Consider the following 230,686-nt stretch of genomic DNA (forward strand, 5'->3'; position numbering starts at 1 on the left):
TCTAAACACTCAACCTATAACGTCGCTTTTGCACCAGTTCAAGTGGTGCGAGTGAAAGATTCAGCAGATCCAGAACGTCCGGATGGACTTGGTTCTGTACGTCGTATGGGTTTTGGTCCAATTAAACCGTTGCAAGAGCAAATTACATTAATGAATGTGAATGAACGTATTGAATACAAGATTATTAAAAATCCACTCATCAAACATCATTTGGGTATTATTGAGTTTGAGCCGATTGACTCGAATAAAACTTTAGTGACCTATACGATTGAATTACAGGCGCGGGCACCTTTTGTAAGTAAATTAATCCTTGCACAGCTTAAATCTGCGATTAAACTAGGTTTTTCGAAACTCGCTAAATCTGTATAACAAACTTTGGGTAAGTAATGACAGTTCAAATAATCACAATTGATGGTCCAAGTGGTTCGGGTAAGGGCACACTGGCTGCAAAAATAGCAGCTCATTATCAATTTCATTTACTTGATTCGGGAGCGTTATATCGCTTGTTGGGCCTGTCATTGCATCAACAGGATTTGTTGGATGCTTTGTCAAGCGAACTGAGTCAGTGTGTCGAAATTGCTAAACATTTAGACATACAATTTTTAAGTTCTGCACAAGACACACAAGTCTTGCTCAATGGTGAGGATGTTAGTCAAACCATTCGAACTGAGCGAGTTGGTGAGTTTGCATCAAAAGTTGCAACAATTCCTGAGCTTAGAGCTGCGCTGGTCGATCGCCAGCATGCTTTTGCACAAGCACCAGGCTTGGTTGCAGATGGCCGAGACATGGCCACATCCATCTTTCCAGAGGCTCAAGCCAAGATTTATTTAACCGCTTCAGCCCAATCTCGTGCTGAACGCAGAGTAAAGCAGTTGCAGGGTATGGGGCTGGATGCTAAAATAAACGATATTTTAGCTAATATTGAGGCGCGTGATAAACGTGACATGGAGCGCGAAGTTGCTCCACTCAGACCAGCAGCTGATGCCTACATTATTGATAGTTCTGAATTGAACATTGATGAGGTATTTCAGCTTATGACGGCTTATATCGATAAGCAATTAGCAAACTAACGAATTTTTATATTCAGCAGAAGCATAGCTTGATCAGTTCAAAATGGACTATGTAGACGCTTAACTAAACCGGCCTTGTCTGATCCAAGACCGCTGACTTTATCAGGTATATCATGACCGAATCTTTTGCAGCCCTCTTTGAAGAAAGCGAATTAAACCTCAACGTTGAAAAGGGTGCTGTCATCCAAGGCGTTGTAGTAAACATCGATTCTGATTGGGTAACAGTTGACACTGGCCTTAAATCAGAAGGTATTGTTGACCGCGCTGAATTCTTAAATGAACAACGCGAACTTGAAGTTCAAGTTGGAGACACTGTTGATGTTGTTGTTGAAGCGCTTGACAACGGCATGGGTCAAACAGTTTTATCACGTGAAAAAGCGAAACGTGCTGAAACTTGGACTAAACTTGAAAAAATCTTTGAAGACGGCGAAATCGTTACTGGTGTTATCTCTGGTAAAGTTAAAGGCGGTTTCACTGTTGACATCGGTCCAGTTCGTGCGTTCCTTCCAGGTTCTTTAGTTGATACTCGTCCTATTCGTGATACTACTCACTTAGAAGGTAAAGAGTTAGAATTTAAAGTAATCAAACTTGATGCTAAACGTAACAACGTTGTTGTATCTCGTCGTGCTGTTATGGAAGCTGAATCTTCAGCTGACCGTGAAGCTCTTCTTGCTCAGCTTGAAGAAGGTCAAACAGTTACTGGTACTATCAAAAATCTTACTGACTACGGCGCATTCGTTGACCTTGGCGGTATTGATGGTCTTCTTCACATCACTGACATGGCTTGGAAGCGTATCAAGCACCCATCAGAAGTTGTTGAAGTTGGTCAAGAAGTTACTGTTAAAGTACTTAAGTTTGACAAAGAACGTAACCGCGTATCTTTAGGTCTTAAGCAATTAGGCGAAGATCCATGGTTAGCGATCATGAACCGTTACCCTAAAGGTTCAATCGTTAAAGCTCGCGTAACTAACTTAACTGACTACGGCTGTTTCGCAGAAATCGCTGAAGGCGTTGAAGGTTTAGTACACGTTTCTGAAATGGATCACACTAACAAAAACATCCACCCATCTAAAGTTGTTCAGATTGGTGATGAAGTTGATGTTATGGTTCTTGAAGTTGACGAAGAGCGTCGTCGTATTTCTCTTGGTATCAAACAAACTCGTGCTAACCCATGGGAAGAGTTTGCTAAGAACCACGACAAAGGTGAAAAAGTTTCTGGTACTATCAAGTCAATCACTGACTTCGGTATCTTCATCGGTTTACCAGGCGGTATCGATGGTCTAGTTCACTTGTCTGATATTTCTTGGAACGAACAAGGCGAAGAAGCTATCCGTCGTTACAAGAAAGGCGACACAGTTGAAGCGGTTATCTTGTCTGTAGACGCTGAAGGCAACCGTATCAGCCTTGGCATCAAGCAAATGAACAGCGATCCGTTCAACGATTTCTTAGCTGCTAACGAACGCGGTGCACTTGTAAAAGGTACTGTAACTGCTGTTGACGCTCGTGGCGCAACACTTAAGTTAGCTGACGAAGTTGAAGCGACTCTTAAAGCATCTGAAATCAACCGCGACCGCGTTGAAGATGCAACTAAGTTCCTTGAAGTTGGTCAAGAAGTTGAAGCGAAAATCATCAACGTAGATCGTAAATCTCGCTCTATCAACTTGTCTATCAAAGCGAAAGACGAAGCTGAAGAGAAAGAAGCAGTTGCTAACTTGAAGACAGCAACTACTGGTCAAGACAATGGTCCTAAGACTATTGGTGATTTGATCAAAGCTCAAATGGGCAACTAAGTAGATGTTTGAATTGTATTGTTAATGTAAGTTAACTAATACTTTTTACACAAATACAATAAACGGTAGCGTAGTATTCACTTATTACGCTACCGTTTTGTATTTAAACAGGTTATTATCAATCTATCTACAAGGTAGCTTGATAATTAAAGAGGTCGCAGATGACTACTGAAGCACTTAATAAGTCTGACTTAATAGAGCGTATTTCTCTTAAAAACCCGCACTTAGCAGAGCCATTAGTGGAAGAAGCTGTTAAGATTATGATTGATCAAATGATTGCATCTTTGTCTTCTGATAATCGTATTGAAATTCGTGGTTTTGGTAGTTTTGCACTCCATCACCGTGAGCCTCGTGTTGGGCGTAATCCTAAAACGGGTAAGTCGGTAGAAGTGGCTGCTAAAGCTGTTCCACATTTCAAACCAGGTAAAGCATTACGTGATGCAGTAAACGAGACTGCAGGCGAATAAAATTTATTGGGGTGCTTATGCGTTACGTATTATTCGCATTATTAATTGTACTGTTTGGCTACTGCCTAGCTTTGGTACTACAAAACGGAACTGAGCTAACCGTTGATCTGTTGTTTATACAGGTTCCAGCAATGCGTTTAGGTCTATTGTTATTATTAACAATGGCTTTAGGGATTGTGTTGGGTTTGTTAATTGGTGTTCAGGTATTTCGTGTATTCCAGAAAGGTTGGGAAATTAAGCGACTACGTAAAGACATTGATCACCTTCGTAAAGAGCAGATTCAATCCGCTCAGCTGGCTGCTGCAGAAGCAGCAGCACATACAAGACATGAGAAAACGGTGTTAGACATCAATCCTAATGATCGTCCATCTACACCGCTTTAAGCCACAATATCAAGTAAGATTTCTATCTTAGAAGTATTGAAGCAAGTTTGATTTAAACGCCTTTGGATATATAGCTAAAGGCGTTTTTTATAGTGATTTAAAATATTGATAACTATATAAAAAGTATATGAATAAAGAACTTAGTTTGAATTTTAAATGGTTTTTAGAAAAATAGTCTTGGTCGTTTTAGGCTTAATCCGTATAATGCCATAATTTTGTGAGTTTGAAGGGTCTCCCCATGAGTATTATTGTTGCCTTAGATGCAAAAAGTCATTATGACGCAATGACGATTGCTGGGCAATTAGACCCTCAATTATGCCGTGTAAAAGTCGGTAAAGAATTATTTACCCATGAAGGCTCATCTATTGTTAAAGCTTTACATGGTGAAGGATTTGAAGTCTTTCTAGATCTAAAATTTCACGATATTCCAAATACGACTGCGCAAGCGGTATGTGCTGCTGCAGATATGGGTGTTTGGATGGTAAACGTCCATGCTTCAGGTGGCCGTAAAATGATGGAAACCTGCGTTGAGCGCTTAAAGGCTGGGAACTATAACACTCAACTGATTGCAGTAACGGTGTTAACTTCAATGGGCCGTGAAGATTTAGCCGATATTGGTCTGGATATTGAACCATTTGAACAAGTCAAACGTTTAGCGAAATTGACTAAAGATAGTGGTTTAGATGGTGTGGTATGTTCAGCCCAAGAAGCAAAAATGCTGCGTGAGACTTTGGGTTCAGAGTTTGCATTGGTGACACCAGGCATCCGCCCTGAGGGTTCAAGTGCGGATGACCAAAAGCGTATCGTAACGCCAAAACAAGCAATGTTAGACGGTGCAACACATCTAGTGATTGGTCGACCAATTACGCAGTCTGCAAACCCGTGTCAGATGCTCAAAGATATTTTAGCGACGCTTTAAGCGACTAGAAATTTAAAAAAGCCTTTCATTTGAAAGGCTTTTTTATGGATTAAATTTTAAAAAGAATTGTTGGTGAGCGAAGTGGCAATAGCAAAATAAAAAGACAGAATTGAATAGAGCACCATGCTTTACAGAGCCGCCAATACACTGACAACAATCGGTGCCAAAACTGACAGGATGAAGCCGCTCACCATGGCATGTGGAATAAAGTCATTCCCACAGGCTTGTTTGACCATCGGTAGTGTAACATCCATTGCTGTAGCTCCTGCGGATGAAATCGCAGAGCGGGGGTAACGCCAGCCAATGATATACATAAATACAATCGCAAAGATTTCTCTGAACAAATCATTCATCAGTGCAATACTGCCTAAATGTGCATTCTTTAACTCCGTGACCACAATGCCAGTCATAGAGTAGAAACCATAACCTTGAGACAACATAATCAGGTCTTTTAGTTGAATGCTCGGCACAAAATAGGCCGTTACAAACGCCCCGATAATTGAACCCAGAATACAACCAAGTGGTACGAGCAGTATTTGCCAGTTCAACCATGAGCGATCTAGTGGGGAATAGGCTAAATCAAGCCCGATCAGGAACATAAAAACCAGTAACAAGTTCCATGTGCTGATATGAAGGGTATAGCCGAAACTTGAAGATAGCTCTGCAAAGCCATAACCCAAGGCCAGTGCGATAAATGCATAACTGATATTGATTAATGATTTGCTCACAAGGCTCATGGACACTTTGCCATGACTCGGTTGGTAGCCCAAAAGTTTAAATAATATGTAACAACAGACAAAAGCACCGATACTGGTCATAACTGCTAAAAGCGCTGCATGATTGAGTATTTGCCAAGGCTGGGCAATGCTATGCAAAGTCGTTGAAAACTCAATCGCAATTGCAATTAAGAGAATATAAGTAAAATAGGGCAGGATTTGAAAGGCAAGTCGCTCAAGCCATTTGGGTAAACGACGCGCCAAAACAAATCCAAGTGCTAAACAAATAAGAAGCTGAAAAATCAACCAAAACGATTGCATGTCAAATAAAGTGTGAAAAAATACTAACTTATTATGACCGCGATCTTAATTTATTGCTTGACTATCTTGCTTAGAATTTAAAAAACGATAGTCTGCTGGATTGGCTTTTCGTGTTTTTAGCCAATACTTCCATGTATAGCTGGGCCATAAAGAGAAATTTTTCCCGTCCGCTTGTTGATACCAACTGACGCAGCCAGATTGCCAAATGGTATCTGTAAATTGACTTTGTAAATGCTGATTAAATTGGTCTTGAATATCTGCTTTCACAACGATCGCTTGAGATAGAGTTTTTTCTGCCATCTCGATGAGCTGTAGAATGTAATTTACTTGTGACTCAATCATAAAAATAACTGAGTTATGACCTAAGACTGTATTGGGCCCTAAAAGCTGAAATAAGTTTGGGAATCCTTTGGTGCTAATTCCATAGTAACTTTCGGCCCCATCTTGCCATGCGTTTGTAAGCTCAACATGATTCAGCCCTGTACAGCTAAAGGATTTAAGATAAATACGTGGGTCCGTCACAAAACCTGTGCCATAAATGAGGCAGTCAATTGCACGTTTTTTTCCATCTTGGGTGATGATACTGTCTTCTGTCAGTTCCAAAATGTTTTCACTCACCAACTCCACATTTTTACGGTTAAAGCTTGGATAATATTTGTTGGAGACCAGGATGCGTTTACAACCCATAATATAGTTGGGAATCAGCTTATCTGCGGTTACAGGGTCTTTGACTTGATGGCGAATATAGGCTTCTGCTAGTTTTTGTGCATATTTCATGACCTGTGGTTTCATAATAGGAACTACACGAGATTCATTTGTCCAATACAGACGAGCTCGATGAAGTTTTCGAAACCAATCAAATCGATTAAACAGTGCTTTTTCAATGGGTAAATAACGACGTTCATCCCGAGGAATAACCCATGCAGCTGTCCTTTGTAGTACGTAGAGTTGCTTCACTTTTTCTGCAATTTCAGGAATATATTGAATCGCGCTACCCCCAGTGCCAAGAGAGGCAACATTTTTATTGCTGAGGTCATAGTTATGATCCCACTGTGATGAATGGAAAACTTTGCCTTTAAACTTCTCGATACCCGCAATATGCGGAATTTGCGGTACATGCAACGGACCAGATGCGAAAATGACAAATTGAGCGGTCAGAGTTTCATTTTGATCAAGGGTGAGTTGCCATAAACACTGATTGTCTAAGTAATGTGCAGCACTGACTTCGGTGTGAAAGCGGATATAAGGCTGCAATTGATTTTCAGTGGTAAGTGTTTGCATGTATTGATAAATTTCAGGTGCTTCAGCATAACGTTTAGACCAGTCGGTCTTGGGTGAAAAAGACAAGGAGTAGAGATGTGACTGTACATCACAAGCAGCGCCCGGATATTGGTTTTCACGCCATGTGCCACCTATTTCACTGGCTTTTTCCAAAATTACAAAATCACGAATATTGTTTTGTAAAAGGCGAATAGCCATAGCTAAACCGCCAAAGCCTGCACCAATAATGGCGATTTTTACCTGAGGGGTTGTTGAATTTGCTGCCTGCATTTGTTTTTCCTTTTTGTTTTACTTTATTGTAGAGCAACTATCCAGAAGGTCTATGATAGCCCTGACAAGAAAATTGATAGATTCGGCAATTGTTGTACGCTAGGTGGCTGTAGTAAAACATAGGCCAATATTTTGCTTTTAATTGATTATGAAACGTTCTGTACTTGGCTTGATGTATTTGATTCAAGGAATGCGTAAAGCAGGAGTCGCAGTCGATCAAAAGTTACAAAGCATTGGCTTACGTGTGGAGTCGCTTGATCCGAATGCGATCATCCATCCTGCTCTAGAGTGGGATATTTTGAAAATTATTGCAGAGGATATTGAGCCTGAGCAAGGCTTGTTCATTGGTCAGCATTATGTCTTGGCGGGATATGGCCCTTTACTGATGTTATTGATGACCAGTCCAACGACACATACCGCGTTAGAACAGGGTATTCGCTATCAAAGTTTGACGCATTTGAGTGGCTTATTGGGTTTGAAAAAACAAAATGATCAAGTCGCACTATGTTATCTACCGCGAGACCTACAAACGTCTGTGGGACAGTTGCGTGCACATTCTGAGATAGCGGGAACCTATAAGTTTTTACAAGATATTTATAAGATGATTGGGCTGGAAATGCCTGAGATTCGAATTACTTTACCTGTTGCACGACCTGAAGATGCGAAAAAACTGGCGCTCTATCAGCAGGTTTATGGCCAGCAAGTCAGTTTTGGTACGCAGCAAGCTGAATTTTGGTTTGATGAGTGGGTTTTAAATGTGCCGATTCCTTCAGCAGATTTGATGACATTTAACGTTTATGCAGGCAAATGTCAGGCGGAATTGCAGCGTTTGGAAGAAACGGCAGAACAGCCGAGTCTGATTCAGCGGGTGCAGGATTATTTGGAGTTGCAACGAGGTTTACTGCCGACCATGGCTGAAACCGCGCAAGCTTTGAATTTGCCAGAGCGAACCTTAAGACACCAGTTGCAACAGTTAAATAGCAGTTATAAACAAATTCGTGAGCAATTAATGAAAGACCGTGCCCTTCATTTGATGGAATATCAGGAATATTCCATTGAAATGATTGGAGAGTTATTGGGTTACTCGGAGCCTGCAGCCTTTAATCATGCATTTAAACGGTGGTTTGGTTACAGTCCACGACAATATGGGAAATAGCCTAAGCATAATTATGCCAAAGTGTTATATATTAACTTTTCCACTCCGCTATAATTGATATAGCCTAAAAACAGTATTAAATGATATGTCAGATTTTAATTCACCTACCGCATTCAGTCCCTTATCTCCTGCAGAGCGTTATGCTCAAGCCTTAGCATCCGGGCAGTTCATGTCTGATGAGGCACAAGCTCAGGCCGTTCATGAGTTGGATCGCGTTTGGCATGAATTAATTCAACGTTTTAAGGCATCTAAAAAAGCATTCCGTCGTTTCCGCCGTCAAACTTCTCCACGTGGTGTGTATATGTGGGGTGGTGTAGGCCGTGGTAAAACATGGTTGATGGATCAGTTTTATGACTCAATTCCATTTCGTCGTAAAACACGGATGCACTTTCACCATTTTATGCAACATGTACATCGTGAGCTCAACAAGCTTTCAGGTCAGCGTAACCCTTTAGATGCGGTTGCGGATCAAATTTATAAAGAAGCGGTGGTCATTTGTTTTGATGAGTTTTTTGTCTCAAACGTCACAGATGCTATGATTCTCAGTGATTTGTTCCAAAAGCTTTTTGCACGTGGCATTACCTTGGTGGCAACCTCAAACATTGCGCCAGATGATTTATATAAAAACGGCATTCACCGCGATCGTTTCATTCCAACCATTGAAATGGTGAAACAGCAGTGTGTGATTTTAAATGTAGATGCAGGCGTGGACTATCGTTTGCGTGTTTTAAAGCAAGCGCAACTCTTTAAATCTCCTTTAACACATGAGCACCAACGTTGGATTGCACAGCGTTTTAGCGCATTGACCCAAACCCAAACTATTTCAGATGAGCCGATTATTATTAATAATCGGATTGTAGAAACAGTAGGTCATACTGAAGATGTTTTATGGTGTGAGTATTCAGAGCTGTGTTTAAAACCACGTAGTCCTGCTGACTTTATCGAAATTGCAAATATTTATAATACGGTGTTGGTGAGTAATGTTCCGCATTTGACCGATTATCTTTCTGAAGGGACGCGTCGTTTTATTTATCTGGTCGATGAGTTTTATGACCGTGGGGTAAAACTGATTTTAACCTCAGAAGATACAATTATCGATTTGTACTCTGGTGATAAATTAGCCTTTGAAATTGAACGCACGCGTTCACGTTTATTGGAAATGCAATCAGATGATTACTTGAATGAAGCGCATCGACAAATACAAGCTGAAGCAAGTAAACAACAAGAAGAAATTTAAAAATATAAGCACCCAAAAGGGTGCTTTTTTATGTGCATTTTCATCGATTAATTTATCGACTTTTTTGAATAATCATGGCTTAATCAGGATTGAAAATAGGGAGAATATTGGTTTTAAGTGTAATAAACATACAAAACTGCACTTAAGTCTAATTTCGGCATTTCAAAAACTTAATAAACTACTAAAGAGCATTTTGTAAATTGATAATGCCTGGGCCTTGAGCAGTATTTTATTTGGTAGTTTGTATACTTTATTAAATAAAAAATGATCACTATTTCGCACGGTGATATTACTATTCAGCCAAGTTTAAATCGGTATACTAGAATCTCTTGTATAAAAAGTAGCAATATCAGGAAAGACAATGACTGCACGTATTCAAAAAGGCAAGTTAGCGATTGCTAAAGAACTTTACGATTTCATCGAAAATGAAGCACTTCCAGGTTCAGGTTTGGACAGTGAAACTTACTGGAAAAACTTTGAACAAGTCGTTGTCGATCTTAGCCCAAAGAACAAAGCACTATTGGCTAAGCGTGACGACATTCAAGCGAAGATCGATGAATGGCACCGCAACAACAAATTTGAACTTGGAGCTTACAAAGCTTTCCTTACTGAAATTGGCTACTTAGTACCAGAAGTAGAAGATTTCCAAATCAGCACAGAAAATGTAGATGAAGAAATCGCATTATTGGCTGGTGCGCAATTGGTAGTGCCTGTGCGTAATGCACGTTACTGCTTAAATGCTGCAAACGCACGTTGGGGCTCTTTATACGACGCACTTTACGGTTTTGACGTGATACCTGAAGACGGTGGCGCGGAAAAAGGTAAAGGCTATAACCCTGTGCGTGGCGACAAAGTTATTGCATTTGCTAAAAACTTCTTAAATGAAACCTTCCCATTAGCGAATGGTTCGCATGCTGATGCGACAAAATATGTAGTTGAAGGCAAAAAGCTAGTTGTGACGTTAAAAGACGGTTCGACATCGACTTTGGCTAAAGAAGCACAATTTGTTGGTTTTAATGGCGAAGAATCTGCTCCAACAGAAATCGTACTTTTGAACAACGGCCTACACGTTGTAATTGAAATTGATGCGAACAGCCCAATTGGTAAAACAGATGCCGCTGGTGTAAAAGATTTAGTTCTTGAAGCTGCTGTAACGACTATTCAAGACTTAGAAGATTCGATCGCTGCTGTAGATGCAGAAGAGAAAGTTGAAGGCTACCGTAACTGGTTAGGTTTGATGAAAGGTACACTTTCAGAGTCTATCGAGAAAAATGGTAAAACTGTTACGCGTACTTTGAATAAAGACCGTACACACAAAAACTTGATCGGTGGTGAAACGAAACTTCATGGTCGTTCATTGATGCTTCTTCGTAACGTGGGTCATCTCATGACCAACCCTGCGATCTTGGTAGATGGTGCTGAAATTTACGAAGGTATCATGGATGCATTAATTACTCCGCTATTGTCTTTTGCAGACATTAAAGGTGAAAACGAAAACAAGAACTCTCGTAAAGGTTCAATGTACATCGTAAAACCTAAAATGCATGGTCCTGAAGAAGTTGCTTTTGCTGTTGAGTTGTTTGAGCGTTCAGAACAAGCGCTTGGCTTGCCTGCAAAAACGTTAAAAATCGGTATCATGGATGAAGAACGTCGTACTTCTGTAAACTTGAAAAACTGTATTGCTCAAGCGAAAGACCGTACGATCTTCATTAACACGGGTTTCATGGACCGTACTGGAGATGAAATCCATACCTTTATGGAAGCAGGTCCATTCGTTCGTAAGGGCGAAGTGAAATCACAAATTTGGTTCCCAGCATATGAAAACCGTAACGTGATGATCGGTCTTCAAGCGGGCTTACGTGGTAAAGCACAAATTGGTAAAGGCATGTGGCCAAAACCAGATATGCTTTTAGACATGTACAAAACCAAGATTGAACATCCAGAAGCGGGCGCAAGCTGTGCATGGGTTCCTTCTCCATCTGGTGCTGTCATTCATGCGATTCACTATCACCAATGCAACGTGTCTGAGCGTCAAAAAGAATTATTGAATACAGAGCCTTTATCATTAGATGATTTGTTAACACCACCTTTAGCGACAGATACCAACTGGACTGAAGAAGAGAAAACCAAAGAGCTTGAAAATAACCTTCAAGGGATCTTGGGTTATGTTGTGCGTTGGGTTGACTTGGGTGTAGGTTGTTCGAAAGTTCCAGACATCAATAACGTGGGTTTAATGGAAGACCGTGCAACTTTACGTATTTCATCTCAACACGTTGCAAACTGGTTACGTCATGGCATCGTATCTGCGGCGCAAGTTGAAGAAGTGATGCAGCGTATGGCGAAAATCGTTGATGAACAAAACGCAAACGATCCGCTTTACACGCCTATGGCACCAAGCTTCGATGGTTATGCATATAAAGCAGCGTATGACTTAGTGTTTAAAGGTGGTGAGCAGCCATCAGGTTATACAGAGCCACTTCTGCATGCTGCACGCTTGAAGTTAAAAGGTTATACAGGTGACTAATCTGTAAATCTAAAAAAGCCTCTTCGGAGGCTTTTTTATTGGACGAAATAAGTCGTACTCTATCCTTAGAGGAAAACAATAAGACTGATTTAATTTTGGGTAATAGTGATCTATAGATTGGCGCTTGCTTAGAGCTATGAATGGGTTTAAGCATAGGGCTAAACAAGTATTTCAGCTAGACGCTGCGGATAAAAGCCTTATACAATTCATTATATAAAGCTCGTCATACTATTGTTAACCATCAAGTTGGATGAAAATCCATGTGCGCTAATTTTAAACCTCTAACCCTTGCTCAAGTACAACAGTTTGGTCTACCTGAAATTCCGTTTGATTATGTCGAAGAAGTCTATCCTGGTTATGAGCTGCCTTTATTGTTCAAATCAAATATAGGTTTTGAGTGGCGTAAGGTACATTTTGGTTTAATACCGAAATGGGCCGAAGATAAGAGTATTGCAACGAAAACCTATAATGCTCGAAGTGAGACACTCTTGCAAAAGGCTAGTTTTATTGAGGCCACTTCCAAATATCAGTTTGGGGTGATTCCCGTTTTTGAATTTTATGAGTCCAAATATATAGAACAAAAGCCGCAGAGATGGGGTGTTAGACGACAGGATGGTCAGGTGATATTTGTTGCTGCACTTTATGAAATCTGTCGTATAGCAGGCGAGGTAGTGCGTTCAGCAACCATGCTTACAATGGATGCTATAGACCACCCAATGATGCGGGAGTTTCATGAGCCGGGTGATGTGAAGCGTTCAGTAATCGTGATTCCACATGAACGCTTAGAGGAGTGGCTCAGCTGGAAATCACCGAATATTCAATCCTTTGTACAAGGCTTTCCTATTGAAGAGTTTGAATGTTCACATGTGCCGAAAATAAAAGTCGAAAAAGAGAGTCCCCAACTCAACTTTTTCGACTTTTAAATGGTTTAGCGAGCTAAATTTTTAAACACGTGTTTTAAGCTTTCCATCATTTTTTCAATTTGCAAAGGTGTTAAGCCTTCAAATGATTGCTCAAGCACAACACTGGTGAGATCATTAATCTTATTGGTCATTTCAACACCTTTTTCGGTGAGAAGGACACGGGTAATACGGGCATCGTCTTCACAAGAATAAGTTTCAACCAATCCTTCATCCTTTAACCGATAGACAATTTTGGTGGTTGTCGACATTTTAGAGACCACCATGTCAGATAAATCAGAAACACTGGCATGTGGCTTTGAATCTAGAGCCAGTAAAATACGACGACGTGAGTTATCTAAACCATACTTTTTTAAAGCGTGATCGACATTGAGTACATACTGTGCATGTACTTGCGTTACCCAGTAAAATGGAAAACTTTCTAAAGAAAAATCTTCAGAACCTGGTAGGAACTTACTGTACTTTTTGGTCATGTGACGGATTCCCCGTGAATCGTATTTTTATTTTATAGATCATTTGAACACATTTTATGTGAACACTCATACACTTATCAATACAAAATTACTGGATTTATCATCATAAAGGAAATCTGTTAAAGGATAGCCTTTGTCAGTAATCAAGAAAAGTTAAGCGTGGCTGTTTAGAAGAGACAGGGTATAGCCGTCTTTATCTTGATGGAAGCTCACAATACTTTGTGCAAACTGTACAACTTCATCTTCGACTTCAGCATTCTGGTGAGAATCCAAAGAAAGTTTAGCCATGGGAACACCGTCCTGTAGAACGATAGGCAAGTGCATTTCAAACTTTTGGTTATTATGCGAAACCACAACTTTAACTTGATGCTGATCAAATGAGGAGTCTAAATGCAGATATGCGCCTTCATAGCTAGTATTGGCAAGCATTTTTGACGTCTTATTGAAGGTCAATGCTTTTTCATTGTTCATAGCGATGAATCCTGTCTTCGATTACTTTGATCGGATTGTCAATCCGCGCATCCTTGGTTTGGGTAATTGACCACTTTTACAACAATGCTGGTCGTGTTTCATTTTAGTGAAAAAAATGGATTTGTGAACTAGTGTTTTTAACAAAAAGTGTCATTTATTAAAATCATAATTGTAGTGAATTGATATTTTTTAACTATTATTAAAATAAATAATTAAATAAAAACAATAATTTGGTTTTTATTTTAAGATGTGTTTTATTAGAAAAACTAAAAAATGACCGCCGCGTCTAATCTTTAGAGAATGCGACAATTGGCATTAAGTGACAAAATTTCGAACAGAGATTTCGATATTTTTATGTATTTTTTGCATAATAAGTGGTCGAATATTAAAATTTTGTTAAAAACCATAAAAAAATTATTACAAGCCAAACATCTCAGGCATAATTATTTCATCTTTAGTTGAACAGGTCACAAATATGGATCCGTCGCCGTGCAGGTCTATGCTTTTAAAACAGAAACATAATTCTGGGGTAATAAAATAATGGAATTTTTATTAGATCCGGGAATATGGGTAAGTTTACTTACGCTTATTATATTAGAAATTGTTTTAGGTATTGATAACCTAGTCTTTATTGCCATTTTGGCTGAAAAACTTCCCCCTGAGCAACGCGATAAAGCGCGTGTCATTGGTCTGTCGCTTGCACTTTTAATGCGTCTGGGCTTGCTGTTTATCATCACTTGGTTAGTTACATTGACTCGACCGCTGATTACTGTATTGGATTGGACATTCTCTGGGCGAGATTTGATTCTTTTATTTGGTGGCTTATTCCTAGTGTATAAAGCCGTTACCGAATTGCATGAAAAAATTGAAGGTAAGCCAGAAGTTAAGCTGACCACCAATGTGGTCTACGCAGGTTTCACCGCAGTTGTGGCACAGATTGTGATCCTTGATGCGGTGTTCTCACTAGATTCGGTGATTACCGCGATTGGTATGGTCGACAACATTAATGTGATGATGGTGGCTATGGTCGTTGCAATGGTGGTCATGCTGTTGGCGTCGAAACCATTAATGACTTTTGTAAACCGTCATCCGACTGTGGTCATCTTGTGTTTAAGCTTCTTACTGTTGATTGGTATCAGCCTGATTGCGGAAGGTTTTGGCTTCCACATTCCTAAAGGTTATATCTATTCGGGTATTGGTGTTGCCATTGCAATTGAAGCCTTTAACCAATTTGGTGAGCGCAATGCGGCAAAACATGAAGCGAAAATTCCTCTGCGTCATCGTACTGCGGATTCTATTTTAAAACTCATGGGTGGCAAGCTCCAAGCTGAAGACCCTGATCAGCTTCAAGCGCAAGAAACTTTTGCGGATGAAGAACGTTATATGATTGGCGGTGTATTGACGTTGGCTGAACGTTCAGTCGCGTCGATCATGACACCGCGTAGTCAAATTTCGTGGGTCAATCTTGATGATTCACCTGAGAAAATTCGTGAACAGGTATTGTCTGTACCGCACAGTTTATTTCCAGTGTGCCGCGGTAGTTTGGATAAAGTGATCAGTATTGCGCGCGCCAAAGAATTGCTTGATGTCTTAGATGATGAAGAGCAATTGAAAGACCTGATCAAACGTCATCGTCCAATTTACATTTTTGAAAAAATGAAAGTCATTGATGCGATTAATACGCTAAGAACGTCTAAAGGTTCACTGGTTTTGGTGAGTGATGAGTTTGGTAATGTGCAGGGCCTTGTTTCACCGCTTGACGTATTTGAAGCGATTGCTGGAGAATTTCCCGATGCCGATGAGCAACTTGATTTGGTGAAGATTGATGATCAGACGTGGAAGGCGACAGGCATGCTGGATTTATATCAGCTTGAACTGGAACTTGGGATGATCGATTTGGTTGAAGAAGATGCGGGCTATATTAGTGTTGCTGGTTTAATCTTAGATAAAACCCACGGTGATGTACACATTGGAACTCAACTGGACTACCGTGGTGTTCACTTTGAAGTGCTTGAGTTGGATTCAAATCGAATTAAGACAGTAAATATTACTTATCGTACTGCTTAATCATTGCAATAATAGATTGTGAGAAAAATGTCAGCTTCGTGCTGGCATTTTTCTGCTTATAAAACAAGCGCTATGCACTTAAATAAAAAGTAGTTATTGTATGCCTGCAATTGGGCTGTCGTATTTCGTACTTGACGTTATCGGTTTGGTGAAGACAGCTTGTTTCTATCCCTATGGTTATCAAAGCATTGCATTTAGACTATAGCAGTAAAACAAGTGATCAAAATAAGAACGGAAATACTTCATGCAACTTATGGAAAAGGTCGTTGATTTTAAAAAGCTTTCAGTAGAGAAAAAACAAGTTCTATTTGAAGAGCTTGAAACTTTTGATCGACAAATTTTCCCAAATGCAATCCAAGAAGAACTACATCAATTAGTATATAACCCTGATGTAGTGGCATTACCAATTATTCGTTTTTATCATCGCGGAAAAATAGTTGGGCAAAATATTATTGCTATATTGAAGCTTAAGACAGCGCATCAACCTTTATATATTCTTAGCTCGCGTGCAGCTTTTTTACCTGATTACCGAAATCAAAACAGAACACTTTTATCCGCAATTCGAGTGACCTTGGGTTATCGTTTAAAATATCCCACGCGTCAGTTATGGTTTGTTTCGAGTTTGATGCAGCCAAAAGTATATCGGCTGTTTGCTTCACGTTCAAAACGCTTTTATCCGCGTGCAGAAGTGCCAATGCCTAAGGATTACTTACAGGTTCTTGATCTAATGCAAAACCGTCATGTGAATGTGCAACAGCGCAGTGAGGATGTGTTTGTGCATCCTTGTGTACTGCCGCAGACCACGCCTGAACAATTGATTCGGCTTCGAAATCGAGCCAGTCGTCATATCAACTTTTATATGCAACATACGCCTGATTATTTTATTGGTATGGGTTTAATGTGTATCTGTAAATTAGATGTGCTGACTCTGCTAGAAGCGGCGATGAACGTGCTTTTAGGGCGAGAAGTTACCTAAGCAGAAACTCTCGCCATACTTTATTTAGGCTGAAGTACGGATAAGCTGTATATCTGCATATTCATAAATGGTTTCAGCTTTCATTTGATGAATGTGATCCATAAACGCTACATTAAAACTTCCTGTGCTTTGGCTTTGGGTATAAGCAAGTTGCCCCGCAATGGCAAAGTGGACATGGGCAGACAGTGCAGCAATGACAGGATTGGTGACTGCGCTATAGGCTGCGATCAAGGCACCAAGGGCACAACCGGTAGCTGTAACTTTGGGTTGTAAATGTGAACCACCATTGACTTGGATTACAGCATCAAGTTGTTTTGAGAGAATATAGTCAGACTCACCAGAAATGGCAATGACTTCAGCCTGCGCTAAAAGTGTTTTTGCTTGATGGTAGACATCGGCACTGCTTGCTGTACTGTCAACGCCTTTGGTTTCGATCTGGTTCCCTGCAAGTGTGCTGATTTCCGATGCATTGCCACGAATAACGGTGGGTTGAAAAGCTAAAAGCTGATCTACCATTTCAGAGCGCCATTTTAAAAATGGCCCATATCCTACAGGGTCTAATACCCAAGGTATGTTTTGCTGCTGTGCGGTTTGTGCCGAGATTTGCATGGCTTGCATTTGTTCAGAGGTTGGTGTACCTAGGTTAATACTGAGCGCTGCACTAATACTGGTGAAACTTTCCGCCTCAAAGGGATTATCAATCATGGCAGGTGAGGCGCCCGCAGCCAATAAAACGTTGGCTGCATAGTTAGCAGCCACACTGTTGGTGATACATTGCACCAAAGGTTGTTGCGTTTGCAGCGCAGTCCAAGCTTCAACAACATATGCTACCAAGACATCGGTTTGGTCTTGAATCGATTGTTTTGTGTTAAGCAAGGACAAGTCTAAAAGCTGGGTCATAGTGGGTGCCCTTATTTGGTGAAATAGTGGTCTTGATGCTTACATTTGCGACAAAATAAAGTCACATATTGGTCAGCATCATAATCTACGGTAAGCTCATTTGAACCGCAGTACATACAGCGTTTTTGTGAGTAGAAGCTTAAACGCGGCTCAATTTTTTGCCATGAACGAGAGACAGGCTGGAAGAAAATAGCTTCGTCATAGCCTAAAAAGCGGAAAAATAAGACTTCGCTCATTTTGCTGAATGGTAGGTTATGCGGTCGAGGCAGCGTTGAAGTTTCCCATTTTTCAGCCACACTGCGTTCACGGTATTGTTGTAAAGTTTTTTTCAACAAATTGGTGTTGATGAAGTTTTCATTTCTGGGTTGTAAGGCTTTACGTTCATATAAATACTCCAATGCAGTTTGGATTAAATAATAAATTTGTCCGACCGCGAGTACATCGAGTAAACGATAACAAAACACTTGGAAGCTGTTATTTCCTGCAATTTGAATGCCCCAAGTACGACAGTAAAACTGCATAAATTGGATAATTTCCTGATAGAGCAATTGGTACAAGGCATTTTTGACTTCATCCGCAGTCTTAAAAGGCACACCAAGGCTAAGATTTTCATAAAACCAATAGCGTAACTGCTGCGTAACACTAAATAGGCTGGGTTCAGAATAGCCGTCCAAACGCACATTAATATAATACTGGTGGGCTTCACTGGCAAAATCTTTGGCAACGAGGATCTGTTCTTTTACCAGTTGTTTGACGAGGCTATTTTGAAAGAGATAATTGGGAGTGATGCTAAAATATTTGATCTGTTCCCAATCAATAAACTCTTGATGCTGTGTATGTTCTTGTGCGTAGTCATCTAACAGGGCCAATAAAAATAATTTATGCATAAAACTGAGTTGACCCAGTTCAAACTCATAAATGTCCTTGGTTTTGGTTTTACGTTGTTCTTGCTGACGAGTTTCTTTCAATATTTTTTTGCGCTGCGCTAAGCAACTGTCGCAGTGGCAATTTAGATTTGAATTGCTAAAAACACGATGTTGGCAGTGGCTACATTCATGAAAGTTAATTTCTTTGTCGTATTGTTCAGCATCCACCCAAAACATGGCCGCCTGACAAAGTGGACAAGGCGTGCTTTCATCAAGTTGTTTGTGCAAAATTTGAAGCGACATAAGATGAATTTGAAACTCAGGATTTTCTCAAATTATACACGCTAAAATTTCAGAAAGGCGTTGTAAATTGCAGTGTAATTGAACAAGCAGAGGTGCTTTGTAAACGCTAGATGGGTGAAGCAACGCAGTGGCGAATATAGGGCAAAAAAAATACGGCATGCACCGTATTTTTTGGACTAGTAGAATTTAAACGGGGCAAGGTAGAGAGTCATCTTCCATACCTAGTTTTTTAGCTTCAATCATGGCTTGAACTTTTTTGCTCGGCAACTTTTTAGTCCCTAGTGTGTCGTAGTGATTTAGAATGCTGCTGACATCATGTGCTTGTAAAGGCATTCCTTCACAGCTCATGAACAGGGCAATGACTTTATGATCAATTTTTGCAGCATGCATTGCTTGCAGCATTTTTATATTTTCGACGCGGACGATATGGTCTTTTAAGTACATCTCACACCTCTATTTGTTTTGCTTAAGTTTTATCATGCGCTATGCATATCTAGATACAAGCAAAAACTGTGCACAAAATGTAGCCGATTTGAAAATTAAGTTGGATATTTGAAAAGAGCTGGCTTTATATCTTATCGATGTCTTTAAGTTTCTCAGCGTTTGAATGGCGGAGAGCTAATGGCACTGTGCAAGTCTAAAGGCTGGTGCAAATATTGCTAGACAAGCACAGCACGATGAGAGGAGTTGCCTGTTTCTTATTCAATTGGTACAGCCATATGCGCGGGATACGAACAATAGAATTGAAAAGCTTGTTCAACGTGCCCATATAAATATCATTCAACATACACAGACAGCATGGCAAACTTGTCGTATGATCAAAACATACACAATATAAAGCTGTAGACCAATAGCATTAGGACATGACATGAATATTGCGGCAAATCCAATTATTGAAGCAGATCAAACCGTCTATTTAAAAGACTATCAAAAACCATCTTTTTTAGTAGACAGCATTCACCTCGATATTCAGGTCTATGATGAGCATAGCAAAGTTGATGCTGTACTGGAGCTGACGCGCCAAACTGAGGGTGATTTGGTTTTACTTGGGCGTGATTTAGAGCTGAAAAGTTTGGTGCTGAATGGTCAGCAACTCAGCCAAGAGCAATATGTGCTTGATACTGAGCAGTTGGTGATTCGTAATGCACCAAATCAGATCAAGCTTGAGACATCGGTGATCATTCATCCTGAGTCAAATACACAACTTGAAGGTTTATACCAAGCCGCATCAGATTTGTTTGTTACCCAAAATGAGCCTGAAGGATTCCGTAAAATTACCTTTTACCCAGACCGCCCTGATGTCCTTTCAGTTTTCACCACACGTGTAGAAGCCGATAAAAAATATCCAGTGCTCCTTGCTAATGGTAACTTGATTGAAGCGGGCGAGGCAGGCGAAGGTCGTCACTATACCATTTGGCAAGATCCAACCAAAAAACCAGCGTATTTGTTTGCTTGTGTGATTGGTGATTTGGCTGTTTTAAAAGACCGTTATGTGACCTCTGAAGGCCGTGATGTGGCTTTGGAAATTTATGCTGAAGAAAAAGATATTCCGAAATGTCATATTGCAATGGAAGCCTTAAAGCATTCAATGCGTTGGGATGAAGAACACTATGGTCGTCCTTATGATTTAGACAACTATATGATTGTGGCTACCAGTGCTTTCAACATGGGTGCGATGGAAAATAAAGGTCTCAACATTTTTAATACGTCATGTGTTTTGGCGGATGAAGAATATACGACAGATGCTGCGATTATGCGTGTGCAGTCGGTCATTGCCCATGAATACTTCCATAATTGGACAGGTAACCGCATTACTTGCCGTGATTGGTTCCAATTGTGTTTAAAAGAAGGCTTAACAGTTTTCCGTGATCAATCTTTCTCAGAAGATTTGCAGTCGGCTGCGGTTCAACGTATTGACGACGTTGCGGTACTCAAAGCGCATCAGTTCCCAGAAGATTCAGGCCCATTGTCTCATCCACCGCGTCCAGACCATTTTGTGGAAATCAATAACTTTTATACTGCAACGGTCTACGAAAAAGGTGCTGAAATTAACCGCATGATGGCAACCTTATTAGGTAAAGAAAAATTCCGTAAAGGAACTGATGAATACTTTGAACGCCATGATGGTCAAGCTGTGACAGTTGAAGACTGGGTAGCCGCTTTAACCGCAGGTTCAGGCGTAGATTTATCCAATTTCTTAACATGGTATAACCAATCAGGTACACCAAAGTTAGAAGCTGAAGGCCATTATGATGCTGCTGCACAAACCTATACTTTAAACTTTAAGCAAAGTTTAAAAGCACATCCTAAGTATCCGAATCTAAAAGCTGTTCCAATCCCTGTCGCTTTAGCGCTGTTCGATGCTGCAACAGGTGAGCAATTGGTTTTAAACTCAGACAGTTTATTTGAAAATGCTGTCAAAGACGGTGTGTATCTTTTCGATCAAGACCAAGCCAGCATTGTGTTTAACGGTTTAAGCATGAAACCTGTCGTGTCATTACTGCGTAATTTTTCTGCGCCCGTCAACTTAGAATTTAACTATACCGATGAAGAGTTGGCGTTCCTGATTCAATACGAAACCAATGGTTTTAACCAATGGCAAGCAACGCAAACACTGCTTGAGCGTATTTTACTCAATGGTCATGATGCGCATATTTATATTCAAGCCATTAAAAACACGCTGCCAGATCTTGTTGAACAAGATCCACTCTTGGCATCACGTTTATTTGATGTGCCAAGTGAAGGTTATTTAGGTAGTCGTATTGACACTGACTACGAACCTGCGAAGATCCAAGAACAGCGTAATGCTTTAATTGAAAAACTGGCACGTGAGTTAGGTGAGTTCTGTAAAGACACGTATTTGGCTTTAGACCCAGATTTGCAAAAAGAGTTCTCACAAGCCATGGGAGTCCGTGCGCTGAAAAACATCATGCTCAGTATGATGGCACGCCAAGGTGATGAAACCGCTTTTGAGCTGGCATATCAGCAATATGAAGCTACAGGCAATATGTCTGAGCGTTTAGGTGCATTACGTGTTTTAGTGTGGAATGATGCACCGCAAGCAGAAGCGGCTTTACGTGATTTTTATCTACGTTTTAAAGATGAGGCTTTGTCACTAGATCAGTGGTTCACACTTCAAGCGGCACATCCTTGTGCTACTACGGAAACCATTCAATACCTCACTTCTCATGTCGATTATGATTTGGGCGTACCGAACCGCATTCGTTCAGTGAGTGGTGGCTTAAATGCAAACCCAGTGAACACATGGAGTTTTGGTGTGGATCATTTCATTGGACTGGCAAAATATTTAGATGAGAAAAACCCAATAGTTGGTTCTCGTTTACTTCAAGTTTTGTCACGTTGGTACACATTGGCAGAGCCACAGCGTAGCGAAGTGAAAGCAAAGCTTGAGGCTTTAAAACCACAAGTGAAATCTAAAAATGTCAGTGAAACTTTAAGCAGTATGTTAAGTATTTAACTGATCTACGCATAAAAAACGCCAGTCAGTAGACTGGCTTTTTTTATGCGAACTGAAGAATGACAGCATGAAGAGCTCACATTGGTATTTTTATAAATAATGAACATTCATGTGAATAGTGTGAAATGAATCGCATTTTATGGGTATAATGTTATGGCATAACAGATGATTAGCTCAATATTCTGTATTTTTTTCGGCTTATGTATACAGGCTATTGGGCAGATAAACATGTAGAGTGTAAATAGATATGTTAGTTAAAATTGAAGATGGCTTTTATTTAAATACCGTTCATATTATTGCTATTCGTATTGCGAAAAGTGCTGAACTGGGAACATTTCAAGTCAATGTTGAGTATAGCCCGCATAACCATCAGGCTTCGGGTTTATTTCAAAAAACCTTTATGCAACAGTCGGCAGCAGAGCATTATTTGCAAAATTTGCATCAGCAGATTAGTAAAAGCTAATGACGTGAACGAGTTCTGCCAAACAAAAAAGACTGCTTCGGCAGTCTTTTTTGTTTAAAATAATACTTAAACTTTTACGATCAGCACAGGTATCGGAGACTGTGTGAGAACATTTTGCGCCACACTACCTAGCATCATCTTTTTAAAACCTGTTCGGCCATGTGAGCCCATCAAAATTAGGTCTGCACCGACTTCATCGGCCACATGAATAATACCTTCAGAAGGAGAGATGCCGCGAATCACTTTGGTATCCACCTCAATTTCATCGCGGTCAAATGAGAGCTTTACTTCGGCTAAACGGTCTTGAGCGACTTTTTCAGCATGTAGGAAATAGTCGGTGATGGCTGGTGCAACTTTATAGAAGTCGACACCGACAAATGGATCGACCGCAATCACACTCATGAGCGTTACACGACTATTTAAATCCTTGGCCAACTCAAGTGCTTGTTCAACAGCAGCATAAGACATCGGGGATTCATCGACGGCAACCAAAATGTGTTTGTAGCTCATTATTTTCTCCTTAAGGGTACGTCTTTTTGCGGATCATTTTGCAGTACATGCGAAATCGATTCATATAAAGACGCGTTATAGTTGATTAAGCTTTAACAATGAGAACTGGGAGCTCAGTAGACTTGAGAACATCTTGAGCAAAGCTGCCTAATAGGAATTTTTGAAAGCCTTTACGGCCATGTGAACCCATCACAATTAGGTCGTTTTTTAGTGAAGCGGCCGCTTCGACCACAGCATCTTCAGAGACTTCACCTTTGATGATTTTAGACTGTGCTGTTATACCTTGTTCTTGTGCAATTTGAACTGCATCCTGAAGGGCTTTCTCAGCATTGTTGTAGGCTTGTATGAAATAGTCTTTCATGATTGGAGAAGTATAGTAAAAATCAGCATCTTTGAGAGGGTCTTCAGCAACTAAGCTAATCAATGTGAGTTGACTGCCAAAAACTTTGGCAATTTCAGCCGCTTGCTTAACCGCAGAAAAAGAAATTTGTGAACCGTCAACAGGGACTAAAATATGTTGGTAAGCCATCAGAGGGACTCCTTTTTGTATAAGATTTAGTTCTTAATTTATTGATAACACACTGCCATTAAATGTTCAATTTTGATCGGGCTAAAAATTGAAAATTCATGAAATTTAAAGAAAATAATTCAAAAAAAAGCCGATTTACGTGTCCAAAATCTTGAGTGAAAAACTCAAGTTTCAGATTTAAAGCAATATTCTTTAAAAGATGCTTCTAGTGTTTAAATGAGGCTGAAATGAGACCTGTTTAATTATGCGATGTGATAGAGATTGTATTAGAATCATTTGAAAAAAAGGTGGGGCCGAACAGTATGATTTTTCAATCAATAATAAAAGTGCTTAGTACTGTTTTCATAATTGTGCTATTGAGCGCGTGTCAAAGTGTAGAAAAGAACACCAAACTGATTGCGGGTACATTTAACACCGCAACCAATATTCAAATGAAAATGCTAGATCGCTTTGCGCCTCCCGATGTCATCGTACACAATAATATTCCATATCAAGTTAGCCCTGAGCTGAATGTTGATATCTATCAACCCAAAAGTATTGAACAATTAAACACAGTGCCTACAGTGGTTTGGGTTCATGGCGGCGGATGGGTTTCGGGGTCAAAAGAGCATGCGCGAGGTTATTTTAAGCTTTTAGCTAATCAAGGCTTTAACGTGGTCTCGGTAGAGTATCAGTTTGCACCTGAGGCTATTTATCCCACTCAGTTACATCAAGTCGATCATGCACTGAATTTCTTACAATTGAATGCTGCTCAGTATCATATTAACCCGAACCAACTGTATTTAGCAGGAGACTCTGCTGGAGCCAATATTGCCAGTCATTATGCTGCACTTTTGACGAATCCCGCATTTGCTCAAGCATCCAATTTTAAGCCGAGCATTCAGCCGAAACAGCTTAAAGGGCTAATTTTGCATTGTGGTATTTATGACTTATATCGCTTTGTAAACACGGCTCCTGAGGAACTCAGGCTTATTGAATGGGGCGTTTATAACTTGGTACAAGCTTATACAGGGGAGCGTAAAGAGGATGCAGAGTTTTTAAAGTCAATTTCAACCAGTGAACATATTACGCCACAGTATCCACCTGTCTTTATCAGTGGAGGAAATAAAGACTTTTTAACCAAGAGCCAGTCTTTACCTTTCGTCGAGGTGTTGAAGCAGCATCAGATTGCAGTCACAGAGGCTTTCTACCCAGACTCTAAGGAGTTTTTGGTGCATGAATATCAGTTCATGATGAGCAAACAAGCCAGCCAGATCACCTTTGATCGAACCATTGATTTTATAAAACAGACCTCAATACCGACTGAAACAAAATAAAAAAGTATGCAGAAAGCCTTGTTTAGTTTTTGCTATTTTAATAACATACCGACCGATTGGTATGTTTATTGTTGAGTTTCTGATGAATCCTATATTAATGGCTTATGCTTTGCTGGCGATGGCAATTATTTCTGAAGTGATTGGTTCAACTTTTTTGGTAAAGTCGGAAGGTTTTACCAAGCTATTGCCTTCACTGGCGGTGGTAGTTTTATTTTCGTTGGCATTTTATTTATTGTCTCAAGTGATTAAAGTGATTCCATTGGGTATTGCTTATGCGATTTGGGCGGGTGTTGGTATTGTTTTAACCGCTCTGATTGGTTACTTTGTTTTCCGACAAAGTCTAGATTTTGCAGCAATGATCGGTATTGCACTGATTGTTTCTGGTGTGGTCGTAATTAACTTATTTTCAAACTCAACAGGGCATTAAGTTCGATGCAACAAGCAAGTCCACGTAAAAAGGCACCGGAACAGGTTCGCCAAAGTATTCTACAACATGCGATCTGTTTAGCTGCTGAAAAAGGCGTGACTGGGGTCTCCATACAAGCAGTGGCTGATTTGGTTGGCGTGAGTAAGGGTGGCGTTTTTCATCATTTTCCAAACAAACAAAAGCTACTAGAAGCGATGGTTGTGGAACAGCTTGAACAATTAGATCCTGTAGTCGATGAGTTGATTAGTCAAGACCGTGATCGTTATGGTTGCTTTACCCGAGCCTATATCGAGATTACTTTGGAAAAGCAGGTGCTAGGCTTGGAGCATTCTTGGTCAGCTATTTCGATGATTATGCTGACGGATCGTACCTTTAATGAGTATTGGATTGAGTGGCTAGAAAAACGTTTAGCGCGACATCAGGATACAGACAATGACTTGGAACTTAAAATTTTGCGCTATGCTGCAGATGGCATTTGGCTCACAGCATTTACTGAGGTGGAAAATCTGTCTGAGACGATGCAACTTAAGCAAGAATTGATTCAACGAAGTTATCAGCATTAATTTTTCAAGTTAGCAATATTTAACAATAAAAAAAGCACCCATCGAGGGTGCTTTTTGTATGAGGGCTTAAACTTTTTTGGCTTTAAATTTAAATATAAGCATAACTGCAAAACCAAAGAGTAGTCCCCAAAAGGCAGAGCCAATACCAAAGAACTGTACCCCAGATGCGCTGAATAAGAACGTCATGAGCGCAGCTTCACGGTCTGATACCGCTTCAAATGCAATCGCGATGTTATGACTAATCGTGCCAAACAAAGCAATACCAGCCAAGGCTGTAATAAAAATCGCAGGGAAAGACAGCAAAAGACTGGTCAGGGTGGCTGCGAATAGTCCCATTAAGATGTAGAAGAAACCGCAGCTCATGCCCGCAATATAACGTTTCGATGGATCAGGGTGAACTTGTTCATCTAAACTGACGGCAGCACTAATTGCTGCGGTATTGACACTATAACAGCCAAAGGGTGCGAGTAAGGCTTGAGCGGTACCCGTCCAACCAATCAGTTGATTGACGTGGGGGTTATAGCCATAGCTTTTAATCATGGCAATACCCGGTAAGTATTGCGATGCCATATTGATCACAAATAAAGGCAGCGCTAAACCTAAAATAGCAGACATACTAAATTCAGGCGTCATCCAAACAGGTTGCGCTAGGCTCCATGTGATTTGAGGCGTATGGAAGTCTAAGAATAAAGGGCAGAGTAACAAGCCTGCAATCACTGTAATGACAATGCAATAACGTGGAGTAAGTCGCTTAGAAACAATATAGGCCGCTAGCATGGATAAAATAAAACCCCAATGATCTTGCATACTGGCGAACAATGAAATACCAAACTTCAATAACACACCTGCCAGCATGGCACTGGTTAGGCTTTGAGGGATATACGTCAGTACTTTTTCAAAGATACCGAAAAAGCCCAAAATGGCAGTAACCAAACCACAGACCAAAAATGCGCCAATCGCTTCATGCAAACTATAACCACTGCCTGTCGCAATAATTAAGGCCAGTGCTGCCGTAGACCATGAGGTCGATACAGGATATTTAAGTTTCCAAGATAAAAGCAGGCCACTCAAACCAATACCTAGACCTAAAGCCCAGAACCATGAGTTGATTTGCGCGGTATTTGCACCTAAGACTTGGGCGGATTGAATGACCAAGACTGAAGACACACTAATGCCAATGAGGAAGGTAATAAAACCTGCGAATACAGCTGGAACTGAGAAATCTTGAAATAATTTTTGCATGAAGATCAAAACATAATTTGAATGAGTGAAAATTACTATTGTTCGAGGATCATACGCTGGTTCTTGAAAAATAAAACAGCACACTATGGATTTTTTATCGAAAATAATGAGATTATTCACGAAAATTACAGTGTAGAAAGTGCCAGTTTTAAGCCGAAGCCACAAAACAGCAGACCGACGGTCGCCACCGCAACGGCTGCAACTTTAAACTGACGATTGAAATAGCTCGCCAGCTTAATACCTGAAAAAATCAGGATACTAAGATAGGCCATACTGATGATTTGTAGAATAATGGAAAGTAAGGCAAAGCTCAGTGCTGGGTAAGCATAATTTGGGTCGACAAACTGAACAAAAAAAGACAGATAAAACAAAATAGCTTTTGGGTTTAAAAGGCTAATGGTCAGCGCTGAGCGAAAAGGATACAAGGTTTGTAAAGTGCTCTGATCTGTACTTGCTGCAAGCTGTTGTGGGCTAGAGCTCCAGGTTTTGACTCCTGCAATCAAGAGTTTTATACCTAAATATGACAGATAGAGTGCACCTACAATTTTTAATAAAATAAACAGCCAAGGAAAAGCATGTAAAAGAGATGCTGCACCCAGCACGGTACATAGAATGAGGATCAAATCGCCTGTGAAAACACCTAGTGCACCCCAGTACCCCGTCTTAATACCAAATCGTGAGGCGATAGACATCACATAAAGAGAATTTGGGCCTGGCAAAATCACAATTAGAATTGTACCGATGATATAAGTACCGATGTCGATAATACCAAACACAACGTATTCTCAATAAAAAAGCCGATGTTGCATGATAACAAAATCGGCTTTTAAAAGAAGAAAAATCAAGTTAAGCCGAAATTTCTTCATCTAAACCAAAAGACTGACGTAACAGTGTGTTCAGTTGTTGACGAGCTTTAATAAATCCATCAATCCCCCCTTGTAGCAGTTGCGTTGCCATGAGGTCATGTTCAATTTGATCTCTAAACTCAGTTTCACCGAGTGCGTTAAGTGCAGTTGTCGCTGGTGCAATATCACTTGCTGACAGTTGTGCTTTGACTTCACGCGTGTCTTGTTCAAGTGCAGCCAATAAATTAGGTGCAACAGTCAGCAGGTCACAGCCAGCTAGTCCCAACACTTGGTCAATGCTCCGGAAGCTTGCGCCCATAATTTCTGTTTTAACCCCATGTGCTTTATAGAACTGGTAAATTTGCTTCACAGAAAGTACGCCAGGGTCTTTTTCAACGGGATAGCTGTCCACGCCTTCGGCCTTTTTGTACCAATCTAAAATACGTCCAACAAAAGGTGAGATTAAAGTGACATTCGCTTCCGCACAAGCATGTGCTTGATGCACACCAAACAAAAGCGTTAAGTTGGTATGGATGCCTTCAGCTTCCAGCACTTTCGCTGCTTGAATGCCTGCCCATGTCGAAGCAATTTTAATTAAAATACGATCCTGATCTACGCCGTAGTTTTTATATAGCGCCAGCAGCTCTTTGGCTTTTTCAATGGTGGCATTGGTATCATAAGACAACGCTGCATCCACTTCTGTGGAAACACGACCTTCAATCAACTTGAGAATTTGAACACCAAATTTGACGGTAAGAATGTCGATTGTGCGTTCAATAAGTAAGTCATCTTCTAAGCCTTCAGCTTTGGCTTGAGCGAAAGCATCTTCAATTAATTCCTTATTTTCAGGTTGACTTGCAGCGGCTGTAATTAGAGATGGATTGGTGGTTGCATCGAGCGGACGAAATTGGTTAATCGCCGCTAAATCGCTACTGTCGGCAACAATGGTGGTTAAGCTTTTTAATTGGTTTAATGCGGTTTGTGTCATTGATCGTTCGTTCTTAAAGTTATTACCCGTAAATTATTTATAACACAAACTGCTTTTAACCCAAGTGGATTCGGACGTTTTAACAGCAGTTATTATACTTTTTTACGTTGATTTCGGATGTATTGGATTAAAAAACGTGCAGCTGCGCCCAATTCACTTTCACGACTCCAGACCAAGTCTACAAAATATTCAAACTTGGGGGTGAAATCCAGCAGATCTAATATTTTCAGCTGCTTTTTGAGCTGAGGGTTTTCATTTAACATTTCTAAGGGCAAAACACCCCAACCAAAGTTTTGCATGATTAAGGTGCAAGCCGAGTGATGGTTGTCTGTCCGCCAATACTGTTTGGAATAGAGCAATTCTGGCTTAATGCTTTTATCGCGACTGGCAACCACGATTTGACGACTGTGTTGGATTTGTTCAAAGCTGACTTGTGGAAATTGCGCCAGAATAAAATCTTTATTGGCGACGGGAACTAAAGTTTCAAGTTTTAATTCTACAAACTGTTCGCTGCTTTCCAGTTGCTCACGTTCAAACATCAGCGCCAGTTGTGCTGTGCCGTTGAGTAACATTTTCTGTGCATCTTCTTGAGGTGCAGAAAAAATATTAATTTGTAGGCTGGGAAATTCGGCTTCTAATATCGCGATGTAGTCGATCCATTGCATATGCAGCAATTCAGATACCACTACGATGTTGAGCGAGGACTCCAAACCGTGGCTTAGGGCATAGGCATGCTGTTTCCATTGATTCATTTCGGTCAGCAGTTGCTCGGTCTTTTCGTACAAAGTCATGGCTTGTGCTGTTGCTATGGGCTCACGTCCTTCACGTAAAAAGAGTTGTAAATTTAAGTCTATTTCCAAGTTAGCAATTGACATACTCACGGCCGATGGTACTTTACTCAACTTGCGTGCAGCAGCTGAAAATGAGCCTGACTCAATGACGGTTTTAAAAATAATCAGTTGCTCTTGATTGATATTCATAATTTTCTATCTTTCAATTTTATTGAAAGAACCTAACTCGATTAATCAATATTATAAAAATAAACTAGCCAACATCCAATCATGAAAGAGTAATTAAAAATGTTGATTTCCAAAAGAAGGATTATTCATGCGCTCAGCTATGAAATCATCCTATTGGTGATCATTGCTGTTGCCTTAAGTTTCATATTCCATATGCCTTTAGAAGTCACCGGTGTACTCGGTATTGCCATGGCTGTCACTTCGGTCATATGGAATATGGTGTTTAACCATTTTTTTGAAAAGTTTGAAGCGAAAAGAAAGCTAAAAAGAACCATCGGCGTACGTGTTCTTCACGCGATTGGTTTTGAAGGTGGTTTGATGCTTGCAACCATCCCAATGGTCGCATATGCAATGCAAATGAGTATTTGGCAAGCTATCGTACTCGACTTTAGCTTAACCATGTGTATTTTGGTTTATACCTTTATCTTCCAGTGGTGTTATGACTGCCTAGAAGAACAGTTAGGTTACAAACCAAAATATCATTAATAATTAATTAAAAAATCCATTAATTAGTCATAAAGGCCTTATCTGATAAAGTAAGGCCTTTATTGATATCAAATACTTTATATTTTAACAAAAGATAAAAATTGATCACAATTTGATCATATAAGTAACTCTATTTATTACATAACTTCTAAATATAAAAACAAAGAAGTGTTTTTATAAAACTAAATAAAAAATATATCGTACAAGGAGTTAGACGATGAAAATAGGCGCTTTAGTTGTATCTATAGCTTTACTGAGTGTTACACAGTCAGGCTTTTCAGCTACAGGTGGAAGTTCTAAACGGTTTTCTGTTTCTGCGGGATGGTTACATGCTATGCCTCAAGGAAAGGCCAATCCATTTAATATTTCGACTCCAATTGCAAATGGTAAGAATGCAAATATTGGATCGGTCTCATTAAATGCTGTTGTTAATTCAATTGATCCTTCGGATGTAAATGCAGATACCATGAAAAGTATTCTTAATATGCTTGGAGATATGTATAAAGAAAATCCGAACGAACCTGAATTGAGCCAGTTGTTTGAGTTAAAAAATGTGAATGTCACAGATGAGGTCTATTTAAAAGATGCTTTGTCAGGTAGTGCAGACTTATACGGTTTAGAATAATGGACAGCAGGGGGAGTGGCCTTGAAGTTCAAGATGCAGATACGCTCGGTTTAATGATGAATTATTATGTAAATGATAATGTTTCATTACAGCTGATTGGAGGAATACCGCCAAAAGTCGATATTAAAGGAAAAGGAGAAATATTAGCGCCTATGTCAGGTATAGGTCATACAGGTATAGGTCTTGATTTGCCTTTAGCACAAGATATTCCAATTACAAATTTAGGAAGTAAGTCTAAAGTTGCGACAGTCCGTGCTTGGACTCCTGCATTTGAAGCACAATATCAGTTTGGTCAGTCTGGGATAAATAAATTCCGCCCATATGTTGGCTTAGGCATCATGTATGCACATTTTGGTAGCATTATGTAAAAGTAAAATCTGAAGATGCCTTTGCTCCAATCGTAAGTCTTGGCGCAACATATGACATAACTTCTAATTGGTACGGCGTGGCGTCTGTTTCATATTCAAAATTAAATAATAAAACGACGATTGATGTTATAGATAGAAATACAGGAAATCGTTTAATTCATTCTTCTACTAAAATCGATATCGATCCTTTAATTACTTACCTTGGTGTAGGTTATCGTTTTTAATCTAATCAGCGAAGAAGCATTTAGGAATGCTTTTTCTAACCATAATGTTTCATTTCAGCTATAAAAAATAAAAAGACCCTTGGAAGTACAATTTCCAAGGGTCTTTTTTTCAAAAGTGAAAACAGTTAATTATTTTTCAATAATTGCCGTTACACCTTGGCCACCAGCAGCACAAATTGAAACCAGTACGCGCCCCGAACCTTTTTGGTTGATCAGCTTCGCAGCAGTGGCAATGATACGGCCACCCGTTGCAGCAAATGGGTGACCTGCTGCAAGTGAAGAACCTTTTACGTTGAGTTTAGTGCGGTCAATTGAACCGAGTGGAGCATCTAAACCTAAACGGTCTTTACAGAATTTTGGATCTTCCCATGCTTTCAACGTTGAAAGAACTTGCGATGCAAATGCTTCATGAATTTCGTAGTAGTCGAAGTCTTGAAGTTTAATGCCAGCGCGCTCAAGCATACGTGGAACTGCATAAGCAGGTGCCATCAATAGGCCTTCTTTTTTCTCAACGAAATCAACAGCAGCCGTTTCTTGGAAGGTTAAGTAAGCAAGTACTGCGTGACCGTTTGCTTTTGCCCATTCTTCGGACGCTAAAAGCACACAAGACGCACCATCCGTAAGTGGTGTCGAGTTACCTGCGGTCATGGTACGCGCATCACCTTTACCAAAAGCTGGTTTGAGCTTAGCAAGTTTTTCAACAGTAGAGTCAGCACGTAAGTTGTTGTCACGCTCTAAACCTAAGAATGGTGTGATTAGGTCATCGAAGAAACCTTCTTCGTAAGCCGCAGCCATTTTTTGGTGTGAAGATGCAGCAAGTTCGTCTTGTGCTTCACGTGCAATACCCCATTCAAGCGCAGTAATCGCTTGGTGATCACCCATAGAAAGACCTGTGCGTGGCTCACCATTTTTTGGCGCATCCATCAAGTCTTTTAGGTTGATTTTAGTTAAAGCTTTTAAACGGTCTTTACCCGTTTTTGCAATGTTGAGTTCAAGCAATGCTTTACGTAAACCATCACCAAACGCAATTGGTGCATCAGAAGTCGTATCTACACCACCAGCCACACCCACTTCAATTTGGCCCAGTGCGATTTTGTTGGCAACTAAGAAAGCTGCTTGTAAGCCAGTACCACATGCTTGTTGAATATCGTAAGCAGGTGTTTCTGGTGCAAGTGCAGTGTTTAGTACACATTCACGGGTCATGTTAAAGTCACGGCTGTGCTTAAGAACAGCACCAGCAACCACCTCACCAAGGCGTTGACCTTGAAGGTTAAAACGTTCAACAAGACCGTTTAGCGCTGCTGTGAACATATCTGTATTCGAAGCGGTGAAATATGCGCCATTTGAGCGAGCGAAAGGAATACGGTTACCACCGATAATAGCCACGCGGCGAACAGTGTTTTGACTCATGGTTTGATCCTGTTGAACAGCAGTTTGAGTTTTTGGTTTTGAAGCATTTGTAGAAGAAGCGGGGCTTTTACTACGAGTTGACGTAGCACGAGTGCGAGTCGGCTTAGTCGTGTTATTTACTGATTGGGTTGTTGTGCCAGTACTTTTAGTTCTACGCGGTGTACTTTTTGATGTATTTGACACAGTTTCTGTAGCAGACTTTTCCACTGCTGGATTTTCTTGAGTTGTTTTGCTCATAAGGCTTTTCCAAGCATGTTAATCTATTCTTAGGGTGTACATTAGCATATTATAAAAAGGGCTGAATTGACTAGAATGACATTGCAACAGGCTTTCAGGTCAAGACATATCATCTATAACTCAAGTATGATTCTAAAGAAACCGATGGAACTATTGAAATATAAGACTCTAGACATCACTTTGAAGTTAAAAGGATATCTTTGAATCCATCAACAATTAATTTGTATGAGAGATAAGAACATGACTGATCAATACCAAACTTTTGCAAAATCTCCGATTGGTAAATTTGTCATTAAAAATTTGGGTTTACCTGCACCAACTTTTTTAGACCGTTTTGAGTCAGCAACGCCTGTGATTAAAGGTGCTGTTTTACTGGGTGCAGCAACAAACAGTTCATTGTCTAGTGCAATTGCGCAAGTGTTGGCAAACGTTCACGCCAATAGCTATGCAGGTAACAATGCACAGTTACAGCAAGCTGCTGCTCAAGTGGGCTTAAACTTAAGCGCATTTAATGCAGGCGACAAAGAGTCTAAATTCAAAGTTGTTATTTTTGATGCATCTGGCATTGAGTCATCAGAGCAACTCAATGAGTTATATAACTTCTTTAACCCTATTGCACGTCAAGTGGCTGCTTCTGGTCGTGTGATTGTGGTAGGTACGACACCTGAAACTGCGGGTAGCGTGAAAAAAGCGATTGCACAACGCGCGCTTGAAGGCTTCGTGAAGTCAGTCGGTAAAGAATTTAAAAAGGGGATTGCAGCACATTTGATTTATGTGAATGCAGGTGCAGAAGCAAATCTTGAGTCCACTTTACGTTTTGCAGCATCTCCACGTTCTGCTTATGTCTCTGGTCAAGTGATTCGCGTATCTAAAGCTGATGTTGTAGATGTGGACTGGGCGAAACCACTGGCAGGAAAAACGGCTGTAGTAACAGGTGCGAGCCGTGGTATTGGTGAAGCGATTGCACATGTCTTGGCACGTGATGGCGCGCATGTGATTTGTTTAGACGTACCACAGCAACAAGCAGATCTTGACCGTGTTGCAGGTGAGATCGGTGGTTCAACACTAGCAATTGATATCACAGCAAACGATGCTGGTGAGAAAATCAAAGCTGCGGCAGCTGCTCAAGGTGGTTTAGACATCATCGTGCATAACGCAGGTATTACTCGTGACAAAACTTTGGCAAATATGAAGCCTGAACTTTGGGATTTGGTGATTAACATTAACTTGTCTGCGATTGAACGTGTAAATGATTATTTACTTACGAATGACGGTTTAAATGCCAATGGTCGTATTGTATGTGTATCATCAATTTCAGGTATTGCAGGTAACTTAGGTCAAACCAACTATGCTGTGTCGAAAGCAGGTGTCATTGGTGTGGTTAAATTTACTGCTCCAACGTTGACGAATGGCATTACCATCAATGCGGTTGCGCCAGGTTTTATTGAAACCCAAATGACTGCTGCGATTCCATTTGCAATCCGCGAAGCGGGTCGCCGTATGAACTCGATGAGCCAAGGTGGTTTACCTGTAGATGTTGCTGAAACCATTGCTTTATTTGCAGCGACAGCATCGACTGGTTTAAACGGTAATGTGGTACGCGTTTGTGGTCAAAGCTTATTGGGTGCTTAATTTAAAAGCTTGAATTTATCTCTCCTTTAGAGGGGGAGATAAATTCTTTATATTATAAATGGGATGGCATTTTCCCTCATCCCAACCTTCTCCCTGAGGGAGAAGGCGCTTTCAAAAATATTGAAATAAAAACTTCTCAAAGGTTCAGTATGAAGACTCGCCATTTTAGTCAACTTCCAAAACCATATATGGCTTATCCGAAAGTCATTCAAGGTTTGATCTTTAAAAAACCTAAAGGTGAAAAAGTCTTACCGCAGGTTGAGTATGTGGTGGATTCTTTTAACGTCGATCAAAAGCATTTGAAAGCCTATAACGAAGTATGTGGCTTTAAAAATAATGGTTATATTCCTGCGATTTATTTGGCCGTATTATCGCAAAGCCTACAAATGCACATGATGGGGCAAGAGCCGTTTCCATTTCCTGTGCTAGGTTTGGTACATATTCGCAATCAAGTCAAACAAATGCGTAAAGTTGGTGTCAATGAAACCCTCACTTTATCATGTAAATATGGCGCGCTTGAGCCACATGATAAAGGTGTTCAGTTCGATTTTATTACCACGGTGAAAGTTGGCAATGAAGTGGTGGTTGAAGCATTGACCACGTATTTAGCACGTCAAAAGACTGATGGTAAAACAGCACCAAAATTAGTTGAAGCAACGACTCCAGATTATCAGCCGAATGCAGTCTGGGAAGTCTCTGAAAACACAGGTCGTCGTTATGCAATGACCTCGGGCGACTTCAACCTCATCCACATTCATGCGGTGACAGCAAAAGCTTTTGGTTTCAAACAGGCCATTGCGCACGGCATGTGGAGTAAAGCGCGAGCATTGGCTTCGATCACATTGCCTGATGCTTATGAAGCGGATGTTTGGTTTAAACTGCCGATGTATTTGCCGTCAACAGTCGATTTTATGACCGCGACAGAAGGTATAAATACCGCTTTCTTAATTCGAAATAGTAAGAATCAAAAACCGCATGTGACGGGACAGGTGAAAGCACTATAATTTTAAAAAGCCCAGTTTAGATTACACTGGGCTTTTTTATGTCCGCTTAAAAATACAAGGATGTGTAAATGAAAATTTTAAAACAATATTTACAAGCGAATCCGAACCATTACCAAGGCTATGTTGACCCACGTTTTCAAAGTGTTGCCCATCTGTTTAGCCGTTTACAGGATGCTCGTTCAGCATATGGCGGTGCAGCCTGTGTTTTATATTTTCAGGGTGAAAAAGTTGTCGATATCTATACGGGTTTGGCAGCGGTAGATTCTCCTTGGCAGGCCAATACTATGTCGGTGTGTTATTCGACGGGCAAAGGCGTGCTCGCAACCTTGGCACATATTTTAGTCAGTCAGGGTGTACTGAGCTACGACCAACCGATTGCGGATTATTGGCCTGAATTTGCCCAAAATGGCAAAGGGAAGATGACGCTAAGACACGTGCTGAGTCATCAAAGTGGATTATTTGATATTCGTAATAACATCGCCGATGCGACAGAAATGTTGGACTGGACGCATATGTTAGACGTATTTGAAAGGGCGCAACCACGCTTTGCAATTGGTGAAGATGCTGCCTATCAACCTTTGTCATTTGGTTGGCTGGTCGGTGGTGCTTTAGAAAAAGCAACGGGGAAACCTTTAACTAAACTCTTCCAAACCTATTTAGTTGAGCCACTTGAGCTAGATGGGGCTTACTTTGGTGCACCCAGTGCTGAATTAAAACGTATCGCACGACCCATTGTCCGTCCTGTATCTATCCAACTAAATCAAAAAAGTCCAACGAAAGTGCGTAAAGTTTCATTGCTTGATAAAGCGATGCAGTGGTCAGGGCAAGATCCACAAGACTTTCAAGATGGCATGATTCCCAAAGGTATGAAAAAGGTCAGCTTTTATCAGGATGATGCGATTCAGGCGATCATTCCCGCAGCAAATGGTGTATTTACAGCCAATAGTTTAGCCAAAGTGTATGCGATGCTATCTCAAAAAGGAATTTGGAAAGGTCAGCAGTTGATTCGTCCTGATGTGTTTTCTGAGTTGAGTCGAGTGCAATATACCGATCGAGATCGGGTGATGCCGATACCTATGCATTGGCGCTTGGGTTATCACCGTATATTAACCTTAGGAAAAACTGCAGAGCAGGGTTTTGGTCATATGGGCTTTAATGGTTCAGGGGCTTGGGGCGATGGTGAGCGAGGCTTGAGTTTTGCTTATACACATAACTTTGCTACAGGTTCTTTGACTGGGGATTATCGACTTTGGGCTTTGAGCCAAGAAAGTTTACGCTGCGCAGATGCGGTTTTAAAAGGCAAAAAAGGCTGGTTTTGACGGGGCTGAGATTTAGTCATCGTCTAAAATATGTTATGTTCGTCGCGGTTTAGGTTTTGAATATTTGTGACATGAAGGCTCCCATTCTTATCCCGCTGGTTGCTACAGGATTACTCTTAGGTTGTTCCGAGGCGAATCAAACGCAACATGATCAGTCTAAACTCCAAGTGGCAGAACAAAAGCAGATTATTCCTGCGTGGGTTGGGAGTTATCAGGGGACAACGCCGTGTATGGGGTGTTTGTCCCGTTGTGAAGACTGTCCGGGTATGGCAGTTGCACTTGAGCTGCATGAAAACATGACCTACACCCTAAAACGAGAAAGTTTGAGTGGCCATAATGAAATCGAAACTTTGACTGGACCACTTCGTTTTAATGCTCAAGATCAGCAAAAGGTAGAGTTGGTGAATGTGACAACGCGAAACTTACTTTATGTCGATTTAGAAGATCGTGTTCTAGAAATACGTGAAGATGTGACTGGAAAAAAATACCAAATGCAGAGTGATTTTGTTTTGGTGAAACCAGCTTAATTTTCTAAATATCTGTATTTTAGAAATTCATTTTAATATTTACATCTTTTTGCTTTTCCAAAGCTCTCACTTTATTTCAAATCCATAATCTAAATACATAAATAGCTTGAGATAGGGAGTGGGATAAAAATGGAGCTAATGGTTTTTGAATTATTGATCTAAATCAGCTTTATAGCTTAGAAATGCGAGAAGGGGGTGAAGTAATTCATTCACTCTTTGACAAAAAAACAGTATGCTTAGGCCTATAAAAAGGAGCATACATGTATCAAGTACTTGCACGGAAATATCGTCCTCGTAATTTTAATGAGCTAGTGGGTCAAAACCACGTCTCTCGAGCGCTAACCAGTGCTTTGGAGCGCGGACGTTTGCACCATGCTTATTTATTTACAGGAACGCGTGGGGTCGGAAAAACCACCATTGCCCGTATTTTGGCGAAGTGCTTGAACTGTGAAACAGGTGTGACTTCGACGCCGTGCGAAGTTTGCCCAACCTGTACCGCCGTGAATGAAGGTCGTTTTATTGACTTGATTGAAATCGATGCGGCATCACGGACTAAAGTTGAAGATACGCGAGAACTTTTAGACAATGTTCCTTATGCGCCGACACAAGGTCGTTTTAAGGTCTATTTAATCGATGAAGTACATATGCTGTCTACGCATTCTTTTAATGCTTTACTCAAAACATTGGAAGAACCACCTGAACATGTGAAATTCCTTTTTGCAACGACAGATCCGCAAAAGCTCCCAATTACTGTGATTTCGCGTTGTTTGCAATTTACACTACGCCCGTTGGCTGTAGATGAAATTACCGAGCATCTGGGGAATATTTTAAATAAAGAAAGCATCCAAGCCGAACAAGATGCAATTTGGCAAATTGCAGAGTCTGCCCAAGGCTCATTACGTGATGCGCTTTCTTTGACAGATCAGGCAATTGCTTACGGTCAGGGCGCTATCCAGCACCAAGATGTCAAAGAAATGTTGGGTTTAATCGACCGTACTATTATTTATGATCTGATCCTTGCGATACATCAAAACCAAAAACAACGGGTGAGTGAGTTGCTGATGCAATTCCGTCAGCAAGCACTGGATGTATCTTTAGTTTTGGATCAGTTGATTTCGACTTTACATGAATTGGCATTACTACAATATTTGCCAGAACTTAGCCTCAAATATAGTGCTGAAATTAATAAAAAAATCATGCAATTGTCTCAGCAAATTGCTGCGCAAGACTTGCAACTTTATTACCAAATTGCATGTAAAGGGCGTGCTGAATTACAGCTAGCAGTCACCCAAGAGCAAGGCTTTGAAATGTCAGTGCTGCGCATGTTGGCGTTCCGTCCATTACAACCAAATGAAGTGTTGGTGGCTCATGCCAATAGTGCTGTAGTTGAATCTGTACAACAAACGGCAATACCGAGTACTGCTCCAGAAACGGCTTTGCAGCAAGATGCTCAAACTGTAGATGTTGAAGTAGAATTTGAAGATGCTACGATAAATCAGGACGTAGAGCCTGAGTTTAAGCCTGGACTTGATGATGTCGATGTTTCAGAAAGCGCCGAAGATAATAAACCACCAGTGGACTCATCTCAGCAATCTGATCAAATCGTTTTTGATCCTTCAAGCGATGAAGTGTTGTTCGATTTGGATGAAGCAGACGAATTTAATGCGCAAACTCATGACGATGAGCCAAATAGTGATGATTTCTTATTTGATGAAATTGTACCGTTAGACATAGAAACTCAAAATGACGCATCCGTTGAACCTGCCGCAGTAATAGCTGAACCTGCTGTGCAAACGGAGTCGTTTGATTTAGCAAGTGGAGTGCTTTCTGCTGATAGCGTACAGAACACCCAAGTTGTAGAAAATGAAAGCCTACAAACTGTTGCTGCTATTGTAGAGCCTGTTCAATCTGAACCGGTTTCATCTGCACCAACCGATTTAATGCCGAAAGATATTTTGCAACTACAACCGCAGCAGTTAGTCGGTGAGTGGACTGTGGAGAAGTGGGAATATTGGTTCAGAAGTAGTGGCTTATCGCCTGCGGTACAAGAGTTGGCTCAACAAGGTTTAATGGCTGGGCAAATTAATGCCGAGTCTGTGTTTATGATTCCACAGCGTTATGAGCAACTCCTCACCCAATTACGTCATATTTTAGAAGATGCACTCAAGGCTGAATGGCCGCAGACGCGTTTTGATGTGAAATATGCAGAAGTTGAAACGATTACGCCGTACACCATGCAGGCACAGCGCAAGCAAAAAGCATTTCAACGTGCGCATGAATTACTACAAAATGAAGACACGGTCAAAGGTCTTGTACAAACTTTTGATGGTGAATTGCAGAATATCCAACTTAAGTAATGCCATGGCTTAAGTAGTGGCGCAAAGCACTCCGCATTTCAGATGGAATCGGGGTGCTTTTGCGTGTTTCACGGTCTACAAAGACATGAACAAAATGTCCTTGAGCTGAAGCAGTTTCTTGACCAAATTTGAAAATGGCAAGTTCGTAAGTGAGTGAAGAGTTTCCTATTCTAGAAATAGTCACACCAATATCAATAATCTCAGGATAAGACAACTCATGTAAGAAACTGCATGCTGAGTCGACCACTAAACCAATAATAGGGGATTGGTGAATATCAAAATTTGCTTTTTCAATCAGTAAGGCATTTGCGGCAGTATCAAAATAACTATAGTAGGTGACGTTGTTGACATGGCCATAGAGGTCATTGTCTGACCAACGTGTTTGAATCGGTAGAAAATAATGAAATTGGTCACGTGTCTTTGCAGCTTGTCTCATCGATATCATCCTTAAAATCGTCTTATAAATAGCCTAAGCTAATTATATGGCTTAGCTGTAAATGGCTTGATAAATTTCCCGTGCCTGTTGCCACTCTAGTTCTCTTGGGTTGTTTTGTAGTAGGCGTGTTTGTAACATGGCATCGGTTGCAAGCTGATCTAGACTGTGTTCAGAAACATTCAATGCCTTGAGTTTTAAGGTTAAACCACTGCGGTCTAAATGGTTTTGCATATGATCGACGAAAAGATCAGAAAGACCATCGGTACAGCCTGTACTTTTTGGATCGAGCCAGCAGATCAGTTCTGCATAATGTTGCTTAGCTAGCGGCAGATTAAACTTTAAAACCTCTGTCAGCACCAAGGCATTACTGTGTCCATGAGAAATGTGAAAATGCCCACCTAATGGATAAGCAAGCGCATGAACAGCACCTACAGGGGCATTGGCAAAGGCTTGTCCTGCCAACATCGAACCAACCAACATATTTTGTCGAGCTTCTAAATTTCGACCATCTTCTAGCACCAAACTGAGGTTTTGATTCAGCAGTTTTAAAGCCTGTTTCGCCAACATGTCGGCATAGGGGTTTTTCTTGATTTTAGAGGTATAGGCTTCAATCGCATGTACCATCGCATCAATGCCTGTAGCAGCACTAATATGACGCGGCAGATTTTCAGTAAATGTCGCATCTAAAATCGCCACATCGGCAAAAAGAACGGGTGCTACGATTCCAGTCTTTGTCGTTTCACCTGTGGTGACGATCGAAATTGGTGTGACCTCAGAGCCTGTCCCTGCAGTGGTAGGGACTAAAATTAAGGGTAGACGAGGTGCTTGGGCATTATTTACCCCATAAAGATCGGCTAACTGTTGCTGCTGTGCAGGATGGCTGAGGATGGCAATAATTTTTGCAACATCCATAGAGCTGCCACCACCAAAGCCTAAAACGATATCTACTTTTTGCTGTTTGGCATAATCAACCGCATTTAAAACAATTTGCTCACTCGGATCTGCTTCAACCTCACTGTAAATACTATAAGTGAGCGAGATATCTTCTAAAATTTCTAAGATGGGAAGGTGAAGCTGATGCTTTAACATGCCTGCATCTGTAACCAATAACAGATGCTGATAAGGACGTGCTGTTAAAATGTCTCTGAGTTGCTGAATGCTGCCTAAGCCAGAAATAATATTCGGCACAGTTTGAAATTGAAATTGGTTCATAACAGCATCCTTTTTTATATCTTATCCAACAATATTGTTTTGTACTTCTATAGGATTCATCCTCTAAATAACTTAACATAAGACACTTGAAAATAAAGCTGTTTCGAGGTGGTTATGTCATTCACAGCGCCCTATAAGGTGTTATGTGTCTGTTTAGGAAATATTTGTCGTTCTCCCACGGCAGAAGTGGTTCTCAGACATTTTTGTGATGCACATCAGCTCAATATCGAAATCGATTCGGCGGGAACCAGTAATTACCATCCCAACAAAGCACCTGACTTGCGTAGTCAAGAACATGCTTTAAAACGGGGCTATGATTTATCCAGCTTACGTGCACGACAGTTACAGACCCGTGACTTTGTCCATTTCGATTTAATTTTGGCGATGGATCATCGTAATTTTGATGATATTCAAGCGTTGTATCAAACTGCGCAAACTGAATTTGGTGCTCAATCTCTCCGCGCTAAAGTTGCACTCATGTCTGAGCATGACGCACAGTATCCGCAGCAAGCATTACCTGATCCTTACTATGGTGACTTTGATGGTTTTGAACGTGTTCTTGACCAATGTGAGTCGAGCAGCCAAGCGTGGGTCAGTATTTTTAAACAACAATTTGAACAGTAATTAAGGTTCGTGCATGCAAATCGAAACACAAAAACAGCTTAAACCTTTTAATACGTTAAGCTTAAATGCGATAGCCTCTCATTATGTTCAAATTCACAGTCCAGATGAGCTTGTAGACGCATTGGATTATGCACAGCAACACGCTTTGAATGTCATGATTCTATCTGGTGGAAGTAATATGCTGCTTCCCGCACAAATTAATGCTTTGGTTGTGCATATGAACATTCTAGGCGTAGAAAACCTGTCTGAAGATGAAACTACCACAACTATACGGGTTGGTGCGGGTCAAGTTTGGCATGACTTTGTGCTTTGGACGACAGAACACCATCTATTTGGCTTACAAAATTTGGCATTGATTCCAGGCCTCGTGGGTGCATCTCCTGTACAAAATATTGGGGCTTATGGTGTAGAGGTCGGTGAGTTCATCGAAAGCGTGCAAGTCTATGACCGACAGTTGAAAACATTTAGCGATATTCAAGCTAAAGACTGTGCATTTAGTTATCGTCATAGTATTTTTAAAGATGATCCAAATCGCTATGTGATTACGCATGTGACCTTCAAGTTGTTGAAAAAAGAAGATTTGAAAATTAGCTATGGTGACTTAAAACAAGCCGTAGGTGATGAGCTAACAGCTTTTAATTTACAACAACAAGTGATTCAGATTCGTCAAAGTAAACTGCCTGATCCGAAAGAATTTCCAAATGTAGGTAGTTTTTTTAAAAATCCAATTATTAGTCAGCAAACTTATGACCTTTTAGCCGAACAATTTGAAAAATTGCCACATTATCCGCAGCCGAATGGTGATGTTAAAATTGCAGCAGGTTGGTTGATTGATCAATCAGGCTGGAAAGGTAAGCAGCTTGGTGTGGTCGGGATGTTTGCCAAACAAGCCTTGGTTTTAGTGAATTATGCCAATGCAGATTTGAACGATGTACAGAGCACATATCGTGCAGTACAGCAGGATGTGTATAATAAATTTAAAGTTCTGTTGGAACCTGAGCCTGTGCTATTTAATTCAGCGGGTCTCATCCAATCTCATCAGGATCGTTAAAAGTATGAGTAAAACCCATAAAATGGTACGTTTAATGCAAATCACTTCGGTGCTGTTTGCATTTTTCGGCTGTTTAATGATTTTTATTTATACGCCTTTTTATTCTAAGCTGATTGTGGCGACATTGAATGCCTTTGTTCCTGTAGACGTCAATGAAGTCGCAGCACAAAGTCAAAAAATGGCAGCACTCAGTGAGCAAGAAAGCTTAGAACCGGGTTCTGATTTGTGGATTGCCCGTCAAGCGTACTTACAGTTGATGGAAGAGCAAATCAAAGAACATAATTCGCAAAACCTAACCACGATTCAGGCACGTTATAAAGCACTACAACAGTTAATTATTTCTGAACAGCGTGAAGAGCAAGAAAAAGAGCAAAAGCCTCAAATTCCTTTGGTGATTGAGACAGCAAGTTCTGAGGTTGACCCGACTGAAAATGTCAAAGAACTGCTAGAGCTGAATAGCAAAGAAAATAAAGCCTTGATGGAAAATTATCTCGACTTTTTAAAAACGCATAAAGTAGAGACTGTAGAGGAAGAGCCGATAGATGAACAAATCTATCAGGACATCGCACAAATACATGCACAAAATGAAGAGAGAAAAGCGGCATTAAACATGCCGAATGCCATAGTCGTTTTGGGTGGTGGATTAACTTTAGATAAAAACCGTAAAGATATTGTGGTGAATGAATATACGCGACTACGTCTTGAAACCACATTGCAGGTCGAAAAACAGTTCAAGCTGCCCATTGTGCTTAGCGGTGTCGAAGCCCCGTATATGCAAAAATGGTTAAAGGCACGTGGAGTCGATGCGAAACTATTGGAAGATCGTAGTATGAATACCTGCGAAAACTCGCGCTTTAGCTCTTTGCTGTTGCAGAAAAAAGGTGGTGCGCCTAGAGTGATTTTAATTACGGATCAATATCATATGCCACGTACACGCCGTTTATTTGCTTTAAATGGTATCGAAACACAGCCGATTGAGGCGCCTATGCCGACTCAATTAACCCAATGGCGTCCAAGTGAACAAAATTATGATCATAGTCGCCGTGCCAATTATGAAATGCTCGCAACGATACGCGATGTACTGTTGGGTTCGAGTGACTGTCGGGAGATTCCATAATGCCTGAACTTCCTTTTTTAAATCCGTCGGTACTCACACAGCTTGAACTTCCTGTCCCTAGCCGTGAGACAACACCACAGCTTTTAATGCCTTTGAATCTAAACCAGCCGTATGAAGCATCGGTGGAGATGGTGTCTTATCGTCGTTTATATGGTTTAGATGCGTTGGACTGTGATCACTGGCAAGGTTATGTTCAAATGTCATTATTTAAGTTGCATGTCCAAGTTTTTGCACCAAAAATTGAAAAAATCAAAGGTTCAGTCTGTCTGTTGCATGGTTATTTAGAGCATAGCGGAATTTATCAACCCATTATTAAAGAGTTGCTTGAACAAGGCTTTAGTGTACTGACCTATGATCTTCCGGGGCATGGACTCAGTGATGGATCACCTGCGAATATCCAAAATTTTGATCATTATCAAGATGTGTTACATGCTGTGGTGCGCTATGTCAAACATGCTGAGCAGTTGCCACAACCATGGCTAGGCATAGGGCAGAGCACGGGTGGTGCAATTTTGATGCATCATTTGCTTGAGTTTGCCGAACGCCGTGAAAACCCTTATGTACAACGTGTCTTGTTGTTGTCGCCACTTATTCGACCTGCTAAATCCGCTTGGTGGCATAACTCGGTTGGATTAGGCATTATTCGTCGAATTAAACGTCAAGTGCCGCGTCATTTTAGGCGGAATAACCATAACCCTGAGTTCTTACGTTTTGTCCGTTTAAAAGATCCGCTACAACCTCGTATGATGGGTATGGATTGGATTTTGGCTATGTCCAAATGGATGTTGGAAATGGAGCAGCGCCCAGCCTGTCGCATTCCAGTTTGGTTAGCTCAAGGTGCACTGGATCAGACGGTAGACTGGCGTTATAACATTGAGTTTATTCGTGAAAAGTTCCGCTTACAAACTTTATTGATGTTGGAAGAGGGTTCGCATCAATTGATCAATGAGCGTTCGGATATTCGTGCGGCATTAACAGGTCTAATTCCAGCCTTTTTACATGCGCAAGGTTCATCGAGTGGATATTACTAACATTCTGTGAGTCTCTTATCGAAAATAAAAAGGAGGCTGATACAACCTCCTTTTTATTTAGAAATGTTCTAATTTGGACATATTCCACATACGGAAATAGAAGTTCTCTTCATCTTTATTTTCACAAGACAGCAGCTCACCATCTTTTAACCAAAAATGTAGCTGCGCATAGTTTCGAATTTCTCGGTCATTAATACGCTGCGCTAAATGGCGTGCTTTAATTTCTGAAGGATGTTTTAAGCCTGCTGAAGCAATCATTTCCGAAAGTGCTTTTAATGTGTTGTCATGAAAATGCAACACGCGTTCGGCTTTGGTGGGCACATGTATTGCTTTTTGACGCTCTTTGTCTTGTGTCGCAACACCGACAGGGCACTGGTTGGTATGACAACTTTGCGCTTGAATGCAGCCCACCGCGAACATAAACCCTCGTGCAGAATTGACCCAATCTGCCCCAATTGCCATGGTACTGGCAATATCAAAGGCACTGACCAATTTACCACTGGCACCAATTTTGATCTGATCACGTAAACCTGCACCGACCAGTGTATTGTGTACAAAAAGTAAGCCTTCACGTAGTGGTACGCCCATATTGTCTATCAGCTCGATAGGCGCTGCACCAGTCCCGCCTTCGGAGCCATCTACCACAATAAAATCAGGAATAATTTGGGTATGTAGCATGGCTTTGACAATGCTCATAAACTGCCAAGGCTGGCCAATACACAGCTTGAAACCAACAGGTTTGCCTTCAGATAACTCACGCAGTTTTTGAATAAAATGCATCATCTGAATTGGCGTTTTGAAGGCAGAGTGACTTGAGGGGGAAACACAGTCATGATCACGACTGACACCTCGTATTTCGGCAATCTCTTCAGAAATTTTATCTTTCGGTAGGATCCCGCCATGACCGGGTTTTGCTCCCTGCGAGAGCTTGATTTCGATCATTTTGACTTGAGGTCGTTTGGCTTGAACGGCAAATTTTTCAGGGTCAAATTGACCATCGAGGGTACGGCAGCCAAAGTAGCCACTGCCTAACTCCCAAACAATATCGCCTCCATACTCAAGATGGTACGGACTTAAACTACCTTCGCCAGTATCATGGTAAAAACCACCCATTTGGGCTCCTTTGTTTAAAGCGCGAATGGCATTGGCACTCAGACTACCAAAACTCATGGCTGAAATATTGAAAATAGAAGCACTATACGGTTGTGAACATTGCGAACTGCCCACCAAAATACGGAAGGTTTTAGGGTCAGCAGGTGTGCATGGGCTGAGTGAATGAGTCATGAAGCGGTAGTTGTCTGCATAGACATCGATAATGGAGCCAAAGGGTTTATCTGCATTTTGGTTTTTTGCACGTTGATAGACCAAACTACGTTGCATACGTGAAAAAGGCAGTGCGTCTTGATCGGCCTCAATAAAATACTGGCGAATTTCAGGGCGGAAATCTTCAAAAATAAAACGAAAATGCCCCATGATCGGGTAGTTCTTTAAGATCGAATGTTTATTTTGTAAAATATCATGCAAGCCAACAAGACTCAGTAAACCTGTGATCAGCCAAATACTGTTCAGTAAAGTGTCTGAAATAAAATAATTAATATAGATAGGGGTGCGGCTATAATGAAAAAAAGAAATGCTCAAAAAAATAAAAATACACAGTAGCCAAATGGAGTGCCGTGAAAAAAAAGTATTGAGTAATTTATGACGTATGGATTGAGCAGGGCTAGACATATGGCTGGGCATCCTTCCAGATTGTTTAGACCTAATGTGCCAAGTCTCTGTTTCATCTACAAGTAATAAATTGTTGTTACGCCCGTTATTATTTGCTGTGGGAATTCAATATTAAAATTATGGATAAATTTCATACAGATTGATATCTTTCAGAATTTAAAGTATATAAAATGAATATGAATAAGCGCTTATTGTTCAAAAGAAAAAATTATAAATTACTTACTTCTAGGGATAGGTTAGGCCAAGCTTGCATCGGTATAGTGTGGTTGAAGAATGATAAGAAAAAGGGGAAGCTTCAGTGAAAAATAAGGAAACTGTTTTGCCTGCACCTGTTTTAATCGTGGAAGATGAAGCCATGATTCGCTCGCGCCTAGATCTGATCCTGTCGGAGCTGGGCTATAGTCAAGATATGCTGATTTTTGCTAAAAATTTAGCTGAAGCCATGCAAATCATTGCATCACAACCGATTTCTTTAGCCTTAGTTGATTTAGGTTTGCCCGATGGGAATGGTATTACCTTAATTGAAAAACTTAGAGAGATAGACGAAAGCGCCTTAATTCTGGTGATTTCGGCATGGAGTACACAGCAAAGTTTATTTGCCTCGATTAAGGCAGGAGCGAATGGCTATGTACTGAAAGAACGTGATGATGCTGAAGTGCTAATGTCGATACGGAGTATTTTGCGCGGCGGAGCGCCGATTGATCCCTTTATTGCTCGCGAAATTTTAAATCAAATCTCAACCTCAAATACCCCCCAAACTGAGCGTGTAGAGCAGTTGGATGGTCAGGACTATGATCAACTGACCAATCGAGAAACTGAAATTCTAAACTTGGTGGCACAAGGCCTGAGTAACCGCGAAATTGCTGAGCAATTATTTGTTTCGCGCTATACCGTTGAAAGCCATATTAAGCATATTTACCGCAAGCTTTCTGTTTCAAAAAGAACCAAAGCAGTCAGTACTGCGCGTTCTTTAGGTATTTTATGAGAAATGGCTGGCTGAGCATTTTTGTCACACTGTGTTTGTGTGTGCTTAGTTTTGCCAGTTCCGCACAAACGAACTTTGCTGTTAGTCCAACCTGTAAAGTGAATGTCGATAAAATTTCTGCGGTGAAAACAAGTTCTATCGATGTTGTTCCGAAGACGGGATGGGTAGAGGTTAAAAACCCTGACGTGTGGACAGAACGCTGGCCACATTACGATGGCGGCGTTTGGTACCATTTTAATTGGCATTGGAGTTGTAACGACAGTAATGAACTGAAGCAGCCTTTAGCATTTTCTGTGGAAGGCATGAGTAGCGCAGGCGCTGTTTTTTTTAATCGAAACCTGCTTTGGAAAGATAAGCATTTAGTTGAACCCCTATCAAAAAGTTGGAATACTCCGCGTTTTTGGATCCTTCCTGTCGAAAGCTTAAAACAAAAAAACAATGACATTTGGGTCTATGTGGTTGGTAATAGTTATGAAAGTCCGGGTTTAGGCAAACTAGAATTTTCTGATATCACAACAGCATATGATAAACAACAAAAACGAATTTGGAATAAAAGGGCGCTGTTTCAAGTCAATTTAGTCATTTCCACCACCTTAGGTTTGGTGTGCTTTGTCATTTGGTTTTTTAGACGCAATGAAACGACATTTCTGTGGTTTTCTGTTAGCTGTTTGTTTTGGGTCTTGTTTATTTGGAATGTCATCAACCGAGAAGTGTTTCCATATCCAAACTCCTTGTGGGTCATGAAAACTAACCTGACTTTTTTTGTTTTATACAATGTTTGCTTTTGCATTTACTTGCTGCGTTTTGTGAAGACAAAGTTTGCTGAGTCAGAGAAAACCTTATTTTTAGTTGCTGCAGTGTGTATTGTCACCATCTTGTTTATCCCGAGCTTGATGGTCAATATCGTATTTGCTGTGATTTTCCTGTTGTGTATTGCTTTATTTATCGCATCGTTTTGCTTTGTGATTTATCGCGCCCATAAAACCAAGCGCCGTGATTATATTTTGTTGGCCGTTTGCTTAAGTGTGATTCTTATCGTCATGCTTTACGATATTTCACTACTTTTTGATGGGCATATTAATGACCATCAGCCTTTGTCGCCGTATACCTCACCGGTGATCACTTTTTTTATTGTGATTATTCTTGCAACACGATTAGATAAAAATATTAAAAAGATACAAAGATTTAATACTGAGCTTGAGCAGCGGGTAAGCTTTGTGACCAGTAATCTGTCCTCTAGTTTATATGCTCGACATCAATTAGAGCTTGAAAATGTCCGTCTACAAGAGCGTATTCATTTAGCGCATGATTTGCACGATGGCTTAGGTGCATCCTTGGTTCGCTCCATGATTTTGGTGGATCAGAGCTCCAGCACCATGTCGAATCAACAATTTTTATCCATCCTCAAATTGCTTCGAGATGACTTAAGACAAATTATTGACAGCGGTTCCTTGACCAATAACAAAACGCCAGATAATCCAGTGTTATGGATTGCTCCTGTTCGGCATCGGTTTAGCCAGATCATGGATGAGTTGGACATTGAGGCGACTTGGAGCATTCCAGAGGCATGGGAAATACAACCGACAGCACTACAATGTTTGACTTTAATTCGTGTGCTTGAAGAAAGTTTGACCAATATTATGAAGCACAGCCAAGCACGGCATATTGATGTAAAAATGTATTATCCAAGTACAACTCACCTAGTCATGATTATTCAGGATGATGGCGTAGGTTTTAATGTGGAGTGTGTGCTTAACCACGGGATGGGCATTGGTATGCGCAGTATGAAAATGCGTTTAGAAAAAATTGGTGCTGAGCTTAATATCGAATCTGAAAAAGGCTGTACTAAAATTATTGCCAGTTTAAGGTTTGGTGAGGGAGAAAGTGCTGAGTAGATGAGATTCCTCAGCACTTGGTTTGCTTAAGCTTCGTCAGGTGGGAGTAGCATTAAGACGGATTCGTTCATCAGTATTACAATGTCTTCTAGAATATCGGCATCATATAAGCTTTCATCAAGTAACAGTGCTTCACCATCTGCTAAGTTCTTAAGTAATGGTGCAAATTGCTCTGAAATGCATAGCTCTTCACCATTGGCCCAAAATAAGAATTCATCTTCATCGTGGGTATAAAGTAGGCGAGAAGCAGGTTCTAAGATCAGCTGATAGCCTTGGTCTAAAATACCTTCTAGATCTCCTGTGCCAATTTCTTCAGCTTCAGGAATATTTTCAGGGTATTTCGGCTCTGACATCAAGGTCATAATGGCATCTTCAAGCAAAGTTGAATTCTGTAGCTGCGCCAAAATTTCTGCTTTTAAATAATCCAATTCGTTTTGTGTTAATTGACCGATCGGACTTTGTTGGTCACGGACAATATCGAGCAAAGGATTACGCAGTAGCGCGTTATCAGACAGTTTGTCGCCTACACGGTCTACCATGTCGGTGACGTTTGGCATACGGAAGCCAAAAGAGAAGGTCAGACAGTCATCTTCGGCTACACCATAATGTGATAAACCCGGTGGTACATAAAGTAGATCACCTGGTGCTAATACTTCGTCAAAATGTACGTCAATTTCAGGCAGTAATTTTAAAGGTTGACCTGCAACAATCTCAGATTCAGCATCGCACATTTGACCCAACTGCCAACGACGATGACCATAACCTTGAACTAAAAAGACATCGTAAAAGTCAAAATGCTTTCCGACAGAGCCACCCTTAGGCGCATAAGACACCATGATGTCATCACGGCGCCACTGTGGAATAAAAGGAAATTTTTTCCACAGTGCTGCTAAGTCAAAAGAGTAGTGATCTACGGCTTGAACCAATAAAGTCCAGAGTTTTGGCATCTTTTGGAAATCAGCTTTTAACAGCGGTGAAGACTTTACCGACCACTGATTTGGGTCACGGTCTTTTTGTTTGATGAGACGAGCTGTGACATTTTCATCTAAAGCCAGTTCCATAATATCGCTAGGTTCTAAAATATTGATAATTTCAGGCAACGCGTTGCGGACCAATAATGGCTTTTTTTGCCAATATTCGGCAAGGAATTGTTCAGCTGTAATACCGCCAAGAACATCAAGAGATTGGGACATGAAAATAGCCTAAGCAAATTTAAAACAATATTGTGACTATTGTCTTATGATCGAAGGCCTATGCGCAAGTATCGTTAGATTTATTTAAATGCGCTTGGTTGATTTAAATAAATTAAGTTTGTCTCAGTCGTTATGATTGCAGGCATCAAAATTTTTACAGCATAATAGGTCTAAAATATAGTGAAGAAAAATAATGTTAAGTAAAGAAGATGCCGAGAAAATGGCGAATGAGATATTGCAAAAAGAAAGAGAGAAAAGTCAGTCCAAATTAGCGAAAAAATCATCCTCAATCGATAGGATATATAAAACAAAAAATTTGGCTAAGGTGCCGCAATATCAGCATATCTTACTTTTTAGACAAGCCGAAAGTCTCGCTGAAGATCATCCACTATATAATAAAATGTGGTATGGCTATTTGGTATTGGCGTTGTTATTTGTCAAATATCTCTTTAGACAGAGGGAAAGTGTGAGTAGCTTTGCTCCTAATAATATTGGTCTATTTTCATTTCTTATTCTTTTTATGCTGATTACGCTATACCGTAGTTTATTAATTAGAATGTACTTTAAACGACTCATTCAAGCTTATCTCTCAGCAAGTTCGTCTAAAAAGCTTTGAGCGATTGGTCATAATTATATTCATGCTGTTGTTACATTTAATGCTCAAAATTGAACGGCAACATCTGCTGCTGTTCAATTTATTGAGGAGCCAACTAAAAATACTGCTACAGAATTAAGGCACAAGCACTTTTAATTCACGCAGAATATGACACAACTGAATCATAGGCATACCCATCAATGTAGTTTGATCTTGTCCTATCATTTGTTCAAATAAGCTGATACCAAGGCTTTCACACTTGAAGCTTCCAGCACACATCAGTGGTTGTTCAACTTCAACATAACGCTGAATTTCAGGCAGTCCCAGTTTACGGAACTTAACTTTATAGTGCTCAACCAGACTACGTTCAAAACCTGTTGAATGTTGCTGCACGCTGAGTGCGGTACTGAAGTAGACAATCTTGTCCGAATTGGCCTGTAGCTGTTTAATGGCTTTTTCAGTACTCAATGGCTTCCCAATAAAAATATCGGGTGCACCTTCACGCCATGCCACTTGATCTGAACCAATCACGATTGCTTCAGGATTTTGTGACGCAATGACATGCGCTTTTTCAAAAGCCAGTCGCTTGGCTAAATCATCGGCGTGGCTTTCACCACGAGGCGATTCGTCTATATCAGGGACAACGCAGCGGTAGTCTAGACGTAAACGGTTCATGAGGTCTTTACGAGTTTGACTGCTTGATGCCAAGATAATTTCTGAAGTATTCATTCGACTGCATATTCCATAAGCACATTCAGCGGGACATAGGACAGTACAGCTTGATGGCAAGCTTGAACTTTAACAGGAGGCGCAAAACCGGCCTGATATGCTTCTACCCAACGGGTCACACAAATACACCAAAAATCGCCAGGTTGTAGACCTGGAAAGTCAACTTCAGGTACGGGGGTAATGAGATCATTACCCACTCGCTGAGAAAAATTTAAAAACTCAGAGGTCATTTCGACACAGATCGTGTGTTGTCCCAAATCGGAAGGTGCTGTATGACAAAAACCATTACGGAAATAACCCGTGATCGGGGAATAACAACAGCTGGATAAAGGTTCACCCAAAACGTTTAAACGGTTTAGATTTGGATCAGGATGAATAGACATAAGTGCTAAATCTAGTGAGACTTTTCACTATGATAGCAAAACTTTGCCTTTCGTTTGCTTTTCTGCAAAAGAAGCTAACCTTTTTCTGCATAATCATTTAAAATCGACGCGATTTTTATATATAGAAAGAGAGCTCTACATGAATTTTCAGCGTATGACTGACCTCGATTTAACGGGTAAACGTGTTCTTATTCGTGAAGATTTAAACGTTCCTGTTAAAAATGGTGTGATTACAAGTGATGCACGTTTACGTGCCGCTTTACCAACAATTAAAGCAGCGTTAGCACAAGGCGCAGCCCTAATGGTTTATTCTCACCTTGGTCGTCCAGTTGAAGGTGAGCCAAAACCAGAACAATCATTAGCACCTGTTGCTGCGTATTTGACTGAAGCATTGGGTCAAGACGTTCAATTAGTGACGGACTATCTCGATGGCGTTGACGTTACAGCAGGTCAAGTGGTACTCCTTGAAAACTGCCGTTTTAACGCAGGTGAAAAGAAAAACAACCCAGAACTTGCGGCAAAATATGCAGCACTTTGCGATGTATTTGTGATGGATGCATTCGGTACAGCGCACCGTGCAGAAGCATCAACTGAAGGCGTGGCACGTTTAGCGAAAGTTGCGGCGGCTGGTCCTTTATTGGCAGCTGAGTTAGACGCACTTGGCCGTGCATTACAAACACCTGAAAAACCAATGGTTGCTATTGTTGCAGGTTCTAAAGTATCGACTAAGTTAGATGTGTTGACATCACTTTCTGATATTTGTGATCAATTGATTGTGGGTGGTGGTATTGCCAATACGTTCTTGGCAGCAGCAGGCTTCAATGTCGGTAAATCATTGTGTGAAAATGATTTGATCGATACAGCAAAAGCAATTGCGGCAAAAGTTTCTGTACCGCTTCCAACGGATGTTGTCGTGGCAGATGCTTCTGAAATCGATTTTGCAGACTTCTTAGGTTCATTGGCAGCAGCAAAAGCTGTCGTGAAAAAAGTTGAAGATGTGACTGACAATGACATGATTTTGGATGTAGGTCCAGAAACAGCAAAAGCATTTGCAGACATTCTAAAAACGTCAAAAACGATTCTTTGGAATGGCCCAGTGGGCGTATTTGAAGTTGATCAATTCGGCGAAGGCACAAAAACTTTATCTTTAGCAATTGCTGAATCTGCTGGCTTCTCTATTGCAGGTGGTGGTGACACTTTAGCTGCTATTGATAAATACGAAGTTGCAGACAAAATTGGTTATATCTCAACCGGTGGTGGAGCTTTCCTTGAGTTTGTCGAAGGCAAAACACTTCCCGCAGTTGCAGCGCTAATAGAGCGTGCACAATAATTATTGTGTGCTCATGCTGTTGTAAAAAGGTTGACTTCGGTCAACCTTTTTTTATGAGCTTAACAAATCTATTCATCATTCAGTCATGAAAATGAAATAATGCTGAAATAAACTACAGGGCATTAAATCATCTGTTCTAGGAAAACATTATGAATTTAAAAATGACCCTTGCTGCACTTTTGTTAGCACCATTGGCACTGACTGCTTGTAAGAAAAATGAAGCACCAGAGCAAACCGCTGCGGCATCTGAAACAGCAGCAGTTGAAGAAGCTGTAACTGCTGAACAACAAGCGGCAATTGATGCGATTGATCAGCCAGAGTTGGATGAAAAGAACAAAGACATTCCTGCTGAAGTTGCAAATGCACCAGCAGATGCTGCAACAGCAGATCCTGCGGTAGAGGCTTCGGCAGCTACAGCACACTAAATACACGCGAATTTCGTAAAAAGTCCCTGCAATTGCGGGGATTTTTTTTAAATAGTGTTATTTGTTGCTGAATTGAAACCTTTGAGCATGTAGAATATGTCGCATCAACTGGGAGGACATTATGGCTCTTATTTCATTGCGCCAGCTCTTGGATCACGCCGGCGAACATGCTTACGGCGTACCAGCATTCAACGTAAACAACTTAGAACAAATGCGCGCAATCATGCTTGCAGCAGATGCGACAAATTCACCTGTTATCGTACAAGCATCAGCGGGTGCGCGTAAATATGCAGGTGCTCCATTCTTACGTCATCTTATTTTGGCTGCAATTGAAGAATGGCCACATATTCCAGTGGTAATGCATCAAGACCATGGTACAGATCCAGACGTTTGCCAGCGTTCAATTCAATTGGGCTTCTCATCTGTGATGATGGATGGTTCATTGGGTGCAGACGGTAAAACACCAACAACGTATGAATACAACGTTGATGTAACACGTCGTACAGTACAAATGGCGCATGCATGCGGTGTTTCAGTTGAAGGTGAAATCGGTTGTTTAGGTAGCCTTGAAACGGGTATGGCAGGTGAAGAAGATGGTGTAGGCGCTGAAGGTGTTCTTGATCATTCTCAACTTTTAACTTCAGTTGAAGAAGCACGTCAGTTTGTTGCAGATACCAATGTAGATGCACTTGCAATTGCGGTGGGTACTTCACACGGTGCGTACAAATTTACGCGTCCACCTACAGGCGATATTTTGGCAATTGACCGCATTAAAGAAATTCATGCGGCGCTTCCAAATACCCACCTTGTCATGCACGGTTCAAGCTCTGTACCACAAGAATGGTTAGCGATCATTAACCAGTACGGCGGCGACATCAAAGAAACTTATGGTGTTCCTGTTGAGCAATTGGTTGAAGCAATCAAGCACGGTGTTCGTAAAATTAACATCGATACAGACTTGCGTTTAGCATCGACTGGTGCAATGCGTCGTATGATGGCTGAACAACCAAGTGAATTTGACCCTCGTAAATTCTTCGCGAAAACTGTAGATGCAATGAAACAAATTTGTGTTGACCGTTATGAAGCATTTGGTACTGCGGGTAATGCCGATAAGATTCGTCCAATTTCTTTAGAGAAAATGGTTGATCGTTATAAATAATTCTTTTTGAATCATTTATATTGGAAAAGCCCACCCTGATGTGGGCTTTTCTATGTGTGTTTATATTCGAAGCGACAATAATAAGAGTGTGCTATGGAACTGATATTTGCTGCGGCCTGTTGTAGTGTGGTGGTCTCCATTCTTTTAAAATGGGGCAAAAACAAAGGATTTGATCCGATCCAGATGATTAGCTGGAACTATGCTTCAGCCAGTTTGCTGTGTTACTTCTGGTTTAAACCTGATCTAAGCCACGTTTCTATTTCAAATACTCCGTGGTGGCTGATTATAGCGCTTGGTGTCTTGTTGCCGAGTGTATTTTTATTTTTAGCTAAATCTTTACAATATGCAGGCATTGTCAAAACAGAAATCGCACAGCGTTTGTCGGTGATTTTATCTTTATTGGCGGCTTATTTTATTTTTCAAGAACAGTTTAGTCAGCTCAAAATTGTCGGGGTAGTCTTGGGGCTTGCCGCCGTGATGTGCATTTTATTTACCAATGCCTCTGGTGGTGGAGAAGGTCAAAAACAGGCTGTGTGGTATTTAGCACTAGTCTGGTTTGGTTATGCGCTGATTGATGTCTTGCTTAAATATACAACAGGGTTGGGTGTGCAGTTTTCCGTTGCGTTAAACCTGATGTTTATTTGTGCATTTTTGCTGTCAGTCAGTTATGTTGCCGTGACTACGAAAAATATCGGCTTAACCAAGAACGTCATGGCAGGTTTATGTCTTGGCGTGTTGAACTTTGCCAATATCGCACTGTATGTCAAAGCTCATCTGCTACTCAAGGATAGCCCAGCGGTGGTTTTTGCGGGCATGAATATTATGGTGGTGCTGTTAGGCGTATTCAGCGGACTACTTTTCTTTAAAGAGAAGCTCAAACTCGCAACAGCAATCGGATTGGTGTTGGGTATCACAAGCGTGGCTTGTTTAGCTTACGCAATGTCTGTTTAAAATAGTTCTGCACAAAGGAAAAAGGGTGTTTGAGCAGATCTTCAATTACTGCAATTCCTAATAACAGCCCTGGTTGCTCACAACTGGGGCAATCGGGATAGTGAGGGCGCATGATATGTTGATACTGACCTAAATAGATTTTATTACAGTGTCCACATTCAAATTCCATCGGCATATTGGGCTTAACAGACATCAGCAACCTCACTATTTTTGTTTTGACATTAAACATGATAATGCAATTTTCAGGCCCAAAATATAAAAGGGACTAAAGTCCCTTTTATATACAAATAGCATTACAGCTGCGTGAAAATATCTTCTTTGCTTAAACGAGACTTTGGCAATTTTGCATTAAAGTCGGCATCACTACGATAGCCTAGTGTAAGCAATACAGAAGGGATTAGACCTTGTTCGGCTAAACCTAGCTCTTCACTAATAATGGATTCATCAAAACCACCAATCGGTGTAGCATCAATTTTTTCAATACCTGCAGCCAATAGAATTTGACCTAAAGCAATAAAGGTTTGGTTCTCCGCCCAACGCTGCACATCACCTTTTTCATTGCGGTAATAGTTGACATAACCTAAGCGACTGTCTTTTTGGCCTTGCTTAGCGGCATCATCTTTAAAACGACCATGTAGGTCATCTTGATGCAATAAATTTTCCAAATGTTGCTCAGAAATATCGGCTTTGGTGCAAAATAAAATTGTATGTGATGAATCTAGCACTTTGGGGGCATTGTATGCGTATTTTCCTACCAGCGCTTTTGCAATTCGCTCTTTGGCGTTTGTGTTTTCTGCAATGAAGAAGTGCCAAGGCTGGATGTTAATAGACGATGGTGTTAAGCGAAGAATTTCTAATAATCGAGTAAACTGTTCATGAGGGATCTTTCTATTTGGGTCATAAGCTTTGGTGGTATAACGGCTTTTTGAAATATTTAGCAGATCCATAATCGCACTCGATTTATTGTTGATGTCTCATTCTAACCGATGAAAGGAGACTTGTGATCAAGCTACAATCCGAACAGACTTAGATTTTAGTTGAATATGTGTACCAGCGGAATACGCATTTAAGCGCCTGTGATGATAGCTATAAATAGATCTAGCCCTAAGTAATAGGATGACATGACATGGTTTTGGCACTTTTGTGAGGATGTATTTAATTAGTATATAGGTCAGGATGTCTATGCATGCTTTCAAAGTGCGGATAGCTCAACACAAAATAGAAGAACAAGTCCTAGTATTTGGTGGTGGTGAATAAAGTATTTACATGAAAAGTTTTTTATTTCAAACAGATAAAATAATAAAAAAGTCATACTATTAAAAAATGGGCTACTTTTGCTTAAATCTTGACAACCTAGTATAATGCAGACTACGAGTAGGTATTGTTCCTGCTTTTCTATGATATAGCTGATTGTGATCTATCTGAGTTCAAGCATATGACTTGAATATCATCATTGTAACTACAGAATTATTATTCAAAACCCGTTTTATTAATCTCTTTGTTCCATCACAAAAAGCTCACTTAGTGAGTTAAAATTTTGACAACTTTAAATACATGGCGTGTTGCTACAGCCGTAAATGGTAGTGAAATCAATGTAAAATTGGTGCCACTTAAACGTCAACAGAATACAAATCAGGGTTTAATCTGGGTTGAAGTGGGGCATATGATTCAACTTGAATCTGGCGAAACTCTTCCAATGAACTTAGATGGTTTGAGCTTTTATACCGGTGTTAATCAATTGTATCGTCTAAATGAGTTGAACTAAGGCGATAAGTACTTGAGTTAAGCATTATGTGTAATATTGATTGGTATAGTCAAAAAATGGCATTAATACTGCCATTTTTTTAATACCAAATTTTGTAGATGATCATTCGCATTAATTTCTAAAATCTGAGCGGAATCTTCTTTCCAGTCACCAAGTACAATTCTCTTTTTCCCATCGACATCATGAATATTTGCGCGGTGGGTATGTCCGTGAACTAGTAAATCAACATTGCTTAATGCAGATTGAACTGCGCTTGGGTTAACATCCATGACTTCATAAGTTTTAAACTGTTGTGCTTGACGACTTTTTTTACGGAAGCCATTGGCCAGTTTTTGTCTAAAGCCAAGCGGTGTACTTTTTAAAAATTTTAGCAGAAGTGGATTACGGATAATTTTACGAAAGCGCTGATAGGATACGTCGTCCGTGCAAAGTAGATCACCGTGTTCAATACGAATGGTGTAATCTGAAAGTTTGAGTGTACAAACTTCAGCTAATAGTTGGCCATTAAATTGGTCGAGGAACTGTTGTCCTAGGGCAAAATCACGGTTACCTGTTAAGAAATAGATGTGATTGCCTGCATTTGAAAATTGTTTTAAGGCGCGAATGATTTCATCTAGCCAAGGGGCTGTGTAGTCGTCGCCAATCCATGCATTGAACCAGTCGCCTAAAATATACAGCTGAGTATTCTTGTTTTTATAAGTATCTAATAAATCTAAAAACCCCCGAACGAGTCGAGGGTGATCGGGTGACAAGTGTAAATCAGCGATAAACAAATAGGTCACGGAAGTTTCCTTTTAAAAATCCCTCCCGACCTCCCTTTAAAAAGGGAGGGTAACCTCATATTCGAATGAGAGTCTAGCTCCCTCCTTTATCAAAGGAGGGCTGGGGAGGATTTAAAAATTACTCAGAAATGATCTTAGCAGATTCAATCACAACGTTTTCTAGTGGAACATCAGCGTGGTAGCCACGGTTGCCAGTACGAACGCCTTTAATTTCGTTTACTACGTCTAGACCTTCAGTTACTTTACCGAAAACTGCATAACCCCAACCTTGTGCATTTTTGCCAGAGTGGTTAAGGAACGAGTTGTTACCCACGTTAATAAAGAACTGAGCAGATGCAGAGTGAGGTGCTTGTGTACGTGCCATTGCAATTGTACCAAGGTCATTGGTTAAGCCGTTATCAGCTTCGTTTTCAATTGCATCACGTGTTGCTTTTTCTTTGAAGTTTTCATCCATACCACCACCTTGGATCATGAAGCCATCGATCACGCGGTGGAAAATTACGCCGTCATAGAAACCGTCACGTACGTATTCTAAGAAGTTAGCAACAGTAATTGGTGCTTTTTCGTTGTTAAGTTCAAGAACAATACGACCTTTATTGGTGTTTAATTCGACTTGAGGAAAACTCATTGTGTAATCTCCTAATCATGGACATCAAAGCCATGGGTTTTTTGGTTGTGAGAAGCATAAGCAAACTGTAAACTACAAGGCAAGTAAAAACGTTATTTTCTTTGTAAAATAGATCAAATATCGTTTAAGGGGCTGTAAAATATTCATAAATCGACTGATAGATCAGTTAGAATTATGCTCGTATAGCAGGACCCTATTTTTCCTTAATTTTTTTCATCAAAGTGATTTTTAAACTATGAAGCCGAATGATGTTGTTTCAACACTGCCAAATAACCCGACACCAAGTAACAATGCCTCTGTCGCAGCGCAGCAAGAACAACAGCCAGGCTTAGATTTTGTTCGCCAAGTGATTACCGAAGATTTGGCTGAAGGTCGTACGCAAAAAGTAGTCACGCGTTTCCCGCCAGAGCCGAATGGTTATTTACATATTGGCCACGTGAAAGCGATTTGCTTAAACTTTGGTATTGCCAATGAGTTTGATGGTTTTTGCAACCTACGTTTTGATGACACTAACCCAGATGCAGAAGAACAAGAATATGTAGATGGGATCGCCAACGACGTTAAATGGTTGGGTTTTGAGTGGAATGGCGAACCACGCTATGCGTCAAGCTATTTCGATCAACTCCATGCATGGGCGATTCAACTGATTAAACAGGGTGATGCTTATGTGGATTTGCAGTCACCTGAAGAAATTCGTTTGAACCGCGGTAACTTTATTGAGCCGGGTAAAAACTCGCCTTACCGCGATACTTCAGTTGAAGAAAACCTTGCACGTTTTGAAAAAATGAACAATGGCGAGTTTGCGGAAGGTGAAGCTGTTCTGCGTGCCAAAATTGATATGGCATCTCCAAATGTGCATATGCGTGACCCAATTTTGTACCGTGTACTCCATTCAGAGCATCACCAAACAGGTGATAAATGGAAAATGTACCCAATGTACGACTATGCGCATCCACTATCCGATGCAATTGAGGGTATTACTCACTCATTATGTACTTTGGAATTCCAAGACCACCGTCCGTTTTATGACTGGGTGATTGAGAAAGTTCACTCGGAAGCAGTACCACGTCAGTATGAGTCTAGCCGTTTAAATATTGACTACACCATTACCTCTAAGCGTAAATTGCGTAAATTGGTTGAAGGTGGTTATGTCAATGGATGGGATGACCCACGTATGCCAACCGTTGTGGGTATGCGTCGTCGTGGTTTTACCCCAGAAGGCCTACGTGACTTCTGTAAGCGTGTTGGTGTATCGAAGTCAGATGGTATTGTTGATGTTGCAATGCTTGAATACTGCATCCGTCAGTCTTTGGAAAATACAGCTGCTCGTGGTATGGCAGTATTGAATCCACTCAAAGTCACACTCACAAATTTGCCTAACGATATGGATTTAACCCATTCACGTCATCCAAATGTAGACATGGGTGAGCGTGTGATTCCGTTAACCTCTGAAATTTACATTGACCGTAAAGACTTTGAAGAAGAACCACCAAAAGGCTTCAAGCGTTTAATTCCGGGTGGTGAAGTTCGTTTGCGCCATGCTTATGTCATTAAGTGTGATGAAGTAATTAAAGATGAAAACGGTGAAGTGGTTGAGTTGAAATGTTCAATCGACCCTGAAACTTTGGGCAAAAATCCAGAAGGTCGTAAAGTTAAAGGGGTGATTCACTGGGTATCTGCGACCAAAGGCGTTCCTGCTGAAGTGCGTATTTATGATCGCCTGTTTACAGAGTCGGACCCTGAAGTGGGAGATGATTTCTTAGCGAACTTAAACCCTGATTCGTTGAAAATTGTACAAGCGGTGATTGAGCCTGCATTGGCGCAAGCACAGCCTGAAGACCGTTTCCAATTTGAACGTGAAGGTTATTTTGTTGCAGATCAATACGACCATACAGCAGAAAAACCTGTGTTTAACCGTATTTTAGATTTAAAAGACAGCTTTAAGCCTAAATAAGCGCTGTTTGCTTGATGTGGATAGATATAAGGCTCAACTTCGGTTGAGCCTTTTCGTAGCGAAACCAATAGGAAAACACTGTGATCGTTCGAGATAAAACCAATAGCTTTGCGTTACTCTTTGCTTGGCGTGGCACCATTTTACCGAAAGTGTTTCCTGCACTGATGGTCGGTGTTTTAATTTCAACACTGTTGGTTTATCTAGCGACTCAACATTACGTGACAGCTCCTGCAGTGCCTGTCATTGGTTTTACTGTATTTGGTGTGATTCTTTCGATTTTCTTAAGCTTTCGAAATACAGCGTGTTATGACCGCTGGTGGGAAGGGCGTAAGCTATGGGGAGCAATGATTGCCAACGCACGGCATATAATCCGTGATAGTTATGTCTTAAATGATACAGACCGTACAGTTTTGATGTATCGCGTCATGTTATTTAGCCACTTGCTTCGAGATCGTTTACGGCAGCAAAGTCATATCTATGCTCACTATCAAGCCAAAGTTCAACTGACAGCAGAGCAGTGGCAGGTATTGGCTACGCATATTAATCCACCGCAATATCTATTAGAACTTACGCAGAAAGATCTGGCGGTGTTGTATAAGCGTGGTGAGATTAGCGATATTATTTACAGTATGCTGACTAAGCATACGGTGGCAATGGGAGATATTCACGCTGGTTGTGACCGTATTTCATCTACACCTCTGCCATTTTCTTATTCGGTTTTGTTACACCGTGCTGTGTACTCTTTCTGTCTCATTTTACCTTTTAGTTTAAGTTCCAGTCTCGGTTTTTGGTCACCGGTGATCGTGGCCTTAATTGCCTATCTCTTATTGGGTTTAGATGCGCTAAGTGCAGAGTTAGAAGAACCCTTCGGACTTCAAGAAAACGACTTGCCTTTAGATGCTATTGTGCGGGGCATAGAGCGCGAAATGCTCAGTTCTTTAAATGAATCTTTGCCAGAACCAGTGAGCGCACATAGAGCCAATTTAAGTTAAAGCAGTGAACAAATCCATAACAGAAAATGAGCGGATTGCCTGAGCCATAACAAATTTTCGATATGATTGGTTTATTGAGATGTGCTATCACTAAGTTTAAAAGTGATAGGGATATAACAATGACTACCGTGATCGAAACTCAGATGTTGATTCGGCGTTCTGTCAATATTGTGTTTAACGCTTTTGTTGATCCACTCATAACCACCAAGTTTTGGTTTAGTCAGTCTTCGGGCTATTTAGAAAAAGGCGCAATGGTCGATTGGACATGGGATAAATACCAAATTACGCACTCGACTCATGTCCTACAAGTCGTTGAAAATGAGCTGATCTGCATCGAATGGGGCACGCCTAAAACTAAAGTAGATTTTGTATTTGAAAAAATCGACAGCATGAATACCTATGTGATCATTCGAAACTATGATATTGAGTTACAGGGTAATGAGCTGATTCATTATGTGATGGATGCAACAGGTGGCTTTACTACAGTGCTAGATGGTGCCAAGGCATGGCTTGAATACGATATCCAGCTCAACTTGGTTGAAGATAAATTTCCACCTTTTGAACTGCGTTCACATCAGTGATCTTTTTTAGAGCGCTCTTCTTTAAACTCAAAATAGTTCCCAAGCTGCTGTTTGGCCTTATCACGTAATTTCTTTTTGATATACAGCACCAAGGCAAAACAGGTGGTGGTCAGCGTTAACATTAGGCTGTTCATGAAACTCATCATAGAGCTAACATAGCCAATAGTAGTAAGTCGGTGCATCATCTTGATGACTTGTGGGCTACTTTCAACGCCTGTAATGGCCCACGTGCACAAGTGTTCACAGTTATTGATAATAAGATGGTAGTTGTTTTCATGCATGCGTGAGCGCATACGGCGAACCACTTTACGGCCTTTATATTTGGGGTCTTGGTACTGATTGACTGTAATTTTACGTCCGTGGCTAAAGTTCTCGATGGAAGTGATTTCAATCGGATGCTTTTTAAAAAGATGTGCAAAACCTGAATAATGGATCACACGTCCACGCCCCGCATATATGCCGTGATGCGTATAGCCAAAATGTTTGACTATAAGATGAGCCCCCAAGGGGTAGTGGACTTTTTGTTGTTGCATGCCTAATACGTGCTAATTCATTACAGTTGTCTTTTATCTGTATTTTAAAGCTTCTGCTGGGAATTAGCGACTGTTTAGTGGGTTTTCAGTTATTTGAGTTTACGATGATAGAAATAAAAGAGACCGATTGGAAAGGAGCATCTAGCTTTTCTGATTACATTAAAAAAGGATGCAAGCATCCTCTTTTAAGATGAAGTAGTGTTTATTGATCCACTAGACCTAAAAGTGAGTTTTGGGTACTGCACATGCGTGTTGCTTCTTCAGTGTTCATCGCTTTCACGTCTTCTTCAAATTTCTTTTTTTGTTCTTTGAGTTGTTCTTCAGGTAAACCCATTTGCTCGGCAAGTTTTTCCATTTTTTCCCAAGACTCAACACAAGCTTTCGGCATCTTGCTACATGCTGTTAAAGATAAAAGGGTAATACATGTGCTGATTATGAGTAGTTTTTTCATTACTTAACCTTTTAATTTCAAAAATTATTGATTTTTATATTGAGCCTGTAAGGTAACAAAAAATTCAGGCTTTGTATAATATTTAAACGTGCAAAGTGTGCTGTGCTTCATATATCTTGGTTTTTTATAAGGCGAATGATTTACAGACATTAAAAAAGGCACTTAGATCAATCTAAATGCCTTTTTGATGAATATTCAGTGACTCTACTACTGTAGAGGTCGATGCTGAAGTTCATTTAACTCCTTACGGCCATAGCCACGAGAAGCTAATACTTTTTTAATCCCAACAATCACGTCTTCATCGGTCGTTGTTTTAAGCTTTTCGATCAGCTGTTCATTGGTTTTACAAGAGCAGTCATTTTCAACACAAGCAATTTGATTTTTATGCTCGTTTTGCTGTTCATTCGAAAACAGCTTTTGCCAAAAACTCATATAGACTTCATTTACAACCTAACATAGGGTGAAATATAGCCAATCTGTAAAATAATGCAAGTCAGCGTGAGAGATAAAAGCAGCGATCGATGTCGAAAAATTCCGATTATAGAGCCAGGTATTAACGTTATTATGACAGTTGAAATACTTGCATTTTATATAAGCTTATCTTTTTTCATGAAAATTAAAAAAGAAGCTCATTCGAGCTTCTTTTTTATACGGTTTAAGTTGCAACAAATTGTTTAAATTTTTTCCAGCAAAACCCCAGATTCGACATGGTGGGTATAGGGGAATTGATCAAACAATGCAAACTGTGAAATTTTATGGGTTTGGCTGAGTGTTTTTAAGTTGTCATGCAAGGTGTCAGGATTACACGAAATATAGATGATCCGTTCAAAACGCTGAATCAATTTTAAGGTTTCATCATCAATACCCGCACGCGGTGGGTCAACAAATACGGTATCGAACTCATAGCTGCTCATATCGATATTTGCTTCTTGTAAGCGACGGAATTCGCGCTCGCCGTTATAGGCTTGTGTGAAGTCTTCTGCCGATAAACGCGCGACTTGAATATTATCGATGTGGTTTTGTTCGATGTTCCACTGTGCTGCATACACTGAGGACTTAGCCAGCTCAGTGGCTAAAACACGGTTGAAACGGGTGGAAAGCGGTAGGGTAAAGTTACCATTGCCACAGTAAAGTTCTAACAAATCTTTATTTGATTGCTGTGCAGCATTGCAGGCCCATTCGAGCATTTTTTGGCAGACTTGCGCATTGGGCTGCGTAAAGCTACTTTCAATTTGTTTGTACTGATATTTACGCTCAAAAACTTGTAGTTCTTCCACCACAAATTCATCAGTGAGTACCACTTTTTGACCACGGCTACGGCCAATCAACTTAATATTTAATTTTTCTGAAAGTTGTTTGGCTAAAACCTGCCATTGTTCATCGAGTGGGCAGCGATAAATCAGTGAAACCAGCATTTCACCCTTTAAGGTTGCTAAGAAATGCACTTCAAATAGGCGTTTTGAGAGGAGATCATTGCTTTTCAATTCTGCCAATAAAACAGGCATGAGCTGATTAATACTGGCATCAGCGATTGGGAAGTCATCAATACGAATGACTTTTTTCTGATTGTCTTCATCGCGTTCAAACATGGCATAAAACATATCATCTTCGGTATGCCAAATACGGAATTCTACACGCATGCGAAAGTGTTTTTCAGGAGATTGAAAAACTTCAAGCGAAGGTGGAGTGAATTCAGCAAATTGAGCTGTAATTCGTTCAATTTTGGCGTCAAGTTGTTGTTGATAAGAAGAAGTCATATGCAGTAAAAATCGCAAACATATAGAAAAAAGAGATGGTAACAAAGTTTGCCGAATTAGCCTAAAGATATTCAGCAAAAGCGTGGGGTTTATTCATGTTAAAGATGGTTTGATACTTTGCTATATCGGAAATTATCGAGCAGATTAAGCCAAACCGAGTCGCATAAAAAATGCCAAGTAAACAGACCAGGAGATGTTGACTTGGCAATAGAGGAAACACAGTAATAAACCTGTAGTCCCGATAAGAGCTACAGGTTTAAATTCGGCTTAGTTCAAAGTCATGAGACTTGCATTACCACCAGCAGCTGCAGTGTTAACACTAATAGCGCGCTCAATCACAAAGCGTTCTAAAGGAATGGCAGTTTGTGATGGGCTAAGATGAGTAATACCCACAATCGCACCTTGACGCTCAGCAATCTGCTGTTGCAACGCTAAAAGCTGCGCCGTTGTACCATGGTGCAATACCGCATCAAAAGCATCAGTTTTGATGTCTTTGATGACATGGAACGCTTGAGCCAATGCTTTAGGCATGCTTGGTATGTGTTTTAACACAAAGCTGTTATCTGCAAGCACTGCTGGACGGCTACCAACTGCAAAAATCGCATTCAACTGTTGTAACTGATCCGCTTCTTGTTCAGCTAATGACAACACTGCATGACGTGGAATCACCATGTATTGGTTGCTTTCACCTGTTGGACCTTGCAGCTCGTAATGATGACCTGAACAGAAGTTCTCAATTTTTGCCAATTTCACTGCTGGGAAGGTTTTAGCTGCCCACTCAAGGAACAATGCAGAGTTGCTGAACTCGACCTGAGGGTTCAAATCAGCACCTGTTGCAAAAGGTTTGTTTAACTTTTTCGCAGAGCAGTTTTGCATTAGGCGATATAGATAAATTGGACCACCTGCTTTAGGGCCTGTACCTGATAAACCTTCGCCACCAAAAGGTTGTACACCGACAACTGCACCCACGATGTTACGGTTGATGTAGAGGTTACCTACTTCAGCATGGGTCATTACAGTTTGAATGGTCTCATCAATACGGGTATGTAGACCCATTGTCAGGCCATAGCCTTTGCTGTTGATGTGCTCAAGTAACTGTTTGAGTGAACCTTGGTTAAAGCGAATCACGTGCAGCACAGGACCAAACACTTCGCGTTCTAAATCATTGAGATTTGGCAGTTCAATTAATGTTGGTGTAATGAACGTGCCTGCATCTAGTTCAGAGTCTTGAGCATCATTACGCATCAACTGGTGTACGCGATGACCTTTTTGGCGCATTTTGTCGATGTGCTTTTGAATGTTTTCTTGCGCTTCAGCATCAATCACAGGGCCAATATCTGTTTTAAGTAGATATGGGTTGCCCACTTGGAGTTGCTGCATTGCGCCTTTAAGCATTTGAATCACAGCATCAGCATTGTCTTCTTGTACACACAGTACGCGAAGAGCAGAACAACGTTGACCTGCACTGTCATAAGCTGAGCTGACGACGTCAAGTACAACTTGTTCAGTCAGTGCTGATGAGTCAACGATCATGGCATTTTGACCGCCTGTTTCGGCAATCAGAGGAATGCTTTCACCAGTTTTGCTCAAACGTTTCGCCACAGTTTTTTGCAAAATTTTGGCAACTTCAGTAGAACCTGTGAACATGATGCCTTGAACTTGCTCGGCTGCACTGAGTTGTGCACCCACAGTTTCACCGCGACCTGGCATCAGCTGTACAGCAGCTTGAGGCACACCCGCTTGCCATAAGATTTGAATTGCTTGAGCTGCGATCAATGGCGTTTGTTCAGCTGGTTTAGCAATCACGGTATTACCCGCAACCAATGCAGCAGCGACTTGACCTGTGAAGATGGCCAATGGGAAGTTCCATGGGCTAATGCATAGCATCGTGCCTAAAGGCTCAACTTCTGCATTCGCATCTAGATCAATCATTTGCGTTGCGTAGTAACGTAAGAAATCTACAGCTTCACGAACTTCTGCAATAGCATTGGCATACGTTTTACCACTTTCACGGCAAAGTAAAACCATGAGTTCTTCTAAGCGAGCTTCCATTAAGTCAGCAGCGCGAAGTAGGTAACTCGCACGGGTGTCTTTAGCCGTACGTGCCCAAATGTCTTGAACAGCCTGGGCATTGTTTAATGCTTGCTCAACTTGTTCAGTTGTTGCTTCTTGTACATAACCCACAACATCTGAGTGACGTGCTGGGTTGATAATGCTTTGCGGAGCAACGGCGTCATTGGTCTGAATGTGCTCACCCATTGGTGCAGCAGACCATTGGTGCTTAGCAAACTGTTGAGCTGTTTGGTTCAGTTGAGCTAATGCAGAGTCATTTGCAAGGTCTAAACCTTTAGAGTTTGCACGCAGCTGCCCATAAAGCTCAGCAGGAAGTGGAATCGAAAGGTGCTTTTGACCCACGATATTTTCACGTTTTGCACTGCTTAAAATGGTTTGAGTTGGGTTTTCAATCAAATCATCAATTGCGAGTGACTTGTCTGCAATACGGTTTACAAAAGAGGTGTTTGCACCATTTTCAAGTAAACGACGTACAAGATAAGCCAATAGTGTTTCATGGTTGCCCACAGGTGCATAAATACGGCAAGGTACACCTAGTTTTTTATCTAGTTTTTCGCCGACCACTTGTTCATACAGTGGCTCGCCCATGCCGTGTAAGCATTGGAACTCATACTGACCCACGTAGTATTTCTCTGGGTTAGCCATTTCATAAATAGTCGCCAAGGTTTGCGCATTGTGTGTTGCAAACTGTGGGTAGATTTGTTCTGGTGCAGCTAATAATTTCTTCGCACAAGAGATATACGACAAGTCTGTATGTACTTTACGGGTAAATACAGGATAGTCAGTCATCCCTTCAATTTGCGCTTTCTTGATTTCGCTGTCCCAGTACGCGCCTTTCACTAAGCGGATCATTAAGCGTTTTTCGCTACGTTTAGCCAAGTCTACGATGTAGTCAACCACGTAGAAACAACGTTTTTGATACGCTTGGATAACGAAACCAATGCCTTTCCAGTCTTTGAGTTCTGGTTCAAAGCATAGGCGTTCGAGCATTTCTAAAGAAATTTCTAAACGCTCAGATTCTTCTGCATCGATATTTAAACCGATGTTATAGCCGCGTGCTAATTTAGCAAGGGTAAAGACTTTGCCGTACAACTCTTCATGCATACGTGCAACTTGTGCGCGTTGGTAGCGAGGGTGTAGAGCAGATAATTTAATTGAAATACCCGGGCCGTCATAAACATCTTTGTCTTTTGACGCTTGACCAATGGCATGAATGGCATCGGTATAGTCTTTCATATAACGATCAGCATCATGATCGGTCAGTGCCGCTTCACCCAACATGTCGTATGAATAACGGAAGCCTTTTTCTTCAAGACGTTCAGCGTGTTGTAATGCTTCACCAATGGTTTCGCCAGTCACAAACTGTTCGCCCATCATACGCATAGCCACATCAACTGCTTTACGGATGATGCCACGACCACTACGTGCCAATAAGCCTGTTAAAGTGCCTGATAAGCTATTTTGCTTTGGTGTTTCCATGAGCTTGCCAGTCAGCATGAGACCCCATGCTGCCGCATTGACAAACATCAAGTTACTTTGACCAACGTGCTCTTTCCAGTTGCCTTGGTTGATTTTGTCTTTAATCAATAGGTCACGTGTCGCCATGTCTGGAATACGAAGTAATGCTTCAGCTAAACACATCAGCGCGATGCCTTCTTGAGAAGACAGTGCAAATTCTTGTAAGAGACCCTGTACAATACCTGCTTTACCGCTGCCGCTTTTACGTTCACGTAAAGTATGAGCCAAATCAAACGCAAGTTCATGAATGCGTTGATTCATCTCGTCAGAGATTTTGCTGTGGTCTAATAAGTTTTGAACACAGTCAGTTTCGGCACGTCGCCAAGCGGTATTGATTTCAACTTCAAGCTCACTTTTTTCTTTGAATTCGGTAATATATTCAAATTGAGTTTGAGCGTCGTTGAAATGCGTATTGCTTTCCATCATATTCATGCCTACATCCTGTGCATACAATAATGTGTTGAGAGATCTATAGTAATTAATTTATGATTACAGAAAGAATGCCGAATAACTCACTATAATTTGTATGCTATTTAGAGATTAATTCAGATGACGAGCCCAATTTTTAGCTTGGACCGAACAGATATCAAAATATTAGATATTCTTCAAAGAGATGGAAAAATATCGAATATTAAACTTGCCGAAGAAGTGAACTTATCAGCGACGGCTGCTTTGGCTCGGGTGCAAAAATTAACCAAGGAAGGCTTTATTCTGAGTTATGAAGCACGCTTAAATCCAAACATGCTGAATTCCAGTTTTGTGGTTTTTGTTGAGATACTTTTGGATAAAACCACGCCACATGTCTTGGATGACTTTCGCCATGCTGTACTACAGCATGATGAAATTGTGGAATGTCATATGACCAGTGGGGGCTTTGATTTTGTGGTGAAGATTCGTTGTGCCAGTATGGATGAGTTCCGAAAAATCTCAGGCCAAGTCTTGTGGCAACTGCCGGGCGTTAAAGAAACGCGCAGTTATCCTGTGATGGAAGTCATCAAAGAAAGCTCACGTATTCAACTTAAGTACAAACCTTTGTCGAAATAATTGAGTGCATGAGATGCAAAAAAAAGGGGCTTAAAAGCCCCTTTTTTTGTTGGTCTACACGTTCAATTAACGTTGTGTAGATTCTTCTTTCATTTCAGCCATGGCTTGTTTGTACATGCTATCTGCTTGTTCAAAGCGTTGTACTACTTCAGCTTCAGGGGCTTTACCCATTAAGCTTACAACTACAATGCTGATCCAAGAGAAGATGAAGCCTGGAATAATTTCATATAGACCTAAGTGTCCTAATGAATTTTTCCATACAATCACAGTTACCGCACCAACAATAATACCTGCAATAGCACCATTCAAAGTCATGCGTTTCCAGAACAAAGACAAGATAATCAGTGGACCAAATGCCGCACCAAAACCTGCCCATGCATAAGCTACAAGGCCTAGAACTTTACTGTCAGGGTTGCTTGCTAAGCAAATTGCAAGAACAGCAACTGCAAGAACCATGAAACGACCCACCCAGACCAATTCTTTTTGAGAAGCGGTTTTACGGATGAAGGCTTTGTACATGTCTTCTGTCAATGTTGTAGAGCAAACCAGTAACTGACAGCTTAATGTACTCATCACCGCAGCTAAAATTGCAGCCAAAATGATACCCGCAATCCAAGGGTTGAATAAGAGTTTAGTCAGTTCCATGAACACAGTTTCAGGGTTTTGAGAAACCACAGCCGCCAGTTCAGGGTGTTGTTGGAAGTACGCGATGGCAATAAAACCAGCACCTACCGCACCACCTAGACATAAAATCATCCATGTCATACCAATGCGACGCGCAGCAGGAATCGTTTTTACAGAATCTGCAGCCATGAAGCGCACTAAAATGTGTGGCTGACCAAAATAGCCTAAGCCCCATGCCAATGATGACAGGATGGCAACAGTACTGAGTTCAGAGACAATATGCATCGCTTGTGGGCGAGCCGTTTCAAGTAAGACTGTGAACTGTGCAGCATTACCATCAATCGCAAGGTAAGTCATGATTGGGGTAAGTAGCAGAGCAAAAATCATTAGGCCTGCTTGGAAGGTATCTGTCCAGCTAATTGCAAGGAAGCCGCCGATACACACATAACTGATGGTTGCAATTGCACTAATCCAAAGTGCAGTGGTGTAGTTCCAACCAAAGATACTTTCAAATAGACGTGCGCCTGCGACCATGCCTGAAGCACAGTAAATCGCAAAGAATACTAAAATAACGATCGCTGAGATCATCCGCAAGATACGTTTGCGATCTGCGAAACGACCTGTGAAATAATCGGGCAGGGTGAGGGCATTGTTTTGGACTTCAGTATGAACACGTAAACGTCCTGCAACCAATAACCAGTTGAGCCATGCACCAATGATCAGGCCTACAGCAATCCACGCTTCAGACAAACCAGACAAATAAATTGCGCCCGGTAAGCCCATCAGTAACCAGCCACTCATGTCTGATGCACCTGCAGAAAGCGCAGTAACCACACTTCCTAAACTACGACCACCTAAGATGTAATCATCAAAGTTGTTTGTAGACTTGTATGCATACAAACCGATGCCAACCATGGCAATGATATAAACTAAAAATGTGACGAGGGTGGGGTTAATTTGACTCATAGGCATTCCTTGGCAAAATCCGACTTGGGAGATTTTTTAATCGCTTTGTTTGAGACGGCGATTCAAGCATAAAAATAAAATTACACTCTGTAACAGTTGTGAGGTGTTTTTGTATATTTTGTGTAATTATTAATTGTTTTTTAAAATTAAACAATAAGTTGTTGAAAATATGTTGTTTATTGGTCAATTATTATTCTTTTTTATAGGGTGAATGAAATTATAAGCATTTATTTCGGAAAATCAGCAGGCTAGTTATAATTTTTGATTTTTTATTGCTTACGCAAAATTACATTGCCTGCAGAATAGGCACATTTCCATATAAAATGTTTCATTTATGAAATGTATTTACAGCAATAAAATAGGTGGAAAAGACGAATATTTCACCATTAACCTAATTCTGTTAGGGCATTCATACTTTGAGTGCATTGGAAAACTTTCAAATTTCTAATTGGAAAATAGGAATTCAATGGCATTTTCTGCTTGCATTGGCACAAGTGAAAATAGAGTTGGTATAAATTACCTGCAAATTTGACAAAATTTCTCCTGAAATTGTGCAGGCCATTGCGGGGGCATGTGAGCAATTGAGCCAACCATCTGAAAGTTGGTTACACGCTTTTCCCTTGCATCTAACCATAGATGCCTATAAAGGTGGAGTGGGCACTTCAATTAAATGAATAGCAACGAAGTGCTGGCCAATCTTGCATTAAAGCATCTATTCCATTCTTAAGGTAAATACGAGGTTATTCATCCAAATGACCTTGTTAATAAATCTCAATCGACCAATGATGTTTATCCAACGCCGCTGCGTTTAGCAATTTATTAATGGTATTGCAGCCTTAAATACCAAATATATTCAAGCCAATGAACAAGTATGCTTGGATGTAGTCATGGCTAGTATTAGTATTGTGACCTTGTTTGATCGAATTTTAGGTCGCGAAATGTGATGAACTGGGTAAACAGTGTATTGCGGAAAATAAAAAAATCAGTAAGCGGTATTGGGGCAAGGGTTACTTACTCGGGAACCGTTAGGTCACATTTTTTTTTATTTGAAAATTTGGTTACTGAGGTGACGCCGACGGTTGTACCTTTAGCCTAAGAGCTAAGACATTTATAACTATATATAGGTATAAAAGTAGTCAATGCGCTGCTTTTATACTTTTAAGCCAATCCGTACTAACAAAAGGTAGCAGTTAGAACTACAATAAGCTTGAGTGAAGAACCATGATTAGATGTCTATGCTGAGTAAATTAAGCCAATTATTTAAATTAAAGAAAGATGCGCCAGAACAACTTTTTTTGCAGCAGCATCAGATTGAATATGATGATGAAAAAGGCTTTATCATTGAAGGTATTGTGCTAAATGCCATACATGCTGAACGTTTGGTCTATTTTTCAAATCGTAGAATTAGTCAGTTTGATGACCTTAATGCACTTTTTTATAGTGCTATGTTAATCAATGAAAAGATCGACTTGGAAATTGCCAATGAGCGATTTGTTGTACGTTTAGGCAATAATCTAGAAAACTTAACTGAGTTAAAGCGAATGATTAAGCTACTCAATGACTATTATTACCAGTTTATACGTGACAAAAAATAAGTCTTTTAAAAGCCATAAATTTGAGTTGTAAAAAGGACTTAGCGCTAGATTGATGTTGTTGTTGTCGTGAAAAATAACATGCAGCGAGAGGACATCATGCTAGTATATGACGCATGTTTTTAAACGCTAAAGCCATGTCCATGTTCCAAGAAGAAATCTCCCAACTGAATGTGCAACAACTAAAAGCAGGCGAAAAACGTTGGCTGGGAAATTTGCTCGGCTCTTCAGCTGCATTATTCATTCATACGTTAAGTTCACAAAATAAAAAGCTCTTTGTGGTTGTGGCAAAAAATAATCAACACTTAGCACAACTCGAAAGTGAATTTGAATTTTACGGTATTCGACCGACCATTTTCCCAGACTGGGAAATTCTGCCTTATGACCGTTTATCTCCTCATCAAGATATTGTATCTGAGCGTCTCGCAATTTTATCCAATATGCCGCAAACAGGCGTCTTACTGATTTCGGCTTCGACCTTGGCGCAGCGTGTAGCGCCGACGTCGTGGGTGTTGGGAGAACACTTTGATATTCACGTTGGTCAAAAGTTTGAATTGGAACAGCAAAAGAAGCGTTTGATTCAAGCAGGTTATCATTTGGTCGACACAGTATATGACCATGGTGAATTTGCGGTTCGGGGTAGCATTATGGACATCTATGCCTCAGGTCAAGCCGCACCAATTCGCATAGATTTGTTTGATGATGAAATTGAAACCCTCAAATTTTTTGATCCCGAAACACAGCGCACTACGCAAAACTTAAAACAATTTTCCGTATTACCGGCTAAAGAGTTTCCGTTGAAAGAGGCGCGCAGCATATTTCGTGATCGCTATGCAGAAATGTTTCCGACGGCAAATCCAAAGAAAAATCCAATTTATCAGGATGTGTTAGAAGGGATTGCATCACCAGGGATTGAGTTCTATTTCCCGCTATTTTTCAGTGCAGCGCAGATGGAAGCTCAAAGTACACTGCTTTCGTATTTACCAAGCCATTCCATTGTCATTACAGACAAGCAAGTTGATGATGGTTTGGATAATTTTTGGAAAGAAATCGATCGACGTTATGAAGACCGTCGTCATAATGTTGACCAGCCAATTTTAGCCCCTAACCAGCTTTTTATTTCGACCAATCAAGTTTTAGAACAGCTCAATACCTTTCCCCGTATTATTGCTTCAGTCGAGGCTTTTGATCTAAAAGCAGGTGTGATCAATTTAAACACCGTGCTCCCACCACGTTTAGCGGTCGATCCTAAGCATCAAAAGCCCTTTCATGCGGTTAAACAGTATATTGATGCTGCTAATCATCCAGTATTACTGGTTGCTGAAAGCGCTGGGCGTCGTGAAACTTTAAAAGATGCCTTGCGCGCCACATTGGGAGAGATTCCTAATGTTGAGAATTTTGCAGAATTTCAAAAATCTTTACATGCCATTGCAATTACCAGTGCGCCATTAGAGCGTGGTTTGGTATTAAAAGACAGCATTAGCATCATTTCTGAAAATCAGTTGTATGAGCATCGCGTTGTACAGCGCCGTCGTAAACGCCAGCAAGAGGTTTCGGAAGAGTTTCTCATCCGCAGTTTGACTGAACTGAGTATGGGAGCGCCGGTGGTGCACATCGACTATGGTGTGGGGCGTTATGCGGGCTTAGTCACTTTAAGCATTGATGAGCAAGACTATGAGTTCTTGCAGCTCGATTATGCCGATGCTGCCAAAGTCTATGTTCCTGTCACCAATTTACATTTGATCAGTCGTTATAGTGGTGGTGACCCAGACTTGGCACCCTTGCATAAGTTGGGTACTGATGCTTGGAGTAAAGCAAAACGTAAAGCATTAGAGCAAATCCATGATGTAGCAGCGGAGTTATTGCATATCCAAGCCCGTCGTCAAGCCAAACCAGGTTTTGGTTTTGAGTTAGATCAAGGTCAATATATGCAGTTTACTAGTGGCTTTGCCTATGAAGAAACACTCGATCAAGCCAATGCGATTGAGGCAACTTTGTATGATATGCAATTGGCTAAACCGATGGATCGCTTGGTCTGTGGCGATGTGGGCTTTGGTAAAACCGAAGTTGCGATGCGCGCAGCATTTTTAGCGGTACAGAACAACAAACAAGTGGCTGTTTTGGTGCCGACGACGTTGCTGGCTCAACAGCATTATGAGTCTTTTAAAGACCGTTTTGCAGACTGGCCTATTCGTATCGAAGTTTTATCACGTTTTGGCAGCAGTAAATCACATACCAAAACGATTGAAGACTTAGCTGATGGCAAAGTCGACATCGTGATTGGTACGCATAAAATTCTACAAGAAAGTGTCCAGTTCAAAGACTTGGGCTTGATGATAGTGGACGAGGAACATCGCTTCGGTGTACGTGATAAAGAGCGAATTAAAGCCATGCGTGCAGATGTGGACATGTTGACTCTGACTGCAACTCCAATTCCACGGACTTTAAATATGGCCTTTAGTGGCATGCGTGATCTATCCATTATTGCTACACCACCTGCACGACGTTTAGCGGTAAAAACGTTTGTGCAAGAACATACGGGTGATTCAGTTAAAGAAGCCATCTTGCGTGAGTTACTGCGTGGTGGCCAAGTTTATTTCTTGCATAATGAGGTCGAAACCATTGAGCGTGCAGCGGAGAGTCTTCGAGAGTTGGTCCCTGAGGCACGTGTGGCTGTTGCACATGGTCAAATGCGTGAACGCGAGTTAGAACAAGTCATGCAGCAGTTCTACCATAAAGAATATAACGTGCTGGTCTGCTCAACCATTATTGAAACAGGGATTGATGTTCCGAATGCCAATACCATTTTAATTGAGCGGGCAGATAAGCTGGGTTTAGCGCAGTTGCATCAACTACGTGGGCGTGTAGGGCGCTCGCATCACCAAGCTTATGCCTATCTGTTGGTGCCATCCATCAAAGGATTAAAAGGTGATGCTGAAAAACGTCTGGATGCGATTCAGCGGGCATCGACATTAGGTGCGGGCTTTATGTTAGCGACGGAAGACTTAGAAATTCGCGGAGCGGGTGAGCTACTTGGCGAGCAACAAAGTGGTTCAATGCAAGCCATTGGCTATAGCTTATATATGGAGATGCTCGAAAAGGCGACCAAAGCCATTCAAAAGGGCAAAACCCCAAATTTCGATGCGCCACTCTCACTGACCGCAGAAATCAATTTACATATGCCGGCCTTGATTCCAGATGAATATCTGGGAGATGTCCATCAGCGTTTATTGTTCTATAAGCGTATTAGTAATACGGACAGTCAGGAAAAACTCGATAACATTCGTATGGAGTTGATTGACCGTTTTGGGATACCACCACAACCTGTAAAGCAGCTTTTTGCTGTACATCAGATGCGTTTGAAAGCAGAAACACTGGGCATTACCAAAGTGGATATTTCTGCCAATGGTGGTACGATTGAATTTTCACCAGATACTCCTGTTCAGGCAATTAGTATTATTCAGATGATGCAAAAACACCCGACCTTTTTTAGGATGGAAGGTGGTCAGCGCTTAAAGGTCATGGTCATACTAGAGGAATATGAAAAACGGATTCAATTTATCAATGACTTATTGGAAAGTTTGTTGAAAGAGTTGCATTAAAATTTAGTTTTAATTTGCTGTGATTTCATACAGATATCTGGTCTTTCTTGCGCACTTGCGCTATAAAAAGAAAGACTTGATTTTTTGATGAAATTTATTAAAGTAATAAATGTGATGTGGTTCAAAGTAAAACGTAGTTTATTTGTGTTGAAACACATTGCTTACAATATTCACCTCTGATTGGATGTGATAGTATTAGCCATTATTTTAATTTGCATCATTTATAAAGATATGTTTAGTTTGCATCCACAACTTGCTCAAGATACGTTTTTTGTAGGCGACTTTCCACTTTCAACATGTCGCTTAATGAATGATATGCAATTTCCGTGGTTAATTTTAATTCCACGCGTGCCAGGCATCACTGAGTTATATGAACTCAGTCAAGCCGACCAAGAACAGTTTTTACGTGAGTCAAGCTGGTTATCAAGCCAATTGGCTCGTGTATTCCGTGCTGACAAAATGAATGTTGCTGCTTTAGGTAATATGGTTCCGCAGCTCCATTTTCACCATGTTGTACGTTATCAAAACGACGTCGCATGGCCAAAACCAGTTTGGGGTACTCCCGCTGTTCCTTATAGCAATGAAGTGCTTGCGCATATGCGTCAAACTTTAATGCTTGCACTACGTGGCCAAGGTGATATGCCATTCGATTGGCGTATGGACTAATACACGTGAGAAATCAAATCAGGGATGATTTGATCGTGCGGATAATGGGGAACGAGCAGTGCCATTAGATCATTGGTTATCTAAAGAGCCCAAACAATTTGTGTATTTCCATCGTGCGATGGGATATGGCATGCTGTCTTTAATAACCATCGTCTATCATTATACGATGGCAGATACTCAATATCAGATTTACGTGCCGCTGCTGTTGCTCATTGTATTATTGATCACCCCCCCATTTTCAAGGTGGTTAGGTTATCGCTTCAATAATAAGATGCGACGCGGTGTAATGTTTGTTATTGATATTGTCATTACAGCGATCATTTTAGCCGCTGTACATCTCAGTATCGTACTCACATTTTTAACCATTTTTGCTATGCTTTACACGGCTATTAGCAATAAAATTTCTTTTTTGATGGTGTCTTTGGCCAGCCTGATTGGGGTGGTTGTCTTTTATATTTCGATTATCTTTGTTTTTGGTTTTGGTGAGTATTTCGAGGCTACCAGTACCGAACTGATCGTATTGGGCTTTTTGTGCCTCACCACTTATTTTGGCGTAGGTAGTTATTATCAGCGCAACCAAATGCAAGACATTTACCGCCGCAAAAATCACTATTTTGATCAAATGAACCGTTACATGGAATTTGCCAATCAACTGAGTCGCTATGCACCTGTTCAGTTGTGGCAATCGATTATGAAAGGTGAGTCTGAGGCGAAAATTGAATACAAACGTAAAAAACTGACAGTTTTCTTTTCAGATATTCAGGGTTTTACAGAGCTTTCTGAAAGCTTAATTCCAGATGATTTAGCATTCCTACTCAATGATTATTTAAAACACATGACCGAGATTGCGAAGCAATATGAAGGTACTGTGGATAAATTCATGGGGGATGCAATTTTAGTGTTTTTTGGTGACCCAAATTCCGAGGGTGTAGAGCGTGATGCTCAAAACTGTTTGGAAATGGCCATGGCGATGCGTCAGCAAATGAAAATTCTGCGCGAGCGTTGGGTGAAAATGGGGTATCCGCCATTGCATATTCGTATGGGGATTTCTACAGGGTATTGCCACGTAGGGAACTATGGTGCATCGCACCGTATGGCTTATACCATTGTTGGTCGTGATGCAAACCTTGCGGCACGTTTACAAAGTGCAGCACAAGTGGATGAAATTTTAATTTCGGACGATACGCATAATTTAGTAAAAAATGATTATCTTTGTGCGCCGAAAGCGCCAATTTTCCTTAAGGGGATTAAAGGTGCTGTGAAGACGTGGCAAGTTGTTGAGAAATATACCTCGCAAAAATCAGATTATCAACGCTGGTTTGATTATGAATATAAAGGGTTTCATTTACTGCTAAACTTAGATGAAGTGCAGAATTTTGAATATCCGCAGTTGATTCAAGTCTTGGAGAAAATGATTCAACGTATTCAAACCCAGCAGAAGATGACTAATTCGCAAGGTATCGTCAAACTCAATCTTGAAGATGAAGTAATAGAGCCTGTTCAGAAAAATGAATATCATTAACTTGATGGTGTGAGAGGCTTTGTTGCACAAAGATTTCATAACTATATGATTTTAAAAGTTTTGATTATTTTTTGATCCAAAATTAAATCTATTTAAATCAGATGCTTACATATTTATGCAACAAAGCCATGGGTCATTAAAGCCGAACCAAATGCTAAAAAAGCCGATGGTACGACTTATAGCGCGATGGACTTACGGGAGATCCAAGATTGGATCGTTCGTCCGCAACTGCAACGTGTTACGGGGGTTGCCGAGGTCAACAGTATTGGCGGGTTCAATAAAACCTATGTGGTTGCTCCCGACTTAAACCGTATGCAGCAGTTAAATATTTCATTGAGCCAGCTACAAACCGCTTTACAGGAAAATAATGAAAACCGTGGTGCTGGTTATATTGAGGAAAATGGTCAGCAACTCACAGTTCGTGTGCCTGGCACACTCAATAGTCTCGTAGACATTGAAAATACAACGGTTTCCAGCCCAAATGGGAACCCCATTCGTGTCGCGGATATTGCGCAGGTTTCAATTGATCATGACCTCCGAACAGGAGGCGCAACCTATAACGGCGAAGAAACTGTACTCGGCATCGCTATGATGATGATGGGTGAAAACAGCCGAACGGTGTCTAAAGCTGTAGATGCCAAAATTCAAGAGGTGCAAAGTAGTTTACCGCAAGGTGTCACAATAGAAACGGTTTATGACCGCACGACCTTGGTGGAAAAAGCCATTAAAACGGTGCAAAAGAACTTGGTTGAAGGCGCAATCTTGGTGATTGTGATCCTCTTTTTATTCTTAGGTAATATTCGTGCTGCGTTAATTACAGCCTGTGTGATTCCACTGTCTATGCTGTTTACTTTAACGGGTATGGCACAGCAGAACATCAGTGCTAACCTGATGAGTTTAGGGGCATTGGATTTCGGGATTATTGTCGACGGTGCAGTGGTAATTGTTGAAAACTGTATTCGCCGTTTAGCCCATGCACAGCAGTCACTCAAACGTCCGTTAACTCAGTCGGAACGTTTTAAAGAAGTGTTTTTGGCAGCGCGTCAAGCCCGCCGTCCACTCATTTTTGGTCAGCTGATTATTTTAGTGGTGTACTTACCGATTTTTGCACTGACTGGTGTAGAAGCAAAAATGTTCCACCCAATGGCTTTGACTGTTGTACTTGCGCTCGTTGCAGCCATTATTTTGTCGATCAGCTTTGTACCTGCGGCTGTCGCACTTTTTGTTAAAGGTGACATCAAAGAAACTGAAAGCCGTTGGATGCTGTGGTTAAAAGAGCGATATCAGCGGGTATTGGACTGTGCCTATCAGTATAAAGCGGTAGTTTTGACCTTTGCACTGTGCTTGTTGATGTTGACAGGATTACTTGCAACGCGTATCGGCAGTGAGTTTGCACCGCAACTGAGTGAAGGTGACTTTGCTGTACAGCAACTGCGTTCCCCAAACACTGGCTTGGAAGAATCACTCCGTATTCAGGAAAATACGGAAAAGCTATTTCTGAAAAAATTCCCTGAAATACACGCTATTTTTGCGCGAACAGGCACGGCTGAAGTAGCGACCGATGTAATGCCTCCAAATATTTCAGATGGTTATGTCATGTTAAAACCCCGTGATGCATGGCCAAATCCAAAAGAAACATTGGATGAGCTTCGTAGCCGTATGCAGGCGTATTTAGCGACATTGCCCGGGAACAACAGTGAGTTTTCTCAGCCAATTGAACTGCGTTTCAATGAGTTAATATCGGGTGTACGTAGTGATGTCGGTGTCAAAATCTTTGGCGATGACATGCAAGTATTAAATGCGGAAGCTGAAAAAATCAGTAAATTGATTCAGCAAGTTTCAGGCAGTACCGCCGTTAAAGTTGAACAAACGTCGGGTTTACCTTTGCTTAATGTGGAAATTGATAAAAGCTTGGCAGCGCAATATGGCCTAAGTGTCAAAACCGTACAAGACCATGTGTCAGCAAGCATTGGCGGACAAAATGTTGGTGAAATTTTACAGGGCGACCGCCGTTTTGACTTTGTCATTCGGCTCAGTGAGCAAGATCGTAGTGTCAATGGGATTGCGCAACTGCCAATACAGCTTCCAAATGGTGGCAGTATTTTACTCACCGATATTGCCACTGTAAAAATGATGGATGGCATTAACCAAGTCAGCCGCGAAAATGGCAAACGTCGTGTGATTGTCACGGCGAATGTGGAAGGGCGTGATTTGGGCTCTTTTGTCACAGAAGTACAAAGTCAGCTTAAGCAATATCCGTTACCAAGTGGCTACTGGATTGAGTATGGTGGTCAATTTGAAAACTTGGCTTCGGCACAGGCTCGAATGCAGATTGTGATTCCACTGGCGTTACTGACGATCTTTATTTTGTTGATGGCCGTTTTCCATAACATCAAAGAAAGCTTGCTTGTGTTCACTGGCGTTCCATTTGCCCTAACTGGTGGTGTGCTTTTCTTGTGGTTAAGAGACATTCCTTTGTCAATGTCGGCGGGCATTGGTTTCATTGCCTTGTCTGGGGTTGCCGTCTTAAATGGTTTGGTCATGCTGACCTTCATTAAAGAGCTAAGAGAGCAATACCGTTTACATGAAGCCGTTTGGCAGGGAGCGATTTTGCGATTAAGGCCTGTTTTAATGACCGCTTGTGTAGCGTCTTTAGGTTTTGTCCCCATGGCGCTTGCTACGGGCACAGGGGCAGAGGTCCAACGTCCACTGGCGACCGTGGTGATTGGTGGAATTATCTCTTCGACGTTATTGACCTTGGTGCTATTACCAGTGTTGTATCGTTGGATGAATGCAAAAAAAGAAACGGAAGTTTAATCCTTTAATCTACTGAAGCATGGGGAGGCAAAATAGCCTCCTTATGCTTTTATATGGTACTTGATATCAGTATGATCGGTTTTGGAAGTTAAAAATGGCAAATCTGTTATAGTCTGTTATATTTTTTTCACAAAGAACTGTATCTGTCCTTTGGTATAGAAAACCTTAGAATAATGAATATAGATAGAGCGTTGAGGTATTGGAAATGAACTTTTTACTGAAGAAAAATAGAGCTTGGTTTGTATTCTTTATCATTACTTTATATTCGTTTCTTGGATTTTTTCTTGGATTTATCATTTGGGAATACTTTTTGAAGTAAGTACATAGTAACGCTAAAGAAAACTATAGCAGCTAGCTAATACTTCAGAAACTAATCAGAATCTTATTTTTCTAACACCAGACTCGACTCATAACGAGACAAGTCTGGTTTTTAAACTTTAAAACTTCCATTGCACCGAGACAGATGCATTTAAAGGGTCGCCTGGTTGAATCCACATATCGCTATAGCTTGCAACATAGTACGTTTCATCTAAGAGGTTGTGCACATTGAACTGATAACGTAGCTGATCTGTTGGCGCATAATAAGCATTTAGATTTAACAACGTGTACTCAGGTAAGTTGAATCCGTTATCTGTACTGTGTCCACTACGTTTTCCCACATAGATTGCCGTTGCACCGAGTCCAACTTTGTCCGCATTGGCAAAGGTCCATTCATAGTTGCTGCTGATAGAGCCGCTGTGCTTCGGCACATTGCTGAGTCGTGAACCTTTAGCAAGAGTTTGGTCTTTTTCAATTTGGGCGTCTGTGTAGCTATAATTGGCACGTATAGAGAATTGATCATTGAGTTGTGTCTCTAGATCCAACTCTAGCCCCTTACTTGAGACTTCTCCAGCGGTGATTTGATAGTTACTATCTGCTGGATCTGTGGTTAAGACATTCTCTTTATCCATTTTAAAGAGGGCTAAACTCAGCAAACTCTGTGGGGTAATCTGATATTTCCCACCAATCTCATAGCTTTTGCCTTTTTCAGGGTTAAACACATCGCCGTTTCGGTCCATGCCACTGTTGAGTGCAAAGGATTCTCCATAGTTTGCATACCATGACCAACGATCATTCAGTCGATAGTTTAAACCCAAGCGTGGACTGGTTTGTTGTAAATCCTTTTTATTGGATGTATCTGTAAGTTTATTTTGAAAGTCTTGAGTGATGCGATCAAAGCGCGCACCAAACAACACACTCCATTGATCATTGAGGAAAATTTGATCTTGTAGATTCAGTGCAAAATAGCGTTGCTGTTCTTCGGTGTTAATGAAAAGTGGAAGCTCGGGTAAGTATTGTCCATAAATAGGAGTATAGATATCAATACTATTTGGCACGCTACTGCTGTGGTTTCGACGCAGTTGTAATTGACGATACTTCATTTGCCCAAGTTCAGTGCTCAAAAGTACTTCATGACGGGCCCAGTCTTGTTGGATCGTCCCAAGAACTTCAGTTTGAAAGAGAATGTCATCACTTTTATTGTCACGGTAGCGACGCTGGCGCTCTAATGTCCGTCCATCACTTTGAATACGACGAGGTTCACTGGAAAAGCCTTTGAGTTGTGTATCTTTAACACTGAAAGCATTATTCATTTTCCAGTCATCATTAAACAGATGTGCAAGTCGAAGCTGATAGAAATGATCTTTTTGAATATGATCACCATCATCAGGTTCGCCTGTAAATGTTTTAGGGTCCATCACAAATTGTTTTTGATAACTACTTACACCACGGTCGAAGGTTCCATCTTGTCGGGTAAATTCACTGTCAAAATCTAATTGAGTTGAATCTGAAATTTTCCATGTGAGTTGGGGGGAGAAAAACCAACGCTCACTCTGCACATGATCACGAAAACTTTGGTTATCTTCATGTGCGACCGCAATACGATAAGCCACAGCATCACTGATTGGGGCAGTATGTTCAAAACTAGCACGGTATTTTTCTAAACTATTGGCACGTAAATTCACTTCTGAAGAACGTTCCCATTCAGGCTTTTTAGTGTTGATATTCAGTAGACCGCCAGCTTCCCCACGGCCATAGAGCGCAGCCATTGGGCCTTTTAAAAAGTCGAGAGATTCAATATTCACCATGTCTCGGGGAGCGCTGAGTCCACGGTTGACACTCAGACCATTTCTGATGATTTGTGCCCCAATATTGGGGTCTGTACTAAAACCTCTAAATGAAAAGTTATCCCAAAAGCCGCCACCATAATTGCTTTGACTATAGACCCCGCTCACTTGCGTGAGTGCATCGTCAATACGTTGCACATCTTGTTGTTGAATTAACGCTTTGGATAACACACTTCGACTAAAGGGCACGTCTAAAATGTCATGTGAAAACTTAGTCATTGCAGTACTTTGTTGAAGGTTTTCACCCTCAGTTTCGGCTTGTAATTGGATGGTCTGGAGTACTTCCGTTGAAGTTTCTGCCCAAGTGAAAGAACTCAGCAGACTTAAATATATGCTTGAGGAAAAAAGAGAGAATTTATTCATCATGAAGGAGAGTAGTTTAGATTTTGTATTGTTATGTTATAACATTTTAATGGTTTTGTAGTTAAAAAATCACTCTAAATTCAAAAAAAGGTTTAAAACATTTAAATAAATCAACCTAAACTTTTAGGTTCCAATCCACAATACACTGTTTCAAGTCAGCTAAAGTCCCAATACCATATGCTGTATCAAATACGACTGAAGATATGGAACGCAGATCTAAGTTATAATTTAAAAGTAGGTGGTTAAACTATAAACTTAACTTCTAAATCTTCACACTTAAAGCTATCGCCAGATAATTTAAAAAAAGCTGAGATATGTTGAATAATGTGCTTGTTCATTCTACAAAAATTGTGAATACTCATGCCGCAAAATTCAGGCTGTAAATTTATCTTTTGGGGTTAGCAACGACAGTGAAAACGTATCCATTTTCTCGTTTACAAAAAGCATTATTGGCGGTTGGTTCATTTTCATGTCTAGGGCTGAACTCGGTATGGGTACATGCGGCAGAAGAGAGTGATGTGGAACAACTCGCAACCATTACAACCACTGCTCAGACTGAGGAATTGGCTTATTATCAACCCAAAGTTAATTTGTCTGGGTTTGGCCAGCAAAACCTTGCAGCCATTCCTGCATCTATTCACACTGTTACTGCTGAACTGATCGCAGATCAACATGCGAAAACACTGGGCGATGTGGTAAAGAACGATGCGTCCGTTGGGGATGGCTATGCACCCATTGGTTACTATGCCAACTTTGTGATGCGTGGATTTAGCTTAAATGCGGGATCAAGTTATTTACTGAACGGTAATTTGCTACGCGGTGAGCAAAATGTAGCGCTTGAAAATAAAGAGCAAGTTGAAATCCTAAAAGGCATGAGTGCGATTCAAAGTGGGATGTCAACGCCGGGCGGTGTGGTGAACTATGTGAGCAAACGCCCCCAAGATGTCCAATCTTTAACCCTTGAAGCAGACAGTCATGGCGGTAGTCGTGTGGCGACTGACCTTGGTGGATGGTTTGGAGACAATCAACAATTTGGTTATCGCGTGAATGCAGCTTATGAAGACATTCACCCCTATGTTGAACATGCCGATGGAAAACGTTTGTTTGGTTCCTTGGCTTTAGACTGGAAAATTTCAGATCGTTCAAAACTTGAATTTGATACTGAATCACAGCATCAAAAACAGCGCTCGGTACCAGGTTATCAGCTACTTGATGGTAAAACTGTACCGACAGGAGTGAAATGGGATCGTTTACTGGGCTATCAAAGCTGGAGCAAACCTGTCACAAATGAAAGTCTAAATACGAGGCTGAAATACAGCTATCAAATCAATGATAACTGGAGCGGCAATCTGTCTGCTTCACAAAGTCGTGTAGTTGTAGATGATTACTCAGCCTTTGCTTGGGGGTGTTACAGCAGTGTGTGTCAAACTTCTGGTCTAGGTAATAGTTTTGACCAAAATGGGAACTATGACATTTATGACTTCCGCAGCCCAGATGATAGCTATTTAACCAATCAATTTAAAACAGGCTTAAACGGAAAGTTTAACACTGGAGCATGGCAACATAACCTGAGTTTAGAGCTATCCCATGCTTATAAACGCCATACTCAATATGATGCTATATACTTACCAGTAGTTAAGGACTCTGAATCTACAGGAAATATTTATGATGATCCTATTAGCTATACGCCTACGAATAAAGCCTTAGGTAATCATTACAAATCTTTGGATAGTCAACAAACGGCTCTCAATGTGTTGGATCAAATCGAATTTAATGATGCTTGGTCAGTTTTGTTGGGCGGTAAGATTTTAAATTTAAATGAAAGTGCCTATGCTGCGGATGGCAATAGTATCCGTGACACCGACTTTAATCGCTTCTTGCCACAACTTGCGTTAATGTATCAGCCTTGGCAGAACACTCATCTGTATGCTTCTTATACCAAAGGAATCAGCGACGGCAGTCAAGCGCCTGCATATACAGATAACGCTTATGTTACCTTAGCACCAAGACGCTCAACTCAATATGAGTTAGGTCTTAAACAACAATGGCAAGAGCTACTGTTTACTGCCGCATTGTTTGACTTAACACAAGACCATCAATATACCAACTTAGATAATTACTATGTCACCGATGGTGAACAGCATAATCTAGGTTTAGAATTGGGCTTGCAAGGTCGCGTTGCTGAAAATCTGGATATTACATCAAGTTTGGCAATGACCCGTTCACGTTTGGAAGATATACAGGTAGATGCTTATAAAGGGCATCAAACTCAAAACGTACCGACGGTTCGTTTTGCTAGTCATGTGTCTTATCAAATGCCTCAAGTAGAAGGTTTACGTCTACTCGCAGGTATGCAATACAGTAGTAGTAAATATGCTAACAAAACGGGTACGGTTAAAGTTTCAGGCTATACCGTATTCGATTCGGGTGCAGCCTATAACTTCCGTGCTTATGGTTATGACAATATGCTTCGTCTTAATGTTGATAATTTGTTCAATAAAAAATATTGGCGAGATGCAGGAAGCTTCTTCGGGGATGACTATTTATTTCTGGGCACACCACGTACAGCACAATTTTCATGGACTGTGAACTTCTAATAAATAGTTTTAAATAAAGGCATACAGGCAAACTTTAACTGTGTTGAGTGTGGCTTTAGCGAGAATGCGGATATAAACGCTTCTCGCAACATTTTAGCGGTAGGATGTACCGTTTTGTCTGTGGAAAGAAGATACATTAAAGGTCGACCTATGAAGTAGAAAGCAAGCGAAATCCGTGAGGAAGTCACCTAAGAGCCTTTGCTTTTAGAATACCCCCACTTGAGCTAGTCGAAAGTGGGCGGAAATATCACCCATTCATAGTGATTGGATGATTGCATAGGTCAGATCATTCATGTTGTAGCTGCTTATTTGTATTTAAGATAAGAAATGTGATGGCCCAAAAATACAATTTCTACATCTATACAATCCTATCTTTTTCCAGTAATTTTACTATGGTATGAAAAATGCTAAGAATAAAATGACTCAAAAAGGATGACCTATGAAAAAAACGATTTCAGCTTTAACACTCAGTTTAAGCCTATTACTCCCATGTGCAGCATTTGCCAAAAATAATGTCGTTGTTGTCGCTACTGGTGGAACGATTGCAGGTGCTGGAGCAAGCTCTACCAACAGTGCAACCTATACTGCGGCAAAAGTCCCTGTGGATGCATTATTAAATGCGGTTCCCCAGATTCAAAACCTTGCCAATGTGACTGGTGTGCAGGCAATGCAAGTTGCATCAGAAAGCATTACGGATAAAGAATTATTATCCCTTGCACGTCAAATCAATGACTTACTTAAAAAGCCTGATGTGAATGGTGTCGTGATTACCCATGGAACAGACACACTAGAAGAAACAGCTTTCTTTTTAAATTTAGTGATTCATTCAGATAAGCCGATTGTATTGGTCGGGTCAATGCGTCCAAGTACTGCACTTTCTGCTGATGGCCCGTTGAACCTTTATAGCGCGGTTGCACTTGCGGCCGACGATAGTGCAAAAGGTAAAGGAACTTTTGTACTCATGAATGACGACATTTTTGCAGCACGAGATGTTTCAAAAACAATTAATATCCATACCAATGCATTTATGAGCCAATGGGGTGCGCTTGGAACCTTAGTTGAAGGAAAACCATATTGGTTCAGAAACACGGCGAAACGTTATAATAAGAGCTCCGAATTTAATATTGAAAATATTAAAGGTGATAGTTTACCGCTGGTACAAATTGTTTATGGTTCAGGCAATATGTTGCCAGATGCATACACGGCTTATGCTAAAGCAGGGGCAAAGGCTATTATTCATGCAGGTACAGGGAATGGCTCGGTAGCCAATTATATTGTCCCAACTTTAACTGACTTACAAAAACAAGGTGTGCAAATTATTCGTTCATCTCGCGTACCTCAAGGTTTTGTTCTTAGAAATGCAGAACAACCAGATGACAAATATGGTTGGGTCGTCGCACATGATCTTAACCCGCAAAAAGCTAAATTACTGGCTGCACTTGCTTTAACAAAAACAAAAGATGCCAAGGAAATCCAACGCATTTTTTGGGATTACTAAACCCAATAACGGTGAAATCGCATAGTAACGCTTTTCAGCTAAGCACCTTAAAATTTAAGGTGCTTTTTTAGCGTCTATAAATAGATTAAATTCATCGACTCTGTATCGAATAAATGTTTAACAAATCAACAGTAATCTATATTCGCCATCCTTTTCAACGGGTGCTCTATGTACACAAGGCAAGACTTTTTGCATAGGATGATCTACCGCCAAACGACAAAGATGGCCTAAGCCTAAATTCACAGGTTTTGCATTCAGTTTAGGCTGATAATGCAGATCAAAAAAATATTCTTCTAGAAAGGTTTCAAATTCAGCTTCAGGGCCATCATGTAATTTTTTAAGTTTTTCTCTGATCTCGGGAATTAGAATCTTTTGCTCCACCTGATCATTGGGTACGATATCACTTGCAGCGCCGTGATAAGTGCAGAGGAAAGTATCTGTTTCAATCGGTGAGCGATCAACATGAAACGAATATACATCTGTGGAAATAAAGTCTAGCTCGTCATCTCGCTCATAACATTTTAGTAAATTAAGAGCAGGAGATGCACCGAAATCAGTTAAGAGCTGTATATCTTTTAAAATGATTTCCCTTGCTAAATTTCCTTTTTCTGAAAGTTGTAATGCTAAAAGATCTTCAATCGAAACTTCTGTAATCTTTTCTTTTAATTCAAGTTTAACTACAATTTCTTTAAAATCCCCAACCAAATTTCTATGCCAGCAAAGTGCATTCATTTCTCCTTGAAATTTGGAATTTACAAGTTCAGAAAAAGAAGAAACTACTTCAATTTGATTGTTGTCAGAAAATGTATTCGTCATGAGAAAATTAGATAATAAACAGTGCTTAATCATAACATCTAGCTTTAGGTGTATTGCATTTAAAAGTAGCTCGGTAATTGCTTACAGATATGGAGGAGCTCTATATTTGTAGTATGGAAAGAAGTTTTAGCTATTGATTGAGCAAATATTTGCGCATTTAATTTAAATTATTATGTGAATGCGCAAATATATTCTCATTTTTTTAGTTTTATGGTATTTTTGAGAAAATATTTGTTCATTAATATTTATGGAAAAATTAACGATTCAAGCTCTTCTCGATACAGAATGGCTAGATATAGCAGAACTTAAAATATTAGAACCACATAAAGGTTCTGCAAGTGCGTGTGAGTTAGCCTACGAATTAGAATATGCCATTTCTTATCTAGATAAGAGAGATGAACATGCATGTAGCTTAGCACTTCCTATTCAAATTCTTATTCAACATGAATCGAAAGTCTGGTTTAGTTTTTTAGATGATATTGTTCCATCTGGTGCTGCTCGACGTTATTTGGTTCAATATCTAGGTTTGCAAAAACTCTCATCAGCAGAACAAGATTTTACTTTATTGGCAAAAGGTACAATTGCTCCTGTAGGGAATCTAAGAGTTAAGGAATCAGTTCCACCAATCAATTCAGAATCAACATTGCACTTACGCAAGTTCACTACTGGTGATGTTACAGAACGAAATGTTGATTTTCTCGAATACGCACAACAAATGGGTGCAATTAGTGGTGGTGCAACTGGAGCAGGAGGTGAGGCTCCAAAACTACTGATTCGCGTCTCAAAGGATCAGCAAGTTTGGATTGATACCTATCAAAATTCTTTTGATGAACCGGATCAGCACTATCTAGTTAAATTCCCTCGAAATAAGCGTAGTGCAATAGATTGCGACATATTGAGAGCAGAATATCATTTTTATCATGTCCTGAATGAACTTGGATTTACAACAATTGAAACTTCTCAGATGAAACTGATTGAAGGTCAGAAATACCCTTCGTTATGGTTGCCGAGATTTGACACAGAGTGGGGTAATCAACAATGGCATCGACTTGGGCTTGAGTCAGTTTATTCCATATTGAATAAAACATCAGGGAGCCATTTGAATCATTTTAAAGTCATAGACGCGCTTTGTTCCTTATTAAAATCAGTGGACAAAAACTTTGATTCTTCGCAGTTCGTTTGTGAGTGGTTACAAAGGGATCTACTGAATATCATTTTTGGTAACTCAGATAATCATGGTCGTAATACGTCATTCCTAAAAAAATCAGGACGAATATTTCTTGCTCCAATTTATGATTTTGCCCCGATGAAAGCCGATCCAGAAGTTGTGACAAGATCAACAACATGGGGAAGCCCGTATGAAGAAGGAGGGGAATACCGCTGGGAAGGTATTACACAAAATCTTGCACACTGGTGTGAACCACATATCTCTTTAAATACATTGAAAACATTGGCGAGCAAACTTATTGGTCTCAAGCAGCAATTAATCAATAAAGGTGTTCCCCAAACAATTATAGATATGCCAGGTCTAGGATATGACTTCATTGAAGCCAAATTGAGTCGATGGGAGCTATTATGAAAAAGGAAAATCAGCCACTTGACCGTCAACAATTGCTTATTGGTTTATATACCCAATATTTATTCGGTAAAATTACCTTGGGGCAACTTCTGAGCCACTTGCGCAAAAATGTATTGGGGCTATCTCAAGAAAAATATGCAGCAATGGTTGGAATCAGTCGGCGTACTTTAACCGACATTGAACAGGATAAAGGTCAACTGACTCAGGTCGTATTAGATAAGGTGTTTAAACCACTTGGCTTAAAAGCCGGCCTCGTACCGACACATGAACATATCGTTCACAAGGTTATTCAGCCATCTAGTGATTAAAAACTTAATATTGAAGCTATTTTGACCATTTAGGCAGGACACTATGAAAAAAATGGTCAGGCTATAGGCTTTGTTGCATAAATATTTTGCAAGATACTGATTTTTAATGGGTTTACCAAATTTTAATAAAAAATAAATATAATAAAATCATATTTTTAACTATTTATGCAACAAGGCAGAATTGAAGCAACAGATCAAATCTAAATCAGATTTGAAAAATAATTACGGTGGATACTGTCCTGTGGTAATAACTCTAATAAACGCTGTACCGCATCAATTCGGTCATGTGTTTGCCCAATAATTCTTAATAACTGATCGATATCCTTTATTTGATAGATCAACTGGCTTAAACGGGCATCAAAACAATGTCTCCAAGTGCTGAGTAAAGGGCTTTCTGATTTAGAGAGAAAGCTACCTTTATATAGCGAGAATGTACTGGAAATAAGATTTGCATTTAATGATTGTTCAGCACTTAAAAAATCACATTGGACTTCACAGCTAAGCCTATAAATCCGAGGCTCAATTGAATGAGGTAATAGGCTACGAAGTTGTGAAAGCTCAGCCTTTAGGGTTTTTAAGCTGACACTACGCTCACCATAAAGGGCATAGTGTAACTCTTCTAAACCAATGCCATGGGGGTGCAAAGCTAAAATGCAAAGTATTTCAATTTGACGGTGACTCAAGTTCAAGGTATGCCCATTAAATTGAACCCAAGGCGAGCCTAGCGCCTTAATGTATAAAAAATTCTGCTGTTCAAACTTTATGGCTCGTTGTATTAAATCCGCACAGCGTTCAACTGCAAGCAGCCCCAAAGGAGTATGTTTTTTATATTTTGTGGAAAGGTTAATAATGCCATGAAATTGCCCTGATGTCGGATCCCAGATCGGCGCGGCATAACAAACCCAATCTCGAACACTGTCCATTTGGTTTTCATGAGAATAGACACAACTTGATATTTGGCTGTTCAACGTCATACCTATCGCATTGGTCCCAACAGCCTGTGTAGACCAATGCCCACCCTCAATAAAATGAACCTGTTCGGCAGAAGAAAGCATTACAGAACTACTCCATGTCCATAAGAGAGTACCTTGATGATCTGTGAGACCAATCGCCATATCTGAATCATCCGCTATTTTGAGTAAATCTGCATAATTATGTTGAATAGAGCGGCGGAATAAAGACGTTTGATCCTCTTGAGGCAATGCTAAAACAGGAGCAGCATGCACAGTAGTTTGATTAATTAAATGGGTTGTTTGCAGCTTTTTTGCAGGTGGTGTATTGAACAGGTTCATATCATATTCCTTTATGATGAGACTGTAATATTTTTAAACGTTATAAATCAGTTTTCAGATGATAGTCATTCATGCGATTTTCTTGCTCAGGCTTAAAATTGTTTTTCTTTGGTTTATTAAACCATATCAATTTAGCTTTCTGTACCTTTAGAATACTTTAAAAGTGTTCTTATAGGCTGAAAATGACTATTTCCATCTGAAATGTTAATAAACGTAACTGTCATATTTATCAATGAAGCATGTAAATAATGAAAAGTCATTCACGTATATATGGGGCAGGTACAGACTCGCCATAATACTGACGGTCAGCAAAATAACTTGATCTCACTAATGGCGCACTCCAAATGTTTTTAAACGCCAAGCACTCTCCATGAGTTTGATAATGCTTAAACTCTTGCAACGTAACAAAACGATGAATTGGCGCATGTGATTTGGATGGCTGTAGGTATTGGCCGATTGTGACATAATCAATTTGATAATCTTTCAAATCATTTAATAATGCAATAACCTCAGCTTCAATCTCTCCTAAACCCACCATCAAACCACATTTGGTTGAGATATCTGGACAGTAGTGTTTAAATTTCTTAAGTAAATTCAATGAATGCTGATAGTCAGCGCCTGGTCGCATGGCTTTATACAGGCGTGGCACGGTTTCAATATTGTGATTAAAGACATCAGGTGGATTTTTGCTCAGAATTTTAAGTGCAATATCTGCGCGACCACGAAAATCAGGAACCAAAATTTCTATCAGAGTTTCTGGACTGGTTTGACGAATTTCTCGAATGCAATCTGCAAAATGCTGTGCGCCACCATCTTTTAAGTCGTCTCGATCAACAGAAGTAATCACGACATACTTTAAGTTTAGATTCTTGACTGTTTCAGCCAGATGCTTTGGCTCATTAGGATCTAGGATATTAGGACGACCATGTGCGACATCACAGAATGGACAGCGGCGAGTACAAATATCTCCCATGATCATAAACGTTGCAGTTCCACCGCTAAAGCATTGAGGCAAATTAGGGCAGGCCGCTTCTTCACAAACCGTATATAGTTTTTGTTGCCTTAATAAATCCTTAATGATTTGGACTTCCTCGGGTTGACTAATTTTAGTCCGAATCCATTCTGGCTTTTTCGGTGTCGTTTCCGTTGGAACAACTTTAATTGGAATACGCGCCATTTTTTCAGCGCCACGTAACTTCTTTCCTGTTAATACTGTGTTATTTAAATCCATTTCAAACACTCCGTCGTTTAAAATAATTAATATAGACCCTGATATTAAATAAGCTGCTTTAACTGCATTAATAATATTAAAACAGGGCAAAAAACTTATCATATAAAACAAAGGTTGGTTAAAGGTTTGTTTTTATATGTGATTGAACTATTTTAAAATTTTACAAAAATTTTTAATTTCATAACCTTCTGTTTTTAATATTTATCTCATCTTTTCATGCATTATATTTTTTTAGTCTAATATGAAATTAAGTAAAAATATTCTTATATAAATATACGATTTAAAAATCCAATTATTCAATTTTGGATTTTCTTTTAAGCGTAGTGAATAAGGAACAAAGATATGCAATTAACGGAAGAGCAATTGCTAGCAGCATACAAAAGAATGCGCGACATTCGTGAATTTGAGGATCGACTTCACGATGAAAACAATACAGGTGATATTCCTGGTTTCATCCATCTCTATAGCGGTGAGGAAGCTGTTGCAGTAGGGATTTGTGAAAATTTAACAGATAAGGACTTCATTACATCAACACACCGTGGGCATGGACATTGTATTGCTAAGGGCTGTGACATTCACGCCATGATGCTAGAAATTTTTGGCAAAGATGATGGTTTGTGTCGTGGTAAGGGCGGCTCAATGCACATTGCGGACTTAGATAAAGGCATGCTCGGTGCAAACGGTATTGTGGGTGGTGGTCCACCTTTGGCTATTGGGGCAGCTTTAAGTGCTAAAACACTCAAAAATGGTGGGATTGGTCTATCTTTTACCGGTGATGGCGGTTCAAATCAGGGCTTAACTTTTGAAGCCATTAATATGGCTGTTGTGTTAAAGCTTCCTGTCATTTTTGTTTTTGAAAATAACGGTTTTGGTGAAGGTACTGCACATGATTATGCCGTAGGCAGTAAAGATATTGCAGGCCGAGCAGCAGGTTTTGGCTTACCCGCTGAAAAAGTAGATGGAACAGACTTTTTTGCTGTGTATGAAGTTGCACAAAAAGCCATTGAACGTGCCCGCCGTGGTGAAGGTCCGAGTGTGATTGAAACGGTAACCAACCGATTTTATGGACATTTTGAAGGTGATCCAGGGCTTATCCGTTCTAAAGAAGAACTGGATTATGTCAAAGAACATAAAGATCCATTGAAAATATTCTGCGAAAAAGTCAAAGATAAAATTGACGAAGCCAAGCTCGATGCGATTGACGCTCAGTCTAAAGCCAATGTAGACGATGCCGTTGCAAAAGCACGCGCAGCTAAGTACCCAGAAGCCTCTCAGTTACTTACTGATGTTTACGTCTCTTACTAAAGGAATAGTAGAACAATGCCAAATAAAAGTTATCGAAACGCAATTAAAGAAGCAATTGAATTAGAAATGCACCGAGACCCAAGTGTCATTGTGGTCGGTGAAGATGTTCGTGGTGGGCATGGTGGCAAAAATACCGATGACAATAAACTGGAAGGTTTTGGCGGTGTACTTGGTGTAACCAAAGGTTTATGGACTGAATTTGGTTCTGAACGAGTCATTGATACTCCAATTACAGAATCAGCGATTATTGGTATGGCGGCAGGTGCTGCTGCAACGGGTTTAAGACCTGTGGCAGATTTAATGTTTATGGATTTTTACGGCGTGTGTTATGACATGCTGTATAACCAAGCAGCTAAATTTCGCTACATGTTTGGCGGCAAAGCCAAAGCGCCACTCGTTGTACGAGGCATGATCGGTGCAGGTTTTTCTGCCGCGGCACAGCATTCTCAGTCGCCATATAACGTGTTTGCCTCAGTACCTGGCTTAAAAGTGGTGGTGCCTTCGAGCGCCTATGATGTGAAAGGGTTATTGATTCAAGCCATTCGAGATGATGACCCAGTAGTCTTTTGTGAACACAAGTTATTGTACGACATTAAGGGCGAAGTACCAGATGAGGCCTACACTATTCCTTTTGGTGTCGCAAATTACACACGTGAAGGTACTGATATCACCATTATTGCCTTAAGCCTGATGGTGCATCGTGCCAATGAAGTTGCTGACAAGCTCGCAAAAGAAGGCATTTCGGTTGAAGTGGTTGACCCTCGAACCATTTCTCCATTAGACGAAGATGGCATTTTAGAGTCAGTGGCTTCAACAGGTCGCGTAGTTATTGTGGATGAATCAGCAGCGCGTTGTGGTTTCGGACATGATGTGGCTGCCCTCATTGCACAGAAGGGCTTTCATTATCTTAAAGCACCAATCGAGTTAGTCACTCCACCACACTCACCCGTACCATTTTCACCAGTATTAGAAAAAGAATGGCTACCAAGTGTAGAACGCATCGAACAGGCTGTACGCAAGACGTTGGAGGCTTAGGATGAGCGAAATTAAAACTTTAGAAATCCCAAAATGGGGTTTGTCCATGGAAGAGGGCACGATTGCCCAATGGCTGATTCAGGAAGGTACCCAATTTAGTAAAGGACAGGAAATTTGTGAAATTGAAACCACAAAAATCGTCAATGTTCTAGAAGCGCCTTTCGATGGCTTGCTACGAAAAATTATTGCTAAAGATGGTGATACCCTTGTCGTAGGAGGAGTCATTGCAATTTGTGCAGACGCTCAAGTTTCCGATGCAGAAGTTGAAGCATTTGCACAGTCTTTAGGTGGAACACCTGCTGTAACTGAAAATAAAGCGGTAGCAGCGGTTCCTGAAAAAGTCGATGTGGCTCAAGTTGAAACCAAAGTACAAGCTGCTCCTAAACAGAACAGTGTTGGTAATGGATCAAAAGCGGTGACTCAGGGCGGATATTCTATTCCTGATGAGTTACAAGACTACCAACAAAGCGATGATATTTTTGCAACGCCACATGCCTTGAAATTGGCTGAAAAGCATAATGTAAACTTGGCTCAGATTACGGGTTCTGGACGTGAAGGCCGTATCAGTGTTCAAGATATTCAGGCCGCAGTTCAAGCTGCTGGTGGTTCTTGGCCAGATGTACGTCATCAAGCCAGCACGAAAGCCGCGAAATCTAAAGCAGATGACAGTTATGTTCTAGCGACACCTGTTGCCCGCCGTTTGGCAAAACAATGGGGCATTAATTTGCATGATTGTCGTGCATCAGGTTCACGTGGACGAGTCTGTAAGGAAGATGTTGAAGCTGTATATCAACGGGAAAATCCTGTACAAGCTCAACATACTGAGTATGCGCATCCAACAGAGTCAGTAAAATTCACTACTGTGGCTATGAATGGTATGCGTAAAGCAATCGCTTCACGGCTACAAGCAGCAAAACGTAATGCACCACATTTTCGCTTAACGATAGACTTAAATGTTGAGTCGGTTCAGGCTTTGCGTCAGCAAATTAACAGTACCGTACCGCAAGTAAAGCTGTCCATTAACGATATGCTGATTAAAGCTGCTGCTGCCGCACTGATCAAAGTTCCACAGGTCAATGTTCAGTTTGATGAAGAAAATCAGCAGATTTTACAGTTTGAACAGGCTGATATTTCGGTTGCTGTGGCCATCGAAAATGGACTGATCACGCCAATTATTAAAGCCGCGAACCGTAAATCTTTGGCGCAAATTTCCAATGATATGCGTGATATGGCGACACGTGCCAAAACTGGAAAATTAGCACCTGATGAGTTTCAAGGCGGTAGTTTCAGTATTTCCAATTTGGGAATGCTTGCTATTCAACAGTTTGATGCCATTATTAACCCGCCTCAAGGTGCAATTCTAGCCTTAGGTGCAGCAGAGAAACGTGCTGTCGTTGAAAATGATGAGATTGTTGTTCGTGAAATGGTGACCGCAACATTGTCTTGTGATCATCGTGTCATTGATGGTGCGTTGGGTGCTCAATTCTTATCGGCATTTAAGCAGTTTGTCGAAAATCCTGCATTAATTTTGGTGTAGGAGGAATAGTCATGTCAGATACACAATTTGGTCTTGTGGTTATTGGTGCTGGTCCTGGAGGATATGTCGCTGCGATTCGCGCAGCGCAACTGGGATTAAAAACTGCAATCGTTGAAAAACAACACTTAGGCGGAGTGTGTCTTAATTGGGGATGCATTCCAACCAAGGCATTATTGAGCGGGGCTGCGCTTGCACAGCAGTTCAAACATGCAGGGCAGTTTGGCTTTACTCTTAACGCGATTGATTTTGACATTCAAAAACTGGTCCATCATAGCAGACAGGTTTCTGAGCAACTCGTGCAAGGTATCGGTCAATTATTGAAAAAAAATCAAATCACTGTTTTTAACGCGGCAGCCCAGTTTATTGCCAAAGAGCAATTAGAGCTTACAGATGCGAATGGTCAAAAACAGCAGATTTCTGCACCGCATATTATTGTCGCAACAGGTGCACGTGCGGCCAATTTGCCTCATATTCCTGTAGATGGCCATCAGGTCTGGAGTTATAAAGAGGCTTTAGTTCCGGAACAATTACCAAAATCTTTACTGGTCATTGGTTCGGGGGCTATAGGCAGTGAGTTTGCAAGCCTATACCAAGACTTAGGCTGCCAAGTTACCTTGGTTGATATTGCAAAGCAGATTCTCCCTAGCGAAGACATTGAAGTTGCGAAGTATGTACAAAAGCAATTTGAACAGCAGGGTATGCAGGTTTTAACCGAAGCGACTGTAAAAAAAATAGAAACTGATCAGGCTCAAGTACATTGTCATATTGAAACTGCCACAGGTGTGCAAATCATTACTGTTGAAAAGGTGCTTTCAGCTATTGGCGTGAAACCGAATGCTGAAAATCTTGGCCTAGAAGCTTTGGGAGTTGAATTTGAGAATGGTTTTATTAAAGTCGACTCATGGTGCAAAACTAATATTGTGGGCGTATATGCAATTGGCGATGTTGCAGGCGCACCGTGTTTGGCACACAAGGCCAGTCACGAGGCTATTCTTTGTGTGGAGAAAATTGCAGGTTTAGATCATGTACATGCTTTAGATCGTACACAAATTCCGGGCTGTATTTTTACCCATCCGCAAGTGGCCAGTATTGGTTTGACAGAACAGAAAGCGAAAGCTGCGGGCTTGAATATCAATGTGGGTAAGTTTCCTTTGCAAGCCAATGGTAAGGCATTGGCTTTGGGTGATAGCGCAGGATTCATTAAAACTATTTTTAGTCAGGAAACGGGTGAATTGTTAGGTGCTCACATGGTTGGACATGAAGTTACCGAACATATTCAGGGTTTTGCCATCGCAAAATACCTAGAAGCGACGGATGAAAGCTTAGCGCAGGTCATTTTCCCTCATCCTACTTTGTCTGAAGCGATGCATGAGTCAGTTTTATCTGCAATGCAACGTGCCATTCATATTTAAGGAGTCCGCAATGTGCCTAGAGTTTTAAACAATAAAGTTGCATTAATTACGGGTGCGGCACAAGGTATTGGACGCGGTATTGCCTTACGTTTAGCACAAGAAGGTGTTCATATTGCCTTGGTCGATCTTCACCAAGAAAAGTTAAATACTGTTCAACAAGAGGTTGAAGCCTTTGGCGTAAAAGCCACCACATTTATTGCGGATATTTCAGATCCAATACAAATCAGTGACGCTATTAATCATGCAGAATCGACACTTAATGGTTTTGATATCATGATTAATAATGCAGGTATTGCACAAGTCAAAGCTTTGGCAGAAGTAACGCCGAGTGAATTTAACCAAATTATGAACATCAATGTCGGTGGTGTACTTTGGGGGATTCAAGCCGCAGCAAATAAATTTAAACAACGCCAACAGGCTGGAAAAATTATTAATGCATGCTCAATAGCAGGTCATGAAGGCTTTGCTTTACTCGGTGTTTATTCGGCAACTAAATTTGCAGTTCGTGCATTGACGCAAGCTGCGGCTAAAGAATATGCCAGTGTTGAAATTACTGTAAATAGTTATTGTCCGGGTGTTGTTGGTACAGACATGTGGGTCGAAATAGATCAGCGGTTCTCTGAAATTACAGGTGCACCAATTGGTCAAACGTATAAAAAATATGTAGATGGTATTGCTTTAGGACGTGCTGAAACACCAGATGACGTGGCTGCATTAGTTGCATTTTTAGCAAGCGAGGATGCAAACTATATTACAGGTCAGTCTATTTTGACAGATGGTGGAATGGTTTACCGTTAATATCAAGATAAGGAATACACAATGAAAGCAGCTCGTTTTTATGATCGAGGGGATATTCGAATTGAAGATATCCCTGAACCGAAAGTACTTCCAGGCACAGTTGGAATTCAAGTTGCATGGTGCGGTATTTGCGGTACAGATTTACATGAATTCATGGAAGGCCCTATTTTTATTCCACCTTGTGGTCATCCACATCCAATTTCGAGAGAATCTGCACCTGTAACAATGGGACATGAATTTTCAGGCGTAGTTTATGCAGTTGATGAGGGTGTAGACGATATCCAAATTGGACAACATGTCGTAGTTGAACCCTATATTATTGCGGATGATGTCCCGACTGGCCCTAATGATAAGTATCATTTATCAAAAAATATGAACTTTATTGGTTTAGGCGGACGCGGTGGTGGTCTTTCTGAAAAAATTGCAGTTCAGCGGCGTTGGGTACATCCTATTTCAAATGATATTCCTTTAGACCAAGCAGCATTGATAGAACCTTTATCTGTCGGTCATCATGCCTATGTCAGAAGTGGCGCAAAAGCTGGCGATATCGCACTGGTTGGTGGAGCAGGCCCAATAGGCTTACTTTTATCTGCTATTTTAAAGGCTAAAGGTCTCACGGTCATCATTACTGAACTGAGTGCAAAACGTAAAGAAAAAGCGATAGAAGCGGGTGTTGCCGATTATGTACTAGACCCATCTAAGGTTGATGTAGTTGCTGAGGTAATGAAAATTACAGAAGACCGCGGTGTAGATGTCGCTTTTGAATGTAGTAGTGTCAATAAAGTCATGGATACACTCGTTGCAGCAATGAAACCAACTGGTGTAGTCGTTATCGTTTCTATTTGGAGCCATCCTGCCACAATTAATGTGCATAGTGTGGTTATGAAAGAGCTAGATATTCGTGGCACGATTGCTTATGTAAATGACCATCAGGAAACCATCCGCTTAGTCGAGCAAGATAAGATTAATCTAGAACCTTTTATTACCCAACGTATTGCATTAGATGATCTTGTTTCTAAAGGCTTTGAAACACTGATTCATAATAATGAGTCTGCAGTCAAAATTATTGTTCATCCGTAGTAAAGCCTAATTTTAACGACAAATTTGAATAAGCTAGAAATAAGCTCTATGTAGCTATTCCTAATATCTTTAGCGATAGGGAATGAGCCTGTACGTACAGATTCATTCTCAAATTTACAGTGTAGAGTGCCTTTATGATTTTGATCATACAGCCTAGTAAAGATAGAAAATAAGTTTTTAAATAAACCATAGCGGTATAGACTAGATTTTTCTAGGAGAGTCTTGGTAGTCCACCACTAATTAAAAGATGTCTACAAAATCAGTGTCTATTCAATAATTTTAGTTTACTATTTGGTATAAAATATAGGCTGAGGTTGGGGTTTTGAAAGCTACGATTTCTGTTTGGCTTTTTGGCGTAAGACATACAAATATAAGCTTTCTACTTTTTCACGTGCCCATGGTGTGGTACGTAAAAACCGTAATGATGACTTAACACTTGGATCTATACAAAAACATCTAATTTCAATTTTACGACTTAAGCCTTCAAAGCCACCATAGTAATCCAATAACTCATCCAAAATGTCAGCAAGTTTTTTGCCGTGTAGAGGGTCATTGGAGGCATTCATAATAAATAAACCATATTTTTGGAGGACATTATTATAACCTGAGCTAGTTGAAAAATGGGAGGGTTGAAATTTAAACATAATTAACATTGATGTGTGCTGAAATAGCAGGAGACATTCATAAAAGTGCATTTCTACGCTTCGTTTGCTGAGACTTTAGAAACATTAGCTATTGAAAATCCAAAGGTTTATTTTAGTTTTAAATCACCTGAACAACTTATTTCTTCTTAGATAAGTACCGAAGTTGGTATTCTAAAGATCAGGCATAAATAAGATGCTAGTAAAGATTTATGCGTGTAAACCAACATTTGTACAAAACAGTCAACTATGACAGAAACAAGGGCACACTCACCAGAGCCGACTATGAGTACATGCGCGATCTACTGGAGACGGTGCTAGAACAACTGCAAAATTCAGAATTAGACAATGACAAAGAAATAGATCAGCTCAAACAGTTTTTTATCAAGTTAGATCATCACATAGATAGGTTACGTGCTTAAAGCCAATGGTGGCTCAATTCTAACTTTTAGAAATCCTATCCGGTGATTTGAAAATTACGCGCGTAGATTTCGGCATAACGTATATTATGTTCATTAGCTTACTCGGCATTGTGAATATAATTTTACTGAGATTCACAATGTCGAGCTGTAGCACCAACTGAGGTTGCGTAGGCTACAGTCTTGGATATGCTACTGCATTTATGTTTACCTAAAGTCTAGTTCATAAATAATTTTTCAGTTTAATTTATACTTTACAATATCTTATAAAGATATATTGATTTAATTAAACAATCATAGTTCATGAACCTAAAATATTTAATAGTTCATTCGACCGAATCTCTAAACTTTCTTTATGGAGCCGTGATAGCTCAATAGATAGGGCTGCATTTCTAGAATCCTGGTAGATTTTTAATTTCATTAAATCTTAAATAAATACAAAAATTTATCGAACTATGTAGGTACAAAATTCACATTCATAGTTAAAAATTATGCGTCCACCATATCGTAATAGCCATCATGGCAAAATTTTTTGATGGGATACACCGCCTAAGGGCGGTCATACTAGAAAAATATTCAATATAAATTTACAGCTCTGCCAAACTATGTGAATATTTTAATGTATTAGAAAGTTGAAATACCTGCTCCTATAAATCAAAATATCTTTTTAATTCAAAAGTATTTGGTATGACATTACCTTCAATAAAAGAAGTTGGAAAATATTATCCTTGGTCAAAACATAAAATTAATACTAAAACTTTGGAGCTACGTCCTTTTGAAAAAAGTGATATGTCTCCTTTTTTAGTACATATGACAACTGAGAATGCCATTAAAAGCATTCTTGAAAGTAGTACTAAAGAATTTCATGGAAAAATTGATGCTTCAAAACCTACTCAAAGTCAATCTAACTGGTATGGCCATAAAATTGTGTGTTTCACAGAGACACCTATTTTCTCTATCGATTTTTTTAGGCATAAGAGTCATGACAGATGGTTAAAAGATCTAAGATATGGTATCGGTTTCTCAAAAAAATCTTTAGCGGATTGTGGTGTACGTCCTGCTCTATATATAGATAAAAAATTACTAAGGATGATTGCATCTTTACGAAGCTTCTCTATGACTTCGGAAGACTTGGCATTGTATAACTCTATTGCTCCTCTTATGACACCTCTTGATCACGATGCAGATAACCAAGGATTTATGTGGGAAAGAGAATGGAGATATCCGAATGAGGAAGGATTTGAATTTCACTATAAAGACATCGAGATTATTTGTTGTCCATTTGATGAAGTAGATCATATTTCAGAAAGGTTAGGTGAATATTCTAATAATGTTACATTTGTGGAAACATGGGGTGAATATGAAGAGGTGTCAAAATATTTAGAGTCGAGACTTACTTCGAATGAGATGAAATTAGTGGTTAATAGCACTGGAATTGACGAACTAGAAACTGCTCGAACCAAGCTCTCAAGTGAACTGTTTAAACTAGAAGCTTATGAAGCCCAATTGAAAAGATTTGCAGATGAATTAGAAGCAATTAGAAGTTCCATACCAACGTTTAAAAATAAAATCTCACATATTGAATCCGAGATTGAAGATCGAAAAAAATGGTATGAAACTCATTGTTGCGCATGTTCAAATTCATTTGAAGAATATTCTTTAACCCTTCATGAATGGGAAAAAGACGGATGATCCTAGACAAAATAATGGACAGCACGTCCCTCTAAAGATAACGTAACTTTAATCTTTGGAGATTCAAGAAATGGCTAAACGTTTTAGTCCCGAATTTAAACAGCAAGCGATTGATTATGCACTTTCAAACTCACACGAGTCTGTAGCTGCAATCGCCCAGAAATTAGGTGTGGGTTATTCAACATTAGATAAATGGATTCGTGAAACCAATCCGGCAGGTTCAAGCAAACGTCAACTTTCACCAGAACAACAGCGGATCGTGGAATTAGAGAAAGAAGTCAAACAGCTCAAGGAAGCCAATGACATCTTAAAAAAAGCGCATGTGTACTTTCTAACAGATCATGCCAAGAAAAGTACACGGTAATTCAAGATCTAGATATGAATGAAGTCACCGTATCTTCTGCCTGTAAATACCTAGGTGTCAGCACTTCAGGCTATTATGCCTGGCGAAAACGTCAAGCCAATACGGCACAGAAATATAATGACTTAAAAGCCGTATATTGGCAGCATCATGCACGATTGGGTGCACCTTCATTAGTACATGACATGCATGATTTAGGTTACAACATGAGCGAACGTACTATTGGAAGGATGCTAAAAAAGCTTGGTTTACGTAGCAGGATTGCACGTAAATACAAGCATACGACTGATTCAACCCATCGTTTGCCTACAGCACCCAACTTGTTGGATCGCCAATTTACAGTTACTCAGCCTAATAAAGTCTGGACAACAGACATTACCTATATCCGCACTAAAGAAGGTTGGTTGTATTTATGTGTGATGCTAGATTTATTTAGCCGTCGTATCGTGGGGTGGCAAACCAGCCATCGAATAGACCGCCAGTTGGTGTGTGATACGTTTAACTATGCAATGGCTCGTCAGGGTTATCCAACTGGTGTTATGGTTCATTCGGACCAAGGCTCACAGTACTGTAGTCGTGATTTTAGAGCGCTGTTACTGAAAAATGATTGTACTCAGAGTATGTCTAGACGTGGAAACTGTTGGGATAATGCAGTGACTGAAAGCTTCTTTCATACATTAAAAGGTCATGTGGTACATGGCAGTGTGTTTTCGACTCGAAAAGAAGCGAATGCTGTCTTGTTTGACTATATTGAAATTTATTACAATCGAGTCAGAAGACATTCTGCAAACGGCTGGTTAAGTCCAGAAGCCTTTGAACAGAAATATATTAAAAGTTTAGAGGGGCTGGTTGTCCACGATACTGTCTAGGATCATAACTCATGATGGTTTAAATGGAGATGAAAAATTATCTGAGTCTTTCAAAAAACTTTTACTATTTATTAGATTGGCTGTCATGATAGCGAAGTGTGACAGTACTTTTCATGAAAAAGAGAAAGTTCTAATCAATAAAACTATTGATGAAGACTCTTCAATTTCATTAAGTGAAAGATCGTCACTAAACGCATATTTCATCTGGAGTATGAATTCTTCAGTGAATACCGCAGGCTTAAAGCAACAAATAGAATCTATGGATGAAACAAACAAAATTTCATTTAGAAAGATACTTGTTCAAATAGCTTTAGCAGATGGGAAAATTGAAGCGACAGAGATTAAACAGCTTGAGAAGTTATATACGATGTTGGGTATTGATAAGAGCTTAATTCCTTCCGACTTACATCAATATACAACTCAAAAGATAATTTCCACTCAAAAACAGCCAACTGGAGGCAATATCACATCGTTTATTTTAGATGATTCAATTCTTGCTCAGCATGAAGCTGAAACTAAAGAAGTACATACGCTTTTAGGATCAATTTTTGTGGAAGAAAATATACCTGAAGAAAAAATTGAACCTGTGACATTAGGTTCTAGCTTAACTATAGGTTTGGATAAACAGCATAGAGTACTATTTGAAACTTTGATTGATAAAGAGAAATGGTTACGTGAAGACATCGAGACCATTTGCCAAAAGCTTAACTTGATGATTGATGGTGCTCTTGAGACTATCAATGATTGGGCGTATGAAATAGCGGATGCTCCTGTACTTGAAGATGATGGTGACATTTATGTCGATAAAGAAATCGTTGCAGAATTAAGAGAGGAATAACATGTCAATAAAACCTATAAGATTAAAAGAGAAAGAAGCAATTATACAATCGCTCAAGTCAGGGGTTACGCCTAAAATCGGACTGCAACATATCCAAGTAGGACGTTCTAAAGAGATCTCAGCATTAAACAAAGATATTGATCGGGTCATCGAAGGTGGATCAACATTTAGATTAATTATTGGGGAATACGGATCAGGGAAAACATTTTTTCTAAGTGTGGTCCGCTCAATTGCCCTAGAGAAAAAATTGGTCACTGTACATGCTGATCTTTCACCAGATCGACGAATTCATGCTTCAGGAGGGCAAGCTCGTAATTTATATTCTGAATTAATTCGTAATATGGCTACACGTAATAAACCAGATGGAAATGCACTTACGAGTGTAGTTGAACGCTTTATTACTGAAGCAATTAAAGAAGCAGATAACACAAATATAGCTGTATCGACTGTTATTCAGAATAAGTTGTCTTCATTAGCTGACTTAGTTGGAGGCTATGACTTTGCTAAAGTTATTGAAGCTTATTGGATAGCACATGAGCAAGACAATGAATTATTAAAATCCAATGTTCTAAGATGGTTGAGAGCTGAATATACAACTAAAACTGAAGCGAAGAAAGACTTAGGCGTAAGCACTATTATTTCAGACAGTTCATTCTATGATTCTTTAAAACTACTGAGTCTCTTTGTACGTCAAGCCGGTTATGCAGGTTTACTTGTAAATTTAGATGAGATGGTCAACCTGTATAAATTACACAGTACACAAGCACGTATGTCCAACTATGAGCAGATTTTAAGAATATTAAACGACTGCCTACAAGGTACTGCCGAATACTTAGGTTTCTTATTGGGGGGTACGCCAGAGTTTCTATTAGATCCACGTAAAGGGTTGTATAGTTATGAGGCATTGCAATCACGATTAGCAGAAAATAGTTTTGCCCAAAGAGCAGGAGTAGTGGATTATTCTTCTACAGCTTTACATCTAGCTAACTTAACCCCTGAAGAGTTTTTTATTTTACTTAAGAATTTGAGAAATGTTGTTGCATGTGGCGATCCTGATAAATATTTAGTTCCAGATGAGGGGCTTTATGCATTTCTGAAGCACTGTAATGAAACTATAGGAGATGCTTATTTTAGGACCCCTAGAAATACAATTAAAGCATTCCTCGATCTATTAGCTGTGATTGAACAGAATTCAGGGATTAAATGGAATGATTTCATCAATGAATTGTCCATTGAAGAAGAACGTATAACAGATATGGATGAAATTTATGAGGATGAACCTTCAGAAACCCAAGAATTAGCTGAATTTAGAATATGAAAGATGAATTTCAAAAACTACATCCTTCTGTACAAAAGTGGGTTTATAAACAAGGATGGCCAGATTTAAGAGAAATTCAGAAAAAAGCTCTTGATCCTATTTTATCTGGTGATCGGGATGTTTTAATCAGTGCATCAACAGCAGCAGGTAAAACCGAGGCGTTCTTTTTACCTGCTTGCAGTAAAATAGCAGATATTCAAAATGGCTTTGGTATCCTTTACATTAGTCCGTTGAAAGCTTTAATTAATGATCAATTTCGACGATTGGAAAGCTTAGGAGAAGAACTTAAGTTATCTATTACACCTTGGCATGGTGACAGTTCACAAGGTAGAAAAAACAGCGTAAAAAAAAATCCTTCAGGTATCTTACTAATAACACCAGAATCACTAGAGTCTTTGCTTATCAGAGAGGCTGGTTGGCTTAAAAGTGCGTTCATCAATATTAAATATATTGCTATCGATGAATTTCATGCATTTATTGGCACGGAGCGTGGTCTGCACCTTTTGTCTTTACTGAATCGGATCGATCATCTATTGGGAAAATATGAGTCACCAATTCCTCGAGTGGCATTAAGTGCTACGCTAGGTGAATTGGAGACAGTACCTTTAGCATTACGAGCTAATCAAAAATTACACTGTGAAATAATTACAATAACGAAAAGCTCTGCAACTATGCAAGTACAGGTAAAAGGCTATATTAATCCTTCTCAGAATAATTCAGAGAACTTAAAAAATGCAGGAACTCAGATCTGTCAGGATATTTATAAATTTTGTCGTGGCGGATCACATTTAGTCTTCGCAAATAGTCGCCAAAGAACTGAAAGTATAGCGGCTTCGTTAAGTGAATTATGTCGCCAAAATAGGGTTCCAAATGAATTTTTCCCCCATCATGGTTCTTTAGCTAAGGAGTTGCGTGAAGACTTAGAGCACAGATTACAGAAGGAAAGTCTACCTACAACAGCAGTCTGTACTATGACTCTAGAATTGGGAATTGATATAGGTAAAGTAAATTCTGTAATTCAAGTAACTTCTCCACATTCTGTAGCAAGTCTCCGGCAACGGATGGGGCGGTCAGGACGTAGAAATGAACCGGCTGTCCTCAGAATGCTTATTGAGGAAGAAGAACTTACTAAAGATAGCCACATTGTTGATATGTTACGTTTAGAACTGATTCAGTCTTTGGCTATGATAAGACTATTAATTAGTAGTAAATGGTTTGAACCAGCAGACACTTCTCAATTCCACTTTTCAACATTACTGCATCAAATACTCGCGCTGATAGCCCAATGGGGCGGGGTCAGGGCTGATCAGATATATACGTTACTATGTAAATCAGGCCCATTTCATAAAGTATCAATTGACCAATTCAAATTATTACTAACATCAATGGGAAAAAATGAGCTTATTACACAGCTACGAAGCGGTGAACTTACATTAGGAATACGTGGTGAGCAAATTGTTAATCATTATAGTTTTTACGCTGTTTTCAAAACCCCAGAAGAATACAGGATCATTTCAGGCCTAAAAACATTAGGTACATTGCCTGTCACAACAGTTATCTTAAAGGATCAATATATCATATTTGCAGGTAAAAGATGGAAAGTGCTAGACGTTGAGCCTGAAAAAAAAGTAATTCGTGTAATAGCAGCTAAAGGTGGGCGTCCTCCATCCTTTGGTGGGGACGGGTTAGCTGTTCATGATATCGTTAGAAAGGAAATGTTTGATATTTTAAAAGGAAATGATTACAGAATTACAGTTGGAGAGCATAAAGTTGACTTTATAGATCGAACAGCAAAGCTTTTATTCGATGAAAGTATATCTGTATTCAATGACGTTAATTTAGCGAATCAGTCTATTATTGAGATAGGTAATAAAGTCTACATCTTTACCTGGTTAGGAGACAAAATTACAGATACGTTAAAAGTCATATTTATAATGAACAATTTTTCAGTTACCTCTTTATATGGGATCATTGAAATAGAACAAATAGATAAAGCATCGGTGGTTTCATATCTTAGATCTTTACTTGTATATGGAATTCCAAAAGAAGAAGAGCTTGCTACTTATATACAAGATAAAGAGATAGAAAAATTTGATGAATACTTAGGTGAGGATTTGCTTAACCAAGGCTATGGAAGAAGAAGTTTTGATTCAGAAAATACCTTTTCTTTTATAAATAATCTATTGAACTTACAAAATGAACTGCCGCCACTCTCCTAGACAAATTTCGTCTATTCTTTTTGCATAGGAGAGAACATTATGGGAGGATTACCCTGACTGTAAAATGAAGACTTTACAAGGGGTTATCATTGGTAAAGTTTCACTTGAGAGTGTGATTTATAGTGATGGATGGCGTGGCTATAATGGTCTTGTTGATGTGGGTTATTCAAAGCATTTTAGGGTAAATCAGGGAGCAAATGAGTTTGCTAGAGGACAATGCCATATAAATGGAATAGAATCATTTTGGAGCTTTTGTAAACGAAGGCTAGCAAAGTTTAACTGCATATCAAAAGAGTACTTTAATTATCATCTTAAAGAAACTGAATGGCGTTGGATGAGGGAACCTAATGAGTTAGCAACTGAGCTGTGGAACCTCATTAGGTAAAATTAAGTGTAAATCTGCTAGTCTAGAGCCTATTTTAATTATATATGTTTTATTGACCCAATATTTCATCCATTAATCTAATGTTTGAATTAATGTTTTTAATCTCATTTTTTAATTTTTCTTTATGGTTAATAAAATATTTCTCTAAAGTTTTATCATCTGATAATAAAGATTCTAAAAACTCAATATTATTTTCTTTATCTTTAATCTGATTAAAAAATTCTGTTTTTTTCTTAGAAAAAGTTTCTTCTAGTCTTTGCTTTTTTGTTCGACTCCTGAGCTCATTCATACGGGGTGTTTCTGTATAGGAAAAAACTTTTTCTTTTGATGTTTCTGTGACTGACCATTAAAGTCTCAAAAATGACATTAATGTTCTAAACTTTAACAATATAGTTGTAAACTCAAAGAGGAAGTTTGAATGAATATTACGAAAAAATCAGATTCAATACTTGTGGTATTTTTTAAGTTGTTTCTTTGTAGCAGTGCATTTGTTGCATGTATTTTATTTGGATTTTGGTTGAGTCCAATGCAAGTACCATCCCCAATAGTCATTTTTATATCACTTGCAATCACCGTTTTATTTACTTATTGGATATTTGGAATAGGTAAACTCAAACATAAGTAAATTTACAACTATTATGTCATAAATGGATTGGTTATCTAAACTCAAAGTTCATTGAGTTTAGAACTATAATGTAAATTTACTGAATCATACCTAATGTAAGTTATTGATTTTATGATTCATCAGTTTAAGTCTTTAATGTGCAAAGACATCAGGCAACGACGGGCTGCTGCCGGCCATCAGCGGACGCAGGGAGGACTTTCCGCAACCGGCCGTTCGATGCGGCACCGATGGCCTTCGCGCAGGGGTAGTGAATCCGCCAGGATTGACTTGCGCTGCCCTACCTCTCACTAGTGAGGGGCGGCAGCGCATCAAGCGGTGAGCGCACTCCGGCACCGCCAACTTTCAGCACATGCGTGTAAATCATCGTCGTAGAGACGTCGGAATGGCCGAGCAGATCCTGCACGGTTCGAATGTCGTAACCGCTGCGGAGCAAGGCCGTCGCGAACGAGTGGCGGAGGGTGTGCGGTGTGGCGGGCTTCGTGATGCCTGCTTGTTCTACGGCACGTTTGAAGGCGCGCTGAAAGGTCTGGTCATACATGTGATGGCGACGCACGACACCGCTCCGTGGATCGGTCGAATGCGTGTGCTGCGCAAAAACCCAGAACCACGGCCAGGAATGCCCGGCGCGCGGATACTTCCGCTCAAGGGCGTCGGGAAGCGCAACGCCGCTGCGGCCCTCGGCCTGGTCCTTCAGCCACCATGCCCGTGCACGCGACAGCTGCTCGCGCAGGCTGGGTGCCAAGCTCTCGGGTAACATCAAGGCCCGATCCTTGGAGCCCTTGCCCTCCCGCACGATGATCGTGCCGTGATCGAAATCCAGATCCTTGACCCGCAGTTGCAAACCCTCACTGATCCGCATGCCCGTTCCATACAGAAGCTGGGCGAACAAACGATGCTCGCCTTCCAGAAAACCGAGGATGCGAACCACTTCATCCGGGGTCAGCACCACCGGCAAGCGCCGCGACGGCCGAGGTCTTCCGATCTCCTGAAGCCAGGGCAGATCCGTGCACAGCACCTTGCCGTAGAAGAACAGCAAGGCCGCCAATGCCTGACGATGCGTGGAGACCGAAACCTTGCGCTCGTTCGCCAGCCAGGACAGAAATGCCTCGACTTCGCTGCTGCCCAAGGTTGCCGGGTGACGCACACCGTGGAAACGGATGAAGGCACGAACCCAGTTGACATAAGCCTGTTCGGTTCGTAAACTGTAATGCAAGTAGCGTATGCGCTCACGCAACTGGTCCAGAACCTTGACCGAACGCAGCGGTGGTAACGGCGCAGTGGCGGTTTTCATGGCTTGTTATGACTGTTTTTTTGTACAGTCTATGCCTCGGGCATCCAAGCAGCAAGCGCGTTACGCCGTGGGTCGATGTTTGATGTTATGGAGCAGCAACGATGTTACGCAGCAGGGCAGTCGCCCTAAAACAATTCAATCAAGCCGATGCCGCTTCGCGGCACGGCTTATTTCAGGCGTTAGACGGCAAAGTCACAGACCGCGGGATCTCTTATGACCAACTACTTTGATAGCCCCTTCAAAGGCAAGCTGCTTTCTGAGCAAGTGAAGAACCCCAATATCAAAGTTGGGCGGTACAGCTATTACTCTGGCTACTATCATGGGCACTCATTCGATGACTGCGCACGGTATCTGTTTCCGGACCGTGATGACGTTGATAAGTTGATCATCGGTAGTTTCTGCTCTATCGGGAGTGGGGCTTCCTTTATCATGGCTGGCAATCAGGGGCATCGGTACGACTGGGCATCATCTTTCCCGTTCTTTTATATGCAGGAAGAACCTGCATTCTCAAGCGCACTCGATGCCTTCCAAAAAGCAGGTAATACTGTCATTGGCAATGACGTTTGGATCGGCTCTGAGGCAATGGTCATGCCCGGAATCAAGATCGGGCACGGTGCGGTGATAGGCAGCCGCTCGTTGGTGACAAAAGATGTGGAGCCTTACGCTATCGTTGGCGGCAATCCCGCTAAGAAGATTAAGAAACGCTTCACCGATGAGGAAATTTCATTGCTTCTGGAGATGGAGTGGTGGAATTGGTCACTGGAGAAGATCAAAGCGGCAATGCCCATGCTGTGCTCGTCTAATATTGTTGGCCTGCACAAGTATTGGCTCGAGTTTGCCGTCTAACAATTCAATCAAGCCGATGCCGCTTCGCGGCACGGCTTATTTCAGGAGTTAGGCCGCATGGACACAACGCAGGTCACATTGATACACCAAATTCTAGCTGCGGCAGATGAGCGAAATCTGCCGCTCTGGATCGGTGGGGGCTGGGCGATCGATGCACGGCTAGGGCGTGTAACACGCAAGCACGATGATATTGATCTGACGTTTCCCGGCGAGAGGCGCGGCGAGCTCGAGGCAATGGTTGAAATGCTCGGCGGGCGCGTCACGGAGGAGTTGGACTATGGATTCTTAGCGGAGATCGGGGATGAGTTACTTGACTGCGAACCTGCTTGGTGGGCAGACGAAGCGTATGAAATCGCGGAGGCTCCGCAGGGCTCGTGCCCAGAGGCGGCTGAGGGCGTCATCGCCGGGCGGCCAGTCCGTTGTAACAGCTGGGAGGCGATCATCTGGGATTACTTTTACTATGCCGATGAAGTACCACCAGTGGACTGGCCTACAAAGCACATAGAGTCCTACAGGCTCGCATGCACCTCACTCGGGGCGGAAAAGGTTGAGGTCTTGCGTGCCGCTTTCAGGTCGCGATATGCGGCCTAACAATTCGTCCAAGCCGACGCCGCTTCGCGGCGTGGCTTAACTCAGGTGTTAGACATCATGAGGGACGCAGTGATCGCCGAAATTTCGACACAACTGTTAGAGGTGCTTAGTGTCATTGAGCGCCATCTGGAGCCGACGTTGCTGGCCGTGCATTTGTACGGCTCCGCAGTGAATGGCGGCCTGAAGCCATACAGCGATATTGATTTGCTGGTTACTGTGACTGTAAGGCTTAATGAAACAACGCGGCGAGCTTTGCTCAACGACCTTCTGGAGGTTTCGACTTTCCCCGGCGAGAGTGAGGCTCTCCGCGCTATAGAAGTCACCATTGTTGTGCACGACGACATCATTCCGTGGCGTTATCCAGCTAAGCGCGAACTGCAATTTGGAGAATGGCAGCGCAATGACATTCTTGCGGGTATCTTCGAGCCAGCCACGATCGACATTGATCTGGCTATCTTGCTGACAAAAGCAAGAGAACATAGCGTTGCCTTGGTAGGTCCAGCGGCGGAGGAACTCTTTGATCCGGTCCCTGAACAGGATCTATTCGAGGCACTAAATGAAACCTTGAAGCTATGGAACTCGCAGCCCGACTGGGCTGGCGATGAGCGAAATGTAGTGCTTACGTTGTCTCGTATTTGGTACAGCGCAGTAACCGGCAAAATCGCGCCGAAGGATGTCGCTGCCGACTGGGCAATGGAGCGCCTACCGGCCCAGTATCAGCCCGTCTTGCTTGAAGCTAGACAGGCTTATCTTGGACAAGAAGAAGATCGCTTGGCCTTGCACGCAGATCAGTTGGAAGAATTTGTTCACTACGTGAAAGGCGAGATCACCAAGGTAGTCGGCAAATAATGTCTAACAATTCGTTCAAGCCGACGCCGCTTCGCGGCGCGGCTTAACTCAAGCGTTAGATGCACTAAGCACATAATTGCTCACAGCCAAACTATCAGGTCAAGTCTGCTTTTATTATTTTTAAGCGTGCATAATAAGCCCTACACAAATTGGGAGATATATCATGAAAGGCTGGCTTTTTCTTGTTATCGCAATAGTTGGCGAAGTAATCGCAACATCCGCATTAAAATCTAGCGAGGGCTTTACTAAGCTTGCCCCTTCCGCCGTTGTCATAATCGGTTATGGCATCGCATTTTATTTTCTTTCTCTGGTTCTGAAATCCATCCCTGTCGGTGTTGCTTATGCAGTCTGGTCGGGACTCGGCGTCGTCATAATTACAGCCATTGCCTGGTTGCTTCATGGGCAAAAGCTTGATGCGTGGGGCTTTGTAGGTATGGGGCTCATAATTGCTGCCTTTTTGCTCGCCCGATCCCCATCGTGGAAGTCGCTGCGGAGGCCGACGCCATGGTGACGGTGTTCGGCATTCTGAATCTCACCGAGGACTCCTTCTTCGATGAGAGCCGGCGGCTAGACCCCGCCGGCGCTGTCACCGCGGCGATCGAAATGCTGCGAGTCGGATCAGACGTCGTGGATGTCGGACCGGCCGCCAGCCATCCGGACGCGAGGCCTGTATCGCCGGCCGATGAGATCAGACGTATTGCGCCGCTCTTAGACGCCCTGTCCGATCAGATGCACCGTGTTTCAATCGACAGCTTCCAACCGGAAACCCAGCGCTATGCGCTCAAGCGCGGCGTGGGCTACCTGAACGATATCCAAGGATTTCCTGACCCTGCGCTCTATCCCGATATTGCTGAGGCGGACTGCAGGCTGGTGGTTATGCACTCAGCGCAGCGGGATGGCATCGCCACCCGCACCGGTCACCTTCGACCCGAAGACGCGCTCGACGAGATTGTGCGGTTCTTCGAGGCGCGGGTTTCCGCCTTGCGACGGAGCGGGGTCGCTGCCGACCGGCTCATCCTCGATCCGGGGATGGGATTTTTCTTGAGCCCCGCACCGGAAACATCGCTGCACGTGCTGTCGAACCTTCAAAAGCTGAAGTCGGCGTTGGGGCTTCCGCTATTGGTCTCGGTGTCGCGGAAATCCTTCTTGGGCGCCACCGTTGGCCTTCCTGTAAAGGATCTGGGTCCAGCGAGCCTTGCGGCGGAACTTCACGCGATCGGCAATGGCGCTGACTACGTCCGCACCCACGCGCCTGGAGATCTGCGAAGCGCAATCACCTTCTCGGAAACCCTCGCGAAATTTCGCAGTCGCGACGCCAGAGACCGAGGGTTAGATCATGCCTAGCATTCACCTTCCGGCCGCCCGCTAGCGGACCCTGGTCAGGTTCCGCGAAGGTGGGCGCAGACATGCTGGGCTCGTCAGGATCAAACTGCACTATGAGGCGGCGGTTCATACCGCGCCAGGGGAGCGAATGGACAGCGAGGAGCCTCCGAACGTTCGGGTCGCCTGCTCGGGTGATATCGACGAGGTTGTGCGGCTGATGCACGACGCTGCGGCGTGGATGTCCGCCAAGGGAACGCCCGCCTGGGACGTCGCGCGGATCGACCGGACATTCGCGGAGACCTTCGTCCTGAGATCCGAGCTCCTAGTCGCGAGTTGCAGCGACGGCATCGTCGGCTGTTGCACCTTGTCGGCCGAGGATCCCGAGTTCTGGCCCGACGCCCTCAAGGGGGAGGCCGCATATCTGCACAAGCTCGCGGTGCGACGGACACATGCGGGCCGGGGTGTCAGCTCCGCGCTGATCGAGGCTTGCCGCCATGCCGCGCGAACGCAGGGGTGCGCCAAGCTGCGGCTCGACTGCCACCCGAACCTGCGTGGCCTATACGAGCGGCTCGGATTCACCCACGTCGACACTTTCAATCCCGGCTGGGATCCAACCTTCATCGCAGAACGCCTAGAACTCGAAATCTAACGTCCGTTCGGGCATCGAGGTCCATGTCGGGGTGGGACGGGCCCGTGGCTTCAAGATCACTTGCAGTCCGACCGCGATGTCTTGGTTGCGCGAGAGGTTGTCGACAGGCCATGCTGAGTGTGCGATGGTTGATCGCTTCCTCGCCGCTCTCCACGGCGACGATGGCCGCCGCCATCAGCAAGTGCGCCAGTTCCCCTATGGTGCCCTCGCTGCGTGTGAGCAGGTAGCGAGCCATGTCCAGCGTGGCAATTGGGGAAGGCCGGCGCAGCGGGAGCGAAGCGGCGAAGCTGGCCAGCAGTGAGCAGCAATCGTCGTTGGCCTCCCATACCGGCAGCATCATCGGCTCGAAGCGATTTTCCAACTGGTAATCGGAGCGGATGGCTAGGTAGGCGTCGCGCGTGCCTACCCCAACCAACGGGATGCGCAGTTCGTTGCCGAGGAAGCGCAGCAGGTTGAGGAATTCCCGGCGGTTGACGCTGTTGCCGGCCAGCACGTTGTGCAGCTCGTCGATCACCAGCATGCGCACGCCGACCTTGCGCAGCAGTGCCAGAGCCAGTTGCTCCATTTCCGGCAACCGTGGGCGTGGGCGCAGCGGCGCGCCCATCGCGGCGAGCAGCGCGACGTAGAAGCGGATCACGGACGGCTCGGACGGCATCTGCACGACCAACACCGGGATGTGCTCCTGGTCGGCGTCGGAGCTGGCCGGGTGGGTGCGGCGGAACTTCTCGACGATCATCGACTTGCCATTGTTGGTCGGGCCAACCAGCAGCAGGTTGGGCATGCGTTGCTTGTTTGGCCACGCATAAAGGGCTTCCAGCCGGTTCAGCGCCTCGACTGCGCGCGGATAGCCGATCCAGCGGTCGGCGCGAAGGCGCTGGATGCGCTCGTCCGCCGGAAGACGGGCCAAGCCCTGGGCCGCCGGCAGCAGGTGGGACAGGTCGATGATGGGATATTCGTCCACGGCTACCACTCCTCAATCTGGTCGAACGGTTTGGCGGGTGGCAAGTTGTCTGCCTGCGGGTCGGCAATATCCGTATCCGGCGGAACGGGCTTGTCCGGCCGAGCTGATGTCTTGAGGTGCTGGCGGCGATCCGCGTCACGCCGCGCCTTGCGTGTGGCCTTCTGCGCGCTGGTCACAATCTCACGCATCTGGCCGATCATGCGGAACAGCGCCGACTCATCCACCTGTTCGCGCCCTTGCTGCCGCAGTTTCGCCAGCGCCTGCCGTTGTTCCCAGAGGGTGACAGCCGGATGCGACAAGGTACGGTAGGGAATTTCCAGGTAATGCTGTCCCTCCGGTTCCAGGACCCAGATACGGCTGATGTCGCGCGGATCGCGCCGGATCAGAAAGGACGGCCAGCGTTCACGCCGCTGTGACTGACCATTAAAGTCTCAAAAATGACATTAATGTTCTAAACTTTAACAATATAGTTGTAAACTCAAAGAGGAAGTTTGAATGAATATTACGAAAAAATCAGATTCAATACTTGTGGTATTTTTTAAGTTGTTTCTTTGTAGCAGTGCATTTGTTGCATGTATTTTATTTGGATTTTGGTTGAGTCCAATGCAAGTACCATCCCCAATAGTCATTTTTATATCACTTGCAATCACCGTTTTATTTACTTATTGGATATTTGGAATAGGTAAACTCAAACATAAGTAAATTTACAACTATTATGTCATAAATGGATTGGTTATCTAAACTCAAAGTTCATTGAGTTTAGAACTATAATGTAAATTTACTGAATCATACCTAATGTAAGTTATTGATTTTATGATTCATCAGTTTAAGTCTTTAATGTGCAAAGACAGTTTCATGATCAACTTCTAAATATTGAAATTGCATCAAAACTTTTAAACCAGAATACATAAGTCGCTTGGTTTTTTGATTTCTGTAGTTGTGATCAATTTTAAGCTTTTCCCAAAATTGTTTTGCTTGCCAATTTTGAATTTTGTAGTTATCAAAAAGTTCTAAGAATTCGTTATACAACGGCAAGTGCACAGGTCTTTTCATGTTCAGTCGTTTATTAAATAAATGAGGATTATAGTCCGTGGATGTATAGTCCTCAATTAGAGATATTTCTATTTTTTGAACAGTTAGTTTCAAATGACAGAATTATCTATCGCGATTGGCCATTTAATTCGCAATAAAAGAACAGAACTTAAAATCACTCAAGAGGCTCTTGCTCTTCAATGTGGTATTGATCGTAGTTATCTTGGACGTATTGAACGTGGAGAAGTGAATATTACAGTTTTAAAGCTTTATGAAATCGCACATATTCTTAAAATTGAACCTTATCACTTGCTACCTAAACATTAAGCAGACAAGATCACTGTTTGCTCAAACGCTAAAGTTATAAATTGTGGTATAAGTCTTTACGGTAAAGATTTATAGATGCTGCTGAGTATGAACTACTTTTTAGTAGTGCCAATATTTCGTTTTTTAATTTTATAAGTTTCTCCACTAGCAAATTTTTTGGCGAGATCAGGGTTACGTCCAGACAATTGTTTAATTAAGATAGGATCGCCATTTGGACTCTTGCTCCATAAAGCATCATTTATTACATAAAGTACTGTTTCGGTGCGTGCAGCCTTAATAAAGCTTTCACGAAGTACCCTAGCTGCTTTAGCAGCTATATCACTTTCATCCTCTAGGCTTTTAATTTTCATATCTAAAACCTTATGTTAATTAAATTTGGTTAGGCTATAGATTAGCAGAATAGATAGGTTAGTCTAGGAGAGTGGTGGCAGTCCAGATAGGGCAAAGAACGAAATTATAGTTCTGATCATCTATAATAACTTACCAAGTAGCTGATCAGGTACTCAATAGGTAATTGAGTGTAAAATGTTCTAGCTAATTTGATGATAAATATTTCTTCAAAAGATGAGAGGCTAACAAATGGTCCACTTTTAAATTAGTCTTAAGTTTCACCTCTTCGATAATATTTATAAGGCTCTCAGTATTTTGAGCTAGCTGAGACTCTAACTCTTCAATTTGTGTACGTAAATTTTTATTAGTATTTGTTAGCGCTAGTCTAGTTTTTTTGTTAACAAAAAGTTGCTTTTCTTTTATTTTTAAATTCAAGGGAGATATTTGTTCTGATAGATAAAGACTAATCAGTTTTTTTCGATCACTTGAACTTAATGTACTTAATCCACCAGATATGTAACCTTTAGCCGTTAGACGTTTGTGTAATAATTTATGCGAGATAGGTGATTTTTCAAAACCTTCTATCAACATCATTTGCAATTCTTGTTCAATTACTTCATCCAATTGCTTACCACGTAACATACTACGTCTCCTTTTCTTCAATTTTCTGCTGCTCAATAGCAAATAATTCACTTAAAGTAATTGGAAGTTTACTATTTTGATTACTATAAGGAAAAATTGGTATAGGTGTTAAATTATTCTGTCTCTTCAGTGCTTTTTCTTTTAAGCCATTTAAGAAAACAATTTTTTGATTTAACAACTCAAGCATTTCGATATATGAATCATCATTAGTAATGAGCGACTCTATATTTTTAAACTCGGTTAATAACATATTACGACTTTGCTCTAATGCATCAAGCTCACCCTTACGACCAGTTAAAGCAAAGTTTCCGCATTGCTCTCCAGATTGGCAGGCTAAACGTTTAGGACAATCATGGACTGCTATTTCCCTCATACAGCTACCAAAAGGCAGAGGATGTAAATAAGCATGACGATGAACTAGTAATTCAGCTTGAGAAGTATTTTGCTTAATGAGTTCATTAAATGATTCGGCCAGATCTTCAAAATATTCGTCAAAGAAAGAGTTCTTTATAAATTCAGAAATTTCATTCTTAGAGTCAAAAGACTGTAAATTCATCTTTAAATTATTTTCAAGATCAAGTTTTTCAGAAAAAAACATTAAACCATCATATTTGATTGCTTCTATGGGGGATACAGGCTTCAGCTCATTTTTTTCTTGACAACTTGTTAAATCATATTTCTTTAATATCTCTGCTGCGACTCTACGATGTTTAATAGCTAAATGTTGATAGTATTGGTTCTGTTGAATATCAATACGCCCCATAAGCATTGCCTGTAGATGATCTGCTAATCCACTGAGTGCTAAAAAAGTATTTATATTGTGACGAGGGATATGTGTGGTTAACTTGGAGTATTGTTTATCATCTTCTAATAAATTATATTTTTTAAATACAGATATATTCGCCCCATTCCCTAGAAAACCGTTTATAGTTATTGCGTTAAATGGAATGATATTAGTTTTATTTATAAACTGTCTTTGAAGATTTGTGGATCTATACTCATGTATAAATAACAAATCTTCAAAAGCAATTTTTTCTTTTTTCCCCTCATAATTAAAAACCTGATGAAATGAAAGTTTTGAATCATAATTCGTTAAAGATTTAATAAAAAAATTAATATCACTCTTTAAATAATATCTTTTTAACCCTTTACCATCTTTATACTCCTTGTATACAGGAATACCTTTAAGCGTTTTTACAATAACATCACGCTGACCAGAACGTCCTCTAGTTTTATCTCTTACACCAAAAACAGAACCAATTAGATCATCTACTTCAACATAATCTGTAGAAATATCATCTAATGATTTCGGTAAAAAATTAGAAAAATCTTTAGATCTAATATAAGCTAAATGCTCTCTATACTCCTTGGTAAGTTCAAATACTGAATTAAATATTGTTTCTACCAAACGAGCTGATAAAGGGTCTAGCCAATGAATCCTTAAGCCTGCTCCTTTGGCTCCATAGTACTGAATTCCCAAGGTAAATTGTTTTATTCCATCTAAAGTTAAGTGCTTTTTAGAAACAGTATCGAGAATTGGACGCTTGATCAACGCATCTGTTTTTAAAAGAAAAACTTCCGTTGAACGCAAACCAGTTACGATTAAAAGTAATAATAAATTAAGAGCAATCTTTTCTCCATTTGTTTGACATAAACTTATTAAAGAAACAATATTTATGAAAGTTCGAATAGAAATCAACTTACTATTGTCAAGTTCATCTTCATCAATTTCCAACTGTTCAAGTAAGCTTTTTGTTCTTAAAGCATGAGGAGTTCTACTGTAGCGATTGATATTTAAATACTTCTGAGAAAAATCTAAAGGTTTTTTTGTAAAACCATAGTGATTTATCATCTCCTGTAATCTAAGGAAGGTTAAAGCATAAGAGGAAAGACCTTTTTTATCAGTATTTTTAGCTAAAATTTCAAAAGATATATTTAAAGTTAAAGTAGACAAGTAGTAGGGATGTGTTTTTTGAGGATTTTCAGCATATAAGGCACTATACCAACGCTTTAGTATTAAAAATTCAGCATACAGTTTTTGCGGAGAAACGTTAGCATTTGCTTTTCTATAACTTAGTATAAGCACTGATTTCATAAAAATTTGAAATTTATTATCAATAGTATTGTGCTCTAAACCTTTTATTTTATTAATCATTCCGAAATTAAAATGTGTTTTCCCACTTCTGGATAAAAGCCATCCAGATCCACTTGTACCTCCGTACCAAACAGAATCTTCCCAATATCCTTTAAAACTAGGTTGTATATACTGATCAAAATATTCTTTTTGTTCATTTATGAAGTAATCATATTGTTCACGTTTCATGAAATTTAATCCTCATAAATTTTACAACGAGCAATTACAGACTCAATTTCAAATTTTGTAGATTCATGAATCCTAATTAGAGGATTTCTAGAAATACCGATATTATCAGACAACCTTATTAAATCATCGATTTCATTCTGAATACTCTGTAGTACAGCTGTATGATTTGCATCAATAAAAGGATGAAAATACATGCAACCATAACAATTGCGTACTGGCTGAAAAAGACATTTTTCTTGATATGCACATCCGCCAATATCATAATGAATTTTACTTCCAATATTTCCTAAAACTTTCTTTTGCTTCCATTCATTTTTATAAGTTAAACGCCCTGAAAGTAACATAGCAATCATATGTTTATACAAAAAGTTACGACCAAGAGCATTAGCTCTAATCTGTGCTAGTTCTGGGGTAGAAAATATATAATGTCTAGCAGTAACCAATACAGAATGCCCAAGAATATAGGATATTTCTTCAGCAGATGCTCCAGCCATTGCTAAACTATATCCAACATGATGTCTAAAATCAGAGAAAGAATATTTTTGCTGTATAATTTCTCCAGAAAGAACAGCATCTTGATATAATTTAGGAGAAAAATCTAATAACTGAGTATTAATAGCAATTGAACAAAAGCGTGAGGAATTTTCTCCCATATCAAATAATTTATCATCAGAATGCAAATTAAATCTTTTGATATAGGCAATGATAATTTCCGCAATTTCTTCTGGTAATTTCACTGCTATCTTTTCATACACGTAACGTATTTGTTTCGCATATGGGATTAAAATACTATACCGATGAAAGTGATCTATGCTACGAGTAGAATCTAATTTGATATCATTTACAGATAACTTTGCTAATTGTACTGGTCTAAGTCCTGTTGTATAAATTAATCCTAAGATTGAAGTATAAAGAAGTGTTTGATCATCTATAGTATTTTCAGAAACGCTTATATCCTTGTTTATTTTAATAAATCCTTTTTGAATTATAGAAATAAGAGGATAATCAATAGGATCTTCATATTGTTGGTAGAATAATTTTGAATTAAATGATTTAGGTCGTGGAATGAATTCTAAGTCATAATCATTACTTATATCAAACTCTGGAAAATCCTCAACGATTAACAAACGAAGTAAAAACTTTATATGTGAATAAACCCCTGATTTTTCTTCAATGGGGGCAATATCAATCAAAAAACATTTCAGATTTTCGTAACTAAAATTTAGGTTATTTTTTTTCAGGTAATTTAATAAAATTGTAAATGAATATGACTTTTGACTTAATGAAGAGGGAGTATTCCTTTGGCTAAAAACAATAAGAAAAAATTTCAATAAAATAGTTTCATTTTGAGAAAATTTTGAAAAATTTATTTTTTCTCTATTACCGGAATAAAAAAAATTCCATATATTACTTGTTGATACTAAAAATTTATCATCAAATTTTTCAGCAATTAAAAACTTAACAATTTTTGGAAGTTTTTCGTTAATATTTTGAAGTGCAGTTATTTGTTGGGAATTAAAAATCGATCCCAAATCTGCTCTATTTCCTGAAAACTGATCAAGTTTAGACATGTTAGATCACCCATTTTTCATCTGATATACGTTGTAAATTCAATAAATTAGCTCTATTTACAATAAAACGTTTTGCATAGTAGCTAGGCATTTTACTATTAGGGCTCCAACCACCTAAAACACGTAAATCCTCTTGTGCTTTTTGCATAATTTCATCATTACTGATGGATTGTTGGTAAGGATTTTCGTTCTTATATTTTTTTATAGCAAATGCTAATGTGATATATGCCCATGTGTGTCGACACACATGAGGTGTTATTTTATGAATTGAGTCAATATTTGTATCATCAAAATATATAGGATAGAGACCTCTAAATTTTATATCTATTTTGTTAAAAATTGCATTTATAGATGAATAACTTAGTGCAGAGTAGGGGGAGGTTAAAGAAGTAAACAATATGTCTGATTGGGTTGTATTTCTTATTTTTTCCATATATACATTAATAGCTTCGTAGTCGAAATTACTTAATTTGATTACCCTATAAGAGAATTCATTCTTTATACTTGGTTTTCTACTCCTAATATCATATTCATCTTCAGTATTTGTAATTATAAGATTATAAGTATTAGAATTAATTGATTTTTTTATTGATTTAGTTGTTAAAAGCATCAATTCGCCAACTCTTAAACCATAGTTTATCATTAGGTGTACGATCAAGAAATTACGAAGTTGATGTTGTTTTGTGATGAAAGGATTGTTTACATTAATATTAGCTTTCTTGCTGGGACGAATAATTTCATAAAGTCTACAAACCATTTCATTGTCTAAGCTTTTAAAATGATAATTAATTCCACTTTTAACTGTAAAGCTACGTTTAGAAAATTTATTAAAAATCTTTTTTTTATTCATTAAGAAAATATCAATTTTTTTTCTACGATTTGTTATTTCTTTTAGCGTAAGGTCTTGATTCCAAACATTCCAATATTCATCCAATAAGTAAATAAAGTATTTAAACAATGATCGTATACGTTGCGTAATAGTCATATAATTAATGTCAGGATTTACTCTAATACGAATTAAATTATTCTCAAATTTTTTATTATTTTCTAGAAAAACAATAAAGTTATCAATTTCACTTAAATAGATTTCTGGATCATATCCTGATGAGATAAAGGATTCACAGAAAATTGTTTTATATTTTTTAAACCAAAACTCATACCAAAATTTAATTGCGAGTAAATCTGATTGTTGAGTAGCTATACTTTGAAATCGAAGACTTCCCATACAATACAGTAAAGGATAAAGGCAAGGTGCTGATATTGTTGCATCAAATAATAAAATGATTTTATTTTCATTTGAATATTTTTTTGAAAGTCGAATTGTTTTTATAAAGAACATAAATTTTCCGAGAACTTTATGAATTATTTAAAATATAAACATAAGTCATTTTAGTCTAGTTGAAAATAGTAACTAAGTAATTGTTTTGTAGTTTAGTGAGAGGGTTTATGAACTTAAAGTATCATGTACTCAATTTAACATAATATACATTATACGCAATCTAAGTTATTTATAAAAAGCCACACTTGATTATGTAGCTTTTTATAAATAACTTAGATCACATCAAATTCAATTCGACGGTTTTTCTTACGGCCATCTGCAGTTGCATTATCAGCAACGGGTTTGTTCGAGCCCAATCCTTCAACACTTAAACGTTCTGCAGAAATACTTTTATTGATCAAGTAGTTTTTAACAGCTACAGCACGCTCTTTACTTAAAGCAAGATTTTTTGCAGCGTCACCTGAGCTGTCTGTGTGTCCAATAATTTTAACCTTTTTTCCACCAACCTTATTCAGAGCCACCGCCATTTCATCTAAGATTTGAGTTCCACTCATAGCCAAAACTGCACTGCCAGATTCAAATTCTATAATTCTGTTTTTAAGTGCTTCATCTACAATTTGCTGTTCAGCCTGATTGACAGAAAGCTGCGCATTCAAGCGATATGGTGGCGTTACTAAACTTTGGAATAAGCTTGTTGTAGGCTGAACTTCATTTGAACGCGATATTTTTCCATTAAGTTCCATTTGCGTACCACGTACAGAAAGTTTACCTTGGTGAACTTTTTTTAACTCTGGAACCACCATATTCGCAACAGATTCACTCCAACCATTTGGAGCATTAACCGCTTTAACCTTTATTTTATCAATCACTTGGTCAGCGCCATAAACACTATACATCTTATTTAAAATGATTTGCTTACTGGCATCATTTGGAACAACACCCTCAACAATAATCGGTTCAGCCCAGACATTCACGCTCAAAACCAACGTTAAAGTCAGCAGCCATTTATTCGACTTAAATCTATGATTTATTTTCATATTTTACTAATCTATAAAAGTTTTTTTAAAAAGTTTCACAGCTTGTATTAAGCTCAATTGCCGCTCACACAAAGCTTGCTCCAGCGTTGCCAAACCGGCATTTTGCTCTAAATATGCATCAATCCAATTGGCTTGAACCAATGAAACCCAGTGATCTGAATCTAACTTTTGCGTGAAAATTTCACTTAAGGTCATAATATCTGCCCCTTGAAAGCCAAAAAGAAGTACTGGTTTTTCGCTATGTAAAATCCCTATCAGAAGCTCAGCATTTTGATTTTGAATAAAAAAACTGATTAGATTGACCCAAAAAGCTGCAATTTCATAGCAGTAGCTAGAGTTATTAATAGGTAAAATCAACACTTTAGTTAAGCGACTAGTACCATGTTGAATGACGGGCTGTAACAATAATCCGAGTCCAATCATGCTTTGTGCAAGCTCGTAACTGCTCATTCTTAGTAATTGAGAAAATGAATGTATCGTATGGTGTTCATAAAATGCCGAAACTTCGCTGTGATTAAAAACTTGTATCTCATTATTTAATTTAGATAATTTATCAAGCACGATATTGGGGTCACGTATCGAACGTACCACACGATTCTTTTGAAATAAGTCGATTAAAGTTTGCTTATAGCGATATGGCGCATAAATAATATTATCAAAACTATTTTCAACTTCTAATAAATGACTCAATACCATTGGAAATTGACGGCCAGAACTATCGTGACTGGCAATCAAATTTGCCACAAGAAAATTATTTTCTTGTGGATTGGCAATAAAAAAGTCTAATGAAGGTAGCTTTTCATACGCTTGACTAAATCCCTCTGATTGCATGGCATGTTCTAATGCTTCAGTAATCCACTGATCAATCAGTTGAATTAAGGCATACTGACCGCGTGTTTTTAAGAAATCACCACGTGCAGGACATTTTCCGTAATATAAAGCTAAAGTCCGCAGTTCATCCATCACAATACTCCTTACAACCTAGCCACTTTCGAGAAATCATAAACGAGACTCCTGTATCCCCGATGTTGGAGCTTTAGGACTTGCAACAGTTGCTGAAGGTGTGGTTTGCGCTGCCACCACACGTACGGATTTATTGGTGACAATTTGATCGACCAGTTGCATGCCATTGTAACTGCGCTGCCCGCCTACTCCACCATTTGCGTCTCCGCTGATTAAACGGAAATTGACTTTTACTGCAAGCTCTGGATTTTGCTGATTTCTCCAAATCATTTCATAGCTTCCGCCACGTTGCGTTCGCTCAGCACCGTCAATTAAACGATTAATGCCATATTCACCAGGCGCCTCAAAAATCGTATGCGTTTTCCCATCTAAATCAATGGCTGTAATACGCGCGCCTGGAATTGCTCCAGCATTGGGCCATACAAAATTCACCCATTGTTGAATGCCGTTTTCATAAAGCATTCTTTGTCCATCAATATCAATGGTATAGGATAAAAACTTAGGATTTTCAATTGGGTAAAATTGAAAATTGGATTGTGCCGTAGCTGCAGGTGCAGATGAGGCTTGATTTAATGTTCCAGTTGCCATGCCATTACTTGGCGCAACATAGCTTTGGAAATTCATTACAAATTGTGGATTTAAACTAATCCCTAAATCTTTCCATGTCTTAGAAGTCAAGGTATAACCACGACGAATAACCAGTGGATCAAGATACTCTTTGACATAACGCGCAATACTGCCATTTTCGCCAAGAATTTGGCTAATTTCATTGCTGGTTGCTTGCAGTGTCGCTGAAGAGTTAAAAGGATATTTTTTACTCAGGTTCGTGTTGAAAGGTTGGTAGACTTGCATAACCCATAGCTTATTCATCTCATCTTGTGCGGGGAGAATTAAACTTTCAAATGATTGTGTCAGTGGCGACATCAACAGCTTTTGGAGCAGTTTCTGATCAACCTCAGACAAGCCCACAGACATTTTTTCATCGACCAGCTTCTGCGTTGTATTAAAAACAGAGTTTTGCTCATTAATGGTCGACTTAACTAAACTCATCGCAGATGGTCCAATATCCCCTGAGCTTTTCAAGTCATTGAATTTACTTCGAACTTGCGCTAAAGATTGCATGTATTCATCAAGCAAAGACTTATTTTGTTGATCATCACGCTTACGCACCAGCTGATAAAACATCTGGAATTCTTTAGAAATCGGGCCTTGCGCTTGATTCATGACTTTGGCATCAAGCTGAGTTTCATCTCGTCTTAATACTTTGCGTTTAAACCAAGCCACAAAACCTGTTTGTGGCGCTGCCAGCTCCGCCATTACGACTGGATTGTCCCAACTGGTTTCTTTGGCAACGCGATCAAAAACACTACGAATGGGTGAGTTTTCAGGCTCGCCTAAAACTTGGACAAAGCTCGCCTGTTGTCCGTAATCCTTAGCTTTGGCATAATGTATCGCACCTAAAAATTTTCGCCACTCTGCAATATATTCTTTTTTATAGAGTTCTGTGAGTTGTTTACGGATTTGATCGGGACTACCACTAAATGATAAGTCATCCGACTGTGTGCTGTTGAGTACCCAGTCTTTGGTATCCGTAGGACGTTTTGCAACTTCATCGATGGCTTGTTCAACATATTCTGACCATGCAGCATGTGTAAACATACCCGGTAAGGCATAACTGCCTAAGATTGCATTTTGATTGGCATCACCAAGCATTTGTTTTATGGTTAATGCTGGATAACGAACAGCCGCGCGCATTTTTAATTCATTATAAACACGGTCTCGTGCAGGCATCCCACGAACAACAGACAGAAGAACTTGACGCGTTTGATCCACCACTAAGCTGTCTGAGCTGAGTACAGGAAATTTAGGATCGCTAGCTAAAGTCATGCTATACGACAAAATTTGCTCTGCCTTCTGGATCATTTCTCCGCGAGGCATTTGACCACGATTATTATCCAACCATGAACGCCAGAAACGTGTGACTTGATCACTTAAATGACTTGCATCCATATATTGAGTATTGCCCATCATTAAATAGGCTTTTAAAGCATTGTATGCATCTTGTGGATTTGCATCATTAGGCTCTAAATATTGCTGTGTTTTTGCAACAGGTGTCAGCTCTACATTTGCGTGGTTTGTACGCAATTTTTCTTCATTGCTTTTCACCCGCTGTAGATATTGGGCAATATTTTGTTGTGTTGGAATCAAGACGATTTGCTCAACACCTTTTAAATATTCTGTTTTTAACTTCTCCCGCAGCTCATCTCCCTGATACAAACCAAAACCCAGCTTTAAAGGACGATCTTCTTCAAATTGGTCCAACTGCTGCATACGCTCCTGTAAAATCAAGAGTGCACTCAGTTGTGTAGACAACTCTTGGCCCGATTGCTTTTCAAGTAAAACAACTTTGTCTAAATCGGCTTGTACGTCTGCAATCAATTGCTGATTATTCCGATAAGACCACACCCATAGACTTAGAATAATAGCCACACCAAATAAAGCGGCAACAAAGGCAATATAACGCTGACGCTTTCGGCTAGGGTTAATATGTTGTTTAACGAGGTTCTTGTCTTTCAGAATAATGTCAGAAAATAAACCTTTTAAAAAATAGCCATGGTTTTGCGAAACTGAGCGCGTTGGAATGCCATTTTCATTGTCTAAACCTTTTTGCAATAAAAAGTCTTGAGCAATTTGCTCGGTCATTGGACTTTCAATAATGCCTTCTTGCAGTGCACTGGTGAAATAAAAGCCACGGAAAACAGGTTTAAATTGATAAGGGTTATCTTCAAACAGCGTGCCGATAAATGTCTTTAACGCAGGCTTTAAGCTCTTAAACTCTAAAGGAAATGTCATGACACTTGGAGAAATATTCTGCGAGTGTCGACGGCTGAGATGTGTCGTACTGACGCCTTTTAAACCGTCATATAAGATGGAATAATGTTTTTCAAACAATTCAACAGCATTATTAGCCCCATCGGTTGTATAAGGCAGTGTCGCCCCCCAAACCTGATCAAACTCACCGACTTCATAGCATTCAAAAAACTCAGTAAAGCCTGCTATCAGATCCATTTTAGAGAAGACCAAATAAACAGGTGAAAAAACCTCTAAGCGCTCAGTAAGATCTTGAATTCGTGCACGTAAATTCTTTGCCAGTTTGATCGACTTTTCTGGACTGTTACTCACTAACTCAGCAATACTGACAATCACGATCAAGCCATTGATTGGTGCTTTTGAGCGGTTTTTTTTCAAGATATTTAAAAAACCTAACCATTCAAAATGATCTTCCGCATAAACGGAATAACGACCCGCAGTATCTAATAACACGCCTTCTGTTGAAAAAAACCAGTCGCAATGACGCGTTCCACTTAATCCAGCAGAAACTGATTTTTGATGAGTTTCTTCAAAAGGAAACTTTAAACCCGAATTATAAATGGCCGAACTTTTACCTGCAGCAGGATTACCAATTACCATATACCATGGCAACTCGTAGAGTGCAGCATTGCCCTTTTTATCCCCCAGTTTTGATTTTCGAATCAACTGAATAGATTCTTTCATTTGTTGCTGAATCAAATGAAGTTCATCTTTGTTTTTTTGTTTGCCATATTCTGCATTGGTGTCATGTGCAATGGCATCGGCAAGAGCTTCACCTTGTGCAGCATGTCGACGACGTACAATGAGTAAATAAATCCCCCACAGCATCAACCCGAATACATAACAAATCATTAAAGGCCAAAAGATTTTGGCTGGAATGACGTTATACATGGCCATTAGTGCGACAAAACCCGATATAGCCATAATAGCTTTAGGGTTGCTCACATACTGCCAAACATAACCTAAGACGTTATAAAATAAAGAATTCACAATACTCTCTTATTCTTTTTTAATTTAAATGGTTGGTTCTACAGGGATATTACTGTCTTCACACGCATGTAGAAAACAATGTGTAGACATTTGATCAATGCTATAAATCATTGCCATCAACTCATCAGGCAAATGCATACTTAACATAAATCCAAATACTTTGGCCAAATGCTGCGTATGTCCAAAGCTTTGTTTGGTATGAATGAAGTGATGTGATTCAATCCCACTTCGATCAAAAATTTGGTTAAGTTTTTTCATGGTTTGAATGTCTGTAATATCATCGAGCATCAGCACAAAAGGCTGAATATCTTTAAATTGTTCTAATGGCTTCATCGGTGGGGATGCAAAATGATTGGCAAGATTGGCCTCGTTTAGTGCAATCTTGAGTTGTTTTAAGGGTTTGATATCAAATAATGGTAAAGAAGATGATGCTAAGCACCAACTAGAGGCATATTCAGCAGGCAAGTAATGGTCGGTTAACCATGTTTTTTCATCGAGCAGTTCTTGGTCAATTTCAGAATCTACATTCAGGATGAACGTGATTTCCTCTGACTGCTGAGAAATTTGCTCCAATAACAGTATCCAATCTTTATAAGCTGTTTCTTGACTGAAATAATGGTGCTCAAGATGAATTTGCTGCGTAATCACGCCCAGTGAACTTAAATAATCCTGTACGACACCACTGCTTTGTTCTTCATTCCAAACATGTAACATTGATTCAGGCAGCAGCATATGTATATTGATACGGTTTAATTTAGCAACCTGCTGCACATCAGGTTGTTCCTCTGGTTCATTGCTATCATATTCACTCGTAGGATCAATCCATGCCGGATGCATACGATACTCATAGGCCAATTCACTGTCATAAAATAAGGCCGATTGCTTTAAATGCTGCGAGATTTGCCACAATGTTTCTGCATGTTGCTCTAGTTGATGCTCGATCAGGGCTTGAATTCGCAGATGGCGCGGATGATCAACGACTTCATCATCGTCCTGATTTGTAATGACATGATCTAGTGCATGTATGCGATAAGACAGCATCGGTAAGCCATAGGCATTTTGTAATTGCGTATCGAGCTCTGGGCTTTTAAATTTTTTAATCTCGTCAAGAATCTCGTCATTTTCCCCAAAGGCACTATATGCAGACGAGGAATAAATATTCAGGTTTAACCACTGAACTTCAACAGCTTCAGCCTGTTGTTTCTCATCTTGGTTCTCATCATCCTGATGCTGCTCTACTTGCGCTTGTTTTTGTTGCTCTTTGCGCTTTTGGTGAGCTTTAATACCATGATAAATAAATACTGGAGACCATAAAATTACGCACAGAATCAGTGGAAATAGAAGTAAATAATTAAGCAGGTCTGCCCCAGTTGGGTCATACTGAATGTCACGCCAGTAAAAAATGACGATTCCTGCGACAAGCAACAATAAGCTGCTCAAAGTACCAATAAAGAGCTTAAGCATGCCCCATCCCCATCAATGTATAACAGGTTTCGTGATTGTGTTCGGTCGGCATCGGCATTAAAAAAACGCCTTGTGATAAACCAATGGTCATCGTTGAACTCAGCTGAATCGGTTGAATATCCTCTTTCCTCAGGATGATTCTTAAATCCACCCCAAGCGTTGGACTGAGCCAGCTTGCAAGTAATCGTTTAAGTTTTATACTCTCAGCTTGATCGGGTAAAAATTTTAAATACTCGGTGTATGAGACGGGGCCAACTTCTATTTCAATTTTTCCATCTATTTGACGGATATTTTCTCCACAAAAGGTATTAATACCCAATTGATTATTGCCCCCAAGTGTGCTTCTTTGTTCAGGGGACAAGTGAAAAATCTCTTCAACAAATTCTTTAATCTTAAAGGGTTGCTTAAACACACAACTCAGCATGGTTTTTAGCGCATGTGATGTATTATTTTGCCCCTGCATTAATCCAGCGAATTCAGCAAAATAATCATCTAAATCCTGCTGCTCATGCTGCGCACTCACATAGCCATTTAGTGCATGCAAAATATCGAGGTAATGGTTTTCTTGCTCAATCTCATAGCGAATCGGTAAATGGTAAGCTAAAGATGCATCCACATATTGCGCCGTGAGCTTGTGATTAAATAAACCTAAAAAATGAAGTGTTTCATTCCGTTGTATACGCGCACTTTGTTTAATTTTATTGGTATAGCTATACGGTAAGGTGCCCTGAATCCCAGTTAAACCAATCATTAAGTTGGTTAAGTAAATTTTTTCTTCGTCAAGGGTCAAACTCTCAATTTCGGCATTCGGGAAATTGAGATTCAGTGAACTATGAAACTTAAACTGCTTTGCCCAATCCCCTTCTTTTTGGGCATGGGGAGCTTCCGCATGACGTAATAATCGCGTGGCCTGAATAAATTCAAAAGCGTTCGGTTGTTCAATCAGTACATCAACTATAGAAGTGTCTTGCCACCAACGTTCTGCACGCATTGGTATAACTCCTGTTGAGATTGAGCATCTGAAATAACAACATCGACAAAACTGTTCATCTGGACTTTTAGATTAAAGACATGCGACAACAACTGGCTAAAAATATATAAGCTATGTCCTCGAAACACTTTCGAATCTATCCCTAGATTTACTTTCAACCCTCGTATAAACAGTGGGAATGGTTTTGCATCTACCATCTTTTGCTTTAATTCAAAATTAACCGACTGAATCGCATTAATAATAAGGTGGTTTTCTTTAAGCTGAGGCAAATTGTAGAGTTCAAGTAGTTCTTGAATATGGCTTAGAGCATCGCCCTTAGTGAGAGATAAAGTATTTAATGATAAATGCGAAATGATCCGCCATTGCTCTTTTTTATTTTGTTCAAAGTAATAGGGTTTATTCGGTCTTTTTAAAACCACAGCTCGCCGTGCCAGACTACTGTCATTCAGATTTAATATATTGTTGGCTTGGCTCAATGCCTCATGGGGTAAATCACGATTGGAGCATAATAATTGCGTACTGATAAAATCAGATTTGGTTGTTTCAGGTGATAAATGTTTTGAAATAATACTATAACCTGTTTCAACATATTTATTTTGTAGCTGTGCCGAATTCAAACTATAAAAAAACTGAGTCTCATCCTTTTGATAATGACTCATCGCAAAGAATGGATAAATTTCAAAGGTAGTCTGATCTTTATTCGATTTTTCACGAATCATTTGCATTTTGGTAATCGAATAAGTTTGATAAAACTCAGGATGATGAGCATCGGTAATTAAAGGATACTCGAGTTGTTGATGATTAATTTTTTGAGGTTCAGCCTGTTTTTTAAATAAATTGATAACTGGTACTGCATATAATTTAAAGTTTGCGATATTAAACTCAGAATAATTTCGAATATTGACCTGATCATTTAAATTCAGTTTAAGATGAATCAAAATTTCAAACTGATTTTGTTCTTTTTCTAAATATTTTAAAAAACCTAAGTTCATATTGAGGAAGTTAAATTTTTCAGAAAAACAGAAATATTCCATCAACAACCGATATGCATGATGTGTATGTTGATCCAAGGGCAACAGACTTTCCGTTTCAGCAAAACCCATGATACTAAACGGATTTGGGATGTCGATGACGCGATGACCAACCTTTAATGAAAATCCTGTACTCGACTGGAACACAGCATCCAAAACTTGTAGTGGAAAATTGGATATCGCATCCAAATAAATAGGCAAATTTTCTTTTTCTAAAATTCGATGTGCCTGATTAAAAATATTAAATCCTAAGCTAAGCGTTGCATTTTGATTTAAATGCATATGCGCACTAGAATTGGTTTTAAAATTAAGGTGACTAAGTTCAATGGGTAATAACTTTAGTTCTTGTGTAGTGCTAAATTCACACTGTACACCTTTAAAACTCCTTGATTTTATTGCAGTATTTTTAGGAATGAGATGAGCGTCAGTTAATTGTTTACATTTATTTAAGTCTTCAAAACTGACCACAGTACATGCAGGAAATGGTTTGAGGTATTGAGGGAACATCACCTCAAATAAAGACCGGGTAAAGATGTCGTAACTGTCCGCCAGTTTCTTATCAATTCTTGCTGCAATTAAAGAAAAGGACTGAATTAAGCGTTCAATATGCGGATCATCTACTTGCTCTTGGTTTAAGGATAAACGCTGAGCGATTTTTGGGTATTTTTGCGAAAACTCACGGGACTGCTGCCCAAATTCTTGTAATTGTTTTTCGTAGTACGGTAATAATTCTTCAATCACAAATCAGCCCCATTAAGCTCTTGCAGAAATAACATATTGTTGTGTTGTCGGTTTGAGCAAAGCATCAAAAATGACGGGTTCATATAAAGGATGAATATTTAAATAGGCTTGAATACTCAAACACAAAGCCCCCATATTCTGCCCATCGAGCAACATTTCGACTTTGATTTGTTTTAGTCTCGGCTCATGCGCTGTAATAGACGCTGCAATCGACTGGCAAATTTTATCGCGATCGGTCGGATTCGCAGTCGATAATCCAACAAAATCAATGATTCCAAATTGAACAATGGACTTTTTTACCAACGGAAAAGCATCAATTGAATCATTAAAATTCGCCATACGACTGTTCAACAAATCTTCTAAGTCGGTCGCGACGGATTCACGTAGCTCCTGAAGAGACATCCCCAATCGGTCCTGTTCAGTGGTCGGTAGTAATCGGTCAAATAGCGTTTTTCTAAACCCATAGGGATAAAGCTGATCTAGATTCATGTTGATTAAAATCATCTCGCATAAATAAAGGCCAACGTTGGTTAGCCTTTATTTTTTCAGTTATTTTTATGCAGCGTATGATGCAGTATTGTTTGATAGAGACCATTTCTTGGTCACAGCACCTTTTTGTGTGCCATTAATATCTTGCTGGTTATACGTCCATTCCACAGCAGCATATTTCAAACCAAATCCTTCAAGCGGAACACCTTCTTCACTTACTGTTGGTGTAACACTTGAAACCAAAACATGCTTCAATTTAATTTGTAGATACTTGATGCGCTTATCGCCATTTGCGCGATAAAAATCAATTTGTACTTCATCAAAGGTATAACCCGCTGAACATGCTTCCCAAAGTTTTGGACTGGTTGCATCCAAATCTTTAACAAAAAGCATGTCTGAGTGTTCAACACGTTCTGCCGTATGACCACCAACACTTGATGATGTTGCAGACTTTGGCTGACGAATATTGTGCGACCAAGAGTTCACCTCTAACCAGCCTTGGTGCTCTGTATCACGCGACTCGCCATCGACCTTATATTTACCTCTGAACTGTACGTATATGTCTTTCATTTGTAATCTTTTCCTATTCTAAAGTTATTATGTGTTGGCACTCAAATTAGTTTGAGGACTGAGGTAACTCAGTAACAAGTCGCAGTGATACTGACAACTCATCCAACTGGAAATGTGGTCTTAAGAAAACCACAGATTTGTAGTGCCCCGGTTGTGCTGGGTTCTCTACAACTTTGACAGATGCTTCACGCAGCGGATATTGCGCTTTCGCCTCTTGTGAAGCCCCGTCATCAAGCAAAATATATTGAGCCAACCACTCATTTAAAAATGTTTCAATGTTTCCAGCCGAAGCAAAGCTTCCAACTTTGTCTCGCATCATGGCTTTTAAATAATGTGCAATACGTGAAACGGCCATAATGTACTGAATTTGGCTAGATAAAGCAGAGTTTGCATTGGCAGAATCGCTATTATACTTTTTAGGTTTCTGCGTCGATTGCGCACCAAAAAATGCAGCATAATCCGTGTTTTTACAATGCACTAAAGGAATAAAGCCAAGATCACTGAGCTCTTTTTCACGACGATCAGTGATGGCAATTTCAGTTGGACATTTAAAGACAACTTCACCATCACTGGTTTTAAAGGTATGAACAGGCAACCCTTCAACCAAGCCACCACCTTCAACCCCACGAATGGCAGCACACCAACCATGCATATCAAAAGCATTGGTCAAACGCGTGCCAAAAGCGTAGGCTGCGTTCATCCATAAATATTCATCGTGATTTTGCCCAGAGACTTCTTCAACAAAATTAAAGCCTTCAGTCGCTGTACCTTCCTTAGGGTGATAAGGCAAACGACCCAATACACGTGGCATTGTTAATGCAACATAGCGTGCATCATCACTTTCTCGGAAAGAACGCCACTGGACATATTCAGCGGTTTCAAAAATTTTGGATACTTCACGCGGACGGTCAATATCCGTAAAGGATTCTAATCCAAGGATGTTGGCATCTGCTGCAGAAATAAAGGGTGCATGCGCAGCTGCAGCAACATGTGAAATTTGTTCCAGCAAATACATGTCTGAAGGTGTACGATCAAACTCGAAATCGCCAATTAATGTGGCATATGGCGCACCACCAAATGACCCATATTCTTCTTCATAGATCTTTTTAAACAATGTACTTTGATCAAAGTCCGTTGCGCCTTGAAAATCCTTGATTAATTCTTTCTTCGTTGTATTCAACATACGAATCTTAATCAATGGATTAGATGGCGTTTCTTGGCAAAAGTAATATAAACCGCGCCATGTCGATTCAATTTTTTGAAATTGTTCGTCATGGATAATTTTACTGAGCTGCGTTGAAATGAGTGCATCAATTTCAGCAATACGCTTATCAATCGATAATGTCATATTTTCTGAAACAGTAATCGTCCCCGCCATCACTTCTTTAGCAAGTTCGCCAATTAAACTTTTCGCTCGATCATGCTCTTCTTCATTTCGAGCAATTCGACTACGTTCAACGATTGAATCTAAAAGCGTAAATTCTTCTGTAGTATCTTGAGCAACTGCAGCGGATTGGGCATTATTCATTTTCAGCCTCCACACTCATTTTGCGTACTTGATCTGTATTTTGCAGAACTTGATCAAGTAGATCTTCTAAGCGCTCATTATTCGAAATTTTGTTACGCAAATCAGTTAAACGTTCACGAGCTTCCACTAATTTTCTCAATGGATCCACTTGCTGAACCACATTTTCTGGACGAAAATCTTCCATCGACTTAAAGGTCAAATCAACAGACATACGTCCACCATCTTCAGTCAATGTATTTTCAACTTGATAGGCAGCACGCGGTGCTAAGGACTCCATGACTTCATCAATGTTTTCTAAATCAACATTAATAAATTTTTTGTCTTTGAGCTTGTTTTTTTCTATTTCAGATGCCGCGGAAAAATCACCTAAGACACCAACAACAAAAGGTAACTCTTTGATTTCTTTAGCATCACCAACTTCAACATCATAAGTCAGTTGCACCCGAGGTGGTCGAATACGCTGTAACTTTTTTTGGACGCTTTCACGTTTAGCCATATGAAAATCCTGTTTTTTATTATTTCAAAAATGAAAGTTTTTAAAGTGAATTGAAGGGATTTGTATTCGGTTTGCTCGCCACTTCTGTTGATTGTACTTTCTCAACTTTTTTGGGTTTTGCCACCTGAGCCGTTGTTTTCTTTGTGGTTTGTTTGGTTGAATTCGCAGTCTTACGTGTGGTTTTCTTTGGTGCTTTGATCACCACAGCCTTTGCATCACTCGTATCTGGCGCTGGCAAAGAATTACGAACAAGATTAGACAGCTCTTTAGCAGGTGGATAAGTTAAATCTGCAGATAAATAGCGCATTTCTTCTTGACGCATATGATTTAACGCCGTATTTGCAATCGAAACGCCAGCTAAAAACCGAGTATCTGTTAATGATGTATGATTAATATTTCGCGCATTTAACTCTTCAACCAGTTGAAGTGCTTTATAACTTTTCCCGAGTTCTTGATAACGGCTTGCAGCTTGAACCAATAATTTATTTTTTAGCTCATCATTTTTTTTATTTTTACTATCGCAAATCTGTGCATATAAACTTAGTAAATCGTGATCAGTTTCACCATTTACCAATGGGTAATCTTTAATACACTTATTTTTTAAACTAATACCCTCTTCTGCCGCTGCAAAAGCAAATGGTGTCACCGTTAATAAAACGAATGTAGGTAAAATTAAATAATATTTTTTCAAAACTTGCCTCAAACCTTTATGAATAAAAAATTAAAATTATTATCAGTAATTTCGATTTAAAATATACACACCCTAGGTAAATACTTTCTGCTTATATAATGCGCTTGGATTTAACAAAAATATGGCACCTAAAGTCAAGGGAAGAAATGTTACTCAAAAGTAACTGTGTTTGCTTTTTGTAATATATCTTCTTTTTTATCTAAATTTCATTTGTGTATTATGATGGCATATATATAAAATACCCGCCAAATAGCATTTATAATGGCTTGTAAAATGCTAATTTATAAATAATTTTATATTTACACTAAAAACACAGATAGCCATTGGCATATTTGTCTTGTAAAAACTTTGCTATAAAGCATGACTGAGTTACATATGAATAACCTTAAAATATTAATTAAGAAGCTATCTAATCATGCGCGTGTTGCTCTAGAGAAGTCTGCAAATAGTTGTATTAATCAACAAAATTATGAAATCGAAATTGAGCATTTTTTTCTTGAATTATTAGAACAACAAGAGCCAAATGATCTCCACTTATTGGTTGAAAAATATAAAATTTCCCATGATTTTTTAGTTAAGGATTTACAACTCAGTCTTTCCCAGTTGCCTAAAGGAAATACTCGCACCCCGATATTTGCTCAATCCATAATTCGTTTATTGGAGCAAGCGTGGTTACTTGCTTCAGCCGAACAAAATCCTGTCATTCGAACAGGTCATATTTTGGTAGCACTTTTAACAGCACCAGATTTGCATCAAATGGCATTGCGCGCTTCAAGCCAGTTTGAACTGTTCCCGATCGATACAATGAAACATAAATTTTTAGACCTATGCTCAAACAGTATCGAACAAGACGTTTTACAGAAACCAGCGCCAAGCGAAAGCACTGAACCAGCACAACATCTGGCTAAAAACAAAACGCCAGCACTTGATCAATATACGATTAACCTGACCCAAAAGGCACAAAGTGGCCTTATCGACCCTGTTATCGGTCGTGAGTTTGAAATACGTTTAATGCTCGATATCCTAATGCGTCGACGCCAAAATAACCCCATTTTAACTGGTGAACCGGGTGTAGGAAAAACGGCTGTCGTTGAAGGTTTGGCACTAAAAATCGTGAACAACCAAGTGCCTGATGCTTTAAAAAATGTTCAGCTGCATACGCTTGATATGGGACTATTACAAGCAGGTGCCAGCGTAAAAGGTGAATTTGAAAATCGCTTGAAACAAGTGATTCAAGAGGTTCAGTCTGCCACGCATCCTATAATTTTATTTATCGATGAAGCTCACACTTTGATTGGTGCAGGAGGTCAAGCAGGCCAAAATGATGCTGCCAATCTATTAAAACCCGCACTGGCTCGTGGTGAGTTACGTACCATTGCAGCAACCACATGGGCTGAATATAAACAATATTTTGAAAAAGATGCAGCGCTCAGTCGACGCTTTCAAGTCGTTAAAGTTGAAGAACCAACCGAAGATGTCGCCATCGATATGTTACGTGCCATGCTACCAGTCATGGCCAATCATTTTAATTTAAATATTGATGATGAAGCTATCATCACAGCCGTACACTCTTCACATCGTTATATTAGTGGTCGTCAACTCCCAGACAAAGCAATTAGTGTACTGGATACAGCCGCAGCGCGTGTAGCACTCACTCAGAATGCACAACCTGTAAAGTTAGATCAGATACTTGCTCAACAACATAATCTCAAACTTGAATATGAGATTTTAGAAAATGAACATAAAAATTTACCGATTCATCATGAGCGCTTGCACGATTTGAAGCAAAAACTAGCGCAGCTTGAGCGCGAAATTGAATACACTCAAACGCAGTGGCAAAAAGAAAGAGCGCTTGTTGAACAGATAAAACAACGCCAACAAGATATAACTGCTAACAACACTCAAGAAGAGATTACTGCGCTTCGTGAAGAATTAAGCAATGTACAAGGCCAGAATCCCTTAGTGTTTGAGCGCGTTAATGCACAAATCATTAATGAAATTATTTCAGACTGGACCGGTATTCCTGTGGGCAATATGGTGAACGATGAAATAAAACAGATTCTCAGCCTAGAAAGCAAACTGGCTGAGCGTGTTATGGGACAAGACTCTGCCCTACATCAACTGGTTCAGGGGATTAAAACATCTAAAGCAAAATTGGATGATCCTAATAAACCGCAAGGCGTGTTCATGTTGGTGGGGCCAAGTGGTGTCGGTAAAACCGAAACCGCACTTGCGCTGGCGAGTGAGCTTTATGGTGGAGAATCCCACCTAATCACTATTAATATGTCTGAATATCAAGAAGCACATACCGTTTCTTCTTTAAAAGGTGCTCCACCTGGATATGTGGGATATGGTCAAGGTGGTGTGCTGACTGAAGCCGTTCGCCGCAATCCTTATAGTGTGGTTTTATTGGATGAAATTGAAAAAGCACACAACGATGTTCAAGAACTCTTTTATCAAGTTTTCGACAAAGGTACGCTTGAGGATGGTGAAGGCCGAATCATCGACTTTAAGAATACCACCATTATTTTGACCTCGAATGTAGGTTCGAATGCCATTATGCAGGCGTGTTTGAATCAACCGATTGAGGAGTGGCCAACAGCAGAAAGCCTAGCTGAGCAGTTAAAACCAAGTTTATATAAACAATTTAAACCTGCTTTTTTAGGGCGCATGCGTATCGTTCCCTATTTCCCACTGCATGATGATTTACTGGTTCAAATTATCCATCATAAAATCAAGAAAATAACCGCTCGCCTTGAGAAGCAGTACCAAAGCAAAGTTCAATATTCAGAGGAACTGGTAGAATTGTTATTAAGTCGCTGCACGGAAGTCGATAGCGGCGCACGGAATGTTGATCACATTTTGAATGCCAGTATATTGCCTGCTTTAGCCACAGAAATATTGATGGCTTTGGCAGCAGATCATTTGCCTAGAGTCATTCAGATCGATGTCAAAGATGATGAAATTACTTATGTTTTAGACCCTGTCGAAAAGACCACGGCTAAAAAGAAACGACATCCTGCTAAAAATAAAGCGAATCAAGTTTAATAGAATATAGAGTGTAAAATTATGAGCTTAGAAATCGAGCCTTTATTGTCTCCTATCTCAAGCGATCAACCATGTGGACAAGACTTGTCTTTTTCCAATGAATTCCACGCTATCAAAATCGCAAAAACTCAGGATGATCCATTACTTGATCAAGGCGACTGGGTCGCTGAACCCAAGCAAGCAGACTGGCATTTCGTTGAACAAAAATCTATCGAGCTTCTCACGGGAAAATCAAAAGATTTACGCTTATTGGGCTGGTTACTTGAAGCGTGGTCAAATTTATACGGATTCGAAGGCACCGCAAAAGCCCTAGAGCTTATGCACCGGACGTTAAATGAGTATTGGACACAACTTCATCCTGAAATTGAAGAAGAAGATTTAGATCAACGTCTAGGTTTATTGCAAGGCTCAATTAATCATTTGATTCCACTGCTTAAACAAGTCGCTATCGTGAATGTTCCTGCATTTTCACTCAGTGATTATGAAGCCTTACTGAGACAAAAAAACCATTTGTTGAAACAAGTCGAAAGTTATACAGATGATACCAATAGCTCTCAGATTTTAGAACAATTTGAGCAGAGCTTGTTCAATACATCAAAATCATTTCAATATCAGAACTATCAACATTTTTCGGCGATTCTGGCTGAATGGTCAATTTTGAAAAGTGTATTAGATACCTTAATGGGCTTAGATGCACCAAGCTTTGCTGCTATTGATACTCAGCTTGAAGACATCCACACCAGTTTAAAAAAGCTCTATAAAACCGATGTTTTTACCCAACCTGTAATGGCGACACAAACGTCTGAGTCTTCTGCTGCCGCAACGATAACAACACAGGCACTTTCATTTACTCAGCACAAAGAACAAGAGATTGACATGAACACCGTCCATCCATCCAAAGGCTTTCAGGTTCAACCGCAAAATCACTTGGCAAACCGTGAACAAGCCATGCGGGTATTACAAGAAATTTCTGACTATTTCCAAGCCAATGAACCGCATAGTCCCGTAAGCTATATGTTACAGAAAACCATCAAGTGGAGTCAGATGCCACTACATGAATGGTTAAATCAAGTCATTAAAAACGAAAATCCACTGCATAACGTCCAAGAACTACTGGGCGTGCAACAAGCAAATGAATCAAGCGACTGGTAATCTAAATGTTTAAAGCAGAAAAAATACTTTGGGGTGAAGGTCTATTTTTACGTCCTCAACATTTTCAATTACAAGATGCGTATCATGAACAACGTCTGAATCATACCATTCGTTCCACGATTCCATTTGCCTATGGCATTCAAAATATTCAATTTGATGAAGCCCAGTTACACACACATATCTTGGCACTCGAAAGTATTAGTATGATTTGGCAAGATGGCGAAATTTATCAGGCGCCAACACGTGATTTGCTGCCAGAGCCAGTGTTATTAGATGAACTGAATTTACGTGGCGAAATCCTGGTTTATTTAGCCTTGCCGATTGTACAAGCCAATAAGAAAAATGTGAGCGCTGAAAATAGTGCACAGTTTGGTCGCTACCACTCTTATCTGACCTCAACCCACGATTTATTTACAGATGCAACTGCAGCAGATATCACCTTATTGCGCCGCCGTGCAGAGTTTCGCTTGTTAGAGGCGAACGTAGAACCGAATCAAGAACTGGATGGTTTTTTGTATTTAGCTTTAGCAAAAATTAAACGTCAAAGCTCAGGTCAATTTGAATTTGATCGTCATTTTATTCCGCCTATCTTGCATATTGAATCTTCTGAAAATCTTATCTCGAGTTTGAAACGCAGTTTAAATGTCATCAAAGCGAAAATTAAGACCATTCAAAGTAATAATCGAGAAAATGAGCAAAAACTGATTGAGTTTCGCTCTGGCGACATTGTGTCATTTTGGTTGGTCAATGCACTCAACACAGCACACGCGACGTTGAATCATTTATTGCAATATCCGCATATCCATCCAGAGCGACTGTTTTTTGAATTATTACGTTTAATAGGCTCATTACTGACCTTTTCAACGGCTCATGAGGTTGATCATTTACCTCGCTATCAACACCATAATTTACAAGAAAGTTTTAGTCAGCTCGATGTCATTCTACGTGAGTTATTAGATACGATTATTTCAAACCGCTACATCAGTATCCAATTGAAAGAAACACGACCATCTTATTGGTTAGGCAGTTTAGAGTCAGACAAAATTACTCGAGATTCAAGACTTTACTTGGCTGTTTCTAGCAGCATGATGCAAAGTCACGAACTAATTCAATTGGTTCCGTTACGATTTAAAGTGGGCAATACCGTAGATGTTGAACAACGCGTCATCGCCGCACTACCTGCAGTTCCTTTGCATCATTTAATGCAGGTTCCAACCGCTATTCCAGTGCGATCTGGTGTGAGTTACTTTGAAATTGAACCAAATAATGACTTATACCAACGCATGTTGGATGCCGAGTCGATTTGTATTTATATTCCGGCAGGTTTCCAAGATATTGCTGTTGAATTGATTGCTGTGATGAATGGCTAAGGAAATGAATCATGAATAATGCCCCTTCACTTTTTGATGATGGACAAATTGGAACTGGTTCAATTTCTCAGCCCATGACCGCCAAAGCCACCAGCACAACCAACTTGGTCGACTTACTCCATGATGGTTTTTATATTGTATTTTTATTGAAAAACAAATATATACCGAGTAGTGCAACGGAATTCCGCGAAAAAATTATTGCTCTACTCAATCGCTTTGAAAACCAAGCCCGAAAATTACAATTTTCATCAGATGATATTCAAGATGCTAAATATGCTTACTGTGCATTATTAGATGAAACCATTGTGACTCAGCAAGATGCACAATTTTTCGAGCTACAAAATAGTTGGTTAATCAGTCCCTTACAGCTTAGTTTATTTGGCTCGCAACTTGCGGGTTATCGTTTTTTCGAAATTTTAGAAGAGTTACGCCGTAAAGGTAATAGTCGATTAGCCGCACTTGAAGTTTATCATTACTGCATGCTTCTGGGTTTTCATGGTAGATATCGCATTGAATCTATAGAAAATTTAAACCATTTGGTGGCACGTGTAGGCGATGAAATCGACTACTTAAAAGGAAAAAAGGCGGCCTTTTCTCCTTTTGCATCGCTCCCCGATCAAATTAAACACATGATTCACCGTGAGCTTCCTTTTTACTGGATTTTACTTTTTCTAATCGTATTCGCACTCTTATCCTTTGCGGGCTTGCGCTATATGTTATCAAAGCAAAGTACGAATTCTTTAGCCACATATGAAAATGTCATTTCTACGCCAACAGAACAGGCACATATTACTATTCATTTACCCTAAGAACTAACTCCATGGCTCATGAAAAACGGACTTCAGTCAAAATTTTGACGTCTACAAAAAAGAAAAATATTTCACCTATGCTCTATGCGTTTGGTGGTTTTTTGGGTGGTGTCGTATTGATGGCCACTCTTGGTTTTACTTATTTTTTTGCACAACAAAAAAATGATTCAAGACAGGTTAATCAAAGTTCTAGCGTGGATGTCACTGAACCCTCAGTCGATAATGAAGCCCCGACGCGGGAACCCGAAGCTATTTTTGAAGCGACTAAAGCCATCCCTTCTAAAAGTGTTCAACCTTCAAATGTAACTGAGCCGCCTGCTGATTTTCCTCAACCCAAAGAAGATGAATTAAGCAAAGCTTTTCTTCGTCCAACCGAAACAGTTGCTGCACCATCGATGAAGAGTGCTAGTCCGCAGCCCTTACCAAAAGAAAATAAGAAACAAAACTCGTCAACGCAAAGTTCGGCCGCACCGAAAGATAAAAATCACGACAAAGTAACCAAAGCAGAACAGGCTGTGGAAAAATCCGAAGAATCTCCCACAGGTAGTGTACAAACCAAAATTACAACTCGTACCGTCGAAGCCCCAATGCCAGCTACTATCAGACTATGATTTATGCTCTTTTTTCGCTTTTTCTAATCCTGGCACTAGGACTAGGTTTGGCACTATCCTACGAACTCAGAGCAAAATTTGCTGGCTTTTTTGTCGGGTTAATTCCTCAAGGAAAAAAAAGATTTCAATCCGCTCGTCATTTTGCACAGCATATAAATCATGCTGCTGCGCCCGAGCAATTGCAATCGCATTGGCATATTCAACAGTGGTGGATATTGGTTGCGGGTCTATTCTTATTTGCTAGCATCTTAATGTTTGCTTTTACCAGTCCAGTCACACCCACTAAAATCGAAGCGGATTATTTAAGACAATCGGATCCACAAATTTATGCCCTACTTGATGGACAAATTTTGTCTCCGCCACCTGAAATCGAAGAATCCTTAGTTGCTGCGGCCATAGTTGAAGCAAGTATGCTTGAGCAAGCGGATCTTAATAATAATTCTATTCAAGCCAGTGCTTTGAATTACGATCCAAGTATTCAGGATGTTCATTCAACTACTCATTCACATGACAATTTAGCAACGGCTGACCGTAAGTGGCACAAAATGAACCCACGCTATAAACAACGTCTACTGATGGTATTTAAAATAATGCGTGAGCAGCATGGATATGAACTCGTTTTACTGGAAGGCTATCGTAGCCCGCAGCGTCAGAATTCTTTAGCCAGCAATAAAAATACGACTTTGGCTCGTGGTTATCAGAGCTATCACCAATTTGGCTTGGCGGCGGATGTCGCATTTAAGCGGGATGGAAAAGTCGTTATTTCTGAACGAGATCCATGGGCGATGCGTGGCTATCAGCTCTATGGTGAAGTTGCAGAATCTGTAGGTTTAACTTGGGGCGGGCGTTGGAAGTCGATCCAAGACTATGGCCATACTGAATATCGAATGCCGAATTTAAAGAAAACTGCGGAAATGGCTGAAAAGCTGACCTCTGAAGGACAACTTTCAGCTGCGAATTTGAGTTAATCAGGTTGAAGGCTGACTCAAATATTGAGTGATGATTTGCAGAACTTGCGCAGTTTTCTCTGCATGTAACCAGTGTCCAGCATCTGCAACCGTCTGAATCTGGGCTTGAGAAAACTGCGATTGGATAGCTTCTATATATTCTGGCTTTTTTACATAAGGTGAGTTTCCACCACGTATAAATAATGCAGGCTTATGCCATGTTTCTATATTTTCCCATGACAGAATTTGGGCATAGTTCTGATACAGTGCATCTACATTAAACAACCACTTCCCTTTGCTAAAAGATTTCAAGAGAAACTGAATAACCATTTCTTCTTTGAGATATTCACGTATGATTTCTATAGCTTGCTGACGTGTTTCAATATCTGCTTTTTGTACTGCAAAGAGCGCTTTAAAAATTTGCTCATGATGATTTTCTTTATAAGCAATAGGCGTAATATCCAATACCACCAGTTGATCTAGTCGATCTCCTGCGAGTTCGGTCACTTTCATCACCAGTTTTCCACCCATCGAATGCCCGACCAAAGAAAAGTGCTCGATATTGAGTTCATTTAAAGTTTCAATTAGATCGGCTGCCATGACTTCATAAGTCATAACATTGGAATGTGACGATAACCCATGATTACGTACATCTACCTGTAATACATGGTGGCTTGAATAAAACTCTCGTGCCAACATCCCTAAATTGCTTAAACTGCCAAATAAACCGTGAACAAAGACCAGTGTTTTTGCCGCTGGCTGCTCATTTTGATGAAATTGATGATTTAAGATCATATGAAACTTACTTTATTTGCTTGCTATAGATATTGAATTTTTAATGGAAATAAATCAAATGACTTTTTATATTCAGCTCAATTTTGCTTAGGCTATTTTGAGTGAAATACTTACTTAGGCTAAATTTAAAGGCATGATGTACATGTCTGTTTAATATCAGATCAGATTTTAAGCAAGTGAAAAAATGCTTAAGACCTTAAGTCTTGCTACCTTTCTATTTTAAAAATAATTCAGCGGAATTTTTAAGTAAGAAATACCATTGTCTTCTGGTTGAGGGAACTTGCCTGCAAACATATTGATTTGAATTGCTGGTAATATCAATTTTGGCATGCTTAACGTTGCATCACGGCGATTTCGCATCTCGACAAAATCGACCCTTTCCGTTGTAATATTGATATGAATGTTTTCATGCTTTTGCGAATAAACCGATGTCTCATATTGGTATTGATCACGACTTTCGGGTAAGTAGTCATGACATAAGAACATCCGCGTTTGATCTGGCAATGTGTACAAAGTCTTCACCGAGTCAAATAAAGTCGCCGCACTCCCCTTTGGGAAATCACAACGTGCCGTTCCATAGTCAGGCATAAACAAAGTGTCCCCCACAAAAACAGCATCACCAATGACATAACTGAGACACGCAGGTGTATGCCCTGGTGTCGGAATATTATATGCTTTTATGTTGCCTATTAAAAATGTCTCGTGATCTGCAAAAAGATAATCAAAGGACTGCGTAGCGTTTAAACTTTTAATATCTAAGTGATAAATCTCACCAAAAGTTTGTTGTACGATCTCAATCTTATGACTAATCGCAATTTTTCCACCTAGTTTTTGCTTTAAATACTGTGCAGCACTTAGATGATCTGCATGAACATGTGTTTCTAAAATCCAGTCTACGCTTAGGCTATTTTCTTGAATATAAGTAATGATTAAATCGGCCTGCTCTGTTTTGGTCGTTGCCGATGCTGCATCATAGTCCAACACACTATCAATCACGGCGCAGCGCTGAGTGTCTGGATCGCTCACTACATAACTAAACGTATTGGTCACTGAATCAAAGAATGCTTTTACTTGCGCGGTTTGCTTCATGGCATTTTCTCCATCACTTTACGATGTAGCAGCACACCGACAGACATCGCAATTATAAAATAGATCGCTTGATAATAACCAAGTCCAATCAAAGTAAAACTCGGCGCAGGACAAATTCCCGCAATTCCCCAGCCTATACCAAATAGCAAACTTCCCAAGATCAGTTTTCTGTCGATTTTCGTATTTTTAGGAAGTTGTATGGCTTCACCATAAAAGGTTTGTGGATGTGGCTGACGTACAGCTTTTTGAAAAGGAATAAATGCAATCGCAATTGCACCCATCATCACAAAAGCTAAACTGGCATCCCACTGCCCGAGAATATCTAAAAAGCCAATCACTTTCGCAGGATTCGACATTCCTGAAAGCATGAGACCAATTGAAAATAATCCACCCCAAATGAATGCCCAAACATTTTTCATTTTAGATTGCTCCAAGCATATGACGGACGACATACACAGTGATAAAGCCTGTGAACATAAAACTCATCGTAGCGATGATTGAACGTTTGGATAAGCGACTGATACCACAAATACCATGCCCACTGGTACAACCAGATCCTAAGCGAGTTCCAAAGCCGACCAATACGCCCGCAATAATTAACATGAAAGGTGTAGCTTCAATATAGATCTCTGGCTGAACAAAAGCGGCATATATAAACGGAACAATGAACAGGCCCAATAAAAACCACAGTGCAGGCGTATTTATAATCCCTTTTAAGTTTAAAACTTGTGAGACCAGACCACTAATTCCCGCAATCCGCCCATTGGTATATAAATATCCAACGACGGAGATGCCGAGTAATATTCCACCTATAAAAGACCACGCAAAATCATGCATTGGTAAGCACCTTAATATAATATATATTTTTATAATATATTTAATTAAAAAATAATCAAGCCCCCTTTGTATCTATCGATGCTATGCACGTCTATGACCACTGTCTACGGGGTCTTTCATCTAGCTTTAGATATTTGAATGGCACTACCCGTCCGTTCTCGAAGCTTTTAGTCTTTTAGATAACACCTTAAAGCATTTCTTTTACATAGTTATTCTTCACAATAACGTAAAAAGCTTGAATATATCCCCGAGAGATTTTGTATTCAGCTCTTTTTTAGATTAGAAATACTTAACTTATCTCGTTTTATTTCATAATAGTTTTCATTTAAAGAAACTGAATAGAGTTAGAGGAACATCTCTACATCATGATCATTATTCTCAGTTTATGAAACACATTTACGACTTTTGAATATTTTTTTATGCGGGCAGACACATGAAAAAGGATAAAATAATCTGCTCTTTTTCTGAGCAGTTTATTGGAATTCTGATAATACGCGCTCTGCAAACCATATTGGGAGCTTAGACACAGCGGCATTCATTTTTAAGGTTTCAGCTGCTTCTATTTCTGCAAGAAAAGACGCCTGTATACCGTCAGAAGAGTTATCAAACAAGTAGGTTCGATCACAGCAATCTATGGCTTGCATGAGCAGATCCATACTACGATAATAACGTTCAATAATTTTCTGCTCAGGAACAGGATGGCCGCCCACACTGACACGATACTTGACTCGGGCAATATTGATTTGTGGGTCTACTGTTGAGACATAATATAGATAGGTTTTATAACCCTGACGTTTCGCTTCTCGGAGAAACTCAACTTTAGAGATATGTGACATGACCGTCTCAAAAGTAAAACTGACTTTTAAGCGCAGAAACTCAAGCCGGATATAGTCAATAATGCGTGCACAGAGATAAGAATCAATTTCTTCGGTTTTAAACTCGATCTTCCATTCATCTAGCACAATTGGCTCATGTGCAAGTAAGGCCACAAACTGTCCCGCTTGAGGACGCTTCTTACTTTTTAGAAAAGTGACCAACTCTGAAGCTTTTAAGGAAGGATGATAATGCAATAAATCAATGCGTTGACTCTGTCTTAAGTTTTGTTCCAGTTCATCTGCATTTAAATATGCCCCAATATGTTGGGGCAAGAGGTAATCTTTAACAGTGCTTTTACCAGAACCATTCGGCCCTGCAAACATTCTTATTCTAGGTTGTCGAGGTGGCATATCAATCTATACGGTCGCGTGTTTCTTTTTACGTGTCAGTGTCGGTAAAACGCCTACATCGACATAAGCATGACTTAAGTCTTGTAAAACAGTTTCATTGCCATGAATATCGCGTTCAACCAACTGTTCAGCTTTTGCATAAACTACAGACGAACGAGTGGTTGCTTTTTGAAAAGCATCATGAAAAGCATGAATGGCAAGTTTAGGAATCATATCATCCTCATATTTGCCTACTTTAATGTCGGTATAAGCTGCCATACACCAACTCCTACTCAAACGATGGTTGATTTTTATTTATCTTAACACAATCGAGGACATTGTCTATTTATACAGCACACTGAAACAAAAAATTAGGTTTTAATATCTACGCTAATTCCGTGTTGTCTTATTGAGTTACTTTACTTTTGACTCGTTTCGTATCTTCAAGTTTTAAAGCTTTAGCCGTTGGGCAAAAAGCACTTTCATTCATTCCGCTATCAGTTAAGCTTTTCTCTTGCTGTTCAAGATAACGGTTGGCCACCATCAACATTACAGGTGCTGTACTTAACTCAATATTGGCCTTGGACAGCGCAGCAATTTGATGATAAGCATCCATACGCTGACAAAATGCAGTTTTCATCTCTGTTGCAGTTGCTTGGTTATCTTTTGCATCTAAAACGGTTTTAGTCGAATTCACCGTTGCGGTATATTCAGCCATTTTCTGATCATACTGCGCCTGAGTTAGCTTCGTTGTTTCTGCATAACTCAGGGCTGATAGAAACGATGATAAAAATAACGAAAGACTAAGCAACGTCCATGTCTGTTTTTTCATGTATTAAGACTCATCGCCTTCTTTCCAAACGTCTTCATAGTCATCGCCATCAATCATAAAACGATAACCTTCACTTAAAGCCAAGTATGGAAGTACATCAGGCAAGATATCTTGTAACTCACGTACAGTCATGGTTGTAAAAAAGTCTTGGCCTTCACCCAATTCACCACCATAGATAAACCAAGCGACATTCTCTTCAGTTTCTGGTTTTTTACGTAAACCAACAATGGGTTCTTGATTCAAAGTATGCACAGCAACAGCAACGACATCATCACCTTTTACTTCAACATAAGCCGAGTCAAATTCTTCACAAAGTAGTTTTTGTTCTGCAATCAATTCATTCAATGCAGATTGTTGTGACTTTTGTGCCATGCGATGCAGCCCCTTTTGAGCGTCAATCTATCGATAGCGCATTTTAAAACATATTTAGGTCAAAGGCTGTTTTTATTTAAACAATTAGTACACAGGTGAACACTCAATATCCCTACAAATGTGGCATTCATTTTGCTTGACAGTATTACGTTTTATAAAAAAAGTAATATCGGGGCTAAGCAACTATGGGTTATGTCGCACGAGAACTCAGTCCTCAAAGCAAAATATTGCTGGGCTTTGGATCATTTTTAATACCAATCCTCATTTGGTGTGCTGTAAGTTATTTACCCTTTATTTGGCATCCTCAGGTACAAATCACCAACTCTGGCAGTGTCTCTTTTTTACAAGTCGGTAGCCGTGTAGACAAAAGTGTGTTCTATGTAGAAGCGCAAAATGCCGTCAATACAGGCACTGAACCGCCACAAGGTAATTTGGTCAATCCCATTTATTTACCAGCACCTCATCAAGTTGCGACAGCCTTAGTGACGGCATTTACGACACCACCAGCTCAAGCCGATGCACCATGGTTTCATCAAAGTCTTTGGCACAGTATCAAGATTGTATTTAGTGCTTTCTTTATTGCATCACTCGTTGGTATTCCATTGGGGATTTTATGTGGTTTTTCCAACAAAATTTCCCAGCTCACTGAACCCTTTGTTGAATTTTTTCGCTACCTACCTGCGCCTGCCTTTGGTGCATTGGCTGTTGCCATATTAGGCATTAATGATGCACCAAAGATTGCCATCATCGTGATTGGAACGCTGTTTCAGCAAATTCTGATTATTGCCAATACTACGCGTATGGTGGACCGCGGGCTGATTGAAGCGGGTTATACCCTAGGGACGAATAAAGCAAAAAGTCTGTTTCACGTGGTCATTCCAGCGGCCTTACCCGATATCTACCGTGATTTACGTGTTTTGCTGGGTTGGGCTTGGACCTACTTGATTGTCTCTGAGTTGATTGGCACCACCACAGGGATCACTTGGTTTATTACCCAGCAAGCACGCTACCAGAACTTTGACAATGTCTATGCTGCGATTTTGATTATTGGCGTGATTGGCTTGGTCTGTGATGTGATTTTAATGAAGCTCGGACAACATCTGTTTAAATGGAAAGCGGGAGCAAAATAATGAAAACCATAGATATAAGAACGCCGGAATTCAATGCTCGTAAGTATTTTGATCACATTTATCAACGTCCTGTCATTTTAGAGGCCAAACAACTTAGTCAAGTTTTTCAGCATGGTAAAAACTCACGCACGATTTTAAATCAGCTCAATTTGAAAATTCATAAGCGAGAGTTTATTTGTGTGATTGGCCCGTCTGGTTGTGGAAAATCGACCTTTAGTCGTGTTGTTGCGGGTCTAGACCCTTATAGCAGTGGTGAGTTGCTAGTAGATGGACAGCCCATTTCAGGCCCTAGTCCAGAGCGAGGCATGGTATTTCAAGGCTATACCTTATTTCCTTGGAAATCGGTTAAAGAAAATGTGATGTTTGGTCCACTGATGAAAGGTGCAAGTCATGCCTCAGCTGAAGCGGCTGCACGAGAATGGATCAATATTATTGGCTTAGAGAAGTATGAAAACCAATATCCGCATCAACTGTCTGGCGGGATGAAGCAACGTGTTGCGATTGCCCGTGCTTTAGTCAATGAACCGAAAATTTTACTGATGGATGAACCTTTCGGTGCGCTTGACCCGCATACCCGTCAAAAAATGCAAAAACACCTGATGGACCTATGGCAAAACATTGATATCACCATCATCTTTGTAACCCATGATATGGATGAGGCTATTTTACTGGCTGATCGTATCGTAGCGCTTAAAGCCAATCCTGGGGAAATTAAAGAAATTATTGAAGTAGATTTACCCCGTCCACGAAACACTGAACTGATGTCCAGCCCTGCCTTTAAGCAACTTCGAGAGCGAGTCGATTTCTTAGTACATACACAAGAAGAAGAACTTGATCCAGCACTGGAAGATTTACCCAAAATTCCACGTATGACCCAAGTTAGTACGCACAAGTAACTCATTGATCTAGCCTGAGGGACGACCCTTAGGTTTTATGCACTGTTGGACGGCCAACGCGAGGATTTTACCATGCAAGATAAATATGTCCTTCCACTGGTGGATATCAGCCTTTTAAATAGCACAAATCTAGATGACCGTATGCAAGTTGCTCAAGCGCTTGATCAGGCTTGTAAAGAAGTTGGTTTTCTCTACCTCAGAGGTGATCAATTTCAACCTGCATTATTTGCACAGTTATGTGACATTGCGAAGCACTATTTTGCCCAAGATGAAGCATTAAAAATGCAAAATTATATTGGAAAATCGGTGAATCATAGTGGCTATGTACCGATAGGTGAGGAACAGTTTTCGAGTAACAGCTACGATTTAAAAGAATCTTATGATGTGAATTATGACTATCAAGGGTCTGCATTAAATTATCCCTTACTTGGCCCAACGCAATGGCCAGATGATCCCGCATTTAAACGCCATGTCTCACAGTACTATCAGCACTTAAAAGCGATTGGTCATCAACTATTTCGCTGTTTTGCGCTGGCTTTAGAGCAAAAAGAAGACTTTTTTGATGTGCATATTCAACATGCACCCAGCCAGTTACGCCTCATTCACTATCCATATAACCCTCAAGCGACAGATGCAGAAGGCATCGGGGCACATACCGACTATGAGTGCTTTACTTTATTACTACCCACAGCGCCCGGTTTACAAGTCCTCACTAAACAAGGCGAATGGATTGATATTCCTCTACTTGAAAATACTTTGGTGATGAACATTGGTGACATGATGGAAATATTGTCCAATGGCAAATATTTAGCCACCAAGCATCGGGTCAAAAAAGTCCAACAAGAACGCTACTCCTTTCCTTTATTTTTTTCTTGTGACTATGACTATGTCATCCAACCGATTAATACAAATGAGCCACCTAAATATGCGCCACTGGCAGGTGGAGAACATTTGTTTAATCAAACGGCTCAAACCTTTCATTATTTAAAACAACGTGTAGCCAGTGGTGAGTTGGTCTTAAAGAACGCCGTTCCGCTTTACTCTTTTGGTCTGACTGAGTCAAACATGGAGTACACCCCATGAATTTATTTGAAACTTTAAGTCAACTAAAACCCATCACAGCCGCTTCAGGCAGTGTACCAACCTATTTAATGGGCGCATTTCGACGTAAAAGTATTAGCTTTTACAATGGTTTGACTGATGAAAATACGATTGTCTATTGGTTTCAGTCCAAGAGCTTCACCATTGACCTACGTCTCAAATCAGCAGCAGCCACACCTATCGTAGAGCGTCAAGCATGGGTCGGTTATACGCATTGGGATGCACAAACTGCATCACTGTCATGGGAGCTAAGTAGTAGTTATCAGAACCATACCCAGTGGCCTGAGCCTGCAACCTTACATCCTATTGGCAATTGTATTTTGGAGTTTTCACCCAGTAATGCCTATGTTGAAGACTGGCGTCAACAAGCCAGTACGGGTTTATTTCTAGGACTACGCTTAGTCAAAGCCGTACATGTGTCCGCGCAGCAAGAAATTTTGCTCGATGGCGGTCTCATCATCTGCGGTGAGCATATGGCATATGCACAGTCACGTTTACCCCATATTCAACAGAATGTAGATGCATTAGGGGTTCTTTCTTATGTGGAACAAAGTCCTTCTGACTTAAATCAAATTGAAAGCTATGAAGTATCAGTTTCAACTCAGGATCAACTCATTCAATATTCAAGCTACACCCAAATGACTCAACAGCAACTCATCCTAGATGGTTTTGAAGTCGTTGATGCTGAAACCCTCATACAGCGTAAATTGATCGGTGGCGAAGCATATCAGCTGGTGTTCGTCGTGGATGTGTATGAACCTGAATACACTTTTCAAAATATAACATCGACCACGGCGGACAGTCAGCATTGGCTGAAACAAGAACAACATCACCTCATGCATCATGCAACTGTGGTTGCGTAAGGGAGCTTTAATAAGCTATGGCTTTTCTCTATTTATTGATTGCCGTGATTGCAGAAGTCCTCGCGACTTCTGCATTAAAAGCGACCAATGGTTTCACTGCACCTTTAATATAAAAGCTTATTTTCAATAAAAAACACATCATAATACCCCCTTGCCTTTTAACCACAAAAATATTGAAGTTATTATTTAGAAGCAATTAATAGAAAAATAAACAAATCTTTTTTAAACAAGCTACTAATAAAAATATCTCCATCGAAAATAAAGTATAAAAATTCAAAAACCATTTAATAAAGTATCAATAGAGTTAAAATACATATAGCTTACTTTTAATTTTAAAGAGGAATACAAGAAATAATTTCTTGTATTCCTGTTATAAGATTGGGAGAACCAAGTTGATAATTTCACCCATTTCTTTGGATCTATTAATTTAAGTTTCGACTTTACTTATTTGAGCTTAGCCATTTGGTCGAGTCACAATCGGGAAAATTGAATCTGGACGTTTAAACATTGCAAAGAATTTTCCAATTTTCAGTGGATTACCTTTGACTTTACTGTCTTTAGAAAGCAGGACTTTTACCCCTTCTATTTGACCTGTAATCATTTTTAGATATAAGGGCTTGGTTAAGGTTAATGTAGGGCAATCCAATGCCAAATCTTTACTTTCATCATAACGCTTAAACTGCATGACTGAGTTTTCAACCCATAATGAAAAATGCTCTTTGGTATCCGACAAAACCAGATTGATACACTGGTTTTCATTTTTTAAATTTTCCACATCTAAATTTGTCGCCATAGCTTCAAGAAATCTTTCAGTTGGTGTATGAATCAATAAATCACTCGGATCAGAAGTATTTTGTAGGGGTACATTATTTTGTAGCTCTTGAGCGCCCACCAAAAAGAAATTACGCCAAGTTGAAGCCTCAGCAGCATAGCCCAATTGACGATAAGTATTCGCCAATAAGTCTTTTGCTTGTTGGTTTTGAGGGTTATTCAACACAATATGTTTTAAAATCTCGGCAGCCCATCTATAGTCAGCTTGAGCGTAGGCATCCCGCGCATTTTTCAATGCATTGTTCTCCCCACCTGCTAACTCAATATATTTTTTTGCAACAGCTTTAGGGGGTAATGGATCTAAATTGGAAGGATGGGCATCGAACCATCCCATATAATATTGGTATACTGCTTTTACATTATGTTTTAGGGTTCCATAATAGCCATGAGCATATAGTTTTTGATCAAGTGCCGCTGGAAGCTTAATTTTTTCGGCAATTTCAGCGCCATTAAAACCAGAGTTCATATATCTCACCGTCTGATCATGCGTGAACTTATAAACATCTCGCTGGGTTTTAATAAAATCTTGAATATTGTCATTGCCCCAGACAGGCCAATGATGCTGTGCAATCAATACATCGGATGCTTTGGCATGCTGCATTGCTTGGTCTAGATAGCCCACCCATTTTAAGGCATCACGGACTTTAGCACCCCGAAGGGTATAAAGATTATGCATGGTATGAGATAGAATTTCTGCGCCGTTATAAAGTTTCAATGATGGGATAGAGAACGTTAATTCTGCTGGTGCTTCTGAACCCGGCACGTTATAAAACACAAAATCCAAGCCATCAACCGTCATTTTCTGTTCTGGTTGAGTGATCAGTTGTGTAGGCTCAAGGATGCCCATTTTTCCCACAGCAACAGCCTTACCTAAACCTGTATCCACCAATCCTTCCGCATTTTTAGGTAGAAAAGTTCCATACATATAAGTCGCACGACGTATCATGGCTGAACCTGCCATCACATTTTCACTGGTCGCTTCTTCCATAAAGCCTTTTGGCGCAATAATTGGAGTTTTTCTAGCGTTAATTTCTTCGCTAGAAAGAACGCCTAATGCACCACCAAAATGATCGATATGGCTATGGGTAAAGATAATGGCTGAAATTTTTTGCTCACCTAAATGCTGTCTAGCAAATTTAAGTGCTGCTTCAGCCGTTTCTTTAGAGGTTAATGTATCCACAATAATCCAGCCAGTATCACCCTGAATGATGGTCATATTTGCCAAATCAAAACCACGAATTTGCCAAACTCGATCTGTTACTTTAAATAGCCCAACATTGTTGTTTAATTTTGCTTGTCGCCATAGAGTGGGATTAACGGTATTTGGTGCTTGATCTTGTAAAAAACTAAATGCATCAAAATCCCAGATAACATTGCCTTTCTCACTTTTAATTTGACCTGTTGGCTTGGCAATAAAGCCCTTTTGAGCCTGATTAAACTCAGTCATATCCTCTAAGTTATACTTCGCCTTATATGTATTATTTGATTCAATGACCGCTTTTTCTACTACAGTATTTGCTGCAAAAACAGAAAATGGCAGAATAAGCATCAATGAAACTGTTAAAAACTTAATTTTCATCTTCTTTCCTTTTTTTAAATAGAGGTGGTCCCACATGTTTGAACAACTAAAAGCTTATTTATAAGTGATACTCTGCTCTAGTTAAGCTACCTTATTTTGTTGTGGTAGCTGGTCATAGTAAAACTCATCTGGAGTCATTTTGTCCAGACTCGAATGAGGTCGTTTCAAATTATAAAATTCAAAATATGCGTTTAATTGCTTCTTCGCATCCAAAACATTGCTGTAGGCTTTGAGATACACCTCTTCATATTTAACGCTCCGCCATAATCGTTCAACCATCACATTATCAACCCATCGACCTTTACCATCCATGCTGATTTGGATGTCATTTGATTTCAATACATCGTTTTAACCATTATCGGTTATGCAATTGCACTCTTTTTCTTAGGTCTAACGTTTAAATCCATCCCTATGGGGCTAGCTTACGCACTGTGGTCAGGTGCTGGCATTATTCTTATTTCTACAGTCGGTTGGATTTACTTTAAGCAGCAGCTCGACTTTGCGGCGGTTGTTGGTTTAAGTTTTATGATTATCGGCATCGTGATTATTCATGTGTTTTCTAAAAGTACGCATTTATAAATACATGCCTTAAAATCTACTCTTTATTTAACATTAGATCTTTCTTTGCTTTTTAAACACACTCATACAAAAAAAGCCCAAGTTAACTTGGGCTTTTAGTTTCTACGAAGTCTTACTTTAACTCTTCAACTAAAGCTGGATAAATTGCACCATCAACATCCATTTCTGTTTTATAAATGCCATTTTCAACGTTGAATTTGTTTACGTGGTAGCTTGAGCCATAAATCGAGTCAAAACCTGAACCTTTCTTAAAGACGGTTTTATTGGCTGCCAAATCGAGTAAATGCGTCCCGCCAATAAATTGTTCATATTGTTTCGGATCAACGCTAACACGGTTAGACATAATTTTCACGGCGTCGTCATGTGTTGCAGGGTCATTAATATATTTGACTGTTTTATCCCACACTTGGATCATCTTTTTCCAATCTTCTTTATTGGCAGAAAGATGGCTCATATTTACAGTCAGCGTGTCATAAATTAAACCTGGCTTATCTTTAGAACTATAAATAATTTTAGACCCTGCAACAGACTTCAAAGCTTGATTGGCTACAGGTTGCCAGACCGCAATTGCAGCAATATCTGGACTGGCAAAAACTTGTGGAAGCTCATTGGTCATAGAATTGACCAATTTAATGTCACTGGTCTTAATTTTTGCATCTGTCAGTGCGGTACTTAGCAAAAGATGGTCAACCAAGCCCTTTTCAGTAGCAATACTTTTGCCTTTTAAATCGGCAATGCTGTTAATTCCATCTTTTGCGATAATCACGTCATTACCTGCGGAGTAGTCCGTCGCCATAATCATGACGCCTTGAGTGCCCCCAGAAGCTGTGACTAGATTATCTCCATTGGTCACCAGTACTGCATCTAGCTGATTGGCTGCAAAAGCAGAAAGCGATGATGAATAATCAAACCATTTAAATTCAACATTCAGCCCCGCTTCTTTGAGCCAACCTTTTTCAATTGCCACTTGCCATGCAACAAAACCTGGCCAATCACTATAACCAATCGTGATGGTTTTGGTGGCTGTGCTCTCAGATGCACTGTCTTTTGTTTCAGGAATTTTGGCAGTGTTATCACAACCTGCCAATAGAATAGTCGAAACAATAGATGCTGCTAAAAACGCTTTTTTAATCATGATGCAGTTTTCCCGATGCTGTAAATGTTTAAACTTGATATGTATGGATTAAGTCATTGAGGACGGTGAACATGGTCACGATTTCAACGCTCTCTGTTTTTCATTTTGTGGAATCGGCGGCATCACTGCATCCATCAGCTCTAAATGCCCTTTGATCACACCTTTCAAAGCAATGAATTGCTGGCTCAGCGCTTTTAACTCTGTAGTTAAGCCTTGCAAAATCATCACTTCTAGAATTTTTTGCTCATCTAACTGAATATGCAGTGAACTGACCACTTGCTCTAAAAATTGTTGCTGCAAGTCCAGCAATTGGACTCTAAGTGGCGTAATACTGGCGTCATAGAGCAAGGTAAACGTCCCCACCATCACGGCGTTACGTTGCTCCTGATCCGCGATCAAATGTTTATTGATCATGTCGACAATCGCTTGAGAACGGCTTTCATAGTGCTGATCAACAATTTTCTGATCCAATGCATCGACAGTTAATTCAGGCACAGTGATGCTGATCCGTGCCAATTTATGTTTCGGCACATGCTTATCCTTTTTCGGATGGATCTTGTTTGATATAAATGCCCGCTCTAGCGCTTAAGATGGCAACCACGAATTGTTTAAATACGGTGAAGAATGCATTTAAGTCATCTTTGAATTGTTTAGACATTTGTTGCTCCTTTCGGTATTACCAAAAAAGGTTTTTGTAATACCTAGAACCAAGCAGAATACATGCCAATTTTTTTTGATTAGACTGACAGCAATAGCACATTAAAAAGTTTATTTTTTGTGCAAAATAAATTTCTATTTTTAAAATTGATACATCAAAGTGCATTTCGGGACTATTCAGCTTGACTTTTCATCCGCCAAAAGCCGAACGTTTACATCCCTATAGGTAAAACACCTTATGGACATGAGCTCTTATGTCCTCGCAACTTTTAGTTTTCTCTCACTTATAAGCAAAAAAATCGCCAGATGGCGATTTTTCTTTTATTGATAAGCTTTTTGGAACTCACCCAAAATTGGAGCGGAGACGCCATCTTTATACACATATCGAGAGATAATACCTTGATCTGTATAAATATTCATTTTGATCGAATCCGTTCCTTTTAACTTACTCATCAAATTTACAGGCGCTAAAATATAATTGGTCGAACGGTCGGTGCCTAACACATGATCATGCTCGGTTGGTCCAGTGACAGGAAAAGTTTGGCTTTTTTGTCCATTGGTAAACACGACCTTTTGAATGTCGTATTTATTGTAAGTACTGCTCAAATGCATTTTTAACTTAAGCAGTTCTTTGTTGGATTCATTCCAGCTCACAGTGACCACTGGACAAAGCTCATTCTGCGCACAGATGAGTAACCCTGTGGTCCCCACATTTTGACGACTTGGGTCTGTAGAGGTTGTCGCACAACCTGAAAGCAACATCGCCCCCAAACTCATGAGTAGCCATTTTTTTGGCGATACGTTCGTTATCATTATATTTACTCCCAGAAACTTAAAAGGCTTTGAAATTCTAAAATGAAGCTTTGATTTTTCCCAGTCCCTATTTTTGACGAATCTGCACCTAAATCAAGCTTTTTCGTTCATTCAGGTTATAAATTTTAAAATTTATATCTCTTTATACAAATATGAAAGAAAAGAACCTACTGAAAAGCTCGCTACTAACCAAGCACATGTATTCTTTCTAATATGCTCTCAATGAATACTCAACTTTGCAAGCCTATCAAAATAGATGACAGAACATGACGAAGGGAATCAACATCCTTTATACTGGTTCTAAAAGCTCACCAAAGACATAGCCGCCGATGAAATTCTTTAGTTGCGCATCCTGTCAAAACCAAGTCTTTTTTGCCAACTCACAATGTGTGAGCTGCCAAACTACACTCGGTTATATTGCATCAGAAAAAGATATGGGGAGCTTTGAACAGCATAGCCCTGTTCTTTGGTTAGCGCTAAATGAAAAATACCAGACGAAGCGCTATAAGCCCTGTTATAACTATCAGCATCATCAGGTCTGTAATTGGGTCATTCCTGCAGAGAGCAACGACATCTACTGTGAGTCTTGTGTACTCACATATACTATTCCTACTCTCGACAACCCAGATCATATCGTCTATTGGTCACGGCTCGAACATGCTAAACGGCGTTTTCTGTATTTAATGCAACGCCTGAATATTATGCCAAGGCCCAAATATAACGATGATGATCGCTACGGACTCCGTTTTAATTTTCTCATGCCTGAACCAGAGCACCCTGTGCTGACAGGACATGCTAATGGCGTCATTACACTCAATGCCAGTGAAGCAGATGTCATCTATAGGGAAACGACCCGTATTAAAATGGGTGAAAACTACCGTACGCTTTTGGGGCATTTCCGTCATGAAAGTGGGCATTATTATTTTGACCTTATTAAATCGCTACATCCTGAGCTGGTCGACGAGTTCCGTCAGTATTTTGGAGATGAGCGTCAAGATTATAACGCAGCACTACAACGCCACTATGAAGATGGCGCGCCACAAAACTGGGACAAGTTTTATGTCAGCTCTTATGCCAGCACGCATCCTTGGGAAGACTGGGCAGAAACGTGGGCACACTATTTACACATGATGGACACATTGGAAACCGCTTACTATGCAGGATTAATTGTGCGTAATAATCGAAAAGATACGCATGATTTAACCTTTTATGAAAATCCAATCGGCGCTCAAAATTTTGATTTACTCCTCAAACAATGGATGACACTGACTTTTAATTTAAATGCGTTAAATCGCAGTATGGGTTTAGAAGATGCTTATCCATTTACGCTCTCAGGACCAGTCCTCGATAAATTACGATTTATACATAAACATGTTTTGGGCAAAGCCTTTGCTCGCCAAATTACTTGAGCTGAATATAAGTGTTCTTAAGTTATGTCTAGGGACACAAAAGATCAGACCGAATTTGGATGTAACTCGTTAGAAATTATCTTAAAATGAAAGACATCTTTAGCCTATATAGATAACGTCCGTGCTAAAAACTATGCTTTTAACGAGACATCATACTTTCACGCGACCAATCATTTTAGGGCTAACGATTGTTTTACTGCCGGCCTGCCAGTTGGTCAAAGTTAAAGAAAAAAATATCCATCAGGCTATTCGTAGCAAGTCCGAAAATATCTTAACCCACGACCAATTGAGTGCGGAAACCACCAGCTTACTCAAATTACTCAGCCTGACGCCACAGCAATGCACCGCTGAATTTGAAACATGTTTGCAACGCTTAAACACACAAACGGATATTGCAGTAGATGAGCGTTATGCCGCTTTAAGTGAACTGTATTTGGCTCAAGCTTTAGAGCTCTCAAAACAACGCAACTGTACCCACGCACAGCCACATAGTGAAAATAATCACTGCTTAGAATAGAGCCTTAATGCCTTCGACCAAAGTTTACGCTATAGCTATGTGTATTTATTTAAAATGCAAGAAAGCCCAAGTACCCGTGTTTTTGATCAAAGACAAATGCATGTCCGCACTTTTTACAATGTCGCTTTGTCGCGTTTAATTACCACGGCGTACCATATACAGCCTTTTCATCAAGTTCCCGCGCAACTCAACGTCCAACAACGTCAATATATTGTAAATTTAGAACACTATCCTGAACTGAAAAGTAAAACCATTGACCGAATTCAATCCAGTTATAATTTAAACTTCTCGGGTTTTTATCAAGTCAACCGTCAAGATGGTCTGGGCGCAGAGTTTGTGGTTGTGACTGAAGCGGACCCTATTCATAAAAATGATTTTATTCTTGACCCGATATCGTTTTATCAAAATCAAACCAATCCCAATATCCATCCTGCACGCTATTTGTCCGTAACCGCAGCGGCGCAGCCATTAGACCCGGAAAGCACTATTGAAGATGTGCTTAATGGCAAAGCTGTTTTTGAGATTGAGTTATTTAATCCTTATACGCAAAAGTATGTAGAGATTCATCAACAAAAATATATCCTCACGGCGAATTATTCTGTGCCTTTTGCCTACTGGCTGGCAGAAAATAAACTGGGCTCTACAGGCTACTTAACTTTGCTCGATAAAACGGAGCGATTACGTATGCCACAGCTCTATATGCTTGAACCTTACCAGCCGAATAAAAAAGTGATTGTACTTATTCATGGTCTCGCCAGCAGCCCTGAAACTTGGGTCAATCTGACCAATAACATTTTGGGGGATAAAGTTTTACGAGAAAACTTTCAGGTATGGCAGGTGTTTTATTCAACCAATATGCCAATTGTTGAAAGCCGCTTTCAGATTCATGCACTACTTAAACAAGCCTTTGCACAAGTTCAACCCAACTCTCGCTCGGCCAGTGACGCCGTGCTGATTGGACACAGTATGGGCGGCGTTATTAGTCGCTTACTGATTAGTGAGCACGATATTTCTGAGCAAGTGATTCCACTGTTAAACTATGAGCAATACACCCGATTACAACAATATCCCGTAATCAAAGAACGTTTTCAATTTCATTCTGATTTACCCATTGGACGTGCAATTTTTATTGCCACACCTCACCGTGGTAGTGAACTGTCTGACCGCTGGTACATGGAATTGGTGAAGAAAATGGTGAAGTTGCCGATTACTTTCTTTAACCAAGTGGATATACAGCTCAATGGTAGCTCTAGCACCAAAGGCATGGTGCAATCTGGCCCAGACGACTTAAGTCCAAAGTCACGCTTTATGGCTTTGACCAGTAACATCATGCCGGTATCCACAGTTCCTTATCATTCTATTATTGGTAATCACCGTCAGACCAATGACATACATGACATGAGCGATGGTATTGTGCCGTATTCAAGTTCACATTTAGAACAAGCTGTCTCTGAAAAAATCATTAAAGGCAACCACTCGGTGCATGAGGAAGCAGAAACATTATTAGAATTGCGTCGTATTTTGAGGCTACACCTTGAGCAAACTCAGGCCCAATAATCATTAATGCTAAAACTGTTCTACTGCTAGGCGACTTTTATCCAAATACTCTAACCCAGCTAAATGAGCATCGAAAACCTGAAAAGTAGCAGTTGTAAAACCTAAGGTACGGAAAGGTTTTGATATACTTGCTTTATCTAAAAAATACATACATTTATCTGCTCGGAAACATTATGCACATTAAAAATCAAGTTGTACTGGTCACAGGTGGCGCACGCGGTTTAGGTCTTGCGATTACACACGCCTTAATCAATGAAGGTGCTCGTGTAGTCGTGAACTATTTGAACAGCCAAGCAGCAGCACAAACCTTAGCTCAGCAGTATCCCGAACAGGTTTTTATCTACCAAGCTGATGTTACAGACAATGCTCAAGTCAAAAGTATGTTTGACACAAGCTTTCAGCATTTTGGACAGCATATCAACGCCGTGATTAATAATGCGCTGATTCAGTTCGAGTTTAATGGCGAGGCCCGCCCAAAAGTTCATGAGCTCCGCTGGGAAACTATGCAACAACAATTTGAGGGTGCAGTTAAAGCCGCTTTGAATACTACCCAAGCAGCGCTTGAAGGTATGAAACAAGGTCAGTTTGGGCGCATTGTAAACATCGGAACCAATTTGGTGCAGAACCCTGTGGTGCCTTATCATGACTACACCACGGCGAAGGCTGCACTGTTGGCATTTACCCGTACCTCAGCGCATGAACTTGGTCAATACGGCATTAATATCAATATGCTCTCTGGCGGTTTACTACAAACCACCGATGCCAGCAAAAGTACACCCAATGAAGTTTTTGATTACATCGCGAGTGCAACACCACTGCGTCGTGTAGTTACACCTGAGGAATTTGCCTCAGCCATTTTAATGTTCTTATCGCCATATTCTTGTGCTGTGACAGGTCAAAACTTGATTGTCGATGGTGGTTTAGTCAAAGGCTAATTGGCTTTAATCCTTACACTTTAAGTAAGCATGATTAAACAATCCATTTTTAAAATTCTCGAAGCTTCATCGATTTGACGCTTTGTTTTAGGTTCAAGTCTTCTTCAGAATCTGCCCACCCTAGCAAGGAATACAGTACGATGCTTTCTTTCCCCATTCGGCACCGACTGGCTGGCTTTTACTTTTTTTATTATTCCATTGTGGGCACGTTCATGCCGTTTTGGAGCCTGTATCTCGAAGATCAAGGCTTTAACTACAGTGAAATCGGTATCCTTTCCTCAATTGCGATCATTACCCGTTTTTTTGCTCCTTTTATTTGGGGCTGGATTGCAGATAAATCAGGGAAACGGATGCTCTTGGTCAGAGTTGCAACGTGGATGGAAGCCTGTATTTGGTTCATGATTTTTATCATTCCAAACTCCTTTCAGGCGATCGCCCTGCTCATGCTGATCTTTAGCTTCTTCCAAAACGCCATTCTGGCTCAGTTTGAAGGCGTAACTCTATTTTGGCTCGCGGAACAACGCAGTGCTTTATATGGAAAAGTTCGAAAATGGGGCTCGGTCGGTTTTATTGTCGGGGTTTTTGGTATCGGAGCCTTATTAGAGATTTTACCCATCTCTATGCTGCCAGTTTTATTGCTGTGTATTTCTTTTTTGGCCTTTATTTGGTCATTTAGCATCAAAGAACCGACCACTGCACCCAATTCACAAGGGCAGCTCGAACCATTATTACCTATTTTAAAAAAACCCGTTGTAGCGGCATTTTTCGGTATCGAGTTTATTCTGCTTTTTTCTCATGCGCCCTTTTATAGTTTTTATAGCAACTTCTTAAAACAAGCCAGTTACTCAACCACAGAAATTGGCTTTTTGTGGGCTGTCGGTGTCATGGCCGAAATTATTATGTTTGCCATTGCTCACATTTTTTTCAAACGTTTTTCATGGCGACTCATGGTATCTATTTGTCTGATCCTCACGGCGCTACGCTGGTTTATGGTCGGTTCTTTTCCACAAATCTTTGCGATCCAATTCTTCGCACAAACCATTCATGCCTTTAGCTTTGGTTTATTTCATCTCATCGCCATGCGTATCATTTTCCAAAACTTTAGTTTAGGACAACAAGGACGCGGTCAAGCCTTATATAGCACTATGTGGGGACTGGGTGTAGCGTCTGGAAGTATTCTTGCAGGACATTATTGGCACAGCCTGTCAGGCGAACATATTTTTATTCTGGCAGGTTGTGCTGTGCTACTGGGCTTGGGTTTTGTTCAGTACTTACCCAAAGAGGTTCAAGCTTAAAAAGCCCTCTTCTGATCTGTACGCATAAACTACAACAATTTAATTAATCAGCTTTCTAAACCTTGATTTCACTATATTTATGAAACCATGGCTGGGCTTGTTCAAGCTGACTAGCCAACTGTAAGAGCAGATCTTCACGGGCAAAAGGTGCAATAAACTGCGAACCAAGCGGAAGATTGTCAGCATTCCAATACAAAGGTACAGACATCGCGGGTAAGCCTGTGATGTTGGCTAACTGAGTAAAAGGCACCCAACGCAAATTATCTTTCACAATTTTATCGACCAATTTTCCTTGTGCCAGCAAATGTGCTTTGCCGACTTTTAGTAAACTTTTTAAAATTGGTTCTTGCCATGATGGAGTAGAAATTTGCCCATTTTTAGGCGCGACTGAAGCTGTAGCAGGAGTCAGATAAAGATCATAATGATCAAAGAATTGGTTCATTTTGGTGACATACACGCCCCAATTATTCAGGTTATGAATATATTCTAACGCTGTCGTTTTCGCACCAAAGGCAGCCAAAGCTAAAGAATCCAGTTCAAAATCTCCTGCTGTAGTCGGAACCTGTTGCTTGATCTGCTCTAACATATAAGAAAATTGACTAAACCACGTCGTGATAAAGTCTCTGGCCAAGGACATGCCATCTATCTCAGGTTGTGCTTCAACCACTGTATGCCCTAAAGACTCCAACAAATGTGCAGTATGCTGTACAGCATCAATTGCATCTTTAGACACTGGGGTTCCGATAGGCGATTGAGTACTAAATGCAATTTTAAGTTTTTTTACAGGCTGCTGTAGACAGGCCAAATAGCTTTGGCTGGGCAGTTCAATTTTAAACAACGAGCTATGCTCTGCACCCTGCGTTGCATCTAACATCGCGGCACTGTCTCTTACACTTTTACTCAATACATGCTGTATCGCGGCGCCATGCATTGCCTCACTCATATCTGGGCCCCACGGCGTACGTCCACGACTCGGCTTTAAACCAAATAAACCGCAATACGATGCTGGAATTCGAATCGACCCGCCGCCGTCACCCGCACCCGCAATCGGAACAATCCCTGCGGCCACTGCAGAAGCGGAACCACCCGATGAGCCACCACTGTTATGTTTTAAATTCCAAGGATTATGACAGGCTCCCCAAGCATCTGATTCCGTAATGCCTTTGATTCCAAACTCAGGAGTATTGGTACGGCCAAAGGTTAAAATGCCTGTGTTTTCCCAACGGTTTACAATTTCTGCATTATGTTCTGCAATATGGCGCGTACGTTTAAATGCTTGACAGCCATAAGATGTTGGATAACCTGCATATTCTTGAAATAAATCTTTTACTAAAAATGGCACACCTGCAAATGGACCAGACAAGGCATTTTGTGCTCTGTTCTTGGCATAATCATGCATAGGAATAATAATCGCATTTAAAGCAGGATTGGTTTGCTGGCTACGCTCAATTGCAATTTGTAATAATTCAGCGGGATGGATTTGTTTTTGTGCAACCAACTCAGCTAAACCCAGCCCATCATAACGAAGGTATTCAGAAAAATTCATTTTTATCCAAGTATCTATAGTTTTTATTGTTTTATACTTTTACTAAATTTTAACCTATGAGGCAAGTTGTACTTGATTGCGTCCTAAAGTTTTGGCTTGGTATAACGCCCGATCAGCGCGATTTAACAAGCTCTGTAGGCTATTTTTCGTTGGTAGAACTTGGTGCACCACACCAAGACTAACCGTCATACTCAAAACCGCATGCGCCACTTGCGTTTTTGAAGTGGCGACAGCGCGACAGATACGTTCTGCAATGATTTGTGATTCAATTTCAGTGGTATTATTTAACACCACCACAAATTCTTCACCGCCCATACGTGCAAATAAATCCTGCTCACGTAAATTACTTTTTACCGTCGTGGCAAAGCTTTGTAGCAATACATCACCAATATAGTGACCATATTGATCGTTCATTTTCTTAAAGTGATCAATATCCAGCACAATGATACTCATCGACTTAACCAGATTTTTCTTCAATAAGTTTTCAGTTTGAGTGAAGAAAAAACGGCGATTTCCCACATGAGTTAAGGGATCGTGGTTGGCTAGATAGAGCACTTCTTTATATAGATCATGACGATTACGACTCACAATACATAAAAGCAAAGGTGCAATCATCAACATGCACAGCCCTATACGCACCGAAATAGAAGTGGCCAAGAAGTTATCTGCTGTACGTGAAATATAATAAGTCGTTAAACTATGATACGTCACAAAACAAACCAAACTGTTAATGATACTCACATAAAATAAGTTGTAACTTAAAGCCGCCCAAATCAGCCCTGCTAAAGGGAAAAGTAAGGCACCAGGACCAAAGAACAGATGTGTACATGCCACAGAAATTAAAACTGAGAGTAAGGGTAAAACATCGACAAACAAGGTGTCTGGCATATACGGAACGACCGCAATGACAAATATCGCGCTGGAAAAGCACCCAAGAAAAGCACAAACCAAGAAAAGATAAAGAAAATTTAAGCCTTTGTTATATGCACGATAGTCAATTTGTAAATAATGGATAAAAAATAACGAAACGCCTACTGTCATAAAATTGGCAATTGTTAAAGCCAACGTCAGCTCAAGATGATTCCCTGTGACTAAGTCTGCCGACATATAACCAATAAATGCGCCCAACCAGCCACCAACATTTCTGAGTGGCTTAAACCTTAAAAATAAGCCGATCAGTACTGCATTAGCTGGCCAAAAATAAGCGAAATATGCAATCGGTCGAGTAAATATCCCAAGCAAGCAGCAAACAAAAATCACCGCAGCAACAATCAAACATGCTCGGCCATGCTGTTTAAAATTCAACGATACTTCTGTGAGCTTAACTGCGTACAAAATATTCCCTCATTTTTACATGAGTTATGATTAAACATCATGTTTTCTACTGTCCATTTGCTTGCAAAGGATGCATTGATGAAAACCATCACAGATTGACAATATTTACTAAATAAACTCTATCGATTGTTCGTTATGGTTTCAATATGATTTTTTGATTTATATCCTGAATCTAGATATTTACGATTAAATGCTGATATCACTCTCACCCATAAAAAAAGCCTCCACATCGGGAGGCTTTTATCATCTTTGGACTTATTTTGCTTCAGACGCTGCCGCGGGTGCTGATGCACCTGCTTCTTCAGACTCTAAAGGTGCAGCATCAATCATCTCTGGACTAACTTCAATATTGGTTACTGGTGTCTCAGTTGCTGAACTTTCCACTGGCGTTTGTTCAGTCTCTTGTTTTTTGTCACTACACGCAGCAAGCGACAGCATCGTTGCAGAAGCTAAAACCACCAAAGCCATTTTCATGTTAATCATTATGCACCTTCACATTAGTCATCAATTACTTGAAACCATACTACTTATTTTTGCTCAAGTTTAAAGTATTCGTTTGTGAGCAATCTTTTGAAATTAAGGCAGAATTATAACATCATTGCACAAAAATGATAAAACAAGCTCGAAGCAAGCTTGTTTTATCTATCCAAGAATGCACTCGAATTAAACAGGATACGCTGTCGCGACTTCCTGACTAATCATTGCTGCGGTTGCCGCAGATAGCGTCCAACCTAAGTGCCCATGCCCTGTATTAAAGAACACACGTTCTAGCTTTCCACGGCGAACTACAGGCATCATATTCGGCATCATAGGGCGAAGACCTGCCCAAGGCACCGCATGCTCTGTCGAGACTTTAAAGTTGCGGTTGGTCCAGTCTACAAGTGGTTGAATCCGATCTGCACGGATATCACGGTTATAGCCATTAAACTCAGCAGTGCCCGCAACACGGAAACGATCTTTACCTAAACGTGAAGTTACAATCTTCGCGCTTTCATCCAGCAAGCTCACCCACGGTGCATTTTGCTGGCTTTCTTCGTCATTTAACATCACGGTAATCGAATATCCCTTTACAGGATAAACATTGACGCGTTCTTGAACCAATTCAGCCAGTTGATAGCTACCCACCCCAGCACACACCACAACAGCATCGGCAGCCAACATTTCCACTTCATTTGGAAGCAGTTCAACATTCTCTGAACTTGGCTGTAACTTCACTTCAACACCTGAAGTTAAGTGTTCGATATCTGTCACATCCATACCAAAACGATACTTCACACCTAACTTTTTGGTAACTTCAGCCAACCCTGTGGTGTACTTATGAATATCACCCGTCGCATCGCCTTCACAATAAAATCCAGCATAATAGTCACCGGTCAATGTCGGCTCAATTTGCTTAATTTCTTCATTGCTCACGCCGCAACGTTCAAGACCACCTTTATTGAGTAAATCATTGACTCGAATGGCAACGTCATAATCTTGTTTATTATGATAAAAATGCAAAATTCCACGTTTTTCTAAATTGAAGTCGATTGACTCTTTATCCGCAATTTCGAACAAGCGTTGTCGAGCCAATAAAGCCAAACGTACTGTTTCGTGGGTATTAGCCTCGTAATGTTTAATATTGCCCAGAAATTCCATCAGCCATGCATATTTATGCACACTAAAAGATGGATTCAGCAACAGTGGCGCAGATTTTTGAGACATCCATTTCATGCCTTTCAGCACCGTCGATTTTTGGTTCCAAACTTCAGCATTGCATGCAGACAGTTGTCCACCATTTGCAAAAGAAGTTTCCATCGCAGGAAATAAATGACGATCAACAACGGTGACTTGATAACCCAGTTGACTTAATTCATACGCAGTTGTGACGCCTGTAATTCCAGCACCAATGACAACGACATGACACATAGACACCTCCTTTTTATTGTTTGATGTCAACCCCATCTGTCATGTGTACCTGAGAGCTTCGACCTAAAACATCCCTTGACGTTTTAAACCATCCCCTTCGGTGAGTGATTGAACACTTCTCTCCAGAGTTTTTTCATTATTACAGTCCTTTTGCCTGAGAGTTTCCGGGGTCGTTGCTCCTTCGGCGAATGCAGAACATTTCTCTCCTGCAATAATGCTTATTATTCTATGAGCAATTTATATACCATGTAATGATCCGATTGGAAACTGCTCTTAAAGTATTATCTTTTATTTATTTTTATGAAGCACAACCTTAGCTTAGGACAAACGTTACACTATACTGGCTTACATGACTATCTTTTTGCTTCAAAAGAGGACACGTACTGTCGGACATTAGCGCTATCCTAAGGTCATCTAAACATCTTTGAGCATGGGTACGGTCTATACTCTTCGGATGTTTCATTTTATTTTTACTCAACCTTAAAAGAATGAATGAGTTGTTCTGCATTTTGATAAATTTCTTGCCAATGTGGCAGTAACTCACTGTGAAAGCTTATAGTGATATAACTCGTATTAAACCCATAAATGGGTTGATGTGCATTAAGTTCACAACTTGTTGCACCAGTCTTAAAATAAAGACACTTAATGGTTAGGCTTACCCCTTTACCTTTACGCTCCTGCCAATACACCTTTTTTCCAACACCATCATCACTTTTTACGTCTATTTCGTAGAGTCCCAAATCTGAGTTAAATATTTTTGTTTCATCTATCCATACTTCACTCACCTCTTCTCCACCAGAAGACATTCCTTTCCTTAAATATTGTTTTAAAAGTAAAAACTCATTAAAAAAGTCTTTACTTCCCCACTCCTCTTTCCAAACTGAGCGTTGGTTTAATGCGATTGTGATATCATTTTTATACTCAGAACCTAGTCTAAAGCCTTCACTCGACGTTGTCATTTCAGGCCATTTCACTTTCAAAGCAATACTTTGAATTTGATCATCACAACCTTTGGCCTCGTGTTCTTCTTTGATATTTTTCCCCCAGTAATTAACACCTTGATAGGTCACTCTGCCAAAAAGTAAATACTGCTTATCAATAAGCATGTGCCGATCACCAAATTTTCCACAAGCATATAAGCGCGCTTTGACTTTTTCAGGGTCATGCATACTGTCATAGCCGTATATCAACAATGAAATAACCAAAACTGTGAGTAATGATAAAAATATAATGGTGCCTCGTCTTACTGTGCTTATTTTTTTATTCATATCCCCCTTCCTTTTTTCTTTTAAAAAATCAACTCTCTAAATTTTCTTACTCAGTAAGACCAAATGAAGATTCATCAACATTTAGCCTACATTGGCACTTAATAGGTAAGATGCCGTTTTCTGAGTATAGTCAAACTACTTTATTATCCATACAGGATTCGAGAAAAACTCAAAATAATTCATCGACTGATTTGTATTGGTTTTATAATGATTTGACTATATCGTGATAACCATAACGTGCATAATATGCCAACAGCTCTTTTTTACATTTAAGATTAGCTTTCATACGTAAATAAAAAAAGTCAGACCGAAGTCTGACTTTAATATGTATTCTCTTAAATATAAAGAGAATTTTCTAGTATTCAATCGGTGCAAATGGTGCAACGACGTCTGCATTTTGAGCACGATGACGCAGAAAGTGATCCATTAAAACAATCGCAAGCATTGCTTCTGCAATCGGAGCCGCACGCACACCCACACAAGGGTCATGACGACCTTTGGTTAATACATCAGTATCTTCACGATTAATATTGATCGTTTTACCTGGTGTGGTAATAGATGCTGTTGGTTTCAACGCAATGGCCACACGAATAGTTTGACCACTCGAAATACCACCCAAGATGCCACCTGCATGGTTCGCAAGGAAGCCATCAGTCGTTAACTCATCACGGCTCTCATGTCCAAACTGACCAGCAACGGCAAAACCATCACCAATCTCAACCCCTTTGACCGCGTTAATCGACATCATAGCATGGGCAATATCAGCATCTAGACGGTCAAAGACAGGCTCGCCCCAACCGACAGGTACTTTTTCAGCCAAAATTTCAAGCTTTGCGCCGCAACTGGTACCTTGTTCACGAAGTGAAGTCACCAGTGCTTCAAAACGCGGTACGGCATCGACATCGCCACAGAAAAATGGATTATTAGGTACTTCATTCCAATCCAATTTTTCCGCAACTTCAGTTCCAATTTGGGTCACATGACCACGAATTAAAATACCAAACTTTTCAGCCAAGTATTTTTTCGCAATTGCACCCGCAGCCACACGCATAGCCGTTTCACGCGCACTTGAACGACCACCGCCACGGTAATCACGGAAACCGTACTTTTGTGTATAAGTATAGTCTGCATGTCCCGGGCGGAAGCTTTGTGCAATGTTACCGTAGTCTTTGGATTTTTGATCGGTGTTACGGATCAATAAACCAATTGGTGTGCCTGTTGTTTTACCTTCAAACACACCTGAAATGATTTCAACTTCATCAGGTTCTTTGCGCTGCGTCGCAAATTTAGAGGTGCCCGGCTTACGACGGTCTAAATCTTTTTGTAAATCTTCTGCTGTAAGCTCAAGGCCCGGTGGAACACCATCCACAATCGCCATTAAGCCTACACCATGAGATTCACCACAAGTCGTTACACGGAAGAGTTGCCCTATACTATTACCTGCCATGTCTAACGACTCCTTTTATGCTTGAACAGATTGAATGAATAAATCACGGAATTGACGGCATTGAGCCGCAGTCAATGCAAAGATTCCTGTACCGCCTTTTTGGAACTGTAACCAGTAAAAATCAACAGTATTAAAGTTTTGGCGCATTGCCCATTCAGAATTACCCACTTCAATCACGATGAGACCGTCTTCAGTTAAGTAATCTGGCGCTTGAGCTAACATTTTACGAACCAAATCTAAGCCATCTTGACCTGCTGCCAGAGCCAATTCTGGTTCATGGTGGAATTCTTCAGGTAAATCTGCCATGTCTTCAGCGTCCACATAAGGTGGGTTCGACACGATAAGATCATATTGATTTTCAGCAGGAATTTTGGAGAACAGGTCAGACTCAAGTAAAGCCACTTGATACTGTTTGTCGTGGTGTTCCGAGTTAATTTGAGCCACTTCTAAAGCTTCTTTAGAAATATCTGTTGCATCTACTTCGGCATCTGGGTACGCATAAGCTAAAGCAATCGCGATACAACCTGAGCCCGTACACATATCTAAAATACGTTGTGGCGTTTTTGGATTCGGGTTTTCTGGCAAGTTATTGACTGCTTCACCCATTTGGCCATTTTCACCTAAGCAATAAGGTGCAAAACGGTTTTGAATCAATTCTGCAATCGGTGAACGTGGAATCAGTACGCGTTCGTCGACATAATATGGTTTGCCATCAAAATATGCCAAATTAAGCAAATATGAAGTCGGTACTTTTTCATTAATACGACGTTCTAATAAGCTTAAAACTTCTGTCTTTTCGCTTGGTAGTAGCTTCGACTCTAAGATTTCAGCATCCGCATTCCAATCTAAAGATAAAGTTTGTAACACCAAAGCTGAACTTTCAGCAAAATAGTCTTCTGTACCTTGACCTAAATGTGCATCGTATTGACGTAATGCTGTCACTCCAAAACGGATAAAATCACGAATTGTGCTTAAGTTTTCAGCGGCTTCCTGTATATGTTCAGGGCTAATAGTCGGGCGATCCACTAAAGGCGTCTCCAAGGTCATAATAAAAACGCCTTATGATACCCTGTTTTTCTATGATTTATAATGTTTTGATGCACAACAAACACATTTTCATACGCTTTGCTCTTATTTGCTGATAGGGCCTGTACGTGCTTCGTACATATCTGCACGGGTTTGTGTCATTTGCATCAGACATGAAATACGCTGTAATTCAGTCTTTTCATTTTTCACGATAGGTTTGTTATTACAAATCTGATCACGCTGCGCCAGCCATTGCTGATGAGACTGTTTAACCAATCCTTGCTCATCTACAGGAGCCTTCGCCAAATACGGCTTAAATACTTTCTTTAAGCGTTTCTTTTGTGCTTTATATTCTTTACTCATACATGCATCAATTTCACTCAACACATTGCCAGTTTGCTTCATGCATGCTTCATATTTTTTAGTTGGGCCCATTGCATAGGCTGAACCACTGAACAATCCCACAACAAGCAATGCACTAAATATTTGTTTCAATTCCTTTCCCCAAAGCAAATTTTCTTCATTCATTTTTTAATCTAGTCATTCACAACATCTACGTGCTGCAGCGCTTTAATATAACATCCTATTTTGTATGAACATACTAGCCCTCTATAAAATTTCCACCACACAGCTTTTTACATGAACTCACAGGCTTTGCATTGAAACCTGATCAAACAGCCTTATTATAAAGTGAGTTCTTCTGCCAATATTCTCCAAACTTATGAGTTATAAACACAACAACTTAATGGCGATGCGTGAACGCTATTGGAATGACACCGAAAACAATCATGTCGACACTGAAAAAGCTTTTTTTCAGCAGCTGTTACAGCAGCAAGGGATCTATGAATGTGCAACCATTGAAGATGCTCGATACTTCTTTTTTAGCCTACCGAGCATCATCATTGTTAAAGGTTATGCACATGGATTTATGCACCAACCGGTACAAGAAATGATCCTCCAACACATACAAATGCATAAAGATGAATTGATTCAGAAAAATACGCTTAAAGTAAAATTTCGCATGTAACAATCCCGATTAGGCTTTATTTAGATGGTTGCTTAACACTTATGGCCTTTTTTAACTCGAGATTCAGCAAGTTGAACTTTTTTAATACGTGAATACACGATATTATCCGTTACAATCTAAAATGCTGCCCTTGCTGATGAAAGGATTTTACTGAATTATGTCAGATCACAACGATAAGCTTAAACAACTGAAAACCTCCTCTATGGATCGTCGTTTATCGATTGCCAAAGCTTCGTTGCTTGCTGGAACACGTTGGGCTGCTTCTAATGCGACAACTATGTTTTCTAGCGAAGAAGAAAAAGAAAAGAAACGCAAAAAAGCAATGAAAGAACAGGCCGATTATCTTGTTTCTGAAATAGGCAAACTTAAAGGTTCTATCGTCAAAATTGGCCAAATGATGGCACTTTATGGTGAACACTTTCTACCTGAAGAAATCACGCAAGCCTTAAATACTTTAAATAATCAAACAGTCGCTTTAGCGTGGCCTGCGATAAAACAGCAACTGCACAGCCAGTTGGGTTCTAAACTAGATGATTTGACCATCGATCATGAGCCACTGGGCACTGCATCACTGGCACAAGTCCACCGTGCAACGCGCAAGTCTGATGGTTTAGAGATGGTATTGAAAATTCAATATCCAGGCGTTGCTGAAGCTATTGACTCAGACATGAGCCTGTTTAAAAACATGCTTAAACTGACACGAATGGTGCCGCAAACACGCGAGTTCGACCAATGGTTCGATGAAGTTCGTGAGATGATGCACCGTGAAGTGAATTATAAAATTGAGGCTACAACCACACGCCGCTTTGCTGCTCGATTAAAAGAAGACCCTCGCTACATCGTGCCACAAATTATAGATGGCTACTGCACAGACCAAGTATTGTGTATGACATTTGAACGTGGCGTGCCGATTAACAGCCCTGTCATGCTGTCTCTGCCGCAAGAACGTCGCAACAAACTTGGTGAAGCATCACTTGAAATTGCGGTACGCGAGATTTTTGAATGGGGTGAAATGCAGACCGACCCGAACTTTGGTAATTACCTCGTTCGCTTAGGCAATGGCAATGACATCTTGGATAAAATCGTTCTGCTTGATTTTGGCGCAATCCGACAGTTTGATGAACACTTACTTAGTGTTGCTCGCAAGCTCATTCATGCTGGGTTTAATCATAGTAGTGAAGAAATGGTTCAAGCAATGACAGGCTATGAGTTTTTCGACTCTATCCCTCAAAGCATTAAACCCGATATGGCTAAAGTCTTCTTACTTGCAACTGAAGCCTTTAGCAGTCCAAGCAATAACCCAGACTTACCGGCTGGTGTTATGGATGAGCACTTTGCTTATGACTGGAAAGCAAGCCAGCTTCATAGCCGTGTAATGCAGCAAGCTTCAAAGTCGATGACATCTCGTTATTTCAGTGTTCCACCCAAAGAGTTTATGTTTATCAGCCGTAAATTCATCGGTGCTTATACCTTTATGACTGTGATTGAAGCGAAAACCAATGTTCGTGCTATGGTCAAAAAGTTTATCTAAAAGTACATTGACCAAAATGACGCAATGTCATTTTGGTCAATTGATCAATCACTTCAATTTCCAACGATTTAATAAAAAAATTAAAAAACAAAAGATTAGAATAATTTAAAATACACCACCTACCGTTTATCTTTGACAATACATCATGTCAGTCATGACATAGTTATTCGTGTGCCGCTATGTCAGCATAAAACCACAGAATAATTCTGCTGGATGAAAATAATGACAAATATGGTAAATAAGGCGCAGGGATTTGGCTTATCACTGATCACAAAAATGGCAAGTAGCGACGTACTTGACCAATTAAAGCTTAGAAAATTTGTGGAGAAATCGCTATATCAAGGCTCAAAAGCAGGCTATAAGACTTTATCAAAAACACAAAAAGCCTTTAAAACCAATAAAGATCTACATAAACAACGACTCAATAATCAAGAGAAATCATTTTTTGATCTGAACTATTCAGAAGATCAGCAAATGACTATCGACAGCATGTCACAGTTTGCAGCGGATGTACTTTACCCATTAGCCGCAAGTGCCGATCAAAATGAAACTTTTCCAACAGAACTTTGGCAATATATCGAAGAGCTAGGTCTGAACTTTTATGCTTTGCCTGAGGCACTCGGTGGTGTCGCTGCTGAGAAAAATATTCTGAGTAATGTACTTATCGCGGAGCATCTGGCCAAAGGTGACTTTAGTTTAGCCGCTGGTATGCTCTCTACTTTTAGTGTGATTAATGCCATTACACAATGGGGTTCTGAACAAGTACAGGCTTTATATTTAAACAGTTTTGCGCAAGACAGTAGCATTCGCGCTAGCTTTGCAATTCAAGAAGCTACGCCTGCTTTTAATCCTTACCAGCTAAAAACCAAAGCCATTTCACGTGATGGTCAATATTTTATCCAAGGTGAAAAGACACTGGTACTATTGGCTGAAAGTGCAGATATTTTCCTTGTCAGTGCTGAACTTAATGGCCAAGCTGAAGTTTTTATTCTCAGACGTGATGAAAGTATTCAGTTTAAAAAATCTCCCGCTATGGGGCTCAAAGCCACAGAAACAGCAACTTTAATTTTTAATCAAACCCCTGCTTTACGCTTAGGTGATGAAGATTTTAACTACACGGCATTTTTAGACCTCGGCAATTTAATGTGGTGTGCAATGGCGGTCGGCACATGTGAAGCGGTCAAAAAATACTGTATTGAATATGCCAATGAACGCACCGCCTTTGGTGAACCCATTTCCCACCGTCAAAGTGTTGCTTTTATGATTGCAGATATGGCCATCGAAATTGATGCCATGCGTATGCTCATCCTAAATGCTGCAAGTCTCGCTGAATCTGGGCAGACATTTCACCGCGAAGCCTATTTAGCACGTTTACTTTGTGCTGAAAAAGCCATGAAAATTGGCACCGATGGTGTACAGATTTTAGGTGGGCACGGATTCACCAAAGAACACCCTGTTGAGCGTTGGTATCGTGATTTACGTGCAACAGCAATTGTTCACTCTGGTCTACATGCATAATAAAAAGGAAAACTGGCATGAATTTACAAAACCCTAAAAAATTTAAATTACTGATTGATCAAGCCCATCAAGTGGCCATCAATGTACTTCGCCCTATCTCCCGAAAATACGATAAAGCTGAACACAGCTATCCTAAAGAACTGGATATGCTGGCATCTTTAGTCGATGGTATGAATGAGGGTGGTGAAGGTATGAATGCGGGGGCTGCTGTCGGCAAGCGAGGTACAAATGAACAAGGCAATAAAAATGGAGTGAATCTCTCTACAGCTTTAAGTGTAATTGAAATGTGTTATGGAGATACCGCTTTACTCCTATCGATGCCCCGCCAAGGTCTAGGAAATTCAGCGATAGCAGCTGTTGCCAATGAAGAGCAGTTAGAGCGTTTCAAAAATACATGGGCAGCTATGGCAATCACTGAACCAAACTGTGGCTCGGACTCTGCCGCTATTCGCACCACAGCAGTCAAAGATGGTGAAGATTACATCTTAAACGGTGAAAAGATTTTCGTGACTTCAGGAGAGCGTGCTGACGCTATCGTCGTTTGGGCAACGCTGGATAAAAAATTAGGCCGTTCAGCGATCAAATCTTTTGTAATTCCTAAAGGAACTGCTGGCATGACAGTGGAACGTTTAGAACATAAGCTAGGAATCAAAGCCTCTGATACCGCAGTTATTCGTTTAATCGACTGCCGAGTGCCAGCTAATAACCTACTGGGAAATGCGGAAATTAATATTGCTAAAGGCTTTGCTGGCGTGATGGAAACTTTTGATAATACTCGTCCGCTCGTTGCAGCGATGGCTATAGGCTGTGCCAAGGCCTCACTAGAACGCATTAAAGAGATCTTCAGCGATTGTTTGGATCCTCAATATATAACCCCATACTTACAAACGACTCATATTGCAAGCCAAATTTATCGTATGGAAGCCGAATGGGAAGCGGCTCGTTTACTGATCTTAAAAGCCGCATGGATGGCAGATAACAAGAAACCGAACTCAAAAGAAGCTTCCATCTCCAAAGCTAAAGCTGGTCGAATTTGTAATGAAATTACCCTTAAGTGCGTCGAACTTGCTTCAACTGTCGGCTACAACGAAGATGAGCTTTTGGAAAAATGGGCAAGAGATTCTAAAATTCTAGATATTTTTGAAGGAACGCAACAAATTCAGCAACTCATTATCGCACGCCGTGAATTAGGAAAGTCATCGAGCGAATTGAAATAATATAAAACGTCCCATTCGGATATGTTGAAGCTATGGTTTCTCTAAATAAAGAATTATGGCTTCACATTGAAAGTACTATGAAATAAGAAATCACTAGACTCAAATTCATGCTATCTAACAACGCCTAAACTTATTTATTGCGCTTCAAAAAAACGTATCACAATCATGTGAGTTTAAATTTATTTAACATGCTTAATAATACATAAATGCTTTTAATTTTATATGCACCCTCACTCTATTTTTTTAATAGTATTAATAATTATCATCATAAAAAAATAGCCGATGCTGTTTTCTGTTGCGTGTAAATCACTCTTTTTTGAAATTTAAAAGTTTTTTATCAGCGTCAGTCATGTCTTTACATTAGGTCTTACATCTTCCTAATTTCCACCCTAATATTTGGAGAATAGCCAGTCTTACAAATTTAGATGCCTAGAAGCTACTTAGGCTATTTATTATAAGCAAGAGGAATTTCTTTGACTGGTCCATACGATCAGGTATGGTAAATTTAAATACTCTGTATTTATGTGACAAAACTGTCTTTGCAAGTGGTTCTACTCACCGCATAAAAATATAGACTTTTGATTAATCACATCTATTTCGCTTAAATAAAGTACGGATTTAACAAAACCATAAAATAGTACCTTCTGTCTCAACTTGACTGTAATTGCACAGCTCAATATGATCTTCTCAGACATTATACCAATGGATATACAGTTTGCTGAATTATCAACGATACTTGCCAACATCTCATATTAAAGCTAAATCTGTTTTAATTTTAACAATAACTTTAATATTTACTGGTTGTGCATCACTAGGTGGCGGTTCGGTTGAAAAGCGTTCAGCAAAATTAGCCAATGGCATTCAAAAGGCATACGCTGTTGAGCCCAATACAGCACTACGTATTGCACCCATGATTGTACAAAGTGCCGATCGCTATAATGTCGATCCATTACTAGTTGCAGCCGTCATAAGACAAGAGTCTAGCTATAGAAATTATGCTGTTTCCCCTGCTGGTGCTATTGGACTTACTCAAGTTATTCCACGCTATTGGCAACAAACCTGCCCTGGCGATTTATTTGAAGAGATTAATAATATTAATTGTGGCACCTATATTCTCGCTAACTATAACCAAAAAGCAGAAAGCTGGCCTAAAGCTTTAGCTTATTATAATGTCGGTCCAACAGGCTACCATTCGAGCTGGAAGATGAAGCGTCAAGGTAAGAAATATGCAAAACAAGTTAAAGCACATCAAGAAACGTTAAAAGGTGCTCTGTGATCTTGTTAAATATGACATAAAAACCAGAAAATGCTGGCTTTTTACCACTTAGGCCCTTATAAATGCATGTTCTCAGCTCTTCTGTTTTTTGTTTTAATAAATGGCGCATAAAAAAATCCCCCTCTGCATTAAGCGGAGGGGGATTTAGAATTAATGAGCTGGCGATGACTTACTCTCACATGGATAACTCCACACTACCATCAGCGCTAAGAGGTTTCACTTCTGAGTTCGGGAAGGGATCAGGTGGTTCACTCTTGCTATTGTCGCCAGCACAACTGTTTATGACTATTCGTTGGGTCTAACCTCAGAGCAGTGCTCTTCGTGCCTAACTTTCATCAAATGAGTTATTAACAGGTATATTTGAGTTGGATATTTTATCTAGCTTTATAACTAAATCAAGTTGTTTGCAGTGATTTGAACCACAACACCAACTGTTTGGGTGTTGTATAGTCAAGCCTCACGAGCAATTAGTATTGGTCAGCTTCACATATCACTATGCTTCCACATCCAACCTATCAACGTCGTAGTCTTCAACGGCTCTTTAGAGGACATAAAGTCCTAGGGAAATCTTATCTTGAGGTAGGCTTCCCGCTTAGATGCTTTCAGCGGTTATCCCTTCCGAACATAGCTACCCGGCGATGCGACTGGCGTCACAACCGGTACACCAGAGGTTCGTCCACTCTGGTCCTCTCGTACTAGGAGCAGATCCTCTCAAATTTCCAACGCCCACGGTAGATAGGGACCGAACTGTCTCACGACGTTCTAAACCCAGCTCGCGTACCTCTTTAAATGGCGAACAGCCATACCCTTGGGACCTGCTTCAGCCCCAGGATGAGATGAGCCGACATCGAGGTGCCAAACACCGCCGTCGATATGAACTCTTGGGCGGTATCAGCCTGTTATCCCCAGAGTACCTTTTATCCGTTGAGCGATGGCCCTTCCATACAGAACCACCGGATCACTAAGACCTACTTTCGTACCTGCTCGACTTGTGGGTCTCGCAGTTAAGCGCGCTTTTGCCTTTATACTCTACGCGTGATTTCCGACCACGCTGAGCGCACCTTCGTACTCCTCCGTTACTCTTTAGGAGGAGACCGCCCCAGTCAAACTACCCACCAGACATGGTCCTCGTCCCGGATAACGGGACAGAGTTAGAACCTCAATATTACCAGGGTGGTATTTCAAGATTGGCTCCACCGAAACTAGCGTCTCGGTTTCAAAGCCTCCCACCTATCCTACACAAGTAAGATCAAAGTTCAATGTCAAGCTGCAGTAAAGGTTCACGGGGTCTTTCCGTCTAGCCGCGGGTACACCGCATCTTCACGGCGAATTCGATTTCACTGAGTCTCTGCTGGAGACAGCGCCCCCATCATTATGCCATTCGTGCAGGTCGGAACTTACCCGACAAGGAATTTCGCTACCTTAGGACCGTTATAGTTACGGCCGCCGTTTACTGGGGCTTCGATCAAGAGCTTCGCTTACGCTAACCCCATCAATTAACCTTCCAGCACCGGGCAGGCATCACACCCTATACGTCCACTTTCGTGTTTGCAGAGTGCTATGTTTTTAATAAACAGTTGCAGGGGCCTGGTTTCTGTGGCTGCCAATAGCTCAAGGAGTAAATCCTATCACCGTCGGCAGCGTACCTTCTCCCGAAGTTACGGTACCATTTTGCCTAGTTCCTTCAGCAGAGTTCTCTCAAGCGCTTTGGTCTACTCGACCTGACCACCTGTGTCGGTTTCGGGTACGATTCCTATGTAACTGAAGCTTAGAGACTTTTCCTGGAAGCATGGTATCAGCCACTTCACTGTACAAGTACAGCTTGCTATCAGTTCTCAGCATAGAGTACCCCGGATTTGCCTAAGATACATGCCTACAACCTTCCACCTGGACAACCAACGCCAGGCTGACTTAACCTTCTCCGTCCTCTCATCGCATTACATAGAAGTATTGGAATATTAACCAATTTCCCATCGACTACGCCTCTCGGCCTCGCCTTAGGGGTCGACTCACCCAGCCCCGATTAACGTTGGACTGGAACCCTTGGTCTTTCAGCGTGCGAGTTTTTCACTCGCATTGTCGTTACTCACGTCAGCATTCGCACTTCTGATACCTCCAGCATACTTCTCAATACACCTTCATCGGCTTACAGAACGCTCCCCTACCACTTGCAATAAATTGCAAATCCGCAGCTTCGGCATATAGTTTTAGCCCCGTTACATCTTCCGCGCAGGCCGACTCGACTAGTGAGCTATTACGCTTTCTTTAAAGGGTGGCTGCTTCTAAGCCAACCTCCTAGCTGTCTATGCCTTCCCACATCGTTTCCCACTTAACTATAATTTTGGGGCCTTAGCTGGCGGTCTGGATTGTTTTCCTCTTGACTACGGACGTTAGCACCCGCAGTCTGTCTCCCGGATAGTACTCATTGGTATTCGGAGTTTGCATCGGTTTGGTAAGTCGGGATGACCCCCTAGCCGAAACAGTGCTCTACCCCCAATGGTATTCGTCCGAGGCGCTACCTAAATAGCTTTCGGGGAGAACCAGCTATCACCGAGTTTGATTAGCCTTTCACCCCTATCCACAAGTCATCCCCTGGCTTTTCAACGACAGTGGGTTCGGTCCTCCAGTTAGTGTTACCCAACCTTCAACCTGCTCATGGATAGATCACCCGGTTTCGGGTCTACACCCAGCAACTAAACGCCCTATTAAGACTCGATTTCTCTACGGCTCCCCTATGCGGTTAACCTTGCTACTGAATGTAAGTCGCTGACCCATTATACAAAAGGTACGCAGTCACCGAACATGTCGGCTCCCACTGCTTGTATGCATGCGGTTTCAGGATCTATTTCACTCCCCTCACAGGGGTTCTTTTCGCCTTTCCCTCACGGTACTGGTTCACTATCGGTCAGTCAGGAGTATTTAGCCTTGGAGGATGGTCCCCCCATATTCAGACAAGGTTTCACGTGCCCCGCCCTACTCGACATCATCATATCAGCCCTTTCGTGTACAGGACTATCACCCACTATGGTTGCACTTCCCAGAGCATTCCACTAAAACTGATATGACTTAATGGGCTTTTCCCCGTTCGCTCGCCGCTACTGAGGGAATCTCAATTGATTTCTTTTCCTAAGGGTACTGAGATGTTTCACTTCCCCTCGTTCGCCTCGTATGACTATGTATTCATCATACGATACCTGCCTTATGACAGGTGGGTTTCCCCATTCAGAAATCTCCGGATCACAGGATATTTGCCGCCTCCCCGGAGCTTATCGCAGGCTATTACGTCTTTCATCGCCTCTGACTGCCAAGGCATCCACCACATGCACTTAATTACTTGACTATACAACCCCAAACAGTCGTTAATCCCTACAAGTAGGATTAAGACAGTCTATGATGATTTCTCATCACTTCCTTACAGTTTGTTGTTCTGTGTACTTAAACACTGTACAGCTTCAATTCAATTCACATACCAAAACGCTTGATTCAGTTAATTTCGCTAGTAACTCATTTCTTCAATCTTCATCAATCAGTAATAAATCACTGTTAATGTCGATCTTAAAAACGAGTATGAACAAATTATTTCAACTCAAATATATTCTGTTAATGATTTTTCCAGCCTTCGTCAGGTCAGGAAACTGTGATAAATCACAGAAGTTAATAAGTTATCTACTTACTAATTTCTGTAATCCAACTTCTTAGATTAAGCTTCGTTCTATGTGTGCCTGCGCACAGCATAGCTGTTTGCTTAAATTTCAAGGAAAAACGTTGTTTTTCTAATCTTGAAATTTGGTGGAGACTAGGAGAGTCGAACTCCTGACCTCCTGCGTGCAAAGCAGGCGCTCTACCAACTAAGCTAAGTCCCCAGCTTATCATTTTTGATTCGATGTATCAGATTATAGCCTGCGCACTCACTCACGTTCGTTTGCCTTGCGCTTCGCCTTAAAGCAGTGCTTTAAGTCTTGCTCATGGTGGGTCTGACAAGACTTGAACTTGTGACCCCACGCTTATCAAGCGTGTGCTCTAACCAACTGAGCTACAGACCCTCAGATACATCGTCATGAAGAACAACTTGTTGTGGATTCTTACCAATCGTCAATCTTTCGTTAAGGAGGTGATCCAGCCGCAGGTTCCCCTACGGCTACCTTGTTACGACTTCACCCCAGTCATCGGCCACACCGTGGTAAGCGTCCTCCTTGCGGTTAGACTACCTACTTCTGGTGCAACAAATTCCCATGGTGTGACGGGCGGTGTGTACAAGGCCCGGGAACGTATTCACCGCGGCATTCTGATCCGCGATTACTAGCGATTCCGACTTCATGGAGTCGAGTTGCAGACTCCAATCCGGACTACGATCGGCTTTTTGAGATTAGCATCCTATCGCTAGGTAGCAACCCTTTGTACCGACCATTGTAGCACGTGTGTAGCCCTGGTCGTAAGGGCCATGATGACTTGACGTCGTCCCCGCCTTCCTCCAGTTTGTCACTGGCAGTATCCTTAAAGTTCCCGACATTACTCGCTGGCAAATAAGGAAAAGGGTTGCGCTCGTTGCGGGACTTAACCCAACATCTCACGACACGAGCTGACGACAGCCATGCAGCACCTGTATGTAAGTTCCCGAAGGCACCAATCCATCTCTGGAAAGTTCTTACTATGTCAAGACCAGGTAAGGTTCTTCGCGTTGCATCGAATTAAACCACATGCTCCACCGCTTGTGCGGGCCCCCGTCAATTCATTTGAGTTTTAGTCTTGCGACCGTACTCCCCAGGCGGTCTACTTATCGCGTTAGCTGCGCCACTAAAGCCTCAAAGGCCCCAACGGCTAGTAGACATCGTTTACGGCATGGACTACCAGGGTATCTAATCCTGTTTGCTCCCCATGCTTTCGTACCTCAGCGTCAGTATTAGGCCAGATGGCTGCCTTCGCCATCGGTATTCCTCCAGATCTCTACGCATTTCACCGCTACACCTGGAATTCTACCATCCTCTCCCATACTCTAGCTTCCCAGTATCGAATGCAATTCCTAAGTTAAGCTCAGGGATTTCACATCCGACTTAAGAAGCCGCCTACGCACGCTTTACGCCCAGTAAATCCGATTAACGCTCGCACCCTCTGTATTACCGCGGCTGCTGGCACAGAGTTAGCCGGTGCTTATTCTGCGAGTAACGTCCACTATCCTAGAGTATTAATCCAAGTAGCCTCCTCCTCGCTTAAAGTGCTTTACAACCAAAAGGCCTTCTTCACACACGCGGCATGGCTGGATCAGGCTTCCGCCCATTGTCCAATATTCCCCACTGCTGCCTCCCGTAGGAGTCTGGGCCGTGTCTCAGTCCCAGTGTGGCGGATCATCCTCTCAGACCCGCTACAGATCGTCGCCTTGGTAGGCCTTTACCCCACCAACTAGCTAATCTGACTTAGGCTCATCTATTAGCGCAAGGTCCGAAGATCCCCTGCTTTCCCCCGTAGGGCGTATGCGGTATTAGCATTCCTTTCGGAATGTTGTCCCCCACTAATAGGCAGATTCCTAAGCATTACTCACCCGTCCGCCGCTAGCTCAGTTACCGAAGCAACCTCGCCCGCTCGACTTGCATGTGTTAAGCCTGCCGCCAGCGTTCAATCTGAGCCATGATCAAACTCTTCAGTTAAAAATCATTAGTAGCTTATGGCTACAAATCTTGGCTCATCAATTTTCTGACAAATATTTCTCAAATAAACTTCGAGTAATTTTTACCTTCAATCAATGAAATATTTTCGATCGATCAATCAGTAAAAATCCACACAAGTTGTTCTTCATAATCTCTTAATGATCTTCTTGCTGATTCCTCATCAGCAAGACCTTCGCCTTAAGTTATTCACTACATTGCGTTGGTGTGCTGCGTATTCTATACAGTTTTATTTGCAGCGCAAGTGCATTTATATAAATAATTTAAAAAATCCACTCGACTGGTTGTTTTTAAATCAAAACAAACGTTTTAGATTAAATTATAGTCAATATTATCAAGTTATCCACCATATAAATACGCCATCTAAATAAAAAAAACAGCTAACGCTGTTTTTTAGAATGTACCAGCTACTGTGCTTGTTCAGCAAGCCAAGCCATAAACGCTTGGCGTTCAGATTTAGATGCATTTTTCCAACTATTAATTAATTGTTGGGCATTGCCAGAACTTGTTAAATCTTTTTGTTTCTCGATCCCAGCTTTCGCAACAACAGCTTGTGACGTATAGACCGGGGCAGGCTGTACCACTGTCGTTGCTTTTTGAGTTAGATCGGTTGGTGCATCGCTAAATAAATTTTGAAGAATGCCTGCATTTTGAGTTTTACCGCCCTTTTGCTCAACCAATAACTGATTCTTGGCATTGTAGAGACCAAAGATCGGCTGCTTAGCATAAGCCTTAGCATCATCATGGTTTTGCGGAGGATTGATCAGTGCCAAACGGTAAGACTGTTGGTCTTGTAAAATTGGGGTCTTAATATTTACAATCCCTGAGCGAACGATATCGTGGGAGCCAATACCCGGATGCTCTTCAAAAAACTGGGTATAGCGAACACTGATAATATTTTCACCAGCATCAATATTATATTTGTTGTCAGAACTGAATAAACGACTCTTAACTTCTTGCCCATTTAAGCCTTCAATTTTTATTTCCTCTGGAGCAGTAATAGACACCGCTGAAAATACTGAAGTACTCAACATCAATGCTGCTGTTGCAAGGGTTATGCGTAAGGTCATTTTTACACTCTATCGATGGTTTATTAAAGTTTAGTTGCACTATGCAGTGTATAAATGACAATTTTATGACAATTTATGAGCTTAGAACCAACTCACAACTACAATATATATTGCTAAGCTTTGATATTTTAAAGATAAATCACTAAACAAAAAAAGAGCAGACTTACTCTGCTCTTTCTCATTTTAAAAACTAGCTATTAATTGAATGTTTTAAAGCGGTCCGCTTCCGCCATAAATGTTTTCTCACCCGCTGGTGCTTCAATAGAACCAAAAACAAGTTGCGCACGAAGTTTCCAATTCGCAGGGATATCGAAGATCTCTGCAATCTCTGCATCTACGATTGGATTGTAATGCTGTAATGACGCACCAATATTTTGTTCAGATAACGCAGTCCATACGGCAAATTGAGCAATTGCAGAAGAATGTTCAGACCACACTGGGAAATTATCTGCATAAAGCGCAAATTGTTCCTGCAATGATTTTACAACATCTTGGTCTTCATAAAATAAAACCGTACCATAGTCTGCAGCAAAGCTATTAATTTTGGTATTTGTGCCTTCAAAAGCAGCTTCTGGAACAATTTTACGTAAAGTTTCACGCACGATATTCCAAAGCTGTAAATGCGACTCACCAAACAAAGTCACAATACGAGAAGTCTGTGAGTTAAATGCAGAAGGGCTGTGATTTACCGCTTCTTTAATGACAGATTCAATTTGTTCTGGTGTTAATGCTACATTTTTACCAACAGCATAAATGGTACGACGTTGTTTTATGTGGTCTAAAAATGACATGTTATTTTCCTCAGCGATCTCACGATCTTGTTATATACAGATTCATATTCATATTCATCATAGCTAATATTTTGAATTTGAACATGCTTAGTTCAGCGACATAGTGTCTTAAAAATAGAACAATATGCCATAACATTACAAAACTTGATCTAGAAGCCACTAAAGATTATTCCGTGTCATTATGCATAGATCATAAAGCGCTCTTCATCTTTATAATGTTCTTTTTCAGCGGCTTTTTCCTCTATCGAACCAAAGACCAATTGTGCACGTAACAGCCAATGTTTTGGAATCTCAAAAACCTTGGAAATATCAGCATCAATACTTGGGTTATAATGTTGCAATGAGGCACCTAAACCTGCATCTGCTAAACATGTCCATACAGCATATTGGATCAATTCAGCTAAATACACCTGACTTAAATGCACACGCTTCCCTAAAACATAAATACTACGGCGCTTTTTTAGTTGATCGATAAATGTGGTTTGTTGTAGGTCTTCTGCGTGATTTTTTTTAAATTTTAAGTCTTTGGTTAAATCCGTTGTTAGAACTTGCCCAATTTTATGTAATAAAGCCATACCGTGTTCCCCAAAATGTACAGTGATGCCTATTGTGTTAGACGTTAGTGTAATCTCAGGAGAATCACTTATATTCATTAAGTGATTCCTAAATGTTTGTTTTTAAAACAAACAAATTGAATAAAAAAATAAACTCCGCATTTAGCGGAGTTTATGTGACTGATCTAACACTTTAAAAACAGTATTGTTGAATCTTATTTCTCTGTTTCGAACAAAGCAGCAACAAAGGATTTTGCAGAGAATGGACGTAAGTCGTCAATTTTCTCACCAACACCAATGAAGCGAATTGGAACATGCGTACGACTGGCAATATTAAATAGTACACCACCTTTCGCAGTGCCGTCGAGTTTGGTAATCGTCAGGCCTGTCAAACCAACTGCCTCATCAAACATTTCTACTTGATTAATCGCATTTTGACCTGTTCCTGCATCGACCACCAACATAACTTCGTGTGGCGCAGTCGCATCGATTTTTTGCATGACACGTTTTACTTTGGTCAACTCTTGCATGAGATGCCCTTTGTTATGTAAACGACCTGCGGTATCTGCAATCAAGACATCAACACCTTTCGCACGCGCACTTTCAAACGCATCGAAAATGACAGAAGCGCTGTCAGCGCCATGGCCTTGTGCGACTACGGCAATATTATTACGTTCACCCCAAATTTGAAGCTGTTCGGTCGCCGCCGCACGGAAAGTATCTCCCGCAGCAAGCATCACTTTCTTGCCTTCACCTTGTAAACGTTTTGCCAATTTACCAATGGTTGTAGTTTTACCCACACCGTTTACACCCACCACTAAAATCACATAAGGCGTTTTGTTCGGATCGATATGTAAAGGTTTCACACGTGGTGCTAGTAAAGCCACCAACTCTTCCTGAAGTGCTTTATATAGTGAGTGCGAGTAAATTAAATCGCCACGTGCAGTACGTTCAGTCAAGTTAGCAATAATGGTTTTCGTTGCATCTACACCAATGTCGGCTACTAAAAGCTGTTCTTCAACTTCTTCAAGTAGTTCATCATCAATTTCCTTACCGCCGATCAAAATATTGACCATACCATCGGCAAGGTTTTTACGGGTTTTGGTTAACCCTTCTTTCATGCGACTAAAGAAACCGCCTTTTACAGATACATCTGCTTCTTCTGCACTTGTTTCAGCAACCACAACTGGACTAACAACTGTTTGCTCTTTTGTTTCAACGATTGGCACATTGACCACAGGTAAACTTGGAAGTGTGACATCGTCATCCCCGATATCAGCATCAATCAAAAATTTGTTCTGCTCATTAGATTGCTGTTGCATGCCGAATCCTTGAAAAGCACTGCGTTAAAAAAGACGGATTCTACCATAAAAGATAGGCTTTCGCTTAGCAACAATACTTTATGTAAACACTTAACAAATCAATACTTCTGGCGCTTGATCTAATTCGCATTTTTTTTAAGAATGGTTATTTATTGAAATGCTTTAACTTCACTTCAACCTGAGCCCAAATTTTATATGCATCACTTATTAGTCACGCATTCTTATAAAAAAAGTTTAGTTGCACTGGGTTTAACTCTACTTTGTTTACCTATAACTACCCATGCACAAATACGCAGTGAACTTACCCGCAGTAGTTTTGAAACCACTTTAAGCAATGGCTTGCAGGTGATTATCCGTGAAGATCATCGCTCCCCAATGGTCATGACCCAAATTTGGTACAAAGTCGGTAGCACTGATGAGTCTGGAAATATAACGGGTATTTCTCATGTACTAGAACATATGATGTTTAAAGGCACATCCAAAGTCCCCAATGACGAATTCAGTCGCTTGAGCCGAATCTATGGCGGCACAGTAAATGCAGCAACATTTACCAATTACACCAATTACTATCAGCTTTATCCTAAAACTTACTTCCCGATGGCTCTAGAGCTTGAAGCGGATCGTATGCGCAATCTCTTACTACGGAAACAAGACTTTGACCCTGAAATTAAAGTGGTGATGGAGGAGCGACGCCTGCGTACCGATGACAACCCCCGCTCACTCGCTTTCGAGCGTTTCAAATGGATTTCGTATCCCACGAGTCATTACCGCCAACCCGTCATTGGGCACATGAAACACTTGCAAAATATCAGTCTAGACGATGTGAAACAGTGGTATCAAAAATGGTATAGCCCAAACAATGCAATCTTGGTGATTGTGGGTGATGTCAATGCAGAATCCGCCCTCCGACAAGTTCAAAAATACTTTGGCGACATCAAAAGTCATCCAACACCTGTACGCAATGATGTGACTGAGTTTGAGAACATTGGCTACCGTCACATGGAACAAAATACCAATGTTGAGGTGCCAAATTTATATATGGCTTGGAATGTGAAATCGCTTGCAACAGCAAGCAATCCAGAAGATGTTTACGCGCTCACACTTATTCGAAGCTTATTAGATAGCGGGATCAGCTCTCGATTACAACAGCGCCTTGTACGCGACAAAAAATTAGCGACCGCACTGAGTGTCAGTTATGACCCTTATAACCGTGGAGACAGTTTATTTAGTATCTCCGCACTTCCAGTCACTGGCGTGGAACTTCCAGAGCTACAAAAAGCCATTGAACATGAAATTGAGCGACTCAAAACAGAAATTGTTCAACCACAAGAGCTTGAACGGATTAGCACACGCTTTGTTGCAAACTTAATTTATGGTCAAGATGACATAGTCGGGCAAGCAAAGATGATTGGAAACTTAGCCGTGAATGGCTTGAATTATCGACTAATGGATCAGCTTCCACAGCATTTTGAAGCGGTTACACCTGAAGATATTCAGCACGTTGCTCAAACTGCTTTTGTACGAGATAACTTAAGTACGTTGTACCTTCAACCAGAAAAGAAGGCCACAAAATAATGAAAAATCAAAAGACCATCTTTCACCTATTATTTATTACCATGTCTACCTTTTGCGCTACCAATGTAATTGCAGATGTAAGTACAAGTAGTATTAGCAATGATGACCCACGTACATTACAGTCTATTGCTTCTCTACAAAGCTTAAAACAGGTTCAAACCAGCGACCTTCATACAGCAGCACCACATGTACACGAACTTAAGAACAAATACAAAGTTCGAAGTCTATTTGTTGAGTCATCCGCCTTACCTATGGTGGATATTCAACTTACCTTTAATGCAGGCTCTGCACGAGATGTAGAAGTAGAAAAAGGCCTATATGGTGTTGCCAATATGGCAGCACAACTCATCGATGAAGGCACTACGCAACATGATGCAGTTGAAATCGCGAATGCCTTTGAGCAAGTCGGGGCTCGTTTTAGCGTAGCTGTACACCGTGACATGTTTGTGGTTCGACTGCGTTCTCTGTCTGACCCTAAAAAACTAGATGCTGCGGTAAGTACGATGCTTGAAGTATTAAAAGACTCTACTTTTAAAAATAACAGTATTAGTTTGATGGTAAGTAATACCCAAGTAGGTCAGAAACAGTTGAAAGAAAGTCCGAGTCGATTGATGAGTATTCGCTTTTATCGCGCACTCTATGGTTCGCACCCTTATGCTGAACCGATTACAGGAACCAATGGCAGTATTAAAAAAATTACGACTCAGCACTTAAAAAAATTCAGAGACGAATTCCTTGTTAGTCAAAATATGAATATTGCACTGACAGGCCAACTCAGTGTGAAACAAGCACAGAAACTGGCTGAACGAATAAGTGCAGCCCTCCCACAAGGTGAAGCAGCAAAGCCACTTGCTGTACCACAAGATAAACCCAACTTTGATATTCAACACATTCTGTTTAATTCAACTCAAGCCCATGTCACCATGGGACATCTATCAACCACGCGGGATGATCCGGATCGTTTAGCACTCGAACTGGCTAACCGTATGTTGGGTGGGGGTGGATTTAGCTCCATTTTAATGAAAGAACTACGCGTTAAGCGTGGATACACCTATGGAGCAAACAGTGCTTTTACATTTAGCCAAGCGGCTGGAAGTTTTAGTCTAAGTTATTCAACCCAGCAAGATCAGCTCATGGACAGCATACAAGTGGCGCATAAAGCCCTAGTTGACTTTGTCCATCAACCAATTGATGCACAGCAGTTAGAAGAAACTAAAGCCGGTATGTTACGCAGCCTACCTAACAGCTATAGCAGCAATGCAAACATCAACGCACAACTGGGCTCTATAGGGTTTTATCAACAAGATGCGAATTATTTAGCCGACTACCCAAAACGTTTAGCTGCGATCACGCCTTTAGATGTCCAAAATGCAATACGTAAACACATTCACCCTGAAAGTCTTACCCTTGTGATTGTCAGTAATGCTTTAGATAAAGAGCAACTTCGACATATTTTAGAATTGAATCTTGACCCGAATATTAAGCAAAGCATGCCGCATCCTGATCAAATTCCTGCGATTATTGAACCTCCGGAGCCAATGCCGGAAGCTGCTTCGCCCGATTCTGCTCAAACTGATGAGCCTGCATTAATCTAAAGTAATCAATATAGGAAATCTGGTTTTCCAAAACCAGATCTTGAGCCATCTCTTGTGTTTCTGGGAAAGTCGCTTGATGAGATAAGCGACTTACATTTTCAAATTGGCTTGGAGAAATGGTTCGAGATAAAGCAATACTCGATAAAATGACAATAAGCATAATGATCGATGCCATCAGACCATTATAAATTTGTACAAGCGTAATCTGTGATTTTAATTTAAGAATTTTTTGGATCGCAATGTGCATAACCTACCTCTAGTGAAACTAGTGTAAGTAGCCAATTGCATAATCACAAGTTGAAATGCTGAAAAATGCCCCCATTAATGCTAAAGAGGACATAATTTCAGCAAATCAGATTGTTTGTAAAGCAGAAGTTTAACCAACAATGCTACGAATAACTGCAAAATAGAGCACCAAGGCAATTACCCCCAATGCAATCATAATGGCGAAAGCCCCAACACCATTTTCTGCATCTGCAGGGTGTGCAGGATCGTCATCTGCAATACGTCTTAGCTCCCCATTGTATGTTTCATAAAAATCAACCCGTTGATTTTCATCAAGCTGACGTGTGAAATCATAAACTCGTTTACGTTGTGCCAAACAAAAATCCCCAAGATGAATTTCTTGATGGAAAACTGCTTCATCTAATAGTGTTCGGTGATATTGCGCCAACGCTACAATTTGAGAAACAGTTGGAGGCATATCAAAATCAAAACCGTCTAATGTATTTGTCATGTTATTCTCCTTATAAAATACAGTTTCCTGTTTTATTATCATATTCAATCTTTTGATTGTTCATTGTTTAATCATGTAAACAAAATAAGATGAAGAATACTCGACAATATATTTGACAATTCCAGCAATTTGTAATAAATATTTAACATTAGCGTGATATTTATATCTAAAGGTAAAATTACCTTTAAGTGATCATAATTAGAATAAGGAGCTTAATATGATTCAACAAATCTCTCATCATGACTTAGAACATGCGTATGCGGATGCAGTAAACACCATTCAATCACAAATGAACTTCGTAGAAGCAGTACAACAGTTAGAAAGCGTTGCACGCGCTGGTCACGGTAAAGCAGCACTATTTTTGGCAGAACTTTATTATCAAGGTTTCCGCGTAGAGCGCGACTCGCTTAAAGCACAATACTGGCAACAGCTTGCCACCATGAAAGCATAATAAAACGTCACCTAGGTGGCGTTTTTTTTAAGCCTAACATTTTGATATGACATATTTATTTACATAGTTATGCAAAGCTTACACTGAACTTTCATCTTAATTATTTAAAATAGCGTCATGTTCCTTAATGACATAACGCTATGTACAAAATTTTGAAACTACAACCGATTTCAAATCATTTATATTTAAAAATCAATATTCTAAGAGGCATGATGTACTGCGGTATTCTTTGGGGGCTTTACAACGCTGAACAGCAAGGCTGGGCGATGACCTCAGATCATGATGACTATGTTTTCCCTTTTTGGCTCAATGGTTTACACGCACACCAATATGCTCAATTGCACTGGCCAAACTATATTCCTAAAAAAATCACGCCGCAGGATTTCCAAAGCGCATTATTGCCTACTCTGTCACGCTTAAAAGTCACCCCTGCGCTATGTAATGGCACAAAGCGCATGAAGCTCAGTACGTCTCAAATGCGTCACTTTTTCTTCAATGACCATATTCTAGCACCAGCTTAAGGCCCATTAAGAACAATAAAGCTCAATTAACTTGTTATTTTATTGAGAGCTATGACTGTAAAGTATTTGCTTTTTTTTTAAATCGCGCTAATTTAAATATAAAACAATAACCACAACCGAGGATATGCCCTATGACCAATGTTGCTCAAGTATTAAAAGATAAAGTACATCAAGCAATCTACACCATCAGCCCTGAAGCCACCGTTTTTGAAGCAATTTCACTTATGGCAGATAAAGGCATTGGTGCACTTGTGGTCACACACGAAGAACGCGTTGTAGGTATATTGTCCGAACGTGACTACATGCGCAAAGTCATGTTGATGGAACGTACTTCAAAGCAAACCACAGTCAATGAAATTATGACAGCAAAAGTACTGACGGTCACAACAGCAGTTACGGTTGAAGAATGTTTAGACCTTATGACAGATCGCCATCTACGTCACTTGCCCGTGGTTGAACAAGATAAATTATTGGGACTCATTTCTATTGGTGACTTGGTGAAAGCGGCAATGGATGATCAAAAGAAACTGATTGAGCAACTACAACAGTATATTTCAGGTTAAGTTTTAATGGTGAGGTGTTCAATAATGAACGTATACTCAGCATTGGCTACTAATGATAAAAAATAAAGTTGAAACCATATAAAAATCCCTGCACTAAGCAGGGATTTTTATATAACTATGAAAGGCTTAAAACTTAGTTCAGACCTAGTTTTGCAGCGACATAGTCTGCATCTTTGTCGCCACGACCAGATACATTCACCACAATTTTAATATCTTTGGCCAACTTTGGAGCTTCACGAAGCACCCACGCCACGGCATGTGAACTTTCAAGCGCAGGTACAATTCCTTCAACTCGCGACAACCGCATAAACGCATCCAAGCACTCTTGATCAGTCGCTGTAGTGTATTCAACACGACCTAAATCTTTCAGCAGACTGTGCTGAGGCCCGACGCCAGGATAATCTAGACCTGAAGCAATCGAGTGTACTGGTAACGGTTCACCTTGATCATTTTCAAGTACATAACACGCCATACCATGAATTTGACTTGGTTTACCTAAAGTTAAGGTTGCCGAGTGCATGTCGGTATCAAGACCATGACCAGCAGGCTCTACACCAATTAGTTTCACATCTGCATCGTTTAAAAATGCGGTGAAAGCACCCATAGCATTTGAACCACCACCCACACATGCAACCACATAATCTGGGTTTGCACCAAAGCGCTCATAGGTTTGTTCTTTAATTTCTTTACCAATAATCGACTGGAAGTCGCGCACCATCATTGGAAATGGATGTGGCCCAACAACCGAACCAATAGCATAGATATAATTGGTTGGATCTTTTAAATACTCTTCAAAAGCACTGTCCACAGCATCTTTCAATGTTGCAGTACCACGTGTCACTGAAATGAGTGTTGCTCCAAGGATTTTCATTTTGACGACATTGGGATGTTCTTTTTCAATATCCACCTGTCCCATATGAATTTCACACGGAATCCCGACCAAAGCACAGGCGGTTGCTAGTGCAACGCCGTGTTGGCCCGCACCCGTTTCTGCAATCACTTTGGTTTTACCCATATATTTTGCAAGCAGCGCTTCACCCAAACAGTGATTAATTTTATGTGCGCCTGTGTGGTTTAAGTCTTCACGTTTAAGATAAATCTGTGCCCCGCCCAACTGTTCAGATAACCGTTTTGCATAAAACAACGGACTTGGACGACCAACATAGTGCGCAAACAGTTCAGCAAGTTCAGTTTGAAATTCTTCTGTTACACGAATTTGCTCGTAAGCGACTTTAATGTCATCCATTGCCGCTTTTAAGTGAGGCGGGATAAACTGACCACCATAGTTCCCAAAAAAGCCTGCGTCATTCGGCAAAGCAATACCATTAATTTGATGATCCATTTTTATGATCCTTATTCTTAAAATGTGCTTTCTTTCCAGCTTTATCGTGCTAAATACTTAGTCATATCCTCAACGCCTTTGAGAGTCATTGGGTACATATGGTCTTCAAAAATTTGCTTAATCAAACCAATCGTATGGGTGTAATGCCAATAACGATCTTCTTCTGGGTTCAACCATGCTGTTTTTTCAAAATGGTTGCGTAAACGCTGCAGCCAAACATTGCCTGCTTCATCATTCATATATTCAACCGAACCACCCACAGAATTGAGCTCATAAGGTGCCATAGACGCATCTCCAACCACAATTACACGATAGTCGCGTCCATAGGTATTGAATAAATCCCATGTATTCATACGGGTACTTGAGCGACGTACATTGTCTTTCCAAACATAGTCATATAAACAGTTATGGAAATAGAAATACTCTAAGGTTTTAAACTCAGTTTTCGCCGCACTAAAAAGTTTTTCGCATTGTGCAATGTGTGAATCCATCGATCCACCCACATCAAACAACATCAGCACCTTAATGCGATTACGACGTTCAGGCACGAGCTGCACATCGAGTATGCCTTGCTTCGCGGTTTCACGAATTGTACCGTCGATGTCTAACTCTTCAGCCGCACCTTGTCTGGCAAACTTACGCAAACGACGCAATGCCATTTGCATTTGGCGCGTTCCGAGAATTTGATCATCATCCAAATTCTGATATTTACGTTGTTCCCAAACTTTTACAGCAGAACGTTTACGTCCCGGCCCACCAATACGCACCCCTTCAGGATGATCACCATAAGCACCAAATGGAGACGTTCCTCCAGTGCCGATCATCTTGTTTCCACCCTGATGTTTCTTATGCTGTTCGCGTAAACGTTCTTCCAGCATTTTCATGAGTTCTTCTAATGAACCGGCTTTCTTTAATTCTTCACGCTGCTCAGGAGTTAGATGCTTTTCTAAGAGCTCTAAATCAAACCAGTCTTTCGGTAACTTTTGAACTTTATTCAGTAAATCATCTAAATCAAAAGTTGAAATCCCATCAAAATAGTCCTTCATACCTCGGTCAAATTTGTCAAAGAAGCGTTCATCTTTCACCATAATGGTTTTGGCGAGTTGATAGAACTCTTCTTGATCGGCAAAGACCAAACCTGAAGCAACAGCTTCATTCAGATCGATCAGTTCACGCGTCGAGACAGGAACACCGTATTTGCGTAAGGTATAAAACAAGCGCACAAACATGCGTGTTTCTCCTTTAGCGACGTGACATGAAGGCTAAACGTTCAAGCAACTGTACATCTTGTTCGTTTTTAATGAGTGCACCATATAAAGGTGGAATAGCTTTAGACTTATCATGATTACGCAGTACATCTTCTGGCATATCATCGGCCATCAGCAAGCTTAACCAGTCAATCAACTCAGAGGTTGATGGTGGTTTTTTTAGACCCGGAACTTGACGTAATTTGAAGAAAACTTGTAATGCTTCATTGACCAATGCCGTTGAAATTTGCGGGAAATGAACATCGATAATTTCACGCATGGTTGCGTCGTCTGGAAATTCAATATAATGGAAGAAACAACGACGCAAGAATGCGTCTGGAAGTTCTTTTTCATTATTTGAAGTAATAATCACAATAGGACGTTGTGATGCAGTAATGGTTTCGCCCGTCTCATATACATAGAAAGACATCTTATCCAATTCATGCAACAAGTCGTTTGGAAACTCAATGTCCGCCTTATCAATTTCATCAATCAATAAAACACAACGTTCTTCACTGGTGAACGCTTCCCACAATTTACCCGGTTTAATATAGTTTTTAATGTCATATACACGGTCGTCGCCCAGTTGGCTGTCACGTAGACGTGAAACCGCATCATACTCATATAAACCTTGCTGGGCTTTTGTGGTTGACTTGATGTGCCAAGTCAATAATTTTAAGCCTAAGCTCTCAGCCACTTGTTCAGCCAGTAAAGTTTTGCCCGTACCCGGCTCACCTTTGACCAATAAAGGCTTTTGTAAGCTACGTGCAGCTTTTACAGCAAGTTTTAAACTATCGGTAGCGATGTACTGATCTGTACCCGTAAATTGTTGTGTTTCAACAGACATGATTAAACCTTATTTTTATTAATTACAATGGTGAATGATTGTTACTAACAACTGCTTTGGTTTTATTAGCCACATATTTTGACCAAAAGAAACCGATCACAAGCCCCACACCCATAACAAAGAGAATCAGTGACAAATTTGACCAAATGAGTGCTGATTCTTTCGTTAACACACCGAAAAGCAAGCCAAAAATAGCGGGTGCAATCGATGAGTTTGGACCTTCGGAAACCGTTGGTGTCAATAAAATGGCAAAGATCATCATCCATGTGATGCCAGCCAACAGCTTCGGCAGGCGTGTAGCAATGGAATACCAACACCACAAAATCAGCAAACTGCCCAAAAGGTAAACTGTGACAGCAATACTGTCTTCAGGAATTGAATCGAGCATTGAAAGAAAACTATCCACGGTGCAACTCCTGAATTATGCTTTATGCGCCACGAAGGCCTTCTGGTGCCGCAGCGTTCGGATTGATTAATCCTTCTGGCGGCATTTGTAGAAAGAAGCCTTGAGTTTGAATCGAATCCATGACATGCAATACATTTACACGGGCCAATTTACGCGCTTCACTCAGCTCTAATGACATCACAAAAGTCGCTCGACCAAATGCAACACGAACAGCTTCAGGTAAAACATTCAATGGGCTAAAATCTTCAGCGGCTTGATCAGCTTCAGTTGGGCAAGCAATATAAAGATACATTTCATCTTTTTTGCTTGATTTATAAATAGAACATTGCATATCTAAAACAGCACTCAAATAACTCAAGCCACAGGATACATCAAATAAAAGCAGCTGACATTAGTCATGATTAACGCATCAGTCGTGATTTTGTATAAATATTCAAACTTCAGACCAATTGACTAATTATTAATCCATGACTTTCATTTGCGTCGAAAGATAGCTTTCATCACGGCGTAGGAGTTGAATTAAAGGCTGGGTTAGCAAATCATAGCGCCAACCTAATAAATAATCAGGCAAGTCTTGCTCATTATTATGAAAAACCACATGTTGATGCAGTGCGTTCATCCACTTTTTGCGCATCAACACTTCTTTAGGAATGCTGGTTTCATTGACCACATTTTGAATTAAGTGATCAATCTTCTCCCCCACATCTTTTGAAGAATGACGGATGGGACGTGCCATGCGTAGCGGCCAATCCGCTTGCTCAGGCAAGAACTTCACCAAATCTAAAATGGTTTTACCATGCTCGCGGACAACGTTTTGACGTATGTCTTTTACACCCGATAACTGAAAAGCATTTTTTGGATTTTTCTCAACCAAATCAATCATGCTTGAGTTTTTCAAAATGAAACTACGTGGCGTATTAAGCGCTTTTACCATCTGTTCACGCCATACAGCCAACTGCTGCAACTGCATTAACTGACGACGTGAATGTCGATAGTTACCAATATCTTGATAGAGTAAATGCAAAGGCGTTTCTGTCGCGATTTCTTGCGTCAGATGCTGACAGTCTTCAAGTGCAAAATGTAAGAGTGACTTTGAATCTAGTTCTTGTTTAACTTTTTCTGAGAGATTCATCAAGTACAGCACATCGTTTGCCGCATAGCTCAATTGTGCAGGGCTTAATGGCCGCGCCAACCAGTTTGAGCGGGTTTCCCCTTTATCGATATCGACATCCAACATTTGTTTCAGGGCATTTTGATAGCTCACTTGTAGACCATGTCCTAAAAAAGACATACCCACTTGGGTATCAAATACATTGTTTAAGGTTTTATGCTGTGCATAGTGATAAATCAGGTCGATATCTTCACTACAAGCATGAAAGACATTTTGCTGTGCGCGAAAAAGTTTATTCCAAAATTCAGATAAATCGAGTGTCGTCCCATCAAGTAAATAGACATTGTTTTCGACATTGATTTGAAATACGCCTAACTTCGGCCATAAGGTATCGACTTTGATGAATTCTGTATCGAGTCCATAGACTTCGTTACGATCCATTTTTTCTAAGACTGGAGTTAAGTCTTGCTGCTGCTGAATAAACTGAAACATATCCTACTGCGTCTAATGCTAGATGCTCTTTGGGCTATCTTACCTGAATAAGATCATTTAGCTATCAAGATTTCTAAGGGTTTTTTAATTATTTACCGTTTTTTGTGATTTTTTTATACAACTAGATTCAAATTAATATTTTTTTTATCTTAATCAAGATTTCAATCTTGTAGCTCAACTAAAAAATGAAACAAGTATCGAAATACTTATTTCATTCGCATTCTGTTATGTACAGCTTGGCTTAAGGTATGACTATCGACATATTCAAGTTCACCACCTTGTGGTACGCCTTGTGCAATGCGCGTCATTTGGATCGGTAAATGTTTCGTTGCCTCAACCAAATAATGCGCTGTGGCCTGACCTTCTACCGTTGCATTGGTCGCCAAAATCACTTCCGTTACTTTACCATCGCCCAAACGCTGGATTAGATAAGGAATGCCGATCTCTTCAGGCCCAACACCATCAAGTGGAGATAAATGCCCACCCAATACATGATATTTACCACGGAAACTGCCACTTTGCTCAATCGCCATCACATCTGCCGGTGACTCAACCACACAGAGAAGTTGATCATCACGTTCATGCGAGACGCAAATATCACAAACTTCGTTTTCAGTCAGTGAGTGGCACAAACTGCATTCGTGAATATAGCTGGTGGCTTCGTTCAAAGCATGTGCAAGACCCACTGCCCCTTCACGATTTTTCATAATCAGATGAAGCGCCATGCGCTGAGCCGATTTCGGCCCAACACTTGGCAAAATACGTAAGGCTTGTACCAATTGATCAAAACGATCGCTAAACACTATACGTATTCCTTAATTAGAATAAACCAGCAAGACCCGGTGGTAAGCCTGCACCTGAGTTCGCAGCTTTCATACGCTCTTCAGTGATTGCTTCTGCTTGACGTGCAGCATCATTCATTGCCGCAGCAATTAAGTCTTCAATCATATCTGCATCATCTTGCAATAATTCAGGATTTATTTCGATACGTTTTACCACATTGCGGCAAGTCATCGTCACTTTAACCAAACCACCACCAGCTTCAGCATGCACTTCAGTTTGCGCAAGCTCTTCTTTAGCTTTTTTAATGTTGCTTTCCATGTCTTTTTGCATGCGTTGAGCTTGCTGCATTAACATATTAATGTTCATTAAAATCTCCGAACATAAAATTAAAAAATTAGATTAAGTCTAAACCACGTGTGATATCGCGAATAATATCATCAATATCTTCTAAACCAACAGAAACACGAATTAAACCTTCACGAATTCCTGCGGCTTGTTTCGCTTCTGGTGAAAGTTTGCCATGGGTAGTCGTTGCAGGATGGGTAATGGTCGATTTCGCATCGCCCAAGTTACCTGTAATTGAAATAAACTGGGTATTATCAATAACAGTCCATGCCCCTTCGCGCTCGCCTTTCACTTCAAAAGAAACGATCCCACCAAAGCCTGTTTGTTGCTTCGCTGCAAGCTCATGCCCAATATGCTCAGGTAAGCCTGCGTAATACACTTTTTCGACTTTCGGGTGTGTATTTAAGAATTCTGCCAGCTTTTGCGCACTTGCTGAGTGCTCGCGCATACGTAAACGTAAAGTCTCTAAGCCTTTTAAGAATACCCATGCATTGAAAGGACTCATTGAAGGTCCTGTGGTACGCACATAACCAAATACTTCTTCGAGTAGTTTATGACTACCCACTACTGCACCACCAAGAGCACGACCTTGACCGTCCAAATACTTCGTCGCCGAATAAATCACCAAGTCTGCACCAAACTCAAGTGGACGCTGTAATACTGGCGTACAGAAACTATTATCAATTGCTAAAAGTGCGCCATTGGCATGTGCGATATCAGCAAGTGCTTGAACGTCTGCCACTTCAGCCAAAGGATTCGACGGAGACTCAACAAAGAGCAATTTAGTTTCAGGCTTAACGGCATTTTTCCATGCATCTAAATCTGTTAAATCGACAAAGTCGACAGTTACACCAAACTTAGCCACATATTTTTCAAACAAAGATACGGTCGAACCAAATACCGCACGTGAACAAATCACATGATCGCCCAGTTTTAAAAATGACATTGCCACGGCCATAATTGCGGCCATACCTGAACTGGTTGCCACTGCACGTTCTGCACCTTCTAAAGCTGCAAGGCGTTTTTCAAACATTGCAACAGTTGGGTTGGTAAAACGCGAGTAGATGTTCCCTGGCTCTTGACCTGAAAATTTTGCTGCGGCCTCTGCTGCATTTTCATAGACAAATGATGAAGTTAGAAAGATAGGTTCGCCATGTTCTCCCTCGAAACTACGCGTATGCCCAGTACGAATGGCTAAGGTATCTAATTGGTATTCAAATTCGTCTTGTAGGCTCATGGCTCTGGTTCAGTCGACAGACTGCCTTTGTAAAGAATTGCCAACATTTTGAGCGTCTAGGCTATTTAAGGTCAAGGTAAAATACGCAAATATTGATTAGACTTCGATCAAACTTTCTGCTTATTTGAGATCTAAGACCTATATGCACTCTTTAAAAACTAAAATTTCAACGCATCAAAATAAATTAAAGAATCTTTCTACGCGCATTTTTAATGGAAAGTCACTCATTTTGTCACAAAGCACAGCTTATGAAGTGATTGAAACATTTGATCTGACCCAAATTCGCTATTACGCACCTGAAGTGCGTAAGTATAAAGAGCCCTTAGTTTTTGTGGTCCCGCTAGCCATCAATATGTCTATTTACGACCTTTATCCTTATCGCTCACTGGTGAAGTACTTCCAACAGCAGGGCTTTGCTGTATATGTGATTGATTGGGGGAAATTAAATATTCATAACCGTCATTTTAACTTTCTGACGTTTATTGATCATTATATTCCACTCTGTATACAAAGCATTTTAAAACATAGCCACAGCGAGCAAATTTCTCTGCATGGCTGGAGTATGGCTGGCATTTTCGTGACCTTGTATACCGCCTTACATCAACCCAATTTTGTGAAAAATTTAATGGTTTTGGGGAGTCCAATTGACAGTTATAAATCTGGGCGAAATGGACAGTTCTTTGCATATCTCAATCGAATCATTTCAAAAAGCAAAGCATTACAACAGCAAATTTATCAGGGCAAAATACCGAAGGGTCTACTTCATACCTCTGGAAGGTTAAATACTTTTGGTTTTAAAATCATCGATCCTATCGGCTGGTTTCAAAGTCATAAAAACCTACTGCTTAATTTAGATGACCATGAAGCTTTGTATGAACATGCCACCATTGGCGGTTTTCTCAATCGTATGATTGATTATCCCGGCGGCATTAACCAAGACATGCTTTTTAATGTTTGGCTGCGTAATCCACTCAAAACTGGACTAATCACATTAAATGAGAAAAGCATTGCTTTAAAAAATATACAGTGCTCATTGCTTGTAGCTGCGGGGACAACAGACCAACTTGTTACAGCAGAGGCAGCTCAACCATTAACCCAATTGACAAGTAGCACCGATGTCACGTTTACTCTTATCCCAGGGGGACATTTAGGACTGATGTCGAGTAAGCGTAGTGCCGATGAATTTTGGCCACAACTGGCTCAGTGGTTAAGTGAACGTTCAAGTAAAATTTAAATACTAAGGTTTGAGATGATTCAGTCAGTTGCATTTATCGGTCTAGGCGCCATGGGTTATCGCATGGCATCACACTTACCTAAACACTTTGAACACGTGTGGGTATGGAATCGCAATTTTGATAAAGCAAAACAACATGCGGAAGCCTATGGCACGCAGGCGGTCGAACTTGCGCAAGCAGTTCAGGCCGATGTAGTCTTCTCTTGCCTTCCAACCAGTCAAGATATTGAAGACTTACTTGCACAAGTTGAGCTTAAAGCAGGCAGTATTTGGGTCGATTGCACCAGCGGTGTACCTTCTTCTGCAAAAAAAGTAGCTGAACTGCTTAAACAGCAAGGTGTCGACTTTTTAGATGCACCTGTGAGTGGTCAAACCATTGGCGCTGATAATGCAACCCTTACGGTTATGATCGGTGGTGATGCCGCAGCTTTTGAACGCGCACTACCAGCGATTCAAGCGTTTGGTAAACTGATTAAACACGTGGGCGAATCGGGTGCTGGTTTTGCAGTTAAAGCCGTAAACAATATGCTTTTGGCTGTGAACCTCTGTGCTGTTGCCGAAGGGTTTACCACACTAAAGGCTCATGGCGTAAACTTAAACGAAGCATTAGATTGCATTAATGCGTCGAGTGGTAAAAGTGGCGTCACTGAAACTGTTTTACCACAGCGCATTCTCAACCGCAGCTTCCCGCTTACTTTTGCACTCCCTCTATTAGCAAAAGATACGGGCATTGCCGTTGATTTAGTCCGCGAAGCAAAACTATCCGCACCTGTGATTGGACTGGCTCAAAGTTTAATTCAAACTGCCAGTGATTTATCTGAAGAAGACAGCGATTTTTCTTCAGCAGTTAAACTATATGAGTCATGGAGCAAAATTACTTTAGAGTAATGCTTATCATAGTCAGTCATACTTTAACTTTAATCATAAGTTAAGCTATTCCGATAGCCGAACAAAAAGCCTCATAAAGAGGCTTTTTGTATATTTCTAATTTTATTGACGTTTTGATTCATTAAATGTCTAACTACATATTTAAAAATTATACGCTGTATCGGACTGAGCTCTTGTTGATGTAGATTATAAAAATCATCTGGGCTATCAAATAAACCGAAATCTTGGTTAATCCCCTTGTCTTGGATAAAAGTATCATTCAAATTCCAATCAATAGGTGGATTTTCAAAGTTCTCGGTAAATACCCCAAAACCACAAAAGGTTGTTGTTTGATGCTTATTTATACTTTGTAATTTTTCTAGATAGAGTCGATCAAGAATTACACCCTCCTGAATATACCATTGTCCATTCACACGAACTTCGACCCAACTATGTAAAATATTCTTGGGCGATAACTTATACCAAATGCCTTTGATTGCGCCTTTTTGTAGGGCTTTATCGATGGTAAACCCATGTATCCGCGTGGCTACACCCACTGCTCGGAGTAACGCCATCAATAACGTTGCTTTGGTATTACACTGACCATAACCGTCGCTTAAGACTTGAGATGCCTGTATCGTATCTCCCGTGTTATAGCCAAATTGAACTTCATCACGAACAAAGTTATAAATATTCCTCACCTTATTAACTTCATCAAGATCTCTCCATTTGCGTTGTTCAATCAAGTTTTGAATCGATGGATGGTAGTAATCTAAAATCGGCGTCTGTTCTAATAGCCTTTGCATACTCAGCTCTCCAATATAGTCATTTTGATTTAAAAACATGGAGTTAGTCCAAGGTCAATGTTTTTACTGCCCACTTTTATAATGAATTAAGATTAAAGATTGTTTTGAGCTTGATTAATTTTATAGCAGAGCTCTATATACTCAATTAATTCGGCACATATACTTGTGTATAAAAAAACTAATTAAATTTAGGATAAAAAATTTATGCTTAAAGTCATTGCTCAGGATTTTATTAAACTAGAACATCTTAATAGAGTCATGCCTTTATATCGTGAACTTGTAGAAAAAACAAAAGCTGAACCGAGATGTATATCCTACGACCTATTTATTGATCAGAAAGATGCTGGGCATTTTATATTTATTGAAGAATGGCCTGATCGTGCTGCACTAGATGCGCATTGTGAAACGGAGCATTTTAAAAGACTAGTACCGTTAATTGACCAATACCAAAGTGCTGCAGGAACCTATATATTAATGGATGAGTTTTTACACCAAAGTAGCTTCACCTAGATCGAATATGGTATCGAAAAATAAAACTATCCGATAAATACGTCCCTGTATAATTGCAACCAAACATCTTGATTTAAATATTTTCATCTTTCATTGCAGGCATAAGGATTTCTTTAACACAAGATGCATTACTGGTGGAGATGATAAATTTTGTGGCTAAAATAACATCGGACAAAGGAATTAAAGCATGATTGGTCTCTGCCAATACAGTTGCGGTTGGAACATCTGCTTCATATTCTGTTGCCAAATACCCTAGGTTTAAAACACTTACCCCAATCAGGTCATTACGCAAAATCTCCCGCAATGATTGAGCAATTCCACGCAAAGCATATTTCGTTGCAGAAAAGACCAACTCTTTGCCATTATGATTATCTACACCCCATGTAGAACCAATCAATATGACTTTAGCGTTATCCGATAACTTTAAATTTTCTATCAATGACTGAAGAGACTGAATACAGGTATTAATGTTTGTATTTAGAATGGTATTTAACTCGGCAGATGAAACCTCTTAAAAGTTATAATTCTCTGTAAAAGCATTATTTTCCCAGATTCCAACATTATAAATAAGAACATCTATTTTCTCTTCTTTGACTGCTTTTTTTACTTTATCCACCGCATCTTCAGGAGTAGATAAATCTGCACAAATCCAATTCAATTGAGCATTATTTTTAGGAATAGAACGAGAGACACCATAAATTTTATCCTGAGCTTCAGGCACTAAGTTTACAATCGCTTTGCCTAAGCCTCTACTTGCGCCATAAATTAGAAATGTTCGACCTAAACCATTCATATTTTAATTCATCCTTTCATAACGAACTGCATAATGATTTAAACTTAAGTTAAGTTTAAATCAAGCTTTATTCATCATTTTATATTTAGCCGTTAAAGATTATGATTACCTAAGTCACAGACAATAATTTATTTTCTACCCACTTATTTCAAGTAAATCCCCAGCACAAGGGATTCAATAATAAAATAGCAATAAATAAAGCTTTTAGACTGTCTAAAATAAGCATGCAAAAGAGTCCATTTAAGACAGCAAAATATCATTAAACGATAATGATGCATAAGCGCTTAATTCAGAAAAAATGATAACTTAAAAATTCATTGCTAATCGTATAAAAATGCCTGAAATAGCATTTGAGATGAGGCGAACATTAAAGGTTAAAAAAGCTGACGCACCGAAGCACTGTGTCCCTCTCAATGAAATTTAAAAATGTTAGAGCCTAAGAAAAGTTGTAAAAATAGACTAAATTACATCTCTGTACACGACAAATTTCACAGAACCCTTATCCTATCAGGATTCTGCTTTCTTAAAATTGCCAAAATTTCCTTAAACTCTTCTTTTTTCCCAAAACCAATTAAACGCTGAATCGCCATTTGAACATAGTCTAAACCATAGCGAAATAAACTCATTGAGAGTCGTCCATGCTTCTTTATTTTTATCGCTTTTTTTTGATTATGTTGCCATTCACCCGTTAAGTAACACCAACAGAAGCTTATAGCTAACACCGCAATCAATTTTTTCACTCGTCTAGGGTCTGTCAAGCGCGTATTTTCAAGATTAAACCCGCGTCCTTTGAGACAACTGAATAAGGTTTCAATTTCCCAGCGTAATGCATAATCCTGAATAGCATTGGCATTAAACTGAGGAGAAACGACGAGTAAAAGCTCTCCATTTTCTAACTGTAGTGCACTTATATATAGTTTCACCCGACCAACCAAAATCCGTCGTTTACGACATTCAATTTGACCAACTTTAAGATGGCGAAATAAATCACTAATTTTATGATTCTTTCCTAAATGATTGGTGACAATGAAGTTTTTTTAACACGAATGCAGAAGTTGATGTCTTGTTCAATTAACCATGTAAACCACTGCTCACCGATAAACTCTCTGTCTGCGAACACATTCACAACACGGTCTTTACCAAAAATGGCTATAAAGCGTTGAATCAAAGCAATACGCTCTTTCGTATCTGAATTTCCACGTTTATTAAGCAATGTCCAAAGGATAGGTATCGCTATTCCACGATAAACGATTGCGAGCATCAGGATATTAATATTTCGTTTTCCCCATTTCCAATTGGTTCTATCTAAAGTCAGTTTCACTTGGTCGAATGAAAACATATTGAAAATCAACTGAGAAATTTGACGATAATCAAAATACTGACCTGCAAAGAAGCGCTGCATACGTCGATAAAATGATTGTGGTAAGCACTTGATGGGCAAGGCTTTAGATGCAGAAGAAAGATTACATGTTTGCTTTAAAATAATCACAAGCATGATGAGCGCAAAGCACTTTAAATGTGACTTGTTCCATTTTAGAGATTTGTTTAAGATAAGATATAACTCATTGAGATGTGTCATAGTATTCGTCGTTAGAAAACAATTATTGTGACATTATTTCAATGAGTTATCTATTTTTGTCGTGTACAGAGAAATTACATAAAAAACTTAAATATCCATTTCTATCTGCCATTTTAAAAGCTATTGATATATATAAATTTTATGTATTATATGCAGTAATTATGAAGTAAAATTACAATTGAGTAAGAACTCACCATTGAATAAACAGAACAAACCCCTATAAAGTAATAGCGTGACTACATACAATGTTACAAACTGAGGAAATTCTCATGAAAAAGTTGACTGTAGCGGTTTTTGCCAGTCTTGCAACATTAATCGGGGCGCAAAGTTTTGCGGCATCACCTGAGCAAGAGTGTCAAAAATTAAAAGATGATCATGATGTCATTTATGCATCTAAAGGTTTCTGTTTTAAGGACCCTGAAGCGAAAGCAAAATTTGGCAATGATAATTGCTACACCACCAAACCAAAATTCTCTGAAAAAGAGCAACAACGTCTTGACGCGATTAAAGAACGTCAAAAAGAATTAAACTGTAAGTAAATCAGTTTAAGCGAAACTTAAGGAATAGACATGGCTTACGATGAGCAAAACATTTTTGCACGAATTTTACGTGGTGAACTTCCAGCCATTAAAGTATATGAAGATGACCAAGTTCTTGCATTCATGGATATTATGCCTCAAGCAGACGGTCATACTTTAGTCATACCCAAGACACCTGCGGTGACTTTACTCGACCTCCCTGCCGATGCTGCTGCCTACACCATTCAAGTGGTACAAAAAGTAGCAAAAGCCATTGAAGTCGGTTTGGATGCCCAAGGCATTGTCCTCATGCAACTGTCTGGAGCTGCTGCTGGGCAAACCGTTCCCCATGTACATTTCCACCTCATTCCGAGTTCGGTACATGAGCTAGGTAAGCATGCGTTGCAAATGGGTGATCAAGAAAAAATCAAAGCACAAGCAGAAAAAATTCGCGCTGCTTTGTAATTCCATCCATTAAATCAAGGAGCTTCGGCTCCTTTTTTAGGTCTAAAAATAAATAAGATCAATAACCTAAGCACTCAAAATCAACCTTAACAATTTATCGCGGAAATGCATTTGACATTGAGTTGTTTAATATTTTTGTAATATTACCTTAATATTAATGACTTATTTGTAATCAATAATGAGCGCCAAGAGACAGAAGTCTGATGAATAAAAAGACGACTGAATAACCTTTTATAGACGAATCAACAAAAAGTCTTTCTTGGAGCTACACATGAAAAAAACACTTTGCGCATTAGCAGTTGGGGCAACTTTACTTACACCAGCTTTAGCGATGGCTGCTGACGTAAAAATTTATGGCCGTGCGCATGTTTCTTTAGACTATCTGGATGATGGCGCTGACTATAACGAAGTTGGTCTTTCTTCAAACTCATCACGTTTAGGCTTCAAAGCTGAACAAAAATTAGAAAACGGCATGACTGTTTTTGGTCAAATCGAGCAAGAAATTAACTTTGCTAGCGGCAACCAAGATGACAAAAGCGTTGATTTTTCTACTCGTGATACCTTTGTAGGTTTAAAAGGTGACTTTGGTCAAGTACGTGCAGGTCGCTTTGACAGCCCATTTAAAGTGGCTCGTGGTCCAGTCAACTTTTTTGGTGACATGGTTGGTGATATCCGCAACGTAACACGTGTTAGTGATCAAAAGTTTGATGAACGAAACGAAAATACCGTTGAATATAAATCTCCTAAATTCGGTGGTGGCTTTAACGTACTTGCAGCTTTATCATTACATCCAAAAACTTCAATTCCAAAAGATGCAACTACTGGTGAAGGTCAGGACGATAATAAAGCTTACGATCTAGCTTTAACTTATAACGAAGGTCCGGTTGACTTTGCTGCTGCTTATGAACGTTACGAAGAAAACTCTGCAATTGGCGCAGGCGAACGTGATGGTTTCCGTGTTGCGGCAGCATATAAAATTACACCTGAATTAAACTTCGGTGGCTTATACCAATACCTTACACATGATTTAGAAGGTACTGCAGCAAAATATGCTGATGCACAAGTATTTGGCGTAGCAGCAGACTATAAAGTGGCACCGAAAACTTATGTACGCGGTCAGGTATTCCACCGTGACGTTGACACCGATGATGCAAACTCTACCCTTTTAGCGGTTGGTGTTGAACATCGTTTAGACAAGGCAGTACGTGTATATGCAAACCTTGCAACCATGTTAAATGATAAAAATGCAGACCTTACTCCTTGGAAAGAAGGTCGTAGCTTTGGTAACTCTGTAAAAGGTGCTAAAGACGAAAACTCTACAGCACTTTCTTTAGGTTTCCGTTACGACTTCTAAGTCTTAACCGAACTTAAAAAACAAAAAAACACGCTTCGGCGTGTTTTTTATTGCAACAACTTATAGGCAAATAAAAGCCAGCAAATTTGCTGGCTTTGTTTATCTAGGTAAGTTTTACAAAGATGATTTTTTAACATTAACGCTTTAAAAAGCCAGATACTAAATTCATCACCTGTTGAATATCAGCATTGGCTTCTTGTTTACTGGTTTGCTCACCCTGCGGTGTCAATGAGTCAATAATTTGTGGTAAGACTGTAGAAATCGCACTATAAATATCTTGCTTCGGCGCTTGAGTTTGCTCTGCAACTTGCTCCACCGCGGCATCATCAAACAAGTTTTGAACTTGCTCTGGATTTACACTGGCGTTCTCTCCTGGTCCTGTAGAAACCCAGTCCTCAACCTGACTGCTTAAACCTTGCCCTTTAAGTTTATCTAAAGCTGCCTGCAAACCACCTTGCTGTTGAATCCATGCCAAAATCAAAGGCAATACCGCAATCAATAAACTTTTTCCACCGCCTGAAAATCCTGAGTTCTGCGAGTTTGGCATCTGCTGTGACTGTCCACCAGTCAAACCACCCAACACCGAACCAAAAATATCGCTCAGACCACCCTGTTGTGTTTGGCCTGTACCACCCGCTCCAAGTTGTCCAAGCACCGAACCCAAAATTCCACCCAAACCACTTTGTTGGTTTGACTGTTGCTGACCGCCCATGGCCTGCTTTGCTAAAATTTCTATAATATTATTCAGATTCGTCATCACTTTATCCTTTCTAGGTTTTTTAAACAGCATACGATGTTTAAAAAAACCCTATAGAGATAAATTGTTAATTTTTGCTATGAATGAAAAAAATAGAGTGGCAGTCAAATCACCAACGGAATTTATTCCAGTTTTCAGGATTCGCCCAAAACTTTGAATTAAACCAGTCAGGCACATGCTTATAAGTCAAAATATTAAATTGCCATAAAGCAAAGTCTTTACCATGCGTCGTTTTATCGATCAGTTGAGTAAAACCTAAAGCACGAAGCAGTTGTTCATCCTGCAATTGACTCACCACCACAATACGCTTTGCCATCAAATCTCTTAAACGCACCAATAGTTGTGATTTTTGTTGTGAGCTTATATTTTGCATTTCTGCCGTGTCAAAAAGTACAAAACCTAAATCATAGCGCTGGGTAAAAGGCAGACTTAAAAAGTCAGATACGCTAAAATATTGCCATTGAATAGATTGATGATGATTTGGGCTGAGATCCTGCCCAATGCACAATGCAGTTGAAATAGGCTGTTCTTGAGATAAATCGTCTAGCATAGAAGTAATGACGTTCAGTTCAGCCATAACCGCATCCTTAATATTGAGTGAGTAATTCTGTATGGAACTTCAAGGCATTTGCCATAAAATGCATGCAGGTCTTAAGGACCTTAGTGTAACTGATCAACATACACACAAGGCAAATGTTGAATATAAATTTATCCTAGATCGTTCAGAAGTTGACCTTCCTTTTAACTTGGGTCAAGAAATCGAGATTGAATGGACTGGTAAAATCTTCTGCGTTTCATGTGGTACGAAAACCTCTAAATCGTTTTCACAAGGCCATTGCTTCAAGTGCTTTAAGACCAAAGCCTCTTGTGACATGTGTATTATGAAACCTGAAACCTGTCACTACCACTTAGGCACCTGCCGAGAAGACAGCTTCGCGCATGAAGTTTGCTTTCAGCCTCATATTGTTTATTTAGCTAACTCAAGTGCCTTAAAAGTTGGGATTACACGGATTAGCCAAATGCCAACTCGTTGGCTTGATCAAGGTGCAACCCAAGCCCTTCCAATTATGAAAGTCGGTTCGCGTCGTCTTTCAGGCCAACTCGAAATTATGTTTGGAACACAAGTGGCAGACAAAACCGATTGGCGTAAACTGCTCAAGGGCGAAGCTGAACCACTCGACTTGATTGAAGTTCGCGAACAACTCATCGAAGAATTTGCATCTAAAATCCAAGCCATTCGTGAGGAATTTAGTCAAAACCTTGAGTTCAATGAAACTGTTGAGCTTTTGGAAACCGAACTGCCGCGCGAGTTTGTTTATCCAGTTGAGCAATACCCTGAGAAAATCAAATCCCACAATCTGGATAAAACCCCAGTTATTCGCGGCAAGTTACAAGGGATCAAAGGTCAGTACCTGATTTTAGATACAGGCGTGATTAATATTCGTAAATATTCAGGTTATGAGCTCAAAATTCGTGCCTAAGCTTGTTTATCCTTAAATAAAATTTGTTTATCTACACACATAAAAAAACCTGCACGAATGCAGGTTTTTTTATGTCATACGATTATTTAATTTTTGCATGTGCTTTTAAGTATTGCACATAATCTTCAGCTTCTTGCTGACCACGAAGTTGTTGATATAACTTCGAAAGCTCAGCCAATTGCTCATCCGTCAACGCACTAGACGTCGTCTTGTTTACGTTTGATACCGCTACCACCACCATTTCTGTTGGCAATAATGCTGTTGTTACAGACCACTGTCCTGCTTTTGGTGCCGCTTGGCTAAACGCCGCACGCTCAACTGCACGTGGTAAGCCTTGTGAACGAATAAACACTTGCGGTGGAGTAAAGGTCAAACCGCTCTTGGCAACAACAGATACTGCTGGTTGAGTTTTAAAGTCTTTTAAACTTTGAGCAATTTTGGCTTTAGCAGCATCATAAGCTTTTTGTTCAACCAATTTTGCTTTCACACGTGGTGTTGCTTCTTGAAGCGTTTGGACACCTGCCGCATGATAATCACGTACTTTTGCCCAAACCACATCCCCATTCGGAAGTTGAATGCTGCTGGTCGCGTTACGATCATCGTTTTTAACGTCATCGTTAAACAGTTTCACTTTTACCGCAGCATTACTTAATACAGGATGCTGTGTAGATAAGGTCATGCCTTTTACAGTTTGAACTTGTACACCTTTAACTTCTTGAGACACCACATCTAAAGCATCTGAGTCTACAACCAGTTCATTTAAACTGTTTACAGTATCAGAGAATGCATTGGCTGTTTTATTCTTTTGAACTTCCGCCGTCAAACGTGCTTTTTCATTTTCAAAAGATGGCAACTTCACAGCTGGCGCATCAGTTTCAATGACATGGTAACCAAATTCAGTTTTTACAGGCGCTGATACTTGACCTGATTTAAGTGATGCTACAGCTTGGTCAAAAGCATCACCAAAAGTGCCTTTGTTATAAACTGCTAAAGCACCACCATTCGCTTTAGATGCAGTATCTTCAGAGTATTGAGCCGCAGCTGCTGCAAAGCTTGTTCCTGCTTTAATTTTTGCCACAACCTCTTCTGCACGTTTTTTCGCTTCAGCATCTGTACGTGCATCCGTCGTAATCAGAATATGTTTAACCAAAGGCGCAACATTATCTTTTTGTGCTTCAACAAACTGTGTATAGGCTTGCTGCAACTCCGCATCTGTTACAGGTGAAGCAGCAGCAGGTACATTGGCTGGTGTTAACAGCACATAGTCAACATCTACACTTGCCACTTGTTTAAACATAGCTGGGTGTTGCTTGTAATAGTTTTCAATCTCTTGTGCTGAAACCTTGACGTTCTTTTTATATTCATCAAGATTTACATTGGCAAACTGCACAGTACGCTGTTCTGTTTGTAAGTTAGCAATTTGTTGAATATCTAGTTTACTCACCAATGCATAATCAACAAAAGTCGAACGCATCATTTTTAATGCATGGTCTTGACGTAAGTTTGCAACGAGCGCATCACTACTCATACCCACAGACTGCAAATAGCTTGAATAACGCGTTTCTGAAAATTTTCCATTTTCTTGAAAACTTGGCTGTTGAGCAATCATCTGTTCAATTTGAGTATCACTGAGTGAAATGCCCAGCTTTTCAGCCTGTTGTAATAACAAAGTATTTGCGATCAGTTGGTCCATCGCTTTATCTTTGATAAAGCTTTGGTTGAGTAAAGTTTCATCCCCATTGGCATAAGCTAAGAATTGTTCTTTAAAGGAAGCGGTTAAGGTCTCTAATTCCTTTTCAGAAATATCTTGGCCATTGACTGATTTCACAGCGTCTTTTGATCCGCTACTAAAATATCCTTCAATACCTACAAGTGCTAAAGGGGTCAAAAACAAAATGAGCAAAGCCTTGCCCAACCAACCCTTAATAACTTTACGAAAAGATTCCATAAGTATTCCAATATTTTATTTGCCCGAGATTTTAACTGAAAAGCAGCAATGAATGAATGTGTTATCGACACATTTTCTAATGTTTAATAAAAAACGCGCCGAAAAGGCGCGTTTAGTATTTATTTAAAAGATTAAGCAACTGAATCTTTTAAACCTTTACCAGCTTTGAAGCTTGGTACTTTGCTTGCTTTAATTTCTAAAGTAGCACCAGTTTGTGGGTTACGGCCAGTACGTGCAGCACGTTCTTTCACGTTGAAAGTACCAAAACCAACAAGTGTAACAGTATCACCAGACTTAAGCGCTTCAGTGATTGAAGCAATTGTAGCGTCTAAGGCCTTACCAGCATCAGTCTTAGACAATCCCCCTTTCTCTGCAATTGCATCAATTAATTCTGATTTATTCATGTGGATCGCGTCCTCTTAATATCGTTTATTTAAGGTCCAAAAATTTAGTATAAATTACCGTAACGCCTTTATAGCAATGCTTTAGGTGAAAACGCAATACTCTGTATATGCTTTTTTGGAAAATAAATCACAAAAAAACGTTGAAAAAGGTACAAAAGCCCAACCAGATCACTTTTTACTCACTTTTTCGTTTAACTTCTTATTTTCTTCAATCAAAACATCGATTTTATCATTCAGTTGAAGAATCAGGTTTTCTAAGTACTGAATGTCTTTCACCGTGACCAATCCAATCCGGTTTAAGGAGTGATTTACTCCACGATCCACGATCTTCTCAACCTTGTCTTTAGTATCTGTCACCGATTCACGTGCTTTCTCAGATACCTTCTCAACCGTTTGGTCAGCAATTTCAGTGGTTTTAGATTCTAACTCTTCGCCGACTTGGACCAACGAGTCAAATAATTTATTCCCCTCTTCCTCTGCACGTGAAAAAGCACCCAAACCGGCTAACCAGATTTGCTTGGTATACTTTCTAAAATCCAAACTATTTTTACGGTGAAAATGATGCTTAGTTTTTGTTTTTTTTAGTGTTTCATCTTCTTGCGAAATATCATCTAACTCTATATCTGCTTTTTCCATTAGCACCATCTCCTGCATGATTTATGTGCAAAAACATCCAAAAAATCTTATAGATTGCACTATACTAGCAAATATTAGACTTGATCGATTTGTAAAACTGTTCTACAAAGCATCTTTATTACATTTTTATTTTTAAGTCTGAAGTTTTTGCGAGCAGGATGCTCATTTCAGGTCAGGATTTAGGTTACTACTTATGAGTGATTCTCAAAAAGAACACAATCAAACACATATGCTACTCACTATGGTGATGATTGTTCTTGAGACGATCTTTTCTCTTATTTTAAAACACGACCGTGTGGTTGCACTTCACTGTAAAAAGTTTGTTGAGCAAAATATTGCGATTAAAATAAATAGCTACCTGCCTTATTTCGACTTCTATATCACCTTTACCGCTCAAGGTGTTTTATTTGACGCCAAAGCCCCCGAAAAACCAGTCGACTTAGATGTACGCACCACATTGATGGATTTAATTAAAATTTTCGTCTTTGGAAACCGTCGTAGTATTAAAACCATGCGTATTGATGGTGATATCACCTTAAAAGATGAGTTCCGAGATTTAATTTTACATTTTAGTGCACCTAAAGTTCTTGCCGATTGGAAAAACTGGTTAACTAAACCAACTGATCCGCAAAATGTGGTTGCATCTAAAAAGCGCATTGCACCACTTTTAGAGAAAATTGAAGAACAACGTTCTAAAATCAACACTCTACAGGTTGAAGTGAAACAATACAAAAATCGTATCCGCCGTATCGAGCAACGTCAAAAACGTATAAATGTCACATTTTTTGTGTTTTCTATACTTTTGATTAGCTTATTAGTATATAATATTTGGCTTGCATAACTACATAATATTTCAAGCAAATTAAATACGCACAATCCCTATTAAAAAAACTTGACTATTTTAGTCAGGATTCTTAAAATCGGCACATCTAGTCTAATCATGTGTATCGAATCATGCGCTTAACAACTCGCGGACGCTACGCAGTGACTGCTCTACTTGATTTAGCTTTGCAGCCAACTGAACAAACGATCACGCTTGCAGAAATTGCAGCTCGTCAAACTATCTCTGTTGCTTATCTTGAGCAGTTATTTGCGAAATTAAAGCGCCACGGCTTAGTTTCTAGTATTCGTGGTGCCAACGGTGGTTACCATTTAGCTCGTCGCGCTGATGAAATCACGGTATTAGCAGTTATTGAAGCTGTAAACGAAACAGTTGATGCCACTCGCTGTGACCATAAAGGCAACTGCCAAAATGGCGCAATGTGCTTAACTCACGATTTATGGCAAGAACTCTCCCATCACATTGCCGACTATCTCGCTAAAATCACTCTTGCTGACCTTGTAGCACGTGACAACGTTCAAAAAGTTGCCATTCGCCAAAACACAGCACCTTCAGATTCAGCCCTTTTATCGGTAACAGGTATTTGACATGAAACGTCCAATTTATCTTGATTATGCAGCAACAACTCCTGTAGACCCGCAAGTCGCTGATCGCATGATGGAATGTCTGACATTTGACGGCACATTTGGCAACCCAGCATCTCGTTCTCATGCTTACGGTTGGCAAGCAGAAGAAAAAGTAGAATATGCACGTGAACAAGTTGCGAACTTGATCAAAGCTGATCCACGCGAAATCGTTTGGACTTCTGGTGCAACTGAATCAGACAACTTAGCTCTTAAAGGCGTAGCACAATTCTATGCGTCTAAAGGCAAGCACATTATTACAAGTAAAATTGAACACAAAGCTATTTTAGACACTTGCCGTGAGCTTGAGTCTGAAGGTTTTGAAATCACTTACCTTGAGCCACTTCCAAACACGGGTTTAATTACCCCTGAAATGGTTGAAGCAGCTATTCGTCCAGACACTATTCTTGTTTCACTTATGATGGTAAACAACGAAATTGGTTCTGTGACTGATGTTGCGGCAATTGGTGAAATTACTCGTGCACACAAGATCTTCTTCCATGTCGATGCGGCGCAAGCTGCAGGTAAAGTTGAAATTGACCTTTCAACTATGAAAGTTGACCTTATGAGCTTCTCTGCTCATAAAATTTATGGCCCTAAAGGTATTGGCGCACTCTATGTACGTCGTACTCCACGTGTTCGTTTAAAAGCGCAAATGCATGGTGGCGGTCATGAACGCGGTATGCGTTCTGGTACACTTGCAACACACCAAATCGTTGGTATGGGTGAAGCATTTGAACTTGCAGGTAAAAACTTAGCTTCTGAACAAGCACGCATTCGCGTACTTCGTGACAAGCTTTGGAATGGCTTACAAGACTTAGAACAAATTTTCTTAAACGGCCACCCAACACAAAACGTTGCGAACTACTTAAACGTAAGTTTCAACTTTGTTGAAGGTGAATCGTTAATGATGTCGCTGAAAGACGCTGCTGTATCTTCGGGTTCAGCTTGTACTTCAGCAACATTAGAACCTTCTTATGTATTACGTGCACTAGGTTTGTCTGACGAACTTGCGCACAGTTCAATTCGTTTCAGTTTTGGTAAATACACCACTGAAGCAGACATTGACCATGTACTTACAGTGACGCGTTCTGCTGTTGAGAAACTTCGTGAACTTTCTCCACTTTGGGACATGTACAAAGACGGTATCGACCTTTCTACAGTTGAGTGGGCTGAACACTAATTTTTCCCATTGAAGTCATTCACATACTGGATGGCTTCATTGAAAAATCAAGTTTTGACCCCATATTTAATATTAACGCTGACCCCGAGGTTTGGAGACGCATCATGGCTTATAGCGAAAAAGTAATTGACCATTACGAAAACCCTCGTAATGTAGGTGTATTAGACAAAAATGCTGAAAACGTAGGTACAGGTATGGTCGGAGCACCTGCATGTGGCGACGTTATGCGTTTACAGATCCAAGTAGATGACAACGGTGTGATTGAAGAAGCACGTTTCAAAACTTATGGTTGTGGCTCTGCTATTGCATCAAGCTCTTTAGTGACTGAATGGCTAAAAGGCAAAACTTTAGATCAAGCTCAAGCGATCAAAAACATTGATATCGCAACTGAACTTGCGCTTCCTCCAGTAAAAGTACACTGTTCTGTACTGGCTGAAGATGCTATTAAAGCTGCTGTTGAAGACTACCGCAGCAAAAAATCTAAAGCTTAATTGCTTCGCATTTTAAAGAAAGATTAGGGAGTTTTCATGATCAACTTAACTGAAAATGCTGCAACTCATATCAGCAATTATTTAAAAAATCGCGGTAAGGGTGAAGGTATTCGCGTTGGCGTGAAAACTTCAGGCTGTTCTGGTTTGGCTTATGTGCTTGAATTTGTCGATTCAATTGATGCACATGACACCACCTTTGAGCAGTTTGGGGTGAAAGTATTTGTAGACCCAAAAAGCTTGGTTTATCTCGATGGTATGGAGATGGACTACGTAAAAAATGGTTTAAACGAAGGCTTTGAGTTTAACAACCCAAACAAAAAAGGCGAATGTGGCTGTGGTGAATCTTTCACCGTATAACAGTTCATTAACTTGCTTTTCAACATTAAAACAGTGTGTATCACACTGTTTTAATTGTATTTACATAGAGTGTTTTTGCTTTCGCAATGACCCCCAATTTAGCGCGGAATCCCTCTCCTATGAATCATTTTGAGTTGTTTAACCTCCCAGTAGCACTCGATATTGATTTAGCAACCTTAAAATCAGAATTTTTAAAGTTGCAGCAACAATATCACCCAGATAAAGCTCTCGATAAAGATCAAGCCCTCATAAAATCAAGTGAGATCAATCAAGCATTTAAAGTTTTATCTCAGGTTGATAGCCGTGCAGGATATTTATTAGGATTAAAAAAACAAGATTATCATCTTGATCAATCCATCAATGATTTTGAATTTCTCCAGTCTGCCCTAGAAATCCGTGAACAACTTGATGAAGCACGTTCAGCAGATGAATTACAATCACTCAAATTAGACGTTCAACAATGGATTGATGGTTTAGTCCGCGAATTCAAAATTGATTTTGAAGAGGAAGATTGGGCTGAGGCACGTGATGATGTCCGCAAACTTCGCTTCTTTGTAAAAGTCATGCATGACATAGATAAAGCTGAAGATCGTTTTGAAGATGATGATAGCTTTGATTTAGATGATGAATTTTAACTTATTTTTAATTTTTGACGCTCAAAGGATGTAACACATGGCTCTCTTGCAAATTGCAGAACCTGGACAATCAAGTGCGCCACATGAACACCGTATTGCCATTGGTATCGACTTAGGTACAACTCACTCTCTAGTTGCAACTATACTTTCAGGCAAAGCAAAGGTTTTGCATGATGAACAAGGTCGTGTCTTACTCCCATCGATCGCGCATTATGGTGTAAACCAAACCCAATATGGCGACGAAGCAAAACCATTTTTGACCGCTGATCCTAAAAACACCATCGTTTCAGTCAAACGTTTTATGGGACGCTCTAAAGCCGACATTAAGTTTCAACACCCCTACACCTTAGTGGGTGAAGATAATCAAATGCCTGCTTTTGAAACCGCTCAGGGTCGCAAAACCCCTGTCGAAGTGTCCGCTGAAATTTTAAAGCAACTGAAAGATCGTGCTGAAGCGAGCTTAAAAAATGAAGTCAATGGTGCAGTGATTACCGTTCCTGCATACTTCGATGAAGCTCAGCGTCAAGCGACACGTGATGCCGCACAACTTGCGGGTTTAAACGTATTACGTCTTTTAAATGAGCCTACTGCTGCTGCAGTTGCCTATGGTCTCGACCAAGAAACCAATCTTGCGCATGATCACAACTATGTGATTTATGACTTGGGTGGCGGTACCTTTGACGTTTCAATTTTACGCTTTTCACAAGGCGTGTTTGAAGTGTTAGCGACGGGTGGTCACACTGCATTAGGTGGTGATGACCTTGACCGTTTAATCGTAAAATGGGCGAAAAAAGAACTCAACATTGAGCAGTTCGATGACACTGAATATGCACACGTTTTAGTTGCTGCACGTAAAGCCAAAGAAGCTTTAACCGACGCAGAAAGCGTTCATTTACAAGTCCTAGAGCATAGCTTAACTCTTGATCGTGCGACATTTGAAAGCATTATCAAAGTTGCTTTAGATAAAACGATTAGTGTCTGCAAACGCGTCCTCCGCGATGCCAAACTTGAACTCAGCGACATTCAAAACGTGGTTTTGGTCGGTGGCTCAACTCGCTCTTATGCTGTACAAAACGCTGTACGCGATGTATTTGCTCAAGAGCCATTGTGTACCATCAACCCAGACGAAGTTGTTGCTATTGGTGCATCGATTACAGCCAATCAGCTGATTGGAAACACAGCTGATGGCGCATTACTGCTTGATGTAACTCCTCTTTCTCTCGGTCTAGAAACCATGGGGGGCTTGGTTGAGCGTCTTATTTCACGCAATATCGCAATCCCAGTTGCACGTCGCCAAGAGTTCACCACCTACCAAGATGGCCAAACAGCGATGTTGATTCATGTGGTTCAAGGTGAGCGTGATTTGGTTGAGCATTGTCGTAGCTTAGGTCGTTTTGTCCTTCGCGGCATTCCACCCATGACTGCGGGTCAAGCACGTATTGAAGTGACCTTCCAAGTGGATGCCGATGGCCTACTGACGGTTTCAGCTAAAGAAACAACCTCTGGCGTACATGCACAAATTGACATCAAACCATCATATGGTTTGGCTGATAGTGACATGGAACGATTACTGCTCGATGGTTATAAGTTTGCTGAAGAAGATAAAAATCTTCGTCACTTACAAGAAACTAAAGTTGAAGCAAAACGCGAACTCGAAGCTTTAGAGCAAGCCCTAAAAGTGGATGCTCACCTGCTCACGAGTGAACAACAAGTTGCATTAAATGCGGCCAAAACCTCATTAGAAGCAACACTTGAAACAACAGAAATCAAAGCAATTGAATCTGCTGTTGAACAGCTTAAAATACACAGTGATGCTTTTGCAGCAGCACGTATGAATCAGCATATCGATGCGGCGCTGAAAGGCACAAAACTCGACGACTGGTCAAACTCAAACTAATTTATAGGTAAAGACTATGCCACGTATTAAAGTTCTCCCACATGCGCAAATCTGCCCAGAAGGTGCTGAGTTTGAAGTTGAACAGAATGCAAATCTTTGTGAAAGCTTACTGAAAAATGGGATCAAGATTGAACATGCGTGCGATATGTCCGCTGCATGTACAACCTGTCACGTTGTGGTACGTAAAGGCTTCGACAGCTTAGAAGAAATGAATGATGTTGAAGCCGACCTCCTAGATCGTGCTTGGGGCTTAGAACCTGACTCTCGCTTGTCTTGCCAAGTGAAGTTAGTGGATGAAGACTTAGAAGTTGAAATTCCTAAATACACAATTAACCACGCGTCTGAAAATCACTAATTTTCAAAGCCAAAAAAAGCCACTCATTGTAGTGGCTTTTTTACGACTCTCGCTTTGTATCTCACACCGGCTTTGTTGCATAAATATGTAAGCATCTGATTTAAATAGATTTAATTTTGGATCAAAAAATAATCAAAACTTTTAAAATCATATAGTTATGAAATCTTTGTGCAACAAAGCCATGACCCATTGATAAATTTCACCTAAACCTGTTGAAACTGGCGACATGGTTGGAGAAACATCGCTAGGTAAGTCCGCTTTGACCTCTTGAACCCGCTGATTAATCTGCTGGCGTGCCCAATAGATGTCTGTGCCATCCTCAAATACAATAGTGACTTGGGACAAACCATAACGTGAAATAGAACGAGTCAGCTCTAAATCTGGAATACCAGCCATTGCAGTTTCAATCGGATAGGTAATCCGCTGCTCAACCTCCAGTGCGGTAAAACCATTGGCTTGGGTATTAATTTGTACTTGCGTATTGGTAATATCGGGCACTGCATCGATCGGCAGTTTTTGATAGCTATAAACTCCGACCGCAATCCATGTACAGACAAAGAGCATGACCCAAATTGCATTTTGAATAGAGAACTGAATAATTCGTTCAAACAAACCCTCAGGCTTGGGTAAATCATGATTAGTGTGCATGATCAGCCTCGCCTTTTTCTAGTTCAGACTTAAGGACAAAGCTGCCTTGGCTGACATAGCGTTGTCCTGCTGTTAGGCCTGAAATCACTTCCACCCATTGAGCGTCATTTGAAGCTTGCCCAAGTTGAATGGGCTGCGCTTTCAAATGCACTTGTCCTTTTTGTTCAGCGTCGACCACAAATACCGAAGTTTGGCCTTCAATGTTTTGAATAGCACTTTTATGGACGCGAAGCGCTGTTTTTGAACTGGTATTGTCTAAAAAGATATTCACCAAAACATTTGGACGTAGCTCCGCCGCTTGGCTTTTTAATTTAGCACGTACCACCAAACGTCCTGTTTGTGCATCGGCTTGAGAAGTTAAGCTTTGGATGACAGCTTCATATTTTTGCTCAGAAGCATTCGGCTTAAATGTCAGACTCTGATTGGCTTGTAACTGACCTGAGTACTGAGCAGGCAGATTAAACTCAAGCCATAACTCTTTAAATTGTTCAATCACAAAAAGCTGATCGGCCAATTGTACGTTTTCACCCACTACGATATCTTTTTGGCTAATCACACCTGAAATGGGTGCTTTAATGGCAAAACGACCATTTACCCCACCTGTTGCACCTAGGGCGTTTAAGCGGCTTTGCACCGATTGCACAGTAATCTGCGCTTGTCGGTAAGCATTTTCTGCCCGTTGATAATCTTGCTTGGCAGAAATGCCCTGTGACCATAACTGCTGTTCACGTTGATAATCTTGACGCGCTAAATCCAAGCTAGCTTGGGCCATCCGCAAATTGGCTTGTTGATCGATCAGCTCGGGTACAGACAGTACAGCTAAGGTTTGTCCTTTTTGTATGTTTTGACCAAGTTCAACATTCACCTGTTCCACATGCCCACCAAAGTTTGGCGAAATATGAGCTTGCTGATCGGTATTGACCACAAGCTTTCCGGGTAGAACGGTGACTTGAGACACCACACCTTGTTGAGCTGAAGCGATTTGAATGCCTTGCTCTGTCAGTTGCTGCGCTGTCAGTTGAATTTCACCTTCCTCGGCATGTCCTTTTTCTGCCTCGGGCTTATCCGTATGTTCAGATTCTTCATGTTCGGCATGCGCATGTTCATCGGTGGTTTTATCTTTGGAGCTAAACCAGATCCCAACAGCGATGAGGAATGTAATAAGGAGCAAAAGCCCAATCATCAATGGCTGTGATATTTTTCCAAATTGGTTTTTTAGTTGCATATTATTGTGCTCCGCCAAGGATGAGGTCTTGTATTTGTGCGATCGAATTTTTACTGATTTGGCTAAAAGCATCTGAACTACTGATCTGTTCATAGCTGGTACCGAGGCTGAGTGCTTCTGCGCTCAATGCGGTCTGCCAAGCTTGACGTAATAACTGCAACTGCCCAAGGCGTATGCTTTGCAGTTGTGAGTTGGCTTGTTGAATGTCGGTAATGGACAACTTTCCCGCTTTAAAACCTTGCAGTGTGCGGACTTGCACTTGTTCTGCCAAAGTGGTTTGTTGACTGATCGCACTGAACTGCAGTTTTAGTCCTTTAAGCTCATGCATGGCATTGGCGATATCTAAAATCTGCTGTTTTAACTCGCGCTGTTGCTGCTGATTTAACAAGCTTTGCTGGCGCTGGGCCATCGGAATGCTGTATTGCTGGCGGTTAAAAATATTCAGCGGAATATCCACACCGACACCTAATGTGGTATCGCTACTTTCATTCGGTGCTTGGCTTCGTTTCATGCCGACATTTAAGGTCGGATTAGGACGCGCCTGCACTTTTAAACTTTCAATATTTAAATTGGATTGTTGAATGTTCAGTGCATACAGCTTTTCCAACCAACCTTCAGCAATATAGCGCTGTACTGTGGCATCACTTTGATCTGGCCATGGCATGGTGGTCGCATTGAGTTGAATATCGGCTTTGGTTTCGCCCCATAGGTTTGAGAGTTGACGCTGTGCTACTTGTTCTGCCAATACCGCTTGTTGGTATAAGCGCTGCATATCCAAACTTTCGATTTGCGCACGTTCATAGTCAACCAAAGCAATACTGCCCGCCTGATAACGTTTTTTGGCACTGTCTAAATTGTTTTGACTCACTTTGAGTTGTGCTGCGTACAGCGATTTTTCAACTTGTGCCAAAGCCAATTGAGACCATGCAAATTTCACCACCAATTGGCTTTGTGCTGTCCACAGTTGTTGCTGTAACTGCCCTTGTTGGTGCGCTGTTTCTGCGAGTTTTTGATTGAGCTTACGCTGTCCAAACACATCTAAGGGCTGACTGATGGCAATACTGAGCTCTTGATCGGTATTTGAACCAAAACCATCTTGATTGATATTTAAGCTAGGATTTTGCCATAGGCCACTGTTTTTGATGTTCAGCTCTGAAATGCTTTGACGCTGTTGCCCAATGTCACTTTGGTTTTGATAGCGCTCTACTTTTGCAAAAGCTTCATCTAAAGTCTTGATCGGTTCGGCAAAACTCCACTGCATCGTGGCTGTTGTTATGCCCACAGCAAGGGCTTGGCGTATAAACGCCTTAAATTGATTCGACATGCTTTTTCCCACTAATTTTTAGAAGAAGTGGTGGGAAATGTTTTAGGCTACCCCACCATTAGCGGGGAAAGTTCAGGAGGCGGATGTTGCCCCAGTAAATCAGGAGCTTGATAGGCATTATGCCAAAAAAATTGTGGCGGTTCTTTTATCTCAAGCGCGAGCGGCAATTGATAGTTTTTTTCTTTCGGAATAATCAAATGTGCCATTGAGGGCAAATGATCTTGATGGTCTTCACCCAATTGAAACTGATCATTTACCGTTTGAGTATGGTCATCAACACTGATTTGTTGGTGTGCCTTATCATCAGACACACACAAGGTGGTTTGATGGTGGCCAAAATGAAAACCTTGTTGCGTCACGACTTGAGCTTTTTGTTCTTCATGGACGCAAAAAGCTGCCGCCACGTTCCATAGACTTTGGAACATGAATAAAGCAACTAAGACGCTAATCCACGTGGTAGAACGCATAATGTCGTACTGAAATAAAGTGACGCTATTGTAAAGCCTAGACTAAGTCTAAGGTCAAGTCTTTTTAATGACTATGTTCATGTTGGTGTGGATGGCATTCATCTTCTTCAATCTGCAAAGTCACTTGCGTAATCCCATGCTCATGCCCCAATAACTCCACAGCTTGGTGGTATAAAGCTCTCGGATCTACATCAGGTGCAATCAAATGCGCTGTTAAATGCACATTTTTAGAAGTAATGGCCCAAACTTTAAGCTGATGAATGCTTTGTACACCCTCTAAAGCCAGCAAATCATTGCGTAAAGATTCGATATCAATTTCACTTGGTACACCTTCGAGCAAAATATTGATACTTTGTTTCAGTAGCACCCAAGTTCGAGGTAAAACCCAAAAGCCAATCAACACCGCAATAACGCTATCTAACCACATCCAACCTGTGAAATAAATCACCAGTGCGCCTATGATCACACCCACAGAGCCTAAGGCATCACTGAGCACCTCAAGATAAGCCCCTTTCACATTTAAGCTGTCTTGGCTGCTCGACACCAAAATTTTCATTGAAATCAGATTGATGATTAAACCCAAAGCCGCAACAATCAGCATGCCCAAGCTTTGAATTTCAGGTGGCTGACTAAAACGCTGATAGGCTTCATATAAAATGTAAATCGCCACCACAAACAACATCATGGCATTAAACAAAGCTGCCAAGATTTCAAACCGTTGATAGCCAAAAGTACGTTTATCATCGGCAGGCTTTTGCCCAATTTTGATGGCTGCTAAAGCAATGGCTAAAGCAGCGGCATCGGTAAACATATGCGCTGCATCGGACAGTAAGGCCAAACTTTGTGTGATAAATCCTGCAACCACTTCCACAATTAAGAAGGTAAACGTCAAGGCAAGTGCAATGGTTAATTTCTTGGCATTTTTTGCAGTCACTTCAACATGACTGTGATCATGGTTATGAGAACCACTCATGTAGGACTCCTTATCATTTTATTTAACGGAATGCTTCACCATTGAAATCGAAGCTTTTTTTAATTTAAAAATTACTCGATTTAGCATACTCGGTTAAAACGATAAAATCATCTTTCATGTGAATACGTCTTTATTTGCGGCGTTTTTTTCCTGTCAAAAAGTTCATGGCCTGTGTATAGCCTGTTGGTGTAATACGCTGTACCAGATCGATAATTTTGGCATCTGTTCCAATTAATACACGGCGCTCATCTTTTTTCACAGCCTTTAAAATGGCCTGTGCTGCTACATCTGGCGGGGTTTTAAGCATTTTATTGAAAGAATGGCTGGCACGCTCTGGGTTCATACCCAGCGTACGAATACTGTCACTCATTCGAGCACTATTGGCGATATTGGTACGTATACCACCGGGATGAACACAAGTTGCACTAACGCCACAGTTTTGCAAATCTAACTCTTGACGTAGTGCTTCGGTAAAACCACGGACAGCAAACTTTGTCGCATTATAGGCACTCTGAGTAGGCTGAGCAGTGAGTCCAAATAAACTTGAAATATTAA

Annotated in this window: 206 protein-coding genes, 2 tRNA genes, 3 rRNA genes, 12 pseudogenes and 1 riboswitch (2 of these 224 running past the window's edge); of the genes and pseudogenes, 112 read left to right on the forward strand and 111 right to left on the reverse strand. The window is 40.4% G+C overall.

From position 1 onward, the window contains the following. The 6 genes from MN200_RS07360 to pyrF form a co-directional block, all read left to right on the forward strand. On the forward strand, positions 1-369 hold the 3' portion of the coding sequence (locus MN200_RS07360) for an SRPBCC family protein (protein WP_004696860.1). The gene continues 63 nt to the left of window position 1, outside the view; 369 of the gene's 432 nt are visible here — the last part of the coding sequence; its start codon lies off the left edge, out of view; it ends in the stop codon at positions 367-369. 17 nt (positions 370-386) lie between these two features. Then, positions 387-1,070: a (d)CMP kinase gene (gene cmk, locus MN200_RS07365; protein WP_058869732.1), complete on the forward strand. Its 684-nt coding sequence runs from the start codon at positions 387-389 to the stop codon at positions 1,068-1,070. A gap of 113 nt (positions 1,071-1,183) precedes the next feature. Further along, positions 1,184-2,860 carry a 30S ribosomal protein S1 gene (gene rpsA / locus MN200_RS07370; RefSeq protein WP_004696863.1) on the forward strand — a complete coding sequence of 559 codons (1,677 nt, stop codon included), beginning with the start codon at positions 1,184-1,186 and terminating at the stop codon, positions 2,858-2,860. A 161-nt stretch (positions 2,861-3,021) separates the two neighbouring features. Further along, positions 3,022-3,327, forward strand: coding sequence for an integration host factor subunit beta (locus MN200_RS07375; RefSeq protein WP_004696865.1), 306 nt, complete (start codon positions 3,022-3,024; stop codon positions 3,325-3,327). 17 nt (positions 3,328-3,344) lie between these two features. Further along, positions 3,345-3,710: a LapA family protein gene (locus MN200_RS07380; RefSeq protein ID WP_004696867.1), complete on the forward strand. Its 366-nt coding sequence runs from the start codon at positions 3,345-3,347 to the stop codon at positions 3,708-3,710. A 223-nt stretch (positions 3,711-3,933) separates the two neighbouring features. Next, entirely contained in the window at positions 3,934-4,629 is a 696-nt protein-coding gene (pyrF, locus tag MN200_RS07385; RefSeq protein ID WP_171057611.1) for an orotidine-5'-phosphate decarboxylase, read from the forward strand. A 128-nt stretch (positions 4,630-4,757) separates the two neighbouring features. On the opposite strand, the gene MN200_RS07390 is transcribed toward pyrF, so the two are convergent. Further along, on the reverse strand, positions 4,758-5,666 hold the full coding sequence (locus MN200_RS07390; RefSeq protein ID WP_058869731.1) for a lysine exporter LysO family protein: 909 nt from the start codon (positions 5,664-5,666) through the stop codon (positions 4,758-4,760). A 45-nt stretch (positions 5,667-5,711) separates the two neighbouring features. Beyond that, positions 5,712-7,217 carry an NAD(P)/FAD-dependent oxidoreductase gene (locus MN200_RS07395; protein WP_058869730.1) on the reverse strand — a complete coding sequence of 502 codons (1,506 nt, stop codon included), beginning with the start codon at positions 7,215-7,217 and terminating at the stop codon, positions 5,712-5,714. A gap of 148 nt (positions 7,218-7,365) precedes the next feature. Here MN200_RS07395 and MN200_RS07400 point away from each other — a divergent pair, with 148 nt between their 5' ends. The 4 genes from MN200_RS07400 to MN200_RS07415 all read left to right on the forward strand — a co-directional run bounded on the left by MN200_RS07400 (position 7,366) and on the right by MN200_RS07415 (position 13,057). Beyond that, complete coding sequence (locus MN200_RS07400) at positions 7,366-8,373, forward strand: AraC family transcriptional regulator (RefSeq protein ID WP_058869729.1); 1,008 nt, start codon at positions 7,366-7,368, stop codon at positions 8,371-8,373. Between the two features lie 85 nt (positions 8,374-8,458). Further along, positions 8,459-9,610, forward strand: a complete 1,152-nt coding sequence (zapE, locus tag MN200_RS07405; protein ID WP_242760463.1) for a cell division protein ZapE — start codon at positions 8,459-8,461, stop codon at positions 9,608-9,610. A 361-nt stretch (positions 9,611-9,971) separates the two neighbouring features. Beyond that, positions 9,972-12,134 (forward strand): malate synthase G, encoded by a 2,163-nt coding sequence (locus MN200_RS07410; RefSeq protein ID WP_058869728.1) that lies wholly within the window; start codon positions 9,972-9,974, stop codon positions 12,132-12,134. 260 nt (positions 12,135-12,394) lie between these two features. Further along, on the forward strand, positions 12,395-13,057 hold the full coding sequence (locus tag MN200_RS07415; RefSeq protein ID WP_058869727.1) for an SOS response-associated peptidase family protein: 663 nt from the start codon (positions 12,395-12,397) through the stop codon (positions 13,055-13,057). Between the two features lie 5 nt (positions 13,058-13,062). Here MN200_RS07415 and MN200_RS07420 read toward each other — a convergent pair whose 3' ends face one another. Further along, entirely contained in the window at positions 13,063-13,527 is a 465-nt protein-coding gene (locus MN200_RS07420) for a MarR family winged helix-turn-helix transcriptional regulator (protein ID WP_004696885.1), read from the reverse strand. A 153-nt stretch (positions 13,528-13,680) separates the two neighbouring features. Next, positions 13,681-13,998, reverse strand: coding sequence for a hypothetical protein (locus MN200_RS07425; RefSeq protein WP_058869726.1), 318 nt, complete (start codon positions 13,996-13,998; stop codon positions 13,681-13,683). A 540-nt stretch (positions 13,999-14,538) separates the two neighbouring features. Here MN200_RS07425 and MN200_RS07430 point away from each other — a divergent pair. Both MN200_RS07430 and MN200_RS07435 read left to right on the forward strand, forming a co-directional pair. Beyond that, positions 14,539-16,065, forward strand: coding sequence for a transporter associated domain-containing protein (locus MN200_RS07430; RefSeq protein ID WP_058869725.1), 1,527 nt, complete (start codon positions 14,539-14,541; stop codon positions 16,063-16,065). A gap of 244 nt (positions 16,066-16,309) precedes the next feature. Continuing rightward, a complete protein-coding gene (locus MN200_RS07435; protein ID WP_005401169.1) occupies positions 16,310-17,041 on the forward strand; it encodes a hypothetical protein in 732 nt (243 codons plus the stop codon). A gap of 24 nt (positions 17,042-17,065) precedes the next feature. Here the strand turns inward: MN200_RS07435 and thiM are convergent, their stop codons facing one another. From thiM to MN200_RS07450, 3 genes are all read right to left on the reverse strand, one after another. Then, positions 17,066-17,941, reverse strand: a complete 876-nt coding sequence (gene thiM / locus MN200_RS07440) for a hydroxyethylthiazole kinase (protein ID WP_058869724.1) — start codon at positions 17,939-17,941, stop codon at positions 17,066-17,068. An 11-nt stretch (positions 17,942-17,952) separates the two neighbouring features. Beyond that, a complete protein-coding gene (locus MN200_RS07445) occupies positions 17,953-19,110 on the reverse strand; it encodes a hypothetical protein (RefSeq protein WP_017397110.1) in 1,158 nt (385 codons plus the stop codon). Between the two features lie 186 nt (positions 19,111-19,296). Continuing rightward, positions 19,297-19,554 (reverse strand): hypothetical protein, encoded by a 258-nt coding sequence (locus tag MN200_RS07450; protein WP_058869723.1) that lies wholly within the window; start codon positions 19,552-19,554, stop codon positions 19,297-19,299. Positions 19,555-19,978: 424 nt separating this feature from the next. Here MN200_RS07450 and pepN point away from each other — a divergent pair, with 424 nt between their 5' ends. Further along, a complete protein-coding gene (pepN, locus tag MN200_RS07455; protein ID WP_242760465.1) occupies positions 19,979-22,588 on the forward strand; it encodes an aminopeptidase N in 2,610 nt (869 codons plus the stop codon). Between the two features lie 247 nt (positions 22,589-22,835). Further along, positions 22,836-23,051 (forward strand): hypothetical protein, encoded by a 216-nt coding sequence (locus MN200_RS07460; RefSeq protein ID WP_004696898.1) that lies wholly within the window; start codon positions 22,836-22,838, stop codon positions 23,049-23,051. A gap of 66 nt (positions 23,052-23,117) precedes the next feature. On the opposite strand, the gene MN200_RS07465 is transcribed toward MN200_RS07460, so the two are convergent. Together MN200_RS07465 and MN200_RS07470 are read right to left on the reverse strand one after the other, a co-directional pair. Then, the gene (locus tag MN200_RS07465) at positions 23,118-23,561 is read right to left on the reverse strand and encodes a universal stress protein (protein ID WP_004696899.1); all 444 of its coding nucleotides are present in this window, start codon (positions 23,559-23,561) and stop codon (positions 23,118-23,120) included. Between the two features lie 85 nt (positions 23,562-23,646). Further along, positions 23,647-24,090 (reverse strand): universal stress protein, encoded by a 444-nt coding sequence (locus tag MN200_RS07470; RefSeq protein ID WP_058869721.1) that lies wholly within the window; start codon positions 24,088-24,090, stop codon positions 23,647-23,649. A 302-nt stretch (positions 24,091-24,392) separates the two neighbouring features. Here MN200_RS07470 and MN200_RS07475 point away from each other — a divergent pair, with 302 nt between their 5' ends. From MN200_RS07475 to MN200_RS07485, 3 genes are all read left to right on the forward strand, one after another. Continuing rightward, positions 24,393-25,406, forward strand: a complete 1,014-nt coding sequence (locus MN200_RS07475; RefSeq protein WP_058869766.1) for an alpha/beta hydrolase — start codon at positions 24,393-24,395, stop codon at positions 25,404-25,406. A gap of 82 nt (positions 25,407-25,488) precedes the next feature. After that, positions 25,489-25,833 carry an SMR family transporter gene (locus MN200_RS07480; RefSeq protein ID WP_005401176.1) on the forward strand — a complete coding sequence of 115 codons (345 nt, stop codon included), beginning with the start codon at positions 25,489-25,491 and terminating at the stop codon, positions 25,831-25,833. Positions 25,834-25,838: 5 nt separating this feature from the next. Next, entirely contained in the window at positions 25,839-26,396 is a 558-nt protein-coding gene (locus tag MN200_RS07485) for a TetR/AcrR family transcriptional regulator (protein WP_058869720.1), read from the forward strand. A gap of 66 nt (positions 26,397-26,462) precedes the next feature. Here the strand turns inward: MN200_RS07485 and MN200_RS07490 are convergent, their stop codons facing one another. The 4 genes from MN200_RS07490 to MN200_RS07505 all read right to left on the reverse strand — a co-directional run bounded on the left by MN200_RS07490 (position 26,463) and on the right by MN200_RS07505 (position 30,451). Then, positions 26,463-27,638, reverse strand: a complete 1,176-nt coding sequence (locus tag MN200_RS07490; protein ID WP_058869719.1) for a benzoate/H(+) symporter BenE family transporter — start codon at positions 27,636-27,638, stop codon at positions 26,463-26,465. 125 nt (positions 27,639-27,763) lie between these two features. Then, positions 27,764-28,414 (reverse strand): leucine efflux protein LeuE, encoded by a 651-nt coding sequence (gene leuE / locus MN200_RS07495; RefSeq protein ID WP_184118365.1) that lies wholly within the window; start codon positions 28,412-28,414, stop codon positions 27,764-27,766. Positions 28,415-28,484: 70 nt separating this feature from the next. Then, on the reverse strand, positions 28,485-29,471 hold the full coding sequence (gene tal, locus MN200_RS07500) for a transaldolase (protein WP_242760467.1): 987 nt from the start codon (positions 29,469-29,471) through the stop codon (positions 28,485-28,487). A gap of 92 nt (positions 29,472-29,563) precedes the next feature. After that, the gene (locus tag MN200_RS07505) at positions 29,564-30,451 is read right to left on the reverse strand and encodes a LysR family transcriptional regulator (protein ID WP_242760469.1); all 888 of its coding nucleotides are present in this window, start codon (positions 30,449-30,451) and stop codon (positions 29,564-29,566) included. A 99-nt stretch (positions 30,452-30,550) separates the two neighbouring features. On the opposite strand from MN200_RS07505, the gene aceI reads away from it, so the two are divergent. Both aceI and MN200_RS07515 read left to right on the forward strand, forming a co-directional pair. Continuing rightward, the gene (aceI, locus tag MN200_RS07510; protein ID WP_004696918.1) at positions 30,551-30,976 is read left to right on the forward strand and encodes a chlorhexidine efflux PACE transporter AceI; all 426 of its coding nucleotides are present in this window, start codon (positions 30,551-30,553) and stop codon (positions 30,974-30,976) included. 217 nt (positions 30,977-31,193) lie between these two features. Next, a pseudogene (locus MN200_RS07515) lies at positions 31,194-32,193 on the forward strand (OmpW family outer membrane protein). A 129-nt stretch (positions 32,194-32,322) separates the two neighbouring features. Here the strand turns inward: MN200_RS07515 and MN200_RS07520 are convergent. Beyond that, complete coding sequence (locus tag MN200_RS07520; RefSeq protein WP_058869713.1) at positions 32,323-33,840, reverse strand: acetyl-CoA C-acetyltransferase; 1,518 nt, start codon at positions 33,838-33,840, stop codon at positions 32,323-32,325. Positions 33,841-34,080: 240 nt separating this feature from the next. On the opposite strand from MN200_RS07520, the gene MN200_RS07525 reads away from it, so the two are divergent. The 5 genes from MN200_RS07525 (at position 34,081) to dnaX (ending at position 40,679) form a co-directional block, all read left to right on the forward strand. Next, positions 34,081-35,472, forward strand: coding sequence for a 3-oxoacyl-ACP reductase (locus MN200_RS07525; RefSeq protein ID WP_242760470.1), 1,392 nt, complete (start codon positions 34,081-34,083; stop codon positions 35,470-35,472). A gap of 149 nt (positions 35,473-35,621) precedes the next feature. Continuing rightward, on the forward strand, positions 35,622-36,476 hold the full coding sequence (locus MN200_RS07530) for a MaoC/PaaZ C-terminal domain-containing protein (RefSeq protein ID WP_242760471.1): 855 nt from the start codon (positions 35,622-35,624) through the stop codon (positions 36,474-36,476). A 74-nt stretch (positions 36,477-36,550) separates the two neighbouring features. Beyond that, the gene (locus tag MN200_RS07535) at positions 36,551-37,795 is read left to right on the forward strand and encodes a serine hydrolase domain-containing protein (RefSeq protein ID WP_242760513.1); all 1,245 of its coding nucleotides are present in this window, start codon (positions 36,551-36,553) and stop codon (positions 37,793-37,795) included. 71 nt (positions 37,796-37,866) lie between these two features. After that, positions 37,867-38,322 carry a copper resistance protein NlpE N-terminal domain-containing protein gene (locus MN200_RS07540; RefSeq protein ID WP_242760472.1) on the forward strand — a complete coding sequence of 152 codons (456 nt, stop codon included), beginning with the start codon at positions 37,867-37,869 and terminating at the stop codon, positions 38,320-38,322. A 260-nt stretch (positions 38,323-38,582) separates the two neighbouring features. After that, the gene (gene dnaX, locus MN200_RS07545; RefSeq protein ID WP_242760473.1) at positions 38,583-40,679 is read left to right on the forward strand and encodes a DNA polymerase III subunit gamma/tau; all 2,097 of its coding nucleotides are present in this window, start codon (positions 38,583-38,585) and stop codon (positions 40,677-40,679) included. Here dnaX and MN200_RS07550 read toward each other — a convergent pair. Together MN200_RS07550 and MN200_RS07555 are read right to left on the reverse strand one after the other, a co-directional pair. Further along, positions 40,672-41,115, reverse strand: coding sequence for a thioesterase family protein (locus tag MN200_RS07550; RefSeq protein ID WP_178927967.1), 444 nt, complete (start codon positions 41,113-41,115; stop codon positions 40,672-40,674). The genes dnaX and MN200_RS07550 overlap by 8 nt on opposite strands. Positions 41,116-41,166: 51 nt before the next feature. Further along, entirely contained in the window at positions 41,167-42,327 is a 1,161-nt protein-coding gene (locus tag MN200_RS07555) for an iron-containing alcohol dehydrogenase (RefSeq protein ID WP_242760474.1), read from the reverse strand. Between the two features lie 114 nt (positions 42,328-42,441). Between MN200_RS07555 and MN200_RS07560 the strand changes: the two genes are divergently transcribed. The 4 genes from MN200_RS07560 to MN200_RS07575 are packed head-to-tail and all read left to right on the forward strand — an operon-like array spanning position 42,442 to position 46,150. After that, positions 42,442-42,951: a low molecular weight protein-tyrosine-phosphatase gene (locus MN200_RS07560; protein ID WP_058869705.1), complete on the forward strand. Its 510-nt coding sequence runs from the start codon at positions 42,442-42,444 to the stop codon at positions 42,949-42,951. 13 nt (positions 42,952-42,964) lie between these two features. Further along, positions 42,965-44,002, forward strand: coding sequence for a UDP-N-acetylmuramate dehydrogenase (murB, locus tag MN200_RS07565; protein WP_058869704.1), 1,038 nt, complete (start codon positions 42,965-42,967; stop codon positions 44,000-44,002). A 4-nt stretch (positions 44,003-44,006) separates the two neighbouring features. Further along, the gene (locus tag MN200_RS07570; RefSeq protein WP_058869703.1) at positions 44,007-45,119 is read left to right on the forward strand and encodes a YdcF family protein; all 1,113 of its coding nucleotides are present in this window, start codon (positions 44,007-44,009) and stop codon (positions 45,117-45,119) included. Then, positions 45,119-46,150 (forward strand): alpha/beta hydrolase, encoded by a 1,032-nt coding sequence (locus MN200_RS07575; RefSeq protein ID WP_242760475.1) that lies wholly within the window; start codon positions 45,119-45,121, stop codon positions 46,148-46,150. The genes MN200_RS07570 and MN200_RS07575 overlap by 1 nt, the downstream gene beginning before the upstream one ends. A 57-nt stretch (positions 46,151-46,207) precedes the next feature. Here the strand turns inward: MN200_RS07575 and MN200_RS07580 are convergent, their stop codons facing one another. Then, positions 46,208-47,878, reverse strand: coding sequence for an FMN-binding glutamate synthase family protein (locus tag MN200_RS07580; RefSeq protein WP_242760476.1), 1,671 nt, complete (start codon positions 47,876-47,878; stop codon positions 46,208-46,210). A 298-nt stretch (positions 47,879-48,176) separates the two neighbouring features. Here MN200_RS07580 and MN200_RS07585 point away from each other — a divergent pair, with 298 nt between their 5' ends. Continuing rightward, positions 48,177-48,863: a response regulator transcription factor gene (locus MN200_RS07585; RefSeq protein WP_004696942.1), complete on the forward strand. Its 687-nt coding sequence runs from the start codon at positions 48,177-48,179 to the stop codon at positions 48,861-48,863. Continuing rightward, positions 48,860-50,758, forward strand: a complete 1,899-nt coding sequence (locus MN200_RS07590; RefSeq protein ID WP_242760479.1) for a 7TM diverse intracellular signaling domain-containing protein — start codon at positions 48,860-48,862, stop codon at positions 50,756-50,758. The genes MN200_RS07585 and MN200_RS07590 overlap by 4 nt, the downstream gene beginning before the upstream one ends. Positions 50,759-50,784: 26 nt before the next feature. Here the strand turns inward: MN200_RS07590 and MN200_RS07595 are convergent, their stop codons facing one another. Further along, complete coding sequence (locus tag MN200_RS07595) at positions 50,785-51,951, reverse strand: cupin domain-containing protein (RefSeq protein WP_242760481.1); 1,167 nt, start codon at positions 51,949-51,951, stop codon at positions 50,785-50,787. 193 nt (positions 51,952-52,144) lie between these two features. Between MN200_RS07595 and MN200_RS07600 the strand changes: the two genes are divergently transcribed. Continuing rightward, positions 52,145-52,567 carry a hypothetical protein gene (locus tag MN200_RS07600; RefSeq protein WP_242760483.1) on the forward strand — a complete coding sequence of 141 codons (423 nt, stop codon included), beginning with the start codon at positions 52,145-52,147 and terminating at the stop codon, positions 52,565-52,567. A 114-nt stretch (positions 52,568-52,681) separates the two neighbouring features. Here MN200_RS07600 and MN200_RS07605 read toward each other — a convergent pair whose 3' ends face one another. Together MN200_RS07605 and MN200_RS07610 are read right to left on the reverse strand one after the other, a co-directional pair. Beyond that, positions 52,682-53,275, reverse strand: a complete 594-nt coding sequence (locus tag MN200_RS07605; RefSeq protein WP_178927958.1) for a Maf family protein — start codon at positions 53,273-53,275, stop codon at positions 52,682-52,684. Then, positions 53,272-53,658 carry a DUF2237 domain-containing protein gene (locus MN200_RS07610; protein WP_004696950.1) on the reverse strand — a complete coding sequence of 129 codons (387 nt, stop codon included), beginning with the start codon at positions 53,656-53,658 and terminating at the stop codon, positions 53,272-53,274. The genes MN200_RS07605 and MN200_RS07610 overlap by 4 nt, the downstream gene beginning before the upstream one ends. A 139-nt stretch (positions 53,659-53,797) precedes the next feature. Here MN200_RS07610 and MN200_RS07615 point away from each other — a divergent pair, with 139 nt between their 5' ends. The 4 genes from MN200_RS07615 (at position 53,798) to MN200_RS07630 (ending at position 57,523) form a co-directional block, all read left to right on the forward strand. Next, positions 53,798-54,988, forward strand: coding sequence for a phosphoglycerate kinase (locus MN200_RS07615; protein WP_242760485.1), 1,191 nt, complete (start codon positions 53,798-53,800; stop codon positions 54,986-54,988). Positions 54,989-55,137: 149 nt separating this feature from the next. After that, positions 55,138-55,413, forward strand: coding sequence for a hypothetical protein (locus tag MN200_RS07620; RefSeq protein WP_004696954.1), 276 nt, complete (start codon positions 55,138-55,140; stop codon positions 55,411-55,413). Positions 55,414-55,534: 121 nt separating this feature from the next. Then, positions 55,535-56,572 carry a class II fructose-bisphosphate aldolase gene (gene fba, locus MN200_RS07625; RefSeq protein WP_004984718.1) on the forward strand — a complete coding sequence of 346 codons (1,038 nt, stop codon included), beginning with the start codon at positions 55,535-55,537 and terminating at the stop codon, positions 56,570-56,572. Between the two features lie 93 nt (positions 56,573-56,665). Further along, positions 56,666-57,523, forward strand: coding sequence for a DMT family transporter (locus MN200_RS07630; RefSeq protein ID WP_058869695.1), 858 nt, complete (start codon positions 56,666-56,668; stop codon positions 57,521-57,523). Here MN200_RS07630 and MN200_RS07635 read toward each other — a convergent pair. Together MN200_RS07635 and nfsB are read right to left on the reverse strand one after the other, a co-directional pair. Then, a complete protein-coding gene (locus tag MN200_RS07635; RefSeq protein WP_081313246.1) occupies positions 57,483-57,716 on the reverse strand; it encodes a hypothetical protein in 234 nt (77 codons plus the stop codon). The genes MN200_RS07630 and MN200_RS07635 overlap by 41 nt on opposite strands. A 100-nt stretch (positions 57,717-57,816) precedes the next feature. Next, the gene (nfsB, locus tag MN200_RS07640; protein ID WP_058869694.1) at positions 57,817-58,470 is read right to left on the reverse strand and encodes an oxygen-insensitive NAD(P)H nitroreductase; all 654 of its coding nucleotides are present in this window, start codon (positions 58,468-58,470) and stop codon (positions 57,817-57,819) included. A 590-nt stretch (positions 58,471-59,060) separates the two neighbouring features. Between nfsB and MN200_RS07645 the strand changes: the two genes are divergently transcribed. Continuing rightward, complete coding sequence (locus tag MN200_RS07645) at positions 59,061-59,288, forward strand: hypothetical protein (RefSeq protein WP_010326805.1); 228 nt, start codon at positions 59,061-59,063, stop codon at positions 59,286-59,288. Positions 59,289-59,350: 62 nt separating this feature from the next. Here MN200_RS07645 and MN200_RS07650 read toward each other — a convergent pair whose 3' ends face one another. Continuing rightward, a complete protein-coding gene (locus MN200_RS07650) occupies positions 59,351-60,070 on the reverse strand; it encodes a UDP-2,3-diacylglucosamine diphosphatase (RefSeq protein WP_058869693.1) in 720 nt (239 codons plus the stop codon). Between the two features lie 118 nt (positions 60,071-60,188). Then, positions 60,189-60,698, reverse strand: coding sequence for a peptidylprolyl isomerase (locus tag MN200_RS07655; protein ID WP_004696971.1), 510 nt, complete (start codon positions 60,696-60,698; stop codon positions 60,189-60,191). 235 nt (positions 60,699-60,933) lie between these two features. Here MN200_RS07655 and MN200_RS07660 point away from each other — a divergent pair, with 235 nt between their 5' ends. The 3 genes from MN200_RS07660 to MN200_RS07670 all read left to right on the forward strand — a co-directional run bounded on the left by MN200_RS07660 (position 60,934) and on the right by MN200_RS07670 (position 64,225). Beyond that, entirely contained in the window at positions 60,934-62,652 is a 1,719-nt protein-coding gene (locus tag MN200_RS07660) for a glutamine--tRNA ligase/YqeY domain fusion protein (RefSeq protein WP_058869692.1), read from the forward strand. A gap of 80 nt (positions 62,653-62,732) precedes the next feature. Continuing rightward, positions 62,733-63,644: a bestrophin family protein gene (locus MN200_RS07665; protein WP_058869691.1), complete on the forward strand. Its 912-nt coding sequence runs from the start codon at positions 62,733-62,735 to the stop codon at positions 63,642-63,644. A 119-nt stretch (positions 63,645-63,763) separates the two neighbouring features. Next, complete coding sequence (locus tag MN200_RS07670; protein ID WP_058869690.1) at positions 63,764-64,225, forward strand: SRPBCC domain-containing protein; 462 nt, start codon at positions 63,764-63,766, stop codon at positions 64,223-64,225. Here the strand turns inward: MN200_RS07670 and MN200_RS07675 are convergent. From MN200_RS07675 to putA, 5 genes are all read right to left on the reverse strand, one after another. Beyond that, on the reverse strand, positions 64,219-64,758 hold the full coding sequence (locus tag MN200_RS07675; RefSeq protein ID WP_010326800.1) for a lecithin retinol acyltransferase family protein: 540 nt from the start codon (positions 64,756-64,758) through the stop codon (positions 64,219-64,221). The two genes, MN200_RS07670 and MN200_RS07675, sit on opposite strands and share 7 nt — an antisense overlap. Positions 64,759-64,960: 202 nt before the next feature. Then, a complete protein-coding gene (locus MN200_RS07680; protein ID WP_004696981.1) occupies positions 64,961-65,209 on the reverse strand; it encodes a hypothetical protein in 249 nt (82 codons plus the stop codon). A 207-nt stretch (positions 65,210-65,416) separates the two neighbouring features. Continuing rightward, a complete protein-coding gene (locus MN200_RS07685) occupies positions 65,417-65,641 on the reverse strand; it encodes a hypothetical protein (RefSeq protein ID WP_058869689.1) in 225 nt (74 codons plus the stop codon). Positions 65,642-65,883: 242 nt separating this feature from the next. Further along, positions 65,884-66,966: a tRNA (uridine(54)-C5)-methyltransferase TrmA gene (gene trmA / locus MN200_RS07690; protein WP_058869687.1), complete on the reverse strand. Its 1,083-nt coding sequence runs from the start codon at positions 66,964-66,966 to the stop codon at positions 65,884-65,886. A gap of 267 nt (positions 66,967-67,233) precedes the next feature. Further along, entirely contained in the window at positions 67,234-70,989 is a 3,756-nt protein-coding gene (gene putA, locus MN200_RS07695; RefSeq protein ID WP_058869686.1) for a trifunctional transcriptional regulator/proline dehydrogenase/L-glutamate gamma-semialdehyde dehydrogenase, read from the reverse strand. Between the two features lie 117 nt (positions 70,990-71,106). On the opposite strand from putA, the gene MN200_RS07700 reads away from it, so the two are divergent. Beyond that, complete coding sequence (locus MN200_RS07700) at positions 71,107-71,601, forward strand: Lrp/AsnC ligand binding domain-containing protein (RefSeq protein ID WP_004984696.1); 495 nt, start codon at positions 71,107-71,109, stop codon at positions 71,599-71,601. Positions 71,602-71,667: 66 nt separating this feature from the next. On the opposite strand, the gene putP is transcribed toward MN200_RS07700, so the two are convergent. Continuing rightward, positions 71,668-73,191, reverse strand: a complete 1,524-nt coding sequence (gene putP / locus MN200_RS07705) for a sodium/proline symporter PutP (protein WP_058869685.1) — start codon at positions 73,189-73,191, stop codon at positions 71,668-71,670. Between the two features lie 1,229 nt (positions 73,192-74,420). Between putP and MN200_RS07715 the strand changes: the two genes are divergently transcribed. The 6 genes and pseudogenes from MN200_RS07715 (at position 74,421) to MN200_RS07740 (ending at position 83,709) form a co-directional block, all read left to right on the forward strand. After that, positions 74,421-74,786: a hypothetical protein gene (locus MN200_RS07715; RefSeq protein ID WP_080543921.1), complete on the forward strand. Its 366-nt coding sequence runs from the start codon at positions 74,421-74,423 to the stop codon at positions 74,784-74,786. 140 nt (positions 74,787-74,926) lie between these two features. Then, positions 74,927-78,385 carry a transcription-repair coupling factor gene (gene mfd / locus MN200_RS07720; protein ID WP_242760515.1) on the forward strand — a complete coding sequence of 1,153 codons (3,459 nt, stop codon included), beginning with the start codon at positions 74,927-74,929 and terminating at the stop codon, positions 78,383-78,385. Between the two features lie 231 nt (positions 78,386-78,616). Next, the gene (locus tag MN200_RS07725; RefSeq protein WP_004696995.1) at positions 78,617-79,051 is read left to right on the forward strand and encodes an HIT family protein; all 435 of its coding nucleotides are present in this window, start codon (positions 78,617-78,619) and stop codon (positions 79,049-79,051) included. Positions 79,052-79,109: 58 nt separating this feature from the next. After that, positions 79,110-80,573 carry an adenylate/guanylate cyclase domain-containing protein gene (locus MN200_RS07730; RefSeq protein ID WP_058869684.1) on the forward strand — a complete coding sequence of 488 codons (1,464 nt, stop codon included), beginning with the start codon at positions 79,110-79,112 and terminating at the stop codon, positions 80,571-80,573. Positions 80,574-80,702: 129 nt separating this feature from the next. Then, positions 80,703-83,390 (forward strand): annotated as a pseudogene (locus MN200_RS07735) (CusA/CzcA family heavy metal efflux RND transporter); the annotation flags it as partial. Positions 83,391-83,595: 205 nt separating this feature from the next. Further along, positions 83,596-83,709, forward strand: coding sequence for a hypothetical protein (locus tag MN200_RS07740; protein ID WP_010326689.1), 114 nt, complete (start codon positions 83,596-83,598; stop codon positions 83,707-83,709). 118 nt (positions 83,710-83,827) lie between these two features. Here the strand turns inward: MN200_RS07740 and MN200_RS07745 are convergent, their stop codons facing one another. After that, positions 83,828-85,921, reverse strand: a complete 2,094-nt coding sequence (locus MN200_RS07745; RefSeq protein WP_058869597.1) for a TonB-dependent siderophore receptor — start codon at positions 85,919-85,921, stop codon at positions 83,828-83,830. A gap of 407 nt (positions 85,922-86,328) precedes the next feature. Here MN200_RS07745 and MN200_RS07750 point away from each other — a divergent pair, with 407 nt between their 5' ends. From MN200_RS07750 to MN200_RS07760, 3 genes and pseudogenes are all read left to right on the forward strand, one after another. After that, on the forward strand, positions 86,329-88,515 hold the full coding sequence (locus MN200_RS07750; protein ID WP_242760486.1) for a TonB-dependent siderophore receptor: 2,187 nt from the start codon (positions 86,329-86,331) through the stop codon (positions 88,513-88,515). Between the two features lie 12 nt (positions 88,516-88,527). Further along, positions 88,528-88,674 (forward strand): annotated as a pseudogene (locus MN200_RS07755) (zinc ribbon domain-containing protein); the annotation flags it as partial. A 280-nt stretch (positions 88,675-88,954) separates the two neighbouring features. Beyond that, on the forward strand, positions 88,955-90,013 hold the full coding sequence (locus MN200_RS07760) for an asparaginase (protein ID WP_058869598.1): 1,059 nt from the start codon (positions 88,955-88,957) through the stop codon (positions 90,011-90,013). 117 nt (positions 90,014-90,130) lie between these two features. Here MN200_RS07760 and MN200_RS07765 read toward each other — a convergent pair whose 3' ends face one another. Beyond that, positions 90,131-90,829, reverse strand: coding sequence for a DUF1826 domain-containing protein (locus MN200_RS07765; RefSeq protein ID WP_058869599.1), 699 nt, complete (start codon positions 90,827-90,829; stop codon positions 90,131-90,133). Positions 90,830-91,076: 247 nt separating this feature from the next. Between MN200_RS07765 and MN200_RS07770 the strand changes: the two genes are divergently transcribed. Then, a complete protein-coding gene (locus MN200_RS07770) occupies positions 91,077-92,408 on the forward strand; it encodes a HipA domain-containing protein (RefSeq protein WP_058869600.1) in 1,332 nt (443 codons plus the stop codon). Beyond that, positions 92,405-92,716, forward strand: coding sequence for a helix-turn-helix transcriptional regulator (locus tag MN200_RS07775; RefSeq protein ID WP_058869601.1), 312 nt, complete (start codon positions 92,405-92,407; stop codon positions 92,714-92,716). Before MN200_RS07770 ends, MN200_RS07775 begins: the two co-directional genes overlap by 4 nt. Before the next feature lie 200 nt (positions 92,717-92,916). Here the strand turns inward: MN200_RS07775 and MN200_RS07780 are convergent, their stop codons facing one another. Beyond that, positions 92,917-94,008: a transcriptional regulator gene (locus MN200_RS07780; RefSeq protein ID WP_058869602.1), complete on the reverse strand. Its 1,092-nt coding sequence runs from the start codon at positions 94,006-94,008 to the stop codon at positions 92,917-92,919. Between the two features lie 256 nt (positions 94,009-94,264). Continuing rightward, entirely contained in the window at positions 94,265-95,239 is a 975-nt protein-coding gene (gene lipA / locus MN200_RS07785) for a lipoyl synthase (protein WP_058869603.1), read from the reverse strand. 342 nt (positions 95,240-95,581) lie between these two features. Between lipA and MN200_RS07790 the strand changes: the two genes are divergently transcribed. Genes MN200_RS07790 through MN200_RS07815 form a run of 6 tightly spaced genes read left to right on the forward strand, consistent with a single transcriptional unit; the run spans position 95,582 to position 102,406 of the window. Then, a complete protein-coding gene (locus MN200_RS07790) occupies positions 95,582-96,544 on the forward strand; it encodes a thiamine pyrophosphate-dependent dehydrogenase E1 component subunit alpha (protein WP_058869604.1) in 963 nt (320 codons plus the stop codon). A 15-nt stretch (positions 96,545-96,559) separates the two neighbouring features. Continuing rightward, positions 96,560-97,579: an alpha-ketoacid dehydrogenase subunit beta gene (locus MN200_RS07795; RefSeq protein ID WP_004812188.1), complete on the forward strand. Its 1,020-nt coding sequence runs from the start codon at positions 96,560-96,562 to the stop codon at positions 97,577-97,579. A gap of 1 nt (position 97,580) precedes the next feature. After that, a complete protein-coding gene (locus tag MN200_RS07800) occupies positions 97,581-99,116 on the forward strand; it encodes a 2-oxo acid dehydrogenase subunit E2 (protein WP_058869605.1) in 1,536 nt (511 codons plus the stop codon). 11 nt (positions 99,117-99,127) lie between these two features. Further along, the gene (gene lpdA, locus MN200_RS07805) at positions 99,128-100,528 is read left to right on the forward strand and encodes a dihydrolipoyl dehydrogenase (protein WP_058869606.1); all 1,401 of its coding nucleotides are present in this window, start codon (positions 99,128-99,130) and stop codon (positions 100,526-100,528) included. A 12-nt stretch (positions 100,529-100,540) separates the two neighbouring features. Next, positions 100,541-101,326 carry an acetoin reductase gene (locus tag MN200_RS07810; RefSeq protein ID WP_058869607.1) on the forward strand — a complete coding sequence of 262 codons (786 nt, stop codon included), beginning with the start codon at positions 100,541-100,543 and terminating at the stop codon, positions 101,324-101,326. 21 nt (positions 101,327-101,347) lie between these two features. Further along, positions 101,348-102,406 (forward strand): 2,3-butanediol dehydrogenase, encoded by a 1,059-nt coding sequence (locus MN200_RS07815; RefSeq protein ID WP_242760487.1) that lies wholly within the window; start codon positions 101,348-101,350, stop codon positions 102,404-102,406. Between the two features lie 329 nt (positions 102,407-102,735). Here the strand turns inward: MN200_RS07815 and MN200_RS07820 are convergent, their stop codons facing one another. Further along, positions 102,736-102,972, reverse strand: a complete 237-nt coding sequence (locus tag MN200_RS07820; RefSeq protein WP_003651786.1) for a VF530 family protein — start codon at positions 102,970-102,972, stop codon at positions 102,736-102,738. Positions 102,973-104,153: 1,181 nt separating this feature from the next. Here MN200_RS07820 and MN200_RS07825 point away from each other — a divergent pair. The 6 genes and pseudogenes from MN200_RS07825 to MN200_RS07850 form a co-directional block, all read left to right on the forward strand. Then, complete coding sequence (locus MN200_RS07825; RefSeq protein ID WP_242760488.1) at positions 104,154-105,158, forward strand: hypothetical protein; 1,005 nt, start codon at positions 104,154-104,156, stop codon at positions 105,156-105,158. 70 nt (positions 105,159-105,228) lie between these two features. Then, a protein-coding gene (locus MN200_RS07830) for an IS3 family transposase (RefSeq protein WP_087514482.1) occupies positions 105,229-106,388 on the forward strand; the annotation gives its coding sequence in 2 pieces (ribosomal slippage) (positions 105,229-105,463 and positions 105,463-106,388; 1,161 coding nt in all). Positions 106,389-106,473: 85 nt separating this feature from the next. Continuing rightward, positions 106,474-107,226, forward strand: coding sequence for a tellurite resistance TerB C-terminal domain-containing protein (locus MN200_RS07835; protein WP_242760516.1), 753 nt, complete (start codon positions 106,474-106,476; stop codon positions 107,224-107,226). A 1-nt stretch (position 107,227) separates the two neighbouring features. Beyond that, positions 107,228-108,544, forward strand: coding sequence for an ATP-binding protein (locus MN200_RS07840; protein ID WP_075696490.1), 1,317 nt, complete (start codon positions 107,228-107,230; stop codon positions 108,542-108,544). After that, entirely contained in the window at positions 108,541-110,763 is a 2,223-nt protein-coding gene (locus MN200_RS07845; RefSeq protein ID WP_075696489.1) for a DEAD/DEAH box helicase, read from the forward strand. Before MN200_RS07840 ends, MN200_RS07845 begins: the two co-directional genes overlap by 4 nt. A gap of 52 nt (positions 110,764-110,815) precedes the next feature. Further along, a pseudogene (locus tag MN200_RS07850) lies at positions 110,816-111,148 on the forward strand (IS1595 family transposase); the annotation flags it as partial. 49 nt (positions 111,149-111,197) lie between these two features. On the opposite strand, the gene MN200_RS07855 reads toward MN200_RS07850, so the two are convergent. Further along, a complete protein-coding gene (locus tag MN200_RS07855; protein WP_234114943.1) occupies positions 111,198-111,437 on the reverse strand; it encodes a hypothetical protein in 240 nt (79 codons plus the stop codon). A gap of 613 nt (positions 111,438-112,050) precedes the next feature. Continuing rightward, positions 112,051-113,064: a class 1 integron integrase IntI1 gene (gene intI1 / locus MN200_RS07860; protein WP_000845054.1), complete on the reverse strand. Its 1,014-nt coding sequence runs from the start codon at positions 113,062-113,064 to the stop codon at positions 112,051-112,053. Positions 113,065-113,165: 101 nt separating this feature from the next. Between intI1 and MN200_RS16655 the strand changes: the two genes are divergently transcribed. The 7 genes and pseudogenes from MN200_RS16655 to MN200_RS07890 all read left to right on the forward strand — a co-directional run bounded on the left by MN200_RS16655 (position 113,166) and on the right by MN200_RS07890 (position 117,322). Further along, complete coding sequence (locus tag MN200_RS16655; protein WP_278189341.1) at positions 113,166-113,294, forward strand: hypothetical protein; 129 nt, start codon at positions 113,166-113,168, stop codon at positions 113,292-113,294. After that, entirely contained in the window at positions 113,278-113,910 is a 633-nt protein-coding gene (locus tag MN200_RS07865) for a type B-3 chloramphenicol O-acetyltransferase CatB3 (RefSeq protein ID WP_000186237.1), read from the forward strand. Before MN200_RS16655 ends, MN200_RS07865 begins: the two co-directional genes overlap by 17 nt. 57 nt (positions 113,911-113,967) lie before the next feature. Beyond that, entirely contained in the window at positions 113,968-114,501 is a 534-nt protein-coding gene (gene aadB, locus MN200_RS07870; protein ID WP_000381803.1) for an aminoglycoside nucleotidyltransferase ANT(2'')-Ia, read from the forward strand. Positions 114,502-114,558: 57 nt separating this feature from the next. Continuing rightward, positions 114,559-115,397, forward strand: a pseudogene (locus MN200_RS07875) (AadA family aminoglycoside 3''-O-nucleotidyltransferase). A gap of 116 nt (positions 115,398-115,513) precedes the next feature. After that, complete coding sequence (locus MN200_RS07880) at positions 115,514-115,861, forward strand: quaternary ammonium compound efflux SMR transporter QacE delta 1 (RefSeq protein WP_000679427.1); 348 nt, start codon at positions 115,514-115,516, stop codon at positions 115,859-115,861. Continuing rightward, entirely contained in the window at positions 115,855-116,694 is an 840-nt protein-coding gene (gene sul1 / locus MN200_RS07885; RefSeq protein WP_000259031.1) for a sulfonamide-resistant dihydropteroate synthase Sul1, read from the forward strand. The genes MN200_RS07880 and sul1 overlap by 7 nt, the downstream gene beginning before the upstream one ends. A 127-nt stretch (positions 116,695-116,821) precedes the next feature. Further along, a complete protein-coding gene (locus MN200_RS07890; RefSeq protein WP_000376623.1) occupies positions 116,822-117,322 on the forward strand; it encodes a GNAT family N-acetyltransferase in 501 nt (166 codons plus the stop codon). Here MN200_RS07890 and MN200_RS07895 read toward each other — a convergent pair. The 3 genes and pseudogenes from MN200_RS07895 to MN200_RS07905 form a co-directional block, all read right to left on the reverse strand. Next, positions 117,291-118,283 carry a TniB family NTP-binding protein gene (locus tag MN200_RS07895; RefSeq protein ID WP_242760489.1) on the reverse strand — a complete coding sequence of 331 codons (993 nt, stop codon included), beginning with the start codon at positions 118,281-118,283 and terminating at the stop codon, positions 117,291-117,293. The two genes, MN200_RS07890 and MN200_RS07895, sit on opposite strands and share 32 nt — an antisense overlap. A 2-nt stretch (positions 118,284-118,285) precedes the next feature. Continuing rightward, positions 118,286-118,693, reverse strand: a pseudogene (locus MN200_RS07900) (Mu transposase C-terminal domain-containing protein); the annotation flags it as partial. A 424-nt stretch (positions 118,694-119,117) separates the two neighbouring features. Beyond that, entirely contained in the window at positions 119,118-119,336 is a 219-nt protein-coding gene (locus tag MN200_RS07905) for a hypothetical protein (RefSeq protein ID WP_180034215.1), read from the reverse strand. A 93-nt stretch (positions 119,337-119,429) separates the two neighbouring features. Between MN200_RS07905 and MN200_RS07910 the strand changes: the two genes are divergently transcribed. Then, positions 119,430-119,642 carry a helix-turn-helix transcriptional regulator gene (locus tag MN200_RS07910; protein WP_075696486.1) on the forward strand — a complete coding sequence of 71 codons (213 nt, stop codon included), beginning with the start codon at positions 119,430-119,432 and terminating at the stop codon, positions 119,640-119,642. Positions 119,643-119,734: 92 nt separating this feature from the next. Here MN200_RS07910 and MN200_RS07915 read toward each other — a convergent pair whose 3' ends face one another. From MN200_RS07915 to MN200_RS07990, 16 genes are all read right to left on the reverse strand, one after another. Beyond that, on the reverse strand, positions 119,735-119,992 hold the full coding sequence (locus MN200_RS07915; protein ID WP_075696485.1) for a hypothetical protein: 258 nt from the start codon (positions 119,990-119,992) through the stop codon (positions 119,735-119,737). Between the two features lie 184 nt (positions 119,993-120,176). Then, positions 120,177-120,614, reverse strand: a complete 438-nt coding sequence (locus MN200_RS07920) for a hypothetical protein (protein WP_075696484.1) — start codon at positions 120,612-120,614, stop codon at positions 120,177-120,179. Position 120,615: 1 nt separating this feature from the next. Continuing rightward, on the reverse strand, positions 120,616-122,937 hold the full coding sequence (locus tag MN200_RS07925; RefSeq protein WP_136695453.1) for a hypothetical protein: 2,322 nt from the start codon (positions 122,935-122,937) through the stop codon (positions 120,616-120,618). A 5-nt stretch (positions 122,938-122,942) separates the two neighbouring features. Next, entirely contained in the window at positions 122,943-124,508 is a 1,566-nt protein-coding gene (locus tag MN200_RS07930) for a tyrosine-type recombinase/integrase (RefSeq protein ID WP_136695452.1), read from the reverse strand. Between the two features lies 1 nt (position 124,509). Beyond that, the gene (locus MN200_RS07935) at positions 124,510-125,847 is read right to left on the reverse strand and encodes a site-specific integrase (RefSeq protein ID WP_075696481.1); all 1,338 of its coding nucleotides are present in this window, start codon (positions 125,845-125,847) and stop codon (positions 124,510-124,512) included. A 212-nt stretch (positions 125,848-126,059) separates the two neighbouring features. Beyond that, the gene (locus MN200_RS07940) at positions 126,060-126,824 is read right to left on the reverse strand and encodes an OmpA family protein (protein WP_058869615.1); all 765 of its coding nucleotides are present in this window, start codon (positions 126,822-126,824) and stop codon (positions 126,060-126,062) included. A gap of 6 nt (positions 126,825-126,830) precedes the next feature. Next, entirely contained in the window at positions 126,831-127,787 is a 957-nt protein-coding gene (gene tagF, locus MN200_RS07945; RefSeq protein ID WP_058869616.1) for a type VI secretion system-associated protein TagF, read from the reverse strand. A 36-nt stretch (positions 127,788-127,823) separates the two neighbouring features. Then, on the reverse strand, positions 127,824-131,582 hold the full coding sequence (tssM, locus tag MN200_RS07950; RefSeq protein WP_171333659.1) for a type VI secretion system membrane subunit TssM: 3,759 nt from the start codon (positions 131,580-131,582) through the stop codon (positions 127,824-127,826). A gap of 90 nt (positions 131,583-131,672) precedes the next feature. After that, positions 131,673-133,112 carry a hypothetical protein gene (locus MN200_RS07955; protein ID WP_058869618.1) on the reverse strand — a complete coding sequence of 480 codons (1,440 nt, stop codon included), beginning with the start codon at positions 133,110-133,112 and terminating at the stop codon, positions 131,673-131,675. Further along, positions 133,105-134,103, reverse strand: coding sequence for a type VI secretion system baseplate subunit TssG (gene tssG, locus MN200_RS07960; RefSeq protein ID WP_058869619.1), 999 nt, complete (start codon positions 134,101-134,103; stop codon positions 133,105-133,107). Before tssG ends, MN200_RS07955 begins: the two co-directional genes overlap by 8 nt. Beyond that, complete coding sequence (tssF, locus tag MN200_RS07965; RefSeq protein ID WP_242760490.1) at positions 134,067-135,875, reverse strand: type VI secretion system baseplate subunit TssF; 1,809 nt, start codon at positions 135,873-135,875, stop codon at positions 134,067-134,069. The genes tssG and tssF overlap by 37 nt, the downstream gene beginning before the upstream one ends. 12 nt (positions 135,876-135,887) lie before the next feature. Next, positions 135,888-136,364, reverse strand: a complete 477-nt coding sequence (gene tssE, locus MN200_RS07970; RefSeq protein ID WP_010326723.1) for a type VI secretion system baseplate subunit TssE — start codon at positions 136,362-136,364, stop codon at positions 135,888-135,890. Between the two features lie 66 nt (positions 136,365-136,430). Continuing rightward, positions 136,431-136,934 carry a type VI secretion system tube protein Hcp gene (locus MN200_RS07975; RefSeq protein ID WP_004693082.1) on the reverse strand — a complete coding sequence of 168 codons (504 nt, stop codon included), beginning with the start codon at positions 136,932-136,934 and terminating at the stop codon, positions 136,431-136,433. A 46-nt stretch (positions 136,935-136,980) separates the two neighbouring features. After that, entirely contained in the window at positions 136,981-138,462 is a 1,482-nt protein-coding gene (gene tssC / locus MN200_RS07980) for a type VI secretion system contractile sheath large subunit (RefSeq protein ID WP_004693079.1), read from the reverse strand. After that, entirely contained in the window at positions 138,455-138,958 is a 504-nt protein-coding gene (gene tssB / locus MN200_RS07985; RefSeq protein ID WP_125273829.1) for a type VI secretion system contractile sheath small subunit, read from the reverse strand. Before tssB ends, tssC begins: the two co-directional genes overlap by 8 nt. 40 nt (positions 138,959-138,998) lie before the next feature. Beyond that, positions 138,999-139,649: a hypothetical protein gene (locus tag MN200_RS07990; protein WP_242760492.1), complete on the reverse strand. Its 651-nt coding sequence runs from the start codon at positions 139,647-139,649 to the stop codon at positions 138,999-139,001. Positions 139,650-140,024: 375 nt separating this feature from the next. Between MN200_RS07990 and tssH the strand changes: the two genes are divergently transcribed. From tssH to MN200_RS08020, 6 genes are read left to right on the forward strand one after another with little or no spacing between them, the layout of a single operon-like run. After that, the gene (gene tssH / locus MN200_RS07995) at positions 140,025-142,697 is read left to right on the forward strand and encodes a type VI secretion system ATPase TssH (RefSeq protein WP_242760494.1); all 2,673 of its coding nucleotides are present in this window, start codon (positions 140,025-140,027) and stop codon (positions 142,695-142,697) included. Positions 142,698-142,718: 21 nt separating this feature from the next. Continuing rightward, positions 142,719-143,849 (forward strand): type VI secretion system protein TssA, encoded by a 1,131-nt coding sequence (gene tssA / locus MN200_RS08000; RefSeq protein ID WP_184118769.1) that lies wholly within the window; start codon positions 142,719-142,721, stop codon positions 143,847-143,849. Positions 143,850-143,854: 5 nt separating this feature from the next. Beyond that, positions 143,855-145,219, forward strand: a complete 1,365-nt coding sequence (tssK, locus tag MN200_RS08005) for a type VI secretion system baseplate subunit TssK (protein WP_148826041.1) — start codon at positions 143,855-143,857, stop codon at positions 145,217-145,219. 11 nt (positions 145,220-145,230) lie between these two features. Next, the gene (gene icmH / locus MN200_RS08010) at positions 145,231-146,028 is read left to right on the forward strand and encodes a type IVB secretion system protein IcmH/DotU (protein WP_004979571.1); all 798 of its coding nucleotides are present in this window, start codon (positions 145,231-145,233) and stop codon (positions 146,026-146,028) included. An 11-nt stretch (positions 146,029-146,039) separates the two neighbouring features. Beyond that, positions 146,040-146,639, forward strand: coding sequence for a hypothetical protein (locus tag MN200_RS08015; protein ID WP_004979569.1), 600 nt, complete (start codon positions 146,040-146,042; stop codon positions 146,637-146,639). After that, positions 146,636-147,607, forward strand: coding sequence for a M15 family metallopeptidase (locus MN200_RS08020; RefSeq protein WP_058869626.1), 972 nt, complete (start codon positions 146,636-146,638; stop codon positions 147,605-147,607). Before MN200_RS08015 ends, MN200_RS08020 begins: the two co-directional genes overlap by 4 nt. Here the strand turns inward: MN200_RS08020 and MN200_RS08025 are convergent, their stop codons facing one another. The 8 genes from MN200_RS08025 to MN200_RS08060 all read right to left on the reverse strand — a co-directional run bounded on the left by MN200_RS08025 (position 147,608) and on the right by MN200_RS08060 (position 152,716). Continuing rightward, entirely contained in the window at positions 147,608-148,381 is a 774-nt protein-coding gene (locus MN200_RS08025; RefSeq protein ID WP_058869627.1) for an alpha/beta fold hydrolase, read from the reverse strand. It lies immediately after the preceding gene. A 219-nt stretch (positions 148,382-148,600) separates the two neighbouring features. Continuing rightward, positions 148,601-149,470 (reverse strand): MBL fold metallo-hydrolase, encoded by an 870-nt coding sequence (locus MN200_RS08030; RefSeq protein ID WP_058869628.1) that lies wholly within the window; start codon positions 149,468-149,470, stop codon positions 148,601-148,603. Further along, a complete protein-coding gene (locus MN200_RS08035) occupies positions 149,467-149,889 on the reverse strand; it encodes a YeeE/YedE family protein (protein ID WP_058869629.1) in 423 nt (140 codons plus the stop codon). Before MN200_RS08035 ends, MN200_RS08030 begins: the two co-directional genes overlap by 4 nt. A gap of 1 nt (position 149,890) precedes the next feature. Further along, entirely contained in the window at positions 149,891-150,307 is a 417-nt protein-coding gene (locus tag MN200_RS08040) for a YeeE/YedE thiosulfate transporter family protein (RefSeq protein WP_058869630.1), read from the reverse strand. 473 nt (positions 150,308-150,780) lie between these two features. Continuing rightward, a complete protein-coding gene (locus MN200_RS08045; RefSeq protein ID WP_081313244.1) occupies positions 150,781-151,506 on the reverse strand; it encodes a zeta toxin in 726 nt (241 codons plus the stop codon). Between the two features lie 33 nt (positions 151,507-151,539). Continuing rightward, a complete protein-coding gene (locus MN200_RS08050; RefSeq protein WP_004693049.1) occupies positions 151,540-151,791 on the reverse strand; it encodes a hypothetical protein in 252 nt (83 codons plus the stop codon). 127 nt (positions 151,792-151,918) lie between these two features. Further along, positions 151,919-152,344 (reverse strand): hypothetical protein, encoded by a 426-nt coding sequence (locus MN200_RS08055; RefSeq protein WP_058869632.1) that lies wholly within the window; start codon positions 152,342-152,344, stop codon positions 151,919-151,921. 3 nt (positions 152,345-152,347) lie between these two features. Continuing rightward, entirely contained in the window at positions 152,348-152,716 is a 369-nt protein-coding gene (locus MN200_RS08060; protein WP_004693046.1) for a hypothetical protein, read from the reverse strand. A 185-nt stretch (positions 152,717-152,901) separates the two neighbouring features. On the opposite strand from MN200_RS08060, the gene MN200_RS08065 reads away from it, so the two are divergent. The 5 genes and pseudogenes from MN200_RS08065 to MN200_RS08085 all read left to right on the forward strand — a co-directional run. Continuing rightward, positions 152,902-153,846: an ABC transporter permease gene (locus MN200_RS08065; RefSeq protein ID WP_058951964.1), complete on the forward strand. Its 945-nt coding sequence runs from the start codon at positions 152,902-152,904 to the stop codon at positions 153,844-153,846. After that, a complete protein-coding gene (locus tag MN200_RS08070) occupies positions 153,846-154,742 on the forward strand; it encodes an ABC transporter ATP-binding protein (protein WP_242760495.1) in 897 nt (298 codons plus the stop codon). The genes MN200_RS08065 and MN200_RS08070 overlap by 1 nt, the downstream gene beginning before the upstream one ends. A 72-nt stretch (positions 154,743-154,814) precedes the next feature. After that, positions 154,815-155,825, forward strand: coding sequence for a 2OG-Fe(II) oxygenase family protein (locus tag MN200_RS08075; RefSeq protein ID WP_242760497.1), 1,011 nt, complete (start codon positions 154,815-154,817; stop codon positions 155,823-155,825). After that, positions 155,822-156,706, forward strand: coding sequence for a hypothetical protein (locus MN200_RS08080; protein WP_242760499.1), 885 nt, complete (start codon positions 155,822-155,824; stop codon positions 156,704-156,706). Before MN200_RS08075 ends, MN200_RS08080 begins: the two co-directional genes overlap by 4 nt. A gap of 17 nt (positions 156,707-156,723) precedes the next feature. Beyond that, positions 156,724-156,804, forward strand: a pseudogene (locus MN200_RS08085) (QacE family quaternary ammonium compound efflux SMR transporter); the annotation flags it as partial. 356 nt (positions 156,805-157,160) lie between these two features. Here the strand turns inward: MN200_RS08085 and MN200_RS08090 are convergent. Next, positions 157,161-159,116 carry an alkyl sulfatase dimerization domain-containing protein gene (locus MN200_RS08090; RefSeq protein ID WP_000693745.1) on the reverse strand — a complete coding sequence of 652 codons (1,956 nt, stop codon included), beginning with the start codon at positions 159,114-159,116 and terminating at the stop codon, positions 157,161-157,163. Between the two features lie 81 nt (positions 159,117-159,197). After that, a pseudogene (locus MN200_RS08095) lies at positions 159,198-159,461 on the reverse strand (integrase core domain-containing protein); the annotation flags it as partial. On the opposite strand from MN200_RS08095, the pseudogene MN200_RS08100 reads away from it, so the two are divergent. Beyond that, positions 159,462-159,695: pseudogene (locus MN200_RS08100) on the forward strand (SMR family transporter); the annotation flags it as partial. 112 nt (positions 159,696-159,807) lie between these two features. Here MN200_RS08100 and MN200_RS08105 read toward each other — a convergent pair. The 4 genes from MN200_RS08105 to MN200_RS08115 form a co-directional block, all read right to left on the reverse strand. Then, a complete protein-coding gene (locus tag MN200_RS08105; protein WP_242760500.1) occupies positions 159,808-160,830 on the reverse strand; it encodes an ABC transporter substrate-binding protein in 1,023 nt (340 codons plus the stop codon). Positions 160,831-160,905: 75 nt separating this feature from the next. After that, a complete protein-coding gene (locus MN200_RS08110) occupies positions 160,906-161,361 on the reverse strand; it encodes a transcriptional regulator (RefSeq protein WP_125281828.1) in 456 nt (151 codons plus the stop codon). A 4-nt stretch (positions 161,362-161,365) separates the two neighbouring features. Next, entirely contained in the window at positions 161,366-161,488 is a 123-nt protein-coding gene (locus tag MN200_RS16660) for a hypothetical protein (RefSeq protein ID WP_256350806.1), read from the reverse strand. A 320-nt stretch (positions 161,489-161,808) separates the two neighbouring features. Continuing rightward, positions 161,809-162,300 (reverse strand): hypothetical protein, encoded by a 492-nt coding sequence (locus MN200_RS08115; RefSeq protein WP_176537634.1) that lies wholly within the window; start codon positions 162,298-162,300, stop codon positions 161,809-161,811. Between the two features lie 329 nt (positions 162,301-162,629). Between MN200_RS08115 and MN200_RS08120 the strand changes: the two genes are divergently transcribed. The 4 genes and pseudogenes from MN200_RS08120 to MN200_RS08135 all read left to right on the forward strand — a co-directional run bounded on the left by MN200_RS08120 (position 162,630) and on the right by MN200_RS08135 (position 168,013). After that, the gene (locus MN200_RS08120) at positions 162,630-163,709 is read left to right on the forward strand and encodes a putative zinc-binding metallopeptidase (RefSeq protein ID WP_242759140.1); all 1,080 of its coding nucleotides are present in this window, start codon (positions 162,630-162,632) and stop codon (positions 163,707-163,709) included. A 133-nt stretch (positions 163,710-163,842) separates the two neighbouring features. Continuing rightward, positions 163,843-165,783 (forward strand): annotated as a pseudogene (locus tag MN200_RS08125) (alpha/beta hydrolase). Between the two features lie 173 nt (positions 165,784-165,956). Beyond that, positions 165,957-166,718 carry a 3-oxoacyl-ACP reductase gene (locus tag MN200_RS08130; RefSeq protein WP_039889589.1) on the forward strand — a complete coding sequence of 254 codons (762 nt, stop codon included), beginning with the start codon at positions 165,957-165,959 and terminating at the stop codon, positions 166,716-166,718. Positions 166,719-166,858: 140 nt separating this feature from the next. Further along, positions 166,859-168,013 (forward strand): MFS transporter, encoded by a 1,155-nt coding sequence (locus MN200_RS08135; RefSeq protein WP_242759143.1) that lies wholly within the window; start codon positions 166,859-166,861, stop codon positions 168,011-168,013. A 55-nt stretch (positions 168,014-168,068) separates the two neighbouring features. Here the strand turns inward: MN200_RS08135 and MN200_RS08140 are convergent, their stop codons facing one another. The 8 genes from MN200_RS08140 to MN200_RS08175 form a co-directional block, all read right to left on the reverse strand. Then, positions 168,069-169,559: an amidase family protein gene (locus MN200_RS08140; protein WP_058869645.1), complete on the reverse strand. Its 1,491-nt coding sequence runs from the start codon at positions 169,557-169,559 to the stop codon at positions 168,069-168,071. Between the two features lie 54 nt (positions 169,560-169,613). Continuing rightward, positions 169,614-170,894, reverse strand: coding sequence for a GGDEF domain-containing protein (locus MN200_RS08145; protein WP_058869646.1), 1,281 nt, complete (start codon positions 170,892-170,894; stop codon positions 169,614-169,616). A gap of 255 nt (positions 170,895-171,149) precedes the next feature. Beyond that, positions 171,150-171,377, reverse strand: coding sequence for a hypothetical protein (locus MN200_RS08150; RefSeq protein ID WP_058869647.1), 228 nt, complete (start codon positions 171,375-171,377; stop codon positions 171,150-171,152). A 180-nt stretch (positions 171,378-171,557) separates the two neighbouring features. Beyond that, positions 171,558-172,802, reverse strand: a complete 1,245-nt coding sequence (locus tag MN200_RS08155) for a D-amino acid dehydrogenase (RefSeq protein ID WP_058869648.1) — start codon at positions 172,800-172,802, stop codon at positions 171,558-171,560. A 132-nt stretch (positions 172,803-172,934) separates the two neighbouring features. Continuing rightward, positions 172,935-173,021: riboswitch (glycine riboswitch) on the reverse strand. Positions 173,022-173,272: 251 nt separating this feature from the next. After that, positions 173,273-174,070 (reverse strand): hypothetical protein, encoded by a 798-nt coding sequence (locus tag MN200_RS08160; protein ID WP_242759146.1) that lies wholly within the window; start codon positions 174,068-174,070, stop codon positions 173,273-173,275. A 355-nt stretch (positions 174,071-174,425) separates the two neighbouring features. Then, the gene (gene aroC, locus MN200_RS08165; RefSeq protein ID WP_242759148.1) at positions 174,426-175,517 is read right to left on the reverse strand and encodes a chorismate synthase; all 1,092 of its coding nucleotides are present in this window, start codon (positions 175,515-175,517) and stop codon (positions 174,426-174,428) included. A 15-nt stretch (positions 175,518-175,532) separates the two neighbouring features. Further along, the gene (gene prmB / locus MN200_RS08170) at positions 175,533-176,543 is read right to left on the reverse strand and encodes a 50S ribosomal protein L3 N(5)-glutamine methyltransferase (protein WP_010326759.1); all 1,011 of its coding nucleotides are present in this window, start codon (positions 176,541-176,543) and stop codon (positions 175,533-175,535) included. Positions 176,544-176,648: 105 nt separating this feature from the next. After that, entirely contained in the window at positions 176,649-177,038 is a 390-nt protein-coding gene (locus tag MN200_RS08175) for a lysozyme inhibitor LprI family protein (RefSeq protein WP_242759149.1), read from the reverse strand. A 226-nt stretch (positions 177,039-177,264) separates the two neighbouring features. On the opposite strand from MN200_RS08175, the gene MN200_RS08180 reads away from it, so the two are divergent. The 5 genes from MN200_RS08180 to MN200_RS08200 all read left to right on the forward strand — a co-directional run bounded on the left by MN200_RS08180 (position 177,265) and on the right by MN200_RS08200 (position 183,112). After that, positions 177,265-177,570, forward strand: coding sequence for a hypothetical protein (locus MN200_RS08180; RefSeq protein WP_029575032.1), 306 nt, complete (start codon positions 177,265-177,267; stop codon positions 177,568-177,570). 157 nt (positions 177,571-177,727) lie between these two features. Next, entirely contained in the window at positions 177,728-179,101 is a 1,374-nt protein-coding gene (locus tag MN200_RS08185; protein WP_242759150.1) for an AarF/ABC1/UbiB kinase family protein, read from the forward strand. Positions 179,102-179,332: 231 nt separating this feature from the next. Then, complete coding sequence (locus tag MN200_RS08190; protein WP_171253457.1) at positions 179,333-180,619, forward strand: acyl-CoA dehydrogenase family protein; 1,287 nt, start codon at positions 179,333-179,335, stop codon at positions 180,617-180,619. Between the two features lie 17 nt (positions 180,620-180,636). Beyond that, positions 180,637-181,836 (forward strand): acyl-CoA dehydrogenase family protein, encoded by a 1,200-nt coding sequence (locus tag MN200_RS08195; protein WP_058869654.1) that lies wholly within the window; start codon positions 180,637-180,639, stop codon positions 181,834-181,836. A 715-nt stretch (positions 181,837-182,551) separates the two neighbouring features. Further along, positions 182,552-183,112: a transglycosylase SLT domain-containing protein gene (locus MN200_RS08200; RefSeq protein ID WP_058869655.1), complete on the forward strand. Its 561-nt coding sequence runs from the start codon at positions 182,552-182,554 to the stop codon at positions 183,110-183,112. Positions 183,113-183,268: 156 nt separating this feature from the next. Here MN200_RS08200 and rrf read toward each other — a convergent pair. The 9 genes from rrf to ftsY all read right to left on the reverse strand — a co-directional run bounded on the left by rrf (position 183,269) and on the right by ftsY (position 192,509). Next, positions 183,269-183,383 (reverse strand): 5S ribosomal RNA (gene rrf, locus MN200_RS08205). Positions 183,384-183,558: 175 nt separating this feature from the next. Next, positions 183,559-186,452: ribosomal RNA gene (locus tag MN200_RS08210) — 23S ribosomal RNA — on the reverse strand. Between the two features lie 447 nt (positions 186,453-186,899). Further along, positions 186,900-186,975 (reverse strand) — tRNA-Ala (locus tag MN200_RS08215). A 103-nt stretch (positions 186,976-187,078) separates the two neighbouring features. Then, positions 187,079-187,155, reverse strand: a tRNA-Ile gene (locus MN200_RS08220). Between the two features lie 61 nt (positions 187,156-187,216). Next, positions 187,217-188,754: ribosomal RNA gene (locus MN200_RS08225) — 16S ribosomal RNA — on the reverse strand. Together the 16S, 23S and 5S rRNA genes with 2 tRNA genes alongside form the textbook arrangement of a ribosomal RNA operon. Before the next feature lie 425 nt (positions 188,755-189,179). Then, entirely contained in the window at positions 189,180-189,842 is a 663-nt protein-coding gene (locus tag MN200_RS08230; protein ID WP_058869658.1) for a DUF2057 family protein, read from the reverse strand. A 197-nt stretch (positions 189,843-190,039) separates the two neighbouring features. Then, on the reverse strand, positions 190,040-190,633 hold the full coding sequence (locus tag MN200_RS08235; protein ID WP_242759151.1) for a nitroreductase family protein: 594 nt from the start codon (positions 190,631-190,633) through the stop codon (positions 190,040-190,042). Between the two features lie 179 nt (positions 190,634-190,812). Then, entirely contained in the window at positions 190,813-191,208 is a 396-nt protein-coding gene (locus MN200_RS08240; RefSeq protein ID WP_058869660.1) for a hypothetical protein, read from the reverse strand. Between the two features lie 194 nt (positions 191,209-191,402). Continuing rightward, the gene (ftsY, locus tag MN200_RS08245) at positions 191,403-192,509 is read right to left on the reverse strand and encodes a signal recognition particle-docking protein FtsY (RefSeq protein ID WP_058869661.1); all 1,107 of its coding nucleotides are present in this window, start codon (positions 192,507-192,509) and stop codon (positions 191,403-191,405) included. A gap of 195 nt (positions 192,510-192,704) precedes the next feature. Between ftsY and MN200_RS08250 the strand changes: the two genes are divergently transcribed. Both MN200_RS08250 and MN200_RS08255 read left to right on the forward strand, forming a co-directional pair. After that, the gene (locus MN200_RS08250) at positions 192,705-194,084 is read left to right on the forward strand and encodes a pitrilysin family protein (RefSeq protein WP_058869662.1); all 1,380 of its coding nucleotides are present in this window, start codon (positions 192,705-192,707) and stop codon (positions 194,082-194,084) included. Continuing rightward, on the forward strand, positions 194,084-195,679 hold the full coding sequence (locus MN200_RS08255) for a pitrilysin family protein (RefSeq protein WP_242759152.1): 1,596 nt from the start codon (positions 194,084-194,086) through the stop codon (positions 195,677-195,679). The genes MN200_RS08250 and MN200_RS08255 overlap by 1 nt, the downstream gene beginning before the upstream one ends. A 376-nt stretch (positions 195,680-196,055) precedes the next feature. On the opposite strand, the gene MN200_RS08260 is transcribed toward MN200_RS08255, so the two are convergent. Then, positions 196,056-196,415, reverse strand: a complete 360-nt coding sequence (locus tag MN200_RS08260; protein WP_004984633.1) for a hypothetical protein — start codon at positions 196,413-196,415, stop codon at positions 196,056-196,058. Between the two features lie 217 nt (positions 196,416-196,632). On the opposite strand from MN200_RS08260, the gene MN200_RS08265 reads away from it, so the two are divergent. The 3 genes from MN200_RS08265 (at position 196,633) to MN200_RS08275 (ending at position 197,950) form a co-directional block, all read left to right on the forward strand. Next, positions 196,633-196,866 carry a hypothetical protein gene (locus tag MN200_RS08265; RefSeq protein ID WP_004697075.1) on the forward strand — a complete coding sequence of 78 codons (234 nt, stop codon included), beginning with the start codon at positions 196,633-196,635 and terminating at the stop codon, positions 196,864-196,866. Positions 196,867-197,006: 140 nt separating this feature from the next. Beyond that, on the forward strand, positions 197,007-197,387 hold the full coding sequence (locus MN200_RS08270) for a DUF2750 domain-containing protein (protein WP_005401236.1): 381 nt from the start codon (positions 197,007-197,009) through the stop codon (positions 197,385-197,387). Positions 197,388-197,518: 131 nt separating this feature from the next. Further along, the gene (locus tag MN200_RS08275) at positions 197,519-197,950 is read left to right on the forward strand and encodes a CBS domain-containing protein (RefSeq protein WP_005401235.1); all 432 of its coding nucleotides are present in this window, start codon (positions 197,519-197,521) and stop codon (positions 197,948-197,950) included. 133 nt (positions 197,951-198,083) lie between these two features. Here MN200_RS08275 and trpB read toward each other — a convergent pair whose 3' ends face one another. The 9 genes from trpB to MN200_RS08320 all read right to left on the reverse strand — a co-directional run bounded on the left by trpB (position 198,084) and on the right by MN200_RS08320 (position 205,760). Beyond that, positions 198,084-199,292: a tryptophan synthase subunit beta gene (gene trpB / locus MN200_RS08280; protein ID WP_242759153.1), complete on the reverse strand. Its 1,209-nt coding sequence runs from the start codon at positions 199,290-199,292 to the stop codon at positions 198,084-198,086. Positions 199,293-199,333: 41 nt separating this feature from the next. Beyond that, complete coding sequence (locus MN200_RS08285) at positions 199,334-200,521, reverse strand: VWA domain-containing protein (protein ID WP_004984640.1); 1,188 nt, start codon at positions 200,519-200,521, stop codon at positions 199,334-199,336. Between the two features lie 13 nt (positions 200,522-200,534). After that, positions 200,535-201,386: a MoxR family ATPase gene (locus MN200_RS08290; protein ID WP_004697065.1), complete on the reverse strand. Its 852-nt coding sequence runs from the start codon at positions 201,384-201,386 to the stop codon at positions 200,535-200,537. Between the two features lie 22 nt (positions 201,387-201,408). Then, entirely contained in the window at positions 201,409-201,792 is a 384-nt protein-coding gene (locus MN200_RS08295; protein ID WP_242759155.1) for a hypothetical protein, read from the reverse strand. A 22-nt stretch (positions 201,793-201,814) separates the two neighbouring features. After that, complete coding sequence (locus tag MN200_RS08300) at positions 201,815-202,123, reverse strand: YcgL domain-containing protein (RefSeq protein ID WP_004984643.1); 309 nt, start codon at positions 202,121-202,123, stop codon at positions 201,815-201,817. 129 nt (positions 202,124-202,252) lie between these two features. Next, positions 202,253-203,395, reverse strand: coding sequence for an HRDC domain-containing protein (locus MN200_RS08305; protein WP_242759157.1), 1,143 nt, complete (start codon positions 203,393-203,395; stop codon positions 202,253-202,255). A gap of 206 nt (positions 203,396-203,601) precedes the next feature. Then, the gene (recR, locus tag MN200_RS08310) at positions 203,602-204,198 is read right to left on the reverse strand and encodes a recombination mediator RecR (RefSeq protein ID WP_125274857.1); all 597 of its coding nucleotides are present in this window, start codon (positions 204,196-204,198) and stop codon (positions 203,602-203,604) included. A 16-nt stretch (positions 204,199-204,214) separates the two neighbouring features. Continuing rightward, positions 204,215-204,544: a YbaB/EbfC family nucleoid-associated protein gene (locus tag MN200_RS08315; protein WP_004984648.1), complete on the reverse strand. Its 330-nt coding sequence runs from the start codon at positions 204,542-204,544 to the stop codon at positions 204,215-204,217. Positions 204,545-204,572: 28 nt separating this feature from the next. Then, a complete protein-coding gene (locus tag MN200_RS08320; RefSeq protein WP_125274858.1) occupies positions 204,573-205,760 on the reverse strand; it encodes an O-succinylhomoserine sulfhydrylase in 1,188 nt (395 codons plus the stop codon). Between the two features lie 142 nt (positions 205,761-205,902). Here MN200_RS08320 and MN200_RS08325 point away from each other — a divergent pair, with 142 nt between their 5' ends. Both MN200_RS08325 and MN200_RS08330 read left to right on the forward strand, forming a co-directional pair. Next, positions 205,903-206,994, forward strand: a complete 1,092-nt coding sequence (locus MN200_RS08325) for an alpha/beta fold hydrolase (protein ID WP_242759158.1) — start codon at positions 205,903-205,905, stop codon at positions 206,992-206,994. 15 nt (positions 206,995-207,009) lie between these two features. Then, positions 207,010-207,882: an NAD(P)-dependent oxidoreductase gene (locus tag MN200_RS08330; RefSeq protein WP_058869673.1), complete on the forward strand. Its 873-nt coding sequence runs from the start codon at positions 207,010-207,012 to the stop codon at positions 207,880-207,882. A gap of 71 nt (positions 207,883-207,953) precedes the next feature. Here MN200_RS08330 and MN200_RS08335 read toward each other — a convergent pair whose 3' ends face one another. After that, the gene (locus tag MN200_RS08335) at positions 207,954-208,667 is read right to left on the reverse strand and encodes a transglutaminase family protein (protein ID WP_026056432.1); all 714 of its coding nucleotides are present in this window, start codon (positions 208,665-208,667) and stop codon (positions 207,954-207,956) included. 204 nt (positions 208,668-208,871) lie between these two features. Between MN200_RS08335 and MN200_RS08340 the strand changes: the two genes are divergently transcribed. Then, positions 208,872-209,177, forward strand: coding sequence for a putative quinol monooxygenase (locus MN200_RS08340; RefSeq protein ID WP_004697038.1), 306 nt, complete (start codon positions 208,872-208,874; stop codon positions 209,175-209,177). 73 nt (positions 209,178-209,250) lie between these two features. Here the strand turns inward: MN200_RS08340 and MN200_RS08345 are convergent. Together MN200_RS08345 and MN200_RS08350 are read right to left on the reverse strand one after the other, a co-directional pair. Continuing rightward, positions 209,251-209,970 (reverse strand): annotated as a pseudogene (locus tag MN200_RS08345) (SDR family oxidoreductase). Between the two features lie 488 nt (positions 209,971-210,458). Further along, positions 210,459-211,549, reverse strand: a protein-coding gene (locus MN200_RS08350) for an IS4-like element ISAba1 family transposase (protein ID WP_100222788.1) whose coding sequence is annotated in 2 segments (ribosomal slippage) — positions 210,459-211,009 and positions 211,009-211,549 — 1,092 coding nt in all. Because the reading frame shifts where the segments join, the coding sequence is not laid out codon by codon here. 269 nt (positions 211,550-211,818) lie between these two features. Here MN200_RS08350 and MN200_RS08355 point away from each other — a divergent pair. The 3 genes from MN200_RS08355 to MN200_RS08365 all read left to right on the forward strand — a co-directional run bounded on the left by MN200_RS08355 (position 211,819) and on the right by MN200_RS08365 (position 213,886). Then, entirely contained in the window at positions 211,819-212,088 is a 270-nt protein-coding gene (locus MN200_RS08355) for a YARHG domain-containing protein (protein ID WP_004697032.1), read from the forward strand. A gap of 30 nt (positions 212,089-212,118) precedes the next feature. Next, the gene (locus MN200_RS08360) at positions 212,119-212,532 is read left to right on the forward strand and encodes an HIT family protein (protein ID WP_004697031.1); all 414 of its coding nucleotides are present in this window, start codon (positions 212,119-212,121) and stop codon (positions 212,530-212,532) included. A 271-nt stretch (positions 212,533-212,803) separates the two neighbouring features. Then, on the forward strand, positions 212,804-213,886 hold the full coding sequence (locus tag MN200_RS08365; protein WP_004697028.1) for a porin: 1,083 nt from the start codon (positions 212,804-212,806) through the stop codon (positions 213,884-213,886). 136 nt (positions 213,887-214,022) lie between these two features. Here the strand turns inward: MN200_RS08365 and MN200_RS08370 are convergent, their stop codons facing one another. Together MN200_RS08370 and MN200_RS08375 are read right to left on the reverse strand one after the other, a co-directional pair. Beyond that, positions 214,023-214,643: a YidB family protein gene (locus MN200_RS08370; protein WP_004697027.1), complete on the reverse strand. Its 621-nt coding sequence runs from the start codon at positions 214,641-214,643 to the stop codon at positions 214,023-214,025. A gap of 109 nt (positions 214,644-214,752) precedes the next feature. Continuing rightward, a complete protein-coding gene (locus tag MN200_RS08375; RefSeq protein WP_004697025.1) occupies positions 214,753-215,220 on the reverse strand; it encodes a DUF6231 family protein in 468 nt (155 codons plus the stop codon). A 34-nt stretch (positions 215,221-215,254) separates the two neighbouring features. On the opposite strand from MN200_RS08375, the gene MN200_RS08380 reads away from it, so the two are divergent. Beyond that, positions 215,255-216,124 carry a DUF2797 domain-containing protein gene (locus tag MN200_RS08380; protein ID WP_004697022.1) on the forward strand — a complete coding sequence of 290 codons (870 nt, stop codon included), beginning with the start codon at positions 215,255-215,257 and terminating at the stop codon, positions 216,122-216,124. An 82-nt stretch (positions 216,125-216,206) separates the two neighbouring features. Here the strand turns inward: MN200_RS08380 and MN200_RS08385 are convergent, their stop codons facing one another. From MN200_RS08385 to MN200_RS08395, 3 genes are all read right to left on the reverse strand, one after another. Next, complete coding sequence (locus MN200_RS08385) at positions 216,207-218,072, reverse strand: SurA N-terminal domain-containing protein (protein WP_242759159.1); 1,866 nt, start codon at positions 218,070-218,072, stop codon at positions 216,207-216,209. A gap of 131 nt (positions 218,073-218,203) precedes the next feature. Then, positions 218,204-218,476, reverse strand: coding sequence for an HU family DNA-binding protein (locus MN200_RS08390; protein ID WP_004697018.1), 273 nt, complete (start codon positions 218,474-218,476; stop codon positions 218,204-218,206). A gap of 168 nt (positions 218,477-218,644) precedes the next feature. Beyond that, on the reverse strand, positions 218,645-219,112 hold the full coding sequence (locus MN200_RS08395) for a phasin family protein (RefSeq protein ID WP_004697016.1): 468 nt from the start codon (positions 219,110-219,112) through the stop codon (positions 218,645-218,647). A gap of 193 nt (positions 219,113-219,305) precedes the next feature. On the opposite strand from MN200_RS08395, the gene MN200_RS08400 reads away from it, so the two are divergent. The 8 genes from MN200_RS08400 (at position 219,306) to fdx (ending at position 225,494) form a co-directional block, all read left to right on the forward strand. Further along, positions 219,306-219,953: a hypothetical protein gene (locus tag MN200_RS08400; protein ID WP_242759160.1), complete on the forward strand. Its 648-nt coding sequence runs from the start codon at positions 219,306-219,308 to the stop codon at positions 219,951-219,953. A 113-nt stretch (positions 219,954-220,066) separates the two neighbouring features. Beyond that, complete coding sequence (locus tag MN200_RS08405; protein ID WP_004697011.1) at positions 220,067-220,540, forward strand: Rrf2 family transcriptional regulator; 474 nt, start codon at positions 220,067-220,069, stop codon at positions 220,538-220,540. Between the two features lies 1 nt (position 220,541). Beyond that, positions 220,542-221,759 carry an IscS subfamily cysteine desulfurase gene (locus MN200_RS08410; RefSeq protein WP_242759161.1) on the forward strand — a complete coding sequence of 406 codons (1,218 nt, stop codon included), beginning with the start codon at positions 220,542-220,544 and terminating at the stop codon, positions 221,757-221,759. A gap of 104 nt (positions 221,760-221,863) precedes the next feature. After that, positions 221,864-222,250 (forward strand): Fe-S cluster assembly scaffold IscU, encoded by a 387-nt coding sequence (gene iscU / locus MN200_RS08415; RefSeq protein ID WP_004697007.1) that lies wholly within the window; start codon positions 221,864-221,866, stop codon positions 222,248-222,250. Between the two features lie 36 nt (positions 222,251-222,286). Then, complete coding sequence (gene iscA / locus MN200_RS08420) at positions 222,287-222,607, forward strand: iron-sulfur cluster assembly protein IscA (RefSeq protein WP_004697006.1); 321 nt, start codon at positions 222,287-222,289, stop codon at positions 222,605-222,607. A 119-nt stretch (positions 222,608-222,726) separates the two neighbouring features. After that, entirely contained in the window at positions 222,727-223,242 is a 516-nt protein-coding gene (gene hscB / locus MN200_RS08425) for a Fe-S protein assembly co-chaperone HscB (RefSeq protein WP_004697004.1), read from the forward strand. Positions 223,243-223,279: 37 nt separating this feature from the next. Then, positions 223,280-225,139, forward strand: coding sequence for a Fe-S protein assembly chaperone HscA (hscA, locus tag MN200_RS08430; RefSeq protein ID WP_242759162.1), 1,860 nt, complete (start codon positions 223,280-223,282; stop codon positions 225,137-225,139). A gap of 16 nt (positions 225,140-225,155) precedes the next feature. Beyond that, complete coding sequence (gene fdx / locus MN200_RS08435) at positions 225,156-225,494, forward strand: ISC system 2Fe-2S type ferredoxin (RefSeq protein WP_004697000.1); 339 nt, start codon at positions 225,156-225,158, stop codon at positions 225,492-225,494. Positions 225,495-225,674: 180 nt separating this feature from the next. On the opposite strand, the pseudogene MN200_RS08440 reads toward fdx, so the two are convergent. From MN200_RS08440 to MN200_RS08465, 6 genes and pseudogenes are all read right to left on the reverse strand, one after another. Then, positions 225,675-226,142, reverse strand: a pseudogene (locus tag MN200_RS08440) (efflux RND transporter permease subunit); the annotation flags it as partial. Then, positions 226,132-227,367 carry an efflux RND transporter periplasmic adaptor subunit gene (locus MN200_RS08445; protein WP_058869595.1) on the reverse strand — a complete coding sequence of 412 codons (1,236 nt, stop codon included), beginning with the start codon at positions 227,365-227,367 and terminating at the stop codon, positions 226,132-226,134. The pseudogene MN200_RS08440 and the gene MN200_RS08445, both read right to left, overlap by 11 nt. Position 227,368: 1 nt before the next feature. After that, entirely contained in the window at positions 227,369-228,691 is a 1,323-nt protein-coding gene (locus tag MN200_RS08450) for a TolC family protein (RefSeq protein ID WP_058869594.1), read from the reverse strand. 47 nt (positions 228,692-228,738) lie between these two features. After that, positions 228,739-229,158, reverse strand: a complete 420-nt coding sequence (locus MN200_RS08455) for a cation efflux protein, CzcI-like (protein WP_058869593.1) — start codon at positions 229,156-229,158, stop codon at positions 228,739-228,741. Between the two features lie 64 nt (positions 229,159-229,222). Next, positions 229,223-230,131, reverse strand: a complete 909-nt coding sequence (locus tag MN200_RS08460; protein ID WP_058869592.1) for a cation diffusion facilitator family transporter — start codon at positions 230,129-230,131, stop codon at positions 229,223-229,225. Between the two features lie 130 nt (positions 230,132-230,261). Then, positions 230,262-230,686: the 3' portion of an SDR family NAD(P)-dependent oxidoreductase gene (locus MN200_RS08465; RefSeq protein WP_058869591.1), read on the reverse strand. The gene runs 412 nt beyond the window's last position; only the last 425 of its 837 coding nucleotides appear in the window; the start codon falls outside the window, past its right edge — the gene reads right to left on this strand; its stop codon occupies positions 230,262-230,264.

The organism is Acinetobacter sp. LUNF3 (assembly GCF_022699605.1).
GTDB lineage: Bacteria > Pseudomonadota > Gammaproteobacteria > Pseudomonadales > Moraxellaceae > Acinetobacter > Acinetobacter johnsonii.

Bases quoted from the DNA above. Each gene is read 5' to 3' on its own strand.
- MN200_RS07740 (WP_010326689.1), top strand. From the start codon at position 83,596: ATGAACTTTTTACTGAAGAAAAATAGAGCTTGGTTTGTATTCTTTATC.
- MN200_RS07795 (WP_004812188.1), top strand. From the start codon at position 96,560: ATGCCAAATAAAAGTTATCGAAACGCAATTAAAGAAGCAATTGAATTA.
- MN200_RS08045 (WP_081313244.1), bottom strand. From the start codon at position 151,506: ATGTTTGCAGGGCCGAATGGTTCTGGTAAAAGCACTGTTAAAGATTAC.
- MN200_RS07520 (WP_058869713.1), bottom strand. From the start codon at position 33,840: ATGAGCAAAACAACTCAAGAAAATCCAGCAGTGGAAAAGTCTGCTACA.
- MN200_RS08320 (WP_125274858.1), bottom strand. From the start codon at position 205,760: ATGAGCCTACAAGACGAATTTGAATACCAATTAGATACCTTAGCCATT.
- pepN (WP_242760465.1), top strand. From the start codon at position 19,979: ATGAATATTGCGGCAAATCCAATTATTGAAGCAGATCAAACCGTCTAT.
- MN200_RS07635 (WP_081313246.1), bottom strand. From the start codon at position 57,716: ATGTCTGTTAAGCCCAATATGCCGATGGAATTTGAATGTGGACACTGT.
- ftsY (WP_058869661.1), bottom strand. From the start codon at position 192,509: ATGCAACAGCAATCTAATGAGCAGAACAAATTTTTGATTGATGCTGAT.
- MN200_RS08250 (WP_058869662.1), top strand. From the start codon at position 192,705: ATGCATCACTTATTAGTCACGCATTCTTATAAAAAAAGTTTAGTTGCA.
- MN200_RS08120 (WP_242759140.1), top strand. From the start codon at position 162,630: ATGAAATTCTTTAGTTGCGCATCCTGTCAAAACCAAGTCTTTTTTGCC.
- MN200_RS07460 (WP_004696898.1), top strand. From the start codon at position 22,836: ATGTTAGTTAAAATTGAAGATGGCTTTTATTTAAATACCGTTCATATT.
- MN200_RS07580 (WP_242760476.1), bottom strand. From the start codon at position 47,878: ATGTCTAGCCCTGCTCAATCCATACGTCATAAATTACTCAATACTTTT.
- aceI (WP_004696918.1), top strand. From the start codon at position 30,551: ATGTTGATTTCCAAAAGAAGGATTATTCATGCGCTCAGCTATGAAATC.
- MN200_RS07680 (WP_004696981.1), bottom strand. From the start codon at position 65,209: ATGAAAAAACTACTCATAATCAGCACATGTATTACCCTTTTATCTTTA.
- MN200_RS07415 (WP_058869727.1), top strand. From the start codon at position 12,395: ATGTGCGCTAATTTTAAACCTCTAACCCTTGCTCAAGTACAACAGTTT.
- MN200_RS07595 (WP_242760481.1), bottom strand. From the start codon at position 51,951: ATGTCCCAATCTCTTGATGTTCTTGGCGGTATTACAGCTGAACAATTC.
- MN200_RS07620 (WP_004696954.1), top strand. From the start codon at position 55,138: ATGAATTTAAAAATGACCCTTGCTGCACTTTTGTTAGCACCATTGGCA.
- MN200_RS07590 (WP_242760479.1), top strand. From the start codon at position 48,860: ATGAGAAATGGCTGGCTGAGCATTTTTGTCACACTGTGTTTGTGTGTG.
- MN200_RS07605 (WP_178927958.1), bottom strand. From the start codon at position 53,275: ATGAATACTTCAGAAATTATCTTGGCATCAAGCAGTCAAACTCGTAAA.
- MN200_RS07920 (WP_075696484.1), bottom strand. From the start codon at position 120,614: ATGTTACGTGGTAAGCAATTGGATGAAGTAATTGAACAAGAATTGCAA.
- MN200_RS07555 (WP_242760474.1), bottom strand. From the start codon at position 42,327: ATGAACCAATTTCAATTTCAAACTGTGCCGAATATTATTTCTGGCTTA.
- MN200_RS07660 (WP_058869692.1), top strand. From the start codon at position 60,934: ATGAAGCCGAATGATGTTGTTTCAACACTGCCAAATAACCCGACACCA.
- MN200_RS07475 (WP_058869766.1), top strand. From the start codon at position 24,393: ATGATTTTTCAATCAATAATAAAAGTGCTTAGTACTGTTTTCATAATT.
- MN200_RS07800 (WP_058869605.1), top strand. From the start codon at position 97,581: ATGAGCGAAATTAAAACTTTAGAAATCCCAAAATGGGGTTTGTCCATG.
- MN200_RS08325 (WP_242759158.1), top strand. From the start codon at position 205,903: ATGCACTCTTTAAAAACTAAAATTTCAACGCATCAAAATAAATTAAAG.
- MN200_RS07790 (WP_058869604.1), top strand. From the start codon at position 95,582: ATGCAATTAACGGAAGAGCAATTGCTAGCAGCATACAAAAGAATGCGC.
- trmA (WP_058869687.1), bottom strand. From the start codon at position 66,966: ATGACTTCTTCTTATCAACAACAACTTGACGCCAAAATTGAACGAATT.
- tagF (WP_058869616.1), bottom strand. From the start codon at position 127,787: ATGGATGAACTGCGGACTTTAGCTTTATATTACGGAAAATGTCCTGCA.
- MN200_RS08335 (WP_026056432.1), bottom strand. From the start codon at position 208,667: ATGCAAAGGCTATTAGAACAGACGCCGATTTTAGATTACTACCATCCA.
- lipA (WP_058869603.1), bottom strand. From the start codon at position 95,239: ATGGATTTAAATAACACAGTATTAACAGGAAAGAAGTTACGTGGCGCT.
- MN200_RS08155 (WP_058869648.1), bottom strand. From the start codon at position 172,802: ATGTGTCATGTCGTTGTCATTGGTGCTGGAATTACAGGCGTCACAACT.
- iscU (WP_004697007.1), top strand. From the start codon at position 221,864: ATGGCTTATAGCGAAAAAGTAATTGACCATTACGAAAACCCTCGTAAT.
- thiM (WP_058869724.1), bottom strand. From the start codon at position 17,941: ATGACCCAGCTTTTAGACTTGTCCTTGCTTAACACAAAACAATCGATT.
- icmH (WP_004979571.1), top strand. From the start codon at position 145,231: ATGAATAATGCCCCTTCACTTTTTGATGATGGACAAATTGGAACTGGT.
- MN200_RS07815 (WP_242760487.1), top strand. From the start codon at position 101,348: ATGAAAGCAGCTCGTTTTTATGATCGAGGGGATATTCGAATTGAAGAT.
- putP (WP_058869685.1), bottom strand. From the start codon at position 73,191: ATGAGTCAAATTAACCCCACCCTCGTCACATTTTTAGTTTATATCATT.
- MN200_RS07780 (WP_058869602.1), bottom strand. From the start codon at position 94,008: ATGAACCTGTTCAATACACCACCTGCAAAAAAGCTGCAAACAACCCAT.
- MN200_RS07915 (WP_075696485.1), bottom strand. From the start codon at position 119,992: ATGAAAATTAAAAGCCTAGAGGATGAAAGTGATATAGCTGCTAAAGCA.
- zapE (WP_242760463.1), top strand. From the start codon at position 8,459: ATGTCAGATTTTAATTCACCTACCGCATTCAGTCCCTTATCTCCTGCA.
- MN200_RS07445 (WP_017397110.1), bottom strand. From the start codon at position 19,110: ATGTCGCTTCAAATTTTGCACAAACAACTTGATGAAAGCACGCCTTGT.
- MN200_RS07435 (WP_005401169.1), top strand. From the start codon at position 16,310: ATGCAACTTATGGAAAAGGTCGTTGATTTTAAAAAGCTTTCAGTAGAG.
- MN200_RS08390 (WP_004697018.1), bottom strand. From the start codon at position 218,476: ATGAATAAATCAGAATTAATTGATGCAATTGCAGAGAAAGGGGGATTG.
- MN200_RS16655 (WP_278189341.1), top strand. From the start codon at position 113,166: ATGTTACGCAGCAGGGCAGTCGCCCTAAAACAATTCAATCAAGCCGAT.
- MN200_RS08375 (WP_004697025.1), bottom strand. From the start codon at position 215,220: ATGGCTGAACTGAACGTCATTACTTCTATGCTAGACGATTTATCTCAA.
- murB (WP_058869704.1), top strand. From the start codon at position 42,965: ATGCAAATCGAAACACAAAAACAGCTTAAACCTTTTAATACGTTAAGC.
- MN200_RS07390 (WP_058869731.1), bottom strand. From the start codon at position 5,666: ATGCAATCGTTTTGGTTGATTTTTCAGCTTCTTATTTGTTTAGCACTT.
- intI1 (WP_000845054.1), bottom strand. From the start codon at position 113,064: ATGAAAACCGCCACTGCGCCGTTACCACCGCTGCGTTCGGTCAAGGTT.
- tal (WP_242760467.1), bottom strand. From the start codon at position 29,471: ATGACACAAACCGCATTAAACCAATTAAAAAGCTTAACCACCATTGTT.
- MN200_RS08370 (WP_004697027.1), bottom strand. From the start codon at position 214,643: ATGACGAATCTGAATAATATTATAGAAATTTTAGCAAAGCAGGCCATG.
- fba (WP_004984718.1), top strand. From the start codon at position 55,535: ATGGCTCTTATTTCATTGCGCCAGCTCTTGGATCACGCCGGCGAACAT.
- hscA (WP_242759162.1), top strand. From the start codon at position 223,280: ATGGCTCTCTTGCAAATTGCAGAACCTGGACAATCAAGTGCGCCACAT.
- MN200_RS08455 (WP_058869593.1), bottom strand. From the start codon at position 229,158: ATGCGTTCTACCACGTGGATTAGCGTCTTAGTTGCTTTATTCATGTTC.
- MN200_RS08015 (WP_004979569.1), top strand. From the start codon at position 146,040: ATGGCTCATGAAAAACGGACTTCAGTCAAAATTTTGACGTCTACAAAA.
- MN200_RS07560 (WP_058869705.1), top strand. From the start codon at position 42,442: ATGTCATTCACAGCGCCCTATAAGGTGTTATGTGTCTGTTTAGGAAAT.
- MN200_RS07770 (WP_058869600.1), top strand. From the start codon at position 91,077: ATGGAAAAATTAACGATTCAAGCTCTTCTCGATACAGAATGGCTAGAT.
- MN200_RS07425 (WP_058869726.1), bottom strand. From the start codon at position 13,998: ATGAACAATGAAAAAGCATTGACCTTCAATAAGACGTCAAAAATGCTT.
- MN200_RS08460 (WP_058869592.1), bottom strand. From the start codon at position 230,131: ATGAGTGGTTCTCATAACCATGATCACAGTCATGTTGAAGTGACTGCA.
- MN200_RS07400 (WP_058869729.1), top strand. From the start codon at position 7,366: ATGAAACGTTCTGTACTTGGCTTGATGTATTTGATTCAAGGAATGCGT.
- MN200_RS08270 (WP_005401236.1), top strand. From the start codon at position 197,007: ATGTACAAAATTTTGAAACTACAACCGATTTCAAATCATTTATATTTA.
- MN200_RS07430 (WP_058869725.1), top strand. From the start codon at position 14,539: ATGGAATTTTTATTAGATCCGGGAATATGGGTAAGTTTACTTACGCTT.
- MN200_RS07935 (WP_075696481.1), bottom strand. From the start codon at position 125,847: ATGTTCTTTATAAAAACAATTCGACTTTCAAAAAAATATTCAAATGAA.
- MN200_RS08360 (WP_004697031.1), top strand. From the start codon at position 212,119: ATGGCTTACGATGAGCAAAACATTTTTGCACGAATTTTACGTGGTGAA.
- MN200_RS07630 (WP_058869695.1), top strand. From the start codon at position 56,666: ATGGAACTGATATTTGCTGCGGCCTGTTGTAGTGTGGTGGTCTCCATT.
- MN200_RS07610 (WP_004696950.1), bottom strand. From the start codon at position 53,658: ATGTCTATTCATCCTGATCCAAATCTAAACCGTTTAAACGTTTTGGGT.
- MN200_RS08240 (WP_058869660.1), bottom strand. From the start codon at position 191,208: ATGGCTTTATTACATAAAATTGGGCAAGTTCTAACAACGGATTTAACC.
- MN200_RS08395 (WP_004697016.1), bottom strand. From the start codon at position 219,112: ATGGAAAAAGCAGATATAGAGTTAGATGATATTTCGCAAGAAGATGAA.
- MN200_RS07865 (WP_000186237.1), top strand. From the start codon at position 113,278: ATGACCAACTACTTTGATAGCCCCTTCAAAGGCAAGCTGCTTTCTGAG.
- tssG (WP_058869619.1), bottom strand. From the start codon at position 134,103: ATGCGTGCAGAACGTTGGTGGCAAGACACTTCTATAGTTGATGTACTG.
- MN200_RS07470 (WP_058869721.1), bottom strand. From the start codon at position 24,090: ATGGCTTACCAACATATTTTAGTCCCTGTTGACGGTTCACAAATTTCT.
- MN200_RS08025 (WP_058869627.1), bottom strand. From the start codon at position 148,381: ATGATCTTAAATCATCAATTTCATCAAAATGAGCAGCCAGCGGCAAAA.
- MN200_RS16660 (WP_256350806.1), bottom strand. From the start codon at position 161,488: ATGTCTAAACAATTCAAAGATGACTTAAATGCATTCTTCACCGTATTT.
- MN200_RS07930 (WP_136695452.1), bottom strand. From the start codon at position 124,508: ATGTCTAAACTTGATCAGTTTTCAGGAAATAGAGCAGATTTGGGATCG.
- MN200_RS07505 (WP_242760469.1), bottom strand. From the start codon at position 30,451: ATGAATATCAATCAAGAGCAACTGATTATTTTTAAAACCGTCATTGAG.
- MN200_RS07975 (WP_004693082.1), bottom strand. From the start codon at position 136,934: ATGAAAGACATATACGTACAGTTCAGAGGTAAATATAAGGTCGATGGC.
- MN200_RS07940 (WP_058869615.1), bottom strand. From the start codon at position 126,824: ATGAAAATAAATCATAGATTTAAGTCGAATAAATGGCTGCTGACTTTA.
- MN200_RS08290 (WP_004697065.1), bottom strand. From the start codon at position 201,386: ATGTCTGTTGAAACACAACAATTTACGGGTACAGATCAGTACATCGCT.
- mfd (WP_242760515.1), top strand. From the start codon at position 74,927: ATGTTCCAAGAAGAAATCTCCCAACTGAATGTGCAACAACTAAAAGCA.
- MN200_RS08020 (WP_058869626.1), top strand. From the start codon at position 146,636: ATGATTTATGCTCTTTTTTCGCTTTTTCTAATCCTGGCACTAGGACTA.
- MN200_RS08385 (WP_242759159.1), bottom strand. From the start codon at position 218,072: ATGGAATCTTTTCGTAAAGTTATTAAGGGTTGGTTGGGCAAGGCTTTG.
- tssB (WP_125273829.1), bottom strand. From the start codon at position 138,958: ATGGCTAAACGTGAAAGCGTCCAAAAAAAGTTACAGCGTATTCGACCA.
- cmk (WP_058869732.1), top strand. From the start codon at position 387: ATGACAGTTCAAATAATCACAATTGATGGTCCAAGTGGTTCGGGTAAG.
- MN200_RS08070 (WP_242760495.1), top strand. From the start codon at position 153,846: ATGAAAACCATAGATATAAGAACGCCGGAATTCAATGCTCGTAAGTAT.
- MN200_RS07700 (WP_004984696.1), top strand. From the start codon at position 71,107: ATGACGAGCCCAATTTTTAGCTTGGACCGAACAGATATCAAAATATTA.
- MN200_RS08160 (WP_242759146.1), bottom strand. From the start codon at position 174,070: ATGAATAAAAAAATAAGCACAGTAAGACGAGGCACCATTATATTTTTA.
- MN200_RS08365 (WP_004697028.1), top strand. From the start codon at position 212,804: ATGAAAAAAACACTTTGCGCATTAGCAGTTGGGGCAACTTTACTTACA.
- MN200_RS07540 (WP_242760472.1), top strand. From the start codon at position 37,867: ATGAAGGCTCCCATTCTTATCCCGCTGGTTGCTACAGGATTACTCTTA.
- MN200_RS07670 (WP_058869690.1), top strand. From the start codon at position 63,764: ATGACTACCGTGATCGAAACTCAGATGTTGATTCGGCGTTCTGTCAAT.
- MN200_RS08060 (WP_004693046.1), bottom strand. From the start codon at position 152,716: ATGGCACAAAAGTCACAACAATCTGCATTGAATGAATTGATTGCAGAA.
- MN200_RS08260 (WP_004984633.1), bottom strand. From the start codon at position 196,415: ATGACAAATACATTAGACGGTTTTGATTTTGATATGCCTCCAACTGTT.
- MN200_RS07420 (WP_004696885.1), bottom strand. From the start codon at position 13,527: ATGACCAAAAAGTACAGTAAGTTCCTACCAGGTTCTGAAGATTTTTCT.
- MN200_RS07890 (WP_000376623.1), top strand. From the start codon at position 116,822: ATGGACAGCGAGGAGCCTCCGAACGTTCGGGTCGCCTGCTCGGGTGAT.
- MN200_RS08105 (WP_242760500.1), bottom strand. From the start codon at position 160,830: ATGATTAAAAAAGCGTTTTTAGCAGCATCTATTGTTTCGACTATTCTA.
- MN200_RS07530 (WP_242760471.1), top strand. From the start codon at position 35,622: ATGAAGACTCGCCATTTTAGTCAACTTCCAAAACCATATATGGCTTAT.
- MN200_RS07685 (WP_058869689.1), bottom strand. From the start codon at position 65,641: ATGAGTTTTTGGCAAAAGCTGTTTTCGAATGAACAGCAAAACGAGCAT.
- MN200_RS07955 (WP_058869618.1), bottom strand. From the start codon at position 133,112: ATGCTTAAGCTCTTTATTGGTACTTTGAGCAGCTTATTGTTGCTTGTC.
- MN200_RS08315 (WP_004984648.1), bottom strand. From the start codon at position 204,544: ATGAACATTAATATGTTAATGCAGCAAGCTCAACGCATGCAAAAAGAC.
- MN200_RS08115 (WP_176537634.1), bottom strand. From the start codon at position 162,300: ATGATAACGAACGTATCGCCAAAAAAATGGCTACTCATGAGTTTGGGG.
- MN200_RS08035 (WP_058869629.1), bottom strand. From the start codon at position 149,889: ATGAAAAATGTTTGGGCATTCATTTGGGGTGGATTATTTTCAATTGGT.
- MN200_RS08305 (WP_242759157.1), bottom strand. From the start codon at position 203,395: ATGTTTCAGTTTATTCAGCAGCAGCAAGACTTAACTCCAGTCTTAGAA.
- MN200_RS07725 (WP_004696995.1), top strand. From the start codon at position 78,617: ATGTTTAGTTTGCATCCACAACTTGCTCAAGATACGTTTTTTGTAGGC.
- MN200_RS08340 (WP_004697038.1), top strand. From the start codon at position 208,872: ATGCTTAAAGTCATTGCTCAGGATTTTATTAAACTAGAACATCTTAAT.
- MN200_RS08090 (WP_000693745.1), bottom strand. From the start codon at position 159,116: ATGAAAATTAAGTTTTTAACAGTTTCATTGATGCTTATTCTGCCATTT.
- hscB (WP_004697004.1), top strand. From the start codon at position 222,727: ATGAATCATTTTGAGTTGTTTAACCTCCCAGTAGCACTCGATATTGAT.
- MN200_RS08300 (WP_004984643.1), bottom strand. From the start codon at position 202,123: ATGCAATGTTCTATTTATAAATCAAGCAAAAAAGATGAAATGTATCTT.
- MN200_RS07910 (WP_075696486.1), top strand. From the start codon at position 119,430: ATGACAGAATTATCTATCGCGATTGGCCATTTAATTCGCAATAAAAGA.
- MN200_RS08265 (WP_004697075.1), top strand. From the start codon at position 196,633: ATGATTCAACAAATCTCTCATCATGACTTAGAACATGCGTATGCGGAT.
- lpdA (WP_058869606.1), top strand. From the start codon at position 99,128: ATGTCAGATACACAATTTGGTCTTGTGGTTATTGGTGCTGGTCCTGGA.
- MN200_RS08275 (WP_005401235.1), top strand. From the start codon at position 197,519: ATGACCAATGTTGCTCAAGTATTAAAAGATAAAGTACATCAAGCAATC.
- MN200_RS07485 (WP_058869720.1), top strand. From the start codon at position 25,839: ATGCAACAAGCAAGTCCACGTAAAAAGGCACCGGAACAGGTTCGCCAA.
- MN200_RS08410 (WP_242759161.1), top strand. From the start codon at position 220,542: ATGAAACGTCCAATTTATCTTGATTATGCAGCAACAACTCCTGTAGAC.
- MN200_RS07880 (WP_000679427.1), top strand. From the start codon at position 115,514: ATGAAAGGCTGGCTTTTTCTTGTTATCGCAATAGTTGGCGAAGTAATC.
- MN200_RS07575 (WP_242760475.1), top strand. From the start codon at position 45,119: ATGCCTGAACTTCCTTTTTTAAATCCGTCGGTACTCACACAGCTTGAA.
- MN200_RS08355 (WP_004697032.1), top strand. From the start codon at position 211,819: ATGAAAAAGTTGACTGTAGCGGTTTTTGCCAGTCTTGCAACATTAATC.
- MN200_RS08130 (WP_039889589.1), top strand. From the start codon at position 165,957: ATGCACATTAAAAATCAAGTTGTACTGGTCACAGGTGGCGCACGCGGT.
- MN200_RS07855 (WP_234114943.1), bottom strand. From the start codon at position 111,437: ATGAATGAGCTCAGGAGTCGAACAAAAAAGCAAAGACTAGAAGAAACT.
- putA (WP_058869686.1), bottom strand. From the start codon at position 70,989: ATGAATATGATGGAAAGCAATACGCATTTCAACGACGCTCAAACTCAA.
- rpsA (WP_004696863.1), top strand. From the start codon at position 1,184: ATGACCGAATCTTTTGCAGCCCTCTTTGAAGAAAGCGAATTAAACCTC.
- MN200_RS07825 (WP_242760488.1), top strand. From the start codon at position 104,154: ATGACATTACCTTCAATAAAAGAAGTTGGAAAATATTATCCTTGGTCA.
- MN200_RS07570 (WP_058869703.1), top strand. From the start codon at position 44,007: ATGAGTAAAACCCATAAAATGGTACGTTTAATGCAAATCACTTCGGTG.
- MN200_RS07375 (WP_004696865.1), top strand. From the start codon at position 3,022: ATGACTACTGAAGCACTTAATAAGTCTGACTTAATAGAGCGTATTTCT.
- MN200_RS07655 (WP_004696971.1), bottom strand. From the start codon at position 60,698: ATGAGTTTTCCTCAAGTCGAATTAAACACCAATAAAGGTCGTATTGTT.
- MN200_RS08150 (WP_058869647.1), bottom strand. From the start codon at position 171,377: ATGATTAACATGAAAATGGCTTTGGTGGTTTTAGCTTCTGCAACGATG.
- MN200_RS08255 (WP_242759152.1), top strand. From the start codon at position 194,084: ATGAAAAATCAAAAGACCATCTTTCACCTATTATTTATTACCATGTCT.
- MN200_RS07905 (WP_180034215.1), bottom strand. From the start codon at position 119,336: ATGAAAAGACCTGTGCACTTGCCGTTGTATAACGAATTCTTAGAACTT.
- tssH (WP_242760494.1), top strand. From the start codon at position 140,025: ATGAATAACCTTAAAATATTAATTAAGAAGCTATCTAATCATGCGCGT.
- iscA (WP_004697006.1), top strand. From the start codon at position 222,287: ATGATCAACTTAACTGAAAATGCTGCAACTCATATCAGCAATTATTTA.
- MN200_RS07845 (WP_075696489.1), top strand. From the start codon at position 108,541: ATGAAAGATGAATTTCAAAAACTACATCCTTCTGTACAAAAGTGGGTT.
- MN200_RS08190 (WP_171253457.1), top strand. From the start codon at position 179,333: ATGGTAAATAAGGCGCAGGGATTTGGCTTATCACTGATCACAAAAATG.
- sul1 (WP_000259031.1), top strand. From the start codon at position 115,855: ATGGTGACGGTGTTCGGCATTCTGAATCTCACCGAGGACTCCTTCTTC.
- fdx (WP_004697000.1), top strand. From the start codon at position 225,156: ATGCCACGTATTAAAGTTCTCCCACATGCGCAAATCTGCCCAGAAGGT.
- MN200_RS08230 (WP_058869658.1), bottom strand. From the start codon at position 189,842: ATGACCTTACGCATAACCCTTGCAACAGCAGCATTGATGTTGAGTACT.
- MN200_RS07760 (WP_058869598.1), top strand. From the start codon at position 88,955: ATGAAAAAAACGATTTCAGCTTTAACACTCAGTTTAAGCCTATTACTC.
- MN200_RS08140 (WP_058869645.1), bottom strand. From the start codon at position 169,559: ATGAATTTTTCTGAATACCTTCGTTATGATGGGCTGGGTTTAGCTGAG.
- MN200_RS07775 (WP_058869601.1), top strand. From the start codon at position 92,405: ATGAAAAAGGAAAATCAGCCACTTGACCGTCAACAATTGCTTATTGGT.
- trpB (WP_242759153.1), bottom strand. From the start codon at position 199,292: ATGGATCATCAAATTAATGGTATTGCTTTGCCGAATGACGCAGGCTTT.
- MN200_RS07395 (WP_058869730.1), bottom strand. From the start codon at position 7,217: ATGCAGGCAGCAAATTCAACAACCCCTCAGGTAAAAATCGCCATTATT.
- tssA (WP_184118769.1), top strand. From the start codon at position 142,719: ATGAGCTTAGAAATCGAGCCTTTATTGTCTCCTATCTCAAGCGATCAA.
- MN200_RS08065 (WP_058951964.1), top strand. From the start codon at position 152,902: ATGGGTTATGTCGCACGAGAACTCAGTCCTCAAAGCAAAATATTGCTG.
- MN200_RS08135 (WP_242759143.1), top strand. From the start codon at position 166,859: ATGCTTTCTTTCCCCATTCGGCACCGACTGGCTGGCTTTTACTTTTTT.
- MN200_RS07835 (WP_242760516.1), top strand. From the start codon at position 106,474: ATGATAGCGAAGTGTGACAGTACTTTTCATGAAAAAGAGAAAGTTCTA.
- MN200_RS08075 (WP_242760497.1), top strand. From the start codon at position 154,815: ATGCAAGATAAATATGTCCTTCCACTGGTGGATATCAGCCTTTTAAAT.
- nfsB (WP_058869694.1), bottom strand. From the start codon at position 58,470: ATGGATCTGCTAAATATTTCAAAAAGCCGTTATACCACCAAAGCTTAT.
- MN200_RS07600 (WP_242760483.1), top strand. From the start codon at position 52,145: ATGTTAAGTAAAGAAGATGCCGAGAAAATGGCGAATGAGATATTGCAA.
- aadB (WP_000381803.1), top strand. From the start codon at position 113,968: ATGGACACAACGCAGGTCACATTGATACACCAAATTCTAGCTGCGGCA.
- MN200_RS07380 (WP_004696867.1), top strand. From the start codon at position 3,345: ATGCGTTACGTATTATTCGCATTATTAATTGTACTGTTTGGCTACTGC.
- dnaX (WP_242760473.1), top strand. From the start codon at position 38,583: ATGTATCAAGTACTTGCACGGAAATATCGTCCTCGTAATTTTAATGAG.
- MN200_RS07615 (WP_242760485.1), top strand. From the start codon at position 53,798: ATGAATTTTCAGCGTATGACTGACCTCGATTTAACGGGTAAACGTGTT.
- tssM (WP_171333659.1), bottom strand. From the start codon at position 131,582: ATGGCTATATCGGGTTTTGTCGCACTAATGGCCATGTATAACGTCATT.
- MN200_RS07925 (WP_136695453.1), bottom strand. From the start codon at position 122,937: ATGAAACGTGAACAATATGATTACTTCATAAATGAACAAAAAGAATAT.
- MN200_RS08450 (WP_058869594.1), bottom strand. From the start codon at position 228,691: ATGTCGAATCAATTTAAGGCGTTTATACGCCAAGCCCTTGCTGTGGGC.
- MN200_RS08195 (WP_058869654.1), top strand. From the start codon at position 180,637: ATGAATTTACAAAACCCTAAAAAATTTAAATTACTGATTGATCAAGCC.
- MN200_RS07550 (WP_178927967.1), bottom strand. From the start codon at position 41,115: ATGAGACAAGCTGCAAAGACACGTGACCAATTTCATTATTTTCTACCG.
- tssC (WP_004693079.1), bottom strand. From the start codon at position 138,462: ATGAATAATGCCCAATCCGCTGCAGTTGCTCAAGATACTACAGAAGAA.
- MN200_RS08405 (WP_004697011.1), top strand. From the start codon at position 220,067: ATGCGCTTAACAACTCGCGGACGCTACGCAGTGACTGCTCTACTTGAT.
- MN200_RS07765 (WP_058869599.1), bottom strand. From the start codon at position 90,829: ATGACGAATACATTTTCTGACAACAATCAAATTGAAGTAGTTTCTTCT.
- MN200_RS08040 (WP_058869630.1), bottom strand. From the start codon at position 150,307: ATGCATGATTTTGCGTGGTCTTTTATAGGTGGAATATTACTCGGCATC.
- MN200_RS07465 (WP_004696899.1), bottom strand. From the start codon at position 23,561: ATGAGCTACAAACACATTTTGGTTGCCGTCGATGAATCCCCGATGTCT.
- MN200_RS08185 (WP_242759150.1), top strand. From the start codon at position 177,728: ATGTCAGATCACAACGATAAGCTTAAACAACTGAAAACCTCCTCTATG.
- MN200_RS07450 (WP_058869723.1), bottom strand. From the start codon at position 19,554: ATGTACTTAAAAGACCATATCGTCCGCGTCGAAAATATAAAAATGCTG.
- MN200_RS08235 (WP_242759151.1), bottom strand. From the start codon at position 190,633: ATGTCATTTTTAGACCACATAAAACAACGTCGTACCATTTATGCTGTT.
- aroC (WP_242759148.1), bottom strand. From the start codon at position 175,517: ATGGCAGGTAATAGTATAGGGCAACTCTTCCGTGTAACGACTTGTGGT.
- MN200_RS08285 (WP_004984640.1), bottom strand. From the start codon at position 200,521: ATGTTTGTGCGCTTGTTTTATACCTTACGCAAATACGGTGTTCCTGTC.
- MN200_RS07840 (WP_075696490.1), top strand. From the start codon at position 107,228: ATGTCAATAAAACCTATAAGATTAAAAGAGAAAGAAGCAATTATACAA.
- MN200_RS07410 (WP_058869728.1), top strand. From the start codon at position 9,972: ATGACTGCACGTATTCAAAAAGGCAAGTTAGCGATTGCTAAAGAACTT.
- tssE (WP_010326723.1), bottom strand. From the start codon at position 136,364: ATGAATCTAGATCAGCTTTATCCCTATGGGTTTAGAAAAACGCTATTT.
- MN200_RS07480 (WP_005401176.1), top strand. From the start codon at position 25,489: ATGAATCCTATATTAATGGCTTATGCTTTGCTGGCGATGGCAATTATT.
- MN200_RS08180 (WP_029575032.1), top strand. From the start codon at position 177,265: ATGAGTTATAAACACAACAACTTAATGGCGATGCGTGAACGCTATTGG.
- MN200_RS08380 (WP_004697022.1), top strand. From the start codon at position 215,255: ATGGAACTTCAAGGCATTTGCCATAAAATGCATGCAGGTCTTAAGGAC.
- MN200_RS08055 (WP_058869632.1), bottom strand. From the start codon at position 152,344: ATGAAAAAACAGACATGGACGTTGCTTAGTCTTTCGTTATTTTTATCA.
- MN200_RS08030 (WP_058869628.1), bottom strand. From the start codon at position 149,470: ATGAAGCAAACCGCGCAAGTAAAAGCATTCTTTGATTCAGTGACCAAT.
- tssK (WP_148826041.1), top strand. From the start codon at position 143,855: ATGTTTAAAGCAGAAAAAATACTTTGGGGTGAAGGTCTATTTTTACGT.
- MN200_RS08050 (WP_004693049.1), bottom strand. From the start codon at position 151,791: ATGGCAGCTTATACCGACATTAAAGTAGGCAAATATGAGGATGATATG.
- MN200_RS07675 (WP_010326800.1), bottom strand. From the start codon at position 64,758: ATGCAACAACAAAAAGTCCACTACCCCTTGGGGGCTCATCTTATAGTC.
- MN200_RS08080 (WP_242760499.1), top strand. From the start codon at position 155,822: ATGAATTTATTTGAAACTTTAAGTCAACTAAAACCCATCACAGCCGCT.
- MN200_RS07745 (WP_058869597.1), bottom strand. From the start codon at position 85,921: ATGATGAATAAATTCTCTCTTTTTTCCTCAAGCATATATTTAAGTCTG.
- MN200_RS08330 (WP_058869673.1), top strand. From the start codon at position 207,010: ATGATTCAGTCAGTTGCATTTATCGGTCTAGGCGCCATGGGTTATCGC.
- MN200_RS07820 (WP_003651786.1), bottom strand. From the start codon at position 102,972: ATGAATGCCTCCAATGACCCTCTACACGGCAAAAAACTTGCTGACATT.
- MN200_RS07715 (WP_080543921.1), top strand. From the start codon at position 74,421: ATGTCTATGCTGAGTAAATTAAGCCAATTATTTAAATTAAAGAAAGAT.
- MN200_RS08445 (WP_058869595.1), bottom strand. From the start codon at position 227,367: ATGCAACTAAAAAACCAATTTGGAAAAATATCACAGCCATTGATGATT.
- MN200_RS07525 (WP_242760470.1), top strand. From the start codon at position 34,081: ATGACTGATCAATACCAAACTTTTGCAAAATCTCCGATTGGTAAATTT.
- MN200_RS07490 (WP_058869719.1), bottom strand. From the start codon at position 27,638: ATGCAAAAATTATTTCAAGATTTCTCAGTTCCAGCTGTATTCGCAGGT.
- MN200_RS08400 (WP_242759160.1), top strand. From the start codon at position 219,306: ATGAGTGATTCTCAAAAAGAACACAATCAAACACATATGCTACTCACT.